The following is a 230,686-nucleotide window of genomic DNA, read 5'->3' as shown; positions in this document are numbered from 1 at the left end:
GACGCCGCCCAGTGTCTCCGGCAGCGGGGCGACCGGCCGCCCGGTGACTTCGGCCAGCCGCAGCACGTCGCCCGCCGTTGCGGCCAGGAACGCCGGTCCGCGGAACTTCGACCGCGGGCCCTTGCGGATCAGCACACACGGCGCGCCGGGGTCGGTGCCGCGCAGGTGCAGCTCGTGCCGGGTGCCGAGCGTCGGGGTGAACCCGAAGGCCCGGGCGAACACCTCCGCCCGCTCCAGGTCCGGCTTCTCGAACTCCAGCCACGCCAGGTCGTGCACCTTGATCACCGGGTTCGCCGCCCGGCCCGGATGCTCGTCCGCGAGCGCGCCGCGCTCACTGTGCAGACCGCTGTGCGGATCGCCCACGGCTGCTCCCTCCGTCCATTGGTGACGATATCGTCAGTTACGAGCACATCGTCAGTCAAGGGTTTCTGACGATTTCCTCAGCAGTGACGCGGTGCGCTACGATGCGGCGACGACCAGCCAGAACGGGAGCACCGATGCCGGAGCACGCGCCGAGCCGACTCGAACGGCGCAAGGCGCACACCCGCGCAGCCCTGATCCGGGCGGCCCAGGCACTCGTCGCGGAGGGGAAGACCGCGGTGCCCATCCTGGAGATCACCCAGGCCGCGGACGTCGGGATGGGGTCGTTCTACAACCACTTCGAGACGAAGGAGCAGCTCTTCCAGGCGGCGGTCGAGGACGCCCTCGACACCCACGGCGCCCTGCTGGACGAGCTGACGACCGGCCTCGACGACCCGGCCCAGGTCTTCGCGCAGAGCTTCCGGCTGACCGGGCGCCTGCACCGGAGGCATCCCGAACTCAGCAAGGTCCTCCTGCGCCACGGGCTCGAACTCGCCGACTCGGAGGTCGGGCTGGCCCCTCGGGCCCGCCGCGACATCGACGCCGCCGTGCGCGCCGGCCGCTTCACCGTCACCGACACCGAACTCGCCATGGTCACGGTCGCCGGCGCCGCCCTCGGCCTCGGCCACCTGCTGCACAGCCGGCCCGAACGCGACGACGCCGCGACGACCGACCAGGTGACCGAGGATCTGCTGCGCATGCTCGGCCTCACCGCGGCCGAAGCCCACGACATCGGCAGCCGGCCCCTGCCGTCCCTCGACAGCACCGCGGACTGAACGCTCGAAGAGGTCTACCTCGCGAGCAGCCGGGACGACTGCCCTCCAGCGCCACCGCGAGCCAGTCCGGCCCGCCGGGCGGCCGGCACCGGCCTCACCTCGCCGCTGCCCCCGCGCGCAGGCCGTTGACGATCAGGTCCAGGCCGAAGGCGAACTCCTCCTCCAGCGGCACCGGCAGTGAGTCCGCAACCGCGAGGGTGGCCGGGAACTGCGCCGGCGACACGTCGTGGAAGTGCGCCGACGCCCGCGTCCGCTCGGCGTTGTCACCCGATCCGGCGAGCTGGATCGCGAAGCCGAGGACGTAGCGCGCGAGCGTGGCGTAGGCGCGCGCGGCGCGGTCCGGCGGGAACCCGCCGTCGAGCAGGGCGGCCAGACAGCGTTCTCGCAGGAGCATCGCGTTCGGCCCGGTCGGCGTCTGCTCGATCAGCAGGGGCGCGATCCCCCGGTGCCGGCCCAGGGCCTCGAACATCGCCTGCGCGACCGTCCGGCAGGCCTGGTCCCAGCTCAGTCCGGCCAGCGACTCCGCGTCGAAGCCGGCCTCGCCGAAGACCCGGTCGATGACCTGGGTGACCAAGCTCGCCCGGTTGCCGAAGTGGCGGTACAGCGTGGCCGTGCCGGATTCGAGCCGCTGGGCGAGGGTCCGCATCGACAGGGCTTCCGCGCCTTCCTCGTCGACGAGCTGCAGAGCCGTGGCGAGGATCCGGTCCAGCGGGACGGCGGGACGGCCCCGCGATCGTCGGGCGGACGCGGCGGGCGGAGAGGAACTGGTCACGCCCGACAGTATGCCGCCCGGTTGACACCCCCAATAATAACGGCAACACTGTTGCCATTATGACGAACACCCAGTCAATCCCGGTCGACGGCCAGCAGATCCACTACGTCCGCGCAGGTCAGGGCCCCGCCGTGGTGCTGCTGCACGGCAGCGGGTCGTCGCTGGAGGGCTTCGAGCGGGTCGCGGAGCTGCTGTCGGCGTCCCATGACGTCATCCGCCCGGACCTGCCCGGCTTCGGACGGACCGGACCGCGGCCCGACCGTGACTACCGCGTCCGCACCTACGCGCGCACGATCGCCCGCTTCACGACCGCGCTGGGCCTGCCGCACTTCGCGGTGGCCGGAAACTCCCTCGGCGGCAACGTCGCGTGGAACCTCGCCCTCGACGCCCCCGGGCGGGTGGCCGCGCTGGTGCTGATCAACGCCACCGGCTACCCGGGGAAGACGCTGCCCGCCGGGCTGCGGCTCGCCCGGAACCCCGTGCTGCGCCCGGTGCTGCGGCGCTGGCTGCCGCGCAGCGCCACCGAACGCGGGCTGCGGGAAGCCGTCGGGACGAACTCCGCGATCGTGGACGACGCCATGGTCGACCGGGTGCACGCGCTCACCGGCCTGCCGGGGAACCGGTCGGCCTTCGTCGACTTCGCCAACACCGACCAGCCGGACCGCAGCGCCGAAATCCCGGAGATCGCGGTGCCCACCCTGGTCCTGCGCAGCGCCGCCGTCGACGGGCAGCACTTCGCCCGCGACATCCCCGGCGCTCTGGAGCGCGTCCATCCCGGCGGCGGGCACCTGCTGCCGGAAGAGGATCCCGACTGGGTGGCCGCGGCGATCGAGGAGTTCCTGCGATGAAGTACTTCGTCGCGTCCGACGAGGACCGCAGGCTCGACCCGGAAACGCGGCGAGCACTGCGCGGCAGCTTCGTCACCCTGTCCGACGGGGTGACGCACTACGAGCTGACCGGTCCCGAGACCGGGGAACTCGCCGTGCTGGTCGGCGGTCTCACCATCCCACTGTCCTACTGGGACGGACTCGCCACCCGGCTGCACGCCCGCGGTCTGCGCACCCTGGCCTACAGCGCCTACGGCCGCGGCTACTCCGACCGGATCCGGGGCCGCTACGACGAAGCGCTGTTCGTCCGCCAGCTCGCCGAGCTGACCACGGCGCTCGACCTCACGTCACCGCGGCACGTGGTCGGAACGTCGATGGGTGCCCTGGTCGCGATGGCCTACGCGAACCTGTCCCCCGAAACCGTGACCACGCTCGCCGTCGCCGGACCGGCCGGCCTGACCCGGCGTCCGCTGCCGCAACTGTTGCTGCGCAACGACGTCGTGGGCGGCTTCATCGCCCGGCGCTTCGGCCGCGGGCTGCTGGAAGACCACCTCGGGCACAACGTCCGCGACCCCGGTCGCGCGGCGGAGCTGGTCGCGATGGTGCAGGACGCCTACCGGTACGAAGGCTCGCTCCACGCGTTCTTCCGGACACTGCAGGACTTTCCGCTGTACGAGCGGCAGGACCTGTTCCGCAGCACGGCCCGGCTGGGCATCCCGGTCCTGCTGGTGTGGGGCGACGACGACCAGGTCACCCCGATCCCCCACCTCGACACCGTCTGCGAACTGCTGCGCCCGCGGCAGACCCACGTCATCACCGAATGCGGCCACATGGCCCCCTTCGAACGGCCGGACGACGTCGGCGACCTGGTCGCGTCGTTCACCGTTCCCCACCCGGATCGGCTCGAACCATGAACGCACCCCTCGACGTCCTGATCGCCGGGGCCGGCCCGGCCGGCACCACCCTGGCGATCGACCTGGCCCGCCGCGGCCTCGCCGTCCGCGTCGTCGACAAGGCCCCGCACTCCTTCGAAGGCTCGCGCGCCAAGGGCATCCAGCCCCGGACGCTGGAAGTGTTCGACGACCTCGGCGCGCTCGACGGCGTCCTCGCCGGCAGCAGCGACTACCCCCGCCTGGGCATCCACCTGGGACCGGTGGCCGTGCCGTGGCGGATGTTCCGCAACCGCGACCGCAGCACCGGCGTCCCGTACCCGAACACCCGGCTGATCCCGCAGTACCGCACCGACGCCGTGCTGCACGACCGGCTCGGGCAGCTCGGCGGGAAGGTCGAATACGGCCGGGAACTCACCGGGTTCGAGCAGGACGGCACCTCGGTCACCGCCACCGTCACCGGAGACGACGGCACCGAGCGGATCACCGCCCGCTACCTCGTCGGCGCCGACGGCGGTGCGAGCACCGTCCGCAAGCTCCTCGGCCTGGGTTTCCTCGGCGAGACCCACGAGCAGGACCGGATGCTCATCGCCGACGCCGTCACTTCCGGCCTGTCCCGCGATCGCTGGCACGTCTGGCCGGGGGTCAAGGGCCGGTTCGCGGGCGCTTGCCCGCTGCCGCAGACCGAGCTGTTCCAGTGGATGATCCGCCTGGCACCGGACGAAGAACCGCCGGAGGGCGAGGAGGCGATCACCCGGCGGATCCGGGCCCACACCCGCAACCGGGCCATCGCCGTGCGCGACATCCGGTGGCGGTCGGTGTTCCGGCCCAACATCCGCCTGGCCGAGGCCTACCGCCGCGGCCGCGTCCTCCTCGCCGGGGACGCGGCACACGTGCACACCCCCGCCGGCGCGCAGGGCCTCAACACCGGCGTCCAGGACGCCTACAACCTCGGCTGGAAACTCGCCCAGGTCATCGCCGGAGCCGACCCGTGGCTGCTGGACACCTACGAAGCCGAACGCCTCCCGATCGCCGCGGGCGTGCTCGGCCTGTCCACGAAGAAGTACGCGGGCATCGCGAAACTCGACCCGTCGAGCCTGCGCCGCGGCAAGGACGAACAGCAGCTGTCCCTGACCTACCACGGCGGCCCGCTCGCACCGTCCGGAAGCGACCGCACGACGACGTTGCAGGCCGGCGACCGCGCGCCGGACGCCGATCTGCCCGGCTCACGGCTGTTCGACGCCTACCGGGGACCACACTTCACGGTGGTCGCGTACGGCCCGGAGGCCGCGGCGGCGAGCGACGAGCTCGGCTGGCCCGCCGCCGGAGCGCCGCTCCGGCGGATCACCGTCGATGCCCGGCCCGGCTTCCTCAGCGGCTACGGAGTCGAGGGAGACACGCTCCTGCTCGTCCGGCCCGACGGCTATCTCGGCCACATCGCGACCCGGGACTTCCTGGCCTCGACCCGGACCGCCGCCCGCACGATGACCCCGGAGGTGACCGGATGAGCCGCATCCTGCTGCGCGGCGCGCACGTGATCACCATGGCCCCGCGCCGGCCCGACGCCGAACGCGCCGACGTCCTCGTCGACGGCGACCGCGTCGCCGGGGTCGGCGAAGGCCTCGACGCGACCGGCGCGGAAGTCGTCGACGTGACCGGCCGGATCGTCCTGCCCGGCCTGGTCAACGCCCACCTGCACACGTGGCAGACCGCGCTGCGAGGCGTGGGTGCGGACTGGACGCTGGCCGACTACCTCGGCCGCATGCACGGCGCGGCGGCCGGGCACTACCGCCCCGAGGACATGCGGATCGGCACCCTGGCCGGTGCGCTGAGCCAGCTCGAACGCGGCACGACGACCCTGGGCGACTGGTGCCACAACACCCCCACCCCGGACCACACCGACGCGGCGGTCGACGGCCTCCGCGCGTCCGGCATCCGCGGGGTGTTCCTCCACGGCACCCCGTACTCCGCGCCCGACGCGGCCCACCCCGTCGGCGAGATCGACCGGCTGCCCGGCGGCCCGCTGCTCACCTTCGGCATGGCCGTCCGCGGCCCGCAACTGTCCACTCCGGACACCGCGGTCGCCGACTTCCGTGCCGCGGCCGAGCGCGGGCTCGTGGTGTCCCTGCACCAGAGCGGCGGCGAGCCCGGGCCCGGGTGGGAGGCGGTGCGGGACGCCGGGCTGCTGAGTCCTCGGACGAACGTCGTCCACGGCGCCGGGCTCACCGGCGACTGGCTCAAGACGCTCGTCGACGCCGGCGCCGGCTTCACGAGCACCCCCGAGAACGAACTCGGCCAGGGCCACGGCTTTCCGCTCACCGGGCAGCTGCTCCGGCTGGGCGCCGCACCGTCGCTCGGCACGGACACCGACGCCGTCACCCCCGGCGACGTGCTTTCCGCCGCCCGGATCGCCCTGGCACACCAGCGCGGTCACGACCACGACGACCACCGTCAGGCCACCGGGTCGTTCTCGGTCACCGCGACGATCACCGCCAAGCAGGCGCTGGCCTGGGCCACGGTCGAAGGCGCACGCGCACTCGGGCTCGCCGACCGCGTCGGCCGGATCGAGCCGGGCATGCAGGCCGACCTCGTCGTCATCGAGGGGGCCACGGCGAATCCGATCGCGTCGGCACTGTACGCGTCCGCCGGTGACGTCGAGGCGGTCATGATCGCCGGCCGCTGGCGCAAGCGCGGCCACGCTCTCCTCGGCGTCGACCTCGGCACCGTGCAGGACCAGCTCCACGAATCCGCCCGGCATCTCCTCCCCCGCCTGACGGGCTGATGGGGGGCCGGGACGAACTCGCGAGCCGCACCCGGGCCGACCTGCTGGCCGCGGCGAAACGGCTGTTCGGCGAACGCGGTTACCTCGACACCAAGATCACCGACATCGCCGCCGCGGCCGGCCGCGCCGTCGGCTCCTTCTACACCCACTTCACCGGCAAGGAGCAGCTGCTCGCCGTGCTGCGCGGCGAACTCACCGAGACACCGGCCCCGGAGCCGCTGGGCGACGACCCGATCCGCGAGCACGTCACGGCCTGCTGGACGGCGCTGCGCACCCACCGTCCCACCGCCATCGCCCTGCTGCAGCAGGCGACCGCCGCCGCACCGGCCTCCGGACGGTTGTGGGACGAGCTGACCGCCTGGACGGCTCCGCTGCGCCGGCACCTGGAGAACCGGCGTGACCGCGGGCAGCCGCTCCCGGGCGACCACGAGCTGCTGGCGGCGGCCGTGGGCGCCATGCTCGCCGGTCTCAACCACGCCCTGCCCGCCGACGACCCCGGCGACAGCCGCGTTGCCGACGCCGTCACGAACCTCGTCCTCCACGGCCTGACCGGCCCTGAACAGTGAGCCGCTGCCGTGCGTCTGCGTCGACTCGAGTACTTCGTCGCCATCGCCCACCTCCCCTGATCCGCTACGAGCAGCAGCCCGGTCAGACGGCCGCCAGGGGGTGTGCGTGGCGAAGCCGGACGCTCTTGGCGGACAGGTAGCGGCGGCGGTCGGTGACCAGGATCGGCACGAGCGTGCCGGCCACCAGCCACGCAGCCGGCTGCGCCACCCCGGTCGTGAGGCCGGTGCCATCGGTGGCCTTTCGGCTCACCGCGGTTGCGCAACGTCATCCGGGTGCCGCGGTGCCGTGGTCGGCGGAAGGACCGTGATGGACTCGAGCAGCCACGCCGCAACCGTGGCTGGCAGCGCCGCCGAGCCCGATGCCGGAGGTGGCGCCCGCGATGAAGATGATGTCGCCGCAGATTCCTCTGCCGGTGCCGTTCAGTGTCCGGTGGAGTAGAGGTTGATGAGGTTGCCGTCGGGATCGCGCAAGAGCATCGACCGGTTTCCCCATGGCTGGTTGGTGGGTTCCTGGACCCAGTCGGCGACCTGGTCGTCCAGGCGGGCGCGTTCGGCGTCGACGTCGTCGACCTCGAATTCGATGATGGCGGATCGGTTGGCGGCGGCCTCGGCGGCGTTGTTGTTGAAACGCTTGACCGCCGCGCTGTCGGCCAGCGCGATGATGCCGCCTTCGGTGTGCAGTTCGGCGTAGTCGCCGGACCCGTAGGGGGTCACCGGCTCGGTCTCGGTGAGCGTGGAGTAGAAAGCGGTCAGGGCGGGCAGGTCATCGGTGACGAGGCGTACTGAGGCGAGCTTCAAGGCGTTCTCCTGGCTGCTCCCGGCGAGCCGGACCGTCCGGCTCCACGAAACAGTACGGTACAGTACCGTACTGTTTCGCTGCGGACAAGGAACGGAGATCACCACGTGGCCCGATCCGGGGACTTCGTCGACGCTCGAGTCCAGCGGTCCAAGACCGCGGTGCTCGCCCAGACGTACGAGTTGCTCTCGGCGGGCGGCATCGGCGGTGTCAGCATCGACGAGGTGTCACGACGCTCCGGCGTCTCCAAGACCACGATCTACCGCCACTGGCCGTCGCGGGCCGCGCTGCTGGTCGAGGCGTGCTCGACGATCGGGTCGGCGCCTCCGGTTCCCGACACGGGCAGCTTCGGCGGGGATCTCGCCGCCTTGACCGAGGCGCTGGCCGAGCAGCTGCGGAGCGCCCGCTGGGCGGCGGTCCTGCCCTCCATCGTGGACGCCGCCGAGCGCGAGCCCGAGCTGGCCGGGCTTCATGCGGATCTGCACGCCCGGTTGATGGCTCCGTTCGGCGTGGTGGCCGAACGCGCGCGAACTCGCGGCGAGCTCGCCGCGGATCGCGGGCCGGCCGACGTCACCGCCGCCGTCGCCGGCCCGCTGTTCTACCGTCGCTGGTTCTCCCGCGAGCCGCTGGACGCCGCGTTCGTCGCGCGCGTGGTCGAGGACGCCCTCGGCCATCTCGGCGTCTGAACCCGTTCGGCCTCATGGGCGGGCACCGTCGCGGATGTGTGCTCACCGCGCGAGGAGAGATGACCAGCCGATCGGCGATTTCCTGGCGTCCCGGTCGACGGCGGCTTCACGGCGTGAGCCACCTACCGCGGGCGCCCGTGATGCTCCGGCAGCGAGGTGCCCGTCGGCTCGGGTCGGTTGTTCCGGTCCGGCGGGCAACGATGCCGCAGCGTCACCGTGGGCGGGGCGTCGTCGAGAGTCCAGCCGAGTGCGGCCGCGGTTCGCAGAGCACAGGCGCGGCACGGGTCTTCGCCGTTCACCTCACACCCCGACCTCGACCGCCGGCCGGCGGGTGATGAGGTAGTCGCACAGGAACGCGGCGGCCAGACCGCCGGCGAGCGGGCCGGCGAGGTAGGCGAAAAGCTGCGACCACGCCGCATCCTGGCCGGCGAGGGCCAGCACCGTGTCCGGGCCGAAGGTGCGGGCCAGGTTCACCGAGGCGCCCGTGAGCGGACCGAACACCATGATCTGGGTGGCCAGGGCGAGCCCGATCCCGATCCCGGCCACGCCCTTGGGCGCGGTCGGCGCGACAGCCAGCGCGAACACCGCCGTGACCAGGATGAAAGCGCCGATCGCCTCGGCCGCCAGCGCCTGGACGTAGCCGACCCCGCTGCCGAAGGTCGTGGCGCCCAGCCCGGCGGCGGTGGCTGTGTCGCCGTAGGTGGCGTAGACCAGTGCGGCACCGAGCACGCCGCCGGCGAGCTGCGCGACCACGTAGGCGGGGACCTCCCGCCAGGGAAACCGCCTCCGCGCGGCCAGCGCGACGGTGACCGTCGGGTTGAAGTGCCCGCCCGACACCGAACCGAAGGCGTAGATGGCGATGGCCAGTGCGAGCCCGTGCGCCAACGCGATGATCAGCAGACCGGGCCCGCCCGCACGAGCCGCCGCGACGGACACCGCGGCGCCGATGCCGAACAGGCACAGGATGGCCGTGCCGGCGAACTCCGCCAGCAGGCGACGGACCGGGAACATTGTCATCTACTCGTCCTTTCCTTGCGCCGCAAGGGATAATGGGACGGCGGCAGGGACAGACGTTAGTGACTCCACACCTCGGCAGACACCGCCGACAGACCTCCGTAACTGATTGGTAAGAACCATTGGGAACCGGCTCGGACCATGCGTCGAAGAGGCCCGTTTTGCGGCTCACAGCAAGCATTTCGGCCACGGCGAGGTCAATCCCTCGTCCCAGCTCGCCGGACGAGGTAGTCGAACCCCGCCACCAGCTGGCTTTCCGGCCAGCACTCGGCCGCCTTCGCCCTGGCCTCCGCCGGGCCGGACCAGGAGCGCACCGGCCCGGCGGCCATCGCGGTGAGCTGAGCCGTGCAGGCGCGGTCCAGCAGGACCGCGTGCATGACCGCCGCGGCCACGGTCCGGCCGGCGGCCACCAGCCCGTGGTGCGGCATCAGCGCGGCGGGTGCGTCGCCGAGAGCGGCGGCCAGGTCCCGGCCGAGGGCCGGGGTGCTGATCAGCCCGCCGGTCCCGGCGAACCTCGGGACGTCCTCCCCCGCGAACAGGGCGCCGTCGTGGGACAGCGGCAGCAGCGGCACGGCCAGAGCCGCGAAGGACACCGAGCCACGCGCGTGTGTGTGCACCACGCTGGTCAGCTCCGGCTGCCGCCGGAGGATTTCCAGGTGGATGTGGCATTCCTTGTGCGGGCCACCATCACCGGCGAGGACCTCGGCGTCGAACGACACCAGCTGGACCCGGTCGTCGCGGACCTCTTCCAGGCCCCAGCCGGGTGCCTTGATCCAGACGCCGCGCCCGTCGGGATCGCGCACGGAAACGTGACCCCACACCATGTCCCCGTGCCCGGCGGCGGCCAAGGCCCGGGAGGCCACCGCGGCCAGGCGCCGCGCGTCCGTCATCCGCCGAGACTGTCGTAGTAGGCCGCCGCGCCCGGGTGCAACGGGATCGGCGCGCGCCCCATCGTGACCGGGTCCAACGGGTAGGTCACCGGCGATCGCTCCGGGAGCAGGTGCCGGTACTGCTGCTCCAGCATTTCCCGCGTCTCGCCGAGGATCCACGCCAACGCGTGCGCGACGTCCTCGGGCATTTCTTCCCGCACCATGACGAGGAAGTCGCTGAAGTCGAGGGTGCGGAACCCCGGCGTGCCGGGGAAGTAATCGTCCGGGACGTCGGCGGCCGGCCAGCCGAAATCCTCCTCGAGACCGGCCAGCACCTCCGGCTCGACCGGCAGGAAGGCGAGGTCTTCGCCGATCTCCTGCCAGCCGGGCAGCATGACCGCCTCGTGCACGATGGCGTCGGCCCGCCCGTCGAGAACGTCGGCGAGGCAGTCCGTCGGCAGCTCGTGCCCCAGGAGCTTCCCGCCCCAGCCCTCGATGTCGACCCCGCTGCGGGTGAGCAGCTCGTGCATGGCCATGCCGACGTGACTGACCCCGTCGTGCCCGGACGTCGTCACGGTCAGCTGCGGTTTGGCGGCTCGCAGCTCCTCGAACGTGGTGACGCCGAAGGAGTTGCGGACGGCGAAGACGAGGCGATCCCGTTGCGGGACCACGCCGACCGCGCGCAGGCCGGGGAACGCCTCCCCCTCGTACGGCCCACGCCCGTCGAGCGCCATCCGGATGAACGGCGCCGGCGTGGCGATCGCGAGGTCGACCTCGCCGCGGCCGAGGGCCCGCACGTTGTCGACGAACCCGCGGCCGTTCCAGATCGCGACGCGTGTGCCGGGCGCGGTGCGCGCGGTCAGCTCCATGCCGAGCCAGCCGCACACCCGGGTCAGGTTCGCCCCGCCCCAGTCGGCTTGCATGTGCAGGACGAGGGGCCGGTCGATGTACGGTTCGGTCACAGGATCCTCCGGGGTAGCAGGGTTCACGGCCGGACCACGCTCATCCACATGGGCTCGGGCCGGCTTCGCATCGATTCGATTCCCTCGAGCGCTTCGGCGAGCGGGAACCGGTGGGTGATCAGGTCGTCCAGGTGCAGGGCCCCGGACGCGAGGAGGGCGAGCACCTGGTCGGTGTCGGTCCGGCCGCAGGCCCGGGTGCCGACGAGCCGCCACAGGTTGACCATCAGCGCGGCGGGCGGCAGCTCCAGCGGGGTGAAGTTGCCCCCGAGGTGGACCAGGGTGCCGCCGGTGGCGAGCGCGGTGAGCGCCTGCGCGGTCGCCGGTCCCTGCGGGATCAGGTCGACGACGGCGTCCGCTCCCCCGGGTACCAGGTCCCGGATCCGGCGCGTCAGCCCTCCGGTCGTGGCCCAGTCGGCGCCGAGTTCCTCCAGTGCGACGGTGTCCACCGGCACGCCGGCGATGGCGCGCAGGGCGTCCAGGCGTTTCGCCGACCGGCCGACGAGGACGAGGCGGCCCGCGCCGAAGAACGGGGCGAGCTTGATCGTCGCGGCGCCCATCGCGCCGGTCGCCGCGGTGACGACCAGGGTCCCGCCCAGGGGCAGGTTCGCCTGCTTGAGGACGCTCACGGCGGTGCCGAGGTCGTGGACCTTCGCCGCCACGTCGAAGGAGACGGCGTCCGGCAGCACGTCGACCTGCCAGTGCGGCACGCGGACGTATCCGGCGAGGCCGCCGTGGTGGTAGCGGCCGTAGAGCTCCAGCGGACCGGTGCCGAACGCGGCGCCGCCGAGCATCGCGGCGTCGGTGCACATCTGCTCGTGGCCGGCGCGGCAGAACGCGCACGAGCGGCAGGACAGCATGGCGTGGACGCGGACCCGTTGTCCGGCGAGCGCCGGATCGACGGCGTCGCCGACCGCTTCGACGGTGCCGGCGGCCTCGTGGCCGACGGTCGTGGGCAGGTGCTTGAACATGCCCATGGCGAGCATCGCCATCATGCCGGGGGCGAGTCCCGCCGAGGACACCTTTACCAGGACGTCCTCGGGCCCCGGTTCGGGGACGGGAATCTCCGCCAGCCGCAGTGGCTCGACGGCGGAGGTGGCGCGCAGGGCGAGCATGGTGGTCATCGGGGGTGCCTTCCTCAGCGCTGGCGGAGCCGGCGCAGGTCGCCGGCCGTGACGGGTTCGGCCTTCTTCGCGGTCGGCGCGACCTGCGGCACGGGTTGTGTGGAGACGAGCGTCAGGTGCGTGCTGGGCTCGTCGTGCAGGCTGGTGAACGCGACCCCGACGGGGATCCGCACGAAGTCCCCCGGCTCCAGCCGCAGGGCCCCGCGCTGGGTGACCAGGGTCCGCGTGCCGTCGATCTGGTACTGGATCTCGTCGACGTCGAGGTGGCGGACGTATTCGCTCCCGGCGGAGCGCTCGGCCCGGGTCCGGCCGATCATGACCTCGGCGGACCGGTACAGCCAGGTGGTTCCGGACGCGGTGTCGTCGGCGCGCAGCACGGTGATCCGGTCCGGTTCGGCGCCGGCCTGGGCCAGCAGCAACCGCTCGTCCACCGCGGAGTAGGCGACGTCGTGTTCCGGGCCCCCGAGGCATTCGGTGAGCACTTCGTTCTTCGGCTCGGCCTGCCAGCCGGGGAACGGGGGGAGCAGGAAGTCCGCCGACCGCACCGGGGCGGCGAGTTCTTCGACCGGCGCGGGGAGGTAGAACAGCAGATGGCTCTCCTCGCGCCCGTAGTTGTCGTGGGCGACCCCGCGGGGAATCCGCGAGAAGTCCCCGGCGCGCAGCTCGACGGTGCCGTGCTCGGTCATCAGCGTCCGCTCGCCGGCGATCTGGTACGACAGTTCGTCGACGTCGGCGTTGCGGTGGTAGAAGGGCTGCCGGAAGTTCATGATCTGCCACTCCAAGCGCAGGCGAGCACCTTCGTACACGCCGCGCGGTGGCTCGAGCTTCTCCGGCGCGAAGGCGGTGTCGTACCGCACCGCTTCCAGCGGCGTCAGGCCCGCGCCGATGCGGAACGGTCCGCCGTCCGGGCGCTGCAGGAGCAGGTCTTCCCGGCGATGCAGCACGCGCGCCGGGGCGGTGAACGGGAAGACGTCCAGGCGTTCCCGCACCACCGTCGCGCCCGCCCGGTCCGCGGGCAGGTGGTCCTCCAGGAACGAGTAGGTGCGGGCCCAGGCCGTCTCCGCGGCGTCGGCGGAGTACATGTGCGGTCGTGCGTCACAGGCGAAGGCGTGCCCAGCGCCGTCGTAGACGTGCTGCGCGAAGTCGACGCCGGATTCGGCCAGCGCGCTGTCGATCGCGGCGACGTGCGCCTCGGGGATCGTGGGGTCGTCGGCGCCGACGTGCAGGAGCAGCGGCGCGGTGATGGCCTCCGCCCGGTCCAGCACGGCGTGCGGGCCGGCCGCGATGCCGGGCCCGTAGAACACGACGGCGGCACCCAGGCCGGGCGTCGCGGTCGCCGCGGTGAACGCGGCGCGGCCGCCGAAGCAGAACCCGACGACGGCGGTCCGGTCCACCGCCAGCCCTTCGCCGTCCTCGAGGTGCCGCAGCACGGCGCCGACGTCCGTCGTGATCTCACGGACACCGAGTTCGCCGATCAGGGCGACGGCCTGGTCGTGGTCGTCGTAGGGAATCACCGCGGAGCCGGTGCGGTGGAACAGTTCCGGGGCCAGGGCGAGGTAGCCGCGCTCGGCGAACCGGTGGGCGAGGTCGCGGACGTGGTCGTTGACGCCGAACGCCTCCTGCAGGACGACCACCGCCCGCCCCGGCGGCGCCTCCGGCCGGGCGCAGTGCACTCGCATGGGGCCGTCGGCGGTGCCGAGGGTGATCCACTCCGTTGTCACGTCGAGCATCTCGCGTGACTCCTTCCGATCGGCTTGTCCTGCTATAAGCGACACCACTTCTACCATGCGGGACAGAGCGAGCGTATGTACTCCTTTTGGCCTAACTTACCCTCTCGGACTCGGGTGTCCTGTATTTCGTAACTGCTGTCCTTGATTACAGGACACTGGCGTGGTTAGCATCGGCCGACGACAGCGCATCGAGGAGGCTCCGTGGACGATCCAGTCAGCTTCGGCACCGCCGGAGAGGCGGACGTCGCGGTCGTCGGCGCGGGCCCGGTCGGGATGACCGCCGCCGCCCTGCTGGCCGCCTACGGCGTTCGGGTCGTCGTCCTGGAGCGCAACGCGTCGACCAGCGACGAGGCGAAAGCGATCAGCATCGACGACGAGGCGTTGCGCGTCTACCAGTGGGCCGGCTTGGCCGCCCGGGTGCTGCGGATCATCGTCCCCGGCACCGGCACCCGGTACTACGGCGCAACCGGGGAGCTCGCCTTCCACGCCCGAGCCGAACAGCCGCTGCGGCTCGGGTATCCGTTCAAGAACCCGTTCGCGCAGCCGGACCTCGAGCGGGAACTGGCCGATCACCTGGCCGCGCACCCGGGCGTAGACCTCCGGATGGAGACGACGGTGACCGGTCTGACCCAGTACACCGGCGGCGTCCGCGTGCACACCGACCGGGGCGAGCTGAGCGCGACCTACGTCCTCGGGTGCGACGGCGGCCGCTCGGCCGTCCGCGAGCTGGCGGGCATCGGCATGTCCGGGCGCAGCTACCCGGACGTGTGGCTGGTCGTCGACACCGTCGGAGACGACCACGACGAGCGGTACGGCATGCACCACGGCGATCCGCGCCGGCCCCACGTGATCATCCCGGGTGACGGCGGCCGGTGCCGCTACGAGTTCCGCCTGCTGCCCGGCGAAGGCGAAGCCGGGCAGCCACCCTCCTTCGACCTGATCCGCCGGCTGCTGGCTCCATATCGGACCATCACGCCGGCCCAGGTCCAGCGGGCGGTCGCCTACCGCTTCAACGCCGTCGTCGCCGATCGGTGGCGGGCGGGAAACCTCTTCCTGCTCGGCGACGCGGCCCACATGATGCCCCCGTTCGCGGGACAGGGCCTGAACTCCGGCGTCCGCGACGCCGCCAACCTCGCCTGGAAGATCGCGGACGTCCTGGCCGGACGCCTCGACGACAGCGCGCTCGACACCTACGAGACCGAACGCCGTCCGCACGCCGAAGCCACGGTCCGGCTGTCCGAACGGCTCCGGCGAGTCGTGATGACGACCGACCCCCGCCTGGCCCACCACCGGGACCGCCTGATCGGCCGGGCCCTGCGCACCGAGGCCGGGCGAGCGTTCTTCGAGAACATGCGCTACCGCCCACCGCACACCTATCGGTCCGGCCTGCGCACCGCCGGCGGCGACGGTGTCGGCGTCGCGGTCGGCCAGCCGTTCGTCTTCGACACCGCCGCCCGCCGGATCGCCCTCCTCGACCGGGCGCTCGGCCGCGGCTGGGCGTTGCTCGGGGTCGCCACGGATTCGAGGCCCCTGCTCCGCGCGGCCGAGGCCGTCGAGCCGCTTTCCCCGGCCCTCGCGCACATCCCCGTCGACGAGAAGCTGCCACCGACAGGCGGCATCCCGGCCCTGCTCGACCTCGACGGGCGGCTGAACGCGGAGTTCGCCGCCTACCGCGGCCGGCTGGTCCTTCTCCGGCCGGACCGCTTCGTCGCCGCCGCCTGGCATCCCGGCGAGCCGCCCGCCTTGGCCGAAGCACTGCATGTGGTGCGGCGGCCCGCGTCCATCACCGCTTGAGCCGTTCCGGAAGGGTTTCCCATGCCACAGACCAAGAAGAGGATCACCTTGCCCGAGCCCGAGACGGCGGGGTCGTTGCGGCGTACGGCCACCTCGCACATCGGGCTGCGGGTCCCCGATGTCGACGCCGCCGCCGAGTTCTACGGACGCGTACTCGGGCTCGTTCGGCACGGTCGTCTCGAGGACGGCGGGGTGCGGCTGGGCTGGGGTACCGGGCACCACGTGCTCGACCTCCTGCCCGGCGAGCGCGGCCTGGACCACATCGCGTTCGAAGTACGCGACCCCGGCGGGCCGGACGCCCTCCGGAAGCGGCTCCGCGACGCGGGCCATGACGTGCACGGACTCGACGAGTCCTCCGTGGACGAATCGGTCGCGGCCCCCGCCGGGTTCGCGTGCACCGATCCGGACGGGAACACCGTGCAGTTCCACGGGCCGGTCCGGCGCTCCGGCGAACACTCGGCCGACAGCGCCCGGCGTCCGATCAAGTACCAGCACGTCACGCTGGCCACCGCCGACCTGCCCGCGATGGTCGCCTTCTACACCGGTGTCGCCGGCTTCCGCGTCTCGGACCAGCTCGCCGACGGGAGCTTCGCCTGGCTGCGCAGCAACCGCGACCACCACACACTCGCCGTCGTCGGCACCGGCACGCCGGGGCTGGACCACTACTCCTACGACCTGGCGGCTTGGGCGGACTTCAAGGACTGGTGCGACCGCCTCACCGACGAGGAGGTCGACGTCGTCTGGGGCCCCGGCCGGCACGGGCCGGGCAACAACCTGTTCGTGTTCTTCGACGACCCGGCCGGCAACCACGTCGAGCTGTCGGCGGAGATGGAGAAGTTCCACGACGACCGCGTGACGTACGTACCCCGCCGCTGGGAGCCGGTGCCCCGCAGCGTCAACCTCTGGGGCGGTCAGCTCGCCACCTGGCGCCGGACTTCGGAAGGGAACTGAGATGGCTTACGCGTCCTACGAACACGACGGTGTCCGGCACGTCGGCCGCATCGACGGCGACACCCTGATCCCCCTCGACGGGCTCGCCGAACTGGGCCGCGACACCCCGTCCGAAGTTCTCGCCGGCGCGCGGGAACGGCCCGCGGACGCCGTGCCGCTGGGCGACGTCCGGCTGCGCCCGGTCGTCCCCGACCCGGCGAAGATCTTCTGCGTCGGGCTGAACTACCACGCCCACGTCGGCGAGTCCCGGCGCGAGCTGCCTGCCTACCCGGTGCTGTTCTGCAAGTTCGCCTCCAGCCTGATCGGCGCCCGCGACGACATCGTGCTGCCACCCGAATCGTCGCAAGTGGACTACGAGGCGGAGCTGGCCGTCGTCATCGGCAGGGCCGGCCGGCGGATCCCGGCGGAACGAGCCCTCGACCACGTTCTCGGCTACACCGTGGCCAACGACGTCACGATGCGCGACTACCAGTACAAGACCCACCAATGGCTGCAGGGAAAAGCCTGGGACGACGCCACTCCGGTCGGGCCCTACCTGGCGCTGCCGGACGAAGTCGACCTCGGCGGCGCCGGGATCCGCACCCGCTGCCGGGGCGAGCTCCTCCAGTCGTCGGACCTGTCGAACCTCATCTTCGACGTGCCCACGCTGATCGCCACGGTGTCCGAGTTCACCGCGCTCCAGCCCGGCGACCTGATCCTCACCGGCACCCCGGGCGGTGTCGGCTACCGGCGGGACCCCCAGCTGTTCCTGCGCGATGGCGACGAGATCACCGTCGAGATCGACGGGATCGGCGCCCTGACCAACCGCGTCCGGGCCGAAGACTGACCGAGGAGGGCAGCCCATGTGGTATCTCACCGTGCACCGCTGGACCGGCGAGCAGCAGGCCTCGATCGCCGCCGCGCTGGCGGACGACACCCTCGCGACCCACCTGAGCTGGATGCGAGAGCAGCAGCGAGCGGGCAAGGTGCTCATCGCCGGCCCGGCCAAGGGGTTCGAGCTGGGCCTCATCGTCTTCGGCCACCTGCCCGAGGACGCCGTACACGAACTCTGCCGCGGCGAACCGCTCGTCGCGGCCGGCCATCGAGACTACGAGGTCATTGCTTGGGACGTGCACCACCTGCTCGGCATCGGGGAATTCGAGCTCAAGCCCGGTTCATAATCGAGTACACTGTCCCGCATGTCAGGACCGAAGCCGGCCACCACGTATCGCGAACGCAACTCCACGGCCGACCGCGCGCTCGAAATCCTCGGGATGTTCTCCGACGAGAACCCGACGGTGTCGGGAACGGAGGTCGCCGAGCGGCTGGGCGTGTCGCGCTCCACGGCGTACCGGTACCTGCAGTCGCTGGTGTCCACGCGTTTCCTGGAAGAAGCGCCGGGCAAGGGGTTCCGGCTCGGTTTGCGCGTGCTGGAACTCTCCCGGCTGGCCCGGCGGACGTACGGCCTGTCGGACATCGCGAGTCCGATCATCGAGGAACTCGCGGCCGACGTGGGCCAGACGGTCCTGCTCACCCGGCGGACCGGCGACCTCGTGGTCTGCCTGGACCGGGCCGAATCCCACGCCCAGCGGATCCGGATTTCGTACGAGCGAGGCACCGTGCTGCCACTCAACGCCGGCGCATCGGCCACGGTGCTGCTGGCGTGGGACGACCCGAAGACGGTGCGCGAGCTGCTGGAGAAGGCCGAGCTGAAGCGGTTCACCAAGGAGACGATCACCGACGTCGACACCCTGCTGGCCCGGATGGACCGGATCCGGTCCGACGGGTACGCGGTGTCCCGCTCGGAACTCGACCCGGACGTCATGGGGATCGCGGCGCCGATCTGGGGAGTCCGCGAAGGCGAGGTGGCCGGGGCGGTCAGTGTCGTCGGCCTCGTCTCCCACATCCCCACACAGGCCGAACGCAGGATCGTCGCCAAGGTCCGCCTCGCCGCGGCGAGGATCAGCGAACTCAACACGACGGCGCAGGGCTAGAGCCTGTTTCGATGTGCTGACCAGTGGAGCAACGCCCACTGCCGGCCAGGGCGGCCGTCGGCGATCGAGACATCCCTCAGCTATCCAAAAAGGGCAGTGTGCAATGACTCCCGCAACCACCCCTCCGCCCTGTCCAGCGACCAGCCATTGTGGTCGGTGAGCGTGAAATAGGCGTCGTTGTTCAGGTAGAAGAACAGAACATCGATGGCCTCTTGCACGCCGAGACCGGCACGCAGGGACCCCAGCTCGGACAGCCGGCCGGCGGCCACAGCGAGACCGTCGCGCAGGCTGGCTTCCGCGGTCTTGAGCGCGTCTGCGGCGCCGGGGTCGTGCGGCGCGGTGTCGGCGATGACGCGCATCAGGTCGCGGGACCGCTCGAAGCGGACTCGGGTGGCGTTGACGATGTCGCGCAGCAGGTCCCCCGCGTCCGTCGCGGCAGCGAGGTGGGCATGGATGTCCGCCACGTCCGGGGCCGTGGTCCTGGCCTCGATGATCAACTTGAGCAGTCCCTGCTTGCCGCCGCCTACCGTATACACCGTGGCGGGCGCGACCCGGGCGGCGGCGGCGATCTCCTCGACGGTCACCGTGAAGAAACCCTTGCGGCTGAACAATTCCCGCGCGGCGTCGTAGATCGCCTGCCGGGTCGCCGCGGCGTACTCGGCCCGTCTGCTCCTGGCGTTTCCCGAAGGCGCGGTCGACATGGTGGTAGTGTAGCCCTCTGTTGATCAGAGTGTGACTCTGATCAACAGAGCACAACTCTGCTGTTCGGGTGCACACTAGGAGATTCGCTGGTGAACTACGTTTTCGTTCCGGGTGCCTGGCACGGTGGCTGGGCGTGGCACCCGGTGGCCCAGCGGGTGGCCGACGCCGGCAGGCGGGGCATCGCACTGACCATGCCGGGGCTCGCCGCCGGGGACGACGCCCGGGAGCTGAAGCTGATCGACGCGGTGACGTACCTCGTCACCGAGATCGAGCGGCGGGACCTGACCGACGTCGTGCTGGTCGGTCACAGCTGGGGCGGCATCCCGATCGCCGGCGCCGTGCCGCGGCTGGCAGGACGCCTGCGTGGAATAGCCTTCGTCAGTGCGTTCGTCCCGCGAGCCGGAGAATCGATGGCCGACGCGATGAGCCCCGAGGTCGGCGCTTTCCTGCGCTCGGCGATCGAGGGATCTCCCGAGCACTCGATCGCCGTGGACTTCGAGTCGTTCCGCCTGTCCCTCATGCAGGACGAGCCGGAGCACCTGCAGCGGCTCGTATTCGACTTGCTGGTGCCGCAGCCCGGCGGCTACATGCTCGACGCCCTCGAGGAGGTGGACCTGGAAGACGTGCCGGTCACCTACCTGCTCGCCGAGAAGGACCAGGCACTGGCCGCACCGGGCGTCGAACTTGCCGCACGCGCCGGAGTGGAGCCGGTTCTCTTGCCAGGCACCCACGAAACGATCCTCACCCACCCCGACGAGGTGGCCAAAGCCCTGCTCGAACACACCGGCAGCTGAGCTCCGCCCAGGCCGACCCCAGCCGATGCCTGTCTCGTGCGTGTTGCGCCCTACAGCGTCCGCCAACACCGAAAGATGAGGACCATGCGGATCGGAATCGTCGGTCTCGGCCTCGGCGGAGCCACCGCCGCAGCCGCCTTGTCCCAGGACGGTCATGATGTGACTGTGTTCGAGCAGGCACCTGCCATCGAGGAGGTCGGAGCCGGCCTCGCTTTGGGACCGAACGTTTCCCGCGGCGCAGCCGCACCATGCGGTTCCACAATTGCCGACCGTGCACGAGTACGGCATCGGCAGCCCGCCGCGAGTCCGGAGTCGGGAAGCGTCTGGCCGGGCTCGACCATCACCGAGCCGACCTCGTTCGCCCCGTCCTCGAAGATCATCTCCTGCGGCGCGTCGCCTGTTGTGCGACGGCGCGCCCACACCGAGACGGTCTCCTTCGCCGTCACCGAGATGGGAGCTGAGCGTGGGCCTCGGGATCGGTGAACGGCAGTTCAGAGCGCACTGGACGGGAAAGTCTCCGCCAGCCACGGGGCCAGCGCAGTCCGCGTCGCCCTGTCGACGATCGCTCGGTACTCCGCCGGATCGTCGACATCAGCCCGATCCTGGATGAGCGCACACAGGACACCTTGGACCGCACCGGCGAACGCTCCGGTCAAAGCGGCGGCAGTCAAGGTGTCGAACCGGTCCGGGAAGGCGTTCGCCAACGCACGGGAGATCTCCAGCTGGGCATCGCTGTAGAGCTGCAACGCTTTGCCTCGCACTGCAGGGTGCTCGCGCATCAGGCGCAGCCGCAGAGCCGTCATCCCGCTGACGATGTCGTCATCGCTCTCTGCTTGCGCCAAGGCTCGCAGCAGCACTTCGGCCGGACGCTCGGACGGCGCGCTCGCCTCGATCGTGCGCACCGCCGCCTGGACCCGGTCGTCGTGGTCGGGAAAGAGCAGGTCTTCCTTGCTCGCGAAGTAGCGGAAGAGCGTCCGCGTGCCGACCTCCGCCGCGGCGGCGACGTCCGCAATCGTCGTGGCATCGAATCCCTTGCGCCGGAACAGATCTGCGGCCGCTTCCGCCAACGCTTGCCGGGTGCGTAGCTGCTTGACCTCACGCAAGGACATCACCGCAGCATACCGGCCGCTGCGCTCGCCGCCGCACGCTGTGATGACACTCACTGCCACACGACACTCATGGCCAAATGGCACTGACTGCCATTATGTTGGGTGCATGACCCCACGCACCGTGCTCGTTCTCGGCGCCGGCGTCGCCGGCCCCACACTCGCCTACTGGCTGGCCCGGCAAGGCATGCACCCCGTCGTCGTCGAAAAGGCGGAAACCCTTCGTTCCAGCGGCAATCCGGTCGACGTCAAGGGCCCCGCCATCCGTGTCGCCGAAGAAATGGACGTGCTTCCGCGGCTCCGCGCGGCCGCCACCGCCGTCACCGGCGCGACCCTGCTCGACCTCGGCGGCCGGCCGATGGCCCGGCTGCCCACGGCGCCGGAAGGCAGCGACGACGTCGAGATCACCCGGGCCGACCTGGCCACCATCATGTTCGACGCAGCGGCCGACAGCGCGGAATACGTGTTCGGCGACACCGTCGTCAGCCTCACGCAGGACCCGGCCGGGGTCGACGTCACGTTCGCCAAGGCCGCACCCCGCCGTTTCGACCTGGTCATCGGCACCGATGGCATCCACTCCACCGTGCGACGCATGGTCTTCGGCCCGGAAGAACGGTTCGCGCGGGACCTCGGTTTCAACCTCGCCACCGTGCCGCTGCCGCTCGACATGATCCGCGAGCGGCACGACATGCAGGTGTACAACGCCCCTGGGCGCCTCGCCGTCCTCCACCCGGGAAAGGCCGAGGGACTGGCCATGTTCGTCTTCCGGACGCCGCTGCCTCCAGGGCACGACCGCCGCGACAAGGCCGCCCACCTCCGGCTGGCGACCCAGGCCTTCCAGAATCTCGGGTGGCGCATTCCGGAACTCATCGACGCACTCCACCGCCACCACGACCCCTATTTCGACCGCCTGAGCCAAATCAGGATCGATTCCTGGTCCCGCGGCCGCGTCGCTCTCCTCGGCGACGCCGCATCCAGCGTCGCGGTCTTCGGTGACGGCTCCACGCTCGCCGTCGCCGGCGCGCACGCTCTCGCCGGCGCACTGGCCGCCAACCCCCGCGACCACACCCGCGCCTTCCGCGAATACGAGAAGGCGCACCGACGTCTCGTCAACGCCAAGGGCCGGCAAATCAAGCCCCTCGCCGCCGTACTCGTACCACGCACCACCAGCGGACTCGCCACCCGCAACCTCACCACCCGCGCACTCGCCCGCGTGTTCAGCAGCAAACTCGCCCCCGCCCTGTCCACGGCGACTCAGTGACAGCCCCCGGCATCCGATCCTCCTTCGCCCATCGAGAACAACGAGGGCGGAGCCGAGCCGCATTCCGTACGAGCACGACGCGGTCAGGCGGGGATGCGTCCACGCGACGTCGCCCGGTCAGGTTCGATACCGGGCGCACATGGTGCTGACCGCTTCACCCACAGCTCGTTCGATCGCGGCCCGCTCCGGGGCCCAGTCGGTGAGCAGGAGCGTGGGCCAGAAGACGAAGTTGGAGATCATCCCCAGAAACTGGGTCGCGGCGAGATCCGGGTCGCCGACCTTCGCCGAGCCGGCACGGTCGGCTTCGGCAAGGTAGCGGCTGACCGACTCGAAATAGGGCATCTTCCCCTGGCTGAACTGCGCCTCTCCCAGCTCGGGAAAGCGCGGCAGCTCCGCGATGACGATGCGGAACAGCGCGGTCATCCCCGGGCGGGTGAGCAGTGCGACGTACCGGCGGCCGATCACGGTCAGGCCGGCCTCCAGGTCCTCGGCAGGCGGCTCCGGCCCGCCGGGGTCCTCGACCTGCCAGGAGTCGGTCACGATCGCGTCGAAGAGCGCCGCTTTCGTCGGAAACTGCTTGAAGAGCGTGGCCTTCGAGACCCCGGCCGCCTCGGCGATCTTGGCGAGCGAGGTTCCGTCGTAGCCGGACGCCAGGAACAGACCGGTGGCGGCCTCGAGGATGGCCGCGCGCTTCTCTTCGGCCACACGCCGGTGATACGCCGAAGGTTCGGTGCCCATGGTCCCCAGTATGCCCGATGGCGAGGTGAGTCACTTGACTCACCTCCGATCCCGCAGTACGTTCGATGACGAGGTGAGCCGGTCAGCTCACCATAACCATTCTTCAGAGGACTCGTCATGCCACGTTTCACCCACCAGACCGCCCTGATCACCGGCGGCACCGGAGGACTCGGCGAGAGCCACGTCCGGGCTTACCACGCCGAAGGCGCGAACGTCGTCATCGGCAGCACGGCGAAGGGCCTGGGCAAGGCCACGGAACTCGCCACGGAGCTGGGCGAGCGCGCCCTCGCGGTCCGGTTGGACGTCGCCCGTGAAGACGACTGGGCCGCCGCCGTCACCACGGCCGAGCAGACCTTCGGCACGCTGACGATCCTGGTGAACAACGCGGGCGTCCAAAACCCCGCCACCACCATCGAGCAGACCGACCTGGCGCTCTGGGAGCGCACCTTCGCGATCAACGTGACCGGCCAGTTCCTCGGCACCAAAGCCGTCACCCCGGCGATGCGGCGAGCCGGCGGCGGCGTGATCGTGAACATCGGCTCCGCGATGGCGCACGGCGGCACCGCCCTCTACGCCCCCTACGTCGCGAGCAAGTGGGCGACCCGCGGCTTGACGTTGAGCGCCGCGCTCGAGCTCGGCCGGGACAACATCCGGGTGAACGCCATCCACCCCGGCGTCATCTCGACCAAGCTGATCCACGAGCCTGCCGCGCCCGGCGAACGGCCGATCTCGGACTTCTACGACCCGAAGCCGTTCGCGATCCCCCGCCTCGGCGAGCCCGCCGACGTCAGCGCGGCACTCCTCTACCTCACCTCGCCGGAAGCATCGTTCGCGACCGGCACCGAACTGGTGCTCGACGGCGGCCTGCTGCTGGGCCCGGCCCTCCCGGCCGGCGTCGCCTGATCCATGGACGCCGTCCTGCGGGCACTGCAGCTGACCCCGGCGTCACCGACCCGGGCCCGGATCGTCGACATCACCACGATCGGCCGCCGCACCGGCCGCCCTCGCCGGATCGAGATCTTCTTCTACCGCGTGCACGGCCGGTTCTACCTCAACAGCGGCCTGCTGCGGCCGCCGAGCTGGTACGCGAACCTGCTGAGCCACCCCGACTTCACGTTCCACCTCAAGAACGGCGTGCGGGCCGACCTGCGCGCCCACGCCCGGCCGGTCACCGACCCGGAGGAGCGCCGGAAGGTCTTCACCGAGGTGGTCGCCGACCTCAACCAGCCGAGCAACCCGGGCACCATCGCCCAGCCCACGCACCTGGCGGACTGGCTGCAGGTGAGCCGTCTCGTCGAGGTCACCTTCCCCGACCTCCCGGCCGAGCCGGCACCATGAACGGAGCAACCATGCAACGCTTCGAGGAAAAGACCGTCCTGATCACCGGCGGCGCGGGCGGTATGGGCGTGTCCCACCTCCGCGGCTTCCTGTCCGAAGGCGCGAACGTCGTGATCGGCGACGTCCGAGACGAGCGCGGCCGGGCGATCGCCGCCGACCTCGGAACGCACGCCCACTACGTGCACCTGGACGTCACGTCCGAAGCCGACTGGCAGAAGGCGATCACCGAGACCGAGCGCCTCTTCGGCCCGATCTCGGTGCTGGTCAACAACGCCGGCATCCTCAGCCGCTCGGCGACGATCGAGAAAAGCGACCCGGGCGATTTCCGGCACGTGCTCGACGTCAACCTCACCGGGTCGTACCTCGGCATCCGGGCGACCGTGCCGTCGCTGCGCTGTTCCTCAGCTCCGACGAGGCGTCCTTCATCACCGGCTCGGAGTTCGTCTCCGACGGCGGCATGCTGCTCGGTCCGGCCCTGGCCGCCGGCCAGACCCAGAACCAGAGCTGAGCGCGGAAAGGACAAGCCTTGCCGTTCCCCCTGCACCCCCGCATCCACGCGCTCGTCGACGCCGGCGCCGGACCGTCCGGCGCACCCGGCTTCAGCGCCTTCACCCGCGGTGACGCCGCCGCGCTCCGGAAGATCCTCGACCACGGCCTGGCCCAGATGAGCGCGCTGCCCACTCCCCCGGCCGTCACCGCACGGACCTACTGGACCCCCTCCACCGACGGCACGCCCCTGCGGCTGCGCTGGTACACCCGCGACGGGTCCGCCCCCGGTTCCGCCGTCGTCCACCTGCACGGCGGTGGCATGGTCGCCGGCAGCACCGACCTGTACGACCCGCTCGTCCGCACCTACGTCGAGTGGGCCGGGGTGCCGTTCCTCTCCGTCGACTACCGCCTGGCGCACGAGGCCACGAGCGGCGTCCCGGCGCTCGACGCGTTCGCCGGGCTGCGCTGGCTCCACGAACGAGCTCCGGAGCTGGGGATCGATCCGGCCAGGATCGCCGTGATGGGCGACAGCGCCGGCGGCGGTATCGCCGCGGCCACCGCGATCCTCGCCCGGGACACCGGGGTGCCGATCACCCGGCAGCTGCTCATCTACCCGATGCTCGACGATCGCACCCTCGTTCCCGACCCGCACCTGGCCACCCAGCCGACGATCTTCTCCTACGACTTCAACTTCACGGCCTGGCGCGCGGTGCTGAAAGACGAGCTCGGCACCGGCTCCGTACTCGCGATCGCCGCACCGGCCCGCAACGAGAATTTCGCCGGCCTGGCCCCCGCCTACATCGAAGTCGGCGAGCTGGACATCTTCCGGGACGAGGACGTGGACTACGCCCGCCGCCTCTGGGCGGCCGGCGTCTCGACCGAGCTGCACGTCCACCCCGGGCTCCCCCACGCCTTCGACGTCCTGCTCATCGGCGACGAAGCCGGTGAGCGCCACAAGGCGGAACGCATCCGGGTGCTGCGCGCCCTGTGAATTCAGCTCCTTCGTTGTCGAACCGGGAGAACGACCCGAACTTCGGCCAGCCGGGGGAAGTCCATGAGCACCGGGCAGTTACTTCAGCACGCTGACCGCGCGGGCGATGACCAGCAACGAAGTCAGCAGCGCCGCAACGCTCTGCACCGCCATCAGCACCTTCGCCCGTGACGACAGCGGCATGGTGTCGGTGGGGCTGAACGCCGTCGAGTTGGTCACCGACACGTACAGGTAGTCCACCAGAGTCGGCACCCAGTCGGACTTGACGCTGGAGCCCGCGGCGACCTCCTCGACGGCGTCGTCGTTCTCGTCCTGGGAGAACCGGAAGTCGGCCAGCGGCAGGTCGGCGCGGCCGGCTTGGGTACGTTTGACCGGGCCGCCGCGGTCCAGCTCCCAGTAAGCCAGGCCGAACGCGATCACGTTGGTCAGCCACACCTGCAACGCACCCAGCAGCAGGGCCTGGCCGCTGTCGGCCGCACCGGCGACCAGGTCGTGGATGAGCAGCGCCAAGGCCCCCAGGTTGGTGATGCCGATGACCACGACCAGCGACAGCGAGAGGATCCGCGAGAGCCGCGTCTGCCGGGTGACGCGCCGCGGGTTGATCGCGATCAGCGGCACCAAAAGGAGGAACTCCAGGGCGGGCACCACGAACCGGGGAGCGACCAGCAGCTGTTCCGGCAGCGCCAGGTACAGCGCGATGGCCACGAGCGTCGCGACGGCGGCCGGCAGGCGGGCTTCGCCGCGGCGCTGGTGGCGGGGATGACGGCTCCGGGCCTCGGCCCGATCGGCTGGCATGACAGCTCCTCGCGGACGGCCGCTGACCGGCCTCTGTTCGTCGGGACGCCAGCCTAACGTCCGGCGCGACTGACTGCTGCACGTCGCGCACCAGCCGTCCACTCCGGACAAACCCGGCTGCAAGCAGCCGGAATGCTGCCACCCTGCAGCGAGCGCCGCCAATCCGGAGGGAAAGGAATCAGCCGCCGGGAGCGACGCCGAGACGGCTGACGGAACTCCCCCGGCTCGTCACGTCGCTCCTGGCGCCGGTCGAGAAACCTTCGTGACGCGTCCGAGTGCGATCCCGCCAGCCGAGCCATCGCCCTTGGCGGTCTCGCCCACACCCCACTCCTCACGCTACGAGCGGCGTCGAGCAGCAGCACGCGAAAGAAGGCGCCTGCAGGGCAGATTCCGCCGCCCGGCAAGGGCAGCCCGAACGACTACGACGAGGATCGCCGCCGGCCAGCGGTTGCGCCGGCCGGCGGGTCACCCGGGTGGCTCTCCGATCAGGTCACCGTGGCCTTCAGTTCCACCGCGTAGAACTCGACTTCGAAGGTCGTCGTGGACACGGTGAAGCCCGATCGCCCCGTTTCGGCGTCGGTCCAGTGGCCGATGCCGAAGAGGAGGGCGTGCCCGTAGCCCGGGTCGACGCCGGTGGGCAGGTAGGGCTCGATGCGGAGCACCTCGACCTCGCCGAACTCCAGCGAGATGACCCGCCGGCCGCCCGGTCGCTCGGATTCGAAGTCGAACGCGATCGTCATGTGCCGCTCGCCGGGGACGAACCGGATGGAGCCGACGTGCGCTTCGTTGCGCAGGTCGATGTCACCGATCCCGGCCACGGTGAAGTCGATCTGCCCGGAGACTTGTCCGAAAGGCTCGATCCCGGCGAACCTCACCGTCATCCGTGCTGTCCTTCCGACGTCGTGGCGGTCGTCAACGCAGGTGCCGGTAGACCCGGGCGAGGTCGCGCCACCCCATGCCCGAAACCGGCCCGTTGTTCCCCCGCCCGCCCCGCGCGCGGTGATTGCGCCCCTGCGTGAACTTGTGCGGCGTGGGAATCCACTTCTTCACCGTTTTCTCGTAGTGTGCCTTACCCGCCAGGTCGTACTTCGTCCACCCGCGGGAGTGCGCGATCTCCACCCGGTGCTTGGTGCCGTTCATGGTCTTGGCCATCCACTTCCCGACCCGCGCCTTCGCCGCATAGTTGATCTTGGGCGCGACCTTGGCGACGAATTTCGCCGCCTTGTACGCGCCCACGGCCAGTGCCCCGACGCCGACCGTGATCGCGCCCAGGCCGTACATCACGGCCGCGCCCCAGTTGCCCTGGATGGCGTTGCCGACCGCGGCGACGCCGCTGGCGACGGCGCCGATCGGCCCCGGGAGGTTGGAGACGACCTCGGCCACCTTCGTGACCACCGAGACGATCGAGCTGAACCACGAGGTGCCGTCGAGGTCGGTGGCGTTGATCGGGTCGCCGGCCACGTAGTCGTAGTCGTTCGCCGAGCCGCCTTCGACCGGGTCGACCGAGAGGAACCGGCCGAGCAGCGGGCTGTACGGCCGGGCCCCCATCTGAACCAGGGAGAGTCCCCCGGTGTGCTCGTAGGCCCGCTGGTGCTCGCCGAGCCAGCCGTAGTCCATCGAGCCGGGCGAGTTGTCCGGCACGTTCTGCGGGTCGACCGCACCCGACGCGGCCAGCGGCTGACCGTACGGGTCGAAGGTGCGCAGCTCGCCGGCATGATGCCCGGCCGCGTCGGTGGACAGCACCAGGTCGCCGCGCACCGACGGGTGGTCGAACGACGGGGTGAACGCCCCGTCGGAACCCACCTTCGACGTGTACAGCACCCCGCCCGGGAGCGTCAGCGTGAGCGTGGTGAGCCGGCCGTCCGCGTTCAGCGTGAGGTCGGCGCTGTCCCCGTCACCGGTGTAGCCGTAGCGCACGACGGTGTTGTTGTCGCAGTTGCGCGGGTCGCGCCGGACGATGCGGTTGGTCGCGTCCCGTGTGTAGGCGATGTCCGCCGGGCCGGCCCCGGTGGTCCTGGCGCCGATGTTGCGGTCTGACCCGTCCCACGCCAGCGTCGTCGTGCTGCCGTCGGCCGCGGTCCAGCCCGTGGTGTTGCCGTCGGCGTCGTAGGTGAACCCGGACAGGGCCGTGGCGCCCTCGGTGGACAGCAACCGGTCCGCCGCGTCGTAGCAGTAGCGGGTTTCGGCGGTTCCGGCGGCGGTTTCGTCGAGCAGCCGCATCCGGTTGGTGTTCAGCCCGGCGTTCGCCTGGGTGCCCGCCGGGCAGGTCGCCGACGCCGTCGAGGTGAAGTCGTAGGTGTAGTGGTGCCCGGCCACGTACGCCTCGGTCAGCCTGCCGGCCCCGTCGTAGACGTAGTTCGGCGCGTTCGGGCGGGCGTCCGTGCCGGCGAGGGACTCGTCGACGATCGTGCCCGCGGCCGTGCGGCCGACCTTCGAAACGATGTCCTTGCCGTCGCTGGTCTTCCACCCCAGCGACAGGAGCCGGGCCCCGTTGTCCTTGGTGATCGACCCGAGCGACGTTCCGTTGCCGTAGGTGACCGAGGCGAGTTCGCCCGCGTTGTCGTAGCCGACGGACGCGAGGACCTGACCGTTCAGCTTCTGCGTGAGCACCCGCCCGGCGTCGTCGTAGCCGAACGACACCGTGCGCGGCGGGTCCGCCGGATCGGGCGGCGTCACCGTCGAGGACGCCACCCGGCCGACCTGGTCGTAGCTCGTGCTGGTGCGCACGCCGTTGACGTCGGTGTAGGCCACGACCCGGCCGAGCAGGTCACTGACCGTGGTGACGGTGCCCTTGTCGTCGCTGACCGACGCCGTGAGCGGGTCGCCGCCGACGGCGTAGTCGTGCGTCACCGTCCGCGCCGGCGCGTCCTTGCTCGCCGGCACCTTCTCCTGCACCGGCCGGTCACGGCTGTCGTAGGTGGTGCACGTCCAGTCGCCGCCGGTCGCCTCGGCGACCACCCGCCCGGACGGGTCGTAGACCTGCTCGTCGACTCGCGCCGGGCCCGCCGCGGGCGCCGTCGAAGTGGTCAGCTTGGGCATGCCGCCCTGGTTGACCGCGGCACTGCCGGGATCGCACGGGTTGCTGCGGCTTTCGGAATCGCCGTAGTAGGCGTAGGTGGTGCGCGCGCCGGTCGCCATGGTCTTGCCGGTCCGGCGCAGGTAGCCCGTCCCGGGCGGCTCGTACGAGACCGAACCGGCGACCTTGAGCCCGTTCGGGTTCGCCAGGCCGGAGGTCGCCAGGCCGTAGGCGGGGTCGAGGCCGTTCTCCCCGAACTTGGTCGTGCCGGTCTTGTCCGCGACACCGTCGGATTCCGACGCCGTCGTCGACGTCTTCAGCCCGTAGCGCGGCCGCAGCTGCGTACCGGGCACCGGCTGCTGGGTGCCCGTCGGCGTGGTCCAGTGCAGTTCCAGCTGGGCGGTCAGGTCGAACTCGTAGTAGTCGACGCGGATCCGCTTGGCCTGCCCGGCCGCGTCGGCGTGCACGACACCTTGGCGCCACTTCGCCGTGGTGTTGACCCAGTCGTCGATCACCAGCTGGTCGTCGACCCAGACCCGCACGCCGTCGTCGGCCAGCAGCCGGAGGGTGTAGTCGCCGGCGGCCGGGAAGGCGATGTCTCCGGTGGCTCGCAGCGAGAAGTGATCTGCGGGCAGGTCGGCGGCGGGTGTTTCGCTGTTCCAGTTCTTCACGAACGAGCCGTCGGCCGTGCCGAGCCCGGTGGTGTAGGCCTTCGGCGCGCCGGACAGCTTGTCGTTGTCGTACCACGACACGGCGAGGCCGTTGATGCCCTCGTCGTAGGCGTTGTGGCCGTGGGCCATGCCGCCGGAGCACGTCCCGCTCGGCAGCTGGCCGGTGAAGCAGGACGCGGGTGCCGGGCCGTAGGAGTCGATCGGGCGGTCGGCGTAGTCGTACACCGTGGTGGCCTTGCGGCCCGCCGGGTCCGTGGTGGACAACGGCAGGTCCTTGGGTCCCCACTCCTGCGTCGAGACCCGGCCCGCGCTGTCCGTGGTGGTCAGCGCGCGGTCGGCGTCGTCGTAGGTGACCTTCCCGGAGAACCCGGCGGCCGGCGACAGCCCCGCGGTGTCGACGTAGGTCGTGCGGTTGGCCGGGTCGTAGCGGTAGCCGGTGGCTTCGCGGGGCTTGCCGATAGCGGGGACGGCCAAGCTGACGCCGGCCACCTTCGGCTTGGTGCCGGTGTCGTAGGTGACGACCGTGGTGAGGTCGCCCTCGTTGGCCTTCCGGTTCGCCGGGTCCGCGGCGATCCAGTCGTTGGCCAGGCTGGAGCGCACGCCGCCGAGCAGGCCGTTCGAGCCGTAGCCGTAGTCGGTGATCTCCGAGCCCGGGTCTTCGATCCGGCCCAGCTGGCCGCCGACGTACCAGAGGCGGGTTTCGGTGGCGTCCCAGTAGCTGATGCGGCACAGCATCTGCGACGGCGGCAGGGCCTGCGCACCGGGCGGCGGGGTCACGCCGCCGTAGCAGTCGTCGCCGGCCCGGTTGTAGTGCAGCACGTGCGACCGGCCGGAGACCGGGTCCTTGATCTCGCGCAGCCGCGACGGCGTGCCGTCGTAGCTGTACTGCAGCGCGGCGGGTTTCCGCGAGTCGGTGCTGGCGGACTGGCTTTCGAGCTTGCCGTCGGCGCGGAAGACGAACACCTCCCCGCCGTCGGTCAGCGTGACCTTGCCGGCGGTGTCGAGCGCTAGGACGCCGTCTTCGTCGGCCGGTGGGGTGTAGCCACCGGCGCTCTTCTTGGTCCAGGTGTGCTTGGCGCCGGTCGCATCGGTCAGCACGATGTTCTGGTCGGTGACCTTGGCCTCGGTGTAGCTCGAGCCGTCACCGTCCAGATCCGCCGAGAGGGTCCAGCCCTGCGGCAGCACCGGCAGGTCGCTGGTGTAGAGCCAGTCGGCAGGGACGATCTGCGGGGCGACAGTCGTGTTGTCGGTGGTGCGGACGAACAGCCGCATCTTCGCCGCACCGGTCGCTTCGGCGTTCTCCACCTTGATCGGGACGCGCTGCCCCGCGGTCAGCGAGACGCCGGTCGCCTGGGTCCAGTTCAGGTCGCTGGCGGTGTTGACCTCGTAGACCTTGGCGCCGTTGATCCATACGGTGCCGCCGTCGTCGTGGACGCCGGCGAACTGGTAAGTGCCGGTCACCGGGGCCTGGAAGAAGCCTTCCCAGCGAGCGACGAACCAGTCGGCGGGCAGAGCGGGCGCGAACGGTGAGTCGGTGCCCCAGTCGACGTTGACCTGCGGCTCGGTCCGCACCAGCACCGGCTGCTGTGCGTCGTTGATGATCCCGTTGTGCGACAGGTCGGCGAAGTAGGACGCCTTCAAGCCCTTGTTCTCGACCTGCTGCGAGTTGTAGCTGAAATTCAGGCCCGCGCTGCCGCCGACGGTGGTGAACGTCGGGGCCTGCTCACCGGTGGAGACGTTGCCGTTGGCCAGGTTCACCGTCACCGGGCCGACGTCATCGGTCGGGGACGGACCGTGGTCGCCGATCCGCTGGTCGACCTTGAAGTGCCCGACCCAGGTCGGGGTGATCGTGGTCGCGCCGCTGTAGGTCATCGCCTGCCAGGTGTAGGCGACGCCGTCCTGCATGATTCCGGCCGGAACAGTCCACGTCGGCGTCGTCAGGCAGCCGGACTCGACGACGACCCCGGACTTGGCGTCGGCGCCGGTGGCGATGCGGAAGCAGTACTTGACGGCCTCGCCGTCGGGGTCGGTGACCGGGTTGACCGACAGCGTCGGCGTCAGCGACGTCGACACCGTGCCGTCGGCCGGGGCGACCAGCGTGGCCGCGGGCGCCGGAGAGCCGGTGTCGACGGTCAGGGTGGCGTTGAGGTTCTTGTAGGTCCAGGTGCCGGGGTTCTCGGCGCCGATCATCATGAAGAAGACCGTGCCGTCGCGGGCGTTGACGCGGTCGCGGATGAACCCGGTCATGCCTTCGCCGACGAAGCTGCCGACGTCGCCGACCAGCGCGCTGGTCATGTAGCCGCCGACACCGTTGAAGTTGAACGCCGACGCGTGGTACAGGTTCGCGTTCCACGTCTTCAGCGACCCGACGACGCTGGTGTTGCGGGTCAGGTCCATCCGTGCGCCGACCACGGTCTTGCCGAACAGCGGCGAGTAGTCCATGTGGAAGACGCTGCGGTTGTAGGTGTCGCCGTTGGCCTGGCTGTTGCCGATCCGCAGGCCACAGGCGTCGCAGTTGGTGCCGTCGGAGCGGTAGGAGTGCGACTCGGTGACGCCGTAGGTGAAGGTCGGGTCGACCGACACCGGGTAGACGCGCTTGGGGTCGCGCAGCCAGTTCGGGTCGACGGCGACGGTCAGCCACCAGTCCGCGCCGGCCTTCTCGAGCGCGTACTTGCCGCCGGTCATCGCCGGAGCGGTCTCGCCGTTGCCCGCGGAGTCCCAGGTCTCGATCGGCGGCAGCACGATCTTCGCCGCACCGCCCTGGTCGGCCAGGGTGACGGCGCCGTTCTTCTCCAGCTTCGGAGTCAGATCGCCGGTGGTGAGCTTGAACTTCCACGATGAGCGGCCGTCGGCCGGCGGGCGCTTGAGCTTGATCGTCTCCTTCACCGCGCCCGGCGTGACCTCGTAATCCAGGTCCGTACCCGCGGTGACCTCCGGGTAGGTGACCGAATCACCCTTCACCGCGGCTGTAACCGGGGCGGCCTGGTCGAGCGCCAGGCCCGCGGTGTGGCCGCCGGACTCGACCTGCAACACCGCGGCGTCGTTCGCCTTGGTGGCCAGCGACGGGCTCAGTGGGTGGTTGTCGGCGTCGGCACGCTTGGTCGCCGGGTCGGTGGCCAGCGTGGTCTGCACCGGCTGCCACTGGCCCTTCTCGTCTTGCACGTTCAGTGGCTGGTTCGACTGCTGCACCGAATGCGTGCCGTCGGCGTTGACGTACTCGGTGACGAACATCGACCGCGACACCGGCGTCGACCGCTGCGGATCGAAGTGCGTTCCGGCGCCATCGTCCAACCGGCTCTGAGCCCCGAAATCCGCCTTCGACGGCGCCTGCGGCACGACGGGCACCGGCGCAGCCGACGACAGCAACCCGACCTCACGCGGGTCGATCGGCTTCGACGCGGACGGCGGCGCCGCGACCGCTTCGGCGCTGCCGACAAGCAGGGTCATCGTCAGAGCGAGCACGACCGCTCGGACCCAGCGGACCAGCTGGACAGGACGCGACAAGCGCAGCACGGCCAGTTCCTCCCCCGGCGGCCCGGCATCGCCACGACCGCCCCCAATGGCCCGCGGAGCACGACTGCCGCCACGGGATGGTGCGAGCACTCCGTGCACGTTGTGCCGGTTTTGCCCAGGGTCGGGAAGTCCCATCCCTCGCCCGCACCCTGCATCGGCGGAACCTCACACGGCCGTTACACCGTCAGGTGAGAGGAAGCACACAGTTGCCAGACGATCACCGATCAAGTAAAAGCGCTGGTCACCACCCGTCTGCCGAGGTTGGCCCACCGGCTACGATCGCTTCCGGTCCGCGGTAGCCGGACCCACACCGCCCTCGGCAGGAGACCCATGCCCCAGCCCGCGCTCGACGCCCCGGACGTCACCGCACCGATCCCGCGCACGACTGCGCAGATCCGCCGCGACGGCGCGCCCCGGCTCGGCCTCGCGGCACTGCGGGCCTTCGCCGCCATTCCGGTCGCGTTGGCCCTCCTGACCGCGGTGCGGGCGCCGGAGATGCACGTGCTCCTCGACTACTGGCACGTCTTCGCGAAGATCACCGACGACAACGGCGGCCTCCTGCTCGGCCAGGTCTTCACCTACCACCTCGACCAGCCGTTCGTCGTGCCTTCCCTGCTGTTCTACGCCGACGCCGCGTGGTTCGGCGGCGACAACCGCGTCCTGACCGTCCTGACGATCGTCCTGCTCGCGGTCGCGGTGTTCGCCCTGCAGGCGATGCTGCCGCGGCACCTGCACCCGACGACACGGACGGCGCTGACCGCGGCGATGTCGTGGCTGCTGTTCAGCTCCCACGCCACCGAACTGTGGCTGCAGAGCACGAACGGCATCAGCTGGGTCCCCGCGGTCACGTTCTGCACGATCGCGATCGCCTGCGCCCACCACGGCCGCCCGGCCGTCGCGTACACGGCCGCCGTGCTGGGCTGCCTGAGCTTCGGCGCCGCATTGCCGATCTGGTTCGTCCTCGCCTTCATCGCCTGGCTGCGCAAGGAATCCCGCTTCCGGGTCGTGCTCCCCGCCGCAGCCGGACTGGTCATCCTCGCCGCATGGTGGCTCACCAAACCAGCCGGCACGCAGTCCGGCGCCACCGACGCCTTCGACCCGGACGGACGGCTGTCCGTCGTCGCCGCCGCGGTCGGCGGATTGTGGTCGGTGGACATCGCCGTCCTCGCTGTCGTCGCCGGAGGCTTCACCATCGGGATCCTCGCGCTGCTGCTGCGCCGGACGATCACTGACCGGCCGGCGACCGACGCCGGCTGGGCGGGCTTGGCTTGCTATGCCTTAGCTCTGGCCCTGATGCTCGCCCTCGGCCGGACCACGGCCAACGTCCCCGGCGGCAACGTCGGACTGATCAGCCGGTACGTCCTGGTCGCCGCCCTGACCACCGTCGCAGTGCTCGTCCTGACCACTATGCACCGTCCACATTGGCCGATGCGGTACCTCGTCACCGCGGTCGTCGCGTTGTCTCTCATCACCCACTCCATCGGCGGAGGCAAGGCTGACGAAGTGCGCCGCAGTTACGCCCCGCTCAGCCTGTCCTCGATCGCCCTGCGTGTCGACGCGCCCGCAGCGCTCGAGGGCCTGCACATCCAGGGTGCCGCCGCGCCCGCGGCACGCGCGTTGGGCTCCTACCCGTTCAACGATGACTTCACGCTTGGCTGCCACGGCCCCGAACTCGGCAGCCACCTCGACCTCACCACCGCGCAACCGATGTCAGCCAACGCAGCCGGAGCACTCGACGCTCCCGCCACCGATGCCAGCGGCATCATCACCGGCTGGGTCGTTGTCAACGGCACCCGCCCGGACTGCATCCTCATCACCGATCAGACCGGCATGGTCACCGGCGGCGGCATCACCGGGTTGCCGCTCTCTGCCGGACATACCACGCCGGCCCCAGCCGGAGCGACAGCGTGGCAGGCAACTGCCGGCCCGACGAACGGCCCGCTCACGATCCTCGCTGTCCAGGGTAACCACCTCTACCGCATCAGCTGAATCCTCGTCTGCCGAGCCAGCTGCACATTGTTGTTGCACAGTGCCTCTATCACGCGGAGAGCCCTGATCGGGCGAAGCCTTCCAAGCCCGCCATCATGCGACCGCGGCTGCTACCTCGATCCAGCGTGATCCCACCTCGAAGACCCCCGAGGCCAACACCGTCATCGACGAAAACCGTGGGCTTACTCGCGCAGTGGATGACAGTCGGCCTCCGCCCTTGCCGGCTGGTGATGGACAGACCGGCACTGCGGGTGAGGCCGGTGTTCCAGTCACCCCGGATGACGGCGGTAAGGCATCAGCCGTTCGGCCAGCGACTTGCGGGTCAGGGCGGCAGCGGGGTCAGGACGCTCCTGCCCGGTGTGGTGACCAGCGGCGGCGTCGGCGACGAAGCGCGCGACCGCGCCCGGCGGCGGCACGAGATCACCGCCGCCGTAGCGCGCGATGAGAACCGGGGCGTCGGCGGGATCGGTTTCCACCGCGAGGGCCCACCCACGCCGCTCGCTCCACACCAGCATGACGTCGTGGTCGGGCCGGTCCAGCCACCGCCGGGGCAGCCCGAGGTAGGCGGTGGCCGTGTCACTGATCTCCACCGTCATGCTCTCGGCCGGGACACCCAGCGCCGCCGCCACCGCCCCCACGTACTCGCCCAGGCCGCGCTCGAGGGTTCGGGTGTCGGGTTCGGAGTGCTCCATGCCCGCCACGCTAGAGGCCATCCGTCCGGCGCGCCGGACGGCCGCCGGCAGGTCGCCGGAAGAGCGATGGGGAGGACAGCGAGCCTCGGCCGGGCGCGCCCGCAGGAACCCCAGCCGACGGCCGGAACCCCGCAGACCGAGCACCGTGCTCGCCGTGTGCTTAGACTGTGGTCTAGCAAAAGGGGCCCCCGTGCACCAGCTCACCCTCGGCGTCATCGCGCATTCGCGGAAAGCAGACGAACGCCGGTTGCCGATCCACCCCCGCCACGTCGAACGCATCGACGCCGGCCTCCGTGATCGCATCCACCTCGAACACGGCTACGGCGAAGCCTTCGGCGTCCCCGACGCACAGCTGGCAGGCGCCGTCGCCGGGATGCGCACCCGTGAACAGCTCATCGCCCAGTGCGACATCATCCTGCTGGCCAAGCCGCTGCCGCAGGACGTCGCCGAACTGCGGCCGGGCCAGGTGCTGTGGGGCTGGCCGCACTGCGTCCAGGACCGCGAACTCACCCAGGCGGCCATCGACAACCGGTTGACGCTGATCGCCTTCGAAGCGATGAACCACTGGAACCACGACGGCTCGTTCGGCCTGCACGTCTTCCACAAGAACAACGAACTGGCCGGCTACTCCTCGGTGCTGCACGCCCTCCAGGTGATCGGCTCGACCGGCGACTACGGCCGCCGGCTGCGGGCGGCGGTGATCGGCTTCGGGGCAACCGCCCGGGGTGCGGTGACCGCGCTCAACGCGCACGGCGTGCACGACGTGCACGTGCTCACCGGCCGCGACACCGCAGCGGTCGCCTCGCCGATCCACTCCGCGACGATGGTGCAGTTCGAGCACGACGTGAACAACCCCGGCGACCCCCGCCGCAGCCACGCCCTGACCGACCGCGGCCGGGTACCGCTGGCGGGGTTCCTCGCCGAGCACGACATCGTCGTCAACTGCGTCCTGCAGGACACCGCCGCGCCGTTGACCTTCCTCCTCGAAGCCGACCTCGCCGCGTTCGCGCCCGGCAGCCTCATCGTCGACGTCTCCTGCGACGAAGGCATGGGCTTCAGCTGGGCGCGGACCACCACGTTCGCCGACCCGGCGTTCGTGGTCGGCGACGGCATCACCTACTACGCCGTCGACCACAGCCCGTCCTACCTGTGGAACTCGGCCACGTGGGAGAACAGCGAGGCGCTGCTCCCGTTCCTGGAGACGGTCCTCGGCGGACCGTCCGCCTGGGACGGTGACGAAACCGTCCGCCGCGCCATCGAAATCCGCGACGGCATCGTCCGGAATCCCGCCGTCCTGGCCTTCCAGCACCGCGCGGCGGCCTACCCGCACCCCGTGGAGTAGGGACCCGGTCGAATCGACCCCCGACCGTGTCGCACCCTTCACACACCCAGCGCAGTCGTCGTGTACGCTGGGTGTCGACCGAGAGCATTTCGTGCACAGGTGATCGAGCTTGCGCCGTCCTCGGCCCCAGTCCGGCCGGCAATCAGCGGCCGGAGACGGGAGCACCGACATGCCGTCGGGCCCGAACACCACTCTCTCCACCCCAGCGGCCACCGAACCACGTCTGCGGCTGAAGCCGGCGGCACCCGCCACCGGATACGTCGACGGAGCGTGGTGGCCCTCGACCCGCGATCTGGCCGCCGAACTGCCCGCACTGCTCGCGGCGCTGGCCGCTCGGCTGGGACGCATCGACCGGGTCACCTACCACCTCGGCGACTGGCCGAACGCACCTCGGCGCGTCACCTTCGACGACAACGCCGTCCGGCTCGAAGGATTCCGGTCGCAGCCCTCCGGCAGCTTGACGGCGATCGGCTGGAACCGGCAGCGAACGACCCTGCTGGTCGTCCCCCCGGAAACCGGCCCCGACGCCGCACAGCACGCTCTCACGACCGCCGCGGACCCGGACAACACCGACGACAGCACGAAATTGCTCGCCGCCGCCGGGCAGCCGCAGTCCTGAACCACGCCGCCCACCGGCGGCACACGAAAGGATCCCCGATCAGTACTTCCACAGTGGACAGTTCGCTGTTCAGCCACCCCACCGCCGAGCAGCCCCGGCCCGGAGCACTCACCGCCTCCCGGGAACACCGGTACGGGGCCCTGTTCCTCCAGCCGGTGTACACCCCGGCACCGTCCACCGGTGGGCCGGCACCCGGCCCGCAACGGCGCCCCGCCTCGGGGAGCACGTGGGCACAGGACCCGTCCGGACGCCGGGCCCACCGGTGACGCCAGGCGATGTAGCTGTTTGCGCGGCCTGCCGGCACGCCCAGCACACGCACGATCCGATCGCACGCCGGTTCTGCACGGCCACCGTGGCGGGTGGGTTCAACCGCGGATGCGTCTGCATCGGCGGGCACGACGAACCTGAGAAGGAAACACCATGACCACGGAAGCCACCTTCGCGTCCCGGTACGACCAGCGCGTCAGGCTGGTGCGAGATGTCCTGAAAGAGAACACGGAACTGTCGGACACCGCCGCTCAGGCCCTCGCTGTGCAGCTACTGCACACCATGGACACGATTCCCGAACGAATGCGGTGAACCACCGATGCGCCCGGCCCGGTCGGTGCCGGGCGCTCCCATGAGCTGCCGTCCCTGGTTCAGTTACGGCACAAGGGAATTCCGGCTTTCGTTGTAGCGAATACGTCGAACGCCGACGGGCGCACCGAGTGCGCCGAGTGATCGCGCCGCGCGATGGTTGTTTGCCCTGTCGTCCTGTGTGGGTACCTCCGCCGCAACGACAGGAGCACCGATGCCCGCCTGCACCACCATCAGCGGCCTGCCCACGACGGACGTGCGGATCCCTGCCCCCCGGGTTGTCCCGAGCCGGCAACCCCGCAAGAACGACGGCTACTCCCACTGCCGCCCCCTGCTCGACCGGCTGGCCGCGCTCGCTCCCGATCACCCCGATCGGGCGCGGCTGCGCGAAGCACTGATCGTGGAGTTCCTGCCCGTGGCCGAACACATCGCCGCGCGCTTCACCGGGCGGGGCCAGCCGCGCGACGACCTGGTCCAGGTCGCGCGGATCGGGTTGCTGAAGGCGGTCGACCGGTTCGAGCCCCGCCACGGGGCGGAGTTCCTGTCCTTCGCCGTCCCGACGATCATGGGCGAAGTCCGCCGACTCTTCCGCGACACCGGCTGGGCGCTGCACGTCCCGCGCGGGCTGCAGGAGCTGCGCGGCCGGCTCAACCAGGGCACCACCCGGCTTTCCCAGCGCCTCGGCCGGGCTCCCACGCCCAGCGAGCTCGCCGGGCACCTCGGCATCGACGTCGAGACCGTCCGCGAAGGACTGCTCGCCGCGAACTGCTACGAGACGTCGTCGCTGGATCGGTCGGCCGATACCGACGGCTCCTTCACGCCGGCTGACTCGATGGGAGAACTCGACGCACGCTTCGAGCACGTCGAAGACCACCAGACGGTCGTTCCGCTGCTGCGGCGCCTGCCGGAGCGGGACCGGGCGATCATCACCATGCGGTTCTTCGACGGCTTGAGCCAGTCACAGATCGCCACCCGGATCGGGGTGTCCCAGATGCAGGTTTCCCGGTTGCTCACCAGGATCCTGCGCGACCTGCGCGCGGAGGCCCGGGCCGCATGAAGGTCATGGCCCGGCCAGATCGGCCCACACCGTCTTGAGGGTGCCGGTGCGGGTGACACCCCATCGCGGGCTGATGGCGTCGACCAGCAGCAACCCCCGCCCCCGCATCCCCTTGGGCGCCTCCCCGTCGAAGTGGAGTTCCAGCTCGGGGCGGGCATCGTCGATCTCCAGCCGGCCCGCTGAGCCGGGACCCCGGCAGCAGACGCGCAGGGTCCGGGCGCCGTGCGCGTGGTCGAAGGCGTTGGTGACCAGCTCGGTGGCCATCAGCAAGGCGTCTTCGACGTCATCGGAGGTCTCGCCGTCGAGCACCGCGCGCAGCCACGTGCGCATGGCCGCCAGATCGGGTTCCCCGCCCGGAGCAAAGGAATATTCGTGCCTGGTGCGTCGTGAGTGGCTCATGGGGGCCTTTCGGACGGTGCGGAGCCGACCGTCGCCGAACCCTTGAACTTTTCGGATACCCCGGCAGCCGGAAAGTACGCACCGAGCCGCGGCCGGGTCTCGGCACACCCTGCTACCTCGCACCGCCCGGCGGCGAGGTGCACCCTCTCGATCGGCTCATGCGAAAACGAAGTACCGCAGCCACAAATACGGCGCGGCGACGAGCACCGTGATCCCGGTGACGATGGCGCCCTTCTTGGTGAATTCCCAGAAGGTGATGGGCGCCCCGGAGCGGGCGGCGATGCCGAGCATGACGACGTTGGCGCTGGCGCCGACCGCGGTCATGTTGCCGCCGAAGTCGGCGCCGATCGCCAGTGACCACCACAGCGCTTCGGAGTGCGATGGGTCCGGGATGTCGTTGGTGAGTGCCAGCACCAGCGGGCTCATCGTGGCCACGTACGGGATGTTGTCGATGACGCCGGACAACAGCGCCGAGACACCGAGGATCAGCATGACCGCGAGCAGGGCGTTGCCGCCGGTGGCGTCGGCGGCCAGCCGGGCGAGCGTGCCGATCACGCCGGTCTTCACCAGGGCGCCGATCATGATGAACAGCCCGGCGAAGAACAGCAGGGTTTCCCACTCGACACCGGCGAGGTACTGCTTCGGCTCTGTTCCGGACAGCAGCACCAGCACGCCGGCGCCCAGCAGCGCGACGACCGACGGCTCGATGTGGATCACCGAGTGCAGCACGAACCCGGCGAACACCGCCGCCAGCACGACTCCGCACTTGATCAGCAGCTGGGGCTTCCGGATCGCTTCCCGCTCGTTGAGCGCCATCACGTCGGCGACCCGCGCGGGGTCGACGATGAAGGAACCGCGGAACAACCGGGGCAGCACGAGCGTGAACACGACCAGCTCGATCGCCACGATCGGCGTCAGGTTGATCAGGAAGTCGTTGAACGTCAGCCCGGCGCGGCTGCCGATGATGATGTTCGGCGGGTCGCCGATCAAGGTCGCCGTGCCGCCGATGTTGGAGGCGAACACCTCGGCGATCAGGAACGGCGCCGGCTTGATGTCGAGGCGGTCGCAGACCAGCAGCGTCACCGGCGCGATCAGCAGCACGGTCGTGACGTTGTCCAGGAACGCCGACGCCACGGCCGTGATCAGCGACAGCAGGATCATCACCCGCAGCGGAGATCCCTTGGCGCGCTTGGCCGCCCAGATCGCCACGTACTCGAAAACACCGGTCCGCCGCAGGATCCCGACGATGATCATCATGCCCAGCAGCAGGAAGACGACGTTCCAGTCGATCCCCGTGTCTTCGGAGAAGAACGCGTCGTCCGCGCCACTGATCCCGAGCGCGAGGACCACCCCGGCGCCGGCCAGCGCGGCGACCATCTTCGGGATCTTCTCGGTCGCGATGAAGAGATAGGCGATCACGAACACCGTGACCGCGATCGCGGTGCTCATGCCACGGCCCCCGCGAGGGTCAGTGCGGCGTCAGCGCCAGCTCCAGCAGCCGCGACGCGGAAATCACGCCCATCAGGGTCCTGTCCTCCATGACCGCGACCAGCGGGCACCGGAGCCGGGCCATCATCGCGGCGACCTCGATGATCGTGTCGTCGCCGTTCACCCGCGGCAGCTCCGTGGCCTCCTCCGGCAGCAACGACCGCACGGTCTTGCCACCCAGCTTGTCCGCGACCCGGTCCGCCATGGACTCGTCGAGCACCCCGGCCAGCGACGGATCGTCGCGCACGTAGCCGGGCACCAGGAACCGCACCACCTGCGACGCCGGCAGCACCGACTGCGGGCAGCCGGTCTCGTCGGTGACCACCAGGCCGGGCAGCCGCCGCTCGGCGAGCAGCCGCGCGGCGGCCAACGCGTCGGAGTCCAGCTCCACGACCGGGTACTCCTCGGCCATCTGGGCGGCGTGCATCGTCCCAGCGTACGACGTCCCAGGCGGGGGCGCCGGGGTTCATGGGCTCTCCTGACGGGTTCCTGACGGGACGTGGGCGGCCGGGGTACCGCACGACGCACGCGTCGGCGCCGGGGTGCGGCAACCGGTCCGGGGCGACAGGGCACCGGTCGCCGAGATGAGCGCCATCGGACTCCTCCGGTTCGGTCCTCCCGCCCGCCGCCCGGGGCGGGCGCGGGCCGGCCGACCAGACTTCCCGGCACTCCTCGCGTAAAGATGCCGCAAATACGGCCCCGCGGCAAACCGGACCAGGCCAAGCTGGCGGTGGCCGAGTGCAGGGAGGCGCGATCGTGGGCCGCAGCCCGGGCCGTCGAGGCCGAACGCCTGACCAAGCGGAACTTCCCCTGGTCCGCCCCCGCCCTCTACACCAGCCTCGTCGGTGTCACCGGCATCGCCACCACCGCGGCCTGGTGGCGCCACGCCGACCATTGAGGATTCCGCACATCCCCGGCCTGCCCGATGCGCGAACTCGCCCCCACTGTGCGTGCCGGTGCTGCCGTGCGCAGTGGGGTGTAGGTCGTCTCCATCGGGAACGGGCCTTCGGCGGCATCGACGGCCACGCTTGAGTCGCCGACGGCCCGGCTTATCATCGAGGCAACGTGCTCACCCGGCGTCCAGCAGCGCGGCGCGGCCAGGGGCCGTCCCCAAGCCGACGGTTTCACGGCGGCAGGGCTCGACGGGAGGGAACCCATGACCGAGGAACTGCTCAGCGAGCAGGAGGTCGTCCGGCGGGTGGACGACGTCACCGGCGCGCTGGAGCGGCTGTCCGCCGACCTGGAGCAGGGCGAGGAGCTCCCGGTGGTCCTGCAGCGGCTGTGCCGCCAGGTCGTCCGAGCGGTCCCGGACACCGACATGGCCAGCATCACGCTCCTGGATGACGGTAGCCCGTACACGGCCACGTCGACCGGAGAAGCTGCTCTCCGCATCGATCAGGCCCAATACGAGGCCGATGAGGGACCGTGCCTGGAGGCGGCGCGGACCGGCCGGATCCAGCGCGTGAAGGTCGGCGAAGCCGCTCGGCGCTGGCCGGCTTTCACCGCCGCGGCCGGTGACGACGCGGTGACCAGCTACCTGTCGGCACCCCTGTTCATCGAACGGCAGTACCACGGATCGCTCAACCTCTACGGCACCGACGGCGACGGCTTCGACTCGCTCGACGCGGCCTTGCTGGAGCTCTACACCACCGCGGCCGAAGCCGCGCTCCGCAGCGCCCGCAGCTCCCAGCACGCCTTGGCCACCGTGGAGGAGCTGCGCACGGCCTTGACGTCGCGAGCCGTCATCGACCAGGCCAAGGGCATCCTGATGGTCCTGTACCGCATCAGTGCCGACGAAGCTTTCGCGCGGCTGGTCAAGCAGTCGCAGGACACCAACGTGAAGCTGCGCGACGTCGCCGAGCGGTTCGTCGCCGACGCGGTGAGCTCTCCTCGCTGATCTCCCGGAACTTCGCACCGTACGGGTTCGAAGGTTGCCACCCGGCCTGCCGCGGGCTGACCGCCGACGAGGCGTTCACCTGGCTCAGGTGAGGTCTCGCAGCGCACCAACCGCAAGATCCGCGATCGTGCTCGCCGGCCCCGCGATCGTCGAATCCGGCTGGCGCGGACCCGGCAACGGGCTCGCTTTTCCCGCTGGATGCGAGGACCGTCGACACCATGACCTTCCCCGGACCCGGCTCCGAGCAGGAGCGGGAAGCCGCCGCCCGCCGCCTGCTGGCGCGGGTACGGCTGCTGGCCGAAGCCAGCGAAGCCGTGGGCATCCTGCAGGTCTGGCACGCATGCCGGCGCGACCAGGCGCGTGACGACCTCGACGTGACCGGCACCGCCGCGGGCCAGGAGGCCGAGGCCCGCCGGATCATCGCGGTGGTGGACGACGCCGCGGCGAACCGGGCCGACCCCGACGCCCGGTGGGACTGACCCCTCAGGCGTCGCCGAACGTCGTGTGCGGATCGAGTGTCCGGTCGGTCACCGCCTGGGCGACCTCCCGCAGGCTCAGACCGGAACGAGAGCTGTAAGCGGCCAGCCGCTCCCGCGCCGCGTCCGGTTCGATCCCGAGCGTGGCCGCCACCACGCCGACGGCCTGGCCGACGTGCACCCGGTCGTTCAGCGTGGCCAGCGTGCTCTCGGCCAGCCGGACCACCCGGCGCTGGTCACGTTCCTGGGTCAGGCCGAGCGTGGCCAGGTCGGCCAGCGCCTGCGCCTGCCGCGCCTGCCGGGTGGAGAGCTCCACGGGGTGGTCGTAAAACAGGTTCACACCCCCGACCGCGCGGTCGATGAGCGTCAGCGGAAAGGCGTACACCGCCTGATAACCGGCGGCCCGCGCCCGGCCGGTGAACTCCGGCCACCGCTGCTCGGCCGCCAGGTCGGCGCTGCCGACAACGCTGTTGCCGTCGATGCAGTCCAAGCACGGCCCCGGCCCGCCCTGGGCCTGCAGCAGTTCGAGGAACCGGGCCCGCTCGTCGGACGCCGAAAGCACGCTGACCCCGCCCCTCGGGTCCACCGTGAGCACCCCGGTCGCGGCGGAATCCAGCACCGCACCGCAGGCCCGCGTCACCGCGGCCAGAACGGTCAGCCCGTCGTGGCGGGCGGCCAGCAGCGCGGTGATCCCGGCGACGGCGTCGCTGAACGGATCCGTCGGAGTGCTCACGCCGCTCAGCATACGACCACTTCACCGGATAGACCCGGCGGTCACTCCGGTGGGGCGTCGAACCGGAGCTGGCGCAGCACGACCGCCCGCGCCACCTCGGTCAGCGGCAGCTGGTGGCTGAAGGCGTGCGCACGCAGGCGCAGCAGCGCGTCCTCCAGGCTCACCTGCAGCTCGGTCGCCAGCATGCCGGTGGCGATGTTGACGTCGTCGTAGAACCCGGCGGCCTCCGGGCCGCCGGCCGGCGCTCCGGCGCTGTCGGCCAGGAGGGCTGTCGTGGCCATTTCGGCCAGCAGGGCGGCGTCGGCCAGCTCGTCGGCCGCCAGGTCACCCGGTCGTCGCCGGTAGAGGTCGAGAGTGCCGATCCGGATGGCGCCGGCCTGCAGCGGGAAGGCGAAGATCGCCGCCGCTCCGGCCGCCAGCGCGCTGTCCAGCAGCCCGGGCCAGCGGTCCCCGTCCGCGTCCAGGTCGCCGACCAGAACCGGCGTGCCGTTCGTGAAGGCCTCCACCCCGGGACCTTCGCCGACGGTGTACTGCAGCTCTTCCAGCACCGCCACCCAGCCGCCGGTCGCCGCGGCCAGGTCCTGCACCCGGGAATCCGTGCGCACCGTGATCGCGGCGCCGTCGACGCCGGCCTCGGCCACCGCGACGGCGCACACCACCCCGGCCCACCCGGACCCGGCAGGCGCGCGCTCGCTGACCAGCCGCCAGAGCCGCTCACGGCGCCGATCGTCCACCGCCCGCTACCTCCGCACGTCCGGCGACCACAGGGCGGGAAGGCAGCCCGCCACGCCCCATCATCGCGCACGCACCGGTTCGCTGCCTCACCGTCGCCGGTCGACGTGCGAAGCGGGCACGACCGGCGGCCCCGCGGCGGCCCGGGCGAGCGCCCGCCGTGAGCCACGACGGGCTCCGCCTCGCTGAAGTCCACCGGGTGCGTCGGGTACCCCGCGTTGCCCGACGCACCCCGCGGTAACCCCCGATCAGGTGAGGTCGAGGATCGTTTTCCCGCGGCCGTGCCCGGAATCGAGCCGCTCGTGCGCTTCGCGCACCTGGTCCAGCGGCAGGACCTCGTCGACGACCGGCCGGGCCTGGCGGCGTTCGAACACCGGGGTCAGCTCTTCCAGCCGCCGGCGTTCCCGGGTGAGCATGATCCCGTGTAGCTGCTGGTTCCGCTGGTACAGCGGGCTCAGTTCCCCCTTGGGCGGCAGCACCGTGGCGATCCGGCCGAACGCGCGGGTCGCCGCGCAGCTCTTGACGAGGTTCTCCCCGCCGACGAGGTCCAGCACGGCGTCGACGCCTGTGCCGCCGGTGTGTGCCAACGCCACCTCGACCGGGTCGGCTTCGTGGTAGTCGATCGGCTCGGCGCCGAGGTCGCGCAGCAGGTCCTGGTTGCCCGGCCCCGCCGTGGCCAGCACCCGGGCGCCCGCGGCGATCGCGAACTGCACGGCGAAGGTGCCCACCCCGCCCGCGCCGGCGTGCACCAGCACCGTCTCCCCGGGACGGACCGCCAGCCGCCGGACGATCGCCTCCCACGCCGTGCCGCCGGCCAGCGGGATCGCCGCCGCTTCGATGTGGCTGAGCCCGCGTGGCTTGGGCGCGGCGATGGCCGCGGCCACGACGTTCAGCTCGGTGTAGCTGCCGAGCCTGCCCGCCATTTCCGGGGTGTAGAACACCTCGTCGCCCTTGGCGAACTCGGTCACGCCGGGGCCCACCGCCTCGACGACGCCGGAGACGTCGCCGCCCAGGACCGCGGGCAGTTCGAGGTCCGGGATCGCCACCCCCTGCCGGATCTTCGCCTCCACCGGGTTGGTCCCGGACGCGAACACCCGGACCAGGATCTCCCCCGGTCCCGGTTCCGGCCGGTCGACCTCTCGCAGCGTCAGGACGTCAGGGCCACCGAATTCCGTCATCACCACAGCTTGGACAGACATCTGGTCCGCGTACCCGGCAGCGGAGCGGGGAAACGACTTCCGTTTGCCACTCGCTCGTCCGGGTAGCCGCCCGGCGTGGCGTAGTGCGCGCCGCGTCCGATCGGAAGGAGCCGCCGTGCCCGCACGCACCGCCGATGGCCCGGAACTGCTGCCCGAGACCGAGGAACTGGCCACGGGCAAGAACTTCGCCGCGGTCACCACCGTCCTGCCCAGCGGGCGGCTGCAGACGCAGATGATCTGGGTCGACGTCGAGGACGGCGAAATCGTGCTCAACACCGAAACCCATCGCGTGAAGGCCCACAACGTCGCCCGCGACCCGCGGATCACCGTGCTCATCCGCGACGAAGCCAACCCCTACCGCTACGCCGAAGTCCGCGGCAAGGTGACCGGCGTCGAGAACGGCGAACGGGCCCGCCGCCAGGTCGACCGGCTCTCCCGCAAGTACACCGGCGAGGACTACCCGCCGGACAACATCAAGTCCGAGCGCGTCATCCTGCGCGTGACCCCGGAGCGGCAGACCTACATCGACCAGGCCAAGGGCATCGCCGACTGAAGGGGAACAGCACGTGGGACTGCTCGACGAACGCGAACACTGGTCCGGCCGGGTGTTCACCGGCGAATGGACGCGCACCGGCGGAACCACGACCTCGACCGAACCCGCCACCGGCGACGAACTCGGCCAGGTCGGCACGGCCACCGCCGAGGACCTCGCCCGCTCCGCGGCCGCCGCGGCCGAAAGCGCGCAGAACTGGGCACACGCCGGCTACCGGGAACGCGCCGCCGTCCTGCGCCGCGCCGCGGCCCTGTTCGAACAGCACCGCGACGAGATCGCCGGCTGGCTCACCCGCGAAGCCGGGAAAACGGCCACCGCCGTCGAACTCGAACTGAACCTCACCCTCGACGAGCTGCACGAGGCCGCGTCGCTGACGAGTGCGCCGTGGGGCACGCTGCTGCCCACCACCCAGGAGGGCCGCACCAGCATCGCCCGGCGCGTCCCCTTCGGCGTGGTCGCGGTGATCGCGCCGTGGAACTTCCCGCTCATCCTGGCCATGCGGTCGGTCGCCCCGGCCCTGGCGACCGGCAATGCCGTCGTGCTCAAGCCCGCCAGCGACACCGCGATCTGCTGCGGCGTCGTCATCGCCCGGCTCTTCGAAGAGGCCGGCCTGCCCCCGGGCGTGCTGCACATGCTGCCGGGCAAGGGCAGCGAGCTCGGCAACGCCGTCGCCGAAGACCCGCACATCGACATGATCTCCTTCACCGGCTCGACCCCGGTCGGGCGCGAACTGGCCAAGGCGGCGGCCGGCGGGTTCAAGAAGTTCGTGTCCGAACTGGGCGGCAACAACGCGTTCGTGGTGCTCGACGACGCCGACGTCCCGGCCGCCGCGGCCGCCGGCGCGTTCGGCAGCTTCGTCCACCAGGGTCAGGTCTGCATGGCCGTCGGCCGCCACCTCGTCGCCGAAAAGATCGCCGGCGCCTACGTCGACGAACTCGCCCGCATCGCCGACGGGCTGCGCGTCGGCGACCCCCGCGAAGACGTCGACCTGGGCCCGGTCATCAACTCCAGCCAGGCCGACCACATCGAATCCGTCGTCCAGCGGTCGGTCGACGCGGGCGCGAAGGTCGCCGCCGGCGGCCGTCACGACGGGCTGTTCGTCCGCCCGACCGTGCTCGCCGGCGTCACCCCCGACATGCCGGCGTTCACCGAAGAGATCTTCGGCCCGGTCGCCGTCGTCACCACGTTCAGCGACGACGACGAAGCCGTCCGCCTGGCCAACGCCACGCCCTACGGGCTCGTCGCCGGAGTCCACAGTGGAGCCGCCGCTCGCGCCCGCGCGGTCGGCGACCGGCTGCACGCCGGGATGGTGCACGTCAACGACCAGACGGTCAACGACGAAACCGTCGCACCCTTCGGCGGGATCGGCGAATCCGGCGGCAGCAGCCGGTTCGGTTCCTTCGTCAACCTCGACGAGTTCACCCGCTGGCAGTGGGTGACGGTCCGGGAAGAACAAAGCCGGCCACAGCTGTGAACAGGGGCTCTCAGGCCGACACGTCGAGGACGGTCTTGAGCCAGCCCTCTTCGCGCCGGTCGAACGTCTCGTACGCCTCGATCGCGTTCGCCGGCTCCTCGTGCTGGGTGATGAACGCCAGCGGGTCGACCGCCCCGGAGGCGACCATGCCGAGCAGCCGCGGCACGTACCGGCGGTGGTTGCAGTTGCCCAGCTTGATCGTGAGGTTGCGGTTCATCGCGTCCCCGAGCGGGAAGCGGTCGAAGCCGGGCGGGTAGACGCCGATCACGCCGATGGTGCCCGCCTTCGCGACGGCCTCCACCGCCCACCGCACCGCCAGGCTCGGCGCGTTCCCGGGCACCCACTGCTCCCCTGACGGCGACGCCTCCGGCGCGGCCTGCGCCTGCTCCTGCCCGAACTGCTCCGCCTGCTGCGCGAGCTGCTCGGCCGCGGGCCCGCCCGACGGCCGCTGGGCGTCCACGCCGACCGCGTCGATCACCCGATCCACCCCGATCCCGCCGGTCAGTTCCCGCACCACCGCGACCGGATCCTCACGGTTGAAGTCGACGGTTTCGGCGTTCTGCGCACGCGCTTTGTCCAGCCGTGACGGCAGCCCGTCGACGACGAACACCCGGCCCGCGCCCTGCCGCTTGGCCGAGGCGATCGCGAACTGCCCGACCACGCCGGCGCCCAGCACCAGCACGCTGTCGCCCTGGCCGACTTCGGCCAGCCGGGCACCGAACCACGCGGTCGGGAAGATGTCCGACACCAGGATCGCCTGGTCGTCGCTCACCACGTCCGGAACCCGAACCAGCGTCGTCATCGCGAACGGGATCCGCGCGTACTCCGCCTGCAGACCGTCCACCGGGCCGGTCGTCTCCGGGCCGCCGAAGAACGACGTCCCGGCCGACGGCCCGTTCGGGTTCGCGGTGTCGCACTGGGCGAAGTACCCGGCGCGGCAGTACGAGCACGTGCCGCACCCGATGGTCGAGGTCACCACCACCCGGTCACCCGGGGAGAAGCCGCGGACGGCCGGGCCGACCTCCTCCACCACCCCGACGGCCTCGTGACCCAGGATCGTCCCCGGCTGCATGCCCGGCATCGTGCCCCGGACCAGGTGCAGATCGGTGCCGCAGATCGCGCTGCGGGTGATGCGGACGATCGCGTCACTGGGCTCGAGGATCTTCGGATCGGGCACCTCGTCGATGCGGATGTCCCCGACGCCGTGCCAGACGACTGCCTTCACTGCTTCCTCCTCCGGTCGGAAGCCATCCGCGTACCCGGCCTCACCGCAGGTACACGCGTGGAGCGCGGTCAGGGCAGCGCGGGCAGCAGCGCGTCGAGGGTGATCGGCAGCTTCCGCACCCGGACGCCGGTCGCGTGGTACACCGCGTTCGCGACCGCCGCGGCGGTGCCGACGATGCCGATCTCGCCGATTCCCTTGGTACCCATCGGGTTCACGTGCGGGTCGTGCTCGTCGAGCCAGTCCGCGCGCAGGTCACCGACGTCGGCGTTGGTGGCGACGTGGTACTCGGCCAGGTCGTGGTTGACGACGTGCCCGGTGCGCGGGTCCAGGACGCTGTCCTCGAACAACGCCATCGACAACCCCATGGTCATCCCGCCGAGGAGCTGCGAGCGGGCGGTCACCGGGTTGACGATCCGGCCGGCCGCGAACGTGCCCCACAGCCGCGGGACGCGGATCTCACCGGTGTCGGCGTCCACCCGGACTTCGGCGAACTGCGCGCCGAACGCGTACATCGAGTACTGCTCCTCGGCGGGGTTCTCCGGGGTGTCCGCGGTGGCTTCGGCGCCCTCGCCCGGGTCGGCGCCGAACTTGTCTCGGAACGCCTTCGCCGCGGCGACGATCGCCGTGCCCCAGGAGGCGGTGCCCGACGAGCCACCGGCCACGGTCGCCTTCGGATAGCCGGTGTCGCCGATGCGCGCCTCGACGTCCGACGCAGGCACGCCGAGGGCGTCGGCGGCGATCTGCGGCAGGATCGTCCAGGCGCCCGTCCCGAGGTCGGCGGCACCGATCTCCACGACGTACCGGCCGCCTTCGAACCGGATCAGCGCGGTGGAGCCGGGCGAGCGTTTCGCCGGGTACACCGACGCCGCGACGCCGGTCCCGGTCAGCCACCGGCCGTCCCGGCGGACCCCCGGCCGCGGATCCCGGCCGGCCCAGCCGAAGCGCTCGGCGCCGGTGCGCAGGCAGGCGACGAGGTTGCGGCTGGAGAACGGCCGCCCGTTTTCCGGGTCGACGTCGGGTTCGTTGCGCACCCGCAGCTCGATCGGGTCCATGCCCAGCGCCACGGCGAGTTCGTCCATCGCGACCTCGGGCCCGAACATCCCCGGGCACTCCCCCGGCGCCCGCATCCACGACGGCACCGGCACGTCCAGCGCGGCCAGCCGGTGACTGGTGGCCCGGTTCGGCACCGCGTACATCATCCGCGCCGGCACCGCGGTCTGTTCGGCGAACTCCTTGATCCGGGACGTCTGCTCGACGACGTCGACCCGCAGCGCGCGCAGGCGCCCGTCGCCGTCGGCGCCGAGCCGGACCCGCTGGATGGTCGGCGTGCGGTACCCGGCGAGGGCGAACATCTGCTGCCGGGTCAGCGCGAGTTTGACCGGGCGGCCGGGCACCGCGCGCGCGGCCATCGCGGCGAGCACGACGTTCGCGTGCGGCGTGCCCTTCGAGCCGAACCCGCCGCCGACGTACGGGCAGCGGACCCGGACATTCTCCGTGGGCAGCCCGAACACCTCGGCGATCGTCGAACGCACCGGGTGGACACCCTGGGTGGAGTCCCACAGGCTGAGGGTTCCGTTGTCCCACAACGCGGTCGTCGCGTGCGGCTCCAGCGGGTTGTTGTGCTGCATCGCCGTCGTGTACGTCTCTTCGACGGTCACCTCCGCCCGGCCGAGCTCGGCGTCGGCGTCACCCTGCGCGGTGTCGGTCGGGAAGTCCGGGTTCACCGAGTCCGGCGCGTACAGGTCGGACCGGCCGGCGTCCAGCTCGACGTCGTGGGGCTCGGTTTCGTACTCGACCTCCACCAGCTCCGCGGCGTGGCGGGCGGTCTCCGGGGTCTCGGCGAGCACCAGCGCGACGACGTGGCCGCGGAAGGGCACCTCGGGGTCCTGCAGCACGGCGAGTTCGGCGTCGTCCGTGCTCGCCAGCCGCTCGGCAGTGAACGGCGTGAGGACGCGCGCGACACCTTCGACGGACTCCGCCGCCACGGTGGCGATCCGGGCGCAGCGGCCCCGGGCGATCGTGGCCTGCACCGGGTGGCAGTACAGCGGCCGGTCGGCCGGGGCTTCGAAGGCGTACGGCGCGGTGCCGGTGACCTTGGCCGGGCCGTCGCGGCGGGTGGCCGGGGTGCCGATGGCGTGCGGTTCGAGCAGCTCGGTCATCGCTTCGGCTCCTCGGTCGTCAGCTCGCGCAGCACCGCGGCGAGGGTGCGGCGCGCGAGCGGGATCTTGAACGCGTTGCCGCCGTCGACGCCCTCGAGCGCGCGGGCGCCGGCCAGCTCGGCGTCCGCGGCGGCACGGAACACCTCTTCCCCCGGCCGGGCGCCGCGCAGCACGGCTTCCGCTTCGGTGGCCCGCCAGGGTTTGTGCGCGACCCCGCCGAACGCGACGCGGACGTCGTCGATCATCCCGTCCACCAGGGACACTCCGGCCGCAACCGAAACCAGCGCGAACGCGTACGACGCCCGGTCGCGGACCTTGCGGTAGGCCGAGCGCCGCGACCACGGCACGGCGGGCAGGGTGAAGCCGGTGATCAGCTCGCCGTGCTCGAGCACGGTGTCGCGTTCCGGGTGGTCGCCGGGCAGCCGGTGCAGCTCGGTGAACGCGATCTCGCGCTCCCCGCCGGGTCCGGCGACGTGCACCCGGGCGTCGAGGACCGCCAGCGCGACCGCCAGGTCGGACGGGTGCGTGGCCACGCACCCCTCGGACGCGCCGAGGATCGCGTGCTGACGGGTAGCCCCGCCGATCGCCGAGCACCCGGACCCGGGTTCGCGCTTGTTGCACGGCGTCGTGACGTCCTGGAAGTACAGGCACCGCGTGCGCTGCACCGGGTTCCCGCCGGTCGTGGCCATGTTGCGCAGCTGCGCCGACGCACCGGACAACAGCGCTTCAGCCAATACGGGGTAGCGTTCGCGGACCGCGAGGTGGGCGGCCAGGTCGCTGTTGCGGACCCCGGCGCCGATGTACAGGCCACCGCCGTCCTCGCGGATCTCCTGGGCCAGCACGCCGGTGACGTCGACGACCCGGCCCGGCCGCGCCACCCCCAGCTTGAGGTGATCGACCAGGTTCGTGCCGCCACCCAGGAACACCGCGTCCGGCGTCCCCGCCACCGCCCGCACGGCCTCGGCCACCGTGGCCGGCTTGGCGAAGGTGAAGGTCTTCATCGCGACGCCCGGACGGCGGCGACGATCCCGGCGTAGGCCCCGCAGCGGCAGAGGTTGCCGCTCATCCGTTCGGCGATCTCCGCATCGGACCACTGCGGCGCGGCGCTGACCGGCGACGTGACGTGGCTGGGCGCGCCGTCGGCGAACTCGGCCAGCAGCCCGGCGGCCGAGCAGACCTGCCCCGGCGTGCAGTACCCGCACTGGAACGCGTCGTTGTCGAGGAACGCCTGCTGGATCGGGTGCAGGTCGCCGTCGCGGGCCAGGCCGGCCGCCGTCGTGACGTCCGCGCCGTCGCAGGTCACGGCGAGGATCAGGCAGGACAGCACCCGGCGGCCGCCGACGAGGACGGTGCAGGCGCCGCACTGGCCGTGGTCGCAGCCCTTCTTCGCGACCGGCTCACCCAGCTGGTCGCGGATCAGGTCCAGCAGCGTGCGTCGCGGATCCACCGCCAGCCGGTGCTCGGTGCCGTCGACCCGCAGCTCGATCTCGGGTCCGGGGCTTTCGGTCGCCATGGGGTCGCCTCTCCGTCGGAGGCATTCCGCATACCCGTCGAGGCCCGGACGAAACGGCGGGGGCGGACCCATTCCTCGTTGGCTTCCTGCGGGCAGGCGATCGCACGGGCCTGGAGAGGCCGCTGGTCCGAGTCGGGCAGGCGTGGCTCGATCGAGCTGACGGGTGACCGACAGCGCCCGGCCGCCCAGCGTCCTCTGTGGACGGCCCATGGGGACGGTGGCGCACGGAGGTACTCGCGCAAGCGCACGCCGGCCGTGACAAGCCGTACAGTTGCCGTTCAGCGTTCGATGGTGACCCGGCCGGCCGTGGCGAGCACCTCGGCGCCGCCTTCGGCCAGGCGGCCGAGGATGACCACGCCGTCCGCGCGGGGAGCGTTGCGGTAGTAGATGGCCAGATTGCCCCAGGGGGCGTAGAAAGCGAGATCGCCGGCTTTCGGTTCGGCGCTTCGCGGAGCACCGGCGGTGGAGAGGGGCCGGGGCAGGTCGGAGATCCGCTCCGTCTCGTGGAAGTCGCTCAGGTTCAGGGTGAGCGGGAGCAGGGCGGCGAAGTCGCGAGCGGCCGCGCTGTCGTTCAGCGTCGCGTCGACGGCGCGTCCGTCGGCGGTGAGGCGGATGTTCACGGTGGTACTGCTTCCGGTCGTGGGGGCGGGGGTCGTCGAGGGCGCCTGAGGTGCCGGCGACGGCGGTGTTCCGGCGCTGCAGGCCACCGCGGCCAGCAGAACGGTCGCCGGGACCGCGCGGCTGAGGATCACCAGACCTCCCGGTCGGTTCACGTTGAAGGCCGGCCTCACGAATCAGCCGGGCTTGTCGCTTCCCAGGGAACCAGAGGCTCGCGGGTGTCGGGAGGTTCTCCCGAAAGGTGTACTGGCAGAGCACCCTTCCCCCAGCTGGGCAGACCTATGGTGATGAGGTGGACAATCGTCAGGAAGTCCGCGAGTTCCTCGTCTCGCGGCGCGCCAAGATCACCCCGGAGCAGGCCGGGCTGCCCACCGGGAGCAACCGCCGGGTGCCGGGTCTGCGCCGCAGTGAGGTCGCCATGCTGGCCGATGTCAGCGTCGAGTACTACGCGAAGCTCGAACGGGGGAACCTCGCGGGTGTCTCGCCGTCCGTGCTGGACGCGGTGGCCCGGGCTCTGCAGCTCGACGACGCCGAGCGGGCCCATTTGCTCGCCCTCGCCCGCGCCGCCGACGGCACCAGCGCGATCCTGCGCCGGCGGGCGAAGAGCAAGCACTGGACCCCGCGCCGCAGCCTGCAATGGGTCCTCGACGCGGTCACCGACGGACCGGCGTTCGTCCGGAACGGACGGATGGACCTGCTGGCGGCGAACCGGCTGGCGCGGGCGTTCTACTCCGAGGTGTACGCGAGCCCGCAGCAGCCGCCGAACATCGCCCGGTTCCAGTTCCTGGACCCGGCGTCGCACCGGTTCTACCCGGACTGGAGCTCCTTCGCCGACGTCTGCGTCGAGATCCTGCACATCGAAGCCGGCCGCAATCCGCACGACAAAGGCCTGCACGACCTGGTCGGGGAACTGTCGACCCGCAGCGAGGAGTTCCGCACACGGTGGGGCGCGCACAACGTCCGCCACCACGGCAGCGGGTCGAAGACCTTCCACCACCCCGTGGTCGGGACGCTCACCCTCGCCTACGAAGGCCTTGAACTGGCCGCCGAACCCGGACTCACCCTCACGGTCTACACCGCGGAGCCCGGCTCACCGTCGGACGAGGCACTGCGGTTGCTCTCGTCCTGGGCGGCGACACAGGAGTCCGAGCACTCCGCTGTGGACAGTGGCCGGTCCGCGCACCCCGGTTCGCCGGCGTAACCCACACGGTGGGGTGCACTACCGGTACACCCTCCGTCAGTGACTCGCCCGCGGCGCGAAAGAGCGGTTGCCTGGACGCAGGGGCCGTCCGGTCCCGCCACCGTCCACTGTGCGAGGAGTCCACCATGCGCGGAGCTGTCATCCACGCCCCCGGCGACGTGCGTTTCGAACAGCTCGACGACCCGAAGATCGAGCAGCCGACCGACGCGATCATCCGCACCGTCCTCACCTGCGTGTGCGGCTCGGACCTGTGGCCCTACCGCGGCCTCGAACCGATCGGCGACCCGCACCCGATGGGACACGAGTACGTCGGCATCGTCGAAGACGTCGGCAGCGAGGTGACCGCGGTCAAGCCCGGCCAGTTCGTGGTCGGCTCCTTCGCCACCTCCGACAACACCTGCGCGAACTGCCGCAACGGCTGGCAGTCCTCGTGCCTGCACCGCGAGTTCATGAGCACGTGCCAGGCCGGCTACGTCCGCATCCCCCACGCCCAGGGCACCCTGGTCGCCACCGCCGAGCACCCGGACGAGGAGTTCCTGCCCAGCCTGCTCGCCGTGTCCGACGTCATGGGCACCGGCTGGTACGCCGCCCTCGCCGCCGAGGTGAAGCCCGGCGACACCGCCGTCGTCGTCGGTGACGGCGCGGTCGGGCTGTGCGGCGTCATCGCGGCCAAAGAACTCGGCGCCGAGCGCGTCATCGCCATGAGCCGCCACGAATCCCGGCAGAAACTGGCCACCGGGTTCGGCGCCACCGACATCGTCACCGAACGCGGCGACGACGGCGTGGCCCGCATCAAGGACCTCACCGGCGGCATCGGCGCCGACGCGGTGCTGGAATGCGTCGGCACGGCCGAGTCCATGCAGCAGGCCCTGCACGCCACCCGGCCCGGCGGCAACGTCGGCTTCGTCGGCGTCCCGCACGACGTGCAGATCGCCGGGGAAGAGCTGTTCTTCTCCCACGTCGGCCTGCGCGGCGGCCCGGCGCCCGTGCGCCGCTTCCTGCCCGACCTGATCGACCGGGTCCTCGGCGGCCGCATCGACCCCGGCAAGGTCTTCGACCTCACCCTGCCCCTGGAGCAGGTCGCCGAGGGCTACCGGGCCATGGACGAGCGCCGCGCCATCAAGGCCCTGCTCACCCCCTGAACCGAACCACACCCGGCCCGGGCCGCAGCGACGACGGTGCGGCCCGCGGCCGGCAACCCGAGGAGAACCACCATGCACACCGGGACCACTCCCGGCCGGTTGCCCGCCGTCGTCCGGGTGCTCGCCGCCGGCACGTTCCTGATGGGAACCACCGAGTTCGTGATCGCCGGCCTGCTGCCGGAACTGGCCGGCGACCTCGGCGTCAGCGTCTCGCAGGCCGGCCTGCTGATCACCGCCTTCGCCATCGGCATGATCATCGGCTCACCCACCATGGCCCTGGCCACCCTGCGGCTGCCCCAGCGCCGGACGCTCGTCCTGGCACTGGCCGTGTTCAGCCTCGGGCACGTCGTCGCGGCCCTCAGCGGGTCCTTCGCCATCATCCTCGCCGCCCGCGTCGTCACCGCGCTGGCCACCGGGGCGTTCTGGTCGGTCGGCTTCGTCGTCGCCACCGCCGCGGCCGGCCCGCGGAACTCGACGCGCGCCATCGGCGTCATGATGGGCGGCTTGACCCTGGCGAACGTCGTCGGCGTGCCGATCGGCGCCTTCGCGGGCCAGGTCACCGGGTGGCGCGGCCCGTTCTGGGCGCTGGCGGCGCTCTCGGCGCTGGCCGCCGCGGTCGTCGGCCGGTTCATCCCCACCGGCGAGCAGCGCGCCGAGGTCTCCGTCCGAGCCGAACTCCGGGCGCTGCGCCAGGGCCGGCTGTGGCTGGCCCTCGCCGCCGCGATGCTGATCATGGGCGGCGTCCTGGCCGCCTACAGCTACCCCACCCCGCTGCTGACCGGCCGCGCCGGCATCCCGGCCGGCGCCGTCCCGCTCGCCCTCATCGCCTTCGGCGCCGGCGCCCTCGGCGGCACCACCGCCGGCGGCCGCCTCGGCGACCGGCACCCGATGGCGACCACGATCACCGCGGCCGCGGTCACCGCCGTGGTCCTGTTCCTGCTGATCCCCCTGTCCACCAGTCCCGGCGTGGCCGTCGTCCTCGTGTTCCTGATGGCCTTGACCGGGTTCACGGTCAACCCGGTCGTCACGGCGCTTGCCGTCCGCTACGCCGGTGACGCGCCCACCCTGACCTCCGCGCTGAGCACGTCGGCCTTCAACACCGGCATCGCCGCCGGAACCGCCGTCGCGGGGACGGCCTTGGACTCGCTCGGGGTGACCGGACCACCCCTGGTCGGGGCGATCACCGCCGCCCTCACCCTGCTGCCCCTCACCGCACTGGCCGTCCGCTCCCGCCGCACGAAGCCGACGGGCCTCGACCACGAAAAGGAGGAGGTCGCCGTACCGTGCTGACCGGGCCGACCGACCAAGATACCGATCATCCACCTGCGTTACGAGGTACTGCCGGTACACCCCCTGCCAGTGACTCCCGTCCCGCGCGGGCACCTGGTGTGCTCGCCCCCATGGTCTCCGAAAATCCCCAGCCACCGGACAGCGCCGAAGAGCCGCCTGCGGCCCTCTCCCGGCGGACGTTCATCGCCGCCTCGGCCGTGAGCGGCGCCGCCGCCGTGGCCGGACCGGCGCTGCTGGGCGCCGAAACCGCCGCCGCTGCCGACGCGTCGAGCAGCCGGGTTTCCCTGACCGTCAACGGAACCCGGCGCACGGTGACCGTGGACAACCGGACCTCGCTGCTGGACCTGCTGCGGGAGCACTTCGGGCTGACCGGGACGAAGAAGGGGTGCGACGCCGGTGCTTGCGGCGCGTGCACGGTTCTCGTCGACGGCCGGCGGGTCAACGGCTGCCTGACCCTGGCGGTGCGGCTGGACGGCGCGCAGGTCACCACCGTCGAAGGCCTGTCCCCCGGCGACGACGGGCCGCTGCACCCGCTGCAGCAGGCGTTCGTCGACCAGGACGCGTTCCAGTGCGGGTACTGCACCCCCGGGCAGATCATGTCCGGCCTCGGCTGCATGCAGGAGGGTCACACCGGGTCTCCGGAGGAGATCCGGGAGTGGATGAGCGGCAACATCTGCCGCTGCGGCTGCTACGTCAAGATCGTCAAAGCCATCCAGCAGGCGGGGAGCTGACCCGATGGAGTCCTTCTCCTACACCAAGGTCTCCGACATCCGGGCCGCCGTCGCGGCCGGGCAGCGCGGCGGCCGGTTCATCGCCGGCGGTACGACGCTGGTCGACCTGATGCGCGAGACCGTGGAACGCCCGGGCTCGCTGGTCGACATCGCCCCGCTGCCGCTCACCGGCATCTCGCTCACCCCGGGCGGCGGCCTGCGGATCGGCGCGCTCGTGCGGATGGCCGATGCCGCCGCCGACCCGCGGGTCCGCAGCGCCTTCCCGGTCGTCTCGGAAGCCCTGGAGCTGAGTGCGTCCGCGCAGCTGCGCAACATGGCCACCATCGGCGGCAACATCATGCAGCGCACCCGCTGCCCCTACTTCCGGGACGTGACCGCGCTTTGCAACAAGCGTGAACCGGGCTCGGGCTGCGCCGCCCTCGACGGCTACAACCGAAGCCACGCCATCCTCGGCGGCTCCGAAACATGTGTCGCCACGCACCCGTCGGACGTCGCTGTCGCCTTCGCCGCGCTGGAGGCGGCCGTGCACCTGCAGGGTCCCGGCGGGGAACGCGCGGTTCCCTTCGCCGGCTTCCTTCTGCAGCCGGGCAGTACCCCGGACCGGGAACAGGCCCTGCGGCCGGGCGAGCTGATCACCGCCGTGGAACTCCCGGCACTTCCGCGCCCGTCGCGGTCGGGCTATTTGAAGGTGCGGGACCGGCAGAGCTACGAATTCGCGCTGACCTCCGCGGCCGTGGCGCTGTCGATCCAGGCCGGGGTGATCCGCGCGGCGAAAGTCGCGGCCGGCGGGGTCGGCACCGTCCCGTGGAAACTGCCCGCTGTCGAGCGGTACCTGCTGGGCAAGCGGCCGTCGGACTCGCTGTGGGCCGAGGCCGCGCAGCGAGCGGCGGACGGCGCCCATCCGCTGCGGCACAACGGGTTCAAGGTCGAGTTGCTCAAGCGCACGGTCGAACGCCAGCTGCGCGTCGTGGGAGGCACCCGATGACCCAGCCCCGAACCGCCGTCGGCACCCCGCAGTCCCGGGTGGACGGACGGCTCAAGGTGACCGGGCGCGCGCTCTACGCCGCCGACCACCCGACGAACGGCGTCCTGTACGCCGCCGTGATCGACAGCAGCGTCGGACGCGGGCGCGTCACGGGCATCGACGACCGCGCCGCCCGCGCCCACCCCGGCGTCCAACGGGTGATCAGCCACCTCAACGCGCCGCGCCTGCCCTATCTGGACAATCCGGGGTCGAACAACCCGGCGCCCAACTCGCGGCTCCGGGTCTTCCAGGACGACCGGGTCCGGTTCTTCGGCCAGCCGGTCGCCGTCGTGGTCGCCACCACCCACGAAGCCGCCCAGCAAGGCGCACGTCTGGTGCAGGTGTCCTACACGGCCGAGCAGCCGGTAACCGACTTGTCCACCGCCCCGGCCGACCCGCCGGCGACCTACGCCCGTGGGGACGCCGAGAAAGCGCTGGGCACGGCGCAGGTCCGGCTGGAAATGGTCTACCGGACCGCCCGCAACCACCACAACCCCATGGAACCGCACGCCACCATCGCCCGCTGGGACGGCGGCCGGCTCACCGTGTGGGACAAGACCCAGTGGGTGGTGGGCGGCACGCAGCAGGAACTCGCCGCCGTGTTCGGCATCCCGCAGACCTCGGTCCGGGTCATCTCACCGTTCGTCGGCGGCGCGTTCGGCAGCGGGCTGCGGGCCTGGCCGCACAGCACCATCGCCGCGCTCGCCGCCCGCGAAACCGGCCGCCCGGTCAAGCTGGTCATGACGCGCAGGCAACTGTACTTCGGCACCGGCTTCCGCCCCGCGTACTCCTACCGGCTGCGGCTCGGCAGCGACCGCACCGGGCGGCTCACCGCGATGACGCACGACATCCGCGGCGAAACGTCCAGCTACGAGACGTTCACCGAAGCGATGCTGGCGCCGGGTCAGATGCTCTACTCCATGCCGAACGTCCGCCAGGCGTACTCGACCGTGCCCCTGGACGTGAACACCCCCATCTGGATGCGCGGCCCCGGCTACGCCTCCGCCGCCCTCGTCATCGAATCCGCGATGGACGAACTCGCGCACCAGCTCGGCCTCGACCCCGTCGAACTGCGCAAGCGCAACGAACCGGCGGCCGACGAATCCACCGGGCAGCCGTTCTCGACCCGCCGGCTTCGCGAGTGCTACGACGTCGGCGCCCGGGAGTTCGGCTGGCACCGCCGGAGCCCCAGGCCGGGCGCCACTCGCGACGGCGACTGGCTGATCGGCACCGGCATGGCCGCCGCGGTCTACGACACTGCCCGCGCTCCCGCCCAGGCCCACGTCCGGCTGAACGCCGACGGCACCGCGCTGGTCCAGTCCGCGACCAGCGACATGGGTCCCGGCACCTACACCTCCATGCCCCAGGTCGCCGCCGACGCACTCGGCCTGACCATGGACACCGTCCGGTTCCGGCTCGGCGACTCGCTCATGCCGCCGACCCCGCCCCACGGCGGCTCGATGACCATGGCCAGCGTCGGCTCCGCCGTCCAGGACGGCTGCGACAAGGTCCGCCGCCAAGCGATCACGCTCGCGGTCAACGACCCGCGATCCCCCTTGCACGGCGTCGATCCCGACGACGTCATCGTCCGCAAAGGACGGCTGCACCCGAAGAGCGACCCGACCCGCGGCGAGACGTACCACCAACTGCTGGCCCGCGCCGGCCGCGATCACCTCGAAGTGATCGGATCCTGGGCACCGTCGGAGGAGAACCGGTTCTCCATGTACGGCTACGGCGCCGTGTTCGCCGAAGTCGCCGTCGACGCCCGCCTCGGCCTGGTCCGCATCCGGCGCCTGCTCGGCGTCTACGACGCAGGCCGCATCGTCAACCCCAAGCTCGCCGACAGCCAGGCCCTCGGCGGCATGGTCGGCGGCATCGGCGCCGCTCTGCTGGAGCACACCGTCACCGACCCGCGCGACGGCCGCATCGTCAACGCCAACCTCGCCGACTACCTCGTCCCCGTCAACGCCGACATCCGGGATCTCCGCGCGATCTACCTCGACGGCGAAGACCGCGAAGCCGACCCCCTCGGGGTGAAGGGACTGGCCGAGCTCGTCCTGGTCGGCGTGGCCCCGGCGATCGCCAACGCGGTGTTCAACGCCACCGGACGACGCATTCGCGATTTCCCGATCACCGCCGACGCCCCGCTGTAGCCGCTGATCCTGGCCCGGCGGGTGACCAGGAAGGCGCGGACCTCGGTGCGCTGGCCTACGTACTCGCACCACCAGGACAAGATCGACGAAAGGAACACCGTGGACTTCATCCCCGTCAACGACACCGTCAAGACCCCGGCCGAGCGCTTCACCGGCGACGTCTACCTCACCATGATCAAAGCGCCCGAGCCCCCGTCCCGCCTGGTCGCCTCCCTGGTCCGGTTCACCCCCGGCGCCCGCACCAACTGGCACTCCCACGCCGTCGGGCAGACCCTGCACGTCACCGACGGCGTCGGCCTCGTCGTCAACCGCGACGGCCAGGTCATCCGCATGCGCGCCGGCGACACCGTCTGGACCCCGCCCGGCGAGGAGCACTGGCACGGCGGCACCAGCACCACCTGCATGAGCCACCTCGCCATGCTGGAGGGCCCCGAAGACGGCGGCGACGGCACCACCTGGCTCGAACCCGTCACCGACCAGCAGTACCAGGACGCCCACCGGCCGTAACCGTGGAGGCCCGCACGACCAGCTCCGGAGAACTCGACCTGCGGCCGGGGCACGTCCACGCCGCCGCGACGCCGCCCGAGCCGAGCGCGTCGATTTCCGCGAAGAGCAGGTCGGCCGCCGCGGCACCCAGCTCGGCGTCCGGACGCCGGTGAGCGCGACAGCCCGGTCGGCTTCGTCGGCTGCCCACCGAGCCGCAGCCACGGCCTCGGCCGACCCGCCCACCCCGACCACGATCGGCCGCGGTGTGCCGGTGCCGTGCGACATGCGGTGATCCCGGGGTGCAGCTGGACGGCCGTCGTCCGGCGACCGCTCCCCCACCCGAGCCCGCGGACGACATCGCAGCTACGGCCGGACGTCACCGTCGCTCAGGACCTCGGGCAGCCCGACGGCACGAGCCGGACACCTACCGCGCCGGATGGTCGCCGGGTTCCGGGGCGGGCAGTTCGACGATCACGGCGCGATCCCGGTCGTCGTCGTTGTCTGCCGCGGGAGCGGGTTCGCCCGGCGGCCGGGCGTCGATGATGTCCGCCGCCCGCACCAGTCTCAGCGGTGTGTCCGGGGCAGCGCAGAAGGGCCGGACCGGCACCCAGGTGGTGCCGGTGTGCTCGTCGCGCAGGCTGGGGCCGGCGATCGTGCCGATCCGCTCCTGACCCGCCCGCGGCCCGGCTGCGCCGGGCCCCGTCCGGTTCCGGCGACCGCGGTACCGGACCTGCCACCCGGGTGGGTAGCCACCGCCGTGCCTGGCCGGCCAGCTCCGGTCCGCGCCGGCTTCGGTGCCCTCGCCCGTGCCCATGGCGCCACCCCGCTCACTCGAATGTCCCATCGGACGCCGGGGTCCAGGGCGCGGCTTCCAGCCTAGACCGCGCCGGGGTGCGAAGTCCTCAGCCAGCCGGGTGATCTCCGCATGATCGTCCTATGAGGACGGACGGCGGCCGATGGCGGGGGCGCCACCGGCAGCACCAGCCGGGTGGTTCGGCCCGGCGAGACGTTGGCGCTGCCGATCAGGGCGGCTGAAGTCGAGGCGATGCCCCGGACCTCGACCACGCTGACCACGAGCCCGCCGCGGTGCAGCCGGCCAGGGTGCCACCGGATCCCCGCCTTGGTAGCAACGGCCGAGGCGTAGCCGTCAGTCGCCGCCTTCGCCGTGGGACTCCGGTGGTGTCGCGTCGGCGAGGCGGGCGTGCAGCCGCTCTCGGATCTCGTCCGGGGTGTAGGCCCGCCTCCGGCGCTCCTCGCGCGCGATCACCACCCCGGTCGCGGCCACCCCGACGAGCCCGGCCAGTCCCACTGTCTTCCACCAGCGCATCGACCTAGGCTACTGCCGTGCCGGACACCGAGCTCGACCTCGACGAAGCCGTGGCTGCGACGCGCACGGGCGACCTGTGGTTGTTCCGGGGCCGGTCCGCGGCCGACCGCACGATCCGCGTCGTGACGAACAGCCCGGTCAACCACGTCGGCATGGCCGTGGTGATCGAAGATCTCCCGCCCCTGATGTGGCACGCGGAGCTGGGGCGAGCCCTGCCGGACGTCTGGTCCGGGACCCACCAGCGGGGCGCCCAGCTGCACGACCTGCGCCGGGCCGTGCTCGTCTGGACCGGGAAATACCACCAGCAGGCCTGGCTGCGCCAGCTCGACCACCCCGTCACCGGGCAGATGGAGGACGCCGTCCTGCGCACGATCGCGCGGCTGGACGGCACGCCGTTCCCCTCGACCGCGCGCCTGGCGTCGCACTGGCTCGGCGGCCGGCTGCCCCGCCGCCAGCGTGACACCCGGGAAACCGGCCTCGAGACCGGCTACTGCGCGGAGATCGTCGCGCTGACCTACGAAGCCATGGGCCTGCTGCCCCGCAACCGCCGGCCGAACTGGTACGACGCGGGCCGTTTCTGGAGCGGTGACCACCTCGAGCTGGCCGGTGGCGCCGCGCTGGGCGACGAAATCGCCGTGCGCGTCCCGAGCTGACTCATCGATCCACTGTGGACGTCAGCGGCGGGCTTCGTCCGGCCGGCGGGGGTCACGGTGCAGCAGTTCGAGTGCCTCGGTGCCGGCGACCGCGGCGAACTTCCGGTAGCTGTTGCGCACCTCGTGCAGCCAGGGCACCGGGCGCAGGCAGACGAACTGGTCCACCTCGCGGGCGAGCCGGTCGGCGACGTCGGCCTGGGCGACCGGGACCGCCAGCACGACCCGGCGGACCTGGCGGGCCCGCAGGACGCGGATCGCCGTGTGCGCGGTCGTGCCCGTGGCGGCGCCGTCGTCGGCGAGGACCACCGTGCGGCCGGCGATCGGCACCGGCGCCACCGTGCCCCGGTAGACGGTGACCTGCCGGGCCAGTGCGGCTCGTGCCCCGTCGGCGAGCCGGGTGAGTTCGCCCGGCGAGATGTCGAACCGGCGGATGGCGTCGTGGTCCCAGACGAGCAGGCCGCCCTCGCCGACGGCGCCGAGCGTCGTCGGCGGCGGCCCGGCGGCCTCGATCCGGCTGGTGAGCAGGATGTCCAGCGGGGCGCCGAGGACGTCGGCGATCTCGCCGGCCACCACCAGGCCGCCCTCGGACAAGCCGAGGACCACCGCCCGGTCACCGCGCAGCGAGCGCAACCGCAGGGCCAGCCGCTCGCCGGCTTCCCGGCGATCACGGAACCGCATGGGAACTCCCTGCTGCCGTAAGCCGGTCGGTGCGTTTCGAACACACGGCACCGCGTCCGGGGGCCGCAGGCCGCCGGTCACCGCGGCGCGGACCGATTCGCCAGGTCCACCTGAGGACGGATCAGGGCGAGTGGCTCGTCGCCGCCGGAGCCAGCACGACCGCGGGGGCGAGTTCGCGATCGGCCAAGGCGCGGGCCACGTCGCTGAGGCGGAGGTTGTTGCGGCGGGCGTAGCCGCGCAACGTGGTGAAGGCCGCTTCCATGCTCAGCCGTCCGGTGATGGCGAGGACGCCTTTCGCCTGCTCGATGATCACCCTGCTGGTCAGCGCGGTTTGCAGCTGCTCCGAGAGGACTTCGCCCTGGCGGACGGCCCGTTCGTGGAGGATGCCGATCGTCGCGGTGTCCGCCAGGCCCTGCGCGAGCGCGACGTCCTCGGCATTGAGCTTGCCCGGTGCGTTGCCGAAGAGGTTCAGCGCCCCGATGGTCTGCTTGCGCAGCCGGAGGGGCAGGGCGTGCACCGACGCGAACCCGTCCCTGGCCGCCTCGGCGGCGAACCGCGGCCACCGCGCGGCCTGCGCGGCGATGTCGGCCACCAGCACCGGGGTGCTGGTGAGGAAACACTCGATACACGGGCCTTCGTCGATGTCGAGCTGGAACAGCTCCAGCAGCCGCGCCTGCTCGGTGGAGGAGGCCAGCAGCTGCAGGCCGCCCCGCTCGTCGACCAGCGTGAGCCCGGCCGCGGCGACGTCGAGCAGCGCGACACACTGCTGCACCAGCGTGTGCAGCAGGTCGGCGACGTCGTAGTCGTCGACCAGGGTGTCGGCCAGTGCGACGAACGCGCGGGTCACCTGTCGTTCACGGTCGGCCATGCCCACCATCTCCCGCTCCATCAGCTGCCTTCATGGTGTATCCCCACCGAACTCCTCGTCCAACCGCAGCCGCCCGGCCACAACGTCACCCGCGACCTCGAGCAAGGGACGGCCGTGCCCGAACGCATACGCCCGCAGCCGCGCCAACGCGGCCGACGCGGGCAGATCGAGGTGGGCGATCAGCATCCCGGTGGCCTGGTGCACCTCCCGGAACCGCATCCCGGCGCTCTCCAGCCACCGCCCGTCACCGTCGAGCCACCGGCCACCCCCGGCCCGCAAGCCCGACAGGGCGAGCGCGGCGACGTCGGCCACCCGCAACGCCGTCGACAGTTCACCCGGGCTCAGCGAACCCGGCGTCGAACGGTAGGTGTCGAGGGTCGCCACCCGGACCGCGCCGATCTGCACCGGGAACGTGAACAACGCGGCCACGGGCTGCGTCGCGGCCTCGGCCGCGAACACCGGCCACGCCGCCGGCGGTTCGGCGACCAGATCCGGCACCAGGACCGGCCCGCCGTTGACGTACGCCTCGAAGCACGGCCCTTCCCCCAAGGAGAACTGCAGCTCCGCCAGCGCCGTGCTCACCGGGTCACTCGCGTAGACGATCTCGCGGTGCCCGGCTTCGACCATCACCGACACCGCCGCACCGTCCACCGGCAGCAGGTGCACGCACGCCCGGCACACCCGGCCGACGACGTCGACCCCGTTGCCGCCACCACCCTCGTCCAGTGCGGCCCGCACGCTCGCGCGCAGAACCTCGATCTCAGCCACCGCGAGCCCACGAACCGCGAGCTTGGCATTCCCACATCCGGTCCCCTTCGAGTCGGTGTTCGTGATCGCCACACCAACTCGGACAGACCGGGTCCGGATCAGCGCCGCCACCGCGGCTGCGTCCACCCATCGTACCCACGCACTCATCAGGGCACCGGGGATGCGGCGATGTGCCGCCGAAACGTGGTCGGCGCGCGGTGGCGGCCGCCGTCGACTGCTGCCACGAGGCGGTCCTCTCGGTCAGTTCCGGGTGGTCAGGTACGGACTCGGATCGCCGCCGGCCGTCGGGTCGCTGTCGAGCCAGCGGAGGAACCCGCGGCGGTCCCGTCGTTCGATTTCGTCGAGGAAGTCCTGGCGGCGCTGGACGACGAGCCGGCGCGCCCGCTCGTCGGTGGCGAGGAGCAGCAGGAAGTAGCTGCGCCGCCAAGCCACGCACAACTCCTCGGTCGCCAAGTCGGCCACCCGGCGAGGGGACGCGGACCGCGGAACCGAAGCGCGGTGCGGCTCGGACGAGGCTCTGTGCGGCGCGGGCCGGTGATGGTAACCGGCCCAGACCCCGCCGACCACGAGCAGCACGAGGACGGTCGCGGTGAGGCCACCGCCCACCGTGGTCAGCAGGCCGGCGACGACCAGGCAAGCCGTCACGAACGCCGCCGCGGCGGCCGCGCCCGAGGGCAGATCCGGTCCGCTCGCCACAGCCCGCCCGCGCGGGAACCGCGGAGCGCCGAAAGCGACGAGAACACCCGCCCCGGCTCCGAGCAGGACCCAGCCGAGCAGGACGTCCCCCGGCAGCCTCAGGGCACCGATCGTGGCCAGGACGCAGACCGGAACGGCCAGACCGAACACCGCCACGCGTCCCACTGTCGTGCGCCTCACCGTCCGGGCCCGGCGCCGACCGGGTGGCCGGCGCCGGGGACAACCAGGAACGCCGGGGTCCGGGGCGTCTTCACAGTGTAGACCTCGGGGTTCGAGGACGCGGGTCGCACTGTCCAGCCGCGCCCGCAGCCGTCCTCGGTCCGCGGTGGGCGGGTTGGTAGCCGGGGTTGAGCCTGCGGTCGAGGCGGCCGGGTTTGGGCCAGTGGACGTCGGTGGCCCAGCCGAGCTTCTCGAACAGCCGGATCAGCCGGGCGGACATGTCGAGCTGGCCGCGGCGGACGCCGTGGCGGGCGCCGGTGGGATCGGCGTGGTGGGAGTTGTGCCAGGACTCGCCCATCGAGGCGATGGCCAACGGCCAGAAGTTCGCGGACTTGTCCCGAGCGGCATAAGGCCGGTCACCGATCAGGTGACACAGCGAGTTCACCGACCAGGTGACGTGGTGCAACACCGCCACCCGCACCAGGCTCGCCCAGAAGAACGCGGTCAGCGCACCCCACCAGGACATCGTCACCAGCCCGCCGATCAGCGCCGGAGCGAGCAGGGTCACCACCGTGAGCGCGGGGAACCAGCGGTCGATCCGGACGATGTCCCGGTCGCCGAGCAGATCGGGCGCGAACCGCTGCGCGTTGGTCTTCTCCCGCTCGAACAACCAGCCCATGTGCGCGTGCCAGAAACCCTTCGCGAGCGCGGCCGCAGTGGTGCCGTAGCGCCAGGGCGAGTGCGGGTCGCCGTCGCGGTCGGCGTAGGCGTGGTGCCGGCGGTGGTCGGCGACCCAGCCGATGACCGGGCCCTGCATGGCCATGCTTCCGGTGACGGCGAGCGCGAGCCGCAGGCCGCGGTTCGCCTTGAACGCGCCGTGGGTGAAATACCGGTGGAACCCGATCGTCACCCCGAGCCCGGTCAGGAAGTAGAACCCGACCGTCAGGGCGACGTCGGTCCAGCCGAGGCCCCACCCCCACGCGAACGGCACCGCCGCGGCCAAAGCCAGCAACGGCACCACCGCGAACAACTTGACCAGAAAGGTCTCGGTGCGGGACTTCTCCCCCGCCAGCATCGGCTCCGCCGCTTTCGGCGGCCGTTCCAGCGTACGTGTCATTTCGATCGCTCTTTCCGCTGACGTACCTGCCGCCAGGGTCCGGGGCGATCAAGTGGGGAGTAGCCCGCCGACGGCGGCCTAAACCCCGGGACACGAGTGCCAGAACTGTCCTCCACCCGCATAGCGACAACGAACGTACTGCCGCGATGGTTCCAGCGTCATCGCGCACCAACGCGGCGGCGACCTCGTGCCCGCCCCGCGCGCGGTCGCGCAGTTCGTCACCGACACCGCCGCCGGGCGCCCCCCGGCCAGGAGCGTCTTCGCCCGGCGGCCACCACGACCCGCCGGGTGCCGGCCGAGCGGCTGAGTCCTTACGTCCATCACCCACGCTGACGGCCACCGCCGGGTACGTCGGCCCGGACCGAACCGGCGCCGGAGCCCGCACCGGGGTACGGTCGAAGGCACAGCGACGACTGCCCGGACCCTGCTCTCGCGACGACCCGGCAGCGTGGCCGGATCGGCCACCCATCGCCAGGAGCAGCCTCGTCATGACCCCCGCGAAATCCCTGATCGACACCCACCCGTTCACCGACCGTGGCCGCTCCGCGGCACGCGAGCGCTGACCCGGTGCGGGTATCCGAGTCTTCTCCGGTGCCGTACGGGCTCCGCGTTGCGGCGGCCGTTTCCTGGCGCCTGCTGGTCGTGGCGGCAGCGCTGGCGGTGCTGGGCTTCCTGGCCACCAAGCTCGCGTCGGTGCTCGTCCCGGTCGCGGTGGCGCTGTTGCTCGCCGGTCTGTTCTCCCCGGCTGTTTCCTGGCTGGCGGGCAAGAAGGTCCCTCGCGGACTGGCGACCGCGATCGTGCTGGTCATCGGGATCGCACTGGCCGGCGCCGTGGTGACGTTCGTGGTCATCACCGTCACCGTGGGCATGCCCGGGCTGATCGACCAGGTCACCGCGAGCCTGACCGACCTGCACACCTGGCTGCGCACCGGCCCCCTGCACCTGAGCCAGGGCCAGCTCGACGAGATGGTCGGCAACCTGACCGCCATGCTCGGCCGGAACAAGTCGGCGATCGCCTCGGGTGCCCTCACCACCGCCGTCACCGTTGGCGAACTGCTCGCCGAAGCCCTGCTCGTGGTGTTCTGCCTGATCTTCTTCCTCGCCCAGGGAAACCCGATCTGGGCGTTCGTCCTGCGAGCCGTGCCGGCCCGCCTGCGCGAACGCGTCGACGTCGCCGGGCGCAGCGGGTTCACCACCTTGGCGCACTACATCCGCGGCACGGCGGCCGTCGCATTCGTCGACGCCGCCGGCATCGGCCTCGGCCTGGTGATCATCGGGGTCCCGCTGGCGGCGCCGCTGAGCACGCTCGTCTTCCTCGGCGCGTTCGTGCCCGTCATCGGGTCGGTGATCGCCGGCGCGATCGCCGTCCTCGTGGCCTTGGTGGCCAACGGCGTGTGGGCGGCCGTCATCGTGCTCGCCGTCGTGGTCGGCGTGATGCAGGTCGAAAGCCATGTCCTGCAACCACTTCTGCTCGGGCGGGCGGTCCGGCTGCACCCCCTGGCCGTCGTCCTCGCCCTCGCCATCGGGCTCGTCGCCGCCGGCATCGTGGGTGCCTTGCTCGCGGTTCCGCTGCTCGCCGTCTTCAGCTCGGGCGTGCGGAGCCTGGGAGCACAGCGGGGGAACCCCTCGCCCGGGCGCTCAGCACCTCGGGCTTCCCCTCTCGAGCTGGAAGACCGCGCCCCGGACCCCGGCGAACCGTGACGGTGCACCGCGAGCGAAGCCGCGGCGCAGTGCACCGGAACCGGCTCGGGGTATAGTCGCCGTTGATCGCCGCGTTCGCCCCAGTCCCCGGTGACGTCGCCATCAGCTTCACGCTGATCGTCGTTTCCGGCCGGCCCGGCCGGCCACCCGAGAGGACCACGCGGTGCGAATCGGAATCCTCGACATCCTCGGACCGCCGGCCCGGCGCCCGGTGGACCTCGGCTACCAGCTGTTGATCACCAAGCAGTACGCAAGCATCACCCCGCAGGCCATTTCGGTGTGGTGCCGCCGGAACGGGCACGAGACCTTCTACGCCACCTACTACGGCCTCGGCCGGCCGCACCGCTTGCTGCCCGCCGACCTGGACGTGGTGTTCATCTCCTGCTACACGCAGGTCAGCCACCTCGCCTACGCACTGGCCAAGCTCTACCGCCGGGCCGGAGTCCGCACGGTGATCGGCGGCCCGCACGCCAAGGCGTTCCCGGTGGACTGCCTGCGTTTCTTCGACCTGGTCGTCCGCGAATGCGATCCGGAGCTGGTCGCCGACATCCTGTCGGGGCAGTTCGACCCGGGAGTCGTGATCTCGGCCGCCCGGCCGTTCGACGACGTGCCGACGGTCGAGGAGCGGATGCCCGAAATCCGCGCGTCGGCCTTCTTCTGGGGACGCAAGCCGCTGCTGCTGTCGGCGGTGCCCATGCTCGCGAGCATGGGCTGCCCGTACCGGTGCGACTTCTGCATCGACTGGAGCAGCACCTACCGCCCGCTCCCGGCCGACCGGCTCCAAGCCGACCTGCGCTACCTCGCCCGGCACCTGCCCGGCAGGCTCATCGTGTTCCACGACCCCAACTTCGCGGTGAAGTTCGACGACGTCTTCGAGACGCTGGAGGCCCAGCCACCCGGGCAACGACCGCCGTACATCATCGAAAGCTCGCTCACCGTGCTGCGCGGTGACCGGCCGCGGCGGCTGAAGGAAACGAACTGCGCCATGGTCGCGCCGGGCGTCGAGTCGTGGACCGGCTACTCGAACAAAGCCGGTGTCGGCCGGACCGGCGGCACCGCGAAGGTCGAGCGCGTCGCCGCGCACTTCGCCCAGCTGGCCGAAAACGTGCCCTACCTGCAGGCGAACTTCATGTTCGGACTCGACTCCGACGAGGGCGACGAACCGGTCGAGCTGACCAAGCGGTTCATGGACCTGGCCCCGTTCGCCTTTCCGACGATCAACATCCCGGTGCCCTTCGGCGGCACCCCGCTGCACGAAGAACTCACCGCGGCCGGACGGATCCTCGCCGCCATGCCGTTCAGCTTCTACTACGCGCCCTACCTGGTGACGACCATCAAGAACTACGATCCGATCACCTATTACGAAAAGCTCGTCGAGCTCTACTCGCACGCCGCAGCACCGGCAATGCTGGACCGGCGGTTGCGGACCACCTCGCACCGCGTCATCAAATACGTCCACCGGGCCCGCACCGCAAGTTTCCGCTCCGACATCACGAGCTTCCGCCGCATCCTGGAAATGCTGCGCTCGGACCCGGCGTTCCTGGCTTTCCACGAAGGCCGGACCACCACACTGCCGGCGTTCTACCGCCGGACCAGCGAACGCATGCTGGGCCGCTACGCCGAACTGCTCTCCCCGGCCGACCGGACGCCGGACCTGTCGCCGGCCGATCCCCCGCGTCACCACCTCACCATCGAGAAGCGGTAGCCACGGGAACGGCGTGCCGATCCCGCGATGACGGCGCAGTCCTTTGTGGATCGTCAAGGCGGCCCCGGTTCGCGGCGGAACGACCTGACGCGTTCGAGCAGCTGCCGGGCGTCCGGTTCCGGTAGCCGGTCGCGAACGACGGTTTCGAGGGAAGCCAGCCGGTCCTTCGGCCGGGCGGAGCGAAGGGACCGAGCCGTGCGGATGGCCTCGGCGACGACCCTGTCGGCCTCGTCCAGGTCGTTCTGCATTGCGTGCCCGAGCGCCAGCAGGATCTGCGTCAAAGCCCGGCTCCTGGCCATCTCGGGTCCGTAGCCGGCAACGGCCCCGGCCAGGAAGGAAATCGCCGCACGGGCGTGGGATGCGTCCACCGAACGAGCCAGTTCGACGTGCACGGTGCCGCACATGGCGGCCAGATCGTTCGCGTCGAAGAACGCCGCCCACGGGGGCGATGGGCCGGTCACTGCGGCGAAGTCGTCCTCCGCCCGGCCGAGCTCTGTCAAGGCCGGGGCTGCCTGGCCCCGCATCGCGTGCGCCCACGCCTGGTTGGCGTGGAGAATGGCTTGCGCGTGCCGCGAGCCGGCCCGCCGGGCGACGGCCTGGCCACGGCCGAACTCGGCGAACGCACGGGCGGTGTCCAGGTGGTGCAGGTTCAGCCGGCCGGTCCGGTAGCAGATGTTGGCCACGAGATCGCCGTCGTCCGCTGCCGCCGCCAGCTCACCGGCGACCGCGAAGTGCCGGCGGGCCTGCGCGACCCGTCCGGTGTCGAACTCCGTCCAGGCCAGCAGGTTGTACAAGTCCCCCAGGTCCCGGCCCAGTCGCCGGACCAGCCGAGCCGGCACCGTTCCGTTGCGCAGCAGGACGGTCCACGAACCGATGGCCCGCAACGCCCGCCGGCACGATTCACCGCCGAGACGGTAGTCGAGCGAGCGAAACGCGCTCACCGCCGCCTCCAACCCCTCGACGTCGGCGAGTTCCACCCGCACCGGAAGCCGTTCACCGTCCGCGATGGTCACCATCGGAGCACTCCCGGTTGGCGGCGAGTTGTCCTGAACCACCGGGGGCCGGAGTGGCGGGGAAACCGGTTCCACCGGCATTCCCGGAATCCGACGTTAGGCTTTTCGCGCATCCGGGCACACCGCCGAGTGGGGCATCCCGTTGGCGGCAGCCGGATCGCACGTGAACCGGCAAGTGCAGCAGAGCTTGCGTATCCGCTGTCCTGGCGGGGAATTCCGACGCGGTCGCGAATGTCCAGAGTAGATCGACGGTCGAGGCCGCACCGGATTTCACCCCGGGGGCGGCGGCGTGCCGGGGAGCCCGTCGGCGGGTTCGAGTCCGAGCACTGCAAGCAGCAGCGCACAGTCCTCGGCGTCGTTCGCCGCCGAGGCCACCAGCCGGGCACCGCGGAAGCGCTGATCACGGGTGAGCGCGACCGGGTCCGAGCTGGGCTCTTCGGACTGCCGTACGCGCCTCACCGCCGCACCGGCTCGGACCGGGCGACGGAACTTCGGCACCTCTGAGCGGTCATCGGCTCTCCACCGGCGTCCGCCGCATCCGGTGTCGGCGCCTGCCGGATCCACCAGCATAGCGCGGCAACCTCGCCTGCGGGCGGCGAACGCCGTGCCGGACGTCACCCGGGACCACCCGTACTTCGCGGACCGGCAGACCTGGGCTGAGCCCTCCACCGGCCCCGGAGCGGCCGACGCCGACTACATCCACAAAGTCGTTGCGGTGCAACGCTTACCCGAAGCCATTGGCCGCATACCGTTGTTCGCCGGGTGGTTCCCGCCCGCATGGCTGGGCGGGGTGGCGGCGCCGGCGTTGTCGAAGATCCTCGACAACATGGAGATCGGCCAGGTCGTCCGGAAGGCCTCCCGCCTGGCTCTGCCACCGGTGGCGCTGAGCCGCCTTGCCGCCGGCGGCGCCCGTCGTCCACGAGGCCGCGGCACACCACCGACAACCGGGTCACCCGGCTGGCAGTGACGGCGCCGCCCGGTCCTGCGTAGGCTGGGTGGCCGCCCCGGACCCCGGCGAGACTCGTCCCGAACGCCGAACGAACCGGGAGTGCGCAGTGGGATCACCGATGGACGACCTCGACGACGAGTACCCGGTGGGCTGGGTGCTCACCTACCGGCGACGCCGCACGCCCGGCCCGCCGGTCGGCAGTTGCGCGACCGGCGTGGTGCTCGGTTCGCCGGTGCGCGATCCGCGCACCGGGACCGGCCGGATCCCGCTCGCACCGCCCGGCAGCACCGGTGCCCCGGCGGTCTGGGTGGCGGAAGAGGACATCATCGGCATCACCCCGAGGTGAGCCACTCCGCTCGCGGGGCGGGACTTCGTGCACCCCGGCCCGGACGACCAGCCGGAGGCCGAGGCCCGGTTCGGTGCGGCTGAGCCGCTCGTGCAGCACTCCCCACCCATCCGGCGATCGACGTCGGACCGGGGATCTGGTGCGTCAGCTCCGGTCCGGGGAGACGGCGAGCGTCGCCCAGACGACCTTGCCGCCCGACCACCGGCGGCTGCTCCCCCAGGTCGCCGCGGTGCCCGCGACGATGCTCAGTCCGATTCCGGGGGCACGCAGATGCGGTCGTTCGAGGAGGACGGCAGGGCGAGCATTCTCGTCGGCCACGGCGATGGTGAACAGGTCCTGGCGGAGGTCGAGGTGCAGCTCGGGAGACGAGGTGGTGTGCTGGAGCGCGTTGCCGAGGAGTTCGTTCACGATCAGGACGGCGTCGGCGAACAGCTCGGGCACTCCCCAGTCCGTCGTCCGGTCGCGAAGGAACGCGCCGGCCAGCTTGGTCGCGTCCTCGGTTCGCGGGAATTTCCGGTGCGCCCTTCGGCGGGCGAGGACTTCTTGCCGGCGTTCCGCGGCCTCGACGTCGTCGTGGACCGCGACTGACCGATCGAAGCCTCGGCGGCGGAAAGCCTGCAAGTGGATTTCCTGCCGGGTGATCAGGGTCAGCGGAATGCCCGGCCAGTGGGCGATCCGGCGGGCAACCCGGGGAAACACGGCGACGGGGGACAGCTCCCCGATGATCAGCCCGTCGATGTCCGCGATCAGCGCGGGCGGTCCGTCGGCGGCCACTTTCAGCAGGCCGTCACGCAGGAAGGCGTATCCGGACAGGTCGAGCTCGCCGGTAACGGTCACCAAGGCACTGGCGGACCGGGGCGCGAAAACCAGGGTGACACCGCGGGCTAGCACGGCGGGGATTCGGCCTTCGGCGGCGCCGCGACGTCACTCGCCGGCATTGCGGTACCGGGATCGGCGCGGCAGCAGCACGGCCCAGACCACCTTGCCCCCGGCCCACGACCGCCGGCACCCCCAGGCACGCGTGCTCTGGGCCACCAGCCGGAGCCCGAGACCGTGCTCAGTGGGGGGCTCGAGCAGCACGGCCTCGTGCGAGTCATCGTCGGCCACCGCGATGATGAAGGTGCCCGGGCGCAGCTCCAGCCGCAGCCGAGGGCGCGATGTGGTGTGCCGGATGGTGTTCTCCACCAGCTCGGTCACCACCAAACAGGCGTCTTCGGCAAGGTCCTGCACGTTCCACTGCTCGCAGACCCGGCCGACGAACGCCCGGGCGACCGACGATGCGTCGGGCGACGCGGCCAGTAGTTGCAGAGCCCGTCGGCGGGGTGGGCGGTCGCGTGTCCGTTCGGCCGCGGGAACGTCGGTGTGGCTCGGCACGAACCGGTCCGTGGCCTGCCTCGCCAGCCAGGCCACGTGGTCCGGGTGGTCGGTCACCACCGCGAACGGTATTCGCGGCCAGTCGTCGATCCTCGCCGCGATCGCGGTGAAGACGGCCATCAGGGTCGTGTCGTCGATCCGCAGGTCGCGGATGTCGGCGATGACGCTCACCGGAGCGTCGGTGGCCACCTTGAGCACCCCGTCGCGCAACTCCGCGCAGTTGTCCGAGGTCAAAGTGCCGGTCAAGGTCGCCACCGTCGATTCCGCCCGGTGGTCGGGCACCAGGTGCAGGCCGTTTTCGCTGTTCATCTGCCTGCCTCGCGCTGAAGGGATGGCAAGGTACCGGACCCCGGGTTCGCCGCTCGCGGCAGCACGGGCGGCTTCGAATCCTGACGCGGCGACGACAAAGCGCGCCGGCACACCATTGTTCGCGGAACGTGCCACCGCACGGGCTCCGAGCCGCCGATCTCCGCGGGCGCTACCGCCGCGCGCCTCATCTGCCGGGTGGCGGACGTTCGGCCGCCGGCCCCGGAAGTGTCGAGGTGCTCATGAGTCCTCCGCCGATGCCTGACCATTGTTGGCCGTACCGCCGGGGTCCGGAGCGGGACGCGTGTGCCGACGGCCGACCAGGGGTCAGCGCCGCCGATTCAACCCAGTGTAGCCCTGGAGCCGGCACCCCGGCCACCAGCCAGCCGATCACCACCAGCGCCGGAACCAGCCACCGGCGGGCCCGGGTGCCGCTGCCCGGATCGACCCCGGATCGGACCGCCATCGACACAACCACCTCCGGTGTTTCCCCTGCGGAACACCTAGGTGGTGGCCGGTGGCGCCGGACAAGGGCGGACACCGGGAAAGCGCCGGAATTGAGTGTCCACAACAGACTTTCTGTCACCGGGGAACAGCCGCCCGGCGGTTGCCCCGGAGGTCCCTTGCCCGGCCGGGACACCGGTGCAACGCTCACCTCCGCCCGGCGGCCCGACTCTGCCGGGCCTTCCCCTCGCCATCGAGGTTCTCCTTTCCGAGCAAAGGTGCTGATTGCCCATGAGCTCTGTCTTCGGCAGCGCAGCCCGGCTGCTCACCGTCTGCACCACGGTCGTTCTCGCCGGAATCGGCATCGTCATCGCCGCACCGGCCGCCTCCGCCGCCCATCCGGTCGGACGGCCGGAGCGTCACGGGCACGTACGAGAGCCGCACCAAGGACTACTGCGCCGACGGCGACACGATCTGCCAGTTCCTCGGCACGAATCCCCCGGCCCACTTCAGCTACGGCAGCAACGCCGCCGACGCGGCCGAATTCGTGGCCGGCAAGGTCTGACCGCCGGTCCCTCGTGGACTCACGCCCACGTCCGCCGCCCCGGGCCCGACCGGTGGGCGCGCGGGCGCGGGCGGACTCCCGCCGGTCAGCGGTGAACAGCCGCGCGCGTGGTCGGTTCGCTCGATCTACCTCAGCGTCCGCGAAAATACGAGCCGATGCAGTCGTGCGGAGGCCTGGCAGTCAACGCTTCTTCCGTGCTGAGTGTCAGCGCTAATGAAATTTACCTGGCGTCGAACCATCGTCGAACAGATCGAAAGGGACGACGTAACCGCAGATAGAGGCAGTGCTGAAGCCCTAAACGAGGGCTCGGTCCCGAACGATGGTTCACCCGGATTGCCGCATACTCCCTTGCGGAGACGCTCTTGTGAGCGTGAACATCGAGTGCCACACTGTCTCCGCCGAAGCCTGGGCCGCTGACGGAAGCCGCCGCGTCACAGCCCGCCGGGGATTTGTCGAACCCGGAATTCCGGAGCGTCGGGCAGCGCTGTGCCCGGCCGTGCGGCAGCACGGATGGCAGCCGGAAAGCCGTACGCACAAAGGAGTGAGATCAGGGTGACAGCAACACGACTTCCCCGTCCTCGCAGGGCGGCAACGCTGTTGGCGGCAGGCGTGCTGCTGTCCGCGATGGCGACGGTACTGCACACGTCGTCCGCGCAGGCGTTGGACAACGGCGTGGCACGCACGCCGCCGATGGGCTGGAACTCGTGGAACACGTTCGGCTGCAACATCAGCGAAGCGTTGATCAGGCAGATGACCGATGCGATGGTCAACTCCGGCATGCGTGACGCGGGCTACCAGTACGTCGTGGTGGACGACTGCTGGATGAACCCGAACCGGGACTCGGCGGGCAACCTCCAAGGCGACCCGAGCCGGTTCCCCAGCGGCATGAAGGCGCTCGGCGACTACATCCACGGCAAGGGCCTCAAGTTCGGGATCTACCAGGCACCGTTGGCCGAGACGTGCGCCCAGTACTTCAACTCCTACCCCGGTTCGACCGGGGCGCTGGGCCACGAGGAGCAGGACGCCCGCCAGTTCGCGGCCTGGGGCGTGGACTACCTCAAGTACGACTGGTGCTCGCCCAGCGGCACGATCGACGACCAGGTGCGCACGTTCGCCAAGATGCGCGACGCGCTGCGCGCCGCCGGCCGCCCGATCGTCTACAGCATCAACTCCAACAGCGTCCACGACAAGACCGGGCCCCGGCGCAACTGGGGAGACGTGGCGAACATGTGGCGCACCACCGAGGACATCACCAACAAGTGGGACACCGGGCAGGCCAACGGCTACCCGATGGGCATCCAGAACATCGTCAACGTCACCGTGCCCCTGGCGTCCTACGCCAAGCCCGGCGGGTTCAACGACCCGGACATGATGGAAGTCGGGCGCGGCGGCATGAACGACACCGAGATGCGCAGCCACTTCGCCCTGTGGGCCGTCATGGCCTCGCCCCTCATCGCGGGCAACGACCCGCGCAACATGGACGCCGCCACGTCGACCATCCTGAAGAACGCGAACCTCATCGCCATCAACCAGGACAGCCTCGGCCTGCAGGCCAGGCAGGTCTCCAACGACGGCACCCGGCGCGTCCTGGCCAAGCCGCTGGCCGACGGCAACGTCGCGGTCGCCCTGTTCAACCAGGGCGGCGGCACGACCACCGTCTCGACCACGGCGAGCGCGATCGGCCTGTCGGGCAGCTCGTTCACGCTGCGCGACGCCTGGACCAACGGCACGACCACCACGTCCGGCGCCATCTCGGCCAGCGTCCCGGCGCACGGCACCGCGGTGTACGTCGTCAGCGGTGGCGGGGGCCCCGCGCCCACGTCGTTCTCCTTGGTGAGCCAGAGTTCCGGCCGCTGCCTGGACATCCCCGGCAGCACGCCGACCAACGGCGCGCTGGCCCAGATCTGGGACTGCACCAGCCAGGCCAACCAGCGCTTCACCACGACCGCGGCCGGTGAGCTGCGCCCCTACGACGGCGCGAAGTGCCTGGACGTCTCCAACCAGGGCACGGCCAACGGCACCGCCGTGACGTTGTGGGACTGCAACAGCCAGGGCAACCAGCAGTTCCGCCTCAACTCCGACGGCAGCGTGACGGCGGTGGCGTCGGGCAAGTGCCTGGACGTCAACGGCGGCGCCACCGCCAACGGGACGAAGGTCATCATCTGGGACTGCCACGGCGGCACCAACCAGAGGTGGACCCGCACCTGATCCCCGGGCGGCGACCGCGAACTCAGCGGTCGCCGCCGACCGGACCGCCGTTTCCTACGTCGCCGCCAACGCCAACCGCACACTGCCGGCCGGAATCGGAGTGATTCGACTGCGGTTTCGTCGCGCCGCAGCAGGACGATGGCGTCGAGCCGGGTCACCGCGGCGATGTGCGAGCTGTGTGTGGTCACCACCAGCCCGGTCTCACTCCGGAGCAAGTAGCCGAACAGCCGGCGTTGCAGGACTGGGTGCACGTGGGCTTCCGGCTCCTCGACGGCCAGCACCGTGGCGACGACCGCGTCGGTGGCACGCCGGGACTGCAGCCGTTCCAGCAGCAGGCCGAGGTAGGTCACGTTGGCGTTGCCGGTGGAGGTGTCGGCGACGCTGCGTGAGCGGTTGGGATCGACGTAGAGCCGGATCGACCGCAGCAGGCGGGCTGGCGCGCTGGAAGCCAAGCCGAGGGTCGGGATCACGTCGAGCTGCGGTCGTCGCCGCCGATCCTGCCCGAAACGGTGATCTACGACGTGGAGCTCTCCCGCGGGCTGCCCGTGCCGATCGCGGTCACCAGCGCGGTCAACGCGCTCGCCCACGCGGTGGAGGCGCTGTATTCGGCCCAGGCCAACCCGATCGTCGACGGCTGGGCCTTCGCCGCGATCTCCGGCATCGGGACCGGACTGCGCCGCCTCCCCGATGAGCCGACCGACCTCGAGGTGCGGTCGGATCTGCTCCGGGGAGCGTGGCTGGCCGGGATGTGCCTGGCCTCGGTGGGCATGGGCCTGCACCACAAGCTCTGCCACGTGCTGGGCGGCAGCTTCGGGCTGCCGCACGCGAGCACGCACCCCGTGGTTCTCCCGCACGTGATGAGCTACAACGCACCGGCCGTGCCGGAAGCGATGGAGCGGATCGGCCGGGCCCTGGACGCGCCCCACGCGCCTTCCGGCGTGTTCGACCTGATCGAGCGCGTGGACGGTCCGACGAGCCTGCGCGCGCTCGGCCTCGGCCTCGGCGATCTCGGTGAGGTGGCGGACCAGGTGACCGCCGCGCCGTACCCGAACCCGCAGCCGCTGACCCGGGAGGGAATCCTGGAACTGCTCACCGGAGCCTGGCACGGCGTTCGGCCGTGACGTGGAGGTGCCCGTGCCCACACTGGCCGAAATCCGGTCGATCACCCCGGGAGGAGTGCTCGCGGTCGCGCTCACGACGGTCGTGATGTACGGGGTTTTCCTCGTGCTGGCGCGGGTCATGGGCCGGCGCAGCCTGACGGCGATGTCGGTCTACGACGCCGCCGCCGTCATGGCGTTCGGCGCGGTGCTCGGCCGGACGGCCCTCCTGAGCGTCCCGACGCCGGCCGGCGGTGTGGTCGCGATGGTGACTTTGTTCGTGCTGCAGCGGTTGTTCGCACTCGCGCGGAAGAGCCGCTGGTTCGGCCGGGCGCTGCGGCTGGAGCCGATTCTGCTCATGGAGGGTCCGCAGGTCCGCCACGCCGGCCTGTTGCACGCCCGGATCACCCCGGACGAACTGCGCCAGCACCTCCGGCTGGCCGGCATCACCCGCCTCGACGACGTCGCCTGGGTCGTCCTCGAGGCCGACGGCCGGGTGAGCGTGGCCCGGCGGGATGCCGCACCGGACCCCTTCCTGGTCGAAGACCTCGCCGGCTACGGCGGGCGAAAGCCTTTCGGACAGCCCGGATCCCCGGGCTGTCCGGAAGCCGGGGACGTCAGCCGGCGACGTGGTACCGGCTGGTGATGGCCACGCGGTTGAACGCGTTGATCACCGTGGTGAGCCACGCGACCGCCGAAATCTGGTCCGCGGTCAGCACGGACGCGGCGTCGGCGTAGTCCTCGTCGCCGACGTGCCCGTCCGACACGTTGGTGATGGCCTCGGTCAAACGCAAGGCGGCCCGTTCGGTGTCGGAGAAGTAGCCCGTCTCCTCCCACGCGGGCAGCACGGCGATCCGGTCGGGGTTTTCTCCCTTCTTGAGGGCGTCACCGGTGTGCATGCGCAGGCAGAACGCGCAGCCGTTGATCTGGGAGGCGCGGATCCGCACCAGCTCGGTCAGGAGGGGGTCGAGACCCGCCGTGGTGGCGGCCTTCTCCGCTTCGGAGGAAAGGCCGATGAGTGCCTTGTAAGCAGCCGGGTGCTGTTTGTTCATGCTGACTCGTCGGGTGTTCGTCATCACATTCTCCGCTTTCTTGGATATCGCTGGTGGGCGTCGTCGACTTTGAGCTCGGCTCCGTTGTCGGCGACGAAGACGACCAGCAGCCTGGCCTGTTCCGTTGCGCTCGGGTTTTCCGTGAGGACGTGGTGGGCACCCGGCTGCTCGGTCCAGTTCTCCCCGGGGCGGAAAGTGCCGGCGGGTTTGTCGTCGACTTGGCTGCGCACAGTTCCTTCGAGGACGTAGGCGTAGACGAAAGCGCCGCCGTGCCGGTGCGGTGCCGCGTGCGCGCCGGGAGGGAAGGTGACGATCGCCGAGGTGAAGGTTTTTCCCTGCACGCCGGGAAGAGCCTGCTGGAGCAAGGGTTTCAGGGTCTCCGCGGGCGGCTGCGCCACCGGCGCGGTTGTCGGGGTCGTTGCCGAAGCGGGGTGGTCCGCGGCCGCGCAGGCCGTGACCGCGGTCACCGCGGCGACGGCCAGGACACCGCCGGCGATCCGCAATCCGGCCCTGGTGTATTTCATGACTTTCCTCACCGGGAGGGGAAATGCGCGAACGGGCCTGCTCGCGAGCGTTCCCTCGGCTCCCTTTTTCGTTCTCGTCAGGGAGACGAGGTAGCTCCTCCGGGTGTGACAGTCAGAGGTGAGAAAGTTTGTCCGGGTTGATGACCCGGCGGTACGCGGTGATCCGGCCGTCGGTGATCTGCACCGTGTCGACGGAGTAGATGCGACCGTGCCGGTAGCACACGAGGGAAAGCTCGCCACCCACTTCGAGGAGGTCGATGCGGTCCACCTGCCACTGGCGGCCCACTCGCACCATCACCTCGGCGATGCGCTCGCCGCCGTGGATGAGCTTGCGGGCCGCCGAGACCTTGCCGCCGCCGTCGGTGACGTAGACCGCGTCCGGGTCCAGGAGCCTGACCAGGCCGGCCAGGTCACCGGATTGGTAGGCGGCGCGGAAGGTCGCCAGCACCCGTTCGCGCTCCGCCTTCGGTGCCCGCGGAGCGGACTGCTTCGCCTTGGCCACCCGCCGCCGCGCCCGCGAGGCCAGCTGCCGGGCAGCGGGCACGGAGACGTCCAGCACTTCCGCGATCCGGCCGAAGTCCAACTCGAAGACGTCGTGCAGGACGAAGGCCACCCGCTCTGGCGGGGTCAGCTCCTCCATGACCAGCAGCATCGCGGCGCTGACGGACTCGTCGACGAGCACCGGCTCCGACGCGTCCGGTCCGGTCAGCAGCGGTTCCGGCAGCCAAGGCCCGACATAGGCCTCCCGGCGCACGCGAGCGCTCTTGAGGATGTCGTAGGACCGGCGCGCGGCCACCGTGACCAGCCAGGCCCGCAGGTCGTCCACTTCGCGGAGATCGGAACCGGCCGCCCGCAGCCACACGTCCTGGGCCACGTCCTCGGCGTCGGCCACGCTTCCCAGCAGCCGGTACGCCACACCGAAGACCGCGGGCCGATGCGTCTCCCACTCGGCACCGAGCCGGTCCCCCTGCCCGGCCTCCCGCGGCGCACGCTCGTCGTCCACGTGACCGCGACCTCCTCCGGCTTGCCGGCTCGTCGTACCTTTCCCCGATCGGATGCTTACCGGAAGATCCTTGGCGAAGCGAATCGGGGATACTCGAATCCCTTCCGGAGGGTCAGCTCGGCCACGGCGAGCCGGTGATGCGCTCGACCGTCGTCGTGCGCCGGAAGCCGGGAACGAAGTGTTCGAGGTAGTCGGAGTTCACGGTGCCGTTCGTGGTGTCGGGGCGGTTCTTCAGCCCTTCGACGGTGGTCCGCAGGAACTCGTTCTTGAAGTCCCCTCGCGGGTGGGCGGCGAGGATTCCGGCCAGCCGGCCGGGGTCCAGTTCGTCCAGGCCGAAGCCGAGCACGTCGGTCAGGACGCCGTAGTAGGTGACCGCGATCTCCGGGGCCATCCGGCCGGGGACGCCCGGGGTGGTGTGCAGGGCGATCGCCGTCCAGACCGTGTCGGCGGCGGTGGCCGGGAAACCGCGGTCCAGCATGAACTTCCGCGCGTGGTCGGCGCCGTCGACTTCGAAGCGCTGCTCGGCCTCGGAGAACGGGACCCCGAGGCCGACGTCGTGGAACATGGCCGCAAGGTAGAGCAGCTCCGGATCCGGCTGCACACCGAGCCGGTCCGCGTGCAGCAGGCCGAAGAAGAACACTCGCCGCGAGTGGTGGTAGATGAGTGGGCTGGTCGTTTCCAGGATGTGCGAAGTCACCTCGGCGACCGCCTGCGTATCCGGGATTTCCAGCTCTGCGATGACCTCTGACATGCTTCCATGCTGCTCGCCGGTCGTCGTGCGGCGCCGCCCTCGTCCGGCCAGGAACCCCTCGAATCCGGACCTGCTACGAATGACCTGTGCCCGTTCACCGTGTCGCGTTCCTCGTCTATGACGGGGTCACCCTGGTGGAACTCGCGGGTCCCGCGGAGTGTTCAAGGAGGTGAACCGCTTCGGCGCCGAGTACCGGGGCGTGCTGCTGTCGCCCACCGGCGCGGACGTGACGTTGAGCCTCGGGGCCCGGCGCGCGGTCGACGCCGCCGTCACGGCCGAATCGGCTCCGGGCACGTTCCTGGTGGCCGGCTCCCCGCCGCGGGCCTGCTCGACGGCAAACGCGCGACCACGCATTGGCAGGTCGCGCACGAACTCGCCACCAGGTGCCCGACCTGCCGCGTGGAGCCGGACGCGATCTACGTCCGCGACGGCGCCACCTACACGTCGGCGGGTGTGACGGCCGGCATCGACCTGGCGCTCGCCTTGGTCGAGGAGGACCACGGGCCCAGCCTGGCACGTGACGTCGCCCGCGCCCTGGTCGTGTACATGCAGCGAGCGGGTGGCCAGTCCCAGTTCTCGGCACCTCTGCGGGGGGACACCAACCCGCTCGCCGGCGCTGCGCACGATCACCGACCTGGTGACGGCGGACCCCGGCGGGGACCAGTCGCTCGGCGGGCTCGCCAAGCACCTCAACGTCAGGACCCGGCACCTCACCCGGCTCTTCCACGACGAGCTGGCCACGACTCCGGCCCGCTACGTCGAGAACATCCGGTTCGACCTGGCGAGGGCCCTGCTCGACCAGGGGCACACCGCGACGCAGGCCGCGACGCTCGCCGGCTTCCCCGGTTACGAAAGCCTGCGGCGGGTCTTCGCCAAGAAGCTGTCGATCAGCCCGGCCGCCTATCAGCGCCGGTTCGGCACAGCCCGTCGCTGACCGGCCAGCACCACGTCGATCAGTGACCGCGCGGTGGCCCGGAGCCGTTCCGGATCCTGGTAGACGCGTTCCATCACGACGATGCCGCGGGTCATCGTGACCAGCACCCGCGCCGCGTCGGCCGCGGGGAGCGCGAGCCGGGCGTCTTCGGCTGACAGCCGATCGCGGACGAGCTGTTCCAGACCGTCGAGCAGACGGCGCAACGCGGCGTTGATCCGTTCGCCGTCGGCTTTCGAGTCGATCGCCGTCTTGGTCGTCAGGCACCCGCGAGCGGGCTCGCCGGTGGTCATGGACGCGATCGTGAAGTCGAAGAACGCCCGGAGGGCACGGTCGATGTCCGGATCGGCGAGCACGCGGGCCGCCTCGGCGAGGAAGTCGCGGGCGTAGTCCTCGAACACCTGCAGGAACAGGGTTTCCTTGTCCTGGTAGGCGTTGTAGAGCGAGCCGCGCAGGACGCCCGAGGCGTTCGCGATGTCCTGGATGGACGTAGCGCCGTATCCCTTCGCCCAGAAGATGTCCCTCGCCAGCTCAAGGGTGCGCCGCTCGTCGAACTGCCGCTTGCCCGCCACGGCGTCAGCCTACCCCATCTTTGACAGGTCGATCAAAGATGAGCTACGTTCCAAACATGACAGCTGTGTCAAAGATGAGTCCTCCCCCGCTCGACCTGCGGGAACGCCGCATCCTGATCACCGGAGCCGGCAGCGGGATCGGCCGTGCCCTGGCCCTGGAACTGGCGTCCCGGCGGGGCGCGCTGGCGCTCGCCGGACGCCGGGCCGAGCCATTGGCCGAAACGGCGGCGCTGGCCGCCGAACGCGGCGGCACCGCGCACCCGATCACCGCTGACCTCACCGCCGACGGAGAGCCGGACCGCGTGGTCGCGGAAGCGGCCGAGGCGCTCGGCGGCCTCGACGTCCTGATCAACAACGCGGGGAACGTCCGGGCGGCACCCCTCGAGGACATCGACGTGGCGGACATCCGGGCCATGGTCGCCCTCAACCTGCTGGCCCCCGTCCTCACGACCCGGGCAGCGCTACCACACCTCCGCGCCGCGGGTGCGGCGCACGGGAACGCGGCCCTGGTCGGGATTTCCTCGGCCGCGGGCCTGGTCGGCACGCCGTTCTACGCGACGTACGCCGCCACGAAGGCCGGAGTCATGCGCTTCGGCGAAGCCCTGCGGCGCGAGTTGTACGGCACCGGCATCCACGTCGCCTCGGTCTACCCCGGCCCGGTCGACACGCCCATGATGGCCACGACCCGAGCCGGCGCGGACCTGGGCTACGGCCTGCGCCCCGTCGACGAGGTGGTCGCGGAGATCGTGGCCGGACTGGAGGAGCGCCGGATCGACATCAACACCCAGCTGCCCGAACGCCGGGCGATGCAGGAGCTCAACGCCCGGGATCCGCTCGCCGTCGACGCCGCCCTCGCGCCCAAGCTCGCCGAACTGCGGGCGGCCGTCAGCACCCACCGCAGCATCTGAACCACAGATTCCTTTGCCCGTTTCGCATTTCCGCGCGGTCATGGAAGACAACCCGGTCCACTTGTCGTCGCCGTTACCGGAGGCCTCCGCGAGGACCCCGCCCGCTACTTCCGGCTACGCATCAGGCGATGGTCAACGCGACGCGCCCCTCGGCGACGATCGGCGACCAATTCCGCGACAGGTCGTATGGGTGAGGAATCCGTTACTCCCGTTGGTTGCGGCGGATCTACTTGCAGGCTGCACTCTGGCCAGCCCCATAGGCGGCCTGAGCCTTCGTGAAGCCGTCACCCGCCGACGATGACAACTGCTGCTTCAACCCCGAGCAAGAGAACGACGTGAAGCTCAAGTAGTTCTCCGCCGACTTGACCGCCTGCGCGTTCCAGTCCACCGACAGGCTGTCGACAGCCTGGGTCGCCACATCTTTCGGGAACCCGTCGCCGGCCGACGAGGACAGCTGCCGGATCAGGCCGTTGCGCGAGAACGCGGTGAAGCTCAGGTAGTTCTGGGCGGAGGTGCGGGCCTGCTCGACCTGCGGCGGAAACTTGGGTGCTTCGCTCGTGGCGGGTGCCGGCGGCTCGACCGGAGCAGTGGCCGCGGCCGAAGCGGCGGCGTCGTTCAGGTTGGGGCTGGTGGTCTGAATGTGGTCGGGCGCGGCGACCGAGCTGGTCAGGGCAGCGGCGGGCATCCCGTTGGCGGCGTCGTTGACCGCCTTGCCGAAGGCCGCGGTCCAGAGCACGCAGATGACCAGCCCGATCGCCGACAGCACGACGGCGGTGATGGCCAGCCCCTTGTTGCTCGCCTGGCCCCGGTTGGCGCGCAGCGTCCCGACGATGCCGAAGATCAGCCCGAGGATCGTCAGCGGCCACGCGACGATCCCGATGATCGGGATGAACGCGAAGATCAACCCGATCAGGCCGAGCACGAATCCGGCCGTGCCGAGGCCGTTCTTGGGCTGGTTCGCCACCGGCATCGGCACCGACGGCGGCATGGGGGCGTAAGACACGGGGCTGCCTCTTTCAGTCCAGCGGCGACGCAACGGAACGCGTCACGCTCTGTGGCGTTCGTCGACATTCACATCCCGCGCGTAACAGCGCGCGAAAGCCACTTCCGGTCACGAAAAGGACTCAGCCGACGATGTTCACGATCATTTCCGCTGGTGACGGCGGCGAGCGACTGACTCACCAACGTTACCTAGGGTAATAAATTGAAACTTCAAGTTCACCCGTTAGGAGCAAGAGAAAACGTCGGACGTCGCCCCGAGCTGGGTTTCAACATGAGCGCTCACTGTCACTGGCTGGCGGCGAGCCTGCGAGACGACGACCCACCCTCACCTCCGGAGCTGCGGAAAACGCGTGCGTCGGGAGCGCCGCGGGCTAGATGACGCGCTGACCCGCTGATCGGATGAACCACTCAGAGCGCGCCGTCATGACCCAACGGCCGCGACATCCGTCCAGTCGTGATCCCACCGCACCCGCCCCCGCGTTACGTGACCGCACCACCCGCCGGCACGGCCGACCTGCTGGCGCAGTGGGTGAAAAGCAAGAAGCCGGCAACCACTACTGCCCGCCCCGACCACGGCAACGGCTTGCGGTTCGCCTTCTACGGCCGGACCTCGACCACCCGCAATCAAGACCGCGTCTCATCACAGGGCTGGCAACGCGACATGGCCGATGAGCTGGTCGGAGGCCACGGCCATGTCGTCGCCGCCTACTTCGACGCCGGAACCTCGCGCCGCGTCCCGTGGCACCAGCGACCGCAGGCTGCCCAGCTCATGACCGAGACCTCCAGCCCGGAGTCCGATCGATGCGATCGTGGTCGGTGAATACGAACGCGCCTTATCGCGGCCCGCCACGCCGATGCACGAACAACGATGGCCGCGCCCGCAAGAATCGACCGACACCCCAATGACATCCTGGCCGCATACATGGCATCTGCTACCTGACACACAACGCTCCGTCGTGCCGATGAGCGCGCAGATTGGCAGCGGAGAAGCACGACCTGCTCGGGATCGCACCGGGTCCCGGCATCGGGATTCAGGGCGATGAGCCGCTCATCCACGGCATCGTCGAGCATCATCGAGAACACCGTCCTCGATGCCGGCCACAGTCGACGCCGTATAACAGCGCCGCAGCTGCTCCGCGGTCATACATCCTCTTCTGCCGACGAGCGGACATTGCAGATGCAATCGTCTCGGGGTGACGAGGGCCGGTCGTGCTGCGGGACGTGGCTCACGTCCCGCGTGGGTGAAGTGAGTCGTGGTGGGTGCCAGTTGGATGTCGCTGCAGCCGGTCATTTCCCTGTCGCGGAGTGGTCCGGGATGGCAAAGTCGCCTCCTGGCGACGCGATCGATCGAGGCTGATCAGACTATGGTCGCAAGATCGCTTGTCACGGCGATGTCGGTACCCGGTGTCGGAGTGTATTCGAACCATTCGGCCATGAGGTGGCCAGCCTCGCCTGTCTGCCGGACGGAGGTCGGCGAGGTCGATCCATTGTGGGCATGGTCGAGGCGCTCGAGTGTGATCGTTCTGGTCCCGACGGCGGTGATTGTCTGGGACTCCTGATCGGTTCTGAATGTGCCGCCGACAGTCGTTCCGTCGTCGTATCTGCCGATGACCGCTCGGTAGCCGACCCGGAAGCCATCGATGGACTTGACGGTGATCGTCACGGGGTTGGCACTAGGGGCCAAGTTGTCGGTGGTGATGGTCGATACACTGGCGCCGTCGTCGGGGGTGGGGCCGCCGCCGGGGTTCGCCGGCGGTATGCCGGGGTAGTTGGTTTGGTCATAGGCTTGGACTTCCCGCGCGATGGAGAGATAGGGATGGCCTGGTATCAGCGTCTCGCCGAAGCCGCCGGTTTCCACGAATGTCACCCAAGCCTCTTCCCACCCTCGGCGAACGGTGAGTACGACCCTGGCGCTGCCAGCCCGCAGGAAAGCTTCCCGTGTCGCGTCCGGGTGCCGCAAGCCCCGAATGAACGACCAACTGAATGGGATATCCCAGAAGTATGGGTAGACGAAATACAGGACGTTTTCCCACTCAATAGCCTCGTTGATAAATTTGATCATCTCTTGGTACTTGAGCATCACCCCCCAATTTTCCGGTAGCACCAAGAAGCCAGTACTCTGCGCCGTGCTGCCGTGCTCGATGTCGACTCCACCTTGGGGGCTTTTCTGATCGACGAAGGCCTGCAGGACTTCATCGGGCATGAAGGCAAATGCGGGACCCAAGATCCATTTCAGGGCCGCCTTCATGATCTCCTCGTTCTCCTCCCTGCGGAGCGTCAAGGTGTTGACGTTGCTGATCTGGGCCGTAAGTGCCTCAAGATCGGCCTGGTCCTTTTGTTGAGCGGCGAAGTATCTTGCCTGCGCAGCGCCGAAGAGCACTGCCCACGCCTGCTGCTGCCATGAGGAGACCGCTGCCGGAGTGGCTGACAACTGCAGGTCGAGTTCCAGTGCGCCGCTTGGCGACCCCTTCGTGGCGTACATCAGGAACTGCTCGCCCTGGCATCCGGCGAGGAATCCGATGCGCAGCGCCTCGCCCCGATAAGATTCAGGGGTGACCTTGACGCGGCTGACGAGAATTCCGGCGATGTGTTCGTCGCTCTGCAGGTTGAAGAAGAGGTCAGCCTGCTTTACCTTGTATCCCTCCGGAATGTGGATCTCCATGACACGAACTCGGCCGAAGAATTCGGTGTCGCCGGACTCGGTGTAGGTCGAGATGACTGAGACTTCCTTCGGATCCTCCGGTGGGTCGGCGAGGACGACCGAGTACAGCGCGGCAAAGTCGCGGTACGATTCGGGAGTGATGTCGACCGGGGCCAGTCCGAACTCGAACCTGCCCTGCGACGATCGCAGTTCCTCCGCCTGGGCGTACAGCGCTCGCATCGTCGCGGCGGGCTCGGGTACAGCGATGTCGTAGGTCAACCTGAGGCCGTAGCGGAACAGCGCGACGTGCCACTTCCGAAGGAGCGAGAAATAGTCGATCCGGATCGGGTTGTTGCCGGCGTTCTCCAGAACGCGCGTTGAGGCGTCCAGCGAACCTGTGACGGCGCTGGTCGACACGGTGACTTTGTGTTCCTGCTTAACACGCGAAGAGGCCGTACGTGTTGTAGTGACCGCGTGCCGGCGGCTCTCCGTGGCCGACTGGGATCCGGAGTCCTGGGAGCCGAAGCCTGTCGAGACGGTCGCGGTCACCGGCCCGTAGGAACCTGATAGGGACGCATTGATGTTGAACTGGTTGCTGTGCGTCGTCTGCGAAGTGGTGGCTTGAGCGAGCTCTGAGTTTTCGGTGACCCCGGTCTCGCTGTAGTTTTCAAGCGAGTCGGTGACGATCGACGTGAACTCCCGGGACGTCACCGACCATTCTTTATGAGAGACCGTCGTCCGTTCCTTCGGCGCCAGCGGAATGGTCGCGACCAACTCACCGCGTTGGATTCCGGCTGGACTCATCTCCAGGCGTTCGAGGTTCAACAGGCCGATGGGACTGACCTTGAAGGCATTCCGGAATGATTCCAGCGCCGCGGCGGCGTGGTGGTAGCGGATTTTCGGGTTCGTCGCCGGATCGGTTACGGGGGCATCCGATGAGTCTGGGTCCGCACGCCACTGATCCGCTGTGACAGGATCGAGTTCAGTGAGGTGTTGTTTCCGCTGCTCGACTACCGCTGCGCCGAGGCTCAGGAGTATCGACGTGTCCAGGCTCGCAACTTCGCGTGCCGCCGGCAGCGCTGATGGCACGGCCGGGCCCTCGAATGCTCGGATGGTCGAAAGTGCCTCGCGATCCGCGCCCACTGCCGCGGCGACGTCGTCCACCTCGCCCGGCGAAAGATTCAGCCGCTGGAGAAAGTTGTACTTTTCGATGGCGGCTCCCTGCTCCCGAAAGAGCTGTTCGGGCGAGAACTGTACGGAAACCAGCGTCGCCTTCGGTATCCGGCGACTCGCAGCCTTGGCCTTGACCAGGTCAGGGGTCTGAGGCGAGTCTGAGGCAGCGACGACGGAAGCCGTTTCCGGGGCCGAACCCTCGACTGCCTGACCGGCCGCGGCGTCAGCACCGGCCTCAACCGAGAAGGGCAGGGTGGTCCACGAATCGGTGTTTGGATCTTGTTCCACGATGCTGACCGCGGTCATCGGGTCGGGCGTCGCGGGTGCGATGAAGGAGATGGTCACCTCCGATTGCGGCGCCGTGGGTGCAGCGGTCGAGACATACAGTCGATTCTCAGCCTGGGACCGGACCACGTGGGTACCCTTGATGGCCGGTTCGTCGGGGTAGCGAGCCGGATCTTGGATATCGATTGAGTCGGGGAGCGCGAGGGCGAGTCGACCGGACGGGGCGTCGACAGCATCCCAGGAGAGCCGGTACGCCCAGACGCAGTAGTCCACTCCGTCGATCGAGCGGAAGGCGGTCTTCGGTGCCATCTTGAGTTTGAGTGATACAGACATGGCTGCTCTTCTCTTGTCGGCGACCTTGACGAACTCAATCCGGTAGCGTCCTCGCTGTTCCGGCGATGATCCATTCGATGCCGTCCATGGTCACACTCTGGCCGACTCGGGCGGTGGCGGCCTGCGCGGGTGTCAGGACCACGAACCGCGGTAGCGAGACATCCAGCGCCACCGGGGTTGCCGGATCCGCCATGCTGGCCCGCGGAGTGGCGAACACGAGAAAGCCGGCACCTCCAGAAACCGCGCCGCGAATGCTGTTACTCAGCCCATTGGTCAGTGTTCCCATGAACCCGCCGGAGACCAGGTTCGTCGCCCCGGCGACCGCCCTGGATTCGACTACAAACACGACGGCGTCACCGATTACGGCGGCCGCTCCCTCGATGCTGAGGTAGATCGCTGCGGCAATTCCCACTACCACACCGACAAACCCGTGAGCCGCCGCGGCTCCGGTCAAGATGGCGAGCGTTTCGCGGTACAGCCGTACGGTGGGGTCGCTCCGCTTGACCTGCATCGAACCAATTTTCGAGGCAACGACACGGGGCCCCGCTATCGCGTCGTACACCCCTGCCTCGAGCAGTACCGCGACCGCTCCATTCTCGAAGATCGTCGCGGCACATGTTGTCCGTATCGACTTCAACAATGGCTTCAAGTACTTGTCAAGCTCCGGTATGCATCCGCCGGGCAGCAGGACTGGAGGTTTGAACCTGCCAGGCGGCAAGTTTTCGGGCGCCTTCGAACCGGGAAGAGGTTGCAGTGTCTGACCAACCGAGAAATAGTCTTTGACGACGGCTTGCCGCAACGCCCATCTGAACGAACCTTCCAATACCGGCTGCCGCTTGCCGTTGATCCGCCAGTAGTAGAGCACAGCCCCTTCCCGGCCCTGCTTTGCGATAAGCTCTGCCTTGTTGCCGTTTCCCTCAGCCCGATAGACAACCCCTGGCACATTGTACCGATTAGATGTCGTGAACGAGGTGCCGGGGCACCATTGCGGTCCGCAGGACTGCTTAGCGAGATTCGAATACCAAGCAGCCTCCGAGACAGCCATATCCTCAAGCCTCTCGGGTTTGATCTCCCATATCTCGCCCGTAGCGACAGAAACTATGTCAGCGTAGCCAGTCTTCCCGTTACGTTTCTTGCTGGCGCCCGGAATGCTGAATTCGGCGCGCCCGTCACGTTGAGCCTGGGCCAAGAAGTCAAACTGCACCACGAGATGCTCGACCTCACCATGACGTTCAAGAAGACCGTCCAGGTCCGGCGCGCGCCACCAACTGACCTCTCCGCAGCTCATCGCGACAGGCTTCGGCGCACATGTTCGACCGATCGTATCCGATCTCGATGCTGTGCATTCATGATCCTCAACCGCTCCAGCCGTGCTGTCGTGGCTCGACCGCACGACGTCGAAGCAAGAGAGGCGCCACATGCAGCCCTTGAACGAAAATCGAATCATATCATGACAACGATCCGGGAAATAGAGTCAAGGGGAACGGTCCCGGGTTTGATCGACTCGGGGTTGGCGGTGGTAGGTGCGTTCGGTCCGGGCAATGACGACGCCGTCGAGCGTCGTCTTCAGCGGCGTGCAATCTCAAGCCGGCCACCAGAGATCGGATCGAAACAACGACCTTGAGCACGGCTTCGCTCCAACGTCCTCACATGCCGCGATGAGGACGCTGGTCAAGGTAGAGTCGAGGGCCTGGCATCACGACCGATCTGCCGCTCGGGCGACCGGTCGGTGACGACCGCAGACCGCCCTGGCCCACCGGCGTCAAGGCACCGGGACCGTCCACACCAGACTGGTGCCACCTCCGGCCGGGCGGGCGAGCCGCAATGATCCGCCCGCCTCCGCGGCGCGTTGCTCGAGGTTGCGGAGGCCGCTGCGCGCCACGGCTTCCGGGATCCCGATCCCCGTGTCCGACACCTCGACGACCAGGTCGCCGTCCAGGGACACGGTCACCGCCAGTTCGGCAGCTCTCGCGTGCCGCAGGACGTTGGTGACCGCTTCGCGGACGACCGCCTCGGCGTGCTCGGCCAGTCCGGCGGGCACCCGGTCGAACGCACCCGACAGCCGCACCGTCGTGCGGATCGCGGAGTCGGCCGTCGTGTCGGCGATCGCGTTCTGCAGGCGTGCCCGCAGGCCCCGCCCCGCTCCCCGCTGCGCGTGCAGGGCGAAGATCGCGCTGCGGATCTCCTCGATGACGTCCTGGAGCTGGTCGATGTGCTGGGTGAGCCGGCTGGTGACCGCGGGTGAATCGGACCGGCGGCGGGTGCCCTCGATCCCCAGGCCCACCGCGAACAGCCGCTGGATGACCTGGTCGTGCAGGTCGCGGGCGATCCGGTCGCGGTCCACCACGACGTCCAGCTCCCGGCGGGCGGCCTGGCTTTCGGCGTCCCGCAGCGCCAGCGCGGCCTGGTCGGCGAAGGCGGACACGAGCTGCAGCTCGTGCTCGTCGAACCGCGCCGCCCCGCGGCTGCGGATCGCCAGGAGCACCGCCGCACCGGAGGGCGAGCCGGACCGCAACCGCACCACCAGTGCCGGCCCGAGGTCCACGCCGAGGCCGCCGGCCAGGTCGAACGCCAGGCTCGGCACGCTGCGCGGCACGTGGTCGCGCAGGACCGCGCCGGAGGTCGAGCCGTCGAGCGGGATCCGGCGGCCGGTCAGCACCTCGGCGTCGGGGCCGGCGCACACCGTGACGACCAGTGGCCCACCGGGCGACTCGGGCAGCGCGATGAGCGCGTCGTCGGCGCCGGTGAGCTCGGCGGCCCGGGTCGCGATCAGGTGCAGCACCTCACGGACGTCCGTGCCGCCCAACAGCTCGGCGGAGATCTCCCCGGTGGCTTCCAGCCACCGCTGCCTGCTCCGGCTCTCCTCGTAGAGCCGCGCGTTGTCGACCGCGATCCCGGCCGCCGCCGCCAGCGCCACCGTCGCCCGTTCGTCGTCGGCGGTGAACGGCTGCTCGGCGCTGAGGTACAGCCGGCCGAGGATCTCGCCTCGCACCAGCAATGGGACGCCGAGGAACGCCCCCATCGGGGGATGCTCCGGCGGGAACTCACCGGTCTCCAGGTGGGCCAGGCGCACCGGAGCCCGGCCGGTCACCAGCGCGCCGAGCAGCCCGTGGCCGTCCGGTGGCGGGCCCAGCCGCGCCCGGGTGGCGTCGTCGACGCCGGTCACGGCGAACGCGGTCGTCCGGCCGTCCTCGTCGAGCAGGGCCAGCGCGCCGTACCGGGCGCCGACCAGGCCGGCCGCGGCGGTGACGATCCGGTGCAGCGTCGTCTCGAGCTCCAGACCGGCGGAAAAGGCGAGGACTGCCGCCGGCAGCGCGTCCATCCGGTCCCGGCCCGACGTCGTTTCCTCGGGCATGTCCCCACTGTGACACACAGCGGTCCCGGACCGGGATCGCAACCGACGACCTTCGCCCGGAGGCGGAGGCCATTCGGCACTGGGCGGAGCCCACGGCCCGGGCGGACGGTGAAAGCGCATCCAGTAATCCAGGAGTTCGGAGCCGTTCATGAAGACCGGTGTCATGCCCGTCGGCCACCTCAGCGCAAGCCAGGTGCACGCCGTCCTCCTCGCGGCCACAGCTCCCCCGCCACTACGATCCGCCCGGCCCTGGCGGTTCCAGTGCACCCCGGATTCCGTCGAGCTGTACGCGGATCCGCTCACCACGGGCACCGACAGCGAGCAACGGGAACGAATGCTGGACTGCGGCGCGGCCCTGCTCAACCTCCGGCTGGCGATCAAGGCGCAGGGCAGCCACGCCGACGTCCGGCTGTTCCCCACGGTGGGGCGGCCCGAGCTGCTCGCCATCGTGCAGCCGCACGGTTACGAGACGATCGCCCCGCACGACGGGGACCTCGTGGCGGCCATCGCCGGCCGGCAGAGCAACCGGCGTCCGTTCACCGCGGCCGTCGTCCCCGACGCGGTGCAGCGGCAGCTCCGGCGCGCGGCCGAAGTGGAACGCGCCTGGCTGGCCACCATCACCGCCGACCAGGTGCCGCAGCTGCGGGAGATCATGCGCCGCACGGAAGTCCCGCCGGCGGCACCGGGACCCGGTGGCGGGAGTGACCTCGACGTCGAACCCGGCCGGCTGGTCGTGGTCATCGGCTCGCTGCACGACACCGCCCTCGGCCGCCTCCAGGCCGGCCAGGCCATGCAGCGGGTCCTGCTGACGGCCGCCGCCGCCGGGCTCTCGGCGGCACTCTCCTCGCAGGCGATGGCGCTGCCGGCGACCCGGCGCGAACTGCGGCAGCTGCTCGGCGGCGGGCTCTGGCCCCAGATCATGCTGCGCCTCGGCCACGGCACCGCGGTGCCGTCGTCAACGCGGACCCCGCTCGAGGACGTCGTGATCAGCGACGAGCACCCGTTCACCGCTAGCCGCCCGGACGGCGCTCCGCGTCGTGGATCCCGGTGACCAGCACCGCCGCCTGGGACCGTCGTTCCAGGCCGAGCTTCGCCAGCAGGCGGGACACGTAGTTCTTGACGGTCTTCTCCGCGAGGAACATCCGCTCGGCGATCTGCCGGTTCGTCAGGCTTTCCCCGAGCAGGTCCAGCAGGACGAGCTCCTGCTCGCTCAGACCGGCCAGCGGGCCGGGTTTCCCGGTCTTCGCCCGCAGTTCGGTCACGAGCGCGGCGACCGCCCGGGCGTCCAGCAGCGTTTCGCCGGACCCCACCCGGCGGATGGCGTCGACCAGCTGCAACCCCTTCACGTCCTTGATGACATACCCCTCGGCACCGGCCAGGACCGCTTCGACCATCGAATCCTCGTCGGTGAAGGAGGTCAGCATCAAGCACCGCAGGCCGGGCAGCACTCCGCGCAGGTCGCGGCACAGCTCCACGCCGTTCCCGTCGGGCAGCCGCACGTCGAGCACCGCCACGTCCGGGCGCAGCGCGGGGATCCTGGCCATGGCCTCGGCGACCGAGGAAGCCTGTCCGACGACGGCCAGGTCGGGTTCGTCGTCGACGAGTTCGGCGACCCCGCGCCGCACGAGTTCGTGGTCGTCGACCAGGAAGACCGTGATGACGGGCAGGTCCTGCTTCGTGCGGTCATCCACGCCGCCAGCCTACGCCCGCCCGCGCCGAACGACCCCGGAAGAAAGGTCCGGCGGCACTAGGCCGCGCGGCGCGGCCGGACCACGCTCGAAGGATGACAGAGATCCAGCACAGGCCCGATCATCACCTCAAGACCGCTGTCACCGATGAACTCGCCTGGACCCCCAGCGTCAACGCCGAAGGGATCGGCGTGACCGTCTCAGGCGGGGTCGCGACGCTGTCCGGACACGTCGGCACCTACCCCGAGAAGGAAGAGGCGCTGCGCGCCGCGACGCGGGTCCAGGGCGTGACGGCGACCGCGGACAAGATCATCGTCCGGCACGGCGACGACGTTCCGGCGGACGCGGATCTCGCCCGGGACGCCATGGCGGTGTTCGACCACCACACGGTCCTCGTACCGAAGGACGCGGTGCAGGTCGACGTGCGCGACCGGGTGATCACCCTGCGCGGCTCGGTCGACTGGCACCACCAGCGCGAAGCCGCCCGCCGCGCGGTGGCCGTGCTCCCCGGCATCAGCGGCGTGCGGAACCTGATCACGCTGCGGCGTTCGCCGGGAGTCACCCCGGCCGAGACCAAGGCGCAGATCGTCGCGGCGCTCGCCCGGCACGCGCCGGGGTTCGCCCAGCACGTCGAGGTCGGCATCGACGACGGCCAGGTCACCCTGACCGGCCAGGTCCTCACCCCGGCCGAACGCCGTTCGGCCGAGCAGACCGCGTGGTTCGCCCCCGGCGTGACCGCGGTCGACAACCAGGTGAAGCTCTCGGGCTGAACCTTCTCCCGCGTGGAGTCTGGAGCACCATGAACGTTTTCGTGATCATCGTCATCGCCGCCGCGCTGCTGCTCCTGCTGGCCTCCGCGGTGCGGATCGTCAAGCAGTACGAACAGGGCGTCCTGTTCCGGCTCGGCCGGGTGATCGGCGTGCGCGAGCCGGGGTTGCGGCTGATCATCCCGGTCGTCGACATCCTGCGCCGGGTGCCGTTGCGGATCATCACGATGCCGATCCAGTCCCAGGGGATCATCACCCGCGACAACGTGAGCGTGGACGTGTCCGCGGTCGCCTACTTCCGGGTGCGGGACGCGGTGAAGTCGGTCGTCGCGATCGAAAACGTCTACGCCGCGATCGACCAGATCGCCCAGACGACGCTGCGGAAGGTCGTCGGGCAGCACACGCTGGACGAGACGCTGTCCGAGACCGACAGCATCAACGTCGACATCCGCCGGATCCTGGACGTCACCACGCTCGACTGGGGCGTGGAAGTGACTTTGGTGGAGCTGAAGGACATCCAGCTTCCCGACACGATGAAGCGGGCGATGGCCCGGCAGGCCGAAGCGGAACGCGAAAAGCGCGCCAAGATCATCAGCGCCGAAGGCGAATCCCTTGCCGCCGCCGCACTCGGCGACGCGTCGGACACGATGATGGCGCACCCGCTCGCGCTGCAGCTGCGCAACCTGCAGAGCCTGGTGGAGATCGGCGTGGACAAGAACACCACCGTCGTGTTCCCCGCCCCGCTGATGAGCACCATCGGCGAGCTGGGCTCCTTCCTGGCCCGCGAGAGCGCCGCCGCGACCCGGCCGGAACCGGCCGCCACGGCCCCGATCGTGCCGGCGAAAGCGGCCGTGAACGGAACCCGGGCCGAAGAGCGCTGACCCGCGCCCACGGACTCCGCAGTGTTCTGTGCGAAAAGGACAGAGCACTGTGGACCCGTGGTCGTCGACACCGTGAGGAGCACCATGTCCACCACCACCCCACCGGCACGAGCCCTGCTCCCGGACGGCGAAGTCGCCTGGGTGCGCGAGCTGGAAGCTCGCGACGCCGCCGCGGTCCTCGCGCTGCGGGCCCGCCTCTCCGGGCGGCACGACCGGCACCTGATGTTCTTCGGTCTCGGCGTGGCCGGGCTGGCCGAGCTTTCGGCGCAGCTGTCCCACAGCTCCGGCGTCGGGCACACGGCGATGGGGTGCTTCCTGCACTCCCGGCTGGCAGGCGTCGCCCGCTACGACATCCTCGCCGACTCGGCCGAAGCGGCGGTCGCACTGGTGGTCGACGGCCACGGCCCGACGCTCGGCGTGGCGGCCCTGCTGCTCGAACAGCTCGTCGTCTCGGCGGAACACCAAGGGGTGCGGATGTTCGTCGCCGACGTGGACGAGGGAAACGCGAAGATGCTCGGCGTTTTCGCGGCACTGGGCATCCCGTTCCGGCCCGGCCTGCCAGGCGGGAACCGCTCCCCGGAGTGACGTCCCTCAGCCGCCGGCTTCGCCGGAGGACGCCGGTGACGAGGCGTCCAGGCGGGCGTGCAGCCGGGTGCCCGGCATCGACCAGGTCCGGAACAGCACCGCTGTCGCGGCTGCGGTCACCCATCGTACTCGTAACCGTGGGCCGCGCCGGGCGGTCACGGCACCGGCGCGGCGGCGATGTGCCGGCGCAGCGCGATCAGCGCCCGGTGCTGGCTCACCCGCACCGCGCCCGGGCTGGCGACCCCGAGCACCGCGGCCGTGTCGTGGGCGGACAGGCCGAACATGACCCGCAGGACCACGACGTCGCGCTGCTGCGGCGCCAGCAGGCCGAGCAAGTGGTGCAGCCGCTGTCGCCGCTCGAGGTCTTCGACGTGGCGAAGCGGTCCCCACTGCCCGGAGGGCTCCGGAGCGAACTCCGGAACCGGGACGCTGACGTCGGCGCCGCGGCGCCGGTGCGCGTCGACGACCTTGTGCGCGGCGACGCCGTAGACGAACCGCACGAACTTGCCGGCACCGTGCCGGTAGCCCGGCAGCGCGCCCAGCACGCCCATCAGGACCTCCTGCGCGCAGTCGTCCGCGTCGCTGTCGCGGTGCCACCGGTCCCCCAGCCGGACACGGCAGTACTGCAGCACGCCCGGGTGCAGCAGACCCAGCAACGCGCCCGTCGCGGTGCGGTCGCCCGACGCCGCCGATGCCAGGAGTGCACCGTCGACCCACATGATGTCCTTCCCCCTCGGTCAGCTTCGCGTGGTCAGGTACGGGCTGGGATCGCTGCCGGCCTTGGCGCCGCTGTCGAGCCAGCGGAGGAACCCGCGGCGGTCCCGTCGTTCGATCTCGTCGAGGAAGTCCTGCCGGCGCTGGACGACGCGCCGGCGCGCCTCCTCGTCGGTGGCGAGGATCAGGAGGAAGTAGCTGCGCCGCCACCCCACGCACAGGTCCTCGGTGGTCATGTCGGTCACCGGGACACGCGGGACCGGGCCGCCGTGGGGCTCGGGTGCGGTGGGCGGGGCGACGCGGTGGCGGTAGCCGGCCCCCAGCCCGCCGGCGACGAGCAGGACCAGGACGGTCGCGGTCAGGGCACCGCCCACTGTCGCGAGCAACCCGGCGAGGACCAGGCACGCCGTGACGAACGCCGCCGCCGTGGCCGCGCCCAGCGGCAGGTCCGGTCCACTCGCCATACCCCGGGGCCGAAGCCGCGAAGCGCCGAAAGCGACGAGGATCCCCGCGCCGGCTCCCAGCAGGATCCAGCCGAACAGGACGTCACCCGGCAAGGTCAGTGCACCGATCGCGGCCAGGGCACTGACGGGACCGATCAGAACGGCCACCACCGAACGTCCCACCATCGTGCGCCTCACCGTCCGGGTCGGGCGCCGGCCGCGAAGGCCGTGCCGGGGAAACCAGGATCGCCGAGGTCCGGGGCGTTGTGCCCAGTCTAGCCCCCGGCGCCCGTTCGCTACCTGTTCGCCGGCGCCGGCGGCCCGCTCGGCGCGGCGGTCTTCAGAGTGGTGGCCGCCCAGCGCTCGTCTGCTGCGCAGCAGTCATGACCGGCTCCCGTCGCCGGGCCGGCGTGCCGGCGTCTCGGTGAACAGCCCGTGCTCCGGCCCGCCCGGCACACGCATGACCTTGTCGCACGCCGGTTCTGCAGGGCGACTGTGGCGGGTGGCTTCAACCGCGGATGCGTCTGCGTCGGCCGCACCACGTCACCTGGTCGGTGAACCCGCTGTGTCATCTGATCGGTGACCGGCCTTATGCGGCCCGTGACGAGGAACCCCGCCAGCGGTACCCGGCCGCGGTCGGTCAGGGCCTGGCTGCGGCGGGGGTCGCCGGGTTCGGTGGCGTTCGGCCGTCCGACGGCGTGGCGGCATCGGGGGCACGCTGGGCCCGATCACGTCCCTGCCGGGACGGGGACCGAGCCACGGGAAAGGCGGACGCTCATGACAGCCGATCGGCCGGTGAGCCCGAAGCGCGAATCCTCCGAAGAGGTGCTGTCCGCGGTTCCCTACGGGCTTCGGGTCGCGGCCGCCTGGCGCGCGCTGCTCGTGGCGGGTGCTCTGACAGTCGTGGGCTTCGTGGCCGTCAAGCTGGCCTCGGTGCTGGTCCCGGTCGCCGTCGCGCTGCTGACCTGCCCACCTGGCTGCGCACCGGGCCGCTGCACCTGAGCCACGGCCAGCTCGACGAATGCTCGGCAACCTGACCGCCATGCTCGGCCGGAACAAATCGGCGATCGCCTCGGGCGCGCTCACCACGGCGGTGACCGTGGGGGAACTGCTCGCCGAAGCCCTGCTCGCCGTGTTCTGCCTGATCTTCTTCCTCGCCCAGGGCCGCGTGATCTGGGCGTTCGTCCTGCGGGCCGTGCCGGCCCGCGTGCGCGACTGCGTCGACGTGGCCGGGCCCAGCGGGTTCACCACCCTTTGGCGGCTCCGCTGAGCGCGCTGGTTTCCTCGGCGCGTTCGTCCCGGTCATCGGGTCGGTGATCGCCGGCGCGATCGCCGTCCTCGTGGCCTTGGTGGCCAACGGCGTGTGGGCGGCCGTCATCGTGCTCGCCGTCGTCGTCGGCGTCATGCAGCTCGAAAGCCACGTCCTGCAGCCACTGCTGCTCGGGCGCGCCGTCCGGCTGCACCCCCTGGCCGTGGTCCTCGCTCTCACCATCGGGCTCGTCACCGCCGGCATCGTGGGCGCCTTGCTGGCCGTGCCCCTGCTCGCTGTCTTCAGCCCGGGTGTGCGCAGCCGGGCCACCCGGCGGAGAACCACTCGCCCGGCGCACCCCGTATCCGGCGGCACGGACCGCGAGGAGCGCGTACCGGGCCGAGCCCACACGCCACGCCGGTGGCTGCCCACCCGGTTGGGCCGCGCTTTCACGCAGGTGTGGCCAGGCAGGCGGCAACGGGGTCCTGCGGTCAGCCGGTGTCCGCCGCCGCCCAGCGTGGCGCCGCGATGGCCGCTGCCCGCGAGGTGTGCACGACCAGGCGTTCGTCCGCGCGAGTGAGCCGCAGCGGCAGCAGGGTCGCGCGCGTCGTGGCCACCAGCCGCACGTCGGTGCCCGGGGTGGCCCGGCGGTGGGCGTCGAGCAGCACCTGCACCCCGGCGGTGTTCAGGAACCGGACGAGTGACAAGTCCACGACGACCCGCTGCGGCGTCAGGGTCAAGCTCGCTTCCAGGACGTCGTGGAGCATCGGTGCCGTGCAGAGGTCGACCTCACCGTCCACGACCACGACCAACGTCCCGCTGAACCTCTCCACGGTGATCGTGAGATCCTGGTACCGGTGGGACGGCAACGAGCGCGGGCGCGGGAAGTCGATGACGACGGACGGCACGATCGGCTCGCCGGCGGCACTCTGTCCATCGTGGACGGTCATGATGCCGTGCCTCCGCCATGGCGCCGGATGGAGTCCCCGCCCTTGTGGTGGTCCCTCCGCCCGTACACGCCTTCGAGCACGCTCTCCAGTTTGTGCACGGCACCCTGACACGCCTCGGCGACCGAACCCGCGTGGTGGCTGACGGCCACCTTCCGCCGTCCGGTCGGCCGGGCCTCGAGCACGCAGCGGCGGTCCATTCCGTCGGCGGCGGCGGACTCTTCGCTGAAGTGGACTTCCAGCCGCGTGATGTGGTCGCTGAACCGCGACAGCTGGGCGGCCAGCTGCCCTTCGAAGTGCCGGATCAGCTCTTCGCCGCCGGGCACCGTTCGATCCGTGCTGATCTGGATCTGCATGCGTTGTCCTCTCGCCGGCCGGCCCGGGTCTGCGACGCGGGTGTCCGGCCTCCGGCCATCGTGTCCACTCCGGTGGCGGCCTGCCCAGGGCCACCCGCCCCCGGTCCGAGGGCCGAAGGAACCTTTCTCAAGTCCACCGCGGTGACAGCCTCCGGGCTCGGCCGGCCGGGACGTCCCGGATCCCGCCCGGAACTCGACGATCCGAGTCAGCAACTCCCGGTCGGCCCGGTTGCCCGCTCCGGCCCGGAGCGCGGCCTCCAGCGGCCGCAGGCGCCCCGTACCGACCTCGCCAGCGCGTCGTCGACCGAGCCGCGGTGCAGGTGCAGACGACCGCGCCGGTAGCTGACGCTGGCGAGCAGATCGTCGTCCTCGGCCTCCGCCGCGAGTTCCGCCGCCACGTCGACGGGGATCCCTCGCGCAGCGGAACGCGCGGGTCGTCACCTCGAGCGCTTCGAGATCGCTCATCTCGACCCGGAACGGCAGCGGAAAACTCCGTCGGTCTCACGGAAGGGCCGAAAGTTCCCCCAAGGGTGACCTGAGGCCCTACGCAGGGCCGGGCGAACCGGCGAGACTGGCGATCCGAACGAGGGACGGAGCCCGGCCGTGCACGTGCGACTTTCCCTACCGGAAAGGAACGATCTCACCATCGGCGTAGAGGAGGAGTTCGTCCTCGCGGACCCGGCGACCGGCGCAGTGGCGCTCGCCGCACCCCGGGTGCTGGAGCTGCTCGACGGCGAACCCGCCGTGATGCCGGAGTTCCTGCGGTTCCAGATCGAAACCGCCACCGGGATCCACACCGGGCTCGACGGACTCCGGGCGGAGCTGCTCGGGTTGCGCCGGCTCGTGGCGGACGCGGCCGGCCGCGCCGGCTGCCTGGTGCTGGCGTCCGGGACACCGCCGTGCGGCGATCTGCCGGGTCTGCCCGGCGTCACCGCCGAACCCCGGTACCGGGCGCTGGCCGCCCGATACCCGGCGCTCCTCCCGGAAGCCGGCACGTGCGCCTGCCACGTGCACGTCGGCATCCCGTCCCCGGCACTCGGCGTCCGGGTCCTGACCGGCCTGCGCCCCTGGCTCGCCCCGCTCCTGGCCATCAGCGCCAATTCGCCGCTCGCCCACGACAGGGATTCCGGGTGGGCCAGCGGCCGGTACCCGCTGTGGTCGCGTTGGCCGACCGCGCACCCGCCGCTGGACTGGCCGGACGCGACCGCCTACGCCGCGAGCGTCGACGGCGCGGTGCGCCGTGGTGAGGCCTTGGACGCCACCGGGGTCTACTTCTACGCCCGGCTCTCGCCGAAGTACCCGACGGCCGAGATCCGCATCGCGGACGTCGGTTTGACGGCCGAAGACGCGGTGCTGCTCGCCGGACTGACCCGCGCCCTCGTGGTCACGATCCTCGCGGAGGCCCGGGCCGGCGTCGCGCCCCGGCCGGTCCGGACCGCGCCGGTCGTCGCCTCGCTCACCGCCGCGGCGCGCGGCGGCTACCCCGGCCACGGCATCGACCCCGGCACCGGGCAGGTCGTCCCGCAGCACGTACTCGTCGGCCGGCTCCTGGAGTACGTCCGGCCGGCCTTGGAGGCCAACGGGGACTTCGCGACGATCGAGCGGCAGCTCGCCGTGGTGCAGGCCGGGGAGACCGGCGCAGCACGCCAACGCGCCTTGTTCGCCGAAGCCGGCTCACCGGCCGCGCTCGTGGCGAAGCTGGCCTCGACGACTCTGGCCGAGAGAGGTGGCTCCGGCCCGCTGCCGCAGCGACGACCGGTGGCCGTCCACGACGGCTGAGCCGGCTCCGGGGCCTGCGGCGCCGCAAGGCGGACCGATCTGGCGCGCCGACCGGAGGCGGAATCGTCGCCTCCATTCGAGGTCCCTCATCCGGGGGATTCGGTTCTGGTGGATGGCGTAGAGCGCCTAGGCTGTCCGGACCGCCCCAGACCTCGGCGTGCCCGCCGTTCCCCGCACTGCGCGGAACGCACCCACGGCCGAGGAGGCGACGGATGACTGACCGGAACCCGGACGGTGTCGCGCCGGTGGACGATGTCACTCCCCGCCCACCTCGGCGCCAGATCGCGTTCAGCGTCGGGAACTGGCGCGTCACCTACGCCGGCCCGGACCCACGCTCGCCGCGGACCGGCGCCCTCGCCGGCCGGCCCGAGTTCGGGCCCGGAGGCGCCCGCGTCCCCGTCATCGCCGACGACGGCCCCACGGCCTCGGTGCGCTGGATCGACGACCGGGACATCATCTCCGTGACCGCGCAGCCGGCCGGCGAACGACCGGTCCCCGGACGCCCTTGAACAGCCCGGCATCGTTGCGCAAACCCCTGATCGCGTGGTGGCGGGTGTAGAATCCGGGGTACCGAGAGCATTTCGCGCGCCGGCGGCAGAGCCGGTACCGTCCTCGGGTTTCCCTCCACACCGGTCACTGCGATCGGGACGGGACAGCGGCATGACGCCGAAATCGCCCACCAGAACGTCCTCCGCGCGGCCGCGTCAGGGCCCTCTTCCGCCACCCAGACTGGTGTGGAAACCACAGAGCGGACCGGCAGGTCACGTCGACGGCGGCTGGTGGCCGTGGTCGCGCGATCTCACGGCGGAACTGCCGGGCCTGGCCGCGGCGCTCACCGCCCGGATGGGCCACCTCACCAGGGTGGCGTACACCGTGTCCGAATGGGACGGTGCACCGCGGCGGCTCGAGATCGGCGGACACGTCATCCGGCTCGACGGTCTCCTCGACCGGGACGGCCACGTCCTGTCCGTCACCGGCCCGGAACCGAACCACCTCACGCTCCTCGTCATCCCACCGGAGGCGGTGGACACAGCGGGACACCGCGCGCTGATGACCGCAGCTCGCCGGGGCAACACCGACCGGCCGGCCGACATCCTCGCCGCGAGCGGGGCACTCGTCGTCCCGGCAGCACCCCGGCCCCGGCACGACACCACCGAAGACGACTGGGAAGCCGAAGGCGGGCACGTCTCCTGAACTCTGCCGCCGAACCGGGGAGCTGCGACAGCGGCTGTCCGCGAGATGGGGATGATCAAGGGCTCCTGCACGCGATGACCCGGGGCCATCGGGCCCCCCGTTCGCCGACGCCCCGAACGGACCGACCGGGTTGTCCTCGATGACGTCCGCCCCGGACCTCGGCGGCGCCACCCCGAAGTGGCCGGACCGGGCGGAGGACTGTGATGATCACTGCGACAGCGGTCGCGCCGGGTCCCCGGCGAACCGCACTTCTCGTCTCCCCACGCCGATGAGGCAGCCAAAGGCGGCACCGCGACCGGTGCCGGACCCGTTCGCCCTCAGCCGCGAGCAACGCCGGCGTGGTGTCCGCGTGGTGGCGTCGGCTGCGGACGACGCCGGCGACTGCGCCACGCTGCTCGCCATCCTCGGGCTGAACCCCGCCGACGGCCTGGCCGCGCCGGACGGCGGCCCTCAGTCCCGAGCTGACCCGGCTTCCGCTCAACCGGCCGACGTCCAGCCGCGGATTTCCGGCCTGTCCTCGAAGTGTTCACGGTTGCAGCCGTGGTGGCGGGCCGGCATCGCGTGACAGTGCTCGGCCGGGGTCGGGGCGGCCGTGCAGCAGCCTGGCGGCGGCCAGGACCTCCGGGGTCGGCACGTCACCCGGCGGCGAGCACGACGTCGGGTTCGCCGTCGGCTGTCCCGGTGCCGGCCCGGTCCCATGTGGACGCTCCCGCGGCGACGGCCTCGAGGTCGAGGTACTGCAGGTACTCCTGCTTGTCGGCGACGATCAGGTTGACATGGTCGCGGCTGCGCAGGCGGCCCTTGACTGCACCCGGCGGTTTCACCCGCACCGGCGGAACCTCGGCGCACCCGGCCCGGCTCTCGCTGGAGGGGCGGAGTGTCGGTCATCGGATTCGCTCGCCGGTGGAAGTCGGCCTACGATTCGTCGAGAGCAGCACCTCGCGGCAACCCCGGACCCCGGTGGCCGAACACGCCTCACCCGTCCACCGGGAGCAGCTGATGACCAGCGTCCAGGACACCACGAAACCCCTCATCACCCACGAGTTCATCCGGCGAGCGGCCGACGCCTGGGTCCGCGCCGCGGACGCCGGGATCATCGACGCCGCGGAACTCGTCTGGCTGCTGGAACACCTGCCGGCGCAGTCAGCGCGCCCGAAGGTGACCGGATGACGGCCGGCCCGGTGCCGGCATGGGAATCCGTGGAGGTCGACCTGCCCGGCCGGATGCTGACGCTGGTCTACCGGGTCGCGTGCCAGACCGGCCAGTCCCGGCGGACGAGTGTCAGGTTGTGCCGCCGGATCCTTGGTGCACAGCCGGATGCCACCGAACCAAGGGCGGTCGTGGACGCCGGACGGCACGTGCGCGCCCGCGTCCTGACCGAGCTGCGCGCCGACCTGGGCCGCCGGATCGACCGGCCACGCCTGGACGCCGCCCTGCGGGACGCGGTCCTGCTCGACGAAGTGACGCTACTGCCGCCTCGCCAGCGCTTCGCCTTGTGGTCGACAGCGGTCGAGCACCTCACGACGGCCGAACTCGCCACCCGCACCGGCTGGACGTCCCCCCAGATCGCCCGGCTGCTGCGGGGCGCGCTGCGAACCGTGACCTCGAAAGCCACGCTGCCCGCATGAGAACGCTCCGCACGTGCCGAGCGACGGCCCTCGACGCCGAACGGCCGCGCCCTCCCCCGCGGCGCGGCCGTTCTGGTCGATCCCGTTCGCCCCGGCACGGGCGACAAGATCAAAGTTGTCTACGACGCCGTCGGGAGGAGGCAGGCGTAGCTCAGCGGGAGCAGGCTCACGAACGTCCCGCCGGCCCCGGTGCAGATCCCGCTCGCCTCCGCGACGCGGCGATTGGCGGGGCTGAGCGGGTTGAACACGCAGACGTACCCGACCGGGTTCACGGTCAGGGACAACACGCCGCCGGTCGCGGTGCACAGCTGGGTCGCGTTCGCCGTACCCGAGCCCGGGCCCGTCATCGGCGGCATGCTCGTGTTCTCGCAACTGGCGTGGATGTCGGGATCGGGCGCGGGCCCCTGGCAGGTGTCGGTACCGAGACCGCCATCGAGACTGTCCTGGCTACCGTCATTGGACGCGCCGACGAGGGTATCGTTACCCGCGCCGCCGGAAATCGTGTCGATACCCAGGCCACCGGTGAGAGTGTCGTTACCGGTGCCGCCGGTGAGGGTGTCGTTCCCGTCCCCGCCGTTGATCGTGTCGTCGAAGTCCGAGCCGGTGATCGTGTCGTTCCCACCGTTGCCGTTGATGGTCTTGCCGGGGTTCGTGCCGCCGCAGTCGATCGTGTCGTTGCCGGGGCTTCCGGTCACCGTCGTGTCGGTCTGGGTCACACCCGGGCCCACGACGCAGTTGACGGCGGCATCGGCGGCCGGCGGCGCGATCATCCAAAAGGCCGGGACCGCAACAACCGCGGCGACGAACCCTCGACGGAATCGAGCATGTCGAATTCGCATGACTTCATTCCCTGGAACGCAATTCAGCGATTTCTCACCTTGACGCGCCGCGCCAACGTGACTGAGTTGTGCGAACCACAAGCCATCCACATCCGCCGCGGTTTCGACGTCTGCTTCCCGGGCACAAAAAACCTCGGCTCGTGATCTGACTCCGCGAGCACCGCGGACACATCACGTCACCGAGGTCCGGGGCAACGAACCACGAATCTACTCCTTCGACCACCCGGGTCAATACCACTGTCCCCCGAACGGACGCACATCTCTCCGAAATGACACGGTGATTGCGAGCCCGCGGCGACACCGAGGACAATTCGAGTCCCATGCGGAACCAGGACCCGCGGCGAGATCATCGGAAAAGCGCATCCGGATGGTGAGCTCCCGGGCTTCGCCTGCGATTTCGCGCATTCTGCTCCGACAGGTAGCCCACCTCCGCCAGTGGCCGGCTCCGGGAGGCCGGGTGGGAATCACCCCGGGATCCTCCGGGCCAAGTTTCGCCGCAACACCGATTGCCTCACCGGCCCGGAGGACGAATCCGTTGAGCCACCCGGGAATCGGTCGGTGGCCGCCGCGGTGAGAGTTGGAGCGCGAAGGCGAGCTGCTGCGTCTGGAACGCAGCGCCGACGCGGTGGTAGTCGATCGCGTGCCCAGCCGAAGGGAACAACGCCGCGTCGACGAACGGGGACGAGGTCAGGGCGGCAGCGAACTCCGCGATCTGCTCGTCGTCGACGATCCACAGCTGGTCGAACTCGCCCACGCGCAGGTGGACCGGTACCGGAATCTTCGGCGCGAGGTCCTGGAAGAGGCTGTGCCAGCCGGCGGAGCTCTCCACCAGTTCGGCCTTGAGCACGGGCTCGTTGGCGAAGTAGGCCGCTTCCGGCATGTCGTCACGCCGGGTCCAGTCCGGGCCGAACATCCGGGCCGCCTTCTCCTTGTCCGGCGACCGCAGCGTCCGGTCCGGGATCGACGCCCAGATGGCGGCGAAGTGTTCCGGTTCGCGCAGCAGACACCCCGACGCGGCGACACCGAGCAGTGGCCATTCCGGCGTGCTCGCGGCGATCGCCAGTGAGATCGGCACCCCGATGGAGTGCCCGATGAGCACCACGCCCGCGGCGCCGGCGCCGTGCGCCTGCCACAACTCGCCGATCAGGTGCGCCAGCGCCGCCGCGTTGGCCAGGAAGACGGACCCGTCGGCCGGCACCGGGCTGCTGCCGCCGTACCCCGGCCGGTCGATCGCGATGATCGGCACCCCCAGCGCCGCCGCCCGGTCCAGCAGGGAGTAGCCGGGAACGTCGAAGTACGCCGACGAGTAGCCACCCCCGTGCACGGCGATGACCAACGGGGTGTCCTCGTCACTCTCGGCGGTTCGCCGTCGGCCGGTGAACGTCATGCCCCGTGCGGGCCCGGCCGAGGTCACCTCGTGGGTGAAACGGATTGAGGACATCTAGATCGTCTCCTTGTCGATTTCGGGGTGCAGGTCGGCGCCCGCGCCGACGCGCTGATCGCGCGCCTCCCGGCGTTCCGGCGCGACAGCCCACAGGAACGCCAGCGCGACGACGGCCGCGCCGGCGGCGACGAGGGGCACGAAGCCGACTCCGGCCAAGGTGATGACCCCACCACCGAGCGCTGCCCCGCCCCCGCTGCCGACGTAGATCATCGAGCCGTTCAGCCCGAGCGCCACGGTCGCCGCCGCGCCGCTGGCCGCGAACACCCGGGTCTGCTGCGGCGTCACCTGGAAGGAGCCGACCAGGCCGAGCACGGCGAGCGCGGCCATCGCCGGGACGAGACTCGACCGCACGATCCACAGCGCGATCAGCGCCAGTGCGCTGACCGTCAGGCCGACCGTGATCACCCGGAGCCCGCCCCAGCGATCGGTGAGGGGCCCCACCAGGCGGTTCCCGGCGAAGAAAGCGACGCCGAACACAAGCAACGCGACGACCGCCGAGGTGGCCGTCTGGCCTTGCGCGCCGATGACGGGCGCGACGTAACTGAGGACGGCGTACAGCGGCACGAGCTGGAGGGCGGTGCCGCAGAGCAGCAGGAGCACACCGGGGGTGCCGAGGATGCGGACCCTCTCGCGCAGTGACGCGACGGGCAGCCGGACGCCGGGCAGCGCCAGGCAGAGTGCCGCGGCCACCACGGCCCCGCCGGTGATCAGCCACAGCGCCGCGCGCCAGCCGAGGTGCTGCCCCACCAGCGCGCCGACCGGCACCCCGATGACCATGGCCAGGCTGGATCCGGCGCCGACCATCGCCAGCGATCGCGCTCGCCGCTCCGGCGCCGAAAGGAACGCGACGACCGCGTACGCGTTGGCCTGGAACCCGGCTGCTCCCGATGCCGCCAGGATCCTCCCGGCCATCACCACCCCGTAGGTCGGGCCGAGCGCCTGGCCGACCATGCCGAGCAGGAAAACCACCATGCCGCCGACGAGCACGAAGCGCCGATCGAGCCGGCCGGTGACGGTCGCGATCAGCGGCGAGCCGATCGCGTAGGTGAGCGCGAACGCCGTGGTCAGCTGCCCGGCTTGGGCGAGGCTGACGTGCAGGTCCTGCACGACCGCGGGGAGCAGCCCCGCCAGCACGAAGCTGTCGACCCCGAGCACGAACGTGCCGGCGGCGAGCACCGCAAGCCGTGCCGAGGAGAGAGACTTCGACGGTGATCGAATCATGGCGGCAACGGTAGACTAGACTTCGATGTGCGTCAAAGTCTGCTGCCCGTCCCGCGCGAAGGAGTCCCGATGTCGCGAAAGCTGCCGGAGCCGTCTGTCGACGAACTGGACCTGACGGCGATCCTCGGCGCGCTGGTCGACCCGGCGCGCCGGACGATCATGACCGTGATGTACCGGGGGGCGGAACCGTTCGACTGCAGCGCGAGCACGTGGTGCGCGAACCTGGGGTTGACCCCGCCGACCGTCTCGCACCACTTCCGCACGCTGCGCGAAGCCGGTCTGACCCGGACCGTCGTCGACGGCCGCACGCGCAACGTGCGGGTGCGCAAGGAAGATGTGGAGAAGCGCTTCCCCGGTCTCCTCGATGCCTTGCTGACCCACGAACACGACATGGACGCGATCGACCGGATGGCCCGGCCCTGAGTCCATCGTCGGTCACCGAACGAACGGAACGAGCCGCGCCGCCGCGCCCGGCCGGTTGTCCGCGATCAGAACGCCGCCGGCTTCGCGCCGGTAGCCATTCTGTCCACTGTGGTCAGTCCGTACTCCGGCTCCGGCGACTTGCCGGACAGCTCCCGGCCCGGCAGCTCGACGAGCTGGACCAGCGCACCGGCGTCGGCGGTGCTGTGCTGAGCCAGCTCGGTGAAGAAGTGCGCCACGTGGCCGGTGGCCAGGTGCGCCCGGAACGCCTCGGTGTCGGCGTAGATTTCGTACAGGTGGAAAACGCCCGGCTGCGCGGCGTCCCGGAAGGACCGGAACTCGACGCAGCCCGGCTCCCGCCGGACCGCCGCGGTGAGCGTCGCGATCGCCGCCGCGAGCTCGTCCTCGTGTCCGGGGATCGCCCGGACGACGGCCACCATCGGCCGCTCGCCGGGCGGGAGGTCGTCGGCGACCTCGGGCATGTATCGGCGCTCGCTCACGGGACCACCACGGGGGTTCCGGGCAGGACCATGCGGACTTCGGTCTCCGGGGAGAGCCGAGCCACGGCGTCGGCGTAGTGCCGTGGGTCCTGGTCGCCCTTGGTGATCATCTTGTCGCCCATGCGTCCACTGTGGAACGCATAGTGGTGCGGGATGGCCATCGCCGGCTTCAGCGCGGCCGTCAGCCCGGCGGCTTCTTCGGCGTCCATGACGACCTGGGCGAGGTTCATCGGCCGGATGCACAGGCCGTTGGTCGGCAGGATGGCCAGGTCGACGGGGCCGAACCGGTCCGGGATGGTGTCCAGCTCCGGGACGCGCAACGAATCGCCGCCGAAGAAGACCGTGCGCCCGCCCGCCTGGAGGACGAAGGTGACTTCGTGGACGCCGTGCTTGCCGGGCGCGGCGGTCACCGTCAGGTCGCCCACCGTCGCGGCTTCCCATGCCTCGACGACGCGGACGTCGCCAAACCCCTTGCCCCGCGCGATGGTCGCCACCGTGCCCGGGCCGATCAGCGGCGTGCCGAGGTCGAACCCGCCGTCGACGAGCGCGTCGAGGTCGCAGTGGTCGTAGTGCTCGTGGGTGACGACGACCGCGTCGATCCGCCCGAGCGACCCGACGGTCGCGGCGACCGGTTCGCCTTGGTAGTAGGTCGGGGTCTGGGTGAACCACGGGTCGGTGAGGACGCGGCTGCCGCCGATTTCGATCAACTGGCAGGCGTGCCCGATCCGGGTCACGGTCAACGAAGTGGTCATGCCTGCTCCCCGAGGTCGAGCAGCGCGCCCAGCAGTTCTTCGGGCGTTTCGACCTGCGGCAGGTGGCCGGTGCGCGGGAGCACGGTGAAGGCCGACATCGGGATCGCCGCGGCGTAGGCCTTGCCGTAGTCGGGGTCGACGATGCGGTCGCTCTCGCCCCACACCACGTGCACGGGGAGGTCGAGGCCGCCGAGCCGGCTCGCGAGCGTCGGGTCGGACATGCTCGGGCCGGTGTAGCCGATGAGTGCCTGGATGTCCGGGCTGGGCCCGGTGCCACCGCCCGGCGGGACGGGCGCCTTCGCCGGGTCGTGCCAGGAGAGCGCGCGGAATTCGTCGACGCTCAGGCCGCTGACGTCGGCCGGCGGGTGGCCGTCGACCTCGATGCCGATGCCGTCGATGATCACCGCGCCGCTGACGCGCGGGCTCTCCTGCAGCGCGATCTCGGCGGCGAGCCAGCCGCCGAAGGAGTTGCCGATCACCGTCACGTCGGTGAGGTCCAGCTCTTCCAGCAGTGCGACGTACAGGCGTGCCAGCTCGGCCACGCCGGTGAGGCTTTCGGACTTGGGGGTGCCGCCGAAGCCCGGATGGGTGGGCAGCAGTACCCGGGCGTGGGTGCGTTCGGCGAGGAGGTCGGCGAAGCCGGACATCGTCGCGGCCCCGCCTCCGCCGTGCAGCAGCAGGTACGGGCGCGTGCGGTCGCGGTCTTCGACGGTCACTTCGACCGGGCCGAGGGTGTGGGTTCCGGTACGGGTGGGCCGCAGCGAGCCGGCGGCGGGGAACGTGGTCATGCCAGGAACCTTATATAAGCTTCCTGATATAAGCAACCTGTCTTTGGTGAGTTACAGTGAGGCCCATGAAGTACCACCCGGGCGAAGTCTCGCTGGCCGTCAAGCGTCTGCAGCACCGGCACCACCGCGCGCTGAGCCGCGCGCTGGCGCCGTTGAGCCTTTCCCTCGTGCAGTGGGACACCCTGCGCCACCTGCACCGCAACCCGGACGCGTCGCTGCACGACCTGGCCGTGCTGACGTTCCAAACCGACCAGTCCTTCGGCTCGCTGGCGACGCGGATGGCCGAGCGGGGCCTGATCGAACGTGTCCCGGGACCGGGCCGGGCGGTGCGGCACCGGCTCACCGAAAAGGGCGCGCGACTGCGGGCCGAAGGGCAGGAGCTCGTCGACCAGGTCGTCGAGTCCTCGTTCCGGGACCTGTCACCGGCCCAGATCGACGCGCTGGGCGACCTGCTGGCCATCGCGCTGGGGCCCGATCCGACCGCTTAGCCGGCGGCCCGCCACACCCTGGAGCAGTCTCTTCGCGCGCCCGTGAACATCCGCCACCGGCCCAGCCGGAACTTACGACGTGCGGTGCGCCGGCGTGCCCCGGGATCGCCAGCGGCAGCTGCCGCCCGCATCTCGAGTACCCGCGCCATCCGTCACAGAAATCTGTGTGTCGTCACCATGACGCAGCGCCGCGCGTACGCACGAGCCGGTCAGGAAAGCGGAGCGTCGCCCGAACTGCGCCGGAGGATGGTGTCTTGGACGGTACGCGCGACAAAGGCCTGGTACTCCTCGCGCGGTTTGCCGTCCATCCACACATAACGCACGTAGGCCTCGACGCTGGTGATGACGCAGAGCGCCTCGACGAGGTCGTCGAAGGGCACGTCGGTCCGCAGCCAGTCACGTTCGCCGACCATCCGGAGAACCTTCTCGACCTGCTCTCGCATGGACGCGAGCCGCTCGGTCAAGGTGTCCCGGACCTCGCCGTCGCCGTGGGCCGCGGCGGTCACCGCGGTCCAGACCCCGGCGACGGGCTCGTTGATCGCCAGCATCGTCTCCCCGAGGTAAGCGGCGAACGCGTACGGCTCACGGAGTTCGAGCATGTTCTTGCCGCGCTCGGTGTCCAAGAACTCGATGTCGCCTTCGACCCCGAAGGAGGCCACCGCGACCGCGGCCCACAGCAGTGCCGTCTTCGGCCCGTTGGCACGCACCGTCTCGACCGAGACCCCGGCCCGCTTCGCGATCCGTGCGAAGGTCGCCCCGTGGTACCCGCGCTCGCCGAACTCCCCGATGGCGGCCTCGACCACCCGGCGCCTGGTCTCCGCGGCCTGGCGCTGCCGAAGCTCCGACCGGTAAGCGCGGGCGCCGCGATCAGCGTCCGGCATATTGACTACCAAGCCATACAGATGAATACTGCTTCATAGTACCCAACTCTATCTCCCCAGCGGCCAAGGGAGGGCGTCATGCCCTCGATCATGATCGCGACCATGCCCGTCCACGGGCACGTCACCCCGCTGCTCGCCGTCGCGCGGCACTTCGCCGCGCGAGGAGACCGGGTGCGCTTCCTCACCGGTTCCCGCTTCGCCGACGTCGTCACGGCAACCGGCGCCGAGCACCTGCCCTTGCCGGCCGAAGCCGACTTCGACGACCGGCAGGACTGGAACCGGACCTTCCCCGAGCGCGCCGCGCTCAGCGGCACCCGGGCGATCGCCCACGACCTCGAGCACATCTTCGTCCGGCCCGGCCGCGCGCAACACGACGCCGTCATGGCCGCGCACGCCGCCGAACCGGCTGACGCACTCCTGGCCGACCCGGCCTTCCTCGGCGGCGCGTTCCTCCTCGGCCACCCGCTCGGCGTCCGGCCGCCGATCGTGATGTGCGGCATCTGCCCGCTGATGATCGCCAGCCGGGACACGGCCCCGTTCGGCACGGGACTCACGCCGCTGCGGGGGCCGCTCGGCCGGCTCCGCAACACCGCGCTCGCCTTGCTCACCGCCAAGGTCCTCTTCCCGTCCATGGAGCGGATCGCCGACCGGACGTTCCACCGGCTGCACGGCCGCTCGATCCCGTTCGCGGTCCTCGACTGGCCCCGGCACGCCGACGCGATCGTGCAGTTCACCGTGCCCGAGTTCGAGTACCCGCGCTCCGACGCCCCCGCCGCCCTGCACTTCGCCGGACCGATCTCGGCATCCGGTTCGCAGGCCCCGCTTCCGCCGTGGTGGCCGGAACTCGACGGCTCCAGGCCCGTCGTCCACCTCACCCAGGGCACGATCGGCAACAGCGACTACGGCCAGCTCATCGCCCCCGCCCTCGACGGCCTCGCCGACGAGGACGTGCTGATCGCCGTGGCCACCGGCGGGCGCCCGCTCGATTCCCTGCCGCCGCTGCCCGCGAACGCCAGGGCCGCCGAGTTCCTGCCGTACGACGAGCTGCTGCCGAAGACCGGCGTCTACGTCACCAACGGCGGGTACGGCGGCGTGCAGTACGCGCTGCGCTACGGCGTGCCGATCGTGGCCGCCGGCCGCCAGGAGGACAAGCCCGAAGTCATCGCCCGGGTCGCCTGGGCCGGCGTCGGACGCCGCATCAGGACCCGGATCCCGGCGCCGTCGGCCATCCGCCGGGCCGTCCGCGCCGTCCTCGACGACCACCACTACCGCGACGCCGCGCGCCGCATCGCCGGGCACATGGCCGGTACCCGCGGAGTCCACCGGCTCGCCGAAATCGTCGACGGGCTGGTGGCCGAACGAACCGCGAGTGGATGACACGTCGCCTGCCCCTGTCCTTCGCCTGACCACCGCCCGAACGCGACCGGCGTGGCAGGGGTCCGGTCTTCCGGGGTCCTCACAGGACCTCCTGAGCCCGCGGGTATCCGACCTACCGTCGAGCCATGGACATCACTTCCCGCACCGTTTTCCTCGCCGGCGCGACCTCGGGCATCGGCCTCGAGCTGGCGCGCCGGTTCCGCGCCGCCGGCAGCACCGTCGTCGTCGGCGGCCGGCGCACCGACCTCCTCGCCCGCCTCGCCGGTGAAGGGTTCGCCACCGTCGAGATCGACGTCACCGACGCCGAGTCCGTAACCCGGGCGCGTGACGAGGTGCTGCGAACCCACCCGGGCGTCGATACGGTCGTCACCATGGCCGGTACCGGGGCGCCCGAGGACCTCCACGACCCGTCCCACTTCGACACGGCCCGGACGACCATCGAGGTCAACGTCCTGGGCACCATCCGCGTCATCGACGCGTTCACCCCGCACCTGCTCGCGCGCGGCAGCGGCACCATCGTCACGGTCAGCTCCGGGATCGGCTTCCTCCCCTTCCCGCTCATGCCCACCTACGGCGCCTCCAAGGCCGCCGTGCACGCCTACACCGAGGCGCTGCGGGAACAGCTGGCCGGCACCGGGGTCGAGGTCGCCGAACTCGTCCCGCCGGCCGTCGCGACCACGATCGGCGGCAGCAACCCGCACGCTCTCGCCCTCGACGCCTACGGCGCCGAGGTCATGGACCTGCTCGCCCAGGACCCGACCCCACGCGAGGTTCTCGTGCAGCGGGTGCTGATGCACCGGTGGGCAGAACGCGACGGGACCTACGCCGAACTCGTGGCGCAACGATCGCAGGCGCTTTCGACGCTGCCCGGCCGCTCGTCCCGGGCCACCGCCCCCGCATGACCGCGAACGACGACGGGAACCGGCTCGGCGCCTACCTGCGCGCCCGCCGCGGTCTCGTCACGCCCGAGCAGGCCGGTATCCCGGCGGGCGGCACCCGCCGGGTACCCGGCCTGCGCCGCGAGGAGCTCGCGATGCTCGCCGGCATCAGTGCCGACTACTACCTGCGCCTCGAACGCGGTCGTGACAACCACCCCTCGCCCCAGGTGCTCGACGCGCTCGCTCGCGTGCTCCACCTCGACGAGGTCGAGCGCGACTACCTGCACAGCCTCGCCACGCCGCGGCCGCGACGCCGCCGGTCTCGGACGGCCGAACAGGTGCCGGCCCGGCTGCACCACCTGCTCGCGGCCGTGGGAGTACCGGCGTTCGTGGAGGGCCGGGCCTTCGACGTCCTCGCGGCCAACGAACTGGCGACCGCGTTCTCGCCCCGCCTCCGACCGGGCGAGAACCGCCTGCGCTCGCTGCTGCTGGACCCGGAGGAGCAGGCGTTCCACCAGGACTGGGCGGCCGCCGTGGCCGGGTTCGTCGCCGCCTTGCGGGACTCGATCGGCACCGAAGTCGACGACCCGAGGTTCGTGGAACTGGTCGGCGAACTGTCCCTCACCAGCGGGCGGTTCCGCGAACTGTGGGCCCGCCACGACGTCCGCGCGCTCGAAGGCGGCACCACGACCGTGAACCACCCCGTCCTCGGCCGGTTGCACCTCCACCGGGACAAGCTGCCCGTGGACGGGCTGCTCCTCGTGCTCTACTACGCCGACGCGGGCAGCGAAAGCGCCGAGAAGCTCTCCCTCCTGGCTTCCCTGGTCGAACCGGGCCCAGCGGGCGGCTGACACCTGGCGACGCGCGGCCGATCTCGACGCGCCGCGGACTTCTTGCGGAAGCGGTGTCGATGGCGCCTTCGGCGTGGGTGAGCCCACCACCGAGGTGCGGCTTGATCACGCTCCTGCGGTAGCCGGCCTCGGCGATCCGGATGCCGCCGATGTACTGCTGCATCCAGTCGGCGACCGCGCCGTAGGCGTAGTGGTTGAAGGAGTTCATGTCCACCGGCCCGAAGGTGCCGTCGGGCTGGATGGAATTCCAGCGTTTCCAGACGGTCGTCGCGCCCTTGCCGATCTCGTAGCCCCACGACGGGTAGTCCTTTTGGGACAGCAAGGTGTAGGCGAGGTCGTCGCGGCCGATGTTCGTCAGTGCCGGCATCAGCCAGGAAGAAGGTCAGCCGCCCGGTCTCCAGGTTGTCCGGTCCTGCACTCGCGCGCATAGGCGAAGCCGCTGTTGTCGATCGCCCCGTTGGTGGACGACGTTGCTCCGCAGCTGGTTCAGCATGCCGTCGGACGTCCCCAGCGTGCCGATGCGGCGCAGGTCCGAACCCCACACGACGCCCTGCTGGTCGGCGGCAGGCTCGGCAGCGACCTGACCTCCGAGCTCTGCTGGCAACCGGACGGCACGACGACGCTCGGGCCGACCGCATCGCGGGCTCTGCGATCCTGGCGGGTCATCCGAGGGCGGGCCGCAGTTCGGCTGACCACGTCTCCCAGTCCGTCCGCCGGAGGAGCGGGGCGATGACCGCCACGCCCGGGAGGTTGCCGGCAACCAGGCTGGTGAGGATTCCCTTCGGGCCACATTCCACGAACGTGCCGGCGCCGTCCGCGTGCACCCGCCGCACGGCGTCGAGAAACCGCACTGGGGTGGTCAGGTGTCGCGTGAGGACCCGGTCAACGTCAGCGCTGTCGGCGACATACCGATCGATCAGCGACGAGTACACCGGCACCCGCGGCGGACGCCGCGGGACCGTGGTCACCGCTGCCGAAAAGTCCTTCTCCGTCCTCGCCAGGATCGGGTTGTGGAACGGGTACGGCACCCGCAGCCGGGTAGCCGGCACGCCGAACGACGAAGCCACCGCCTCCAAGCGCTCCAGTGCGGCGTCCGGGCCCGAGACCACCACCTGGCCCGGGCTGTTGTCGGCGGCGACGCTCAAGTGACGCTCTCCCACCGCGCCCAGCAGGTGACGAGCCCGGCGGACCCCGCACGCCAGGGCGGCCATGCCGCCCAGGGGCGTCGACGGCCGGCGCAGGGCTTCATCACCCCGGAGCACCAGGCGAACGCCGTCGCCGAGGGACCACGCTCCGGAAACCGTCAAGGCGGTCAGATCGCCGAAGCTGTGCCCCAGCAGGAGGTCCGGTCGCACACCGCAGTCCGCCAGCAGCCGGAAAGTCACCACGGACGCCGTGAAGATGGCCAGGTGGAGGGTCGTCGGGTCGGACTCGGCCAGCTGCTGCAACGAGGGCGCCGTGGTTTGCAGGAGTTTCGGCGAGACCGGCGGGTAACCCAGCCCGGCGACCGCCCTGTCGATCGCCGACAAGGTCTCGTCCACCACCGGGCACCGTCCGGCGAGCCGGCCGAACACCCCCGGGACGTAGCTGCCCTGGCCGGGAAAGAGGAAAGCCAGCCGCGTGGTCACCGGCTCGGCCCGTCCGTGCCGGGGAACGGCGCGGGTTCGCCGCCCGACGCGGCCGAGGAGGGCGGCACCCGGCCGGCGCCGCCGCCGCTGTGGTGGCGCTGGACGGGGACCGGCCCGGTGCCACCGTCGCTCGCTCGCCCGCATTCGCCGGCGTCCACCAGCCCTTCGGACAACGCGGTGAACGCCGCCTTCGTCCTGCTGGTCACGCCGAGTTTCAGGAACAGCGCGCGGACGTGGTTCTTGGCCGTCTTGTCCGAGATCCCCATCGTCCGCGCGATCTCGCGGTTCGACAGGCCCGCCGACACGAGCGTGAGCACACGTTGCTCACGGTCGGTGAGCGACCGCCCGGCGGCTCTCGCCCCGGCCCGGCGAGGCAGCACGCCCGGGTCTGCACGGTCGTCGCCGGTCTCGGCGGAGAGCGCTTTCGTCACTCCGATCAGGACGTCCTGCACCTGCTCGAGCCGGTCCACGGCCCACTCGATCAGTTCGGGCAGTTCCCCGGGGACCTGAGCCGGCGGCTGCGAGCGGGGGTACGTCGGTGCGGTGGTCACGGTGGTCCCTCCCTGGCGCGAAGATCGGCGGTCTTCCCAGTCAACTTCCGGTCCGGAGAAGCCGCCATAGGACAGAAGGGAGCGGCCGTTCGTGGCCGGGCCCGGGCCGCTTCCGAATTGCCGGGCAACTCCTGCCGTGCCGGATGCGGTGGTGCGCACGCACTAGACCGGAAGGACGCAGCCGCCGGCACGCATTCGGCGCGCGGGGAGGAGGTTCGCCGGTGGACGCCGGGAAATTCCGGGGAAACCGTCGTACTATCACTCTTTCGGGGCAGAATCGAGAGGCACCTTATGCGCCGGACGGCGAGTACGCAGACTGACCGGGTAGCCTCAGCCGGTAGGCCGATCGGCCCAGTCGAGTCGTCCCGAGGAGGATTCCGGTATGCCGACCCGATCGCCGGACTGAGGCGGATCCGGCAGTCCACCACCGGGCCGACGGGGCGCCCGGTCGCCAGGTCACCGGTGGATTCCGGAGGAGGCTCAGGGTCGAGGAGGGGCCGTCAGTGCAGCACGAAGTGTTCGATCAGAATGACGTTTCACCGGGCGAATTGTTTCGCCTCATCCGCGCTCATCAGGAGATCGCGCAGGCCCTGCTGGCCCGTCTGGAACAGATTTGCCAATCGCGTCCGGATACCGGGAACGATGACCGTTCCTCCGGGGGCCGGTGGCATCTCACCGATCGCGAACGGAACGTCGCCGACCTCCTCGCCGAGGGGTTGTCCAACCGCCGGATCGCCCGGTCACTCGGAATATCGGAACGCACCGTGAAGAATCACCTCCACGCCATTTTCCACAAGCTCGGCGTGGGTGACCGGACGCACGCCGTGATCAGGCTGCTGCGCGATACCTGACCGGGGCGATCGCGATCCGCAGCCCGGGGGCGGCCCGTCACACCGGCACCGCGACGCGGGAAGCCGGAACGAGACCCATCGCGGCGCACTGGGCGTTCTCGATGCGGGCGAGCGGCGTCCCGTCGAAGGCGATCGCGGAGTACACGCCGGTCGCGGCTTCCCACCACAGCCGGACACCCTCCGGGTACCGCGCGGCCAATTCGGCGTCGCCGACCTCCGGGAACCATTCGACCAGGCCGAGGTACCGCGGTGCTTCGACCTGCTGGACCGTCCCATCGCCGTCGACCGGGCGCAGCGCCGGGGTCCGCAGGAGCGCGTCCAGCAGCAGGCTCGGCACGGCCGGTGTCCCCCAGGCTTCGGGCAACCGGCCGGGCCGCCACACCGCCCCGGCGCCCGCGGGACCGGCGAGCCACTCGTGCGTCGTGCGGAAGACGCCGGACAGCGACACCCGCGAATCGGGGTGGTAGTAGGGCGAGGTGACCGGGCTTCCGTCCTGCTTCGCCTGCGGTGGGTGGTCCGGGGTTCGCGGCGGTCCGGTCAGCACGGTCGCGCGGAAGTGCTCACGGTCGCGGGACAGCACCCGGCCACCCGGCGTGACGACGTCGGAGGTGATGCGCACGAGAACGGCCGGCGCCGCGGCGGGCTCCACCGCGGCGGAGACGCGATACCGGGCGGACCGGCCGGGGATCGCCCGGACCCACTGCGAGAAGACCACGTCGCGCAGCGCGTGGACCGCCACGCCGGGCAGCAGCACCCGGGCGGCTTCCACCGCGATGCCGGCGAGCACCGTGCCCGGCACCGTCGCCTTGCCGTCCACGAGGTGTTCGGCCGGCCAGCGCTCTCGCCCGCTGTCGAAGACCACGGTCCACGACGCCGACGACGCCTCGCGAGTCTCCGGTTCCCCGAGGAAGCCGTTTCCGGCCGGGAGGTCGCCGGCGTAGCCGGGGAACTTCCGGGCCAGCAGGTCCCGTTCCGCGCGGCCGATGAACGACACCACGGGATCGCGCGGCCCGGGCTGCGCCAGTTCGGTGAGGAAGTGCGCTACGCCTTCGGCCCGGCTCATCGAGCTGAGGCGCCGGCTGCGCGCCAGCACGGCGCGGGTGGCCGGATCGCCGCTGATCCCGGCACCCTCCCACACCGTCCAGGCGATGGTGAACTCCCCCGGGTGCCCGGCGTGCTCCGCAGCGCGGAGCAGGAAGTCGTTGGCGGCGGAGTAGTCGGCTTCTCCCGGCAAGCCCATGAGACCGGCCAGTGAGCCGAAGTTGCACCACAACCGCGGCGGCGAATCCGCGAAGGCGCGCTTGAGGTTGTGGTAGCCGCGCACCTTGACCTCCTCGACGCGGCGGAAGTCCGCGAGCCGCTTGCGGGCGAGGTCGCCCGGGTGGTGCGCACCGGCGCCGTTGACCAGCAGATCCACCCGGCCTTCCCGCTCCAGGACGGTGCGCACGGCTTCCCGCACCGCGGCGGGATCGGTGACGTCGCAGGTGAGGTGGTGCACGGCGGCGGCGGTGCGGCGCATGCGCTCGACGGTCGACCGGCTTTCCCTGGCGCGCAGCAGGCGGTCGAACCGGCGGGTGAGTTCGCGGACGGAGGTGCCGTCGCGCCGGCCCGCGGCGATGAACGCGGCACGGCGGCGGGGCAGTTCGCCGTCCGGCGCGGCAAGCAGGTCGGCCGGGACGTCCTGCGGTGCCGACGACCCGAGCAGCCACACCCGCAGCGGCAGCCGGTCGAGCAGGCCTTCCACCACCGCGGCGGTGATGCCCCGCGCGCCGCCCGTCGCCACCACCACGTCCCCCGGCGCCAGCGGCAGCTCGCCGCCGCGCGAGGGGGCGGGCCGCAGCCGCGGCCGGAACCGGGCACCGTCACGGTGGACGACCACCGGCAGCCCGCCGGGCCGGGCCAGTTCCGCCTCCAGGTGGCGCCACGAGGTCCCGGCGGCCTCGTCGGAGAGCAGGACCCGGCAGGCACACCCGGGCAGCTCCCAGGACACGCTGTTCACGAGGCCGGTGAGCAGGCCGGCGCGCGGATCGGGGGCTTCCTCCGCCACCAGCAGGCCGACGGAGCCGCCGTCCCCGAGAGCGTCGGACGAGTGGCGCACGGCCACGAACACCGCCTCCTGCAGGATCGGCACGTGGTCCGGCCGGGACGTGTAGCCGCGCAGATGCCGGTACTCCCGGCCGGCCCCCAGGACGGGCGCCAGCACGGCCTCCGGGTCGTCGCCCGGCCGGACGATCACGGTGGTGGCGGCGGCCGCGGGCTCCGCGATCTCCGCCGCGGTGACCTCGTCGGTCAGCACCAAGCAGCGGTCGGGGAGGGCGGCGGGGGTCTCCTCCGGTGGCGGCAGCGGCTCGAGCCGGGTCACGTGCCGGGTCGTGGTGGGATCACGAGGCGGCTCCGGGACGATGGGGCTCGCGTCGGTCAGGTCCGCGGGTTCGCGGCCGGAGTAAGCGGTCACGGCGGGCCCCGCCACCGCCCCGGGCACATCCGTAGGCTCCCGCACAGAGCGGACAGTCCCGGCAGGCCCCGCCGCCACCCCGGCCACATCCGCAGGCTCCCGCACCGGGCGGACAGTCACCGCGGGCCCAGCCACCGCCCCGGTCACGGTGACCGGGTCCGTGGAATGCGTGGCCAGTGCGGTCAGCAGGTCGACCGCGCCGTCCGCGCCGAGGTAGGTGCGGCCGGGCCGGGCCTTCCCGGCCGCCGATGCGGGCCGTGCTTCGGTCGTCAGCGTGCCCAGCACCGGCCAGCCGTGCGCTGACGCGTCCCGCCGGCGGGCCAGCGCGAACAGGAACGCGCCTTCGGCCAGGCTCCCCGCCGGTTCGCCCAGCAGCGCGGCCCACTCCGGGGTGCTGTTGCCGTTCAGGGCCAGCACCAGCGCCAGGTCGAGCTCACCGGTGGCCAGGTACCGCGACGCGGTGTGCACCGCCGTCATCGTGGACGAGGTGCCCGTGTCGACGGTCAACGTGGGGCCGTGCAGGTCGAAGTGGTGGGCCAGCCGCGCCGGGATGATGTTGGGTCCCAAGCCGGGCAGGGTGTCCTCGTTGGTGGCCGGGCGGTCGCCGCGCACCTCGGCCAGGCAGCTGCGCAGGGCCTCTTGCAGCGCCGCGGCCGGCACTCCGTCGCCGGGTTCCGGGTTCAGGGACGCGAGGTCGTGCGCGTAGCAGCGGAACGCGGTCAGCCCGGCGGCGGCGGTCGGGCCGGTGTGGGCGGCGACCACCCCGGTGCGGTCCCGGACGGCCTCCCACAGCGGCCCGTGCTCCTCGGCGAACCGCGCGGCCACGGCCAGGGCCATCAGCTGGGTGCGGTCCAGCGTCCGGGCCGTGCGCGGCGTCATCTTCAGCGTGCGGGGATCGGGTACCGGGTACGGCGTGGGGAACGCCGCCTCCGCGGCCGGCGCCCGGCCCGCGGCGAGCCGGGCGCGGATCTCGCCGGGCGCCGGGTCGCCGGGCAGGTGCGCCGTCCAGGCGACCAGCACGACCTCGTCGGGCTCGGCCACGGGCACCGGACGGGGTCCCGGCCGCCCGGGTGGCGGAGCGTCCTGGACCAGCACGTGTGCGTCGGTGCCGCCGAAGCCGAACGCCGAGACCCCGACCACCCGGGGGCGGTCCTCCCGCGCGGGCAGCGGCAGATCGGCCGCCGGGACGCGCACGCGCTCCCCCGGCGCGTCCGGCGACAGCTCGGCCAGGGGACGCTGGGCCGGGATGGCGCCGTGGCGCAGGCCGAGCACGGCGTGGATCAGCGACACCGCGCCCGCCGGCCAGCCGGTGTGCCCGACGAGCGATTTGTTGGACGTGCACGCGTAGCCGCTTTGGGGCGCCAGGTCCGCCAGCGTGCCCAGCTCCACCCGGTCGCCGACCGGGGTGCCGGTGCCGTGGGCGATGACCCAGTCCACCGCCTCGGCAGCGGTCCCGTTGACGTCCCTGGCCCGGCGCACCGCCCGCTCCTGCCCGGCGGGGTTCGGGGCGTACACGGCCTTGCCCCGGCCGTCGGACGCCAGCCCCGAGCCCCCCAGCACGGCCAGGACCTCGTCGCCGTCGGCCCGGGCCCGCCGCAGGGGCTTGAGCACCACCGCCGCCGCCCCGTCGGAGAACAGCGTGCCGTCCGCGTCCCGGTCGAACGCGTGCACGCCGCCGCTGCGGCTCAGCCCCCTCAGTGCGCTGAACATGACCGAGAACCGCGGGGTGTTCGTGAACACCCCGCCGCACACCGCGAGGTCGCAGCTGCCCGCCGCCAGCGCCTTCGCCCCGAGGTCGATCGCGTACAGGCTGGACGAGCACGCGGTGTCCACCGTCGTGACGGGCGAATCCGGAGGCAGCAGCCCGGCGACGGCCGCCCGGGCCACGCGGTCGGGCAGGTGGTCCCGCCCGTCGCCGGTGACGAGGGGGTAGTGCCGGCGCAGCAGCGCGCGCAGCCGTCCGGACAGCTCGGCGCGGTCGAGCCCGGCGTCCGGCCAGTGCGCGACGAGCCGCCGGACGGCGACCTCCGCGAAGAGGGACTCGTCGAGGTGCTGGTTGCCCTCGACGGTGTTGGCGACGAAGCACTCGACCCGGTCCCCCGGCCCCCGGGTGACCGGATCGCAGGCCTGCGCGACGCTGTGCCGGAGCCACTGCGCCGCGCTGTCGTGGGCGCAGGACGGCGCCTTGGCTTCCTCGTGCAGCCGGGGACCGTGGATGAACCCGCCCCGGAAGGTGTAGCCCCGGTCTTCCGTTTCCGTCCCGGTTTCCAGGAACGCCTCTTGGCGGAACCGCTCACCTGGTTCACCGAACACCGGTTTCCCGCGGCGCAGCAGCTCCCAGAACTCTTCGGGGCTGCCGGCGCCCGGCAGCACCAGGCCCATGCCCACCACGGCCACGGCGTCCGCTTCGGCGTCGGCGGGCTCCTGGGCCGCCCGCGCGGAGGCACGAGCCGGGCGCCGGACCGGAGCAGCCGGCTCCGCCGCGGGCGGCAGCTCGGCGCGGAGCATCGCGTGTCCCAGCGAGAGACCGCCGTCGGCCAGCACGCTCTGGCCCGTCACCCACGACATCCGCGGGGACGCCAGCGCGGTCACCAGCCGGGCCAGTTCGGCCTCGGTACCCAGCCGCCCCAGGGGCGCGTTCGCGCCGCACGTTTCGCGCAGCGCGGCGGCGCCGGGGAACCGGTCCGCCGTCGGGTTGTCCAGCAGACCGGCGGAGGCCACGTTCACGCGCACCCCGTGCCGGGCGAACTCGACCGCCAGGTAGCGGCTCAGCGCCTCCAGCGCCGCCTTGCTGACCCCGACCGTCGCGTAGTTGTCCACCACCATCCCCGCACCGATGGAGGACACGTTCACCACCACGCCGCCGCTCTCGGCGAGCAGGGGCAGCGCCGCCCACGCGCAACGGCGAGCGCCGTGCACGTTGACGTCGAAGACCTTCTGCCACTCCAGGTCCGTCAGCGTGCCCGCCGGCGCCAGCACGCCCCGGGCGGCGTTGTTGACCAGCACGTCCAGCCGCCCGGCGCGCTGCCGCACGGTGTCGATCATCGCCGCGACGTCGTCGGGCTTGGTCACGCTGGCCCGGACCAGCTCCCCCGACCCGCCCGCCGCGACCACCCCGGCCAAGGTGTCCCGCGCCGCTTCGGCCGAGTGGAAGTAGTTGATCACGACGTGCGCCCCAGCGGCGGCGAACTCGTGCACGATCGCCCGGCCCACGCCCTTGCCGCCGCCGGTGACCAGGACGACCCGGCCCGCGAACTCACCCGCCGTCTCGTGTTCGCCGCTCACGCCTCGCTCCCCACCGGACGGCGGCCGTTGCGCAGCCGCAGGACGAGGTCGACGATCGCGGCCATGGTCGGGTAGTTCGTCAGCCGTTCGGCGGACTCCGCCGGCGGGATGCCGAAGTGCTCGAGCGTCCGCGTGAACGCCTCGGTCTGCTTGATCGAGTCGATGCCCAGGTCGGCTTCCAGATCGGCGTCGGGTTCCAGGGCGTCGGGCGGGTAGCCCAGCAGGTCGGCGTACACGGTCCGCACCGTGTCGAACACCGCTTCGCGGTCGTCGGCGGGCGCGGTGTCGTCCACAGAGGACTGTTCCGCGCGCGGTGGCGGCACCGGCGCCGCCTGCGGCCGGGCGCCATCGTCCGCGGCGGAGCGGCGCTTGACGGTGGCCCGTCCGTCCCGTTCCAGCGAGGGCACCGCGTCCAGCAGGGACTCCAGACCGCTCCGGTCGGTCCGCTTCCGCAGCGGCGCAACGGTCACCGCGTCGGGCACGATCGCCGCCACGAGGTCCACCAGGACCCCCTTCGGGCCGGACTCGACGAACCGCCGCGCGCCGTCGGCGTGGACGGCGCGCGCGGCTTCGAGGAAGCGGACCGGCATGACCAGGTGCCCGGAGACCACCTGCTCGACCTCGGCGACGTCGCGGATGTAGCGGCCGAGCAGCGCCGAGTACACCGGCAGCCGGGGGACGCGCTTGGGCACGCCGGCCACTCGTTCGCCGAAGTCGTCCGCGGTGTCCGCGAGCAGCGGGTTGTGGAACGGGTAGGGGATGCGCAAGCGCGTCGCCGTCAGCCCGAGCGCGGTGGCGGCCTCCTGCAACCGCGCCAGCTCGCCGTCCGGGCCGGACACCACCACCTGGCCCGGGCTGTTGTCCGCGGCGACCGCCAGGTGCCATTCGTCCAGGGCGCCGATGACGTCCTCGGCTCGCCGGGCGCTGCAGTTCAGGGCGACCAGCCCGCCCGAGGGCACCTCGACGTGGCGCAGCGACTCGTCGCGCTGGGCCACGACGTCGGCGCCGTCCTCCAGCGTCAGCGCCCCGGCCGCGGTCAGCGCGGTCAGCTCGCCGAAGCTGTGGCCCAGCAACAGGTCCGGCCGGATCCGGTGCTCCTCCGTCAGCAGCCGGAACGTCGTCACCGAGGAGGCGAAGATGGCCAGGTGCAGGGCGGGCGGGTCGTGCTCGACCAGGTCCTGCAGCGTGCGGGAACCCGGGTCCAGCAGCATCGGCGAGACCGGCGCCCGGCCCAGCCGTCCGGCCACTTCGTCCACTGTGGACAGCGTGTCGCCGATCACCGGGTGGTGGTCGGCCAGCGCGCCGAACAGTCCCGGCAGGTAGCTCCCCTGACCGGGGAAGAGGAATGCGGTGCGTGCAGGCATCGGTGAACTCCGTGTCAGTTCGAGCGGGCCGCTCGCCCCGGCGTGGCGGAAGCGGCTTCGGGCTGGTGTTGCGGGGTCTCGCCGTCAGGCGGTGCGGCGGGCTCCTGGAGAAAGGACTCGACGATGGCCGTGAACCGCCCGGCATCCTCCAGGTGGGGGTAGTGCCCGGCCGGCAGCATCCGGTAGCTGCCCCCGGGAACGAGCCGCGCCGACCTGGCTTGCCAAGCCGGGGTGATCGGGTCGCCGATCCCCCAGACGGCCAGGGTGGGCAGCCGCAGGTGGGAAAGTTCCGGCCGGAAGTCGTACCGCTGGCCCAGCAGCGTGGTGATGTTGCCGATGACCGCCAGGGACGTGGCCGCGAACTGCGGGATCCGGCTGCGCTCGAGGTGTTCCCGGTACCACAGCGCGGGAATCCGCCACGGCTGCCGCGCCGCGTAGAGCGCTCCGACGACGGTGCTGACGAGGGCCCCGCCGGGCAGGAGCCCGGCGGCCAGGGCGACGCGCCTGACGCCGGGCCGGCCGAGCAGGATCTGGATGGGGTTCGTGGCGCGGCCGAGCCCGCCGGAACACACCAGGACCATGCTGCGCAGCCGGTCGGGGGCCGCTCGCGCCATCAGGACGGCCATCATGCCCCCGAGCGAGTGCCCCACGACGTCGAACCGGTCGAGCTCCACAGCCGCGGCGAAGGCGAGGGCGAACCGGGCGAACCCCTGGGGCGAAACGTCTTCCAGCGGCGGTGTCCGGCCGTACCCGGGCAGGTCCAGGGCGAGTACGCGGCGGTTCGCCGCCAGCGACCCCAGCACCGCGATCCAGTCGAAGGCGTCCCCGGTGTTGCCGTGCAACAGCAGCAGGGGCGGCCCTTCCGCGCCCCCTTCGAGGTAATGGGTGGCCACGCCGTCGACGTCGACGCACCGTTCGTGGATTCCGGGGGGCAGGGGGATCTCGGTCGGCATGGCTTCCCTCTCAGAGGTGAACGTAGGTTCCGGGCGCCGGGGCGCCGGCCGGATAGCGGTCGTTGCCCAGGGACGGCGGCTCGACGTGGTCGCCCGCGCGTTCGGACAGCCAGGCCACCCAGGGCAGCCACCACGACTCCTTCCGCAGCTGCGCGCCCTCCAGCCACTGCACGGGGTCTTCCGGCAGCGTGGCGGCGGACCAATGGGATGCCTTGGGCTGCGGCGGGTTCACGACGCCGGCGACGTGCCCGCCCGAGGACAGGGAGAAACGCACGTCGCCCGCGAGGAGCCGCGCACCGTGGTAGGCGGACGTCCAGGGCACGATGTGGTCGTTGCGGGCGGCGACGACGAAGGCGTCCTGGCGGGCGCGGTCCAGCCGCAGCGTGCGCCCCGCGATCTCCCAGACGCCGGCGGCGAGCTTGTTGCCCAGCGCCAGCTCGTGCACGTAGTCGCGGTGGGCCGCGGCGGTGACGTTGGTCGTGTCGTTGTTCCAGGCCAGCAGGTCGAACGGCGGTGGGTCCTCCCCCTGCAGCCAGTTGCGGCCGAAGTAGTGCCAGTACAGGTCCCGGCCGCGCAGGAGGTCGAACAGCAGCGCGAGGGTGTGCCCTTCGAGGTAGCCGCGTTCGGTCATCAGACGCTCGCCCGCGGCGAGCGTGTGGTCGTCGGCCAGGCTGTCCCACACCCCGATGTCGGAGAAGTCCACGTAGGTGTTGAGCAGGGTGGTGCTGCGCACGCGCCGGTCGCGGCCCGCGGCCAGCCACGCCTGCAGCATCACCACGAGAGTGCCGCCGTTGCAGGCGCCCAGGAGGTTCAGCTGCGGAGCGCCGGTGATGTCGAGGGCGGCCTCGCAGGCGGCCAGCAGTCCGTCGAGCATGTAGTCGGCCAGGGTGACGTCCCGCAGCTCGCGGTCCGGGTTGCGGTAGCTGATCGCGAAGACGGTGTGCCCGTGCCGGATCGCCCACTCCACCAGGCTGCGGCCCGGAGCAAGGTCCAGGCCGTAGTACTTGTTGACCCACGGCGGGCTGATCAGCAACGGAATGCGGTGCACGGCCGGGGTCTGCGGCGCGTACTGGATGAGCTCCAGCAGCGGGGTGCGCAGGACGACCCGGCCCGGGGTGGCGGCCAGGTCGCGGCCCAGTGCGAACGCGGAGGCGGGCACCTGGCGCGGACGCCCGTGGTTGTGGCACAGGTCCCCGGCGGCGTTGCGCGCCCCCTTCAGCAGGCTCCGGCCCCGGCTCCGCACGGCCGTGCGGAGCACTTCCGGGTTGCCCGGCACCGTGTTGGTGGGCGCGAGCGCTTCGCTGAGCAGCTGCACGGCCAGGTGCGCTCGCCGGCGAGGTCCGTCGGGGAGCCCGGCGAGCTCGACGGCTTCGTGTGCCAGCCCGTCGGAGCGCAGGTAAACCTGCTGCAGCACGTGGAAGTACCGGCGCGTGGCCCACGCCTCGTCGCGGAACCGGCGGTCGCCGTCGGCCGGGGTGACGGGGGTGGCGTGGGGGTGGCCCGGGCCCAAAACGCCGGTGGCCACGGTCGCGGTGGCGATGTCGCGCGTCGCCCGGACCACCGCCTCGGCGGTCCGCGGCCACTCGCCCGCCACGCCGCGCGCCACGGGCGACAGCGAAGTGGCGAGCCAGCGGAGCGCGATCCACGCCTGCCGGGCGGTGGCGGCGCCGGACGGGGTGCGGGAACGGGACGTCGGCCTCACGCCGGAACTCCTCGGATCGGGGGCGGAACCTGGTGGTACGCCGGAATTCACATGCGCAGGCCGCCGTTGACCGACCAGACCTGGCCGGTGATGTAGCGCGACTCGTCCTGGCACAGGAAGGCCACGACCCGGGCGACCTCGTCCGGGGTGCCGACCCGCCCCAGCGGGATGCCCGCGAGCACCCGCTCCCGATTGCGCCCGGTCAGGCTCGCCGTCATCGACGTGTCGATCAGCCCGGGCGCCAGTGCGTTGACCGTCACCCCCGGCGCGGACTCCGTGACGGTGCCCGCCTTGCCGGCCAGCAGCGCGGCTTCCTGGGCCAGGCACATCGTCAGCCCGATCAGCCCCGCTTTGGCCGCCGCATACGGCGCTTGGCCCACCGCACCGGCCTGGCCGACCACCGACGACAGGTTGACGACCCGCCCGGCGCCGCGCTCGATCATCCGCGGGAGCACCCGTTTGGCGAGGTAGAACGGGCCCGACAGGTTGATCGCGAGCACCTGGTCCCAGTCCTTCTCCGGCACGTCGGTGACCATGGCCGGTCGGGTGGCGCCGGCGTTGTTGACGAGGATGTCGACTCCGCCGTGCCGGTCCGTCACTTCGGCGACCAGGCGTTCGCAGTCCTCGACCGAGGAGACGTCGGCGCGGTGGAGCGAAAAGCCGGCCCGGTGCCCGGCGAGCCGCTCGGCCGCGGCGTCGGCGTGCTCGACCGAGGTGTGGTAGCCGATCGCCACGGTGGCACCCGCCTCGGCGAGCGCCCGGGAGATCGCCGAGCCGATGCCCCGGACACCGCCGGTGACCAGGGCGACTTTGCCCGCCAGGCCGGTGTCCGGGCGGAAGGGAGAAGGGGTCACGTGAACTCCTGGGTGCTCTTCGCTGGGGAAATCCGCCGACCCCCGAAAATCACACGAACCGTTTCCGGCTGCCGTCGGCGGCAACACGAACCCTTTCATCGTTTTCCGGTTCCGGCGTCCGGGCAATGGTCCGGGCGATACAGGTCTTTCGCCGCGGGCCGTTCCGGACGCGCAGGACCGGCGGTGCCGGTCGGGGCGCCGATCGGCACCGCTGAACGGAACGGGGATTGGGAAACGCGGGCAACGGGCTTGCCACTGCGTTCCGCCGCGGGAATCGTCGAATCCGACGTTTCCACAAGGAAAACGGAGGAGGAGAAGCCCATGAGCGAGCGGGTGATTCTCTCCGGCGGGCCGGGCTACGTGGCCGCCGGCGAGCGCAGCCGGGTCGTCGAGGATCTGGCAGACGAAGTCAAACTGTCCTGTTACGGCGGACACGAGCACTTCTCGTTCACCGGCGAATACGAAATCGTCGACGGCGACCGTGCCGCGGTGATGCGGTGGTGCGGCCGTACCGCCGTGGCCGAATGACGGGAGCGCCGCGGGCGCTGTCACCTCGCCGGTTTCCGCGGCGCGTCACGGCCGTCCTGGCCCGGCTCCCCGCGCTGCTCTCCGGTGAGTGGCAGAGGGGCGCCCTGCCCCACACCACGGCACGCGCCGGCAGCACGCCTGCCAGGCCAATGCGCATTCCGGCCAGAACAAGGACGACGAGCGGCCAGGCGAACCAGCGTTACCCTCGCGCACGGCGGTCTTCCGGATCAGGTGGGGAAGTGCCGGGCGCGGTTGGCACGAGCAGGATGACACCGAGGATGATCACGGCAGCTCTTTCTGTCCAGCGCGGCCGGAGCGAGCCGGCCGTCACGGTGGGGACCGTCCGGCCTGGCTGATGCCCCTTCCGCGACTGTCCAAACACGATCCACCGACCTGGCGCAACGGTTCCAGGCGTTCGGCCAGCTGTCCGGAGCGGTCCGGGCTTGATCCACACCACGGTTCACGGCACCGTGCTGGACGTCGCGTCCCACACCGCCTCCAGTGGCCCCGGCAGCCGCAGCTTCCAGCCGTGAGGCGCCGCGTGAGGACCGGGGGCGGGCCGCATGCCGGGGAGGCGCTCGAACAGCACCTCCAGCGCGGTGCGCGCCAGCGCGGTGACCAGCAGGTACGCCGGGCAGTGGTGCGGTCCGGCACCGAACCCGAGGTGCGCGTGGACCTTGCGTCGCAGGTCGAACCGGTCCGGCTCGGTGAACACCGTCTCGTCGCGGTTGGCCGAGGCGATGGCCGCCGCGATCATGCTGTCCGCCGGGATTTCGCGTCCCGCCAGTGTCGTGGCGCGTTTCGTGCGCCGGCCCAGCACGCCGACCGGGCCACTCCACCGCAGCGCCTCGGCCACCGCCGCGCCAGCCAACGCGGGGTCGGCGCGGACCGCGGCGAGCTGGGCCGGCGACGACCACAGCGCCGCCAGCGTCCAGCCCGCGAGCCAGCCGGGTTCGACCGCGCTCAGCGCGAGGTGCTTGACCACCGGCACCACGTCGGCGTCCGGCCTCGGGTCGCCCCGCGGCCGGTGGGCGTGCAGCAGGTCGGAGAGCACCGATCCGTCCGGCTCCGCGCGAAGCCGCCGGACGACCGCGGTCAGGGCGCCGTCGGCCGCCAGGTCCGCGGCGGCGGCCGCGGCCGCCGCCGGGTCGCGGCCGAAGTCGTTCGCCACTCCGGTCAGCAGATTCCCCCACCGCCGCATGGTCTCCGGGCCGGTACCCCAGCCGAGCCCGAGCAGGAGAGACACAGCGATCGCCGCGACCGGTTCGAAGTAGTCCGCGGCGAGGTCGGCCCGGCCGGCGGGGAACACTTCGCCGGCGACCCGGCACGCGACGGGCCGGGCGACCGCGTCGACGAACACGCCGACCCGTTCGGCGTCGAAGCCGGGCTCCAACGCCTCTCGCACGTCCCGGTGGGACTCGCCTTCCCGCATCAGCAGCGGCGTTCCCCCGCACAGGCCGAGCATCGGCGACCCCGGCTGGTCGGTGGTGAACCGCTCCTCGTCGGTCAGCACGAGACGGACGTCGTCCCAGCCCGTCACCAGCCACTGGCGGACCTCCGGTACCCAGCTCACCGGCTCGGTCCGGCGCAGCCGTGCGTAAATCGGGTACGGGTCGGCTTCGAGTTCGGCGACGGTGACCACCGGGTCAATCCTGGAACGTCAGTGCGGTGGCCACCGCGGGCAGCGGGAACGGGTGGCCCGCCAGCCGTTCGGTGTGCTTGAGGAGGCTCTCCAGGAACCTTTCCGCGAGGTCGAGGGTGAACCCCTGCCGGCACACCACCCGGATCACGTCCACGTGCTCGAGATCCGGCGGCAGGCTGTAGGCGGGCACGTGCCAGCCGTCGCCCTTGAGCGCTTCGGACAGGTGGTACACGGTGAAGCCCACGTCTTCCGGGTCGCGCAGGCGGAACGCCACCACCGGCAGGTCCTCGCCGTCGGCGATGACCTCGTACGGCGCGATGCGCCCGATGCCGGCCGCGACCTGCCGGGCGACCTCCTGGCACCGCTGCGCGATCAACTGGTAGCCGGCGAGCCCGTTGCGCAGGAACTGGTAGTACTGGGCGATCACGCCGGAAGCCGGGCGGGAGAAGTTCAGCGTGAACGTGGGGTGGTGGCCGCCGAGCACGTTGCAGTCGAAGATCAGCGACTTCGGCAGGTATTCCGGATCGCGCCACATGCACCAGCCCGAGCCCGGGTAGACGAGGCCGAACTTGTGGCCGGACGCGTTGATCGACACCACCCGTGGCAGTGCGAAGTCCCAGGCGAAGTCGACGTCGAGGAACGGCGCGACGAAGCCACCACTCGCGGCGTCGACGTGCAGCGGGACGTCGACGCCCCGGTCTGCGGCCACGTCGTCGAGGGCGGTCGCGATGTCGGCGACCGGGTCGTAGCGGCCGTCCTGCGTGCTGCCCAGGACCGCGACGACGCCGATCGTGTTCTCGTCGACTGCGTCCGCGGTCAGCGCCGGGTCCAGGGTCGTGCGGCCCGGCCCGAGCGGCACCATCCGCGCTTCCACGTCCCAGAAGTTGCAGAACTTCGGCCAGCAGACGTGGACGTGGGTGCCGAACACCATGTTGGGCCGCCCGGTGCCACCGCGTTCCCGCCAGCGGCGCAGCATCGCGAGGCCGGCGAGCATGGCCGCCTCGGAACTCCCGCTGGTGGAGCAGCCGACGAATGAGCCGTCGTCCTCGTGCCACAGGTCAGCGAGCGCGTTGATGCACTCCTGCTCGATCTGCGAGCTCGCCGGGTACTCCTCGCGGTTCATGAGGTTGATCGACGCGGTCTCGGCGTAGATCTGCTCCAGTTCCGGCTCGGCGGCGGTAGTACAAAACGTGGCCAGGTTGAGCGCCGCCCGCCCGTCGAGCAGGAGCCGGGAGCGGACGATGCCGGCCGCGACGCCCGCAGGCATCGGGTTCTCCGCGAGCCGTCCTTTGGGGACGGCGACCTCGTCGATCCGCTGGGCGAACAGAGGAGCTATCTGCAGATCCCGGTCATCGGTGATCACGCGCTGCAAACTCATGGCAACCTCCGGAGCGACGGCGTATTCGGATCGTGGCAGCCGGCGGGATGCAGGGGAACAGCATCGGCGACGCACAACCCGGACGGGTCGGCGCCAGACCTCGTTGGCTGACCGCGACTCCCACACAACGTTCCCGGCGCGCCCCCGTCCGCCGCTCCAAAGGTCACGAACGGCCCAACTCGATCACCTGGACGGGCGACGACTCCGCGGCCGGACAGCCCCACGAGTCCAAAGTGGACGGATTCGCCGGAGCAACGGCTGCCATCGGCCGTCAGCCCGGCGTGAACCGCTCGTGCCGGAGTCAGCCGGCCACCACCGCCACCAGCGACACCAGCCGCCGGGCCGGCAGGAACCGGTCATGCTCGCCCACTCCTACGGCACATGGCCGTTCGGCGCACCGCGCCAGCGCTTCGGGCGGTAGCGGCGGAGGTGCCAGAGTGATGCGGCAACACCGGGCCGGCAAGCGTTCAGCCGGATGGTCGCCGACCCGGAGTACCCGCAGGTCACCCACCTGCGCACCGAAGCGCTGACCGAAGCAGTCCTCCAGGCGGCGACTCCTTGGCCGGGATGAAACTCCTCGCCGGCTGCCTCGGCGCCGCACTCATTGCCCGCCGGATTCGTCCCCCAGGCGCCCTTCTGCGTCACTTACCGAGAACCGACATGCGCCCGGTAGGGGCTGACAACCCCTTGGCCACGGACGACAACTTGTCCGGGCTGGCGACGATACGCAGGCCGACGATCCGGCCGCCGTCGATCTCCGGCGCCACCACGGCCAGCAGCGTCCCTCCGGTCAGCGCAAGGATCGCTGTGCTCGCGTTGACTTCGGCGAGCCCGAACCTGACGGGCACCGCGATCTTCCGGAACGCTGCGACGAGGTAGCGCACAACACGGTGCCGGCCCACGACGGGGTGACGTACGGTGGCGACACGGCGGACACCATCGGCCCACACCGTGACGTCCTCGGCCAAAATTGCTTCCAGACCGATCACGTCACCGGCCTTGATCGCCACGAGGAACTGCTCGGCGAGACGCACCCGCTCTGCGCGGACCGGCTGGCAAGACATTCTCCGGTTTGCGAGGTGCAGTGTCGTGCGGTGGTAGAGCTGCCGGCAGTTGCCCGGCGACAGCTCCAAGATCTCCGCGATAGCGCGGTACCTGCACTCGACAGCGTTGCGCAGCACAAACACTGCCCGCTCGTGCGGCGTTCGATGTTCCAGCAGGACCAGCAGGGCAAGAGAAAGCGAGTCGCGCTGTTCGGCCGTGGCCAGTGGGCCGAGCGTGGCGGTCAGGACCGGCGCCGGCAGCCACGAGCCGAGGTTGTGCGCGCGGGTCGCGCGTACCGCACCAAGCCGACCGACGCACAGCCGGGTGACGGCTTTGATCAGCCAGGCGTCGGGGTGCGTGGCCGCCTCGTGGTTCGCTCCTTCCCAGCTCAGGTAGGCGTCCTCGACGACGTCTTCGGCCTCGTCGGCGACGCCCAGCAGCCGGTAGGCCAGTCCGAACAGCCGCTGTCGTTCTGTATCGAACTCCGCCGTCGGGATCACACGGAGAGTATGCCGCAGCGGCACCCCGAACCGCGGCCCGATCTGGCGCGGCATCGGATTCCTCCGCCTCTAGGCCGCGACCGGCAACACCGGTCGACCAGCGGCAACGCCCACTGCCGGCCCGGACAACTGTCCGCGATCTCGTCCCCGCCCCGCCTCATCACCAGCCGTACGAGCTTGCGGAAGGGGTGCGATGGCCGTCATGCGCCTAACGCGCGTGCACCGCACGGATCAGGTCAGCCACTTCGTCGTGGGAACCCATGGCCGCGACGCGGCCTTCGGCGAGCACGATGACGCGGTCGGCAGCTTCGATGGTCGCAGCTCGGTGCGCGATCACCAGCAGCGTGCACTCGGTGGTGATGTGCCGGAGCGTGCTGAGGAGCACTGCCTCGTTGGTGGGGTCGAGGTGCGCGCTGGGTTCGTCCATGAGCAGCAGCTGTGGCCGGGGAAGCAGAGCACGGGCGATGGCGACACGTTGCCGCTCACCACCGGAGAGCAGGTCGCCGTGCTCCCCGACGGGGGTGTCCAAGCCGGCGGGCAACCGGTCGAGCAGATCGGCCAGGCCTGCCAGCTCCACGGCCCGCCGGATCTCCGTGCCGGTGGCCTCGGGCTTGCCATAGGTGATGTTCTCGCGCAGGGTGCCGTGCATGATCGGTGCGCTCTGCTCGACCAGGCCGATCGCCGCCCGGCACTCGTCCACGCCCATCTGCCGCACCACGTCTTGCCCGTCGAGCAGGATCCGCCCGTCAGTGGGCTCGTAGAAGCGGGCGATGAGCGCGAAGATGGTCGATTTTCCTGCTCCGGAGGCACCGACCAGCGCGACCTGGCTGTGGCGCGGCACGGTGAAGGACACGTCGCGCAGCACCGGCCGGTCCGGTTCGTAGGCGAAATCGACGTGGTGGAACGCGATCGCAGGCGTCCGCGCGTCGACCGGTGGCCGGTTGACCGGGCGCGCGACGGGATCGGCCAGCACGTCGGCCTCGGTCGGCAGCTGGGCGACATCCTCGATCCGCTGCAACGCCGCCAGCCCTCGTTGCAGCATCGCGAACACCTCGAACAGCCCGGCCATCGGCTCCGCGATGTAGGTGACGTAGAGCAGGAACCCGACCAGCTCCGCCAGCGACGCCTCGCCGCCGGCCACGCGCAGGCCGCCCACCACGAGCACGGCGATCATCGAGCCGTGTACCGCCAGGGTCATCGCGGGTTCGACGATGGCGTTGCGCCGCGCCGCCGCGACGCTGTCGCGGTAGGCCTTGTCGGCCAAGCGCACGATGCGGTCGCGCTCGCGGTCCTCGGCCCGCAGGACGCGGATGGTCCGGATCGCCGACAGCGCACGTTCCAGCTCGGCGCTCATCCCGCCGAGGCTGTCCTGGGCGTCTTCGACCGATCTGCGGATGCCTCTGAGCAACAGGAGCGTCAGCCCACCGGTGACCCCGACGATCCCCGCCACCACGAGGAAGAGGACGGGGTCGAGCCAGATCATCAGGGCGATGCCGCCCACGGTGACGAACGAGCTGACCGTCACCTCGACGAGATCGTAGGCGAGTGCGTCCCGCAGCACAGTGGTGTCACCGGCCACTCGCGTGATCAGGTCGCCGAGCCGGTGCCGCCGGTAGCGGCTCATCGGCAACCGCAGCATCCGGTCCACGATCCGCCGGCGCAGTCCCAGCACGATGCCGTCGCTGGTGCGTTCGAGCAGGTAGTGAGCCACCGCGGAGACCGCGGCCTCCGCGATGAACACAGCCGCGAGCAGGGTCAGCCACCCGCCGTACGCACCGCCGCGCGAGAACGCGTCGATCGTCCCGTTGGCCAGCAGCGGCTGCGCCAGCCCCAGCGCGCCGCCGGCCAGCGACAGCACCATCGCCCTGACCAGGACCGCGCGATGCCCGTGCGTCGACCGCACGAGATCGCGCCACCCGGCACGCGGCGCGCCGCCGGGTTCGCCGGTCGCCGGGTGGCCGTCGCTTTCTCCGGGACTCTCGCCTTCGGCTCCCCGGCGGCTACTCAGCACAACCAGGTTCTAACAGGCACAGAACCTCACCGCACCCCGGCTCCTCCGCGATCACCCCTCCGGTCGCGGATCGCCCTGTCGCCCGCGGAACCGGGCGTGCCCTCGGCCGACGACCTCGGTCGCATATCGGTCCACACCTCGTCGACATGGGCGCTGCACTCCTCCTCGGTGCCGGTGGTCCCGTCGGGCCGCCACCCGGCCGGCACGGCGTGGTCGGCGGGCCAAAGGGAGTACTGGCCCTCATCGTTGACGAGTACCTGGTAGGCGACGTCGTCTTTCACCGAACGGCTTCCTTCCCCTGGGTGACGGCGAACCCCGGTCGACCGGTAGCGACCTCGCGCGCCAGGTCGGCGATCGTCGGCCTGCTGAACACGTCCCTGATGTCCAGGGGGAGACCGGCGCGTCGAGCGTGCGCGACGACCTGGACGCTGAGGAGGGAGTCGCCCCCGAGGGCGAAGAAGTCGTCCGTGATCCCCACCCGCTCCACGCCGAGGACTTCCGCCCAGATCCGGGTGAGGGTTTCCTCGATGGCCGTGCGCGGTGCCAGGTAATTCGTCGTGGGGTATTCCGCCGGGGGCAGCGCGTGCCGGTCGAGCTTCCCGTTCGTGGTCATCGGCAGCGCGGAGAGGGTGACGAACGCCGATGGGACGAGGTAGTCCGGCAGGTTCGCGGCCAGCGAGGTGCGCAGATCCGGCTCCGGCTCACCGACCAGGTACGCCACCAGCCGCCGCTGACCCGGCTGGTCCTCGCGAACGACCACCGCGGCCTCGCGGATGCCCGGCCGGCGGAGGAGGGCCGCCTCCACCTCGCCGGGTTCGATCCGGTAACCACGAACCTTGACCTGGTCGTCGGCTCGGCCGACGAACTCGAGCTCACCGTCGGAGTTCCAGCGGACCAGGTCCCCGGTGCGGTACATGCGCTCACCCGGCTCCCCGAACGGGCACGCCACGAAGCGGCACGCCGTGAGCCCCGGGCGGTGGAGGTAGCCGCGGGCGAGCTGGCGGCCCGCGAGGTAGAGCTCCCCGGGCAGTCCGGCCGGGACCGGTTGCCGGTTGGCGTCGAGCACGTACGCCCGCGTGTTCCACAACGGCCGTCCGATCACCGGGTGGTCCCCGGAGATCCGGCTGTACACCGCGTCGACGGTGTATTCGGTCGGCCCGTAGAAGTTGTAGGCGGTCGTGTGGGGCAATCGGGAGAGTTGCCGCCACAGCGCCGGGTTGATCGCCTCCCCTGCGACCATCAGGTTCGCCGGGTGGTGGCGGTCCGCGCCGAACAGGCCGGCGTCGATCAGCTGCGGCAGGTACGAAGGCGGCACGTCCATGAAGTCCACGCGCCGCGTGTCGACGTAGCCGACGAGGGCATCGGGATCCAGCCGGGTCGCGTCGTCGATCACGTGGAGCTCATGACCGCCGCCCAGGAACACCAGCCCTTCCAGGGAAGCGTCGAAGGAGAACACGGCGGTCAGGGCGGCCCGGATCCGCGGCTCGGCGGGGAAGAGCCCGGCGTGGTCGAGCGTGAGGTTCACCAGGTTCCGGTGTTCGACCACCACCCCCTTGGGCCGCCCGGTCGAGCCGGAGGTGTAGATGACATAGGCGGCGTGTTCCGGGCGAAGGGGCGAAAGCCGGTCGGATGGGGCCAGGTCATCTCCCGGGAAGCCGCTCGTGTCCGGGAGGGAGTCGATCACGAGGCACGGATCGGCGTCGCCCAGCATGAAGGCCACACGCTCGGCGGGCAGGTCCCGGTCCACCGGAAGGTAGGCGCCTCCCGCCTTGAGCACGCCGAGGATCGCCACGACCACGTCGGCGGACCGGGGCAGCATCACCGCCACCAGCCGCTCCGGCCCCACCCGCCGCTCCACCAGGTAACGGGCCAACCGGTTGGCCCGTTGATTCAGCTCGGCGAAGCTCAACGCCTGATCGCCGAAGACCACGGCGGTCGCCTCGGGCGTCCGCGCCACCTGCGCCTCGAACACCGCCGGGAACACCACATCCGGCACGTCGTGCGCCGTGGCGTTCCACTCCACCAACATCCGGCGCAGCGTCGCCGCCGGGATCCAGGAGAGCTGGTCGACCCGCCGGTCGGGGTGGGCGGCCATCTCTTCCAGCAGCCGGGAGAGCCGCTCCGCCATCCGCCGCACCGTCGGCTCGTCGAACAGCATCGGGTCGTAGGCGAGTTTGATGCCGATCCGTCCGTCGACGTGCGCGGTCAGGGTGAGCGGCAGGTTCGTGGTGTCCACCGCCTGCACTTCGGAGACGGAGATGGCGGCGGAGTTCGTCTCGTCGACCGGGTAGTTCTCGAATACCACGATGCTCTCGAAGAGTGGCAGACCGGCAGGCAGGTCGCTCCAGGACCGGATCGTGGACAACGCGACGAAGTCGTGGCTCCGCGAGCGGCTCTGCGCCGTCTGGAGGTCACGCAACCATCCGGCGATGCGCTGACCACCGTCGACCCGGACACGGGTGGGCACGGTGTTGATGAGCATCCCGACCATCGACTCCACCCCGGCCAGGTCGGCCGGCCGGCCGGAGACGGTGGTGCCGAAGACGACGTCGGTTTCCCCGCTGCAGCGCGACAGCAGCAACGCCCAGGCTCCCTGGATCAGGGTGTTGACCGTCAGCCCGTTCCGCCGCGCCATTTCCCGCGCCTCCCAGGCGTCGAGACCGATCTCGACGGCCGCGGTCGACTCGGTGCGATGCGCCTCCCGCGGCCGCCGGTCGAACGGCAAGGGGGTCGGCGCGTCGAACCCCGCGAGCACCGACTGCCAGTGGTGCCGCGCCGCCGCGGCGTCCTGTTCGGACAGCCAGCGCAGGTAGTCGCGGAACGGCCGCCGGGCCGTGAGGGCGGGTGCCTCCCCACCGGCGATCGCGGCGTACTGCTCGAAGACATCGCCGAGCACCAATCCGGTGCTCCAGCCGTCCAGCAGCACGTGGTGCGAGGTCCACGTCAGCTCGACCCGGTGGGCGTCCAACGCGGTGATGGCCAGGTGCAGCAACGGAAAGGTGTTCAGGTCGACGACCGAGGGGGCGGGCCGTGGCCGGTCGTAGTCGACCGGCACGGCCACCCGGCGGTGGACCACCTGGACCGGCTCGGGGAGGTCCTGCCAGACGATCCGGCTGCGGAGCACGGGCGTGCGGTCGACGACCTTCTGCCACGCCTGCCCGAGGGCACGCGGGTCGGTGACGCCGTCCAGCACCAGCGTGAATTGGTTGACGTAGGCGAGCGGGTCGACCAGGCCGTGGAAGACCATGCCGGCTTGCAGGGGCGTGAGCGGGTAGATGTCCTCGACGTCGGAGCCGTCTCCGGCGAGGGCGTCGACTTCGTCCTGGGTGAGCCGGACGAGCGGGAAGTCCGACGGGGTCCGCCCGCCGGAGCCCGGTTCCAGGCAGTGGCGGATGATTTCGCGCAGGGTGGCGACGAGGTCGTCGGCGAGCCGCTGGATGGTCGCCTCGTCGTGCACGGTGGCGAAGTACTGCCACGTCAGTTCGAGTTCGTCGTCGTCGACCGAGCCGATGATGTCCACGAGGCTGTCGCCGGTCTGGCCGGACTCCTGCTCCGGGCTGACCGGGTCGAGCCACCGCTGGACGAGGCCGGTGCCCCGGCCTCCGTCGTTCCACTGCCCGAGGTAGTTGACCGACACCGGGGGCAACGGGTCCGTCAAGCCTGCCCCGGGCCTGAGGTACCGCAGCGCCTCGTAGCTGAGCCCCTTGCGCGGCACGGCGTGGAGCTGCTCCTTGACGCTCTTCAGGATTCGGCTCCAGCCTCCGCCGGGGAGGTCGAGCACCACGGGGAACTGGCTGGTGAACCAGCCGACGGTGGCGCTGAGGTCCGCACCGGGCAGGACCTCCTCGCGGCCGTGGCCTTCCAAGGTGATCCACACCCGGTTGCGGCCCGTCCAGCGGGCCAGCACGACCCCGACCGCGCTCAGCAGGATGTCGTTGACCTGCGTGTGGTAGACATCCGGCACCGCGCGCAACAGCGCACCGGTCTCCGCTTGCCCCAGCCGCGAGGTGACGGACCGAACCGACTCCGCGGTGTTCTCCCCGCCACGGTCCACCGGCAGGGGCGGTGCGGCCGGGATGCCCCGCCAGTGCGGGAGGTCGTCGTCGAACCCGCCGGCGCGGACCCACTCGCCGAGCCGGCGCGCCCAGTGCGTGAACGGGGTGCCGGTGGGCTCCAGGACGTCGCCCCGGTAGGCGGCCTCCAGCCCATCCAGGAGGATCCGCCACGAGACACCGTCGACAGCGAGGTGGTGGATGGTGAGGAACAACCGTGGGCGGGGCCCGCGAAACAGCACTGCGCGCAGCAGCGGCCCGCGCCCGACGTCCAGGCTCCGTTGCGCGGCCAGTGCCTCCTCCGGTTCGGTCCCGGCATCCGGCACGACCCGGAAGACCTCCGCACTCCCCCGCTCGAGCACCACCTGGGACCAGCGGTCCTCGCCGCGGGTGAAGCACGTCCGGAGGGCTGTGTGGTGGTCGACGACGGTGTGCAGCGCCTCGCGCAACCTGTCCTCGTCCACATCAGCGGTCAGCTCCACGAACATCGACATCGTGGTGTACCGCTGGGGGTCGTGGGTGGCGAAGAACCACTCCTGGATGGGGGTCAGCGGTGCCGGCCCCGTCGCCGGTGGGTCCGCCGGCTCCGCGACGGCCACCGCGGTCGCGGTCAACGCGAGGTCGGCGACGGTCTGGTGCTGGAACACGTCGAGGGAGGTCAGGTGGAGACCCGCGCGCCGGGCGTGGGCGACGATCTGGATGCTGAGAATGGAGTCGCCGCCGAGGGCGAAGAAGTTGTCGGTGACACCCACCCGTTCCACCCCGAGCACCTCGGCCCAGATCCGGGCCAACGCGTCCTCGGTGGGCGTGCTCGGTGCGATGTACTCCTTCGCGGCGTAGTCCGGCGGGGGCAGTGCGCGCCGGTCGAGCTTCCCGCTCGGTGTCATCGGCAACGACGGGAGGGTGACGAACGCCGACGGCACGAGGTAGTCCGGCACGCTCGTGGCCAGGGACGTGCGCAGGTCCGGCGGCGGGTCACCGACCAGGTACGCCACCAGCCGCTTGCGGCCCGGCCGGCCCTCCCGGACGACGGCCGCGGCCTCGCGGATGCCCGGCTGGCGCAGCAGGATCGCCTCCACCTCGCCGAGCTCGATCCGGTAGCCGCGGATCTTGACCTGGGCATCGGCCCGGCCGACGAACACCAGGCGCCCGTCCGCGCCCCAGCGCACCACATCCCCCGTGCGGTACATGCGCTCGCCCGGTTCCCCGAACGGACAGGCCACGAACCGGGAGGCGGTGAGACCCGGCCGGCCGAGATAGCCGCGGGCGAGCTGACCACCTGCGAGGTAGAGCTCTCCGGGCACGCCGACCGGGACGGGCCGCAGGCCGGTGTCGAGCACGTAGGCCCGGGTGTTCCACAGCGGTCGCCCGATCACCGGCTCGTCGCCGGTGATCCGGCACGACACCGCGTCGATCGTGCACTCGGTCGGGCCGTAGAAGTTGTAGCCGGTCGTGGCCGGCAGCCGGGTGAGCTGCCGCCACAGCGCCGGGGGGACGGCCTCGTTGCCGACGATGACGTGACCGGGGTGGTGACGACCATCGTCGAACAGCCCCGCCTCGACCAACCGGGGCAGGTACGACGGGGACACGTCCACCAGGTCGATCCGCTGTTCGTCCACGTAGCCGGCCAGGGCCGTGGCGTCCATGCGGGTGACGTCGTCGACGACGTGCAGCTCGTGGCCGCAGGCCAGGAGCACCAGACCTTCCAGGGAGGCGTCGAAGGAGAACACGGCCGTCAAGGCGAACCTGAGCGGTTTCCCGGACCGGAACAGGCCGGCGTGATCGCAGGTGAGGTTCACCAGGTTCCGGTGTTCGACCACGACCCCCTTGGGTTGCCCGGTCGAGCCGGAGGTGTAGATCACGTAGGCGGCGTGCTCCGGCCGGAGGCGGCGACGCCGGTCGACGTCGGCCGGATCACGGTCGGGACAACCGGTCGTGTCGGGCAGGGAATCGAGCACGAGGCACGGATCGGCGTCGCCCAGCATGAAGGCCACCCGCTCGGCCGGCAGGTCCCGGTCCACCGGAAGGTAGGCACCTCCCGCCTTGAGCACGCCGAGGATCGCCACGACCACGTCGGCGGACCGGGGCAGCATCACCGCCACCAGCCGCTCCGGGCCCACCCCGCGATCGATCAGGTAGTGCGCCAGCCGGTTCGCCTCACGATTCACCTCGGCGAAGCTCAGCCGCCGGTCGCCGGAAACCAGGGCAGTCGCCTCCGGCGTGCGCGCCACCTGCGCCTCGAACACCGTTGGAAACGCCACGCCCGGCACGTCGTGGGCCGTGGCGTTCCACTCCACCAGAACCTGGCGCAGTTCGGAACCGTCGCACAACGGCAGCTCGCCCACCGGCCGCCCGGGATCCAGCGAGATCGCTTCCAGCAGGACGCCCAGGTGCCCGGCGAGCCGCTCGATCGTGGCCGCCTCGAACAAGCCGGTGCTGTACTCGACCACGCCGTTCAGGCGCCGGTCGGACTCCTGGAACTCGAAGACGAGATCATGGGTCGTGGACACCACCGGCAGCTGAACCTCCTCCACCCGCAGGCCGGGCAGGTCCACGCCCCCTTCGGGCGCGTTCTGCAACGACACCAGCACGTCGAACAAGGGTGTTCGGCCGGCGTCCCGCACGGGTTGCACCGCCTCGACCACGCGCTCGAACGGCGCCGCCTGGTGCGTGAAAGCGTCCAGCACGGTGGCACGGACCTCGCGGAGCAGTTCGTCGAACCGTTGTGCCGGAGTGATCCGCTGACGCAGCACCAGGGTGTTGACAAAGAACCCGACCAGGCCGGCCAGCTCGGCTCGCTCCCTGCCGGAGGTGACCGTGCCGACCGCGACGTCTTCCTGGCCGCAGGACCGCCCCAGCAGGACCTGGCACGCCGCGAGCAACGTCATGAACAACGTACAGCCGTGCCGCCGACTGATCGCCTTCAGTGCCTCCGCGACCTGACCAGGCACCTCGAACTCGTACACAGCGCCATCCGAGGTGCGCACCGCCGGACGCGGATGGTCGACCGGCAGCTTCAGCGACGTCACCCCGGAGAGCTGTCCCACCCAATAGTCGAGGTGCTCTTCCAGAAGTTGTTCCCGTTGCCGCATCGAGAAGTCGACGTAGCGCATCGGCAACGGCTCGAGTGGCGTGCCCGCGGCGTACAGCGCCCCGAGGTCCCCGATCAGCACACCGGTCGACCAGCCATCGGTGATGATGTGGTGCAGCGTCAGGACGAGCACGTGGTCATCGCGGCCGAGGCGCACCAGGCGCGCCCGCAGCAACGGTCCCCGGCGCAGGTCGAACGGTGTCCGAGCTTCCTCGGCCAGGATTTCGTCCAAGTCACCGTCGGACACGGGGACGCGCACTTCGTACGGCTCCCCCACCACCTGCATGCCCCGACCGTCCAGCTCGCAAAACGTCGTTCGCAGCGACTCGTGTCGCGCCACAAGCCCCGTCAACGCCCGGTCGAGCGCGGCCAGGTCCAGCACGCCGCGCAACCGCAGTGCGGTCGGGGCAATGTATTCGACATTTCCCGGCGCGAATTGGTCGAGGAACCACAGCCGTTGCTGAGCAAATGACTGGGGCGCCATGTCCGGACCCGATGCACGTCCTGTCGAATCCACCCGGAATTCGTCGATAGAAGACACGGCGCAATCCAATCTCGGAACTCGCGGTGGACCACGCTCCCACTCGGATATATCGGCAGCGTAACCAGCGAAAATCATGACCGCAATATGGATGGCCAGCTTCCCCACCCATCCGATAAAAGAGCACACTCTCGCGTGTAGCCGATGATCACGCTGCGTCGGGAGTCCGGGACGAGTAGCGCTGACGTGTACTGCATGCGCCTCGATCAGGACCCGCACGGACGTCGTCAACCTCGTCCTGGCCGGGGTACCTTCCGTTGTGACACACACTCCGGCGACGTGGGCGCAAGACCGAGCACACCTCAGGGATGGAGTTGATGCGTGATGGAACGACGCGTGTCGGTGGCGACGCACTGGGGTAGTTTCGTCGCTGTCGTCGACTCCGGCCGGTTGGTGCGCATCGAGCCGAGGCACGACGACCCCGCGCCATCGCCCATCGGACCCGGAATGGTGACCGCCGCCGACGACAACGCTCGCGTGCTGCGCCCCGCGGTGCGCCGGGGCTGGTTGAACGGCGAGCCTCGCGCCGATGGCGCGGCCAGGGGCTCGGACGCCTTCGTGGAGGTGAGCTGGGACGAGGCGATCACGCTGGTGAGCGAGGAACTCCGCCGAGTTCGTGACCGCTACGGGAACAGTGCGGTGTTCGGCGGATCGTACGGCTGGGCGAGTGCGGGCAGGTTCCACAACGCGCAGGGGCAGCTCCACCGGTTCCTGGCGTTGGGCGGGGGCTACACCGACTCCCGCAACACCTACAGCACCGCGGCGCTGGAGGTCATCCTCCCCCACGTGATCGGCGGTCATCCGTGGAGCTACCAGAGCCGGATGCCGATGTGGGACGCCATAGCCGAGAACTGTGAACTGGTGGTGGCGTTCGGCGGCCTGGCCCTCAAGAACAGCCAGATCAACCCCGGCGGGCTGGTCAAGCACCGCACGCAGGAGCTGTTGCGCCGGTGCCGCGCGGCCGGGGTGCGGTTCGTGAACATCAGTCCGCTCCGCAGCGATGTCGCCGGCTTCGCCGACGCGGAGTGGCTGCCCGTCGTCCCCGGCACCGACACCGCCGCGATGCTCGGCATCGCCCACACGATGCTGGTCAACGGGTGGCACGACAAGGATTTCCTGCACCGCTGCTGCACCGGGTTCGACCGCTTCGCCGCCTACCTGACCGGCCGGCTCGACGGCGTCCGGAAGGACGCCGCCTGGGCGGCGGAGATCACGGGCATCGGCCGCGACGCTCTCGTCGACCTCGCCCGGCGCCTCACCAGCCGACGTTCCCTCGTCATGGTCAACTACGCGGTCCAGCGGGGACACCACGGCGAACAACCGGTCTGGATGTCGGTCGTGCTGGCCGCCATGGCCGGTTCGCTGGGGCGGCCCGGAGGCGGCTGGGGCACGGGCTACGCGACGATGGACGCGACCGGCGTGGCCCCCGATCGCGCTTTCGTGGCGTCGGTACCGGAGGTGACCAACCCGGTCCCGGACTTCATCCCCGTCGCGAGGATCGCCGACACCCTGCTGCATCCGGGCAAGGTCATCGACTACGACGGCCGGCGCCTCACCTTGCCCGAGCTCCGCCTGATCTACTGGTGCGGCGGGAACCCGTTCCACCACCACCAGGACCTCCACCGGCTGGCCCGCGCCTGGCAAGTCCCGGACACGGTGGTGGTGCACGAAACCTGGTGGAACACGACGGCCAAGTTCGCCGACATCGTCCTGCCCGTCGCCACCAGCCTGGAGCGGGACGACTTCGCCGCCGGGTTCTCCGACCCCCACCTGATCGCGATGCCGAAAGCCCGCGAGCCGGCGGGCGAGTCGCGTACCGACCACGCGATTTTCGCGGCCTTGGCCGCCCGGCTCGGATTCGAGCGGGAATTCACGGAGTCGCGGTCGGAAATGGAATGGGTCCGGCACCTTTACGAACAGACGCGGGACAAGCTCGGCGACGATGCCGCCTTACCGGGCTTCGACGACTTCTGGCGTAGCTCCACCGCTGAGCTGCCGGCGTCGACCGGGCCGTATCCCGGCAGTTTCGAAGCCCTCCGCGCGGATCCGCGGCGGTTTCCCCTCACGACGCCGTCAGGCCGGATCGAGATCTTCTCCGAGGAAATCGACTCGTTCGGGTACGACGACTGCGCCGGGCACCCGAAGTGGTTCGAGCCGGCGGAGTGGCTGCATGCCGATCTGTCGGACCGGTTCCCGCTGCACCTGATCTCGAACCAGCCCGCGTCGCGCCTGCACAGCCAGTACGACAACGGGGGCCACAGCCTCGGTTCGAAGATCCACGGCCGTGAGCCGGCGACGATCAACCCCTCGGACGCCGCGGCGCGCGGCATCGAAAGCGGCACGATCGTGCGCGTGTACAACGACCGAGGGAGCTGTCTCGCGGGCGTGGTCCTGTCGGACGACGTCATGCCGGGCGTCGTGCAACTGTCCACGGGCGCGTGGTGGGATCCGGTCCAGCCGGGCCAGAGCGGAACGCTGGACCGCCACGGCAACCCGAACGTTCTCACCGCGGACCGGCCGTGCTCGCGCCTGTCCCAAGGACCGAGTGCCCTCAGTGCGCTGGTCGACGTCGAGCCCTACGACGGCCCCCTTCCCGACGTGCTCGCCTTCGCACCACCCAGCCTGGTGCTGCCCGATAGCCACCCGAAGGAATGATCCAGTTCCCTCCTTGGGGAACTTCGCTGGACATCACGTGAGGTCGTGCATACGTTGCGGGCCCATGACTGACATCCGGGATCTCAAGTACCGCCAGTGGTTCAAGGGCGCAGACGTCGACGGCGACGGGGTGATCACGCGTCAGGACGTCCGGTTGATGGGCGAACGCTACATCGCCGCCCGCGGCGCCGCGTCCGAAGCCGCGACGGCCCGGCGGCTGACCGAGGGCCTGGACACGTTCTGGGCCAACGTGATCGCGCCAATGGACCAGGACGGCGACGGGCAGGTCGACCTGCGGGAGATGACCGAGGGGTTCCGGCAGGCGCTGGCCGACCCCGCCCGGTATTCGCAGCAGGTCGGCCCGGTGGCCGACTGCTACTTCGACCTGATCGACCTCGACGGCGACGACCGGGTCGACCGGGCCGAGTTCGCGGAGATCTTCGGCCAGGCAGGCAACGTGTCCCCGGAGGACTGTGCCGCGGTCTTCACGGCTTTGGACCTGGACGGCTCGGGCGGCCTGGACCGAGCCGAATTCCACGACGCACTGAGGGAATTCTTCTACGGCGAGGACCCGGACGCCCCCGCAGCGCACCTGTTCGGCAAGATCCCCAGCTGACCCGTCGGCCCACGTCGCCTCTCGGACTGAAGCCAAAGCCCGGCTCGGCATCAGCCTGACCGCCTCGATCGGCGCGGCCGTGTTCCCCGACCTGCTGTCGGCCGTCGACAACGCCGTCTACCGCGCCGAGGGCGGGGACCGCGACCGGAACGCCGGACATCGGCCGGGTTGTTCTTGTCCACCTTCACCGGCAAATCCGGCTCGGCCTCATCTCCTGCTGGACAACGCTCTGCGTGGTCCTCGCTACCAGGACCGTCTATCGGCGTCACCGTCGCTGATAGACGCTCCCGCCTTTCCTTCGTCGAGTTCGCCTTGGCGGCGATCGCGGTTCCCGGCATGATGGGACATGGCCTGCCCCAACGACATCGCTCCTGGCGCTTTTGATCGCGAAATGCGGGCGAGGACGTGGGCCGGCGCGGTGCCCCGTCCGAGACGGTGGTCTTTCGTGCTCACACCGGAAGAACTGCGGATCCCGGACCACGGCGACGGCGACCAGCGCGCGGACATCGAATTGCTGCACCGCTTCGCGGCGTCGGTCGAGGAGCAGTCCCGGCGCATGGCGGGGTTTCCGGTCAACCTGGAATTCGACTATCGCCCGCTGGCGCCGTTCCTGTCGGTGCACCTGAACAACGCGGGCAGCCCGGGGCAGGCGAGTGAGTACGGCCTCGACACCAAACCCTTCGAGCAGGCGGTCACCGCCTTCTTCGCCGAGCTCGCCGGTGGCGAGCCAGGCGAGGTGTTCGGGCACGTGGCGCACGGGGGTACCGAGGCGAACCTCTTCGCGGCGTTCGTAGCGCGTGAACGGTACCCGGACGGCGTGCTGTACGCGTCGCGCGAGGCGCACTACTCGATCCCGAAGATCGCAAGGCTGCTGCGCGTCCCCTGCGTGGCGGTGGACGTGGACGAGGCCGGGACGATGGATCTCGCGGCGCTCGGACGCGAGGTCGGGAGCAGGAACGTGCCAGCGATCGTGGTCGCCACCGTCGGCTCCACCGGTCGAGGCGCGGTCGACGACATCCCGGGCATCCGGCGGACCTGCTCCAACGCGGGGGTGGACGAGGTGTTCATCCACTCCGACGCGGCGTTCGGCGGGCCGCTGGCCGAGTTCGGGCAGCCGCGCCGCCCCTGGTCGTTCCCCGACGGCGCGGACAGCGTGTCGGTCAGCGGGCACAAGATCATCGGCTCTCCCCTGCCCAGCAGTGTCGTCCTCGTGCGGGAGGTGGACGCGGACACGATCCGCAGGCCCGGGGTGGCGGTGGGCAGCGACGACGACACGATCGGCGGGTCCCGGGACGCGCTGTCCCCGCTGCTGCTGTGGTACGCGCTGCGCGGACTGGGTCGCACCGGATTCGCCGCCCGGGTCCGGCAGTGCCTGGAAGTCACCGAACACGCGGTCCGGCGCCTGGCGGAGGCGGGGCGCAACCCGGCCCGCTTCCCCGGTGGCAACGTCGTGCTGTTCGACCGTCCGGACGAGCAGGTCATGCGGGCGTGGCACCTGCTCGAGGTGGACGGGCGCGCCCACCTGTCCGTCATGCCGCACGTCACCACCGAGCTCGTCGACCGGCTCTGCGCCGACCTCACCTGAGGCGACCGGTTCACCGGGTGCGGTCGGCATACCCGTCGGGCAGTTCGCCGGGCGCGCGGTCGATGACGCCGTCGTCGTCGGTGTCGCACTGGTCGACGAACGTGATCCGCGCAATCTCGTCGACCACCTCGACCGGGTAGGCCGGTCCGCTGTCGCGCAGGGCGGTCATCCGGTCGAGGTGGTCGTTCTGGAAGCACACGGTCTTGGCGGGGTCCTCCCACACCCAGCGCGGGAAGAAAATCACGCCGTGCACCTGGCGGTGCGCCAGATCGACCACCAGGGCGACCGACGTGCCGGTGGGTTCGGTCCAGGACACGGTGTGGGCACCGGAGTCGAGACGGGCGGCGTGCACGGCCTGATCCTTGACCCACCGCCCGCCGACGGGCCCGCTGTGGATGCGGTAGTCGATCGTGGTGGCGTTCTTGACGTACAGCTCGTACTGCCACCCGCTGTCGTAGGTGTAGATCAGGTGCTTGCCGAGCAGGGTGTCGTTCACAGCACTCGCCTCCTGAGCGTGTCACCGGTCCGGCGGTGACGCTGAAGCCGCTGGTCACCCCGTACAGGGCTGCCCATCCTCGACCGACTGCCGGCGCAACGCGGCACTGCGGTCCACCCGTTCTGCCGCCCCGTCGGAGATCCGCACCTCACCGCGGAACTCACGGGCAGTCACCCGCGTCGCCGCGAGCTCGATCCCCGGGCCCGTGCGGGTGACCGGACTGGGATGCCCCGGTCTGCCGAGCGGCATAGCAGAAATCGACTCACGCGCAGGACGGGCCCCCTGGTATTCGTCGGGGACCAACGCACCAACCGTCAGTGCGAGCGCTGACATCGCTGGTGGCAGCAGACCGGCCTGGTCGGAGGTGATCAAGTGGCGGGCGTACTGCGAACTCGGGTGTTCGCTAAGGGATGTCTCGTAACCCCGGCATCGGGGTGGGTGGGTCGTTGTGGTAGTTGATCATGTCGTGGTGCAGGTGATCACAGCGTCGCGACCGGAGTGGATTGCCCCGTTCACCGGATTGGAACCGGGCCAGTTCCGCAAGCTGGTGCGGCTGGTCGCCAAGCGCGGCGGAGACGAGATCGCAGACGGGCGCCCTGGCCGGCAGTGGGCGTTGCCGCTGGCAGACCGGGTGCTGCTGGTCGCGACCTACTGGCGGACGAACCTGACGATGCGCCAGATCGGTCCGTTGTTCGGGGTGTCGCATTCGGCGGCGCATCGAGTGATTGACTCGATCGGGCCGCTGCTGGCGCTGGCCCCGGTCCGCAAAGGCCGGGTCGACTCCGTGGCGATCGTGGACGGCCCTCTGGTCCCGACCCGGGATCACCGGCTGGCGACCCCGTCGAAGAATTACCGGTATTCGACCAACGTGCAGGTCGCGATCGATGCCGAGACCAGGCTGGTGATCGCCACCGGTGACCCGCGCCCGGGCAGCCGCAACGACTGCACCGTCTACCGCGACTCCGGCATCGCCGACCAGCTCGCCGATCGGCCGGTGATGGCCGACGGTGGTTACCAAGGCAATTCCGGGGTCGTCATGCCGTACCGCAAACCCCGCGACGGCAGCGAGCTGCCGGACTGGAAAGAAGACCTCAACGCCACGCACCGCACGATCCGCGCTCGGGTCGAGCACGTCCTGTCCCGGATGAAGAACTTCAAGATCCTCCACGACTACCGCCGGGCCGCCAGCACACTGGCCGATACGGTGTCCGGCATCGCGCATCTGCACAACATCCCCCTCACCGCCTGACCACAACACCAGCCCCACCAACCACAACACGCGATACGAGACATCCCTTAGCAGTGATCGCCTGAGTATGCGGCGCACACGCCGACCACATCCCCGAGGTGCTGGCCGCAGTGGCCATCCTGACCGGGCTGATCTTCAACGTCTTCGTGCTGCTCTTCGATCTGACGATGCGAGCGGCGGACAAGACCGACCCGGCGCATCAGATGACGCTCAACCAGCTGACCGACGAGCTCCGTGCCAACATCTCCTATGCCGTGCTGCTTGGCCTGGTCCTGACCGCCAGCTTCGGCGGCTTGACCATGTTTACCGACACAAGTCAACCGTTGCCGACCAGCGTCACGGCGGTGATCGTCTTCCTCGGCGCCCAGATGCTGCTGACCGTCTCAATGATCTTGAAGCGCATCCGTGCCCTCTATCGGGCGTTCCGGGTGGTCGGCCCGGAACGGATCCCGTAGGCACGGCAGCCTCGGGGCTCACTTCATGACAGCCGAGCAGCGACGCCGCCGACGTAGCCGCGCATTTGACCGCTGATGCTGGGTAGTCTCTTGATGTCATTCCGAGCTCGACGAACCTCTCCTCGCCTTGAAGATCGCAGTGTTAGCGGACGCCTGGACCTCAGGACGCGGTCCCTCAAGCTAAGAGATCAGTTCAGAATGAGTTTGCGGAGGCAGATGATCGAGCAGGCCAGGCTGAGAATGGCTTGGTGGACGTCGGCTCGTCGTTCGGTGCGAATGCGTAGGCGGCGGAAGTTTTTGAGCCAGGCGAAGGTGCGTTCGACCGGCCACCGGACTTTGCCGAGGCCGGAGCCATGCTCGGTCCCGCGGCGGGCGATGAGCGGGGTGATGCCGCGGGCGCGGACCAAGCGGCGGTACTTGTCGTGGTCGTAGCCGCGATCGGCGTAGAGCCGCCGAGGCCGGCGACGTGGCTTACCAACCACACCTCGGATCGGCGGGATGGCGTCAAGCAGCGGGATCAGCTGGGTGACGTCATTGCGATGGCCACCGGTCAGCGTGACCGCGAGCGGGATGCCGGTGGCGTCGGTGATCAGGTGATGCTTGGAGCCGGGTTTGCGGCGGTCGACCGGGCTGGGCCCGGTGTGGTCCCCCCTTTGAGGGCACGCAGATGGGTGGAGTCGACCAAGGCGGCGGACAGGTCGAGCAGGCCGGCGGCACGTAGCTCGGCGAGCAGGCGTTCATGCAGCTGCTGCCAGACGCCGGCCTCGTGCCATTCGGTCAGCCGCCGCCAGCACGTGGCCCCGGCCGCGCCGAACAACGCGGTCGGCAGGCGGTTCCAGCCGATACCGGTGCGAATCACGTACAGGATGCCTTCGAGTGCTGCGCGGTCGTCGGCACGCTTGCGGCCTGGGTAGCGGAACCGCCGAGGGTGCACCGGAAGGAGCGGCTCGAGCCGCTCCCACAGCTGGTCGGTCAGAACCTCCTCACGCATACCAAGATTCTGGAAACCTCGGCAGCCCGCACAAGAGGACACGCCGACTCATTCTGAACTGACCCCTAAGCCGCAGCGAGGCACAGCGCAACAGGTCGCGGTTCAGCACTGCGTGCGGGTCAGGCTCAGTGCCCTTCAGGCTTTCGCCATCGAGCATGTCGACGCTCTGGTCAAGCACGGCCAGGCAGGCGGCCGCCGTCCCTGCCAGTACCGGGTCGGAACTTTCGTGACGCAGTGCATCGAGTTCACCGGCTGCTGCCGCCCGTTCCTCGAGGACGTGGGCCCGCAGTTCGGCCACCTGTGTCGGCACCGGGTGGGTCCCGCGGCTCGCACTGGCTTCCGCTCGCACGGCGTCCACCCACACCCGCACCAAGTCGAGCGACTCCGCGACCTGCTCGATGATCCGGCGGCGGGAAGCGCCTTCGAGCGGCCGCGCACTGGCGCTGCGCAGGCTGTCGTCGACGCTCTTGAGCTCGGCGATGAGATCCTGTCGCCGGCTGAGCTTGCGCAGTGTTCGGGCCGCGGTTTCAACGTCTTCCCGCCGGTCGGCCGCCGCGATCGCCACCGCACGCCCGATCAGCCCGTTCGGTGCCCACCACGTTTCGGCGATCTGGTTGGCCCGCGGGAACCGCAAGTTCCTGCTCCGGTCGCGGTCGGCGGCGGCTGCCTCGGCCGCAGCGGCGATGTCGTTGTCGGCGGTCGCGATCGGCGCCAGCTCTGCCAGCATGGCCTGGCTGTAGAGCAGTCCGCGCGCGGACGCCTTGCCGATCGCCGAGGTCAGCACGGCCAGGTGGGGCAGTCGCTCGAAGTGTCCGCTCAGCTCATCGGCCAGTTCACCGGCGTGCGGATCGGCCATCACCAGCGCTGCGCGTACGGCCGCCATCAGCAATGCCAGCTGGGCCGGCTGATGGCCGTCGAAGCCGTGTAGGTCGAGGTTCTCGAGCGAACCTCGAAGCTCCTTGGCCGTGGCACCTGATTCGGTTCGGACCGCGGTCGCCAGAGTCAGCAGCCGGGCGGATTCGGCGAGCTGGTCGTCCCCGGCGATGGCCGCGGCGTGGTGGGCCAGCGCGAGTTTGCCGGTCCCCAGCAGGGTCGCGATCAGCTTCCGGCTCTCACCGTCGTCCGGCTGTTCAAGGTCGTCCGGCTGAGCGGTGGGAGCCGAGACGTCGGGCGTGGCCGCTTCCTCGACAGGAGGCGCCGCCGCGAGCGGTGTGGGCTGCGGTTCAGGTTCCGGCGACGGCTCTGCCACGGGCGCGTCGCGCGGTTCCGGCTCGTCGTCCGGGAGGTAACCGAGCCGGCCCAGCAGAGCGATCACGAGCAGTTGCTGGAGGTTGCCGGGCAGTGCCGCCTGCGCGGTCTGGTGGAGTTCGACCACCACGCCGTGCTCCCCCGCAGCCGTGGCGTCGACCAGGCGGGCCAACGCGGTCAAGCCTTCGGCCCGGCGTCGCCGAGCGTCGTCCCAGCCGTCTCTGCCGAGCAGCTCGTCTGCTGCGCGGCGGACGCTCGCGATCATCTCCCCGTATTCCGGCGGGCCCACGAGACTGGCCAGGCGTTCGAGTTCGGGGTGCTCCTCCGGTCGGCTTGCCCGTTCCGCAGCCTCCTCCAGCTGCGCGGCCAGCGCCAGGCAATCTGCGGACTCGGGCTCCGCACTCGCACCTTCCAGAAGGAGCTGGGCCGACTCGGCCAGCGGTCTGAGCGCCGCGATTGTCGCGAGGTCTTCCGGCGCCGCGGTTCGGGAATCCGCCAGTGCTGCGGAAACCGTGGCTGCTGCACTCTGGGCGTCCGCGAGGGCTTCCCGGAGCTGCTTCGCCGTCTTGACGAACTCATCCACCGGAGGCGCGGTGACTGGGAGGACCGTGGCTGCGACGCCTGCGCTCAAGCCTTCGAGCTTCCGGCAAGCGGCAACGACGGTGTCGACGAGCTCTCCCGGCCAGCTGGGCAGGGCAAGCTTGCTGCGCATGGCGATCCGCAGCGCGGCGACCGAAGCAGCTCCTCGCTGCCAGTCGGCGAAGACCGTCAGTCGGACAGCGCTCGCCTGCGCCGGATCGTCGGTCAAAGCCTGCCGCAAGCCATCGTCGTCATGGCTCTCGCGCCATTCGGTCAATGCAGGGGCCAGCGCTCGACGCACCGGAGACACGAGAAACTGCAGGGCACGCGTGCGCTTGTCTGGCGGCCAAGCCCGTAGGCGGGTGAGCCCGTCGCGCGCCGCCATCGGCGTCGGCCGTTTCGCCGGCGGGACACGCAGATCCCGCAGGAAGTCCGTACGGCTGGGATTCGGCAATCGCCAGACCAGCCGGGAGAACTCCTCCGGCGTCACGAGGTCGAGCGCGGCCTCGGCGACGTCACCGAGCTGGTCGAGCGCCCCGGCCAGCTCCGCCTGAGCACGCCGACGCGCGACCTCGTCCGGGTCGGTCGCCACAGCGGCCGATTCCAGGAGCTCGGTAATCCCGAGCGGTCCGCCGAAGTCCGGGTCGAGACGGTGCCGCCGGTGCGGGGTGGCCATTGCCGATCCCCTTCCTTTTCGAAGTTGCGGGCGGGTTAGTTCAGTTCGAAGTCGCGTCGAGCCAGACGGGCCCCGGCTCGTCGCCGCGTCGGTGTCCTCGGACAAAGGTGAAACCAGGTGGCAGTTCCACGGATGCCTGCGGTCCGCGGAGACCTCGGACGTACTTCGCGTAGTTGGCTTTTGCCTGGTCGCTGGCACGGAATCCGTCCGGTAGCTGTCGCATACCAGGCGGCACCCAGTGCTCCTTGACCTGGCCGGCCAGGCCTCCCGGTCGGCGTGCCTGATCGGGGATACGAGGTGCTCCGGCACCGTCGGGCCACCAGACGAAGACGTCCGGTGCCGTCCGGTCCGCGACCGGTTCGCAGGTCAGCTTGCCCGCCTCCACCAGATCTTCGCAGGTGTGGATCACCTGCCAGAGCAGCACCGGGTTGACCGGTTCCGGCCCGAACAGCGCCGTCATCAGCTGAGGACCGGTGAGCTGCCGGGCACCGAACGGCCCCGCCTCGCCGTGTCTGCGCAGTGCGTTGACGATGAACCGGCCCAGCGCGTCCACCCCGCGCCCCGGCTTGACACTCCGGGCGGCCGCCGGCGCAGGAGTGACTGCCTCGGCCAGGCCGAGCGCGGCGGCGAGGAGCTTCTCGTCGGTCGCCCACCGGTAGTCGTCGCCGTAAGACAGGGGCGCGTCGAGGAGTGTCGTCGAAAGCGCCACCCGGCGGGCGCCACGCGCGGCGGCGACGGTGACCTTGATCCCGGGGTAGAAGCCGAACGGCCAGGCGATGCCGGTCAGCCGGTTGTCTGTCAGAACCACCTCCTGGACGCGCATCGCGTCGTCGAGCGGCTCGCCCTCGTGGAACAGGTCGATGATCATGTTCTGGTGAGGGAAGAGCTCCATGGCGGACGAGGGCAGCGGGAGCACGCCGTTGTCGATGTGCGTCGCGCGCAACGCGACCGTGAAAACGGCGAGGGTGTTGTCGAGGTGTTCCAGGAGGACGTCGTCCTCGATGGGCTCCTCGCCCCGGGCGGGGTACGGCGCGCTGCGCCACACACCGCCCGCCTGCCACGGATCGTCGATCCGCACGTCGAGCCCGTCGAGCCGAGCGGCTTCGCCATCGATCGCGAGATTGGCGTGCACCACGGCTTCGACCGCGCCGGAGTAGGAGAGCGCGTCCGGCGTCTCACCGAGGTGGGCCCTCGCCTCGAGCAACGGCCAGACGCCGGTGTAACGGGGTTCGCCTGCCGGCCGGGTGACGATCCTGACGATTTCCCCCAGGTCGTCTCCGCCGAGGGCGTCGGGCGAGGCGAGGCGTTCGGCGAACCGGTCAGCGGGGGTGGCGTACGGGCCCCAGCGGCGCAGGATCGCCGACCGCGTCAGGAGGCTGTCAATCGCGGTCAGAGCCGCTTCCAACGCGGCGGCGAGCGCGCCGTCGTCGTGGGGATCGGTCAGCAGGCCGCCCAACGGTCCGCTGAGCAGTAGCGGTTTCGCGCTCGTCAGCAGCCAGTCGGCGTACCGGCCGGTGCCCGGGGGCCGCGCCGCCACCGGGACGGTACCGAGCACGTGGCCTCGCGCGTCGAGGACCGTGCCGCGGCGGCGCTGTCGTTCGAGCTCCGCCCGGTCGCGGTGGTTCAAGCCGATGCCGAACGCCTCGAAGTCGAGGATGGCGCGGGCTTCCCCGGCCTGCGCCGGATCGTTCCACCCGGATGCGCCCGGGAGCTCGGGTGACACCCAGCCGTCGACGTCAACGCCGTGATGGGCTCCGAACTGCCCGACCACTTCGGCCCATAGGGTATGCCCGCCTCGTTCGACGCGGACGAACATGCCCACCTCGGGAACCGTCGCCGTCTCGACGTCGAGGCGGAAGAACAGCTCCGGATCGAGGAGCTCTCCGCGGTAGCCCGAGCCGTCCGGGCCGAAACCGAAATGCACGGCGTTGAACGCCGTCGCAACGTGCAGCGGAACCCGTCGCGCCAGGGCCACCCGTTCCAGATAGGCGAGCACCCGTTCGTGCGGTGCGTCCGGCTCGACCAAAAGCTCCGCGGTGAACAGCGGATCGTCGTGGAACGGCCGCCAGATCTCGGTCGCGCTCGCTGTCATGTCGCCACCTCCGCGGTTTGCCCGGCCGTGGTCCGCTCACGGCGTTCGTCTGCTTCTGCGTACCTGCGCAGCCGCCAAAGTCCGTCACCGGTCTGGATGACCTGCTCCGCGGCGTCCAGCCGGTCGAGCGCGGCGCGCACGTCATCGATCCGGGCGCCCGGATCACATCCGCGAAGGCGGTGGTACAGCAGCCTCGGCCACAGCGGACGTTGCCTTCCCGTGGCCGTATCCGGGTAGGTCTCGTCGCCGCGGAGCACCCGGTTGATCATCACGTCGGTGAGCCCGCGGTAGTTGTCCCACAGAAGGCTGCGGACATTGCGATCCGTCACCGTCCGGTACGGCAAGCCGTCTCGCCGGACCGAGGGCCGGGGGCGAGCCGTGTTGAACGCGCGAAGCAGGTCCGGCTGCGGGGCCCGGTCCGCGTTGCGTTGCCAGCAGGTTGAACACCGGCAAGCCGGCGTCGTGCACGTATCCTCGGGCAGGGCGTGCTCCGGCATGCCGAAGTACCCGGCCATGCCGGCGTTGGCGCAGGTGCGGTCTTCGTTATACCAGGCAAGAAGTTCGGCCAGTTCACGGTCACGCCGGGCTCGATGTCCGACGGTGTGACCCACCACCTCTCCCGGCGCCGTCCGGGACGACCGGACCGAGATCAGCGTCCGGTAGTTGCCGGCTTGGGAGACGTCGAGGCAACCCCGGTCGTGGAGCGTCGAAAGGACGGCCCAAGTACCGGCGACGTCACCGGATGTCCGGTCGTATCGAGGCACCTCCCGCGCGAGTCTCTCGTGAAGTTCGGTCATCTCGTACCGGCCCGACCTCGCCGAAACGATCTGCTGCAGTCGCTGGGCAACCGCCGCCAGCTCGTCGTCGCCCAGGTCGAGGGGTTCGTCGACCGGAGCCAGCAGGACCGTCGCCGGAAAGTCGCCCTGGTCGTCGAGCACGCCGTTGTTCGCCAGGACGGCGACCGACCGGATGACGGCGGTCCGGAAGACGTCCACTGTGGACGCATGCCGCGCTTCGGCGGGCCGCAGTCGTCCCGCCGCGACCTCGGCCCGAAGGCAGCTGTCCGCGAGCTCGTCGGGATCCAGCACGCCGCTCCTGGATGCGGTTTCGAGCAGGAGCTTCCCGATCTGGTTCTCGGTGGCGGGCGACAGGCCTTGCGAGAGCATCCACCGCAGGGTGCGGAAGCCGCGGCCGGTCCCGAGAGCCAGGCCGTAGGACGGCGAACTGATCTCGGCGGCGGTCTTTCCGGCCTGATCACGTCCGGCTCGGCCGAGCTGCTGGTAGAGCGCGGCGAGGTCCGGCGGCGGCGACACTACGAACACACACCGGATGTCGACCCGGTTGACGCCGAGCCCGAACGCGCTGGTCGCCACGATGATCAGCGGAACGAAACCGGGATCGCCCTTGACCGGTGCTTCGCGGAATTCGGTCAGCACCGCCGCCTTCTCCGCTTCGGACAGCCGACCGTGGAAGCGCCGGACCTGCCGGACACCGGCGTCGCCGAGGAACTGGCGGAGATGGGCGTGCAGAGCCTCGACCTCTTTCACGGTCAGGCAGTAGAAGATCGCGTGGTCGTCGCACGCGGTCGCAATCTCCTCGGCGAGCCCAGCGACCGTGGCAGGTCCAGCGTTGCGGATCACCCGCCGGTACAACGCCAGCTCGGGACGTAGCGGACTGGCGGTCACCATGACGAGTGACTCACCCTCGACAGGCTCCTCGGCCACACCGAAGAGTCCCGCTCGCAGGCCGGCGCGGACCGACCGGTTCGCGGTGGCCGTCACCGCGGTCACCCGCACCCGGTCGTCGTTCCTGAGCTCGGTGATGAGCCGCTCGGCACGGCGGAAGCTCGGCCGGAAGTCGTCGCCCCACTGCACGAACGTGTGCGCCTCGTCCACCGCGATCCGGCGGAGGATACCCTTCTCTGCCGCTTCGCGCAGCAGCTCCTGGAACCGGCGGTTCGCCAGCCGTTCCGGCGAGACGTAAACGAGCCGGATACCGTGGTCCGCGACCCCGGTCAGCTGTTCGGCGACCTCGGTCTTCCCGCGTCGGCTGTTCGACTCGGGCATCGGCCCGACCAGCGCGCGCACGGCCCCGCCGACGGTGGCGTTCAGCTCGAGGGCCTGGTCCGCCATCAAGGCGACCAGTGGCGAGACGACGACGGTCACTCCGGAAAGCGCCAGTGCGGGCAGCTGGAAAGCGTACGACTTGCCAAAACCGGTCGGTAGCAGAGCCAACACGTCGGCGTCCTCGGCGACCGCACGGATCACCGATTCCTGTTGTGCGCGAAGCCGAAACGGTTCTTCCGAGAAGCGGAGCAGGCCCGCGATCCGGCCGCACCGCTCCACCAGCAGGTCGCCCAGCTTCCCGGCGGCCCGCGCGGCCGCTTCTTCGACTGGGTTGATTACCGCGTCGAGGATCTCGCGAGTGGCCGGCAGCAGGGTATGGGACCGCAGGGCGTCCGGCTCGCACAGCTCGGCAGCTCGCTGGCGCTCGATGAGTCCGTTCTCGCCGAGGAACTGCCAGATCGTCCGCCAGCCTGCGGCCATGGTCATCACGTTGCCGCCCGCGGGTTCACCAGTCATTTCGTCCGGGACCAGCAGTCCTGGATCGAGCGACTCGAGGAAAACTTTGCGATAACTCCGGCGTTGCGCGGTCCGGCCAGCCAGCCGACGGTCGCTGATCACCACGATGCCCCGGTGTTCGGTCGAGCGAACCAGCCTGCCGACGGCCTGCCGGAGATCCATCGCGGCCAGCGGCAAGTAGTAGTTCTCGTTCGCGGAACGCTCCGGATCGGCATCGCCGGCGTCGGCGGCTCGGCGCGCCGCTGCCGCGCGACGGGCGGCGACGAGCGGGTCGGCGAAGGGAGCGAACGGCAGCTTGTTGATCCACACGAGGGAGACCCGGTCGGCTACGAAATCGACGCCCTGCCACATCCCCCGCGTCGCGACACAGAAGCCGCCTGTCTCGGCGAACGCGCGAGCGGCGCGTGTGTTGCCCAGCAGCGGCGCCACCGTGACCGGCGTTCCCTGCGCCCGGCCGGAGAGTTCACCGATCAGCCGTTCGGCGATGGCGGACGCAGCCTTCTTCGCGGTCGTCAAGATCAGTCCGCCGCCGCGGAACGCGTCGCCCTCGCGGCGAATGACCTCCTTCGCATAGCCGGCGAGCTGGTGTGCTGTCGTGCGTACCGCGCCGTCGGCTTGCTCACCCCAGCTCGGGAAGTCCGCCAGGCAGACCAGCCGGGCCTGACCGGCCAGATCGAACGGGCTGGTCAGGGCGAATGCGTCGACTTCCACCCCGAGACCGAGCCTCGAGCGGATATACGTCCAGCTGCCAGCCACCCGGAGCGTGGCGGAGACGTAGAAAACCCGGCCGAACCGTTCACGCACGTCGGCCCAGGTCGTCTCGCGGCTGAGCTCGATCGGGGCGGACACGACCGCGAACGCGTATCGGCGAGCCGAAACGCTGATCCCCTCGCTCTCCAGCTCGGTGGCGTAGACGACGCGGTTGCCCTCTTCGGGCGGCGGATCGTCCGGCGTACCGTCCAAGATCTGCCGCGCGTTTTCAGTGACCCGGCTTGCCGCGTCCGCGAGCACCTCAGCACGCGCGGCGAGTGAAGCTGTGCGCTCGTACTCCCACCAAGCATGGGTCCGAGCGCGAGCACCCAGGTACGCGGCCAAAGCCCCGGAAACGGCGTTCGCCGAACGGGCCAGCCGGTCGAGCCGGCTGAGCAGCTGCCGGGATGGCGCCTCGCCGCCGACTCCGCCGAACGGGCTGGCCAAGGTGACGACGCGGCTGCCCACCGTGCCACCGGACCGGTCGAAGACGGCCTGGGCCGCCCGCGGCAGCGCCTCGGTGTCCAGCAGGGACTCCAGGTCGGCGACGGCTTCCGCCAGCCGGTCGGGGACGTCACGCCCGCGCGTGCACCAGCGGCGCAGCTCACCGGTGAGGTTCTCCACAGCACGGTAGTCGACCTCGGCGCTCGCCGCGGCTGTGGCGGCCTGCTCGAGCGAGTGGGCCTCGTCGATGACGAGCAACGTCGAGTCCGAACCCACGTCGGGCTGGCTCAGGAGCAGCGCGTGATTGGCGACGATGAGCTGACTCGCGGCGAACGCCTCACTCGCCGTCTCCGAGAGCCGGCCGAGAAGCGACGACGAGCTGCGCCGGTAGTCGCCGTTCTCCTGGCTGAGGCCGATGAGCCAAAGCGTCAGCGAGACCCGGGCACCCGATTCGAAGTACTCGGAAATAAAGGTCGGGAGATCGGCCTGGTCCCCGCTCCTGGACGACCAGCGGTCGTCGAGTGTCTTCGCCTCGGCCAAGCGCCGGACCAGGTAGATCAGCAGCTCACGGTAACTCGGGTCGGTGACGAACCGGGTGCACTGCTCGGGCCGGGAGCTCGCGGTCACGCCGGTGGCGTCGGCCAGCGCGGTGACCAGCGCCCGCAGGGACAGCCGGTTCCGCTTGCCCTTGACCAGCGCGGCGACGTCTTCAAGACCGGGCACCACCGCGGCCAGCTTGGCGATGTCCCCGGCGAGCTGGGACTGCAGCTGCTTGGTGTGGGTCGAGAGGACGACCTGTCGGCCCGGCGCACCGGCGAGCCAGTCGAGACCGGTGGCGAGGACGGCGAGGCTCTTGCCGGTCCCGGTGGGAGCTTCGCACAGAGCGTCCCGGCCGGCGGTCACCTGAGCGGCCAGCTGGGCGGACATCTCCTGCTGCGCCGGTCGACGCTCCACTCGCCCCGAGGCTGCCGCCTGGGCAAGGCGGTGCGGATCGACCCGCCCCGAGTCATCGCGCAGCTCGTCCGGCACGACCAGCGGGGTGTTCCGGCGGCTCGGTGACGGCGCCGGGATGAGGTCGGACAGTACCCGCTCAACCTCCGCATCGTCGTGCTCGTGGGTGGCCAAATCGGACGGAAGCAAGGAAGCCAGCAGGTCCCAGGCCGCGCTTCCGGTGCCCGCGCTCAACGCCAGGACACGCTCTGCTTCGGGCCACGCAGCCACGGTCGACGCCGCGAGCTGGATCACGCGGGCCGTCAGTGTTGCGTCTGCCTCGGCGTCATGCCAGCGCAGCCCCGTGCGGTCGACCCCGACCTCAGTGGCCAGCTCGGCCAGTCGGTGGGAGGAAGCTGTCGGCCAGATAGCGTGAGCGAGGTAGAGCGCATCGACCCGGCGGTGGCCGCCGAAACCCTGAATGCCCGCGTTGCCGCTTGCTTCGTCGAGCAGAGGGAAGTCGGCCTGTATGCCGTTGTAGGCAACCAGGGTGTCGGCGTCGGCGCAGAATTGCCGCAGCGCGTCGAACGCTTCCACCGGACTGACTGCATGGCTTTCGTATGACGCGCGAACGCGCTCCGATCTGATCTCCGCTTCCCAGCCTTCGTCCGACAGCCTTACCCAGGCCGTGAACCGCTCACACTTGCCAACCCAATCCGAGTCACCGGACAGGCGAGCGGCACCAATCTGATACACCTGGCGATCGCCGTCCGGTTTCTCCGAGCTGGGACGAACCACGGATTCGAAATCCACGATGACAGCCCGCAAGAGATCGCGCCGTCCGTCGTCAGGTTGCGCCGCTTCTGTAACAGCAGAGAGTATTTCACCGTCAGCCAGCACCAAGCCGGCCTGGATCGCCGACATGACGATCGTACGCAGACGTCGCAATGTCAGTGACGGCCAACGACGCTGAGCTTCGCTCAACAGCGCTCTTCCGTCGACCGGACCGATACGAGCAAGAATCTCAGCGACTTCCTCGGCCTGGCTCACTCCTGCGGCTATGGGAACCTCCGACGAAGTCGTCTCAACCACAGGATCGTGGCTACTTTTCACGTTTGCCGAACGAGAGGTGCAACGTCAACACCAAGTCACTGGGACGGCCTAGTAAATCCCGCTCCGCCCAGCAAGATCGACGATCTCCTCTACGTACGGTTGATGGGTCGGCGGTTGGCCATCCGCTGTTACAACCCCTCGAAGGAAATCGGTAACGTTTCGCAGTCGAGCGCCATGCGGACCCAGCAGACAGCGGAATTACTATAGGCCGTCGCCGCATAGGGCGTTATACAGTCCCCAATGACGCATCGCGACTGCGCTGATCGGATGAACCGCTCGGAGCGCGCCGTCATGACCCAACGGCCGCGACATCCGTCCAGTGTGATCCCACCGCACCCGCCCTCACCTCAGGTGGCCGCACCACCTGCCGGCGCGGCCGACCTGCTGGCGCAGTGGATGAACGGCAAGAAACTGGTAACCACCACTGCCCGCCCCGACCATGGCAGTGGCTTACGGTTCGCGTTCTACGGCCGAACCTCGACCACCCGCCACCAAGACCGCGTATCGTCACACGGCTGGCAACGCGACATGGCCGACGAGCTGGTCGCGGGCCACGGCCAGGTCGTCACCGCCTACTTCGACGCCGGCACTTCACGCCGCATCCCGTGGCGACAGCGAACGCAGGCTGCCCAGCTCATGACCGCGGCCTCGAGTCCAGAATTCGTGATCGATGCGATCGTGGTCGGCGAGTACGAGCGCGCCTTCACCGGCACGCAGTTCGCCACCCCCTACGCCTGGTGCACCCGGCACGGCATCCAGCTGTGGCTGCCCGAGACAGGAGGCCCAGTCGATCTCGCTAACCACGATCATCGGGCGCTGACGGCGCTTCTCGCGACCCAGTCGCAGCGCGAGGTGCTGCGCGCCCGCCACCGGGTGCTGGCGGCGATGCACAACCAAGCCACCCAGCAAGGCTGCTACCTCGGCGGCCGACCACCCTACGGCTACCAGCTCGTCGATGCCGGACCGCACCCCAACCCCGCCGACGCCCGCTGGGGCCGACGCCTCCGGCGCCTCGCTCCCGATTCCCGAACCGCACCCCATGTCGCCTGGATGTTCCGACAGCGTCTCGCCGGGCACAGCGTCGCCAGCATCGCCCGACACCTCAACGAGCGCGGTATCCCCTGTCCGTCCAGTGCCGATCCAGACCGCAACCGGCATCGGACCCGTCGTGCCTGGACCCTACGCACCGTCGCCGTCATCTTGGCAAATTCGCGTTACACCGGCCGCCAGACCTGGAACCGCCGGGCCACCGGCATCGAAGGCCCAGCCTCAACGCCCGCGCTGTCAGCGAAGGCTGCCCATGCCGCGCTGATCACAGAGCAGGACTTCGTCGCTGCGCAGCAAGTCCGGGCGGCGCGCCCCGCCGGCGACGGCCAGACTCGCCGATTCGCCCTCGCCGGGCTCATCCACTGCGGCGTTTGCAACCGGCGGCTGGACTCGCACTGGAACCACGGGCGACCGACGTACCGCTGCCGTCACGGCCACACCAGCACTCAACGCGCGGGCCAGCCTCGGCTAAAGTCTCTCTACATCCGCGAGGACCACCTCGTCGACGAGATCCGTGTCCGGCTCGGCGTTCAAGACGGTGACGGCCACGCCAGGTTGAAGTCTGCCCGGGCACTGAGCAGTCGCGTCGCGATAGCACTGCGCGATTCGGGACAGTACGTCGTCTGCGACATCGACGGATGGCGACTGAAAGAGATCGACTCAAGCTGAACTACGATGACCCGGCTTCAAGATCGCGTTACGCGATCCGTGGGGCAATACTGTGTCCGAGGACGATCTTGCTCGCTAACCACAACGATCTCGCTGAACTGACAGTTCGGCCTGAGCTTTCGTCAAGCGTTGCGGTTTCGCCTTGGCTTCTGTGCACCGCTGGCCCGCTGCCGACACGGCTCAGTCCGCCGGCGGATCGATCAGGTCGTCGAGAGCAGGCTGGTTCGCTTCAGCCACAGCGGCCTCAGCCGCTGCCCGGACGGCGTCCGCCAGATCCTCACTACCTGCGCACTGCAGCAGCTGCGCAGTGTCGGCGGCGGCGACGCCCTCCGGATCGGTTAGGCCCAATTGATCCAGCCGCAGGTAGACCTCGCGCTCGACACGACGGTCCAAGTGCCGAGCGACAGGAACCAGGCCCTTGACTATCCCCAGCGAGAGTTGCCAAGGAAGAACTTCAGCGAGCTCGGCGAGCTCTGCCTCAGGGTGCAAGTGGCGGGCGATGTCGACGACCGCACGGATCACGTCGGCAGTCCGTTGTGCCGCATGGGCGATCGGGCCGGGGTCGCGAATACCGGCCTGCGGGCGCAGGTGAAGCGTCAGTGCCGTCTCGATCTTCGAGATCGGCCGGCCATTCGACCACATAAGGCACGCGAGCGCGCGCCGAACCCGGCCGATCTCGGCGCCGCCCTTGCTGCGGGGGCCGAGCAAGGCGGCCGCCACGGCGGGCGCACATCGCTGCCGCGGCAGCTGCCGCGCGAACTCGTCGTATTCGCGCTGCCAGTTGACGGATGGCTTGGTAAAACGCACGTCATCGACTTCGGTGATCAGCTGCGCTACACCGAGCAAGGTCATCCTGGTCAGCTCCGTATCCGCCACCGTTCCCAGGGCGCCGGCCAGGACGCGAGCCGACTCGATGTCCAGGCCGCTGCGAACCACCGTCTCACCGAGGGGAGTCAGCCGGTAGCCATTGCCGGCGGCGATCAGGAACCCGTCCTCCATCAGCGAGGCGATCACCGACTGAACCTCCGCGAACGAAAGCGGTCCGCTGGTGCGATCGTGCTGGCTCTGAAAGGCGCCGTAAGTCCAGGCCAGAAAATCCGCTACCCCGGCCGCGTCCGCACCGTCGGGCTCCTCGGCGAGGCCCTTGAGCACGGTGAGTACCAAACTGGGCAAAGCGAGGTCGGCGCCGAACAGCGCCGAGCGTGCAGGGTCTGGCCGGGCGTTGACGTAGCGCCGCCAGATCCGCTGGGTGTCGACGCCACCGGCCGACAAGACGATCGCCCTCGCGGGCACATCCTTGGCGGCGTCGCGGCCCGCCCGACCCGCCATGTTCTTGTACTCCGACGTGGTGTATGGCCGACCGGGGTGCTCCAGCTCGCACACCACGACCGAGTCAGCCGACAGGTTCACACCTTGGGCCAGCGTCGTGGTCGCGACCACGACGCGGATCGGCCCCTCCTTCCCGCAGAACCCCTCCACCACCGCTTGCTGCTCTGCCTCACCAAGATCGGTGCTGTGAAAAGCCACACCTCCGCCAAGGCAGTCGCGCAGCATCTCCCCCACTCGGGACACGTCACCCTGCGGAAGCGCGCTCAGCACGGATTCGGCGGCAGGCAAATCCAGGCGGCCAGAGAGTCGGCGCGCGAAAGCGCGGGCGCGGAGGGGGCTGGAGCGGAAAACCAGGACGCGATCGCCCTGTGCCACCAGCTTTCCGACCAGCCGTTCCGCGAGGTCGTCACCAGTCACCACCCCGGAAGTCTCGAGCAGCTGTTCTTCACCCTCCGCCACCTGCGCCTGCTTGCCGCCGTGGAGCCGGTGGAGGTAAGTGCCGTCCGGGCCGAGAACGCCTTCACGCAGCGCAATGACCCGGTCGGTGATTCGCACGAGGCTCGCGTCGAGCCAGGCCGCCAGCCGGTCCACCTCTCTCAGCACGGCTGAAAGCCCCACCAGCTGCGGGGTGGGCAGATTACGGTGCGCGGCCCGGCGCAGGCGGGTGAGCAACAGTTCCAGTCGCGGACCGCGGTCGCTCAGCAGCAGGGACTGGAGCTCGTCGACGACTAGGACTCCGACCCCCGCCAACAAGCGCGGATGGCTCGCGAGAAGGCCAATGTAGGTCTCGTACGTCACCACTGCCAGGTGGTATGAGCCGGTCATCAGGTCGCTCACCTGGTCACGCAGGGCGCCAGTCGCTCGGACGACCCGGAGCCCGAGCGGAGTATACGTCTTCCGGAATCGCTGATACTGCTCGTTCACCAGAGCGCGGCTCGGGAGGAGGAACACCGCCTTGAGGTTCTGCGTCGTCGCGTGCAGCGCGGCGAGCTCGCCAACCATGGTCTTACCGCTTGCGGTGGGGGCGCTGACCAGGACGTTGCAGCCACGCAGGAGCCCGCGGTGGATGGCGGATAACTGCACGTCGTTGAGTTTGTCTACTTGAGCACGCCACTGCTCGGCCACCTGCTCCGGGATGCCGTGGGGCAGGAGCGACATCAGGTCTTTGGTTACCGGAGGCGGCTGGGTGTGGCCGCCGATCTGGCAGTAGCGGGGCCCCGGTGCCAACGGCGGGAACCGAGTCCGGCGCATGGTTCCCTCGAACGTGGGGTGCTGCCTGCGACGCCCGATCCCGGTCTCCTCTGCGGTGACCCGGTCCAGTACCTGCTTCACCAGCGATGACAGGCACACCGCGCCACGGTCGAGGACACCGCCGTCGCCCATCAACGCCTGAACGAGGTGATGGGTCAAGATCCCGTGCCGGTAGCGAGCAGACTCGAACGCCTCTTCGTCCGCCGACGCCGCTCCAAGGAAGATTCGGCCGTCACCGCTGATCGACTGCAGGATCTCCCATGCACCCGCTCCGTCGGACCGCGCGTTGTCACCGTCGGGCTCGGCGAAGGCCCGCGCCAGCATTCCACCGGAGAAACAGCAATCGAGCACGACCACCAGCAGCCGCGCGCGGATCGCCCGGACGAGGTCGACGAACCGGGTCAGCGGGAGGGCCGTCTCGGCGAAGTTTCCCGGGACCGCGTCATGGGTCGCCAGCTCCCGTGACCGGGTGCCGTGGCCGGAGAAGGTGATCACAACCACGTCATCGCCGCCGGCGACCTCGGCGAGGCGGCTGAGTTCGGCGGTCAACCGGTCACGGGTGGCATCCTCGTTCTCGAGGAGGACGCAGTCCCCGCTCACGTTGTCGGAAAACAGCGCATGGAGGACGCCAGCATCCCGCGCCGCGAAGTTCAGGCGGCGGAAGCCGGGGTCGCGATAGCGGTCGATCCCGGTGAAAAGCCCATGGAAGGTGCCGGTCACGGCCGGTCCCAACCCTGCCACGGCGGCGTCACGCGAATCGTCTTCAGCAAGTACTCGATCTCGGTCTTGGTCAGCGCCTCGACGACGTAATGGTCCATGGTCTCCGGGTGCAGGAACATCGGGATGTCTTCGACCGAGCAGCCGGGCAGGACGACGGGCAGGAGGTAGCTCGCCCACCGAGGGTGTTTCTGGAGCAGGTTCCTGATCACGCCGAGTTCGCTGCGGATGCCTGCGCGATCGTCGCCCCGATAGGTCCCGTCACCAACCGCTCGGCAGGTCGGTGACGCGATGACTGCGATGAAGTCCGCTTCCCTGATCTCGCGCAATGCCCAGTGGTCCCACTCGGTGCGAGGTCCCTCCTGGCCTTCGTCGATCCGCGGGTCCAAGCCGTTTTCGCGAAGAAGATCGGCGAAATCACGCACCTTTTTCTTGTGCGTTTCGTCCTCGTGCACATAGCAGATGAAGACGCGAGGTGAACTGCCGGGAAGTCCGACACCGGGCTCATCGCATTCTTCGGCCTCGACTGCGGCAGAGCGACCGGACCCGATCAGTGAAATACCGAACTCAGTCGACTTGGGCACCGGCCGAAAGTCTTCTCCGTCGACGAATTCCGTTTCGAACCGCGCGGCCAGCCGGAATTTCTGCTCGGTCCGCCCAGCCGGCGTCAGCAGCACGATCCACGCCGAATAGGAACCCGGCAGCACGCCCGCCCTCCCCGGAGCGACGTGCAGCCACCGAATCGCATCACCGGACGCGCCGTAGACGTGCACCGGCCCCTCGACCGGCGGGACGTGGACTTCGGCGGCGCCGTTCTCGACGGGAACGAACTCCAGGTTGCGGCTGAGCCGGTACGATGTCGCCGGGCGGGGCCCGGCGGCCCCGTGCGGCAGGGCGGCGACGACGGTGGCATCGGAGTCCGCCAGCACGAAGCCGATCTCGAACCAGCGCACGGCGGGCACACCGGGATCGACACGCAAGTCGTAGTTGATCTTCACCAGGTGCGCCGAGGTACCGGGAAACGCTCGGTTCGCCCCCGCCACCGGGTGCACGTGCCAGCGGCCGAGACGCACCGACCCGAAGACCACTTCCGCCGGTCCCTTGTCGATCCGCCGGCCGCCGACGTCCACGAGGACCAGCTCGACGTCGGTTCCCTCTTCGGGCTGCATGCCCGCTCCTTCCGATCGGCGCGACACGAGCGACAGGCTAAACAGCCGGATCACCACGTCCGCGAGCGGACCCGAGGTGTCCTGGAAATGTCATGTATTTGACTGGTCGGTGCAGGTCAGCAGATTTGACCACGGCGTCGTCCTGTGCTTTGCTGCCGATCACCGCGCCGGTGCCGCATCGTCCGAGTTTCCTTTTCGGTCGTGCGACGGGCTCCTCGCCGAAATCACATCGCTCATCGACGATCCCGAGGAAGGTCGTGTTCGTGAAGGATGTCCTGGCCGCAACCGATCCGCTGACCACCACCCCTGCGGATCCTCGCCGCGACCGGGCGATCACGGCCTGTTGCCTCGCGGCGGCAGTACTCGGCGACCCCGATCTCCCGGGGGACCGCAAGGCGCGCGCATTGATGACCTGCCTCGGCGTGCTCACCGCGACGCACCCCCTTGGCCAAGCTCCTTCCATGACCCGATTCCGCACCGGGCTGAGCGAACCGGTGGGGGCCCTGCTCCCCCGCGACGTGGACACCAGCGGCATCGCGGAAGTCGTGCTGCTCGACGCGGACGGCCGGTTCACCGACGAGGCCGAGGACTTGTGCGCCGAGTTCCTGGTGCCGTCGGCAGCACTCGATCAGCTCTGGCCGTGGGACCGGATGGCCTCCGAACAGGAGGAACGGCGAATTTACGAAGTATTGCGCAGGTTCACCGAGGCGGACTACGTGCGGCGGCGTGCCCAGCTCGTCGAGCAGCCGGTCGGCGACCTCCGGACACTGCGCCGCGATTGGGACAGCCTGCTGCCCCAGTTCTACGAACCCGTCGCGGACTGCCCGTGGCGGCAGGTACGCGGCTGGTTCTTCGCATGCCCGGATTGCCGGTGGCCAATGCGGGTGCTCGGAAAGGGCCCGATCGTGGACGTCCGCTGCGAGGCGCACGCTCGCCACGGAGTGACGTACACCTGCCGGGTCGAAAACCGCGCGGACAAGGCACCCGAGCTGCAACCCGCGGGCGAACGCGCCCGGCCGGTGCCCGCGCAGCCCGCCACGAAGGAGTCGCTGGCAGTGACTCGCGTCGTCTGGCGATACGTGACCTTGCCCGGCTTACTGGAATGCGGGATCCGGGATAACGCACTCGGCCTGGGAGCGGACGTGGAGATGTGGCCGCACCGCGATCGCTACGATCTCGCGATCGAGCTCGGCGGCCAGTCGTGGCGCGTGGACGCGAAGGCGTGGGCATCTCCCGTCGCTCTGGGCGAGGCGTTGCGTGGCACCCGTCCCGCGGCACCGGACCTGGTCATCGTCGTTCCCGACCACCAGCGCTCGAGCCTGGACCTGCTACAGCACATGATCGGTGGCTCCGGGTACCGGGCCGCCACGGTCAAGGGCTTCCTGGCCGAGCTCGACGACGCTGCGACGGTGTCGGCATGACCACCACACCGAGCGGCATCGCCACCCAGATCGCCTGTGCGCTCGCCGAGGAGTTCTTCGGGTTTCCAGGCCCCGACGACCGGATGACCGTGCCCCTGGACGCGGCCGCGCTCATCGCCGGGGGACGGCTCGACCTGTGGCGTGCCTGGGCCGGGCAGCCGGAGGCCACCAAGCGCCTGGTGGGACGGTTCTTACGGATCAGGCCCAACGAAATCGGGGCACCTCGCCGGTTCTTCGAGGCCGCGCGTGCCCTGTGCACCGACCCCGACAGCCCGTACGCCGGCCCGGACGACGTTCCCGACGACGAGATCGTGACAGTGGTGGCGCGGCATGGACAGCGCCCGCTAGATCTTGCCGCACATCTGGTGCGGGAAGCCGAGGACAAGTACGCGCAGAACAGGAGCCCGCTGCCCGTGGCGGGACCGGGCAGGTGGACGTTCGGCTGGCGCGGAGAGTCCATTGTGGAGCTGACAGTTGCGGTGGCGAACGCCGCTGTCGACCCGATCACCCTCGACACCACGCCTCCCTTGACCGACTGGGCGGTCAAGCCCGAGCAACTGCTGCAACTGGCCGCGGAGATCGCACAAGGCCGTGGCAAGGAAAACTGGCAGGAAAAGGTCCTCCGGGAGCTGTTCGCCGGACTGCGTGACGACGAGGACGTCCTAGTGACCGAGCTTCTGCTGCGGTCCGGCACAACCCGGCTCCTGAACGCACCGACCGGAGTCGGCAAATCCGTCTTGATCAGGCTTCTCGCCGAGCACTTGGCCCGTTCCGGCATTCCCGTCGCGATCGTGGTCGGCACTGTCCACGAAGCCATGGAAACCGCCGGCAAGATCACCGAGGACCTTCAGGTCCTGCAGTCACCTCGGAGCTGTAGAGCACTGGTGTCGCCCCGGCGCCTCGCGGAGAAGGCCGAGCACGCGGCCAAGCGCGGACAGTGGGACCGGTTCGACGCCTTGGGCTACGGCTGCGCACTCACGGCCCTGGTGGTCGACGGGCCGCAGCCCCTTGCCCCCGACGAGCCGTGCACCGGGTTGCGTCCCACGGTCGAGCAGCCTGATCCCAAGCGCAAACGACAACCCTCGCCCCGGCACGCTTGCCCGTACCTCGGTGTGTGCGGCCGGCACCAGGGTCTCCGGGAGGCGGCGTCCGCCGACATCATCGTCACCAACCACCACAACTTCGTCGACGGCAGCGTGCCCGTTCCGGTGCGGGTCGACGGGGTCGATCTCAACCGCTTGCCGGTGCGAGAGTTCCTGCTGCGCCGTTGCGCGGTGCTCTTGGTCGACGAGGTGGACCTGCTGCAGAGCAACATGTTCGACGCGGGTGCCCGGCAACTCAAGCTCGCGGCCAGCGGGACGACGACCGAGCTCCCGCTCGTCCGGCTGGACACCGAACGGAGCATGCTGTTGCCGGCCGAAGACCGCGCGGTCGTGCCACCGCTCACACGCACCCGGTTCCTGGCCGACCAGTTCCTCAACTACGTCCTGGAAGGCGAGCTATGGCTGGGCGACGAGCGCCCAGCCGCTCCTCGTTCGCGCAGGTCCGCGCCCGACAGCGTCGACTCGGGGTGGCACCTCCCCGGTTCACGCGACCGGATGCTTCTCACACACCTGTTCGGAATAGCCGAAAGCAGCGAAGACGACGTACCGGCCGAGGTCTACCAGCAGTTCAACACGTTGTTCCCGGACACCGGTGGAAGCGGTGGCACCAAGTTGCCGGCGTGGCTGGGCAAAGTCGCCGATCTTCTGGCCTCGGCCGTCAGCAATGACAGCGGCCAAGATCGCATCCAGGAGGTTCGGCACCGGCTCCACGAGGTGCTCACCAAGCACGTCGCGTCGCCGGATGACCGCCGCGACGTGATCAATGCGCTGCTGGTGCGCACCTGGCTGGGCGCGCTGCACCAGGCGTTGACCCGGCTCACCTTCGCCGTCGCCGCCCCGGGAACCGAGATGCCTGCCGCACGGGCACTCGCCGAGCAGCTGGGGACCGTGGCCCAGCACCAGGCGATCCCGTACGGGCCGTTGGGCTACCTACTGTTCGGGTTCCGGATCGAGCGGGTCGAGGACCCCCGGCCCGGCGGGATCCTGTCCGTGCAGGCGGTGGGAGGCGACCCGCACACCACAGTCGTCCAGCTGGGCGGTACGGTCGCTCTTGCCGCGGCGGCTGTGGAACGGCCGGTGCTCGGCTTGTCCGCCACGGCGTACTTCCCCGGCGCCGCTCGCGAGCACATCCGGACGCATGTCACCTACGCGATGACCGACGCCAAGCCGGGCGCCTTCACGACCAGGGCCGGCCAAGCCCTCGACGCTCGCACCGAGACCATCCGGATCGGCGGCCGCGGGGAGTCGGGGAAACCGGCGGCGATCCGCGAGCTCGGTGAGTTCCTCTGGGACCAGCACCTCGACCAGCACCTGCAACTGCTGGCCGCCACCGATCCGGACCGCGAGCTGTGCATGCTGGTCGGCAACTCCTACCGCCACGCCGCGCTGCTCGCCGCCGGGATCGCGAGCCGGATACCCGATCATGGCTGGCTGGCGGTCATCGTTCCCCGGAGTGGCTCCCCGTCATCGGTGGTACTCCCCACCGAAGTCGTGACGCTGACCATCGACGAACTGGAGTCCCTGCCGGAACTGCACCCGGAGGTCAAGGTGTGCATCGCACCGCTGAGCCTCGTGGCTCGGGGTCTCAACATCCTGGTGCCCGACGACCAGCGCTCCGCCCTGGCCTCGGTGTGGGTTTGCGTGCGCCCACCGACCCAGCTGACCGATTCCGCGGAGATGTTCGCCAGCGTCAACGCACACGCTCTGGGCGAGAGCCGCCCTGGAGTCGATCCGGTGGCGACGTGGGCCGAGCAGCGCAGACGCGCGTTCTCACGACTGTTCCGCATACTCACCAGTGATCCACGGTTCAGCAGGCTGAACCGGACGCTCAAGGCAGAGGTGGTCGCCGGGATGCTCGTCGACATGATCCAGCTGGCGGGCCGGGCACGGCGTGGCGGTACTCCCGTGGAGCTGTACCTCACGGACGGAGCGTTCCACGACCCCAAGTACGGCACGGACATCCCGGGCCTCCTTCGCTACTACCACGAAGACCTCAAGCCGGTCGAACAGCGGGAGCTCCGCCGCATTTACGGCTCGACACTTGTTTCCTGGCTGGATTTCGCCGGGATCGGCGTCGAGGAGGTCCGGCCATGACCGGCGACAAGAGGCTTTCCCTGCTGGCTTATCCGCTCACCGAGGTGCTGCACGGGACAGCGCACGTCTACCGGCTGCCGGGCAGCGTCGACGATGCGTGGAGCCGGCTTCAGGCCCGCTACCGGATAAGGGTGCGCGCGAACGTCAATCTTCCCTACTCGGGTCTGGCCACGGCACTGCGCGGCTACAGCGGCGCCTGCGTGAACCTGTTTCCCGCCAGCAAACACGAGGCACCACAGCGGCTCGTTTCGAGCGCGCCTCTGGACCGGCGTGACATCCACGACGCCTTCGTGCTGTGGGAGCAGGCGGTGCTCGGTGTACCTGATGACGAGATCGTCTTCGACTACCCGAGCGAGCTGGCGGACCTCGTCGCCGACAGCCCGGTTGAGCAGGTGTCGCTCGCCGAGCAGGTGCACCACGTCGGTGACCAGCCCGACGCGCCGAACTGGGTTTACGACGCTGCCACGTGGGAGTGTGCTCGCAGGTTGGCTGGCGTGCCGTGGCGGGTAGACGGCCGCGAGATACCGTTGCGAATGGATACCGACGGAAATCTGGTGGTTTGGACGCACCAGGCATTGTGGTCCAGCGCCTGGAAGGAGGGTGGAGAGCTCTGCTACGCGGCACTACGAGTCCGGCTGGTCATGAAGACGTTGCCAGGTGTCCGGACCCCGGTCGTGGTGGTCGACCCGTCGGTGTCGCGCTTGAGCCGGTGGCTCAGAGGCGCCCGCAGTGCCTGGTTGGCACCGCGCCGCGGCGACGACCCACTGCTTTGCCTCACCATGGAGGGCCGCGGCGCCAGGATCGAGGTGACGAGCGGCATCGCTTTGTCGGTGTCGCATCGTCTCCGCGGCGAGAACCTGCTCGAGCCCGGTGACCTCGACCTCGCCGGCGTCCCGGGACGGCTGCGGGCCCTGGTGCCGAAATCGGTCCGGTTCCCGATCGGCCGCGGCGTGGGCATGTACACCGTGCGCGAACTGAGCCGCCACGCCGCGGAAGCGTTCGAGGTGCCGAACGTGACCGCCTGCGAAGTGCGGGGCCACCGGTTCTCCGGGCAAGCCAAGCGGGTCGTCACCGCAGGCCGGGACGCGGCTCTGCTCGACGAGAGCGGACTGCCCGCGATCATCAAGGCCTCCGGCGGCGAGCGGCTGCGCGTCCTGGCGCTCTACCGCACCCAGCGCACGCGCGCTCGGCTGCAGCGGCTGCTGGCCCATCACTTCGCCCGGCCAGACCTCTCGGAGGGTGTCCCGGAGGACACGGTGGTCGAAGCCGGCGCACACGTCGAAGTCGCGTTTCACCATGCGGCCTCGCTGCTGGCCCACGGCAGCGGGCACCGCGAGCGAGCCGCGGCACTCCATCAGGTCCCGCACCTCGTCGCTCTGGATGGGACGCGGGTTCTCGCGCTGTGTGAGACCGAGTACGACGGCCGGCCGATCGACGAGGACGCGAAGCCGGTGGTCAGCCGGATGCTCGCCGAGCGCGGTGTCTTGGCCCAGTTCCTCGCGACGGCCGAGGGCGCGGAGGATCCGGCGAAAGACCATGCGGGCAACAACGCGGTGGCCGACCTGCTGCGGGCCGCTGGTCTGGTTCACCCGAGGTTGACCGCTGCGCTGGCCTCGGGCAGCCTCGGGACGACTGATCCAGTCACTTACGTCGGCCTGCACGTGCGAGCACAGCGGGGGGCGGCCTGGACCAAGGGCGCACCGAAGCTCAGCTGGTCGCTCGTCGCCATGATTCCCGACGGGGAGCACTGGCGGACTCTCGCTTATCAATTCTCGCCGCACCCGAAGACCGGCAGGGGAACCGGGTGGCAGGACTACTTCATCGCGAACACGGCGTTCCGCGCCCAGCCGCTGCCTGGCGGCAAGCGGCAGGACGAAGGCCTCGTCGCGGCGATCGACACCGCACTTGGTCAGCTGCGCCCGCACGTGACCACCGGTGCGGGCTACGTGGTGATGATCTCCGGCGACAGCTCGCGCTCGTTGTGGCCGCTGCTGGCGAACAAGAACCTCGACGTCGAACCAGACGCCGCGGGCCGGGTCGGCGGGCGACCGGCGTTGCCCGGCTGGGATCCTGCGCTCGGGCATCGGCCGCGAGCCGTCGTCCGCGTCACGTCGGGAACGCGCGACCTGCCACGTCCGGTCGAGGTGCGCAAACCCGCTGCCGAGGCGGGAAAAGACCCGCGCACCGTGAAGACGACACGGTCGCTGTACCGGCTCGACGGTTCGGTCTCCGCCAACACGTGGATCTTGGCCAACATCCCTCGTCAGTTCGCCGGCGGCGGACGGCACAGCCGAGCGGGCCTCGACAGCGGGCGCTGGTCCACGGACGCGGAAACGGGCAAGCACCCGTGGTATGCCCACACCAGCACCGAGATCATGGTCGTCGGATCGGACTCGGACCCGCAACGCTACGCCGTCGCAGCGGCGCGGCTGTGCGACCACGCGGTGTCCTGGGACGGGCGAACGAGCTATCCGGCGCCGGTTCACCTGGCGGCGTTGATGGATCGCAACCACCCCGAGTACCGGCGGACCGTCGACTGGGACGACGGAACCCAGGACGGAGAAGCCCCTGATGCGACGCCTAGCGTTTAAGCAATCTTCGGCAAACAACTACCGAGCAAGCTGCGCGACTTGCGCTCTCCTCCGATGAGAATCGATTCACCGCACACAAGGGACCAACGCGGGGCTAGGCCGACCGCGATGTGTCACCGGGGACTTGAACGCACAGGGTGTCCGAGGACGATCTTGCTCGATGGAAACAACCCTTAGCCTCTAAGAAACTCCTCGAATAAGCGACCAAGAGTCGACGAAGCCCCCTGTCACGGGTCGAGGGCCAATCATGGAGGGTCCCCCGTGCTATACACGCTCAGCGATGCCCAGCCGAGCGGCACGCGCGGCGGCCTTCAGACAACCGTCGGCCGCCTAGCTCAGAACCTCGACACCCACGCAGCCCTTCTATAACTGATCAGCGCGACTTACCCATCCGGCCCCACGGGGCAACTCCAAAAGCGAGCCCAACTGCCTGCGGACGCTCAGAGCGAGTACCACTCTGACAGGCAACGGTGTGCTACCGCCTCACTGGCGCGAAGTTTTAGGCCCCGTCGGCTGTACACTGCTCCATGTCGCAACGACCAGCTTCAGAAAGGCTGCCCCTCTCGTTCGGGAGACGGTGGCAACAGCGTGCGCGAGCTGAATGCCCGCGAAAGCCGAGGGCGAGCCTATAACTTCCAGCTCACGCAACACTTCAAGATGGTCACATGGCAGCCGAGGCGACTGAGCCATCAGACTCCGTTCAACCAGTGAGTCCAGCTCCGAGCGCGCATCCCGGCCACTGGGCACCTGCCAGTTGCGCCACCGGCCATCGACCTGTCGCTTGTGGTAGTCGATTTGGCTCTCCGAAAGCCGCAGGCCGAGATCGGTCGCAACCCTAACGACGGCCGATCGGACGCTTTCGGCGACGCGCTCCTGCCACGCACGGCGGTCGCGATCGCGTTGTTGCACGGTCATCGCCGCGTCGGCTAACTCGGACACCGCATCGGTCAGCTCAACGATCAACTCTTTCGCGCACGTCGTCCACTCATCGGGCCCACTCGGTGACTGGGTGCCGCAAGCCGAGCTATACCAACTGGCGAGAGCTAAGACATCCTGCTTGGCGGGAGAATGCTGATGGGCGGTCCGGATTCGCGTAAGCGTCTGTCCGAAGCTTTGCGCCCGCGGCGTTGCCTGGCGTGCTATTCCCATCAGGAAGCCCACGTCTCGCCCCCATTCTTCTTTCCAAAGCACATATAGCTGCGACACGAGCGCCTTGAAGGCAGCAAGGCTATGGACAGCCTCGGACAGCACCTCACGCGGCAGGGCAGACAGCGGCTCGCCGGTACAGAGCAACTTGTGCAGCGAAAGTCGCTCTTGTTCCGCCTCAAATCGCGTGATTTCATCCCGCATGGTGCTGCCCACCATCCGGCCGGCGAAGCCCACGCACCGGATCCGCTAGGGCACCGCGCATGTTGAAGGCGATATGGAAGTCAGGGAGAGTTTCGCCACGTCGCGGGGGCTCAAAGACTGTGAAGCGCTTCGGCAGAAATGCCACCTCGATAGCATGCTTGTCCAGCCAAACTTTGCCGCGACGGCCGTCTGGTGAGGTCCAAGTGACACGTCCGCTGTATAGCTGCGGTTTCCCGTCTTCCGTGGAGGCGAGATAGGTAGCTACAACCCTCGACGATAGTTCCACCGTGCGACGGTCAAGTTCTCGGAAAACCGCGTCCGACTTACGGTATTGACCAAGATGAAAGAGCGCAAGACCGTGCAGGAATTCCAATCGGTACTGGTCAAAAGACGTGGCCGCCGATGCAGACTGCACAACTTCAACGCATTCACGCCAGTCGCGCTGAGAAAATGCCAAGGCTTCCCGCTCTCCACGAAGGAACTTCTTGCCAGTTTTCAGCTCCCAGAAGAGGTCGAGCAGCAAGCGAGAACACCGCCAGTCCTCACGAATCTCCAGCGGCGCTTCGAGGAGTTTACGCACAGCTGCCCGCTTGCCCTCCTGTCCCTTTTCCGCGTCAAACCGGGCGAGAAAGTAGAAGGCAGCAGGGTCATCGTTCGACTTCAACGAATCCAGATGCCTTTGCTCCACGACCGGATCCTTCAGCAGCCGTGCCATGTCGCGCCGTCGGAGATCGTAGTGGGCGCGCTCACTTGGGCTTAGCACTTCGGGATCCACTGAGTCCAACGACGCTAACGCGTTAGCCAACAAGTCAACCTTAACTGAGTCCTCAAGTTGCGCGTTCTCTAAGGCTTTCGATGTCGTCCACGCCACTACGTCAACCGGATGATAATTCTCAGGATCGACCTGGCGTGCAGCCAACAGCGTTCTTGTGACGTCTTTCATCAACGCCGACAGGTGCTCACTGTCCGCCGTAGGCGCCTGTTCGTACACCTGCGTACCGACAGTTGCACCGAGCTCTACTAAGAGGTTGCGCTTAGCTATGCCAGTGAGCTCAACATCTTCGATCGTTTCCTCAAGAAGGTGCTGCTTGTCGACCAACAAAGCCAGACGTGCCGCCTGGTCGTTCTGAGGGTCGCCTTTTTGCCGCTTTGCAAACTCGCGGGTCAAGTTGGCCTCGAGAAGCACTAGACGGTGGTGCGCACCGCCGAGCTTTTCACGGAGATTCTTGAACGCCACAGCCACATCCAGCCAGTGCGAGGAGTACCGGGGGACGTCTGGTGACTTGTGGCCAATCTTGTCGACAAGAGTAACTATGAAGTCAACTTCAACCCCACCCCACTTGGAGTATTCCGGACGCACATTCTCGATCATCTCACAGATGACGCTGATCTCCGCGTCTGTGCTGAGATCCTCCCTGGCGAGCAGCTCGGCCTCAAGCTGAGTGCGAACTCCGAGTACCTGCTCGCCGTTGTCATCCTCTTCCCAACGGAACAGGTCAAAACGCGAGACAATTTCAGCTAGATTGTTCCAGCCGTCTCGCCCGATCACCCGAAGAGCTAGCTCGAGTGGGACAGTGAGGCCCCACTTGCCAGCAACTAGGACGATGGCGGTCAGTTGCTCGGCAGTACTCCGGTCCGAGAACGATAGATCGACCAACTCCTCGTGAGGGCGCTCGGATGGCCGAAGAGAGTTGATGTCGTATCCGGCATCCGCCAGCGCCTGGGCTAGGCTGGTCAACCCGTGTCGATCGGGAGAGCTCTCTTTCGCCAATCGTTCAAACGCGGCCTCGTAGTGCCGGGCTTCCCTCGTCAACCCCCTCTGAATGCGGAACTGTGAATCAGGTACCAGGCGATAAAGAATTGCAAGGAAGGACGAGTCAACCTTGCCCCCGTCCTTGCTTGTAATTTCTAGGCCGAACCTGCCGAGCCAGTTTCGAGCCCTTCTAATCTCTTTCCTCGAAAGATTAACGCTGACGATCAGATTTTGAGTCGACTTTCCAAGAACGCGATAGCTGCTGCCAACGATCAAGACTCGGCGCCCGCGTGCACGTAGTTTCTTATGAAGCGAGTAGTAATCGTCATCATCGACCATGCCGTCCCAGATGAAGACGGTCGGCAGGCCCGCCACCTCCTCCGCCCACAGCGCGAACCGCTCAACGTCGGCCGCCGCGGGGCGGTCACCGCGCCTAGCCTGGTGCAGCACAGCGGCCTGCCCGCTCCGCGATACGTCTAACGCCAACCCGCATAATGCCAGACTTTTCCCGGTGGCCGTCTGTCCAGACACAATTATCGGATCAAGCGTTGAAAGATCGTTGAGATTTTGCGTAACGCGCTGCAGTAGCACATCCTCGAAGTCGCGACGAAGCTTGTATCCACTTGCTACCGCCTTGAACGGTGGCGCCCCGTCGCTGTAGCCAATCAGGTTCCGAAAACGCTCATAGTCGATCTGCGGCGACGCAGACGGGAACGGTTCCAGCAAGCTAGTGTCGATTGGTCTTGCAGTGCTAATCACCTGATTCCACATACCGATGTCAAGCTCAACGAAACCCTTGCCGGCCGGGATCAACCTCCGGCCGCCGGTTCCACGCCCGGCCGATGACAGGTCTAGCTCGCCTGCAGCCTCGGCTTCTCGGAGAACCAGTCCGACTGGGTCGAGGTGACTGCGCAAAAGGCCACGCTCGATGGCAGCGTGAACGAACTTGTCCTCCAGTAACTCTGGCGTCGCGGAGAACAGGTGAGCTTGATCAGCCCCGAGCTTAGCCAAGAAAATATAAAGATCTTTGGTGGTCAGCCAGTCATCGACCTGATAGCCGTCGATTACCACCACCCCACGAGGGGTCACCAGGCGCTCGGCTAGAACACCTAAGATCTCGCCTGCCCTGGCGGTCGCCTCAACTTCAGCCACAAGATCGGATGGTGGACGCTCGTCCTCCGGCAAGAACATTCCCCCGAAAAGATGACGAATCTGCAAATCGGTCACACTTCGCGGGTTCCGTCCGAGCTGCGGCACACCGATAGACCTGACCCGACGCCAGCTGGCAGTAAACGCCCGCTCAAGTGCGGAATCGATCCGTGAGGTGAAGACGCCGTTCCACGGAAAACCTGCCACGTCCGCGAGTTGCTCGGCTGTCTCAGCAGCCGCGAAGACCTCTGCAGCGTGCCGGTACACGTCGGCGGTACTGCCCAGCGGCGGTGTCGTCATGGACAACTCAGCACGGCTCGTCCAAGCTGCGGACGCTTGCCCGAGCAGCAGGAACGCAGGTCCCACGACGAGGCGAGACAGGAGAGATTGTAGAGCGTCGTCGTCCATACCCGTCCTCACGCTTCGCTCATCAGACGGGTTAGCTTCCCGGCATCGGCTGGCCGACTACCCACATCCCGCTTGTACGTGTTCACGACAGGTATATCGTAATTTCTTGAGAAGATGATACTCGCACAGGCTAGGCAGTGTCAGCTGGCCTCAGCGGCGGCAGCAAGGTCTCAGGGACGTATCGGGCACCAGGTTCAGCTCGCATGGTGATTTCTCACCACATCGCACGGTAGGGGGTCGACTGCAAACGGGCTTGCAAGCGCAACTTCCGACGCAACCGACGCATGGAAACCGATTCTCAAGAGGATCGAGGCTATCCTTTGAACCATCGTAAGATCAACGCGCCTCAGACAAGGCGGCATATCAGGCCCGTGCGCATATCTCCAACTTGATCGATATTCCGCCAAGAGATGACCGACGGTCACATGCAGTAAATCACAGCCATGTGATTTACGGCCATCTGGGCGAAGATTACCTCCCTTCCTTTCGCGGATCTTGACGTTGCCAACTGCACAAGTGAACGTCAATCATGATAGATCGACCCCGACCCAGGAGGGCGCCGTGACAGATTCACGACGATCACACGGGACCTCCAGGCCTGGGAAGCCGACAATCAATGAGGCCGTTTCACAATTCGGCATCGAACTCGGGCCACGCATGAGAGGAGACGGTCGTAAAGAAGACCGATTGCGCTCACCCGTTAGCAACCTTGTTTCACAAATCGGCGCCAGCATGGGCTTTAGTCTCGTCGTGCACGACGAGGTCACTATATCGGAGATACGTTCAAGGCCAGATATTGCGATCGACTCCCCCGGTGGCCGAATAGGCTACATTGAACTCAAGTCGCCAGGCAAGCGAACTCCCGAAAACTGGCGACCAGACAAACACGATCGAGAACAGTGGGAGAAGCTACAGGCTTTGCCCAACATTATCTACACAGATGGAAACGAATGGGCCCTATACAAAAGGGGAGTATTAGCCGCACCCGTGGGTCGCCTTCGTGGAGATCTGGCGAGCGCTGGTCAGCGCCTCACGCCTGAGGACGAATCGTTTGAAAGATTGGTCAAGAAGTTCTTGCGTTGGCGACCCGATCGCCCAAGCAGCCTCCGGTCTGTAATTGCAGAAGTTGCCCCTCTCTGCCACCTTCTGCGAGAGCAGGTGCTCGAGACTATAGAGTACGAAAAGAGTCACCCAGGAAGAAAACCCTTCACTCGGCTTGCAATGGAGTGGCGGAACATACTATTTCCGATTCAGGACCTTGAAACGCAAGATGCAACCTTCGCCGATTCTTATGCCCAAGCCGTGACATTTGCACTACTCTTAGCACGTGTAGATGGTATATCATTCGACGGGCGTTCGCCGTCTGGAATTGCCGAACAATTGGCAAAACAGCATTCATTGCTCGGTGAAGCTCTTGGGATACTAGCAAATTCAAAGTGGGTCGATCATCTGAATGTGGTCGACACATTGGTCCAGGTAATAGGCGCAATCGACTGGTCTACGCTCGGTCTGCGAGATGACGATAGCTACGCACATCTCTACGAAACGTTTCTGGCAGATTATGACCCGAGCCTTCGGCGCCACAGCGGAACGTACTACACGCCGGCATTAGTAGCACGAGCAATGGCAGTCTTTGTCGACGAGATACTTAAGAAAAAGTTACACAAGGCCCGCGGATTCGCCTCAAATGACGTCGTCGTCCTCGATCCCGCAATGGGCGCCGGCACTTTTCTTGCTGAGGTCCTCGAAGTTGCAGCGAATACTCTTAAAGAGGAACGCAGATCCAAGCGAGTTCCAGCGGCCCACATCCGCGAAATGTTCGCAAAGCGTCTCGCTGGTTTTGAGATTCAAGCTGCTCCGTTCGCCGTCGCCGAACTCCGCCTTCACAGTGCCTTGAGAAACCGATATCAGGTCGAACTACCCAAGGACGAGCCCCGCTTTCTTACTAACGCCCTGGATAATCCAGATGAACTGCCACTGGACTTCGGACAGCTATACGAGGTACTAAAACTATCGAGAGAAAATGCAAACCGGATAAAAAGAGACGTGCCAGTGATGGTTATCATAGGGAATCCTCCATGGCGCGAGAGGGCAAGAGGCGCAGCACCTTGGCTAGAGGAGAAACGGACTCCCGGCAAGGATGCCGGAAGATCAAGGCCGTCGCTCGATGAATTCCGAATCTCAGGCCAAGGACGAAGAGCCTTCAACTTGAACAATATGTGGACCTTCTTTTGGCGCTGGGCCGCATGGAAGGCTTTCGAGGCAAACGATCCGACCGGGATAGTTGCACTGATTACACCAAGCGCATACCTAACCTCTCAGTCCTACACTGGAATGCGAAGATACTTACGGCAGGTCGCGGATGAAGGTTGGATAATAGATCTGTCTCCCGAAGACCATCGAGCCGATGTGAACACTCGTATTTTTCCCGCAACTCAACAGCCTATCTGCATTGGCATCTTCATGCGTTCAGGGAAGCCAAATCCAAAGAAGTCAGCTCGCGTACACCATATGTCCATAGCCGGCACTAAAGAACAAAAGCTACAGATGTTGTCCCAAGTGACTCTGAAGAGTAGGCAGTGGGTGATTTGCAGCGAAGATTGGGATGCTGCTTTTCGCCCTGGCGACGATAATTGGGAGCAATATCCTGCACTGAGCGATATCTTCCCATGGCAGCAGCCCGGCGTCACTTCCAATCGAAACTGGGTCTGGGCTCCTGATAGGGAGACGCTTTCAAACCGGTGGCAGCAGCTCACGCACGCGGAAGAGTCCAGGGCACGGGAATTATTCAAAGAGACACGCGATCGCACATTATCTGGATGTTACCCAAGTCAACCCGGCGTACCCTCAGGAAGCCTGCCTGTAGCAAAAGATAGGATCATTCCGACTTCCGTGAGAGTGGCTTTTCGCAGCTTCGATCGGCAGCACCTGCTTCTTGACCGAAGGCTAATTGACTTTCCGCGTCCGGAGCTGTGGCAAAGCCTAGGTCCTCGACAGATATATACGTGCGAGCAACATACGCAGCATGTCAAAGCTGGTCCCGGACTTGTTTTTTCATCTCTTGTACCGAACGTAGATTGCTTCATGGGACACCATGGCGGTCGGGTCCTACCACTTTTTCGCGATAACGAAGGAACGATACCGAACTGCTCAGTCAACCTACTGAGCTTGCTTTCCAGGTTTATCGGCGAAACCATTACTGCCGAGGATCTACTGGCCTACATAGCAGCTACGGTTGCTCATCCTGGGTATACCAGGAAATTCAACGAGCAACTTAAGACGCCGGGCATCAGAGTGCCCCTCACCCTGGATCGCAAACTATGGCGGGAAGGGGTGCAAATCGGACGAGAGCTGATCTGGATTCACACATTTGGCGAGCGCTTCGTCGACGCCTCAATGGAACGCCCCCCAGGACCACCAAGAATGGCGAGATGCCACCGCCCACGCCTGCTTTCTCCGATTCCTGAAACCGATCAGCTCGCGCCGAGCGAAGTTACGTATGACGAGGCCACCGAAACCTTAATTGTAGGAAGCAACCTCCCCTCAGAGATTTGTGGCCGAATCGCCCCTGTTCCACGCGACGTGTGGAATTACACCGTTGGCGGCATGCATGTACTTGGAAAATGGTTTGATTACCGACGTGCAGCACCCCGCTACAAGCGCAGGACCTCAGACCTCGACAACATCAACCCGATACATTGGACGGCACAGTTCGAAGACGAACTTTTCGAAATGCTTGAGGTGCTTGGCCGATGTGTCGCACTAGAGCCAAGACAGAATGAACTATTAGAAAAAGTCCTATTGGAACCTCTGATTACTGTCGACGATCTGGTGCGCGAGGGGGCCCTGCCGGCACCAGCAGAGATGCGTAAACCGCCTCGTCAAAGAGGCTCGGAATCTACGGAGGACCAGAGCCCTCAGACACTACTAGACGTCTGAACCTGGCCGCTCACGTTGGTACTTTCTTGGAGATGCCGCATCTCGATTGCAGTTGTACGCTACGAAACCTAAGGCGGCCGGTAGATTTGGTGTAGGACAGGCTTTCAACTCGGCGACCGTGCGAACGGTCAGACTGCTGTCGTACTGGGCAGCGACCGTCGAGGCTGGCATCTTGATTACGCGACCAGACGTCGGACATCGTGTAGCAGACCGGCTGGCGCGTCTTGACGCGTGCACCACAGTCCGCCAGGCACGGCGAGCCATGTTGCCGCCGTCCGCACCTCCCAGCGCTGGCGCCGGTCGCGGGGCGAGGTAACCAAGCGGGAGCGCGCCACCAGCCAACTCGGCGAGCGCGGCGCGGGCATCCTCGCCGAACGTAACAGCGGGAATGCGTTGCCCAAGCCCGTCCGGCCTGGTCGAGCCAGGCCAACAGTTCGTAACTGCGGGATCGGCGGCGAGCCGAGCGTGACGGCGCGCTGTCGGTACGCCGAGCCGTGATACGCCGCCAGGCATCCCGTCTGCTGCGTCAGGTCAGCCGCTTGCCGCAGCCAGCGCAGACCAGTTCGGTCATGTTGATCCCGCTGCCCCGTTCGTGACCAAATTCGTGACGATGGCGCGGTGAGCTTGCCGTACCGTCACGAAACGCATCACGTATCTGGCCGTCACAGCCGTCCCCGCGGACCGTCTTGGCGTCCCCTTCACTGTGACGCCAAGGAGGCAGGTTGACCTGCGAAGATGTCGCTCGTGACGGCTGTGCCGGGTTGATATGAACCCAGCACAGCCGTCACTTTATGGGCTCTGTGGCGCCTGATTTGACCCCGAGACAGGCCACATGTCACAGCCGGCGATCGAAGGGACGAGTCGCCAGCGCCGAACGTCTCGCTGCAGTTTGCGGTCAAGGGCTCAAGGACGACCTATCCGATCTCGCTGGGGTGGGATTCCCTGCTCTCGTCGATAAATGACGTCGCAACGTTCGCACTGTCGAGGAATCCGACGCTGTCGACGCTCACCGGATGGCTGGAATACCGCGGCGCCGGAGACTCCGCAGAGCATCGTGATGACTTGCCCGGGTGCCGGGATCTCCGTTAGGCGGGTTCGATGCCACTCGCCATCGATCACCGGGTGGATAGCGAGCGGGTCGATGTAGATCGCCGCAGTCATGGCGCTTCTCGAAGCAGCGTCGGTGGAGGGAAGATGCCAGCAGTCCAAGATTCATTGGAAGGGCGCCGTAGAAGGGTCTTTGACGTGTCGTGATAGCGGCTCAGGACCTTGCGGTCGGTCAGGTAGGTGTTGCAGTGGTGGTGCCTGAGCACCACAGCGATCGGATCGGTTCGATCCTCGAAGAGCGTGAAGGCGCCGAACGACTTCAACGCGGTCTGCGTTGACGGCAGAAGCCGGACAGTCACATGTTTTAGCTGCGCCACCGCGCGGAGGTGCTCGATTTGCTCGCTGTTTAGGTCGTCCATGCCGTGTAGTGCCTGGTCAGCGATCACGAACACGTAGCGACGGTTTCCGTCGTTCAGTGCTTGCTGGCGGACTTGGCGGCTCAGCAGATCCATGTCCCTGCGGTCGTCCTGCATCACGGCTTTGTCGACAGCTCGTTCGGCATACGCCCGTGTCTGGAGAAGCTCGGGGATGCACGAGGGTGCCCACTCCACGACGCGGCTGGAGAGCTGTTCGTACGTCCACAGCAGGTGCCCCAGTTGCGGGTCAGACTGGTCGACCAGGTTCGCGTCGCCGGCGTGCCGGGCGAGCGCCATCACCCGGTCGTACTCGGCCGGCTCGACCCGGAGGTACCCGAGGATCCATGCCACGGCAGTCTCCGGCGCGACTCTGTTGCCGAGCTCCCACGCCGAGAGCACGGCGGGGTGAACACCGATCTTCTCTGCCAGCCTGCGCAGGCCAATTCCGCGGCGCTTGCGGGCGTCGCGCAGGCTGCTGCTGACAGCAACAGTCGCGGGCGGACGGATGATCGGCTTGGGCATCTTCGGGTCCTTGCTGAGGGCTGTTGGCGGCAGGTGCGCGCATGGGAGCTGCGGATTGAGGACGGGCGTTGGGTGGCCTGCTGTCAGGGCGGGCTCTCGGGAGAAAGCACAGCTCGGACCTCCGCTACCAGAGCGCCAGCCGTTGCCGCGACCGTCTTTAGCGCATCGATGTGCTCCAGCAGCCGGTTCAGACCCAGCGGGGTCAGGCGGAGTTCGCGGGGTTCGGCACGGCACTGGAGGTAGCCAGCAGCGCGCAGGAACTGGATGTGCAGTTCCAGGTCGGGCGTGGGAAGCCCCAAAGCCTGCTGAACGGCGAGTTGCGAACGCCAGCTGGTATCGGCCAGCAGGCAGGCGATGAACAAGCGGACCGGCTGGAGCAACAGCGCGTCGAGGTCAGTGCGCGATGTGGGCGAGATCGGCGTCATCGTCGGCTCACCGCGACGCGGGCGGATGCGTTCACGAGTTCACGACACGTCGGACATGAACGGTCGGCCGGTGCCAGGCAGGAGTGAATCAGCACTTCGTGGCCGCAGAGGGAGTGGTACCGACCTTGCTGAAGGCGGATGCCGCGCAGGAACTCGTCGTCCGTGACCGCGTGCGTCAGGCCGTCGAGCACGCACCGGTACCAGCTGATGTAGAGCGCCGAGTGCACCGACCTGCAGCTAGTGCCTGTCACGTCCCCTCCCTTCGACCTCGCGACTGATGAAATCAGTCAAACGGGAGTCAGATTCGACGACCAGAGCAGCAGTGCGGCAGTTGTGTGGCGCGTACGTCGCACTAGCCGGTCTGAGCTGCAGTTACTGGTGCTACATTGATCTGGTCACGCAGGGTTGGAGGTTGGTCATGCCCATAGGGCGACGTCGGAATGGGCTGATCTCAGCTCGTAAGGTCGCCGGCTTCACCCAAGAGGGCCTGGCGGAGGTGCTGCATGTCGATCGGTCGACCGTTGCTCGCTGGGAGGCCGGCAACTACGTGCCACTCCCCTACCTCTGGCCGAAGCTCGCGAGCGTGCTCGGTCGTTCACGAGACGAGTTGCAGGCCCTGATCGGTCCGAGCGCCGTCACGCGGGAGTTCAACCCCAACGACTCGTTCGAGCCGGTGTTCACTTGGCTCGATCGGCGTGCCGGGTGGCCGCTGGGCAGAGCCCGTGAGCAGGTCTACGCGAGCGCAGCCGCCTCATCTCGGAACCGGCCGAATCCGCCGCGAAGCGTCATCGCGGATGCCCTGGCTGATTACTACGCGCCGCCGACCAGCGACCACCGGCCCTACGTCGCGCGCTGCGGTCAGGTGGAGGTGACCACCAGCGTCCTTACGCGGCCAGCGTGGCTGGATCTCGCTTGCTCGCTGACGCCCACGAGCGAGCACACCACCTTCGAGGGTGGCAGAGCGAGGCCATCGGCGGTGGTCGATAAGCGAGCTGCGGTGCAGCGTCTCGCGGACGCAGCAGCGGGCGGCATCCGGATCACCGACGTTCCCCTCTACCGGCTGCTCGAGGTCGACCCGCAGCCCGGAGCACTGAGGGCGAAGGTCGGGATCGCGTCGTTTGTCGAATACGCGCTCGGCGTCGACCTGCTGGAACGCGAGTTGATCGAGCACCTGGCGAGCGGTCGCAGCGCCCGTCCAGGGCGCATGCCACTCCGTGACCGCCAGCTGCCCGACGTGTCCGCGGTGCTCGACCTGCCCGGCCGTCTCTGCGCGGGTGGCGTGCTGGCGTTGACAGCGATCGCGCGGCCGGCGGACCCGTTCCGTGGTGGCGCCGACTTCGTGCTGCTGGTGCAGAAGAGGTCAGCGCAGGTCGTGAACACGGCCAATCGTCTGTCGGTGATCCCGAAAAGCTTCCATGGGCCGCTCGCGGACCGGCGGGCAGACACCCGGATCGGAGTTACCCTGCGCCGCGAGCTTGAGGAGGAGCTGTTCGGCAGGACGGACGTCGACCGGTCCGCCGGAGATCTCCGGGTCGCCGATCCCATGCATCGGACCAGGCTTTCCGCGCCGATGCGGTGGTTGACCGAGCAGCCGGGACGGCTGCGGACGGAGTGCACCGGGTTCGGCCTGAACCTGGTCAGCGGGAACTACGAGTTCGCCAGCCTGGTCGTGATCGAGGATGAGGACTTCTGGCCGCGGTTCGGTGGCGACGTGGAGGCGAACTGGGAGGCAGCCGGGCTACAGCAGTATTCGACGCTCGACGGCGACTTGGTCACGGAACTAATCGGTGACGAAAACTGGAGCAACGAAGGACTGTTCGCGTTTCTCCAGGGTTTACGTCGACTCGCCGAGGTCGGCGGTGATCGGGTGAAGATTCCCGCCGTCGAATTAGGTTGCTGAAGGCCAGCGAACCGTCAGGACGACCGAATCCGCCAACGCTTCCCAAGAATGGTCGACCCCGGGCCCCCACATCACGTAGTCACCCTGACGCGTCATAATCTTGCCGCCAGCTGTGACCTCTACACGGAACTCGCCGGAGATCAGCATCACCAGCGTTGTTCGCTGATCGTCGGAGGTCCACTCGGGGCGCTTGTCCCCCGCAGGATGGTTGGCCCACTTGACTTCGACGTCCTTGGAGGCTCGGACGCCCTGCGACGGGTCGATGAAGTGGCCGACCAACCAGCCGCGCGTGTCGGCCGCGTCCTCGTTGGCGTTGCCGGCGGTCCAACCGTCGCTCACTGGCCTATCTCCCATTCGATCGCGGGCAGTTCACGCGCTTTCCGCCCATTTCCGCAAGGCGTCGGAGTCCTTGCGTCATGGCGAACAGTCCTTCGTTGCTCCACGCTACATCACCCAACAACTCGGTGACGAGTTCCGCATCAGTAGTCGAATACTGACGAAGAGTCGCGGATTCCCAGTTTGCTTCGACCACTCCGCCGTAGCGTGTCCAGAATTCTTCGTCGTCGATGACGATCAGGCTGGCGAACTCATAGTTCCCGCTCACGAGGTTCAGGCCGAACCCGGTGCACTCCATGCGCAACCGGCCGGGTTCGGCGAGGAGCCAGCGCATCGGCTGCGTGAGCCTGGTCGGGTGCATCGGGTCCGCGGTCAACGTGTCGGCGACGGTGTTGTCAGCGTCCGGCCTGCCGAATAGCTCCTCTTCCATCTCTCGGCGCAGGGTGGCGCCGATCTGTGTTTCACGCCGTATGTCCGTGAGCGGCTGGTGGAAGCCCTTCGGGATGACGGCGAGTCGGCGCGTGGCGTTGAGTACGTGGCCGGAGCGTTCCTGGACCAAGAGCACGTAGTCCGCTTCGCCGCGGTAGGGGTCGGCCGGCCGAGCGATGGCCGTCAAGGCGAGGGCTCCGCCGGCGCAGAGTCGGCCGCCGACGTCCAGGACGGCGCCGACGTCTGGGAGGTAGCGATCACGCAGGGGCAGCGACGTTGTGTCGCCGGCCGCGAGCGCGTCGAGCAACTCGCCTTCGAGCAGGTCCATCGTCAGGGCGTAGTGGACGAAGTGGTCCACTCCGAACGTGCCGCCGAGGTGGCGTTCATGGATGTCCGTGCTCAGCAGTCGGTAGAGCGGCGCGTTCATGAGACGCGTGTTCATGGCTACCGTCTCAGCCAGCCGGTTGACCGCTGCATTCGTCGCGTGCTCGTCCAGCACTTCCCGCGGGTCTGGCCGGGCGCTTGCGATCCTGAGCCCGTCGTGCGGCGGGCGTAGCTCGCACGCCAGGTCGAGCCAATCAGCGCAGGTCAGGATGCTGGTGTTCACGGCCTGGTCACCGCAGCTTCCGGCGTACAAGCCGTGGTCACCGTGGTGCCGGCCGTAGTACTCGGCGAGTGCGTCGGTCACGGCGCGCTGGTCGACCCACGCGCGGCGCGTGGCCCGGGCGTACGCCTCCTGCGCGTCGACGTGCGCCGCCTGCTCGGCGACGGCACGGCGCGCGGCGCCAGGGCTCCGATAGGCGTGCTGGTCGAGCCATTCAAGAGCCGCGCCGATGTGGGGGTCCGCGGCAAGTCGTCGGTCGGCTTCCTTCGTGTCCGGCCTCGTGTGGGCGGCCGGCCCGTCGCCGGTCAGCTCGGCGAAGCGGGACCGCTCGGCGTCCGAGGCCCGTTCATACGCGGTGTCGAGGACTTGTTGCATCTCCGACTGCGGGCGGAGGTCCGGCTTCTGGTGCCAGGACGCGACCGTCCGCGCGCCGATTCCGAGTTTCTCGGCGAATTTCTCATTGCTCAACCGCAATGCGGATTGCAGCGCCGACGCTGACCGTCCGGTCCAGCCGCCTACCCCGCTCATTGCAGCCCCAAAGCGCTCTTGTGCAGCGGATATGCAGTGGTTGCGCACTGCTTCTGCACTGGTTGTGCATGGGAACGGACGTCGTTTCGGCCTTGAATTCTAGGTATGAAAATCACCTGGTTCACCAGCCCAAATCGCCCTCCGCTAACGCTTCGGCTTCACGTGCTCGACCACGGTCGCGAGGCTCGTTTGGACGTCCTCCAGCCGGTCGGTGATCTCGGCCAGGCGCTGTTCCAGCGCGTCCAGGCGGGACCACAGTTCGTGGCCGTCGTCAGCCGGCTCGTCTGGGTGCGGCGGGGTGCGGTTTTGCAGCACGGCCAGCAGATGTTGCGGGTGCCAGCCCAGCGTGGTGGACAGGGCTTCGAGCGTCCGCGCGCTTCGGCGGCGCTCGACCGTGTGGTGCTGGAGCTCGCGCACGATCGCCTGCGACACGTGCGATCGCTCGGCCAGCTCACGTTGCCGCCAGCCGAGTTCGTTCACGCGCATGTTGATGGCCTTGGCGACTGCCGCCCAGTCCTCCGTCACGTATTCCTCCGCGCTCCGCCTCAGCGCCGAGATTAGCGGTTCTTCGCGCTTTCACCACGTCGCCTAGCACTTCGTCGGCGGCGCGTCGGACAAACGCGCCCGCCGAAGAGCTGAAATCAACAATATAGTCTTGAAATCATCAGATTGGTTTTTCTCATGAACTCGCACATCACCTTTCACACCATTCGAGAAGCGGCCTGGCTGCTCGGCGTGTCCCGCGCCGCGGTGAGCCGGGCGATCCGGACCCGCGAGCTGCGCGCCACTCGCTGCCGTTCTGGTCTCCGTGTGTCGTCGACCGAGCTGGCCCGTCTGCTCGGGTCGCGTCAGGCCGGGGGTGCCGCATGAGCGCCGACGACCTGCAGTTGATTGGGATCGCCTGGCGGCTGGACCGGCTGCGCTGGGTTCCGACCGAGGTCCTGACCGACGTCGTGACCAGCGAAGGAGTCTGCATGTGGCCTCCACCGGACGACGGACCACCCGACGCGAGCTGTGACGGCGAGCTGGCCGAGCGACTTTGCGGCGGGTGCCCTGTCCGAGACGAGTGCCTGGAGCTGGAGTTGCGGACGGCCGGCGCCGACACGGTCGGCGTCTGGGGCGGGACGACCGACGACGATCGGCGCGCCCTGCACCCCGTCTGGCTGCGGCGTGGCGAACGGACCGATCGGGGTGCGCGATGAACGGGCTCACCGTGACGCCCACGCAGATTCTCGCCGGTGTCGGCGTCCTGCTCGTGCTGTTCTGGGTCTGGCGGGCCGGTTCCCGCCGGGCGAAGGCCGCCGTCGAAGCCGCTCGGAGCGGCGCCCGGCTCGTGTCGCTGGCCGGGCGCGTGCTGTTCAACGCCGGGTTGATCGTCGCCGTCCAGTGGGTGGTGATCGCTCACCCGGGTAGTCCGTGGCTGCTGCTCGCCGTCCTCGGGTTGCCGGCGCTGTTCGCGTCCTATGCACTCACGCGGGCCATGACGGTTACCACCGTCGACACCTCGAAGCGGGGTGGTCGGCGATGAACCGGGCGCAACGGCTCGCGCAGGACGCGGCCGAAGCCGCGGAGGTGCGCGCCTACCAGACCGATCCGGACGTCGTGGCGCTTCGGATCGAGCGAGTGCGGCGGCAGGTCGACTGGATGTGCTGGTCCGGGATCGTGCTCGGGCTCGCCTTCACGATGACCAACGTCCAGGGCTTCGCGTCGTCCGGCACACGGCCAGGGTCGCTGCCGTGGCTGGCCGCTTGGGTGCTGGACCCGACCGTCTCGCTCGTTCTGCTGGCGATTCTGCGGGCCGAGCAGGTCACCGCGCGGTACCAGGTACGGACCGGTGTCTGGGTGCGGCGGGCGAAGTGGTTCACGCTCGCAGCTACCTACGTCATGAACACCTGGACGTCGTTTGCCGCCGGGGAGGCTGCGGCGATCGTGCTGCACTCGGTGCCGCCGCTCGTGGTGTTCGTCGCCGTCGAGGCGATCACCGACCTGCGGGACAAGCTCACCGATGCTGTGCTGGTTGCGGCTGAACGGCGTCCTGTCCAGCAGGAGACCGGGCGACGGGTGCTGTTCGCCGATTACCTCGCTATCGCTCGGGAGACCTGGACGCCGGACGTCGAGATCACGCCGGCGTGGGTGCGGCGGGCTACCGGCTGCTCGCGGGGCCTGTCGCCCCGGCTGGCGCGGGCGTTGCGGTCGGAGGTCGGCAATGGCTGACTCATTGCCGGTCAAGGCCGATCCCGTGTTCGACGGTGAGTTGGTCGACGACACGTTGCCTCAGCCGCGTCGGCGGGAGTCGAAGACGAACCGCTTCGTCCGATGGTGGCGGCATTCGCCGCGGGTGCCGTTGTGGCTGAAGAGCAAGCCTCAAGCCGTCCAAGCGGGCAAAGACGCCGTCGTTGGACTGGTGAAGTCGCCGTGGCGGTACGTCGGCGCCGTTGTTCGCGGGCTGGTCGTCGGGGTGCGGTGGTGGCGCAGGTGGGTCACCGTCCGGGACTACCGAACGGCCGCCGAGGAGTCCGAGAAGCTTGCCGACAAGTTCACCGAGATTCGGGCGCTCACGCTGTTCCGCTGGAAGGTGACCGGTGCTGTCCTGGTCGTTGTGGCCGTCGGGGTGGCCATCGTTGACCTGGTGTACGGCACCGATCCTCTGTGGATTGGTGGGGTCGCTGCCTCCGCGGCGCTCGCGATTCTCGGGCGTAAGAAGGACGGCAGTCCCGGCCGAAAGCCGGCGCTCGCCGGGCCGCGGACGCTGACCTGGACGATGGACCCGCAGGTACTGGTGGACGCGTTCCGGGACGCGAAGCTGATCGGCAAGGACGAAGTGCTGCGGCTCGTCGAGCGCGCGACGCGTGTCGGCGACGGCTGGGCGATCACCGTCGACCTTCCGGCTACGCGCAAGGCGGCCGACGTGGTGAAGAACCGAGACGCGCTAGCGTCGGCGCTGGCCGTCGATGAAGTCCAGCTGATCGTCGAACGGGTCCGCGGGAACGGTGGGCACGCCGGGCGGGTGTCGATGTGGGTGGCCGATGAGGACCCGTACGCCTCGCCGCCGTTGCGGACACCGCTGCTCGGCGTCGCGCAGTGGGATGCGTGGCGGCCGATCCCGTTCGGACGGGATGCGCGGGACCGGCGGATTGACCTGCCGTTGGTGTGGACGTCCCTGCTGGTCGGTGCCATCCCCCGGCAGGGCAAGACCTTCGCCGCCCGGCTCGCGGCGGCCGGGCTCATCCTGGACGCCTGGGTGCGGCTGTACGTGGCGGACTTCAAGGCCGGGAAGGACTGGGACGCGGCCGGATTGGTGGCACATCGGTTCATGTCCGGTGACGAGTCCGAACACGTTCTGGCGCTTGTGGACTGGCTGATTGAGCTGGTCGGCGAGGTTCAGACGCGGTTTCGGCGGATGCGCGACCTGGACGACCTCACGTGTCCGGAATCGAAGGTTACGCCGGAGATGTCCCGCGACAAGGCGCTGAACATGCCGATCACCGCGATCTTCGTCGATGAGGTCCAGGTTCCGTTGGAAGACCGCACGCCCTTTGACGTGCAAGGGAAGAAGCTCACCGCAGGTGAGTACGTCGGCGAGTTGCTGACGTGGCTGGCGAAGAAGGGGCCGGCTGCCGGGATCGTGCTCGTGCTGGCGACGCAGCGGCCGGACTCGAAGACGATCCCGTCCGGGCTGCGAGCTGTGCTCGGATCGCGGTTCGCGCTGCGGGTGATGGACTGGCGCGACTCGAACATCGTGCTCGGCGAGCAAATGAACACGCGTGGGTTCGACTCCAGCCGGCTGCTGCCCTCGCACAAGGGCGTTGGCATCCTGCGACCGGACGGCGACACGTCAGCCGGCGCCGATGTGCTGGCCATGACGGTTCGGACGTACTACATGCCGAACGAGGACTGGCGGACCATCTGCGAGCAGGGCCGGGCGCTGCGCGAGGCAGCCGGGACACTCACCGGGCACGCCGCCGGGCAGGACACCATGCCGGTGCTCGACCACGCGGCCGCAGTCAAGGCACTCGGTGCAGGTCACGCGGCTGGCGAGGCTCAGCCGCCCGGTGAGCTGCCCGAGGTGCTCGCGTCGCTCGTCGAGTATTTGGGAGACGATCTCGGGCCGGACGGCCGAGACTTTGTGCCGACAGCTGAGTTGCTGGACGTACTGGAGGTCGACTCGCGGACGTTCGCACAGCAGATGGCCGAGGTGGGATGCCGGCCGACGCGAGACCGCGTAACCGGCGAAGACGGCGAGACGAGGCAGGTTCGCGGATACCGGACGGCTGAAATCAGGAGCGCAATCGACCGCGCAGGGGAATGCGGCGAGCCGACCGGGCAGGAAGGTCGGTCATGAGCGCCACTCACTCCGAGGATCGACCGATCCAGGTTATCCTACCTGCAGGATTACCGGATCTGACGCCAGCCGTGGCACGCGGGCTGCTGGCCGTTCTGATCGAGCTTACAGAGGTGCCGGTGCTGGACGGACCGGCAGAGGAGGAACCGTGACGGCTGAAATCAGCAACGATCCGTGGTCGACGCTGGACGAGATCTTGGGCCTTGAGGTGGCCGAGCCTGTCGACGACGGAATCGGTGAGCTTGCGGTCTACGGCCGGTGCTCGACGGAGGACAACCAGGACCCCGAGACGTCCCGTGGCTGGCAGTTCGGGAACGCTCGGAAGTTCGTCGAGCCGCTGGGCGGCCGGATCGTGGCGGAGTACTTCGATATCGGGCAGTCACGGTCGGTGCCCTGGGAGCGTCGGAACGAGGCCGCGCGGCTGCTCGCCGAGCTGAAGAATCCGCGGCGAACGTGGAACGCCGTCGTGGTCGGCGAGGGCACCCGGTGTTGGTTTGGCAATCAGTTCTCATTGATCGCGCCCCGGTTCGCCGCGTACGGCGTCGACCTGTGGGTGCCGGAGCTGGGCGGGAAATACGACGCGCGGAACCCGTCGCACAAGATGCTCATGAGCGTGCTCGGTGGGATGAGCGAATCGGAACGCCAGCACGTCCAGGCGCGTGTCCGCGCGGCGATGGACGCGCAGGTTGTCAACGAAGGGCGGCATCAGGGCGGCCGGGCGCCTTACGGCTACGTCGTCGTTGATGGCGGTCCGCACCCGAATCCGCGGAAGGCGGCCGAGGGGTTCCGGCTGCGCGTGCTGGCCATCGATCCCGACGCAGCCGAGGTGGTCCAACGGATCTTCTCCGAGTACATGGAAGGCGTCGGTGACCGCGCGATCGCGAAGGGGCTCAATGAGGACGGAGTGCCCTGCCCTTCGGAACGCCGGCCCGACCAGAACCGGCACCGGCTCGCCGATGGCTGGCAAGGGAGCACCGTCCGGTCCATTCTGGAGAATCCGCGGTACACCGGGTACGCGATCTTCGGGCGCTGGACCAAGCACGAGACGCTGCTGAATCCGGATGACGTCGGTGCGGGGCATGTTGTGCGGTTCAAGCGGGCAGCGCCGGATCGCGTCGTTCGGTCGCGGCGACCCGCGCACCCGGAGATTGTTTCTGTTGAGGCGTTCACGCAGGCGCAGTTGATGCGCCGGTCCCGCGCGGCCGGCGGACTGCCCGGGATTGCGAAGCTCGAACGGAATCGGGCAGCGACGAAGCACACGTACCTGTTGAAGGGGCTGGTGCGGTGCGAGATCTGTACCCGGAAGATGCAGGGTGCGGCGATCCGGAAGGGCGTCTACTACCGGTGCATTGCTCGAACGATGGCGCCGGGTTCGGCGGCGCTGGCCGATCACCCGAAGACGGTGAACCTTCGAGAGGACGTCGTAGTCCCACCGATCAACGAGTGGCTGTGCCAGGTCTTCGACCCGGACAACCGCGACGACACGGTACGACTGCTGACCGGGTCGCAGGATGGCCGGGTGGACGGCCGTCGAGCCAACGCGGAGAAGCGGCTGAAGGGGGCCGAGGAGAAGCTACGGCGGCACCTTGCGGCTATCGAGGCGGGCGTAGACCCCGTCAACTTCGTCGAGCCGATGAAGCGCGCACAGGCCGAGCGACAGGCAGCCATGGAGGAACTGAAGCACCTGCCGGACGCACAGGCGGTCGACGTAGCCGAGGTCTACGCGATGCTCGACCAGCTCGGCGACGTCGCCAGGCACCTCAACTCGCGGAGCCCGGAGAGGATCACGCAGGTCTACCGCGACCTGGGCCTACAGGTGGTCTACGACAGCAAAAAAGAGGCAGTCGCAGTGACTGCCTCTCCCCGTGTGGGTAACGTGTGTGTCCGAGGGGGGACTTGAACCCCCACACGTGGGATATCTCCCGTGATTGGGGAGATCATGCCGTCACAGTAGCGCACAGTGACGGCTTTTGCACGTCCCCGCGGCAGGTGAGGAACATCGACAGCAGCCTGGGAGCGATGCCGTCGCTCGCGTACAGCGGCCTTCGGCCCACTCGACGGCACGGGATAGACTCGGCAGCGACACACCTCGCACCGGTCGAGGCAGCCGCATCACGGCGACCACGATCCCGCCGCCAGCGAAGGCGAGAACAGGGGCCTGTGGACACGGCCGGGGACGCGCCCACAGGCCCAGCGCCATCCTGTCCCCCTACCGGCACAGCACGACATCCCGGTCGGCACTGCCATACCCGCCGAGGACTAGAACTCTGCGTTTCAGCACCTGGCCCCGCAACGAGAGGGACGTCCCAGTGGTTCATTACGTACTGGGCTGACCTGCACCAACCAGCTCATCCTGGGGCAAATATGGGGCGGTCATACCCAATGGGCCAGTTCGTGGCGAGCGTGGGGCCAGTGGCGTTGGGTTCCCCCGTTCGCCCGGCTAGCTCGAAGCATGCGAGTACCGTGTTCCACCCCGTGACCAGCGATAAGAGAATTCCTAAAAGTTGTCCGCCGAGTTTTCATCGTGGCGGACCCCTCCGGTGGAGAAGAGGTCAACGAGCTGGAGGGAGGTCCCCACCATGGCGGACCCCGTAGGCATGAGGGACCCGGACGCCGACGTCATCAGGGTATTGCGACCGAAGAGCGTCTTCGGAATGCTGCTCGGCCTGCTGCACCTGCGGAGCGATCGTCTGGCGGCCTGCGACCGCGGTGCGACGATCACCGACGTCGTGCAGGTCCTCAGCGATTCGGGCCGCGGCGGTCGGGTGGTCAGCCAGGGCTCCGATGGCGATCGCTGGTCGGTCACCGTGCCGGCTTCGGGCGTCGCGCGACCGGGCGGAACCCACGCGGAGGCCCGGTGACCGACGATGCCCTGGATGCCGTGCCTTTCGGGGAGTGCAGCGTGCAGGCGCTGGTCACCCGCTATGGCGAGACTGCGTTGGCGGTCGTGGTGAAGTGCGGGCTTCCGCGGGAGGATGCCGAGGCGATCGTCAGCGAGGAGTACAAGGCGTTGATCAAGAAGTGGGCGCAGGTCGGACGCCTAGTGGAGCCGGAGCGGTTGCTGTTCCGGACGGTCCGGCAGCGGATGGCTAACGAGAGCACGACAACGCCGAAAGTCGCAACGGCCGAGCCCAGCAGCGGCGCGCTGCGGCCCCCGGCGGCGTACCAGGATCGAGGCAGCCGCGACTATCCCGTCGGCCATCGTGGCGAACGCGACGCTCAGCAGCGCGGTTCACAGCCTTCCGGCCACGAACTTGTCCACCCGTGTTCGGACGGCGGCTGCGTTGGCCGCCAGCCAGTCGGCGAGTCGGCGGTCCGTTTCATCCCCGCAGGTTTTGGTGATGTGCAATCGGATCAGGCGCCTGACTGCTTCACGTTCGAAGTAGGAAGCGTGCACGAGCGGGTTGCCGTCATACGTTTCCTGATAGGCCTTCTTCGCCTCCTCCAGGCCGTCGAGCGCGGCGAGCATGAAGTACTGCCTGGCGAGTTCGCCCAGGCGGCCGGCATCCTTGGCCGAGTCGTCCTGGATCTCCGCGACCACGTCTGGCGGCAGCCCGGGGCAGTCGAGTTCGAGCGGCAACGGCCATCGAGACACGTAGACCAGCGGTGCCCGGTGCGGCAGATTGGCGCCGTGCGCGTTCGACACCAGCATTTTCACGATCTTCCGGCCGATCATCGGTCCGGCCAACTTGTTGACCGCGAGGATGACGTACTTCGCTATCCGAGCAGGAGCAAGCAGTTGGACGTGGGGAATGAGGTAGGCGTCCGTGAGCGGCATCGGCAGCGGCTGGAATCTCCGGGCGACCTTGTATTCCGGCTCCCGGGGTCTTTTGCGGTCGTCACGTTTGCTGGGCGTGGTCCACAACCACTCGTACCCGTAGCCGCCGACGTCCGGAGCGAGCCCCTGAAGACCGGCGATGGCTTCGTCCTCCGGCGCCCACAGGCCCAGCCAGCGGTCGTGGAAGCGTTTCATCGCGTAGGGCGCCGATCGAGCGCGAGCGAAGAGAGCCCCAGCGTACACCCGGTTTCCGAGGGTGACGAACGCAGCGACCCAGACAACCGCCGCCACGATGGCCAGCCAGTCGGCAGGCAGGACATCTCCATGCCGACCGAAGAACAGGAGGTAGGCGAGGAAGAAGAAGGGAGCTGCGACCAGCAACTGCAAAATTCCGTGTCCCAAGGCAGATCGGGCCACTTCGTTGGCCGACGGGTTGAGCGTGAACCGGGGATGCGGCCAGCCTTTGACGAGGAACCGTCGCCGGGGCAGGTAGTGGAGGAACGGGGTGCCGACGGTCGTCCAGGTGCGCAGCCCCGGAAGCTCGATGTGCGGCTCCACGGCGCGGAACTCCGAGTTCCGGGGTATGTACCTGGACTTGTGCTTGACCCACCACGGCGCGAACTCGTCGTCCCGGAGCCGGATGAGTGGCGTCTTCGTGAGCCTCATCGTGTTTAGGGAACGTCGCAGATCGGGGTCGGCTGTCTTGAACCGGCGGGTGACCTCGGCGCTGATCAACGCCTCCCAGATGATCGAGCCGCCGTGGCTGTGGCCGACCAGGTGGTAGCCGCGTCCCTGCCGTTCCAGTTCGATCAGCAACGCCAGCAGGCGGTTGCCGGCCTCCAGGCGGGCGACCTGGGTGTTGCTGCCGTTCCAGTGGAACAACGTGGGCTGAGGTTTCTCGTCTTCGCCGTCGAACTTGGCTGATTCGTACCACTTGAACCACTTCAGGTGCATTGTCGACTCGTCCGGCAGGCGCACACCGTCCGGCAGGTGGTCTGCGAACCACGTCCAGGTGTCGCTGCCGCGCTGCCACCAGCGCGGTCCCTCGTCGTCCTCGCTGTCAGCGAAAGTGCCGTGCACGAAAATGAGGAGGTCGCCGTCGTCACGGGGCATCGGTAGCAGGTCTCCTTCGTCGGCTCGCGTGTCCGATGACTCGTACGTTCGAGCAGACGTTCGCGTTACACGCCGGCGAGACGGAGGGGCGCTATCTCTGGTTCCACACCACTTCGAGCGGTCCCGGCAGCCGCAGCTTCTAGCCATGGGGGGCCGGCTGGTGGCCGGGTGCCGGGCAGGCGCTCAAACAGCACCTCCAGTGCCGTGCGCGCCAACGCCGTGACCAGCAGGTGCGCGGGGCAGTAATGGGGACCCGTGCCGAAGCCGAGGTGGGTGTGGAGGTCGCGGTGCAGGTCGAACCGGTCCGGGTCGGTGAACACCTCCTCGTCGCGGTTGGTCGTCGCGATCATGCTGTTCGGCAGATGTTCGCGTCCTCCCACCGTCGTGGCACACGTCGTGCGCCTGCCCAGGGCGGGTGTCAGGGTATCGGGGTGATCGAGCTCCAGTACCCGCAGCTGTTCGACCAGCAGCTTCTTGAGTCCGGCTGTTCGAACCCGTCGCCGCCGCCGTCGAACAGCACGCGGTCGGGCTCGAGGTCGTCCGGGCCAGGATCGTCGCAGTCCCGGTCGCAGGTGCGGCCGGATACTTCAGCGGCGAAGAAGCCCTCGCCGAGCTGCTGATCACCGAAGTCGAAGCCCACGCCGGCGTCGAGTACCAGATCGGGATCGCCGACGGCCTGTTCGCCGCGACCGTCGCCGCCGGCCGCGCCACCTTCGTCCCACCTGGAGGGCACCCGGCTTCGAGGCAGTTTCGCCTTACGAACAGCGCGAAGCCGGCCGCGTGGCTTCGATGGTGGTGTCCAGCGACGCGCTCCAGGGCACGTTCTGGTTTGATAGGATTCATTTCCGCGTCAATATATCCGCAGAAATAACGTGAATCATCTCATCGCACACAGGCGTTTTCGGAAGCTGTCGACTTAGGCTAGACATCGGCGAACGACTCCAAATGTCTAATTTATCAATACATGTTTCCCGACGTAAAATATCACCGTTCCAGATATTTTGAACCGCACCCTGGTCATTGACAATGATAGTCACCTGGTCGCCAGCCTGAATCACGCGCGAGCGAATAGGTCGTCTGACTCCATTGTCATCTTTGACCACGACGACCTCAGCTGGCAGCGCATCCATGACGATAGAAGTAATACTATCCACCACCCCCTGACCAGATACCAGGTTCGCACTAAATGCCTGGTTGACGAGAGTTAGAATAGGTATTATCGGAGACAGGGCAACATTGCCAGCTTTGAGACCGCGGCGCGCAGGCACATAGTCCGGGTGCCACTCAGGGGGCCCATCCGATTTCTTGCGTCGCAACATTTCTCGATAAACCACTACTCCCACCACGACTATTAAGATCGTTAAGACTGCGATTACAATAACGATTATCGATCTTAGTGGCGTAGCAACTAGAGCCACGACAGCGCCAACGCTGCCAGTAATAAAGAGAGCGCGCAACCGACTGAACGATGTCAATCTGGCCAGCATGACATAGACAGTAGTACCAACAACAAGCGGAAGGAACTGGTAAGTCATGTTAACCACCAGACTAGCAAAACTTCCGCTAGCAACCAGCGCGCGAATAAGAGCAGGGTCACCTGATAGCGAAATAGCAACGATAAGGAGCAGAGTCGGTACAATCGTAACGATAATCGAACTCAACTCGGGAATGAATCCATATAGACGCCCTGTCGCCCCAGAGTGCGCGTGCCGGTCAGGGTCTTCAGAAGCCGGCGCCGTCACTGTAGACAATCACATCACTCCTTGAATTACTGAGCCGCCGTGAGTGCCGGTGATCGTCGCGCACCCGGTGGACGAGCCTGTCGGGCGCGGCCGACTCTGCCTCGCAATCGAGCGCTGTGCCAGTGCGGCCCTTGCCTCAACATCGTCCCGCTCGGCGTCCTGGGCATCGGCGTAAGACTCGCGGATCCGCCGGAAGGCGTTGCGGGTCCTAAACACCAGCGGTGTGAAGGCTACCAGTGACGGGGATCCCGGGAGCGCCGACCACCCGCGAGCTGCAGTTGCCGACAGTGGTGTCGAACAACGTGCACTTCGCGGGCACGGACGAGAGGTGGCACGCCGACGCCGTCGCCGCGATCCGCGCGCACAGGTCGGTCGAGGACCTGGAAGGCTGGCTGCCAGCGGCCAGGACGGCGTACCTGCGCTCGGGGCCGAGCAGCTGCGGGCGTTCGAGCACCGGTACCCGGGCGCGGTCGCCCGCGCCGCGGTGCTCGGCGTCGAATGCTCATTCAACCTCGCACTTCGTCGACTTCACCCCGCACGCCAACCCGGTCGCCGGCGTGCTCCGCTAATACCTCAACAAGCGGCAGCCTGGCTTCGAGTGGCTCGCCGACGCCGCGGGCAAGGCCAACGAGAAGATCAACGACCCGAACGCCGCGATCGGCCCGAGCCACTTCTTCCGCTCGACCGCCATCGACGACAACTGGCTCGAGCTGGTCTGGGAGCACGCGGTGCTGCCCACTCTGCGCGACCACCCTCACGGACGCGAAGCCGTACTCGCCGAACTGTCCTTGGCTCAGTTGCGGGCGGAGGTGACCGGCAGCCCCGATGAAGACACTCAGCTTCCGTGAATACGAGCAGGTCAAGAACCATCCATCACCTGGGCCGAAGTCAACGCTCTCAGGGAGAGGTTCCGATGCACCGTCACCCGCTCGGACACCGGTGACGGCATCCGCAGGACCCGCGCGGCAGGTCCGCGACGGGTGGGTTCCGGCCGGTGACCGGCCCGACTCGGTCGACGACGAGCTGCTCATCAAGGCACTGCAACGCGCGGTCTGCTGGGACGAGACCACCGCCCGGGTACTGCAGCCGGGTCCGCGCCACGCGACGACGAGGCCGCCGGCGACCTGATGCACGACAATTCTCCGACCTGCACCTGGTGCCCGGCCGGGCCTAGCCATCTCCCCGCGGCGAAGGCGTCCACCTCCGCGCCGGCGGCCACGAGCCGCTCCAGGTCGGCGACCAGGTTCTGGTAGGCGGACCACCCATCGCCTCCTGCAGTTCAACATGGACGACGGCGGCATCTATCGCCAACGTCCGCGCTTCGCAAGAGGTCAGTGATGACGCGTTAATGAGCCACCCACCCCAGCCTGGCGCGAACCCCGAACAGGGCTTACACGACCACTTGGCAGGTGTCTGCCGTCGTCTACTCGATTCTCAGATACCAGCCCGTGGGCCTGCCGTTCTACTCCGGCCGGCAGTGGCGCCCGATTGCAGCCGATCGCCGTAGTAGGCGCGGCCGGCGGCGGTCACACGCAGGTGCAGCACGGGACGCCGGAGCCCGGACCAGGAGATACGGTGATGCGGGTCGACATCTATGGTGGCCGTGGCACATTCCACGAGTCCGCGCGTTGCCAGGGCTCGCACGGCGCGACGATAGGTCGCCGCGTGCGCCCGCTTGAGGTCCCGCGCCGTCTCGGTGAGCGTCTTTCCCTTCGCTGGCCTGCGAGGACGCTGCTCAGGGGGGAGGCCCAGCTCGGCCAGGCTGGCCCAGGAGGAATCAAGCACACTTACCGGCCGATTCCCCTTGCCGCGACCGGCGGGCAGCTGCGGGTTATGCGACGCCAGCCGCTGCAAGATCAGTCGCTGGGCGTTTCCGAGGCCTCGGCTCACGTGAGGAGTTTAAGGGCATCCACGATGTCGGGGGCGTCTGCTCCAATGGCATTGCCCTTCACAGGGGCGGCCCTACCCGGTGCGAACGGGTAGGGCCGCAGAGGTCCCAGTACTGCCGACGGAGACACCTGATGAGCGTAGCCATCCCGCCCGCCCGGGAGAACCCGGCTGAACCGCCCGCGCGGCCGCCGGCGCCACGCGGCCTGACGACCGCGATCGTGATGGTTGCCCTGCTGGTGACCACGGTGATCGACCGTTCGTTGAGCAGCCGTGCCAGGTTCCGCCGGTTAGTCGGGCTGATCCTCGTCGTCGGAGCAGCGATCTTCCTGGTGCGGAATGGGCCCGAGATGCTTCACGCGGTCGCGGGCGCCGACCCTGGCGGAAATCGGTGACGTCGGCGGCGCTGGCAGCGCATCATCAAGCTTCTCCTGCGACGCTAGAAGACGGCCTCTTCGACACGGCGGCGGACGGGCGCTGACCACCGAGACCCGCGCTGGACCGGCCGCCAGGAACCTCTGCTCGAGTGGGTCGTCGCCGGTCATGCGTCGGCCGCGCGCATCGCGGCGGTGACCAGCACCAGCTCCACCTACCGTCCCGGCCACGACCGGATTCGCCTGTCCCGTCGTCTCAGGTGTCCCACGGTGCTCGCCGCTGCTCAGCGCGGTGAGCAATTCACCGGATCCGGCGTGCTCTGCTGGAAAGTTCCTGATGGTCGCTCCGCACGGTGCGGAGCCGGAGCCGGAAGGAACCCTGGATATGAGGCCCAAGATCCGTTGCAGTGATCGGATGCTGCGCGACGCGCTGGTTCGGGCGGGCAGCGTGGTGGCCGGCACGGCGATCGCGTTCGGCACGCTGGCCCCGGCGGCCTCGGCGGCGCCGATCGCCACGCCGGCGCCGTCCGCGTCGGCGGTGTCCGCGCCGGGCGGCGTAGTGGAGGTCGACGGCCACTTCACGCCCCAGCAGCAGGCCGCGCTGAAGGCAGTGCTGTCCTCCCCGTCCGGGCGCGCGCAGATCGAGAAGGCGCTCGGGACCGTCTCGACGAGCAAGCCGGGCACGGCCAGCACGCAGGTGCAGGGCGGCAAGGACGGCGACCACTGGTGGATCAAGATCTCGATGGGCGAGATCATGGGCGTCGGGGTCTCCACGGCCTGCAAGCTGGCCTTCCCCGAGATCGGCTGGTTCGTCTGCCCGCCGCTGGGCGCCGCGGTGAACCAGGCGGTGTCGCAGGTGCCCAACGCCGGCGGCGTCTGGGCCGAGCTCTACACCGACGGGCGCGTCCGCGCCGGTACCTGGTGACCCGCGCCGGATAGCCGACGAGCAGGCACGCGGTGCCCGGGAACGCCGCAGCAACCCGGGCACCACGTCCTCGGAGATCAGTCCGGAGCGGTGCCGCGCGGCGGCAGGACCAGCCAGTCGACCATCCGGACACCGGTCACCCGCTCCGGCGGCAGCGCCGGGTAGCCGCGGTACAGGCCGATCAGCACCGGCTCAGACGTCACGACCTCGATGTTGCGCCGGATCGCGTCCGGGTCGGTCCCGGCGATCGCCACGCCGATCTCGTCGACCGGGCCGAGGGTCTTCACCAGCCGCCATCGCCCATCGACGTCGACGCTGACCTCGACCGCCGGCAACGGCGCCGCGCCGAGCATCGTGCGCAGCAGCAGGTACATCTCACCGGCGTAGAGCGGTGGCTTCCCCGGCGCGGCCCACTGCCGCAGCTGCGGGACCATCCGCTGGTTCTCGCCCAGGAACTGCCAGCGCGCCACGAGGTTGCCGGCCAGCTCGTAGTGCTCGTCCAGGCGCGCGATGCCGTCCTGTTCGGCCAGCGACTCCCCGCGTTCCCAGCGGGAGTAGGCCGGGCGGCTCACGCCGGCGACGTCGGCCGCTTCCTGCTGGGTCAGCCTCGGGTCGTGGTCCTCGCGCAGCTGCCGAAGCTCGCCACCGAACTTCTGCAGCATCCGTCTGCGGTGCTCGTCCTCATCCATCCAGCCCTCCCACCGGCGTTGTGCTGCCATTGAACCGTTCCGCCGAGTCGAAGGAGACAACCAGATGACTCTGCAGGTCCTTGAGCGCGTCGCCGCGCCGAACACCACGCCGATCCCGCCCGCGCGCAGGCGCGGCGACCGCAAGCCCGTCCGGCGTGTCCGGCTCGCCGCCGCGACCAGCATCGTCCTGGCGGTGGCCGCCGCCCCGCTGTCGGCCGACGCCGCCACCACGGTCGCCAAGCCGGACCGGATGTCCTGCTCGAACCCCGACACCCGCTGGGCGACCCGGTACCCGTGGGACTGGGTCGGTGAAGTGTTCGTCCGCTTCAGCGTGCCCGGCGCCGCCATGGCCAAGCCCGCCCCGGTGAAGGTCACCATCGCGTGGGGCGCCTACCGCTCCTATGTCAAGGAGATCGCCTTCCCCGGCGAGGCCGGCGGCACCAAGCTGGTCTTCGCCAAGCTCGACGGCACCGAGGCGCCGCTCTACGACACGGTGTTCAAGGCCGACAGGCCGGTGTGCGTGCAGTTCGGCATCGGCCCGGAGATGCTCTACACCGTCTCCGCCCGCACGGTGGCGCTGCGCGACTGGGTGCCTGGCCACGACATTGTCTGAGGCTCGCTGTCACCGTCGATGACGGCGTCGGCGGTTTGCCTCTCCTCGGCGATTCGACCACGAGCTGATGCCCGCCGGGCGTGCCGGCGGGCATCAGCTGTGCCTGGTCAGCGGTGTAGGTCGCGTCGAGAGTGTGGAGATCGGAAGGGCAGGTGTTCTCCGGTACGCACGCGGCGCCGTAGGTGCCAGAGCGTCTCCGCCGCCAGCAACGGAAGCAACGCGGTCGGCACCGTGGACGGGTGCCACCCCCCGAAGACGACGAGAGCCACCACCAGCACTGACCCCACCACGCCCACCATCCAGACGGCCGCGACCAGCACGAGTGACGGCCCCTTCACGCCTGTGATCTCCGGGGCCGCGTTGCTGGTCGGCGGCACCACGACGGGCGTCGGCGTCCCGGTCTTCCCGGGCGTGTCGGTCGGCGGCGTGCTTTCGCCCCCCAAGCTCGTGCTGGCCGGGCTGGTGTCCGACGAGGTGTCGGCCTGGTTGCCGGCGGGGTCCTCTGCTTCCTTCTCGACGGTGACTCGTTCTAGCACCGCGTTCACGGCTCGGCCATGGCCACCTCGTCGACGTACTGGATGTGGCGCTCACGCACCTCGGCGGGCATGGATTCGACCTTGGCCGCCATCTGTTCTGCGTCGAGGCGGAGGTGTGCGGGACGTCGCGGAACGGCTCGCCCGCGCAGCGCGGTCAGGCGGTCGAAGACCTCTTCGTTGTTCATGCGTGCGCCTCCGGGGTGCCGGTCTGCGTGGTCCTCCGGGTATCGGATTCGGGGATCTGGTTTCCGCCGTAGCCGGCGAGCCGGCCGTCGGCGACGATCTTGCTGGCGGCCGAGGCGACCCGCCTACGTACTTGGCCGCGGTCAACACCCATCATCGCGGCGGCCTCCTCCTGGGTGAAGCCGAAGCAGCAGATCAGCACCAGGGCCTTGCGCTCGTCGACGTCCAAGGGCGCCAGCGCGCGTTCGACGTCCACGCGCCGTTCGATGTCCTCCGCCGAGTCGACCCGCAGCGACGAGCCGGTCAGCTTCGGCGAGGCGGCCAGCTCCGCCGACAGCAGCTGCAGGTCCGAGGGCTCGGTGAGCACGCCCGGTTTCCGCTTCCCGTACTCGCGCCAGTAGTCGACGACCTTGTTCTTCGCCACGCGCATGACCGTCGGTATGGAGGGGTGTTCGAGGCGGGCGAGCACCCAGGCCGACAGGGCGAAGTCGATCTCTTGGAAGACTGCGGTAAAAGCCGACGGCCTCTGCACCGGCAACAACCTGTTCATGCAGGACGCCGTCATCGCCGGCACCGGGAAATTCGACGAAGTTCGATTACCCGATAGCCAGATCGGCGGCCAATTCGGCCTTGAGCGAGCCACCATCACCAACCCCACCGGCCCCGCACTGGACGCCGACGGCCTCCGCGCCGACAACGGCCTATTCATGGAAGACGCCACCATCACCGGCGCTGGCGAACTCGGCGCGATCCGGCTGATCGGTGCTCACATCGGTGGTCAAGCCGTTTTACCAGTTTCCAAACTGGGCAACAGTTCAGGTCCGCTCCTGGTGCCAAATGACGCGCAGATCGCCGGAGCGTTCGTGTTCCCGCCAGCAGTGGTGTGCTCGGCCAGCCGGGAGGGGATGAGCCGCCTTGGCTGCCCTGACAGCAACCGCACCATCAAAGCCCACGGATTAACCTACCCCAGTCTGAGCGCGATCTCCTGGCGGCAAAGGCTGCACCTGCTGGCCCACCACACCCCCACCTACTGGCCCCAACCCTTCCAACAGCTCGCCGCGACCGAGCACGCCGCCGGCCACGACAACAACGCCCGCGAAATACTGATCACCCAACAACACGACCTCCGCCGCCGCACCCCCCACGCCCTGGGTAACCGGCTCGCACAGTGGCGGCACGCGCCCTGGGGTTCGCTCGGCCGCTACGGCTACCGCGCCCACCGCCTCGTCACCGCCCTCGCCGTCGTCCGCGCCCTCGGCTCCGGCCTCAGCCTGCTCGCCGGACACGTCACCACCCACCCCGACCACCACGCCGCCGAACGCGTTCAACCCACCACCGCCAAACTCGACACCCCCGGCACACCCTGCTCCCCCGTCGAACTCATCGGCCTCGGCATTGACCGCGGCCTCCCCCTCGGCACCACCGGCATCCGCACCCACTGCGACTTCGACATCACCACCGGCTGGGGCCAGACCTTCACAGCCGCCCGCTGGGGGCTCCAAGCGCTCCTCTGGAGCCTGGCCACCCTCGCCATCGCCGCCTACACATGCCTCGTCCGCAAACCCAGCTGACAACGCCACCACATCCGCAACGGCGCCATGCGCGAGACGCGACTTCGAGTGGCGACTGTGGTAGGTAGGATGTCGTTCCCTGCGATAGTGCGGACCGGGTCCCCTGCCCTGTCCGAGACGTCGGGTTCGCCTCGGCTCAGCCCAGCCCGGCACAGCCACCGCCCAACCCGCAGCACACTCACAGCGTTACCGTGTCGGGACCATGGGGCGCCTCCTCCGATGAGGTCCACTCGTCGAAAGCGAAGACCCGGTCCGAGAACTTGCTGGTGACGTGCTCGATCCGGGCGAGCTTCGCGTCCCGGTCGGGGTCGTTGGACTCCTTCCACCTCTTGGTGCGCTGGAGGGTGATCTCGTGTTTGTGCAGGAACTGTCGCAACCGTTCCCGCCCAACGCGGACCACTCGCTGCGGGTTCTTGGCCAGGTAGGCGGTGAGTTTGCGCAGGCTCCAGCGGGTGAAGGGCTGCTCGAGTGCCTCAGGTCGCGTGGTGGCCGTCGCGACGATGAAGGCTTCGTTTTCAGGGCTGATCAGGCGGGGACGGCCACCCGCCCACTGAGGGTCCAGGCTGGCCATGCCCGTCTCGTTGAACCGGTGGATCACACCCCGGATCGCGTCCTCGTCGCCCTGACCAGCCGCGCGATCGCCGGGACGGTATTCCCACTTGCCGACGCCAGCACCACCATCGCCCGGCGCAGCCGCACCGCGGAGCCGGTCCCTCTTCGCACGATCTGCTGCAACCGCTGCCCCTCATGATCGGTCAGCCGACGCACCCGGACTGGACCTGCCATCCACCCACCCTGGCCTCAACCCCGTCACCAGCTGCGAACGCTGACCGGCGTGTCACCAAACCGGCCAACGTTCATGGACACAGCACTAGCCGCAGCCGTCGCCGTCGTGGCCAGCACGCACGTCCAGCAACGCCGGCTTGCCATCCTCGTCGAGGCAGTTGAGCAGGTCACGGTGCGGGACGTCGTCGACCGCGTATTGGTACCGGCGGGTCAAGAGATCGCGCAGTTCACCTCCGCCGAGTGCCTCAGGCCGTACGCGCAAGCGCCAGCTGCGGGCAACTGCGACCATCTGGAGCGTCATATGCACGTCGACGTCGTTCCCGGCGAAGACCTGCAGGGGCACCTCCCGTGACTCCGCAGTCTCGGGTTGCAAGGCGAGCTGCTGAATCCGGCCCGGGTCGTCGACGCCGAACTGGATACCGGCCTGCTCTATCCGCCAGTTGAGCACAGCGTTTTGCAAGGCCGCCAAGACCTGCCAATCGAGCCAGCCGGACTCGCGCAAGCGCACGATCGTCGCCCGGCCACCCTCGTCGGCCAGGAGGCGCGGGAGCGTGTACCTCAACACGCTGTTAGCGCTCTGGTACTGCTTCCGGATGGCGAGGAGTGCTTCATCCCTGTCGTAGCCGACCCCGGTGGCGGTCGACGGTCCGAGTGCCTCCCGGCCGACCGGCCGGAACGTGCTGGACGACGGCGGCCTGATCGCGGCAGCGCACCGACGGTAGTGATCCTCGTTTAGCAGCCCTGCCGCCTCCGCGTACGGCCGGCCTATTGACGTCTTATGGGGGAGACCGCCTCTCATCAGCGATTCCGTGACAGGCTGGAGGTCGTCCATCGGGCGGACATGGACCGCGTGCAGCAATTGGAGACACGTCACGATGACCGACCGGTGATGCGCCTGCAGGTCACCCGGCGCCGTGGACACCACCGCACGAGCCATGATCTCAGGTCCAGAGTCGTCAATGTCGATCCTGTCGGGCTGCTCGCTTTCTCCCTGCTCCGTGTCAACCGTAACGCGAACAGTGGCGTCTGTGAGGACGGGATTCATGCGCGCGACGTCAGCGAGGACGACCTGCAAAGCGGCGACCAGGCCCTCCGCCGCCAGAACGGTTGCCCGGTCGTTCCCGAATTCGAAGACCCACCGGATCCCGAGAGCCCGAAAATCAATGCGTCTGGTCGGCCCGACGTCGCCCAGGATCGGGCCGTCGAGCTGCATGGCGGCCTCGGTCTGGAATTCCTTCTCGGTCAAGTCCAATCCCCCGCCAGCCTCTTCGATCACCTCGACGAGGCCGTCATACCAGTCCGTGATGGAGTGCGCGGCCTCGATGAGCGGCTCGATCTCGGGCCAGAACTGGCGAATGGCTGCGAGCTCCCGCGTCGCGTTCGTATTGTGGACATCGAGCTCTGGGTGCCTCTCGCAGTCAAACGGGTCAGTCAGCATCAACGCGCGGGCAAGAAGCGCGAGTTCGGTCAACGCAGCCGCATCAACCCATGTTCCCGTCTGCTGCGCGTAGTCCGCTGCCTCCAGGAGCGCGTGTGGTATGTGCTCCTTCACGGAGCGGTCATCGGCTTGATCGCTCAAAACCACAGCCGCGCAGGCGTACATCTTCGCGGCATAGGTCAGCCCGAGTCTGGCGTACAACAACCCCAGGTACCGAGTAGTGAGGATTGCGCCGTACAGGGCGTCACCGTGGAACCACTTCGCCTTCGCGTTGTGCAGTTCGGCGAGAGCTTGCAACGGCTTGCCCGCTCTGACCAGCGCCATGCCGCGGTCGCGGCAACGTACCGCGGTCGCGGAGTCACCCCGCACCTGAGCCAGCGCGGCATCCAGCCCGTCGCGCACCTGCTCGTAGCCTGGGTACTCGCACGCGATGGGCGCGAATAGGGCGAACACGCGGGCGAGCTGATTGAACGGGTAGACCCGAGCCCGCGGCAGAAGGTCGGCCAGCGCGAGCAAGTACCTCAGCGCGGCCCCGAAGTCGATCAAGTCGAGTTCCTCGAGACCGGACACGTCGATGGCGGACTCGTCCAACCGCTCACCCGCGAGGGGATCGACCTCCACCTGCTCCGGCCGACCAAGGATGGTCTCTGCCTTCTCCCAGTCCGGGGTCAGGTGCACCGTGGCTAGTGCCCCGGTCAGCGTCGCGGCACGCAGGGGGTAGGTGGTCGGGTCGGTGGCATTTAGCAACTCGACGAGCCTCGCCCGCAGTTGTGCCATGGCCGCGACGATCTCCGACGAATTTGCCCTGGCGACGCCGGTTTTCCACGCCGAGCCCCAGTACGACGCCAGGACCACGGCGTCGTCGAGCACGTTCGGTTGGCTGCTCGTACACGCGAAGTCGATGGCGCGGCGGATGAGGTCCTCGATGCCGGCCGCCACCCCCATGCCACGGAGCCGGGCAACGCCCATCTCGTAACAGGCTCGGAACACCAATTCAGTGTCCGCGCCGTCCTCGGAGTCGGCCAGGAACGCGCCCATGAAGTCCAACCACTCGGGCAGGTCGGCGTTCGCATCCTCGTCCCACGTGGCGTGTCGAAGCCCGCGGGTGATCTCCCCCTGCACCGCTGGGGTCAACGCAACCGGTCCGTTGTTGCGGCGCAGGCCGTCGAGGAGATCCGCGTACCACTGCGGCGCTGGCTCAGCTTCCGGCCGCGGAACGAGCTGTTCGGGCAACTCGAGGTAGTGCCGCGCCACCCACACCAGGTCCGGCTCGGCGAGGAACATCGCGATGCTGTCGCCGCAGAAGATGTCGAGCGTCACCCCGTAGGTGTTCCGCGCGGTCCGCTTGAGCTCGTGCGTGACCCCTGCGGAGATCGGGTGCACGCTGAAGAATGCGACGTGGTCGACCGGGTCTGCGCCGTCGGCGCAGATGCCGATCAGGTCGTCAAGGACCTTGCGCTTGAGGCTACTGCTCTGAACCGTGCACGCGACCACGACGGGCGCCGTCGCTGCTGCGGCCGCGAACCCCGCCGAGTGCGGCAGTTCGTCCGGCAGCCGCGTGGTGAATGACTCGGCGTCGCGCCCTTGGTCTCCGCCGGCGCTCACCGGCCCGGTTGCGATGAGGATGTTCGAGCTGACGCGCTTCTGCGCGATCCGGGTCGCGATCTCCTCGAATCGATGATGTTCGTTCCTCGACGACAACTCGCCCAGACGAAACCTGATGAAAGCCTCGGCCTCCGGCACAGACTCTGTCACAGGCCTCATCCTCCACTCATGTTTCTGAACCCATTGTCCACGTGAGACGCCAGTTCGCCCCATGGCCTGGCTGGTACACCCTCGCGCGGAATCCGACGCATGATCCAGCAGCCCTTGAGCGCTTGCAGGCTCCCGCGCCGTCAGTGTTCGAACTCAGAGCTTGCCCGCCTCCTCACGCAGCCGCGCGAGCCGGGCGGCCTCCCGCTCCCACCGCTCCCGTTCAGGGCTGGACACGTCGGGCGGCCCGAACAGCTCGTCGAAGACGGACTCCGTCATATGGATCGGACGACGGCCCAGTTCCGGGTTCCAGAGCGGGTAGGGACGACCGCGCCCGAGCGCATCCACGGCCTCCGCCGGCCACGTCGCGTACTTGAACTCGAGCCGCCGACCAGCGAACGGGTGCGGCCGCCCCTCGGTGACGACCGGGTCGAAAAAGAAGGTCGCCGACTTCAAGTTCGAGTCTGTCGCGTCGTCCTCGCTGATCACCCGCCACCGGTCATCGACGTCTCCGACGGTACGGAATCCGAGCGCAACCTGGAGCTCCGGCGTGTACCGCGGCTCCGCCGCGACGACCGGGCCGCCCGCGCGATACTGCCTGTACAGCACGTTGTGCGGCATGCCGACGGCCGGGCCAAGGCTGCGCCAGGCCGCGCCAGCCTCCTGGCACTCCGTCATCGCTGACCGCAGGCCCCAAGCCAGGAAGTGCTGCGCTCGGGTGATGATCTCGGCCCGCTTCTCCGGATCGGTCTTGTCCCGAGCAAGCTTCAGCAGCTCGATGACGTTGTCCATGCACGAGTCAGTCGTGAACCTCGTGGACTGGGCGGCCATGTCCACCCCTTTCGCTGCGGAGCACGACCACACCGATCTTGCTCCTTTCAAGTAACAGTCTTACCATAGCTCGTGATACTTCAAAGGAGCAAGATCGGTGGAAAATCGCAGGCGCCTAACGGCCCCACGCGGTTCAATACACCGGTGACCGATGACGTTTTGGCTGCTAGCGAGCGTGCCGACGGCGGCGAACAGCCGTCGACAATGGATTTGCTCACTACGGCGTACCAGCACCTGCGCGACGCCTGGGCCGGACTTCTGCTGGACGAGAACTGCGACGCGACGGCGCCGTGGCAAACCTCGGGTCTCGCGGACACCGACCCCGACGAGGTCGGCATCCTCCTGCACATCGCCGCGATTGCGGCGGGCAACGCGGCCAAGTCCGTCTTGCACCACCTGCGCCTGCTGGCGCTGACATACCCGCCGGAAGCCATGACCGACGCCGGCCTTCACCCAGACGGGTGGCCCGGGCTGGCTCCCTTCCCCTCTGCCCGGTCGCTGCTGGAAGCGGCCGCGTTGACGAGCTGGTCGCTGGCACCGGACAAGACCGAACGGCTTCGCCGTTGCGCTCAATTCCAGATCTGGTCGGCGAACGAAGGCAGCAAGAGTGACCTCGGTCCCGCCCCAGGCGGCCCTGGCTCGGTGGACGAGGTCCGCAAGACCATCGAGGCAGCAGGCTTCGAGGTGCGGGAGCGCGGCCGCAACAACGACCTCGGCGTTGTCCTGGACGGCGTGGTGAAGACTTTCCGCACGTCCAGCGCGATCTCCAGCAGCCTCGGCGATCCCGGCCGGCGGCTCTACCGCTGGTGGAGCGGGATCGCCCACCACGCGTCGTGGGCCGTCTCGCCCTGGACCGCGTTGCGCCTGCGCGACGACACCACCGGGATGTATCTCTCGACTCCGAACTTCGAGGACAAGCACCTCGAACTCGCTGCCGACGTAGCCGCCGTCGTCCTCGCCGCCGGCAAGTCGGTGGGTGCCTTCTACGGCCGGGACCTACGAAACTTCGAAACCACCTGTCACCAGGTGGAAGGCGTACTGCGCCAGATCATCCCGGCCGTCCGGCAGGCACTTGGCCGGCCGGGCGCCAACCCCACACAGCGCTGAGTGACCGGTCACCCTGCTTGTCCTCCTGCGGGCTACCGAGCCAGGTCGACGCGCTGCCGCGCCGCGGGTGGTCCGGCGGAAGTCCTCGGGCACTCCTATCCGCGCCGGCGCTCGCGTTCGAGTTGCTCCAGCCGCTCGAGGTCCGACTTCATCGAGGACGTGCGGTTCTCAGCGGCCCACGTGATCCGCGCGGCGACCGTCTCCACGATGCCGTTCGGCTCGATAGCCCCGCTCGTCAGGTCGTGGGTGAGGTTGGCGATGCTGGCCGCCTGCAACACCGGTGCCCAGCGGGCGAGTAGGTCCATCACGGTCGGCAGATCGTCCACCTTCAAGTACGGCGCGATCGCTGACGGGCCGCCCACCTCGATCAGGAACTCCGGGTGCTCCCTCGTCTCACCGCGCCCACTATGGCGGATGAGCACGCGCAGCTCGAACCCTATGGTCTCGCCATGCCCGAGACTCAGAAACGTTTCCCAGCCCTGGGAGCGCAGAATTTTCTCGATGTCGTGCTCGTCATCCGGCGCTCCGGCGAAGGCGTTGTAGGGTTCCCAGCTGTTGCCGGCCCAGTGTAGATCGGCTCCGTTGGTGGTCATGACTACTTTCTCCCGTTTGCGATCGTGGGCGGCCGCCTGGATCCAGGTCAGCCGAAAGGGCTGCGGGCATCTAGCCCAGGTATGCGTCCACCTCGGCCATTCGCAGGGCGACCTCGATGACAAATCCCTGGCAATAACTGAAATGTTCCTCAGTCGGCGCGTAGCCGTCGGGGTAAGACCGGGCCAGCGGGTCGCCGAAGGTTCCCACGATCAACGGCGTCAGATTGTCGAAGCGCAGGTAACGGGGGAAGTCGATGCCCAGCGTCATGACGCGCAGCGCTGTCTGTGCTGTAGCCGCGAATTCGATGGTCGCGTCAAGCTGAGTCGCCAGTCCGCGCGGGTCTTCGTAGCCACCACCTTTCGAGTCGCCTCTCAGCCAGTACAGGACTGCAGCGGTGTCCCCGCCACCGCGACGACGAGCGACCGACGTCAAGCTCTCCCCGAACCTCAGCGGTGACGGTTCGACATAGGCGTGGTGGTGCGGGTTGAACAACTCGTCGAATGCCTCGGCGAGCAAACCCATCGCCTCGATGCGGTCGCCGCTCGCATCGGCCGCCGCTGCGGCGTGCAGCTTGTCGCGAACTGGCTGCTGTGGCACCACATCCGCCATCGTGACGGTGTCGTAGTCGACTCCAAAGACGGCCTGGGTGTTCGCGGCCAGGAATGCGTCCACATCGGTGCGGGCGTCGGCGATCTGCTGGGGTCCCGGGATCGAGCCGTGGTGCTTGTGACCGACGCGAATCCTGTTCAGCCGCTCCATTCCTCGACGCCCGGACAGATTAGGAACCTTCTTCGCCAGCTCAGGCCACAGGCTGTCGAACGACGTCTTTGGTTGGACCTGAACACCCTGGTAGTCGAGCGCGAGAACGTAGAAAAGTTCCACGGCGTCGTGGAACGACAAGATCGCCGCCGAGGACATCGGGTGGGGCCGACGAGACTGACCGATGCCTTCTTGGTGGAGGAAACGGATATAGCCAAGCCGTTCAACGACGTGCGGTGGCAGCGGCTGAGTCACGACGGAAGACCCTACCCCGACCCCATCCGAGATGCTCTCCAACATGGACCTCGCCGGCTAGCACGCAGCTGTGCAGACTTAGTCCGCACAACCCAGGGAGGTCCGCACGTCAGCTGCCGCGCTGGTCACCTGCGGTGTCCCGGTAGCCGCCGGCCGGCACGGCCGTCGGCACCTGACCGGCTTGTGTGCCCACCCCGCCGGTCCCAGGTCAGGCCGTTATCGGCCCTACGCGACGGGGCCGAAGAGGTCAAGCTGTCTCGTGGTCGGTTCCACAAGAACCGAGACAGGCCCTGGATCGCGGCGGGCAGGTAAGTACCCGGTGGCTGGCCGTCAGACGTGCCGGTCGCGAGGTACCGACCCGCTTTCCAGCTGAGATCCCCGACGATCAGGCCCACGAGCCCGAGTTCGGCAAGTGGGATGCTCGGTGCCTCTCCGAAGGGATCCCTCGGCCTAGGCACCCGCCATTCGCGTTCCTCGAGCCAGTCGGAGCCGGGGTCGAGTCGGACCGCCCACGAGCGAAGCTTCGGATCCATCTGCCCAAGCGTGGCGTACTCCTCCGGCCGGGCATACCAGACCGGCCCGCCACCCGCGTCGTAGACGTTCTGCCGCTGGAAGATCAGTGCCCAGGGCTCGTAGTAGCGATCGCGGATCAGGAAGTCCAGCCCGGCCTTCCTCGTCTCGGTCATGCAGACGGCCGGGTCACCCTGTGAGTAGGTAACGAACGCCTTGATCGTCCCCGACCACAGAATCTCTTCAAGGCGACGCTGCGCGCTCATCGCAGCGATCTCGGGTGGCACCGACGAGTTCAGCGGGCGACCCCGGCTACAGAAGTGAGTCAGGGCCGGAGACAGATCCGGATGCTCGACCGGACGCAACTTGGCCGGAATCAGCGTGGGCGCCGCTGCCGGCTGCGGCGGCAGCGGAACCGGCGGTAGCGGCAGCGGAGGTATCTGGGTCATGAGGCCGCTCCTCCTTGACGTCAGGACTGCTTCGTGAAAGCTGCGTTGCCGATATGCCGCGCCCCGCGCCATGATCGTTAATCGACGTCCGGCTTGGGCTGCAGCGTCGACCGGCTCGGCATCCACGCTGCTCGCGGCGACCAGCTCGGTCAAGGCCGTGGCCTCGACCGGGGTCGGCAGACGGCTGCCCGTCGGCGTCTCCGATCGTTCTTCGCCCCATGGCGGCCCCTCCCCCAAATGAATGTCGACAATTGGTCGGTCTCGTGCTGGCCCTCCGCGCCCTCAAGGGTTAGCAAGCGCCGGCGGTCGGTGTCCGGCATCTCGGCAGGTCCACGGGGGATGCCTTGCCGAGCTCCGGGCACCGGCGCGTCACTCGACTCGGCGATCTCCGGTCCGGGACGTCATGCCGGCCGTGGCCGGCCCTCTTATCCGGTGCTGAGGTGATCGGTCCGGCACGCCCTTGACCGTCCCGATCGCCGACAGTTTGGCTCGGCGGCACAGCGCCCCCGTGTGCCGCCGAGCCCTAACCTCCACACCGTGGTTGGAGTGCTTGCGAACCCGACGTCACCGTTCAGGTAGCGGCGTCTCGCTGTCGCCGAGCGGGCCGAGGAGGTCGCCGTGCTGCTGGACGCGGTCGAGGACGTCGTCGGCGGTGAAGGTGAGGTGGGTGACGTGGGAGCAGTTCTCGACTTCGGCCCAGGTGATCGGTGTCGAGACGGTCGGGTGGTCGCGGCCGCGCAGGCTGTACGGGGCGATGGTGGTCTTGGCCGGGTTGTTCTGGGACCAGTCGATGAACACCCGGCCGTTGCGCTGGTTTTTGGCCATGACCGCGGTGACCGTGTCCGGAGTTTCGCGGGCCAGTTGCTGGGCGAGCTTCTTGGCGTAGGCCGACGGTGCGGTCGGGTCGGTGGTGCTGATCGCGGCGTAGAGCTGCATTCCTTTCGACCCGGACGTCTTCGCGAACGCGGTGAGCCCATCGGCGTCGAGCAGCACGCGAAGCCCCTCGGCGACCCGGCAGCAGTCCACGATCGAGGTCCCGGGCCCGGGGTCGAGGTCGAACACCAGCCGGTCCGGCGGTCGCCGCCCGCCGACGGGGTCGATCTGCCATTGCGGAACGTGCAGCTCGAGCGCGGCCATGTTCGCCGCCCACACCAACGCCGGCAGCTCCTCCAGCAGCGCGTAGGTGATGCTGTCCTCGCTGCGGCCGGAGCGGGAACCGGTGCTGGGTAGCGCGACGGTGGGCAGCCAGTCCGGCGCGCCGTTAGGCACGTTCTTCTCGAAGAACTGCTGCTTGCCCTCGCCGACGCCGTCGGGGAACCGGATGAACGTGACCGGTCGGCTGGCGAGATGCGGCAGCAGGACCTCAGCTACGTGGGAGTAGTAGTTGATCACTTCGCCCTTGGTGAAGCCTGACGGATACAGCTGCTTGTCGAGGTTGGACAGGGTGAGGCGCCGGTTCCCGGCCTGCACGGTGACCTTCGACCCCAGCGGTGCCGGCGTCGCCGCAGCCGGGCCTGGCTCGTCCGCGCGCGGTGTCGGCCGCTGACCGGGCGATGGGATGGTTTCGGCGTCGACGCGTTCACGGGCACGTGGGGCCAGGACGTCGGCGGGTTTGCGGTCTTCGCGCAGGCCGCGCCAGGCAGTGTGGCGCAGCCGACCGGCGCCGCGGGTGAACTGCCAGAACACCACCTCGCCGACGAGCTCAGGCTGCACCCAGTGGACCCGGACGGTGTCTTCACGCGGCGGCCTCACCGCGAACGGGTGCCGGCGCTGCTCGAGGGCTACCAGTCGGGCGCGCAGCTGCGTTCGGGCGGTCTCAGTGAAGCCGGTGCCTTTACCGAACTAAAGTATCCGCGCCCGAGCGCCGCCGCTTGCAGTCGAGCCTAGGTCAAATGGAGGCACTCCACCCGGCCGTCGAGGATTGCACTGCCTTTGTGCAGCTCAAGGTGGCCAACTAGGGTGATTTACCGGATGGTGAGAAGTCTCGGCGTGCTCATTGGGGCTGTTCGCTCGAATTTTTGGTTGCCGCGGAGTTCAATTGTTCTGCGAGGTACTCGAATAGGCTCGCCACTTTGGGTTCGCGCCGGGCTATGCGACGTAAGCGGGCGGCACCCGCGGCACACTGGGTGGCCGTGCCGGTCTGGGCAGCCAACGCTATCGCTGTTCGCGCCCCCGCAGGAGGTTTCTCGTCGGCCGACGATTCGGTCGCGGAGATAGTGGCGCGCGCAGCGAGCAGGTACGGGCCGATGAATGGTATTTGGAGCAGGCCAGGGGCAGCGCGGAGGAGGTCGTCCAGTAGTCCCGCATCGAGGCATTCTAGATGGTGCATGGCTTGGTCGGTGGCGAGCAATGGGTCGACGACCGCGTCGTAGACGTCGTCGATCGACCTGATCGTTGACTGTTGGATGAGCCGCAGGATGCCGAGATGCTGGCTCGCCACCGGGTGCTCGCTGGCGGATTCCAGCACGGTGAGTGTGCGTGAGTCTGCAATCAGATCCAGGTGTTCCTTCAGGAATGCACGTGATGTTTCCCAGGTTGGTGCGGTCAGCCAGGCTTGCAGGTCGGTCGCGTGAGCGTGCGCGGCGCGGTAGTCGCCCAGAGTGTCGTCTAATCCCCGGGTGCGCACCTGCTCCAGGAGGACGTGCAGGTCGGCGAGGGCATCGGCTTCCGGGTATAGGAATCGGGCTAACGCGATATTGGCCTGCCCATCGTCGGTGAGCAAAGTCGTGCAGTTGTCGCGGACGAATGACTCGCGCGCGTCCCAACCGCGGCTATTGAGCCACTGGTTCAGAAGAACTATGAGTGATTCGGGTATGTCTGTGATCGCCCAGCTCGGCAGCAGCGATCGGAGGTCCTCGGAGTCGGGTAGCAGTTCCGACACTTCGCTGATCGTATCGCGGATTTTGCGGCGGGCGGCGCCACTGCGGTCAGGGAAGTCAGGCTCGATGGCAGTCGATGCGGCCAACCTCAGATCATCAAGAGCACCATCGATCTCCGCCGATGCGGCGGCAGAGCGGACATCGATTCCTCTTAGGCGCCACCGGGAGCGCATCGCGATCAACTCGGCTCGCGGTCCCGGGGTAAGCTCGCGCCACGCGTCCAGAAAGGCCGTCAGGGCGCCGGCGTGGTCACCAACCGCATTCCGCTGGTTGGCTTGGTTATTCAGCGACTTGGCAAGGTTGGGCAGGAACGCGGCCGGGTTGTCCTTGGCCAGCCGGCACCATACGGCGACGGCCTCGTCGATGGCGGCCTGGGCCCCTGGATGGTCACCAACCGCATTCCGCTGGTTGGCTTGGTTATTCAGCGACTTGGCAAGGTTGGGCAGGAACGCGGCCGGGTTGTCCTCGGCCAGCCGGTGGCGCAGGGTGACGGCCTCGTCGATGGCGGCCAGGGCGCCTGGATGGTCACCTACCGCATTCCGCATGGCAGCTTGGTTGTTCAGTGACTTTGCGAGGTTGGGCAGGAACGCGGCCGGGTTGTTCTCGGCGAGCTGGCGGTATTGGGTGACGGCCTCGTCGATGGCGGCCAGGGCGCCTGGATGGTCACCTACTGCATTCCGTATGGCAGCTTGGTTGTTCAGCGACCCAGCGAGGTCGGGCAGGAACGCGGCCGGGTTGTCCTCGGCCAGCCGGCGGCGCAGGGTGACGGCCTCGTCGATGGCGGCCAGGGCGCCCGCGTGGTCACCAACCGGACTCCGCCGGTTGGCTTGGTTGTTCAGCGACATGGCGAGATCGGGCAGGAACGCAGCCGGGTTGTTCTCGGCGAGCTGCCGGTATTGGGTGACGGCCTCGTCGATGGCGGCCAGGGCGCCTGGATGGTCACCTACCGCATTCCGTATGGCAGCTTGGCTGTTCAGCGACATGGCGAGATCGGGCAGGAACGCGGCTGAGTTGTTCTCGGCGAGCTGGCGGCGGAGGGCGACGGCCTCGTCGATCGCGGCCAGGGCGCCCGGACGGTCACCAACATCACTCCGCATCGCAGCTAAATTGTTCAGCGACCCAGCAAGGTCGGGCAGGAACGCAGCCGGGTTGTTCTCGGCGAGCTGGCGGTATTGGGTGACGGCCTCGTCGATGGCGGCCAGGGCGCCCGGACGGTCACCTACCGCATTCCGCATGGCAGCTTGGTTGTTCAGCGACATGGCGAGGTTGGGCAGGAACGCAGCCGGGTTGTCCTCGGCCAGCCGGCGCCACACGGCGACGGCCTCGTCGATCGCGGCCAAGGCGCCGGGACGGTCACCAACATCACGCCGCGTAGCAGCTTGGTTGTTCAGCGACCCAGCAAGGTTGGACAGGAACGCGGCCGGGTTGTCCTCGGCCAGCCGGCGCCACACGGCGACGGCCTCGTCGATCGCGGCCAGGTCGCCCGGACGGTCACCAACATCACTCCGTATGGCAGCTTGGTTGTTCAGCGACTTGGCGAGGTTAGGCAGGAACGCAGCTGAGTTGTTCTCGGCGAGCTGGCGGTATTGGGTGACGGCCTCGTCGATGGCGGCCAGGGCGCCCGGACGGTCACCAACATCACGCCGCGCAGCAGCTTGGTTGTTCAGCGACCCAGCAAGGTCGGGCAGGAACGCAGCTGAGTTGTTCTCGGCCAGCCGGCGCCACACGGCGACGGCCTCGTCGATGGCGGCCAGGGCGCCCGGACGGTCACCAACATCACGCCGCGCAGCAGCTTGGTTGTTCAGCGACCCAGCAAGGTCGGACAGGAACGCAGCCGGGTTGTCCTCGGCCAGCCGGCGGCGCAGGGTGACGGCCTCGTCGATCGCGGCCAGGGCGCCCGGACGGTCACCAACATCACGCCGCGCAGCAGCTTGGTTGTTCAGCGACCCAGCAAGGTCGGACAGGAACGCAGCTGAGTTGTTCTCGGCCAGCCGGCGCCACACGGCGACGGCCTCGTCGATCGCGGCCAGGGCGCCCGGACGGTCACCAACATCACGCCGCGTAGCAGCTTGGTTGTTCAGCGACCCAGCAAGGTCGGACAGGAACGCAGCCGGGTTGTCCTCGGCCAGCCGGCGGCGCAGGGTGACGGCCTCGTCGATCGCGGCCAGGGCGCCCGGACGGTCACCAACATCACTCCGCATCGCAGCTAAATTGTTCAGCGACCCAGCAAGGTCGGACAGAAACACGGCCGGGTTGTTCTCGGCGAGCTGGCGGTATTGGGTGACGGCCTCGTCGATGGCGGCCAGGGCGCCCGGACGGTCACCTACCGCATTCCGCATGGCAGCTTGGTTGTTCAGCGACCCAGCAAGGTCGGGCAGGAACGCAGCCGGGTTGTCCTCGGCCAGCCGGCGCCACACAGCGACGGCCTCGTCGATCGCGGCCAAGGCGCCCGCGTGGTCACCAGCGTCACCGAGTCGGACAGCGAGGTTGTTCGACCACGTGGCGAGAGCCTCGCGGTTGTTGTCGTCGGTGTTTGCGGGATCCGGTTCTGGTTGGCTGCGTTGCGTGGCTGTGAGCGCGAGCGTTCGGAGCGCCGCGTGTCCTAGGGGTATCGCGGTGGCGAGCTGGGCAAGTGGCAACGGTGTGTCTTTTCGCTCGGCGAGTTCTGTCAGCGTGGTGGCGAATGGTCCGCCTTGGTTCAGGGCAACCGCAAGGCCCGTCGACCACAGGTAGATATGGTGCTCGAGCAGTCTTCGAGTCAGATCTTTGGCAGCCGAGGTATCCTGTTCTGCCGCGCGGGTAAGTACCGAACATGCCCGGAAGCCTTCCGCAGTCGCGGCCTGCACATCAGCATCGACGTGCGGTGCGCTCGGATGCTCATTCAGTTGTCGGTCTCTCGCCGGGGCAACCGGTATACAACGATCCAGCAGGTAAGGGGTGGCGGTGAGTTCTCGTAAGACTAGCCGTTCACCGACGGGGTCAGGCCGGATTGCGAAGCCTTCGTCGACGGTGTCCGAAGCGAGCAGTCCGATGAGCACGTCGACGAAGGTAGCTCGATCGGGCGTGGGATGTTCAAATTCATCCACGGCCGTGACAGCTCTGGTAGCTCGATCTGCAGTGACTGGTCCGAGAAGTGTCATGATCGCACCCACCCGCGCGAGCAGCCATGAGGGATATTCAGGCAGTTTGCGTTTCTTGCACGTCCGCTGCCAGTATTCGAATTCTCGCTTTAGGACAAGGTCATACAGCGTGTCCCGCTGGGTCGGCAGCACGTCGTCGATAGCGCTGTCGGTGGCCAGCCACGCCTGTAGTACCAGGTCCAGAGTGGTCCAGCGCGGGTTCGCCGGTGGCTGTTCGACGGCTGCGGTCGACCTGCCGGGGAGTTCAGCGAAGCGTTGCGCGGCGCGGCGGAACACGCCAGTTGAAGCCGGGTGCCTCCTGGGCAGCGGAACCAGCAACGGCGTAGCGGAACTCAGGCCGTCGCGCTCGGCGCCGCTGGTGATGGTCGTCAGCCAGTCACCGGTCGCCCGGGCGGTCAGCAGCACCCTGGTCGGCTCTTCCCGACCGCCGAGTGCCTTGAGCATCGCGATGACGCCCTCAGTGACGGTGTCCTCGACGTAGTCCACGATGACCAGAACGGCTGACTCCACCCCAACCAGCCAGCCTAAATCTTCGCCGCTGGGTGCCGGGTGCTTGGCGAGGAACCCGGCGTACCAGCCTGCTGCGTCCAGCCTGCGGCACAGTTCGGCGGCTAGGTGGGTTTTGCCGGCGCCGCCCACACCGAGCAGCACCGCGAGTTCGACACCGTCGTGGGCGCTGCTGTGGGCCTCGGCCCATTCCAGCAGCAGGTCCAGTTCGTCGCGGGCGTAGAACGGGACTACGCCTTGGCGCGCTTTGATCTGGGTCAGCGGGCCAGCCTGCGGGTTGGGCTCCAGGTAAGGGGCGGTCAACGGCTGAAAACCCGGGGTCCGCCAGTCCTCCAGCTCCAGGGCAGGGACGGTCCGGCGGGACAGCCCGACGTCGACGCTCAGCCCCCATCGCCACCGCCCACCGGCGGTACCCGTGGACGTGATCATTTCCGCGCCGTCGGCCACGGCCGTGGCCCAGTCTTTGACCGCCGCCGTCGCGTTCGCCGGTCGGGTCGCGCCGGTGACGTCGATCGCGAGGAAGGACCCGGCTGCCTCAGCCGCAGGCCGAATCTCTCGCGCCAGCGGGAACCCGTCCTCGGTTACCGGCGCGGTGGCATGCACCACGTTGCGCAGCGGGTAGTCGGCCTGCGACGTCGGCCATGAGCCGTCCAGCCAGATCACCGCGATCGCGTGCCCGGCCCCGCCGTGTCGCGGGTCCAGCACCACGATCATGGGATGCAGCCCGGCATCCAGGCATGCCCCGGCGTAGGCCACGCACACGTCCAGGCAGGTTCCGTGCCGTGGCCGGGCTAGCACCTGGTCGACCGGCCGGACGGTCTGCAACCCCGCGCCGCTGGTGGTCGGCTCGCCGACGTAGCGCACCCCAGCTTCGGCGAACACCTCGTAGATCCGCTGCGCTCGCTCGGCCGGCGCGTGGCTGTGCGGTCCGGGCAGCCTCCGAGCCAGGCGTGCAGGCAGGAGCTTCCGGGCCAGGTCTTGCTGGACGTAGCGAGCCAGCTCCCCCGGATCGTCCGCGCGATTCCAGCGCCACCCGGTCACGGCTGAATCACCCCGATGACGTCCTCGCCCACCACCCGGTCCACGTCGGGCACGTGGTCGAACTCGACCCGCAGCCGGTGCGCACCCGGCGGCAGTCCAGGGATCTCGACCTGCCAGCTTCCCTCCAGCCAGTCCACTGGGAGATGCTCCGGTAGCTCGACCTGCGCACCGGGTTCGGCGATGAGCCTGGCCCGGGCTGTCACCCGCTGGGGATCTGCTCCGCACAGCCGTACCCGTGCCGTGGACGGCTCGCCGGCGGCGGTGACCTCGTCCACGTCGAACCCCACCCACGGGCGGTCGGGCCCGGATTCACCACGCACCGCGTCCAGCGGGGCGGATTCGAATCGGGCGACGAACTCCACCACACCCTGTGCCGAGGCAATCGGCAGATGTGGTTCCGGCCACCAGGTCCGGTGATAGATCGCCTCGTCAGCCTCAGCCGCATATTCGACCGGAGTGGCGGAGATAGCGGGAACCGTGCCGTCTCCGCCTTCCCAACCTTGGCTGGGCAACCACTCGGCGTCCGCACGACTGACCAGCACGCGCTGGCCCTCGACCACAGCGCGACCGGCGGTGGCGTGTCCGGTGGCGTAGAAGGCCATGAACCGCGCGCGTGCCTGCGGTGCGGATTCGAACACCGCCGCGCAGGACGCCTCCAACTCCAGGTGGGTTCCGTATGCGGTCTTTGCCCGCGTACGGAACGACTCGGGGGCTACAGAAACCTCGTGCGGATACGCCGGGCCGGCAACATCCAACACCGCCGGATAGCGTGGCAGCAACTCCCACGTCGACTCCCACCCAGACACCACCTCGGCGGCGGACCGCAGCAACCGACTCGACACCGCCGCCATCGGCCCCGGACCCAACCGCACACCGTTGAGCAACCAGTCGATCGCCTTCGGCGCCCCGCGGTGCGGCGTGCCCACCGTGATCAGAGACCGGCAGATCCGGTGCCCGCCCAACACCGCCCACCACCAGCGGGCCACCACACCACCCATCGAGTGGGCAATCACGATCACCTGCCGATTTCCCACCCGCCGCTGGATCTCATGCCCCAATCGCTCGGCGTTGCAGGCCATTCCTTGACGGAAATCGTAGGGAAACAACAACACGCTCGCTCCAGCCCGCGGCGGCTTGTGCGGATGTGCAGTGTCGATATCGTCGGGTCCGAGGGAGAGCCGGTTCATCAGCCGCTGGACCAGCCTGTCGTACCCGGCCACCTTCATCCACGGCAGCACCCCCATGCTCGGCAGCAGCCCGACCGGCACCACCGGCTCTAACATCGCCATCTGGGCGGGAGCAAATGCTGCCCGGATCGTTCCGGACAGGTTCTGGCCCCACACGGGCCGGCCGTCGTGCTGCTCGAGGACGCTGCCCCCAATACCGGGAACGATCACAAGCAGATGCGTCAGGCTCAACCGGCCCTCCCTGCGGTCCATCCGACAATTCACTTGCCTTGAACGTCGCGTAGCCACTTGCGAGTTCCCGACCTGCATATCACGGTTCCAACCGGCGTAGCCAGAAACCAAACCGGGCGATTGTCGGGAAATGATTCACCGGTTTTCCGCTCTGCGACTGTAGCCGGCGGAGGGGGTCCTCAGCCGAGTCATTGAGTTGATCGACTGCACGGACTGCCTACTGTTGTCCTGTTCAGGGCGCATTTAGCTGTCCTTGATGGTGGGAATGCCGAGGTTGACCGGTCCAGGGGGTTGCCGGTCTCGGGTGCGGTCGAGGCTGACCAACTTCTGTACTGCCTTGTCCAGGCTGCTGCGGAGGCCGGGGGCCTCTCCGAGCCATCCGTTCAGCTGGGCTTCGCGGATGCGGTCTTTGAGGTTGTCGATGATCGCGACCAGGCGTGGTCGCGCGGCGAGGTCGAGCCGGAGGCTGGGGCAGCGGATGCAGGCGAATTCGTGCTGGCAGGGTGTGCCGTAGGGGCGGGCGCATTCGCCGAGCTGGAGCTTGCGGGCTTGGAAGTGCTGCTGGAACTCGCGCCACTCGGCCTCGGTCGGTTCCCGGTATTCGGCTTCCGGGCGGATCGCTCGCCGCCGGTCGAGAAAGACTCGGTAGTTGCGGACGAGATCTTCGTCGAAGGCGGCCATGTACGCCTGGGTGGTGTTGATGTTCGCGTGCTCCAGCAGCCGCGCGACGATGTGCACGGGCAGTCCGCCGGTCGCGGCCTCGGTGGCGAACATCCGCCGGAAGTCATGCGGGGTGTAGACCAGCGGCGCGCCGGCCGCGTCGCACAACCCGGATTCGGTGAGCGTCGCCTCGAGCAGCCGGTTCAGCCCTGCTCGACGGCGTCGCGGGAGTCCTGGCCTGCCGGGGCGGCGAAGTAGTCGCGAGCGGCGATCTTGTCCATCACGAACGCCTCAGCCCTCGGAGACCTCGCTCCAGGCCGGCCGGTCGCGCAGCGTGTGCGCCGTGATCAACGACTGACGCAGTTCGCCATCGACTGGCGGAGAGGCAGTATTCGATGCTGCGGTATTCGTTTGCCCAGGTCCGAGCCCTTGCCAGCGTGGCGGTGGTGGTCAGGTCGGTTTGCGGACGAGGCCGGTGTAGGCGGCGATGGCGAGAGTGGCCAGGCCCCATAGGAGGGCTTGAAGCACCCAGAGGGCAGCGGTGAAGGTTTGGCCCCAGCCGGTGGTGGTGTCGAGGTCGCAGTGGGTGCGGATGCCGGTGGTGCCGAGGGGGAGGCCGCGATCGATGCCGAGGCCGATGAGTTCGACGGGTGAGCAGGGTGTGCCGGGGTCGGCGGGTTTGGCGGTGGCGGGTGGGACGCGTTCGGCGGCGTGGTGGCCGGGGTGGGTGGTGACGTGTCCGGCGATGAGGCTGAGTGTGGCGGCGAGGGTGAGGACGACGGCGAGGGCGGTGACGAGGCGGTGGGCGCGGTAGCCGTAGCGGCCGAGCCAGCCCCAGAGCGCGTGTCGCCACTGTGCGAGCCGGTTGCCCAGAGCCTCTGGGGTGCGGCGGCGGAGGGTGTGTTGCTGGGTGATGAGGACTTCGCGGGCGTTGTTGTCGTGGCCGGCGGCGCGCTCGGTCGTCGCGAGTTGCTGGAATGGTTGGGGCCAGTAGGTCTCGGTGTGGTGGACCAGCAGGTGCAGCCACTGCCGCCACGAGATCTCGTGCAGGTTGGGGTAGGTCAGGCCGTGGGCGGTGATGGTGCGGTCGCTGTTCGGACACCCATCGCGGCTCGTCCCGTGCGGGCCGGAGGGACACACCACCTCCAGCGGGAATAGCAACACCTTGGTGATCTGCGCCTCATCCAGTATCAGGAGCGGACCCGAGCTGTTGTCCAGCTTGGACACCAGCAGGTCAGCTTGGCCGTCGATGTGGGCGCCGCGCAGTCGGATCGCGCCGTGTTCTCCGGTGCCGGTGATGGTGGCGTGCCGCATGTGCAGGTCGCTGTCGGTGCGAAGGTTGTCGGCGTGCAGTGCGGGACCGGTGACGCAGGTGATGGTGGTTCCGTTGAGCATGAGTTGGCCGTCGATGTGGGCGCCGCGCAGTCGGATCGCGCCGTGTTCTCCGGTGCCGGTGATGGTGGCGTGCCGCATGTGCAGGTCGCTGTCGGTGCG

At 69.5% G+C, this 230,686-nt stretch carries 198 protein-coding genes and 8 pseudogenes (1 of these 206 only partly in view); 96 read left to right on the top strand and 110 right to left on the bottom strand.

What is annotated here, in order from left to right:
• Positions 1-363, bottom strand: the start of a protein-coding gene (locus AB0J55_RS01485) for a VOC family protein (protein WP_364241154.1). It extends 762 nt beyond the left edge of the window; only the first 363 of its 1,125 coding nucleotides appear in the window; its start codon is at positions 361-363; the stop codon falls past the left edge of the window.
• A gap of 134 nt (positions 364-497) precedes the next feature.
• Here AB0J55_RS01485 and AB0J55_RS01480 point away from each other — a divergent pair, with 134 nt between their 5' ends.
• Complete coding sequence (locus tag AB0J55_RS01480) at positions 498-1,136, top strand: TetR/AcrR family transcriptional regulator (protein WP_364241151.1); 639 nt, start codon at positions 498-500, stop codon at positions 1,134-1,136.
• A 94-nt stretch (positions 1,137-1,230) separates the two neighbouring features.
• On the opposite strand, the gene AB0J55_RS01475 is transcribed toward AB0J55_RS01480, so the two are convergent.
• Entirely contained in the window at positions 1,231-1,908 is a 678-nt protein-coding gene (locus AB0J55_RS01475) for a TetR/AcrR family transcriptional regulator (protein WP_364241148.1), read from the bottom strand.
• A 59-nt stretch (positions 1,909-1,967) separates the two neighbouring features.
• On the opposite strand from AB0J55_RS01475, the gene AB0J55_RS01470 reads away from it, so the two are divergent.
• Genes AB0J55_RS01470 through AB0J55_RS01450 form a run of 5 tightly spaced genes read left to right on the top strand, consistent with a single transcriptional unit; the run spans position 1,968 to position 6,973 of the window.
• Positions 1,968-2,756: an alpha/beta hydrolase gene (locus AB0J55_RS01470; RefSeq protein WP_364241146.1), complete on the top strand. Its 789-nt coding sequence runs from the start codon at positions 1,968-1,970 to the stop codon at positions 2,754-2,756.
• A complete protein-coding gene (locus AB0J55_RS01465; RefSeq protein ID WP_364241143.1) occupies positions 2,753-3,649 on the top strand; it encodes an alpha/beta fold hydrolase in 897 nt (298 codons plus the stop codon). Before AB0J55_RS01470 ends, AB0J55_RS01465 begins: the two co-directional genes overlap by 4 nt.
• Entirely contained in the window at positions 3,646-5,133 is a 1,488-nt protein-coding gene (locus AB0J55_RS01460) for an FAD-dependent monooxygenase (RefSeq protein WP_364241141.1), read from the top strand. Before AB0J55_RS01465 ends, AB0J55_RS01460 begins: the two co-directional genes overlap by 4 nt.
• Positions 5,130-6,407, top strand: coding sequence for an amidohydrolase family protein (locus AB0J55_RS01455; RefSeq protein ID WP_364241139.1), 1,278 nt, complete (start codon positions 5,130-5,132; stop codon positions 6,405-6,407). The genes AB0J55_RS01460 and AB0J55_RS01455 overlap by 4 nt, the downstream gene beginning before the upstream one ends.
• The gene (locus AB0J55_RS01450; protein WP_364241136.1) at positions 6,407-6,973 is read left to right on the top strand and encodes a TetR/AcrR family transcriptional regulator; all 567 of its coding nucleotides are present in this window, start codon (positions 6,407-6,409) and stop codon (positions 6,971-6,973) included. The genes AB0J55_RS01455 and AB0J55_RS01450 overlap by 1 nt, the downstream gene beginning before the upstream one ends.
• 82 nt (positions 6,974-7,055) lie before the next feature.
• On the opposite strand, the gene AB0J55_RS01445 is transcribed toward AB0J55_RS01450, so the two are convergent.
• Positions 7,056-7,223 (bottom strand): hypothetical protein, encoded by a 168-nt coding sequence (locus AB0J55_RS01445; RefSeq protein WP_364241134.1) that lies wholly within the window; start codon positions 7,221-7,223, stop codon positions 7,056-7,058.
• 170 nt (positions 7,224-7,393) lie between these two features.
• Positions 7,394-7,876, bottom strand: coding sequence for a VOC family protein (locus tag AB0J55_RS01440; RefSeq protein ID WP_364241131.1), 483 nt, complete (start codon positions 7,874-7,876; stop codon positions 7,394-7,396).
• Here AB0J55_RS01440 and AB0J55_RS01435 point away from each other — a divergent pair, their 5' ends adjacent.
• Positions 7,877-8,455: a TetR/AcrR family transcriptional regulator gene (locus tag AB0J55_RS01435; protein WP_364241128.1), complete on the top strand. Its 579-nt coding sequence runs from the start codon at positions 7,877-7,879 to the stop codon at positions 8,453-8,455.
• Between the two features lie 300 nt (positions 8,456-8,755).
• On the opposite strand, the gene AB0J55_RS01430 is transcribed toward AB0J55_RS01435, so the two are convergent.
• From AB0J55_RS01430 to AB0J55_RS01410, 5 genes are all read right to left on the bottom strand, one after another.
• Positions 8,756-9,472 carry an aquaporin gene (locus AB0J55_RS01430; protein WP_364241126.1) on the bottom strand — a complete coding sequence of 239 codons (717 nt, stop codon included), beginning with the start codon at positions 9,470-9,472 and terminating at the stop codon, positions 8,756-8,758.
• A gap of 194 nt (positions 9,473-9,666) precedes the next feature.
• The gene (locus tag AB0J55_RS01425) at positions 9,667-10,359 is read right to left on the bottom strand and encodes a class II aldolase/adducin family protein (protein WP_364241123.1); all 693 of its coding nucleotides are present in this window, start codon (positions 10,357-10,359) and stop codon (positions 9,667-9,669) included.
• A complete protein-coding gene (locus AB0J55_RS01420; protein WP_364241121.1) occupies positions 10,356-11,300 on the bottom strand; it encodes a TAXI family TRAP transporter solute-binding subunit in 945 nt (314 codons plus the stop codon). The genes AB0J55_RS01425 and AB0J55_RS01420 overlap by 4 nt, the downstream gene beginning before the upstream one ends.
• Positions 11,301-11,323: 23 nt before the next feature.
• Complete coding sequence (locus AB0J55_RS01415) at positions 11,324-12,421, bottom strand: alcohol dehydrogenase catalytic domain-containing protein (protein WP_364241118.1); 1,098 nt, start codon at positions 12,419-12,421, stop codon at positions 11,324-11,326.
• Between the two features lie 14 nt (positions 12,422-12,435).
• A complete protein-coding gene (locus tag AB0J55_RS01410; protein WP_364241115.1) occupies positions 12,436-14,151 on the bottom strand; it encodes a dienelactone hydrolase family protein in 1,716 nt (571 codons plus the stop codon).
• 201 nt (positions 14,152-14,352) lie between these two features.
• Between AB0J55_RS01410 and AB0J55_RS01405 the strand changes: the two genes are divergently transcribed.
• The 5 genes from AB0J55_RS01405 to AB0J55_RS01385 are packed head-to-tail and all read left to right on the top strand — an operon-like array spanning position 14,353 to position 18,869.
• Positions 14,353-15,945 (top strand): bifunctional 3-(3-hydroxy-phenyl)propionate/3-hydroxycinnamic acid hydroxylase, encoded by a 1,593-nt coding sequence (locus AB0J55_RS01405; protein WP_364241112.1) that lies wholly within the window; start codon positions 14,353-14,355, stop codon positions 15,943-15,945.
• Between the two features lie 21 nt (positions 15,946-15,966).
• Positions 15,967-16,896, top strand: coding sequence for a VOC family protein (locus tag AB0J55_RS01400; RefSeq protein WP_364241110.1), 930 nt, complete (start codon positions 15,967-15,969; stop codon positions 16,894-16,896).
• A gap of 1 nt (position 16,897) precedes the next feature.
• A complete protein-coding gene (locus AB0J55_RS01395; protein WP_364241107.1) occupies positions 16,898-17,722 on the top strand; it encodes a fumarylacetoacetate hydrolase family protein in 825 nt (274 codons plus the stop codon).
• Between the two features lie 16 nt (positions 17,723-17,738).
• Positions 17,739-18,056, top strand: coding sequence for a YciI family protein (locus AB0J55_RS01390; RefSeq protein ID WP_364241104.1), 318 nt, complete (start codon positions 17,739-17,741; stop codon positions 18,054-18,056).
• 18 nt (positions 18,057-18,074) lie between these two features.
• Complete coding sequence (locus AB0J55_RS01385; RefSeq protein WP_364241102.1) at positions 18,075-18,869, top strand: IclR family transcriptional regulator; 795 nt, start codon at positions 18,075-18,077, stop codon at positions 18,867-18,869.
• An 80-nt stretch (positions 18,870-18,949) separates the two neighbouring features.
• On the opposite strand, the gene AB0J55_RS01380 is transcribed toward AB0J55_RS01385, so the two are convergent.
• Positions 18,950-19,570, bottom strand: coding sequence for a TetR family transcriptional regulator (locus AB0J55_RS01380; RefSeq protein WP_364241099.1), 621 nt, complete (start codon positions 19,568-19,570; stop codon positions 18,950-18,952).
• Between the two features lie 90 nt (positions 19,571-19,660).
• Here AB0J55_RS01380 and AB0J55_RS01375 point away from each other — a divergent pair, with 90 nt between their 5' ends.
• The gene (locus AB0J55_RS01375; protein ID WP_364241097.1) at positions 19,661-20,365 is read left to right on the top strand and encodes an alpha/beta hydrolase; all 705 of its coding nucleotides are present in this window, start codon (positions 19,661-19,663) and stop codon (positions 20,363-20,365) included.
• An 84-nt stretch (positions 20,366-20,449) separates the two neighbouring features.
• Complete coding sequence (locus AB0J55_RS01370) at positions 20,450-20,848, top strand: NAD(P)-binding protein (protein ID WP_364241095.1); 399 nt, start codon at positions 20,450-20,452, stop codon at positions 20,846-20,848.
• An 8-nt stretch (positions 20,849-20,856) separates the two neighbouring features.
• On the opposite strand, the gene AB0J55_RS01365 is transcribed toward AB0J55_RS01370, so the two are convergent.
• A complete protein-coding gene (locus AB0J55_RS01365; protein ID WP_364241092.1) occupies positions 20,857-21,474 on the bottom strand; it encodes a TetR family transcriptional regulator in 618 nt (205 codons plus the stop codon).
• Positions 21,475-21,580: 106 nt separating this feature from the next.
• Between AB0J55_RS01365 and AB0J55_RS01360 the strand changes: the two genes are divergently transcribed.
• Positions 21,581-22,732: an FAD-dependent monooxygenase gene (locus AB0J55_RS01360; RefSeq protein ID WP_364241089.1), complete on the top strand. Its 1,152-nt coding sequence runs from the start codon at positions 21,581-21,583 to the stop codon at positions 22,730-22,732.
• A gap of 117 nt (positions 22,733-22,849) precedes the next feature.
• On the opposite strand, the gene AB0J55_RS01355 is transcribed toward AB0J55_RS01360, so the two are convergent.
• A complete protein-coding gene (locus AB0J55_RS01355) occupies positions 22,850-23,470 on the bottom strand; it encodes a TetR/AcrR family transcriptional regulator (RefSeq protein WP_364241086.1) in 621 nt (206 codons plus the stop codon).
• 117 nt (positions 23,471-23,587) lie between these two features.
• Between AB0J55_RS01355 and AB0J55_RS01350 the strand changes: the two genes are divergently transcribed.
• Genes AB0J55_RS01350 through AB0J55_RS01335 form a run of 4 tightly spaced genes read left to right on the top strand, consistent with a single transcriptional unit; the run spans position 23,588 to position 26,288 of the window.
• A complete protein-coding gene (locus AB0J55_RS01350) occupies positions 23,588-24,373 on the top strand; it encodes a glucose 1-dehydrogenase (RefSeq protein ID WP_364241083.1) in 786 nt (261 codons plus the stop codon).
• A 3-nt stretch (positions 24,374-24,376) separates the two neighbouring features.
• Positions 24,377-24,808 carry a nitroreductase/quinone reductase family protein gene (locus AB0J55_RS01345; protein ID WP_364241080.1) on the top strand — a complete coding sequence of 144 codons (432 nt, stop codon included), beginning with the start codon at positions 24,377-24,379 and terminating at the stop codon, positions 24,806-24,808.
• A gap of 11 nt (positions 24,809-24,819) precedes the next feature.
• Complete coding sequence (locus tag AB0J55_RS01340; protein ID WP_364241077.1) at positions 24,820-25,476, top strand: SDR family NAD(P)-dependent oxidoreductase; 657 nt, start codon at positions 24,820-24,822, stop codon at positions 25,474-25,476.
• Positions 25,473-26,288, top strand: coding sequence for an alpha/beta hydrolase (locus tag AB0J55_RS01335; RefSeq protein ID WP_364243366.1), 816 nt, complete (start codon positions 25,473-25,475; stop codon positions 26,286-26,288). Before AB0J55_RS01340 ends, AB0J55_RS01335 begins: the two co-directional genes overlap by 4 nt.
• Positions 26,289-26,366: 78 nt before the next feature.
• Here AB0J55_RS01335 and AB0J55_RS01330 read toward each other — a convergent pair whose 3' ends face one another.
• The 3 genes from AB0J55_RS01330 to AB0J55_RS01320 all read right to left on the bottom strand — a co-directional run bounded on the left by AB0J55_RS01330 (position 26,367) and on the right by AB0J55_RS01320 (position 34,217).
• Positions 26,367-27,083 carry a hypothetical protein gene (locus tag AB0J55_RS01330; RefSeq protein WP_364241075.1) on the bottom strand — a complete coding sequence of 239 codons (717 nt, stop codon included), beginning with the start codon at positions 27,081-27,083 and terminating at the stop codon, positions 26,367-26,369.
• A 485-nt stretch (positions 27,084-27,568) separates the two neighbouring features.
• Positions 27,569-27,964 (bottom strand): hypothetical protein, encoded by a 396-nt coding sequence (locus AB0J55_RS01325; RefSeq protein WP_364241072.1) that lies wholly within the window; start codon positions 27,962-27,964, stop codon positions 27,569-27,571.
• Positions 27,965-27,995: 31 nt separating this feature from the next.
• Entirely contained in the window at positions 27,996-34,217 is a 6,222-nt protein-coding gene (locus AB0J55_RS01320; protein ID WP_364241070.1) for a PA14 domain-containing protein, read from the bottom strand.
• 396 nt (positions 34,218-34,613) lie between these two features.
• Between AB0J55_RS01320 and AB0J55_RS01315 the strand changes: the two genes are divergently transcribed.
• A complete protein-coding gene (locus AB0J55_RS01315) occupies positions 34,614-36,272 on the top strand; it encodes a DUF2079 domain-containing protein (protein WP_364241067.1) in 1,659 nt (552 codons plus the stop codon).
• Between the two features lie 269 nt (positions 36,273-36,541).
• Here AB0J55_RS01315 and AB0J55_RS01310 read toward each other — a convergent pair whose 3' ends face one another.
• Positions 36,542-36,964 (bottom strand): DUF6292 family protein, encoded by a 423-nt coding sequence (locus AB0J55_RS01310; RefSeq protein WP_364241065.1) that lies wholly within the window; start codon positions 36,962-36,964, stop codon positions 36,542-36,544.
• A 190-nt stretch (positions 36,965-37,154) separates the two neighbouring features.
• On the opposite strand from AB0J55_RS01310, the gene AB0J55_RS01305 reads away from it, so the two are divergent.
• The 5 genes from AB0J55_RS01305 to AB0J55_RS01285 all read left to right on the top strand — a co-directional run bounded on the left by AB0J55_RS01305 (position 37,155) and on the right by AB0J55_RS01285 (position 40,558).
• Positions 37,155-38,306, top strand: a complete 1,152-nt coding sequence (locus tag AB0J55_RS01305; RefSeq protein WP_364241062.1) for a N(5)-(carboxyethyl)ornithine synthase — start codon at positions 37,155-37,157, stop codon at positions 38,304-38,306.
• Between the two features lie 169 nt (positions 38,307-38,475).
• Complete coding sequence (locus AB0J55_RS01300) at positions 38,476-38,925, top strand: DUF5994 family protein (protein ID WP_364241059.1); 450 nt, start codon at positions 38,476-38,478, stop codon at positions 38,923-38,925.
• 226 nt (positions 38,926-39,151) lie between these two features.
• Positions 39,152-39,349 (top strand): RGCVC family protein, encoded by a 198-nt coding sequence (locus AB0J55_RS01295; RefSeq protein ID WP_364241056.1) that lies wholly within the window; start codon positions 39,152-39,154, stop codon positions 39,347-39,349.
• Positions 39,346-39,504: a DUF6307 family protein gene (locus AB0J55_RS01290; RefSeq protein ID WP_364241053.1), complete on the top strand. Its 159-nt coding sequence runs from the start codon at positions 39,346-39,348 to the stop codon at positions 39,502-39,504. The genes AB0J55_RS01295 and AB0J55_RS01290 overlap by 4 nt, the downstream gene beginning before the upstream one ends.
• 211 nt (positions 39,505-39,715) lie before the next feature.
• On the top strand, positions 39,716-40,558 hold the full coding sequence (locus tag AB0J55_RS01285; protein WP_364241050.1) for a SigB/SigF/SigG family RNA polymerase sigma factor: 843 nt from the start codon (positions 39,716-39,718) through the stop codon (positions 40,556-40,558).
• Positions 40,559-40,561: 3 nt separating this feature from the next.
• On the opposite strand, the gene AB0J55_RS01280 is transcribed toward AB0J55_RS01285, so the two are convergent.
• From AB0J55_RS01280 to AB0J55_RS01270, 3 genes are all read right to left on the bottom strand, one after another.
• Positions 40,562-40,957, bottom strand: a complete 396-nt coding sequence (locus AB0J55_RS01280; protein ID WP_364241047.1) for an ATP-binding protein — start codon at positions 40,955-40,957, stop codon at positions 40,562-40,564.
• A 156-nt stretch (positions 40,958-41,113) separates the two neighbouring features.
• Positions 41,114-42,406: an ArsB/NhaD family transporter gene (locus AB0J55_RS01275; RefSeq protein ID WP_364241044.1), complete on the bottom strand. Its 1,293-nt coding sequence runs from the start codon at positions 42,404-42,406 to the stop codon at positions 41,114-41,116.
• Positions 42,407-42,425: 19 nt separating this feature from the next.
• Positions 42,426-42,872, bottom strand: coding sequence for a CBS domain-containing protein (locus AB0J55_RS01270; RefSeq protein ID WP_364241041.1), 447 nt, complete (start codon positions 42,870-42,872; stop codon positions 42,426-42,428).
• A 255-nt stretch (positions 42,873-43,127) separates the two neighbouring features.
• Here AB0J55_RS01270 and AB0J55_RS01265 point away from each other — a divergent pair, with 255 nt between their 5' ends.
• The 3 genes from AB0J55_RS01265 to AB0J55_RS01255 all read left to right on the top strand — a co-directional run bounded on the left by AB0J55_RS01265 (position 43,128) and on the right by AB0J55_RS01255 (position 44,821).
• Entirely contained in the window at positions 43,128-43,343 is a 216-nt protein-coding gene (locus AB0J55_RS01265) for a hypothetical protein (protein ID WP_364241038.1), read from the top strand.
• 258 nt (positions 43,344-43,601) lie between these two features.
• The gene (locus AB0J55_RS01260) at positions 43,602-44,342 is read left to right on the top strand and encodes a GAF and ANTAR domain-containing protein (protein ID WP_364241035.1); all 741 of its coding nucleotides are present in this window, start codon (positions 43,602-43,604) and stop codon (positions 44,340-44,342) included.
• A gap of 218 nt (positions 44,343-44,560) precedes the next feature.
• Entirely contained in the window at positions 44,561-44,821 is a 261-nt protein-coding gene (locus AB0J55_RS01255) for a hypothetical protein (protein WP_364241033.1), read from the top strand.
• A 4-nt stretch (positions 44,822-44,825) separates the two neighbouring features.
• Here AB0J55_RS01255 and AB0J55_RS01250 read toward each other — a convergent pair whose 3' ends face one another.
• The 3 genes from AB0J55_RS01250 to AB0J55_RS01240 form a co-directional block, all read right to left on the bottom strand.
• The gene (locus AB0J55_RS01250; RefSeq protein WP_364241031.1) at positions 44,826-45,551 is read right to left on the bottom strand and encodes a GAF and ANTAR domain-containing protein; all 726 of its coding nucleotides are present in this window, start codon (positions 45,549-45,551) and stop codon (positions 44,826-44,828) included.
• 41 nt (positions 45,552-45,592) lie between these two features.
• Positions 45,593-46,285, bottom strand: a complete 693-nt coding sequence (locus AB0J55_RS01245) for an ANTAR domain-containing protein (protein WP_364241028.1) — start codon at positions 46,283-46,285, stop codon at positions 45,593-45,595.
• 246 nt (positions 46,286-46,531) lie between these two features.
• Entirely contained in the window at positions 46,532-47,461 is a 930-nt protein-coding gene (locus tag AB0J55_RS01240; RefSeq protein WP_364241025.1) for a zinc-binding dehydrogenase, read from the bottom strand.
• A gap of 136 nt (positions 47,462-47,597) precedes the next feature.
• Between AB0J55_RS01240 and AB0J55_RS01235 the strand changes: the two genes are divergently transcribed.
• On the top strand, positions 47,598-48,035 hold the full coding sequence (locus tag AB0J55_RS01235; protein WP_364241022.1) for a PPOX class F420-dependent oxidoreductase: 438 nt from the start codon (positions 47,598-47,600) through the stop codon (positions 48,033-48,035).
• Between the two features lie 13 nt (positions 48,036-48,048).
• Positions 48,049-49,509 (top strand): aldehyde dehydrogenase family protein, encoded by a 1,461-nt coding sequence (locus AB0J55_RS01230; RefSeq protein ID WP_364241019.1) that lies wholly within the window; start codon positions 48,049-48,051, stop codon positions 49,507-49,509.
• A 10-nt stretch (positions 49,510-49,519) separates the two neighbouring features.
• Here the strand turns inward: AB0J55_RS01230 and AB0J55_RS01225 are convergent, their stop codons facing one another.
• From AB0J55_RS01225 to AB0J55_RS01205, 5 genes are all read right to left on the bottom strand, one after another.
• The gene (locus tag AB0J55_RS01225) at positions 49,520-50,734 is read right to left on the bottom strand and encodes a zinc-dependent alcohol dehydrogenase (RefSeq protein WP_364241016.1); all 1,215 of its coding nucleotides are present in this window, start codon (positions 50,732-50,734) and stop codon (positions 49,520-49,522) included.
• Between the two features lie 68 nt (positions 50,735-50,802).
• On the bottom strand, positions 50,803-52,893 hold the full coding sequence (locus tag AB0J55_RS01220; RefSeq protein ID WP_364241013.1) for a xanthine dehydrogenase family protein molybdopterin-binding subunit: 2,091 nt from the start codon (positions 52,891-52,893) through the stop codon (positions 50,803-50,805).
• On the bottom strand, positions 52,890-53,894 hold the full coding sequence (locus AB0J55_RS01215; protein WP_364241010.1) for a xanthine dehydrogenase family protein subunit M: 1,005 nt from the start codon (positions 53,892-53,894) through the stop codon (positions 52,890-52,892). The genes AB0J55_RS01220 and AB0J55_RS01215 overlap by 4 nt, the downstream gene beginning before the upstream one ends.
• Entirely contained in the window at positions 53,891-54,406 is a 516-nt protein-coding gene (locus tag AB0J55_RS01210; protein ID WP_364241007.1) for a (2Fe-2S)-binding protein, read from the bottom strand. The genes AB0J55_RS01215 and AB0J55_RS01210 overlap by 4 nt, the downstream gene beginning before the upstream one ends.
• Before the next feature lie 278 nt (positions 54,407-54,684).
• Positions 54,685-55,026, bottom strand: a complete 342-nt coding sequence (locus AB0J55_RS01205) for a cyclophilin-like fold protein (RefSeq protein ID WP_364241004.1) — start codon at positions 55,024-55,026, stop codon at positions 54,685-54,687.
• A 290-nt stretch (positions 55,027-55,316) separates the two neighbouring features.
• On the opposite strand from AB0J55_RS01205, the gene AB0J55_RS01200 reads away from it, so the two are divergent.
• The 7 genes from AB0J55_RS01200 (at position 55,317) to AB0J55_RS01170 (ending at position 63,072) form a co-directional block, all read left to right on the top strand.
• Positions 55,317-56,225, top strand: coding sequence for a helix-turn-helix transcriptional regulator (locus AB0J55_RS01200; RefSeq protein WP_364241001.1), 909 nt, complete (start codon positions 55,317-55,319; stop codon positions 56,223-56,225).
• A 125-nt stretch (positions 56,226-56,350) separates the two neighbouring features.
• Positions 56,351-57,367 (top strand): zinc-dependent alcohol dehydrogenase family protein, encoded by a 1,017-nt coding sequence (locus AB0J55_RS01195; RefSeq protein WP_364240998.1) that lies wholly within the window; start codon positions 56,351-56,353, stop codon positions 57,365-57,367.
• A 72-nt stretch (positions 57,368-57,439) separates the two neighbouring features.
• Positions 57,440-58,657 (top strand): MFS transporter, encoded by a 1,218-nt coding sequence (locus AB0J55_RS01190; RefSeq protein ID WP_364240995.1) that lies wholly within the window; start codon positions 57,440-57,442, stop codon positions 58,655-58,657.
• 110 nt (positions 58,658-58,767) lie between these two features.
• Positions 58,768-59,388, top strand: coding sequence for a (2Fe-2S)-binding protein (locus AB0J55_RS01185; protein WP_364240992.1), 621 nt, complete (start codon positions 58,768-58,770; stop codon positions 59,386-59,388).
• 4 nt (positions 59,389-59,392) lie between these two features.
• Positions 59,393-60,373 (top strand): xanthine dehydrogenase family protein subunit M, encoded by a 981-nt coding sequence (locus AB0J55_RS01180; RefSeq protein WP_364240989.1) that lies wholly within the window; start codon positions 59,393-59,395, stop codon positions 60,371-60,373.
• The gene (locus AB0J55_RS01175; protein WP_364240986.1) at positions 60,370-62,565 is read left to right on the top strand and encodes a xanthine dehydrogenase family protein molybdopterin-binding subunit; all 2,196 of its coding nucleotides are present in this window, start codon (positions 60,370-60,372) and stop codon (positions 62,563-62,565) included. Before AB0J55_RS01180 ends, AB0J55_RS01175 begins: the two co-directional genes overlap by 4 nt.
• A gap of 99 nt (positions 62,566-62,664) precedes the next feature.
• Positions 62,665-63,072: a cupin domain-containing protein gene (locus AB0J55_RS01170; RefSeq protein WP_364240983.1), complete on the top strand. Its 408-nt coding sequence runs from the start codon at positions 62,665-62,667 to the stop codon at positions 63,070-63,072.
• Positions 63,073-63,475: 403 nt separating this feature from the next.
• Here AB0J55_RS01170 and AB0J55_RS01165 read toward each other — a convergent pair whose 3' ends face one another.
• Both AB0J55_RS01165 and AB0J55_RS01160 read right to left on the bottom strand, forming a co-directional pair.
• A complete protein-coding gene (locus tag AB0J55_RS01165) occupies positions 63,476-63,865 on the bottom strand; it encodes a hypothetical protein (protein WP_364240980.1) in 390 nt (129 codons plus the stop codon).
• Positions 63,866-64,198: 333 nt separating this feature from the next.
• Positions 64,199-64,378, bottom strand: a complete 180-nt coding sequence (locus AB0J55_RS01160; protein ID WP_364240978.1) for a hypothetical protein — start codon at positions 64,376-64,378, stop codon at positions 64,199-64,201.
• A gap of 17 nt (positions 64,379-64,395) precedes the next feature.
• On the opposite strand from AB0J55_RS01160, the gene AB0J55_RS01155 reads away from it, so the two are divergent.
• Complete coding sequence (locus tag AB0J55_RS01155) at positions 64,396-65,031, top strand: hypothetical protein (RefSeq protein ID WP_364240975.1); 636 nt, start codon at positions 64,396-64,398, stop codon at positions 65,029-65,031.
• Between the two features lie 21 nt (positions 65,032-65,052).
• Here the strand turns inward: AB0J55_RS01155 and AB0J55_RS01150 are convergent, their stop codons facing one another.
• The 5 genes from AB0J55_RS01150 to AB0J55_RS01130 all read right to left on the bottom strand — a co-directional run bounded on the left by AB0J55_RS01150 (position 65,053) and on the right by AB0J55_RS01130 (position 69,317).
• Positions 65,053-65,709 (bottom strand): phosphoribosyltransferase family protein, encoded by a 657-nt coding sequence (locus AB0J55_RS01150; RefSeq protein ID WP_364240973.1) that lies wholly within the window; start codon positions 65,707-65,709, stop codon positions 65,053-65,055.
• Positions 65,710-65,830: 121 nt separating this feature from the next.
• Positions 65,831-66,577: a GAF and ANTAR domain-containing protein gene (locus AB0J55_RS01145; protein ID WP_364243363.1), complete on the bottom strand. Its 747-nt coding sequence runs from the start codon at positions 66,575-66,577 to the stop codon at positions 65,831-65,833.
• Positions 66,578-66,607: 30 nt separating this feature from the next.
• Positions 66,608-67,345 (bottom strand): GAF domain-containing protein, encoded by a 738-nt coding sequence (locus tag AB0J55_RS01140; protein WP_364240970.1) that lies wholly within the window; start codon positions 67,343-67,345, stop codon positions 66,608-66,610.
• 240 nt (positions 67,346-67,585) lie between these two features.
• The gene (locus tag AB0J55_RS01135; protein ID WP_364240968.1) at positions 67,586-68,197 is read right to left on the bottom strand and encodes a hypothetical protein; all 612 of its coding nucleotides are present in this window, start codon (positions 68,195-68,197) and stop codon (positions 67,586-67,588) included.
• 94 nt (positions 68,198-68,291) lie between these two features.
• Positions 68,292-69,317 (bottom strand): acyl-CoA desaturase, encoded by a 1,026-nt coding sequence (locus tag AB0J55_RS01130; RefSeq protein ID WP_364240965.1) that lies wholly within the window; start codon positions 69,315-69,317, stop codon positions 68,292-68,294.
• A 591-nt stretch (positions 69,318-69,908) separates the two neighbouring features.
• Between AB0J55_RS01130 and AB0J55_RS01125 the strand changes: the two genes are divergently transcribed.
• Positions 69,909-71,018, top strand: a complete 1,110-nt coding sequence (locus tag AB0J55_RS01125; RefSeq protein ID WP_364240962.1) for an AI-2E family transporter — start codon at positions 69,909-69,911, stop codon at positions 71,016-71,018.
• A 163-nt stretch (positions 71,019-71,181) separates the two neighbouring features.
• Positions 71,182-72,723, top strand: a complete 1,542-nt coding sequence (locus AB0J55_RS01120; protein WP_364240959.1) for a radical SAM protein — start codon at positions 71,182-71,184, stop codon at positions 72,721-72,723.
• A 53-nt stretch (positions 72,724-72,776) separates the two neighbouring features.
• On the opposite strand, the gene AB0J55_RS01115 is transcribed toward AB0J55_RS01120, so the two are convergent.
• Entirely contained in the window at positions 72,777-73,739 is a 963-nt protein-coding gene (locus tag AB0J55_RS01115; protein ID WP_364240956.1) for a hypothetical protein, read from the bottom strand.
• Between the two features lie 267 nt (positions 73,740-74,006).
• On the bottom strand, positions 74,007-74,195 hold the full coding sequence (locus tag AB0J55_RS01110) for a hypothetical protein (RefSeq protein ID WP_364240953.1): 189 nt from the start codon (positions 74,193-74,195) through the stop codon (positions 74,007-74,009).
• Between the two features lie 238 nt (positions 74,196-74,433).
• Here AB0J55_RS01110 and AB0J55_RS01105 point away from each other — a divergent pair.
• Positions 74,434-74,574 (top strand): annotated as a pseudogene (locus AB0J55_RS01105) (acyl-CoA desaturase); the annotation flags it as partial.
• 229 nt (positions 74,575-74,803) lie between these two features.
• The gene (locus tag AB0J55_RS01100) at positions 74,804-75,031 is read left to right on the top strand and encodes a hypothetical protein (protein WP_364240951.1); all 228 of its coding nucleotides are present in this window, start codon (positions 74,804-74,806) and stop codon (positions 75,029-75,031) included.
• A gap of 144 nt (positions 75,032-75,175) precedes the next feature.
• Here AB0J55_RS01100 and AB0J55_RS01095 read toward each other — a convergent pair whose 3' ends face one another.
• Both AB0J55_RS01095 and AB0J55_RS01090 read right to left on the bottom strand, forming a co-directional pair.
• Positions 75,176-75,868 (bottom strand): ATP-binding protein, encoded by a 693-nt coding sequence (locus tag AB0J55_RS01095; protein WP_364240948.1) that lies wholly within the window; start codon positions 75,866-75,868, stop codon positions 75,176-75,178.
• Between the two features lie 87 nt (positions 75,869-75,955).
• Positions 75,956-76,714, bottom strand: coding sequence for an ATP-binding protein (locus AB0J55_RS01090; protein ID WP_364240945.1), 759 nt, complete (start codon positions 76,712-76,714; stop codon positions 75,956-75,958).
• Between the two features lie 739 nt (positions 76,715-77,453).
• On the opposite strand from AB0J55_RS01090, the gene AB0J55_RS01085 reads away from it, so the two are divergent.
• Together AB0J55_RS01085 and AB0J55_RS01080 are read left to right on the top strand one after the other, a co-directional pair.
• Entirely contained in the window at positions 77,454-77,720 is a 267-nt protein-coding gene (locus tag AB0J55_RS01085) for a cutinase family protein (protein WP_364243360.1), read from the top strand.
• 510 nt (positions 77,721-78,230) lie between these two features.
• Positions 78,231-79,928, top strand: coding sequence for a ricin-type beta-trefoil lectin domain protein (locus tag AB0J55_RS01080; RefSeq protein WP_364240942.1), 1,698 nt, complete (start codon positions 78,231-78,233; stop codon positions 79,926-79,928).
• A gap of 173 nt (positions 79,929-80,101) precedes the next feature.
• Here the strand turns inward: AB0J55_RS01080 and AB0J55_RS01075 are convergent.
• A pseudogene (locus AB0J55_RS01075) lies at positions 80,102-80,398 on the bottom strand (AAA family ATPase); the annotation flags it as partial.
• On the opposite strand from AB0J55_RS01075, the gene AB0J55_RS01070 reads away from it, so the two are divergent.
• Both AB0J55_RS01070 and AB0J55_RS01065 read left to right on the top strand, forming a co-directional pair.
• Positions 80,327-81,049 (top strand): iron-containing alcohol dehydrogenase, encoded by a 723-nt coding sequence (locus AB0J55_RS01070; protein WP_364243357.1) that lies wholly within the window; start codon positions 80,327-80,329, stop codon positions 81,047-81,049. The pseudogene AB0J55_RS01075 and the gene AB0J55_RS01070 overlap by 72 nt on opposite strands.
• 13 nt (positions 81,050-81,062) lie before the next feature.
• Positions 81,063-81,671: a YetF domain-containing protein gene (locus tag AB0J55_RS01065; RefSeq protein ID WP_364240939.1), complete on the top strand. Its 609-nt coding sequence runs from the start codon at positions 81,063-81,065 to the stop codon at positions 81,669-81,671.
• Here the strand turns inward: AB0J55_RS01065 and AB0J55_RS01060 are convergent.
• From AB0J55_RS01060 to AB0J55_RS01045, 4 genes are all read right to left on the bottom strand, one after another.
• Positions 81,643-82,077 (bottom strand): carboxymuconolactone decarboxylase family protein, encoded by a 435-nt coding sequence (locus tag AB0J55_RS01060; protein ID WP_364240936.1) that lies wholly within the window; start codon positions 82,075-82,077, stop codon positions 81,643-81,645. The two genes, AB0J55_RS01065 and AB0J55_RS01060, sit on opposite strands and share 29 nt — an antisense overlap.
• Before the next feature lie 23 nt (positions 82,078-82,100).
• Positions 82,101-82,601: a cupin domain-containing protein gene (locus tag AB0J55_RS01055; RefSeq protein WP_364240933.1), complete on the bottom strand. Its 501-nt coding sequence runs from the start codon at positions 82,599-82,601 to the stop codon at positions 82,101-82,103.
• A 112-nt stretch (positions 82,602-82,713) separates the two neighbouring features.
• A complete protein-coding gene (sigJ, locus tag AB0J55_RS01050; protein WP_364240930.1) occupies positions 82,714-83,604 on the bottom strand; it encodes an RNA polymerase sigma factor SigJ in 891 nt (296 codons plus the stop codon).
• Between the two features lie 112 nt (positions 83,605-83,716).
• Positions 83,717-84,355 carry an HD domain-containing protein gene (locus AB0J55_RS01045; protein WP_364240927.1) on the bottom strand — a complete coding sequence of 213 codons (639 nt, stop codon included), beginning with the start codon at positions 84,353-84,355 and terminating at the stop codon, positions 83,717-83,719.
• 6 nt (positions 84,356-84,361) lie between these two features.
• Between AB0J55_RS01045 and AB0J55_RS01040 the strand changes: the two are divergent.
• A pseudogene (locus AB0J55_RS01040) lies at positions 84,362-84,790 on the top strand (hypothetical protein); the annotation flags it as partial.
• A 124-nt stretch (positions 84,791-84,914) separates the two neighbouring features.
• Positions 84,915-85,289, top strand: coding sequence for a helix-turn-helix domain-containing protein (locus tag AB0J55_RS01035; protein ID WP_364240924.1), 375 nt, complete (start codon positions 84,915-84,917; stop codon positions 85,287-85,289).
• Here the strand turns inward: AB0J55_RS01035 and AB0J55_RS01030 are convergent.
• Positions 85,259-85,858 (bottom strand): TetR/AcrR family transcriptional regulator, encoded by a 600-nt coding sequence (locus AB0J55_RS01030; protein WP_364240921.1) that lies wholly within the window; start codon positions 85,856-85,858, stop codon positions 85,259-85,261. The genes AB0J55_RS01035 and AB0J55_RS01030 overlap by 31 nt on opposite strands.
• A 56-nt stretch (positions 85,859-85,914) precedes the next feature.
• On the opposite strand from AB0J55_RS01030, the gene AB0J55_RS01025 reads away from it, so the two are divergent.
• A complete protein-coding gene (locus tag AB0J55_RS01025) occupies positions 85,915-86,766 on the top strand; it encodes an SDR family NAD(P)-dependent oxidoreductase (RefSeq protein WP_364240918.1) in 852 nt (283 codons plus the stop codon).
• 226 nt (positions 86,767-86,992) lie between these two features.
• Here AB0J55_RS01025 and AB0J55_RS01020 read toward each other — a convergent pair whose 3' ends face one another.
• Positions 86,993-87,754 carry an Ltp family lipoprotein gene (locus tag AB0J55_RS01020; RefSeq protein WP_364240915.1) on the bottom strand — a complete coding sequence of 254 codons (762 nt, stop codon included), beginning with the start codon at positions 87,752-87,754 and terminating at the stop codon, positions 86,993-86,995.
• 498 nt (positions 87,755-88,252) lie between these two features.
• Between AB0J55_RS01020 and AB0J55_RS01015 the strand changes: the two genes are divergently transcribed.
• Complete coding sequence (locus AB0J55_RS01015; RefSeq protein ID WP_364240912.1) at positions 88,253-88,588, top strand: hypothetical protein; 336 nt, start codon at positions 88,253-88,255, stop codon at positions 88,586-88,588.
• 537 nt (positions 88,589-89,125) lie between these two features.
• Here AB0J55_RS01015 and AB0J55_RS01010 read toward each other — a convergent pair.
• The 3 genes from AB0J55_RS01010 to AB0J55_RS01000 form a co-directional block, all read right to left on the bottom strand.
• Positions 89,126-92,200, bottom strand: coding sequence for a hypothetical protein (locus AB0J55_RS01010; RefSeq protein WP_364240909.1), 3,075 nt, complete (start codon positions 92,198-92,200; stop codon positions 89,126-89,128).
• Between the two features lie 34 nt (positions 92,201-92,234).
• Positions 92,235-93,488, bottom strand: coding sequence for a hypothetical protein (locus AB0J55_RS01005; RefSeq protein ID WP_364240906.1), 1,254 nt, complete (start codon positions 93,486-93,488; stop codon positions 92,235-92,237).
• 474 nt (positions 93,489-93,962) lie between these two features.
• Positions 93,963-95,555 (bottom strand): GAF domain-containing protein, encoded by a 1,593-nt coding sequence (locus AB0J55_RS01000; protein ID WP_364240903.1) that lies wholly within the window; start codon positions 95,553-95,555, stop codon positions 93,963-93,965.
• 148 nt (positions 95,556-95,703) lie between these two features.
• On the opposite strand from AB0J55_RS01000, the gene AB0J55_RS00995 reads away from it, so the two are divergent.
• Positions 95,704-96,606 (top strand): hypothetical protein, encoded by a 903-nt coding sequence (locus AB0J55_RS00995; RefSeq protein ID WP_364240900.1) that lies wholly within the window; start codon positions 95,704-95,706, stop codon positions 96,604-96,606.
• Here AB0J55_RS00995 and AB0J55_RS00990 read toward each other — a convergent pair.
• Positions 96,566-97,246 carry a response regulator transcription factor gene (locus AB0J55_RS00990; protein ID WP_364240897.1) on the bottom strand — a complete coding sequence of 227 codons (681 nt, stop codon included), beginning with the start codon at positions 97,244-97,246 and terminating at the stop codon, positions 96,566-96,568. The two genes, AB0J55_RS00995 and AB0J55_RS00990, sit on opposite strands and share 41 nt — an antisense overlap.
• Positions 97,247-97,338: 92 nt before the next feature.
• On the opposite strand from AB0J55_RS00990, the gene AB0J55_RS00985 reads away from it, so the two are divergent.
• The 3 genes from AB0J55_RS00985 (at position 97,339) to AB0J55_RS00975 (ending at position 99,476) form a co-directional block, all read left to right on the top strand.
• A complete protein-coding gene (locus tag AB0J55_RS00985; protein ID WP_364240894.1) occupies positions 97,339-98,013 on the top strand; it encodes a BON domain-containing protein in 675 nt (224 codons plus the stop codon).
• 29 nt (positions 98,014-98,042) lie between these two features.
• Positions 98,043-98,891, top strand: coding sequence for a slipin family protein (locus AB0J55_RS00980; protein WP_364240891.1), 849 nt, complete (start codon positions 98,043-98,045; stop codon positions 98,889-98,891).
• A gap of 84 nt (positions 98,892-98,975) precedes the next feature.
• A complete protein-coding gene (locus AB0J55_RS00975) occupies positions 98,976-99,476 on the top strand; it encodes a GNAT family N-acetyltransferase (protein ID WP_364240888.1) in 501 nt (166 codons plus the stop codon).
• A gap of 155 nt (positions 99,477-99,631) precedes the next feature.
• Here AB0J55_RS00975 and AB0J55_RS00970 read toward each other — a convergent pair whose 3' ends face one another.
• Both AB0J55_RS00970 and AB0J55_RS00965 read right to left on the bottom strand, forming a co-directional pair.
• Entirely contained in the window at positions 99,632-100,195 is a 564-nt protein-coding gene (locus AB0J55_RS00970) for a sigma-70 family RNA polymerase sigma factor (RefSeq protein ID WP_364240886.1), read from the bottom strand.
• Positions 100,196-100,213: 18 nt separating this feature from the next.
• Positions 100,214-100,801: a hypothetical protein gene (locus AB0J55_RS00965; protein ID WP_364240883.1), complete on the bottom strand. Its 588-nt coding sequence runs from the start codon at positions 100,799-100,801 to the stop codon at positions 100,214-100,216.
• Between the two features lie 267 nt (positions 100,802-101,068).
• On the opposite strand from AB0J55_RS00965, the gene AB0J55_RS00960 reads away from it, so the two are divergent.
• The 4 genes from AB0J55_RS00960 to AB0J55_RS00945 all read left to right on the top strand — a co-directional run bounded on the left by AB0J55_RS00960 (position 101,069) and on the right by AB0J55_RS00945 (position 102,462).
• Positions 101,069-101,191: an RGCVC family protein gene (locus tag AB0J55_RS00960; RefSeq protein WP_364240880.1), complete on the top strand. Its 123-nt coding sequence runs from the start codon at positions 101,069-101,071 to the stop codon at positions 101,189-101,191.
• A 219-nt stretch (positions 101,192-101,410) separates the two neighbouring features.
• Positions 101,411-101,635, top strand: a complete 225-nt coding sequence (locus tag AB0J55_RS00955; RefSeq protein ID WP_364240877.1) for a hypothetical protein — start codon at positions 101,411-101,413, stop codon at positions 101,633-101,635.
• 19 nt (positions 101,636-101,654) lie between these two features.
• Positions 101,655-101,903 (top strand): hypothetical protein, encoded by a 249-nt coding sequence (locus AB0J55_RS00950; protein ID WP_364240874.1) that lies wholly within the window; start codon positions 101,655-101,657, stop codon positions 101,901-101,903.
• A gap of 43 nt (positions 101,904-101,946) precedes the next feature.
• Complete coding sequence (locus tag AB0J55_RS00945; protein WP_364240871.1) at positions 101,947-102,462, top strand: AI-2E family transporter; 516 nt, start codon at positions 101,947-101,949, stop codon at positions 102,460-102,462.
• Here AB0J55_RS00945 and AB0J55_RS00940 read toward each other — a convergent pair.
• Both AB0J55_RS00940 and AB0J55_RS00935 read right to left on the bottom strand, forming a co-directional pair.
• On the bottom strand, positions 102,374-102,832 hold the full coding sequence (locus tag AB0J55_RS00940; RefSeq protein WP_364240868.1) for an STAS domain-containing protein: 459 nt from the start codon (positions 102,830-102,832) through the stop codon (positions 102,374-102,376). The two genes, AB0J55_RS00945 and AB0J55_RS00940, sit on opposite strands and share 89 nt — an antisense overlap.
• The gene (locus AB0J55_RS00935; RefSeq protein ID WP_364240865.1) at positions 102,829-103,185 is read right to left on the bottom strand and encodes an HPF/RaiA family ribosome-associated protein; all 357 of its coding nucleotides are present in this window, start codon (positions 103,183-103,185) and stop codon (positions 102,829-102,831) included. The genes AB0J55_RS00940 and AB0J55_RS00935 overlap by 4 nt, the downstream gene beginning before the upstream one ends.
• 603 nt (positions 103,186-103,788) lie before the next feature.
• Here AB0J55_RS00935 and AB0J55_RS00930 point away from each other — a divergent pair.
• From AB0J55_RS00930 to AB0J55_RS00915, 4 genes are all read left to right on the top strand, one after another.
• Positions 103,789-104,964 (top strand): YbdK family carboxylate-amine ligase, encoded by a 1,176-nt coding sequence (locus tag AB0J55_RS00930; protein WP_364240862.1) that lies wholly within the window; start codon positions 103,789-103,791, stop codon positions 104,962-104,964.
• A 212-nt stretch (positions 104,965-105,176) separates the two neighbouring features.
• Positions 105,177-105,473: a hypothetical protein gene (locus AB0J55_RS00925; RefSeq protein WP_364240859.1), complete on the top strand. Its 297-nt coding sequence runs from the start codon at positions 105,177-105,179 to the stop codon at positions 105,471-105,473.
• Between the two features lie 223 nt (positions 105,474-105,696).
• Positions 105,697-106,158, top strand: a complete 462-nt coding sequence (locus AB0J55_RS00920) for a DUF5994 family protein (protein ID WP_364240856.1) — start codon at positions 105,697-105,699, stop codon at positions 106,156-106,158.
• Between the two features lie 349 nt (positions 106,159-106,507).
• Positions 106,508-106,723, top strand: a complete 216-nt coding sequence (locus AB0J55_RS00915; protein WP_364243437.1) for a hypothetical protein — start codon at positions 106,508-106,510, stop codon at positions 106,721-106,723.
• A gap of 70 nt (positions 106,724-106,793) precedes the next feature.
• Here the strand turns inward: AB0J55_RS00915 and AB0J55_RS00910 are convergent, their stop codons facing one another.
• Positions 106,794-106,988 (bottom strand): hypothetical protein, encoded by a 195-nt coding sequence (locus AB0J55_RS00910; RefSeq protein ID WP_364240853.1) that lies wholly within the window; start codon positions 106,986-106,988, stop codon positions 106,794-106,796.
• Positions 106,989-107,157: 169 nt separating this feature from the next.
• Between AB0J55_RS00910 and AB0J55_RS00905 the strand changes: the two genes are divergently transcribed.
• On the top strand, positions 107,158-107,328 hold the full coding sequence (locus tag AB0J55_RS00905; protein ID WP_364240850.1) for a hypothetical protein: 171 nt from the start codon (positions 107,158-107,160) through the stop codon (positions 107,326-107,328).
• Positions 107,325-107,786 (top strand): hypothetical protein, encoded by a 462-nt coding sequence (locus AB0J55_RS00900; RefSeq protein WP_364240847.1) that lies wholly within the window; start codon positions 107,325-107,327, stop codon positions 107,784-107,786. The genes AB0J55_RS00905 and AB0J55_RS00900 overlap by 4 nt, the downstream gene beginning before the upstream one ends.
• A gap of 119 nt (positions 107,787-107,905) precedes the next feature.
• Here AB0J55_RS00900 and AB0J55_RS00895 read toward each other — a convergent pair whose 3' ends face one another.
• The 3 genes from AB0J55_RS00895 to AB0J55_RS00885 all read right to left on the bottom strand — a co-directional run bounded on the left by AB0J55_RS00895 (position 107,906) and on the right by AB0J55_RS00885 (position 111,290).
• Positions 107,906-108,706: a calcium-binding protein gene (locus tag AB0J55_RS00895; RefSeq protein WP_364240844.1), complete on the bottom strand. Its 801-nt coding sequence runs from the start codon at positions 108,704-108,706 to the stop codon at positions 107,906-107,908.
• Between the two features lie 430 nt (positions 108,707-109,136).
• Positions 109,137-110,066, bottom strand: coding sequence for an alpha/beta hydrolase (locus tag AB0J55_RS00890; protein ID WP_364240842.1), 930 nt, complete (start codon positions 110,064-110,066; stop codon positions 109,137-109,139).
• Complete coding sequence (locus tag AB0J55_RS00885; protein ID WP_364240839.1) at positions 110,067-111,290, bottom strand: MFS transporter; 1,224 nt, start codon at positions 111,288-111,290, stop codon at positions 110,067-110,069.
• Between the two features lie 69 nt (positions 111,291-111,359).
• On the opposite strand from AB0J55_RS00885, the gene AB0J55_RS00880 reads away from it, so the two are divergent.
• A complete protein-coding gene (locus AB0J55_RS00880) occupies positions 111,360-111,713 on the top strand; it encodes a helix-turn-helix domain-containing protein (protein ID WP_364240836.1) in 354 nt (117 codons plus the stop codon).
• Positions 111,714-111,778: 65 nt separating this feature from the next.
• On the opposite strand, the gene AB0J55_RS00875 is transcribed toward AB0J55_RS00880, so the two are convergent.
• From AB0J55_RS00875 to AB0J55_RS00865, 3 genes are read right to left on the bottom strand one after another with little or no spacing between them, the layout of a single operon-like run.
• On the bottom strand, positions 111,779-112,210 hold the full coding sequence (locus AB0J55_RS00875; RefSeq protein ID WP_364240833.1) for an antibiotic biosynthesis monooxygenase: 432 nt from the start codon (positions 112,208-112,210) through the stop codon (positions 111,779-111,781).
• A complete protein-coding gene (locus tag AB0J55_RS00870; RefSeq protein WP_364240830.1) occupies positions 112,207-112,962 on the bottom strand; it encodes an MBL fold metallo-hydrolase in 756 nt (251 codons plus the stop codon). The genes AB0J55_RS00875 and AB0J55_RS00870 overlap by 4 nt, the downstream gene beginning before the upstream one ends.
• Positions 112,959-113,750: an alpha/beta hydrolase gene (locus AB0J55_RS00865; RefSeq protein ID WP_364240827.1), complete on the bottom strand. Its 792-nt coding sequence runs from the start codon at positions 113,748-113,750 to the stop codon at positions 112,959-112,961. Before AB0J55_RS00865 ends, AB0J55_RS00870 begins: the two co-directional genes overlap by 4 nt.
• Before the next feature lie 65 nt (positions 113,751-113,815).
• Here AB0J55_RS00865 and AB0J55_RS00860 point away from each other — a divergent pair, with 65 nt between their 5' ends.
• Positions 113,816-114,238 (top strand): MarR family winged helix-turn-helix transcriptional regulator, encoded by a 423-nt coding sequence (locus AB0J55_RS00860; protein WP_364240824.1) that lies wholly within the window; start codon positions 113,816-113,818, stop codon positions 114,236-114,238.
• Positions 114,239-114,447: 209 nt separating this feature from the next.
• Here the strand turns inward: AB0J55_RS00860 and AB0J55_RS00855 are convergent, their stop codons facing one another.
• The gene (locus AB0J55_RS00855; RefSeq protein ID WP_364240821.1) at positions 114,448-115,119 is read right to left on the bottom strand and encodes a helix-turn-helix domain-containing protein; all 672 of its coding nucleotides are present in this window, start codon (positions 115,117-115,119) and stop codon (positions 114,448-114,450) included.
• A 78-nt stretch (positions 115,120-115,197) separates the two neighbouring features.
• Between AB0J55_RS00855 and AB0J55_RS00850 the strand changes: the two genes are divergently transcribed.
• The 3 genes from AB0J55_RS00850 (at position 115,198) to AB0J55_RS00840 (ending at position 118,225) form a co-directional block, all read left to right on the top strand.
• Positions 115,198-116,496 carry a glycosyltransferase gene (locus AB0J55_RS00850; RefSeq protein ID WP_364240818.1) on the top strand — a complete coding sequence of 433 codons (1,299 nt, stop codon included), beginning with the start codon at positions 115,198-115,200 and terminating at the stop codon, positions 116,494-116,496.
• Positions 116,497-116,621: 125 nt separating this feature from the next.
• On the top strand, positions 116,622-117,398 hold the full coding sequence (locus AB0J55_RS00845; RefSeq protein ID WP_364240815.1) for an SDR family NAD(P)-dependent oxidoreductase: 777 nt from the start codon (positions 116,622-116,624) through the stop codon (positions 117,396-117,398).
• The gene (locus AB0J55_RS00840; RefSeq protein WP_364240812.1) at positions 117,395-118,225 is read left to right on the top strand and encodes a helix-turn-helix transcriptional regulator; all 831 of its coding nucleotides are present in this window, start codon (positions 117,395-117,397) and stop codon (positions 118,223-118,225) included. The genes AB0J55_RS00845 and AB0J55_RS00840 overlap by 4 nt, the downstream gene beginning before the upstream one ends.
• Positions 118,226-118,385: 160 nt before the next feature.
• Here AB0J55_RS00840 and AB0J55_RS00835 read toward each other — a convergent pair.
• The 3 genes and pseudogenes from AB0J55_RS00835 to AB0J55_RS00825 all read right to left on the bottom strand — a co-directional run.
• A pseudogene (locus AB0J55_RS00835) lies at positions 118,386-118,592 on the bottom strand (hypothetical protein); the annotation flags it as partial.
• A 295-nt stretch (positions 118,593-118,887) separates the two neighbouring features.
• Entirely contained in the window at positions 118,888-119,853 is a 966-nt protein-coding gene (locus AB0J55_RS00830) for an acyltransferase domain-containing protein (RefSeq protein WP_364240810.1), read from the bottom strand.
• Positions 119,850-120,404: a response regulator transcription factor gene (locus AB0J55_RS00825; RefSeq protein WP_364240807.1), complete on the bottom strand. Its 555-nt coding sequence runs from the start codon at positions 120,402-120,404 to the stop codon at positions 119,850-119,852. The genes AB0J55_RS00830 and AB0J55_RS00825 overlap by 4 nt, the downstream gene beginning before the upstream one ends.
• Positions 120,405-120,907: 503 nt before the next feature.
• Here AB0J55_RS00825 and AB0J55_RS00820 point away from each other — a divergent pair.
• The gene (locus AB0J55_RS00820; protein ID WP_364240804.1) at positions 120,908-121,255 is read left to right on the top strand and encodes a response regulator transcription factor; all 348 of its coding nucleotides are present in this window, start codon (positions 120,908-120,910) and stop codon (positions 121,253-121,255) included.
• A 37-nt stretch (positions 121,256-121,292) separates the two neighbouring features.
• Here the strand turns inward: AB0J55_RS00820 and AB0J55_RS00815 are convergent, their stop codons facing one another.
• Genes AB0J55_RS00815 through AB0J55_RS00795 form a run of 5 tightly spaced genes read right to left on the bottom strand, consistent with a single transcriptional unit; the run spans position 121,293 to position 131,868 of the window.
• Entirely contained in the window at positions 121,293-126,995 is a 5,703-nt protein-coding gene (locus tag AB0J55_RS00815; protein ID WP_364240801.1) for an SDR family oxidoreductase, read from the bottom strand.
• Entirely contained in the window at positions 126,992-128,359 is a 1,368-nt protein-coding gene (locus AB0J55_RS00810; protein ID WP_364240798.1) for an acyltransferase domain-containing protein, read from the bottom strand. Before AB0J55_RS00810 ends, AB0J55_RS00815 begins: the two co-directional genes overlap by 4 nt.
• A gap of 14 nt (positions 128,360-128,373) precedes the next feature.
• On the bottom strand, positions 128,374-129,312 hold the full coding sequence (locus AB0J55_RS00805) for an alpha/beta fold hydrolase (RefSeq protein ID WP_364240796.1): 939 nt from the start codon (positions 129,310-129,312) through the stop codon (positions 128,374-128,376).
• Between the two features lie 10 nt (positions 129,313-129,322).
• Positions 129,323-131,014, bottom strand: coding sequence for an alpha/beta fold hydrolase (locus AB0J55_RS00800; RefSeq protein ID WP_364240793.1), 1,692 nt, complete (start codon positions 131,012-131,014; stop codon positions 129,323-129,325).
• A 47-nt stretch (positions 131,015-131,061) separates the two neighbouring features.
• Positions 131,062-131,868 carry a 3-oxoacyl-ACP reductase family protein gene (locus AB0J55_RS00795; RefSeq protein ID WP_364240791.1) on the bottom strand — a complete coding sequence of 269 codons (807 nt, stop codon included), beginning with the start codon at positions 131,866-131,868 and terminating at the stop codon, positions 131,062-131,064.
• Positions 131,869-132,189: 321 nt separating this feature from the next.
• Here AB0J55_RS00795 and AB0J55_RS00790 point away from each other — a divergent pair, with 321 nt between their 5' ends.
• Complete coding sequence (locus AB0J55_RS00790; RefSeq protein ID WP_364240788.1) at positions 132,190-132,396, top strand: DUF5988 family protein; 207 nt, start codon at positions 132,190-132,192, stop codon at positions 132,394-132,396.
• Between the two features lie 460 nt (positions 132,397-132,856).
• Here the strand turns inward: AB0J55_RS00790 and AB0J55_RS00785 are convergent, their stop codons facing one another.
• The 7 genes and pseudogenes from AB0J55_RS00785 to AB0J55_RS00755 all read right to left on the bottom strand — a co-directional run bounded on the left by AB0J55_RS00785 (position 132,857) and on the right by AB0J55_RS00755 (position 146,655).
• The gene (locus AB0J55_RS00785; RefSeq protein WP_364240785.1) at positions 132,857-134,038 is read right to left on the bottom strand and encodes a cytochrome P450; all 1,182 of its coding nucleotides are present in this window, start codon (positions 134,036-134,038) and stop codon (positions 132,857-132,859) included.
• A 4-nt stretch (positions 134,039-134,042) separates the two neighbouring features.
• Positions 134,043-135,416 carry a glutamate decarboxylase gene (locus tag AB0J55_RS00780; RefSeq protein ID WP_364240782.1) on the bottom strand — a complete coding sequence of 458 codons (1,374 nt, stop codon included), beginning with the start codon at positions 135,414-135,416 and terminating at the stop codon, positions 134,043-134,045.
• A gap of 641 nt (positions 135,417-136,057) precedes the next feature.
• A complete protein-coding gene (locus AB0J55_RS00775) occupies positions 136,058-137,014 on the bottom strand; it encodes a sigma factor-like helix-turn-helix DNA-binding protein (RefSeq protein ID WP_364240779.1) in 957 nt (318 codons plus the stop codon).
• A gap of 18 nt (positions 137,015-137,032) precedes the next feature.
• Positions 137,033-137,145 (bottom strand): annotated as a pseudogene (locus AB0J55_RS00770) (IS5/IS1182 family transposase); the annotation flags it as partial.
• A 23-nt stretch (positions 137,146-137,168) separates the two neighbouring features.
• Positions 137,169-138,971: an ABC transporter ATP-binding protein gene (locus tag AB0J55_RS00765; RefSeq protein ID WP_364240777.1), complete on the bottom strand. Its 1,803-nt coding sequence runs from the start codon at positions 138,969-138,971 to the stop codon at positions 137,169-137,171.
• 110 nt (positions 138,972-139,081) lie between these two features.
• Positions 139,082-139,252, bottom strand: a pseudogene (locus AB0J55_RS00760) (MbtH family protein); the annotation flags it as partial.
• The gene (locus AB0J55_RS00755; protein ID WP_364240774.1) at positions 139,249-146,655 is read right to left on the bottom strand and encodes an amino acid adenylation domain-containing protein; all 7,407 of its coding nucleotides are present in this window, start codon (positions 146,653-146,655) and stop codon (positions 139,249-139,251) included. The gene AB0J55_RS00755 and the pseudogene AB0J55_RS00760, both read right to left, overlap by 4 nt.
• A gap of 324 nt (positions 146,656-146,979) precedes the next feature.
• Between AB0J55_RS00755 and AB0J55_RS00750 the strand changes: the two genes are divergently transcribed.
• From AB0J55_RS00750 to AB0J55_RS00740, 3 genes are all read left to right on the top strand, one after another.
• Positions 146,980-149,310 (top strand): molybdopterin-dependent oxidoreductase, encoded by a 2,331-nt coding sequence (locus AB0J55_RS00750; protein WP_364240771.1) that lies wholly within the window; start codon positions 146,980-146,982, stop codon positions 149,308-149,310.
• Between the two features lie 64 nt (positions 149,311-149,374).
• The gene (locus AB0J55_RS00745) at positions 149,375-149,926 is read left to right on the top strand and encodes an EF-hand domain-containing protein (RefSeq protein WP_364240769.1); all 552 of its coding nucleotides are present in this window, start codon (positions 149,375-149,377) and stop codon (positions 149,924-149,926) included.
• 445 nt (positions 149,927-150,371) lie between these two features.
• Complete coding sequence (locus AB0J55_RS00740) at positions 150,372-151,511, top strand: histidine decarboxylase (protein ID WP_364240766.1); 1,140 nt, start codon at positions 150,372-150,374, stop codon at positions 151,509-151,511.
• A gap of 10 nt (positions 151,512-151,521) precedes the next feature.
• Here AB0J55_RS00740 and AB0J55_RS00735 read toward each other — a convergent pair whose 3' ends face one another.
• Positions 151,522-152,007 (bottom strand): phenolic acid decarboxylase, encoded by a 486-nt coding sequence (locus AB0J55_RS00735; RefSeq protein WP_364240763.1) that lies wholly within the window; start codon positions 152,005-152,007, stop codon positions 151,522-151,524.
• Positions 152,008-152,476: 469 nt separating this feature from the next.
• On the opposite strand from AB0J55_RS00735, the gene AB0J55_RS00730 reads away from it, so the two are divergent.
• Positions 152,477-153,256: a transposase family protein gene (locus tag AB0J55_RS00730; RefSeq protein WP_364243354.1), complete on the top strand. Its 780-nt coding sequence runs from the start codon at positions 152,477-152,479 to the stop codon at positions 153,254-153,256.
• A 110-nt stretch (positions 153,257-153,366) separates the two neighbouring features.
• Positions 153,367-153,711 carry a hypothetical protein gene (locus AB0J55_RS00725; RefSeq protein ID WP_364240760.1) on the top strand — a complete coding sequence of 115 codons (345 nt, stop codon included), beginning with the start codon at positions 153,367-153,369 and terminating at the stop codon, positions 153,709-153,711.
• A 188-nt stretch (positions 153,712-153,899) separates the two neighbouring features.
• Here AB0J55_RS00725 and AB0J55_RS00720 read toward each other — a convergent pair.
• From AB0J55_RS00720 to AB0J55_RS00705, 4 genes are all read right to left on the bottom strand, one after another.
• A protein-coding gene (locus AB0J55_RS00720) for an IS5 family transposase (RefSeq protein WP_364240758.1) occupies positions 153,900-154,702 on the bottom strand; the annotation gives its coding sequence in 2 pieces (ribosomal slippage) (positions 153,900-154,366 and positions 154,366-154,702; 804 coding nt in all).
• The gene (locus AB0J55_RS00715) at positions 154,695-157,205 is read right to left on the bottom strand and encodes a hypothetical protein (RefSeq protein WP_364240755.1); all 2,511 of its coding nucleotides are present in this window, start codon (positions 157,203-157,205) and stop codon (positions 154,695-154,697) included. The genes AB0J55_RS00720 and AB0J55_RS00715 overlap by 8 nt, the downstream gene beginning before the upstream one ends.
• A gap of 40 nt (positions 157,206-157,245) precedes the next feature.
• On the bottom strand, positions 157,246-159,297 hold the full coding sequence (locus AB0J55_RS00710) for a hypothetical protein (RefSeq protein WP_364240752.1): 2,052 nt from the start codon (positions 159,295-159,297) through the stop codon (positions 157,246-157,248).
• Positions 159,294-165,053 (bottom strand): DEAD/DEAH box helicase, encoded by a 5,760-nt coding sequence (locus AB0J55_RS00705; RefSeq protein WP_364240749.1) that lies wholly within the window; start codon positions 165,051-165,053, stop codon positions 159,294-159,296. Before AB0J55_RS00705 ends, AB0J55_RS00710 begins: the two co-directional genes overlap by 4 nt.
• 303 nt (positions 165,054-165,356) lie before the next feature.
• Here AB0J55_RS00705 and AB0J55_RS00700 point away from each other — a divergent pair, with 303 nt between their 5' ends.
• Positions 165,357-166,832, top strand: coding sequence for a recombinase family protein (locus tag AB0J55_RS00700; RefSeq protein ID WP_364240747.1), 1,476 nt, complete (start codon positions 165,357-165,359; stop codon positions 166,830-166,832).
• A 180-nt stretch (positions 166,833-167,012) separates the two neighbouring features.
• Here the strand turns inward: AB0J55_RS00700 and AB0J55_RS00695 are convergent, their stop codons facing one another.
• Both AB0J55_RS00695 and AB0J55_RS00690 read right to left on the bottom strand, forming a co-directional pair.
• Positions 167,013-170,132, bottom strand: a complete 3,120-nt coding sequence (locus AB0J55_RS00695; protein ID WP_364240744.1) for a DEAD/DEAH box helicase — start codon at positions 170,130-170,132, stop codon at positions 167,013-167,015.
• On the bottom strand, positions 170,129-171,355 hold the full coding sequence (locus AB0J55_RS00690) for a toll/interleukin-1 receptor domain-containing protein (protein ID WP_364240741.1): 1,227 nt from the start codon (positions 171,353-171,355) through the stop codon (positions 170,129-170,131). The genes AB0J55_RS00695 and AB0J55_RS00690 overlap by 4 nt, the downstream gene beginning before the upstream one ends.
• 206 nt (positions 171,356-171,561) lie before the next feature.
• Between AB0J55_RS00690 and AB0J55_RS00685 the strand changes: the two genes are divergently transcribed.
• Genes AB0J55_RS00685 through AB0J55_RS00675 form a run of 3 tightly spaced genes read left to right on the top strand, consistent with a single transcriptional unit; the run spans position 171,562 to position 178,507 of the window.
• Positions 171,562-172,719, top strand: coding sequence for a hypothetical protein (locus tag AB0J55_RS00685; protein WP_364240738.1), 1,158 nt, complete (start codon positions 171,562-171,564; stop codon positions 172,717-172,719).
• On the top strand, positions 172,716-175,916 hold the full coding sequence (locus AB0J55_RS00680) for a hypothetical protein (RefSeq protein ID WP_364240735.1): 3,201 nt from the start codon (positions 172,716-172,718) through the stop codon (positions 175,914-175,916). Before AB0J55_RS00685 ends, AB0J55_RS00680 begins: the two co-directional genes overlap by 4 nt.
• Complete coding sequence (locus tag AB0J55_RS00675; RefSeq protein ID WP_364240732.1) at positions 175,913-178,507, top strand: RNaseH domain-containing protein; 2,595 nt, start codon at positions 175,913-175,915, stop codon at positions 178,505-178,507. The genes AB0J55_RS00680 and AB0J55_RS00675 overlap by 4 nt, the downstream gene beginning before the upstream one ends.
• Positions 178,508-178,990: 483 nt before the next feature.
• Here the strand turns inward: AB0J55_RS00675 and AB0J55_RS00670 are convergent, their stop codons facing one another.
• Together AB0J55_RS00670 and AB0J55_RS00665 are read right to left on the bottom strand one after the other, a co-directional pair.
• Positions 178,991-179,890 carry a hypothetical protein gene (locus AB0J55_RS00670; RefSeq protein WP_364240729.1) on the bottom strand — a complete coding sequence of 300 codons (900 nt, stop codon included), beginning with the start codon at positions 179,888-179,890 and terminating at the stop codon, positions 178,991-178,993.
• Positions 179,847-183,167 carry a hypothetical protein gene (locus AB0J55_RS00665; RefSeq protein ID WP_364240726.1) on the bottom strand — a complete coding sequence of 1,107 codons (3,321 nt, stop codon included), beginning with the start codon at positions 183,165-183,167 and terminating at the stop codon, positions 179,847-179,849. Before AB0J55_RS00665 ends, AB0J55_RS00670 begins: the two co-directional genes overlap by 44 nt.
• Before the next feature lie 750 nt (positions 183,168-183,917).
• Between AB0J55_RS00665 and AB0J55_RS00660 the strand changes: the two genes are divergently transcribed.
• Entirely contained in the window at positions 183,918-187,106 is a 3,189-nt protein-coding gene (locus tag AB0J55_RS00660) for a type ISP restriction/modification enzyme (protein WP_364240724.1), read from the top strand.
• A gap of 1,157 nt (positions 187,107-188,263) precedes the next feature.
• On the opposite strand, the gene AB0J55_RS00655 is transcribed toward AB0J55_RS00660, so the two are convergent.
• Together AB0J55_RS00655 and AB0J55_RS00650 are read right to left on the bottom strand one after the other, a co-directional pair.
• Positions 188,264-189,091: a Scr1 family TA system antitoxin-like transcriptional regulator gene (locus AB0J55_RS00655; protein ID WP_364240722.1), complete on the bottom strand. Its 828-nt coding sequence runs from the start codon at positions 189,089-189,091 to the stop codon at positions 188,264-188,266.
• 83 nt (positions 189,092-189,174) lie between these two features.
• Positions 189,175-189,516 carry a MarR family transcriptional regulator gene (locus AB0J55_RS00650; RefSeq protein ID WP_364240719.1) on the bottom strand — a complete coding sequence of 114 codons (342 nt, stop codon included), beginning with the start codon at positions 189,514-189,516 and terminating at the stop codon, positions 189,175-189,177.
• Positions 189,517-189,934: 418 nt separating this feature from the next.
• Here AB0J55_RS00650 and AB0J55_RS00645 point away from each other — a divergent pair, with 418 nt between their 5' ends.
• Entirely contained in the window at positions 189,935-191,416 is a 1,482-nt protein-coding gene (locus AB0J55_RS00645; protein ID WP_364240716.1) for a helix-turn-helix transcriptional regulator, read from the top strand.
• Here AB0J55_RS00645 and AB0J55_RS00640 read toward each other — a convergent pair.
• The 3 genes from AB0J55_RS00640 to AB0J55_RS00630 form a co-directional block, all read right to left on the bottom strand.
• Entirely contained in the window at positions 191,405-191,755 is a 351-nt protein-coding gene (locus AB0J55_RS00640) for a signal peptidase I (protein WP_364240713.1), read from the bottom strand. The genes AB0J55_RS00645 and AB0J55_RS00640 overlap by 12 nt on opposite strands.
• A gap of 4 nt (positions 191,756-191,759) precedes the next feature.
• Positions 191,760-193,313, bottom strand: a complete 1,554-nt coding sequence (locus AB0J55_RS00635; RefSeq protein WP_364240710.1) for a transcriptional regulator — start codon at positions 193,311-193,313, stop codon at positions 191,760-191,762.
• 144 nt (positions 193,314-193,457) lie between these two features.
• Positions 193,458-193,838 (bottom strand): helix-turn-helix transcriptional regulator, encoded by a 381-nt coding sequence (locus AB0J55_RS00630; RefSeq protein WP_020640049.1) that lies wholly within the window; start codon positions 193,836-193,838, stop codon positions 193,458-193,460.
• Between the two features lie 156 nt (positions 193,839-193,994).
• On the opposite strand from AB0J55_RS00630, the gene AB0J55_RS00625 reads away from it, so the two are divergent.
• The 7 genes from AB0J55_RS00625 (at position 193,995) to AB0J55_RS00595 (ending at position 200,516) form a co-directional block, all read left to right on the top strand.
• Positions 193,995-194,183 (top strand): helix-turn-helix domain-containing protein, encoded by a 189-nt coding sequence (locus AB0J55_RS00625; protein ID WP_084093921.1) that lies wholly within the window; start codon positions 193,995-193,997, stop codon positions 194,181-194,183.
• The gene (locus AB0J55_RS00620) at positions 194,180-194,515 is read left to right on the top strand and encodes a WhiB family transcriptional regulator (RefSeq protein ID WP_364240706.1); all 336 of its coding nucleotides are present in this window, start codon (positions 194,180-194,182) and stop codon (positions 194,513-194,515) included. The genes AB0J55_RS00625 and AB0J55_RS00620 overlap by 4 nt, the downstream gene beginning before the upstream one ends.
• Positions 194,512-194,841 carry a hypothetical protein gene (locus AB0J55_RS00615; RefSeq protein WP_364240703.1) on the top strand — a complete coding sequence of 110 codons (330 nt, stop codon included), beginning with the start codon at positions 194,512-194,514 and terminating at the stop codon, positions 194,839-194,841. Before AB0J55_RS00620 ends, AB0J55_RS00615 begins: the two co-directional genes overlap by 4 nt.
• Positions 194,838-195,527: a hypothetical protein gene (locus tag AB0J55_RS00610; protein ID WP_364240700.1), complete on the top strand. Its 690-nt coding sequence runs from the start codon at positions 194,838-194,840 to the stop codon at positions 195,525-195,527. Before AB0J55_RS00615 ends, AB0J55_RS00610 begins: the two co-directional genes overlap by 4 nt.
• Complete coding sequence (locus AB0J55_RS00605; protein WP_364240697.1) at positions 195,520-197,655, top strand: cell division protein FtsK; 2,136 nt, start codon at positions 195,520-195,522, stop codon at positions 197,653-197,655. Before AB0J55_RS00610 ends, AB0J55_RS00605 begins: the two co-directional genes overlap by 8 nt.
• A 148-nt stretch (positions 197,656-197,803) precedes the next feature.
• Positions 197,804-199,555, top strand: coding sequence for a recombinase family protein (locus AB0J55_RS00600; protein ID WP_364240694.1), 1,752 nt, complete (start codon positions 197,804-197,806; stop codon positions 199,553-199,555).
• A gap of 697 nt (positions 199,556-200,252) precedes the next feature.
• The gene (locus AB0J55_RS00595; protein ID WP_364240691.1) at positions 200,253-200,516 is read left to right on the top strand and encodes a hypothetical protein; all 264 of its coding nucleotides are present in this window, start codon (positions 200,253-200,255) and stop codon (positions 200,514-200,516) included.
• Positions 200,517-200,887: 371 nt separating this feature from the next.
• On the opposite strand, the gene AB0J55_RS00590 is transcribed toward AB0J55_RS00595, so the two are convergent.
• From AB0J55_RS00590 to AB0J55_RS00575, 4 genes are all read right to left on the bottom strand, one after another.
• On the bottom strand, positions 200,888-202,546 hold the full coding sequence (locus AB0J55_RS00590; RefSeq protein WP_364240688.1) for a hypothetical protein: 1,659 nt from the start codon (positions 202,544-202,546) through the stop codon (positions 200,888-200,890).
• 65 nt (positions 202,547-202,611) lie between these two features.
• Positions 202,612-202,896 carry a hypothetical protein gene (locus AB0J55_RS00585; protein ID WP_364240685.1) on the bottom strand — a complete coding sequence of 95 codons (285 nt, stop codon included), beginning with the start codon at positions 202,894-202,896 and terminating at the stop codon, positions 202,612-202,614.
• 68 nt (positions 202,897-202,964) lie between these two features.
• Positions 202,965-203,279, bottom strand: coding sequence for a hypothetical protein (locus tag AB0J55_RS00580; protein WP_364240683.1), 315 nt, complete (start codon positions 203,277-203,279; stop codon positions 202,965-202,967).
• Positions 203,280-203,385: 106 nt separating this feature from the next.
• A complete protein-coding gene (locus AB0J55_RS00575; RefSeq protein ID WP_364240680.1) occupies positions 203,386-204,297 on the bottom strand; it encodes a hypothetical protein in 912 nt (303 codons plus the stop codon).
• 227 nt (positions 204,298-204,524) lie between these two features.
• Between AB0J55_RS00575 and AB0J55_RS00570 the strand changes: the two genes are divergently transcribed.
• From AB0J55_RS00570 to AB0J55_RS00555, 4 genes are all read left to right on the top strand, one after another.
• Positions 204,525-204,857 carry a hypothetical protein gene (locus AB0J55_RS00570; RefSeq protein WP_364240677.1) on the top strand — a complete coding sequence of 111 codons (333 nt, stop codon included), beginning with the start codon at positions 204,525-204,527 and terminating at the stop codon, positions 204,855-204,857.
• Between the two features lie 370 nt (positions 204,858-205,227).
• Positions 205,228-205,416 carry a hypothetical protein gene (locus tag AB0J55_RS00565; RefSeq protein WP_364240674.1) on the top strand — a complete coding sequence of 63 codons (189 nt, stop codon included), beginning with the start codon at positions 205,228-205,230 and terminating at the stop codon, positions 205,414-205,416.
• 893 nt (positions 205,417-206,309) lie between these two features.
• Positions 206,310-206,570, top strand: coding sequence for a hypothetical protein (locus AB0J55_RS00560; protein WP_364240671.1), 261 nt, complete (start codon positions 206,310-206,312; stop codon positions 206,568-206,570).
• Positions 206,571-206,964: 394 nt separating this feature from the next.
• On the top strand, positions 206,965-207,474 hold the full coding sequence (locus AB0J55_RS00555; RefSeq protein ID WP_364240669.1) for a hypothetical protein: 510 nt from the start codon (positions 206,965-206,967) through the stop codon (positions 207,472-207,474).
• 77 nt (positions 207,475-207,551) lie between these two features.
• Here AB0J55_RS00555 and AB0J55_RS00550 read toward each other — a convergent pair whose 3' ends face one another.
• Complete coding sequence (locus AB0J55_RS00550; RefSeq protein ID WP_364240666.1) at positions 207,552-208,163, bottom strand: helix-turn-helix transcriptional regulator; 612 nt, start codon at positions 208,161-208,163, stop codon at positions 207,552-207,554.
• Between the two features lie 64 nt (positions 208,164-208,227).
• Between AB0J55_RS00550 and AB0J55_RS00545 the strand changes: the two genes are divergently transcribed.
• Positions 208,228-208,776 (top strand): hypothetical protein, encoded by a 549-nt coding sequence (locus AB0J55_RS00545; protein WP_364240663.1) that lies wholly within the window; start codon positions 208,228-208,230, stop codon positions 208,774-208,776.
• A gap of 107 nt (positions 208,777-208,883) precedes the next feature.
• Here the strand turns inward: AB0J55_RS00545 and AB0J55_RS00540 are convergent, their stop codons facing one another.
• The 3 genes from AB0J55_RS00540 to AB0J55_RS00530 are packed head-to-tail and all read right to left on the bottom strand — an operon-like array spanning position 208,884 to position 209,919.
• The gene (locus AB0J55_RS00540; protein WP_364240661.1) at positions 208,884-209,321 is read right to left on the bottom strand and encodes a hypothetical protein; all 438 of its coding nucleotides are present in this window, start codon (positions 209,319-209,321) and stop codon (positions 208,884-208,886) included.
• Positions 209,318-209,497: a hypothetical protein gene (locus tag AB0J55_RS00535; protein WP_364240658.1), complete on the bottom strand. Its 180-nt coding sequence runs from the start codon at positions 209,495-209,497 to the stop codon at positions 209,318-209,320. Before AB0J55_RS00535 ends, AB0J55_RS00540 begins: the two co-directional genes overlap by 4 nt.
• Positions 209,494-209,919, bottom strand: coding sequence for a sigma factor-like helix-turn-helix DNA-binding protein (locus AB0J55_RS00530; protein ID WP_364240655.1), 426 nt, complete (start codon positions 209,917-209,919; stop codon positions 209,494-209,496). Before AB0J55_RS00530 ends, AB0J55_RS00535 begins: the two co-directional genes overlap by 4 nt.
• Between AB0J55_RS00530 and AB0J55_RS00525 the strand changes: the two genes are divergently transcribed.
• Entirely contained in the window at positions 209,906-211,066 is a 1,161-nt protein-coding gene (locus AB0J55_RS00525; RefSeq protein ID WP_364240652.1) for a hypothetical protein, read from the top strand. The two genes, AB0J55_RS00530 and AB0J55_RS00525, sit on opposite strands and share 14 nt — an antisense overlap.
• Before the next feature lie 178 nt (positions 211,067-211,244).
• Here AB0J55_RS00525 and AB0J55_RS00520 read toward each other — a convergent pair whose 3' ends face one another.
• From AB0J55_RS00520 to AB0J55_RS00510, 3 genes are all read right to left on the bottom strand, one after another.
• Entirely contained in the window at positions 211,245-211,637 is a 393-nt protein-coding gene (locus tag AB0J55_RS00520; protein WP_364240650.1) for a helix-turn-helix domain-containing protein, read from the bottom strand.
• Positions 211,638-211,937: 300 nt separating this feature from the next.
• The gene (locus AB0J55_RS00515) at positions 211,938-215,045 is read right to left on the bottom strand and encodes a hypothetical protein (RefSeq protein ID WP_364240647.1); all 3,108 of its coding nucleotides are present in this window, start codon (positions 215,043-215,045) and stop codon (positions 211,938-211,940) included.
• 153 nt (positions 215,046-215,198) lie between these two features.
• Complete coding sequence (locus AB0J55_RS00510) at positions 215,199-215,834, bottom strand: hypothetical protein (RefSeq protein WP_364240645.1); 636 nt, start codon at positions 215,832-215,834, stop codon at positions 215,199-215,201.
• Between the two features lie 183 nt (positions 215,835-216,017).
• On the opposite strand from AB0J55_RS00510, the gene AB0J55_RS00505 reads away from it, so the two are divergent.
• On the top strand, positions 216,018-216,980 hold the full coding sequence (locus AB0J55_RS00505) for a hypothetical protein (protein ID WP_364240643.1): 963 nt from the start codon (positions 216,018-216,020) through the stop codon (positions 216,978-216,980).
• 95 nt (positions 216,981-217,075) lie between these two features.
• On the opposite strand, the gene AB0J55_RS00500 is transcribed toward AB0J55_RS00505, so the two are convergent.
• The 9 genes and pseudogenes from AB0J55_RS00500 to AB0J55_RS00460 all read right to left on the bottom strand — a co-directional run.
• A complete protein-coding gene (locus AB0J55_RS00500) occupies positions 217,076-217,573 on the bottom strand; it encodes a hypothetical protein (RefSeq protein ID WP_364240640.1) in 498 nt (165 codons plus the stop codon).
• A 70-nt stretch (positions 217,574-217,643) separates the two neighbouring features.
• Entirely contained in the window at positions 217,644-218,588 is a 945-nt protein-coding gene (locus AB0J55_RS00495) for a hypothetical protein (RefSeq protein ID WP_364240637.1), read from the bottom strand.
• Positions 218,589-218,713: 125 nt separating this feature from the next.
• Positions 218,714-219,700, bottom strand: coding sequence for a hypothetical protein (locus tag AB0J55_RS00490; RefSeq protein ID WP_364240635.1), 987 nt, complete (start codon positions 219,698-219,700; stop codon positions 218,714-218,716).
• Positions 219,701-220,111: 411 nt separating this feature from the next.
• Positions 220,112-221,017: a non-homologous end-joining DNA ligase gene (ligD, locus tag AB0J55_RS00485; protein WP_364243351.1), complete on the bottom strand. Its 906-nt coding sequence runs from the start codon at positions 221,015-221,017 to the stop codon at positions 220,112-220,114.
• A gap of 156 nt (positions 221,018-221,173) precedes the next feature.
• Positions 221,174-221,368: pseudogene (locus AB0J55_RS00480) on the bottom strand (DNA ligase); the annotation flags it as partial.
• Between the two features lie 172 nt (positions 221,369-221,540).
• A complete protein-coding gene (locus AB0J55_RS00475) occupies positions 221,541-226,955 on the bottom strand; it encodes a tetratricopeptide repeat protein (protein WP_364240632.1) in 5,415 nt (1,804 codons plus the stop codon).
• A gap of 155 nt (positions 226,956-227,110) precedes the next feature.
• On the bottom strand, positions 227,111-228,532 hold the full coding sequence (locus tag AB0J55_RS00470; protein WP_364240630.1) for a hypothetical protein: 1,422 nt from the start codon (positions 228,530-228,532) through the stop codon (positions 227,111-227,113).
• Positions 228,533-228,775: 243 nt separating this feature from the next.
• Positions 228,776-229,360, bottom strand: a complete 585-nt coding sequence (locus AB0J55_RS00465; RefSeq protein WP_364240627.1) for a tyrosine-type recombinase/integrase — start codon at positions 229,358-229,360, stop codon at positions 228,776-228,778.
• Between the two features lie 282 nt (positions 229,361-229,642).
• Positions 229,643-230,686, bottom strand: a pseudogene (locus AB0J55_RS00460) (hypothetical protein); the annotation flags it as partial.

The sequence above is a fragment of the Amycolatopsis sp. NPDC049688 genome (assembly GCF_040674975.1).
Lineage (GTDB): Bacteria > Actinomycetota > Actinomycetes > Mycobacteriales > Pseudonocardiaceae > Amycolatopsis.
The sequence above is the reverse complement of the archived record's forward strand: the minus strand, read 5'-3'. Positions and strand labels throughout refer to the sequence as shown.

Excerpts from the sequence above, each read along its gene's own strand:
- AB0J55_RS01480 (WP_364241151.1), top strand. The coding sequence starts at position 498 with ATGCCGGAGCACGCGCCGAGCCGACTCGAACGGCGCAAGGCGCACACC.
- AB0J55_RS01470 (WP_364241146.1), top strand. The coding sequence starts at position 1,968 with ATGACGAACACCCAGTCAATCCCGGTCGACGGCCAGCAGATCCACTAC.
- AB0J55_RS01465 (WP_364241143.1), top strand. The coding sequence starts at position 2,753 with ATGAAGTACTTCGTCGCGTCCGACGAGGACCGCAGGCTCGACCCGGAA.
- AB0J55_RS01460 (WP_364241141.1), top strand. The coding sequence starts at position 3,646 with ATGAACGCACCCCTCGACGTCCTGATCGCCGGGGCCGGCCCGGCCGGC.
- AB0J55_RS01455 (WP_364241139.1), top strand. The coding sequence starts at position 5,130 with ATGAGCCGCATCCTGCTGCGCGGCGCGCACGTGATCACCATGGCCCCG.
- AB0J55_RS01450 (WP_364241136.1), top strand. The coding sequence starts at position 6,407 with ATGGGGGGCCGGGACGAACTCGCGAGCCGCACCCGGGCCGACCTGCTG.
- AB0J55_RS01430 (WP_364241126.1), bottom strand. The coding sequence starts at position 9,472 with ATGACAATGTTCCCGGTCCGTCGCCTGCTGGCGGAGTTCGCCGGCACG.
- AB0J55_RS01425 (WP_364241123.1), bottom strand. The coding sequence starts at position 10,359 with ATGACGGACGCGCGGCGCCTGGCCGCGGTGGCCTCCCGGGCCTTGGCC.
- AB0J55_RS01415 (WP_364241118.1), bottom strand. The coding sequence starts at position 12,421 with ATGACCACCATGCTCGCCCTGCGCGCCACCTCCGCCGTCGAGCCACTG.
- AB0J55_RS01410 (WP_364241115.1), bottom strand. The coding sequence starts at position 14,151 with ATGCTCGACGTGACAACGGAGTGGATCACCCTCGGCACCGCCGACGGC.
- AB0J55_RS01400 (WP_364241110.1), top strand. The coding sequence starts at position 15,967 with ATGCCACAGACCAAGAAGAGGATCACCTTGCCCGAGCCCGAGACGGCG.
- AB0J55_RS01395 (WP_364241107.1), top strand. The coding sequence starts at position 16,898 with ATGGCTTACGCGTCCTACGAACACGACGGTGTCCGGCACGTCGGCCGC.
- AB0J55_RS01390 (WP_364241104.1), top strand. The coding sequence starts at position 17,739 with ATGTGGTATCTCACCGTGCACCGCTGGACCGGCGAGCAGCAGGCCTCG.
- AB0J55_RS01385 (WP_364241102.1), top strand. The coding sequence starts at position 18,075 with ATGTCAGGACCGAAGCCGGCCACCACGTATCGCGAACGCAACTCCACG.
- AB0J55_RS01380 (WP_364241099.1), bottom strand. The coding sequence starts at position 19,570 with ATGTCGACCGCGCCTTCGGGAAACGCCAGGAGCAGACGGGCCGAGTAC.
- AB0J55_RS01370 (WP_364241095.1), top strand. The coding sequence starts at position 20,450 with ATGCGGATCGGAATCGTCGGTCTCGGCCTCGGCGGAGCCACCGCCGCA.
- AB0J55_RS01365 (WP_364241092.1), bottom strand. The coding sequence starts at position 21,474 with ATGTCCTTGCGTGAGGTCAAGCAGCTACGCACCCGGCAAGCGTTGGCG.
- AB0J55_RS01360 (WP_364241089.1), top strand. The coding sequence starts at position 21,581 with ATGACCCCACGCACCGTGCTCGTTCTCGGCGCCGGCGTCGCCGGCCCC.
- AB0J55_RS01355 (WP_364241086.1), bottom strand. The coding sequence starts at position 23,470 with ATGGGCACCGAACCTTCGGCGTATCACCGGCGTGTGGCCGAAGAGAAG.
- AB0J55_RS01350 (WP_364241083.1), top strand. The coding sequence starts at position 23,588 with ATGCCACGTTTCACCCACCAGACCGCCCTGATCACCGGCGGCACCGGA.
- AB0J55_RS01345 (WP_364241080.1), top strand. The coding sequence starts at position 24,377 with ATGGACGCCGTCCTGCGGGCACTGCAGCTGACCCCGGCGTCACCGACC.
- AB0J55_RS01340 (WP_364241077.1), top strand. The coding sequence starts at position 24,820 with ATGCAACGCTTCGAGGAAAAGACCGTCCTGATCACCGGCGGCGCGGGC.
- AB0J55_RS01335 (WP_364243366.1), top strand. The coding sequence starts at position 25,473 with ATGAGCGCGCTGCCCACTCCCCCGGCCGTCACCGCACGGACCTACTGG.
- AB0J55_RS01330 (WP_364241075.1), bottom strand. The coding sequence starts at position 27,083 with ATGCCAGCCGATCGGGCCGAGGCCCGGAGCCGTCATCCCCGCCACCAG.
- AB0J55_RS01325 (WP_364241072.1), bottom strand. The coding sequence starts at position 27,964 with ATGACGGTGAGGTTCGCCGGGATCGAGCCTTTCGGACAAGTCTCCGGG.
- AB0J55_RS01320 (WP_364241070.1), bottom strand. The coding sequence starts at position 34,217 with ATGACCCTGCTTGTCGGCAGCGCCGAAGCGGTCGCGGCGCCGCCGTCC.
- AB0J55_RS01315 (WP_364241067.1), top strand. The coding sequence starts at position 34,614 with ATGCCCCAGCCCGCGCTCGACGCCCCGGACGTCACCGCACCGATCCCG.
- AB0J55_RS01310 (WP_364241065.1), bottom strand. The coding sequence starts at position 36,964 with ATGGAGCACTCCGAACCCGACACCCGAACCCTCGAGCGCGGCCTGGGC.
- AB0J55_RS01300 (WP_364241059.1), top strand. The coding sequence starts at position 38,476 with ATGCCGTCGGGCCCGAACACCACTCTCTCCACCCCAGCGGCCACCGAA.
- AB0J55_RS01290 (WP_364241053.1), top strand. The coding sequence starts at position 39,346 with ATGACCACGGAAGCCACCTTCGCGTCCCGGTACGACCAGCGCGTCAGG.
- AB0J55_RS01285 (WP_364241050.1), top strand. The coding sequence starts at position 39,716 with ATGCCCGCCTGCACCACCATCAGCGGCCTGCCCACGACGGACGTGCGG.
- AB0J55_RS01280 (WP_364241047.1), bottom strand. The coding sequence starts at position 40,957 with ATGAGCCACTCACGACGCACCAGGCACGAATATTCCTTTGCTCCGGGC.
- AB0J55_RS01275 (WP_364241044.1), bottom strand. The coding sequence starts at position 42,406 with ATGAGCACCGCGATCGCGGTCACGGTGTTCGTGATCGCCTATCTCTTC.
- AB0J55_RS01270 (WP_364241041.1), bottom strand. The coding sequence starts at position 42,872 with ATGCACGCCGCCCAGATGGCCGAGGAGTACCCGGTCGTGGAGCTGGAC.
- AB0J55_RS01265 (WP_364241038.1), top strand. The coding sequence starts at position 43,128 with ATGCCGCAAATACGGCCCCGCGGCAAACCGGACCAGGCCAAGCTGGCG.
- AB0J55_RS01260 (WP_364241035.1), top strand. The coding sequence starts at position 43,602 with ATGACCGAGGAACTGCTCAGCGAGCAGGAGGTCGTCCGGCGGGTGGAC.
- AB0J55_RS01255 (WP_364241033.1), top strand. The coding sequence starts at position 44,561 with ATGACCTTCCCCGGACCCGGCTCCGAGCAGGAGCGGGAAGCCGCCGCC.
- AB0J55_RS01240 (WP_364241025.1), bottom strand. The coding sequence starts at position 47,461 with ATGACGGAATTCGGTGGCCCTGACGTCCTGACGCTGCGAGAGGTCGAC.
- AB0J55_RS01220 (WP_364241013.1), bottom strand. The coding sequence starts at position 52,893 with ATGACCGAGCTGCTCGAACCGCACGCCATCGGCACCCCGGCCACCCGC.
- AB0J55_RS01215 (WP_364241010.1), bottom strand. The coding sequence starts at position 53,894 with ATGAAGACCTTCACCTTCGCCAAGCCGGCCACGGTGGCCGAGGCCGTG.
- AB0J55_RS01210 (WP_364241007.1), bottom strand. The coding sequence starts at position 54,406 with ATGGCGACCGAAAGCCCCGGACCCGAGATCGAGCTGCGGGTCGACGGC.
- AB0J55_RS01195 (WP_364240998.1), top strand. The coding sequence starts at position 56,351 with ATGCGCGGAGCTGTCATCCACGCCCCCGGCGACGTGCGTTTCGAACAG.
- AB0J55_RS01190 (WP_364240995.1), top strand. The coding sequence starts at position 57,440 with ATGCACACCGGGACCACTCCCGGCCGGTTGCCCGCCGTCGTCCGGGTG.
- AB0J55_RS01185 (WP_364240992.1), top strand. The coding sequence starts at position 58,768 with ATGGTCTCCGAAAATCCCCAGCCACCGGACAGCGCCGAAGAGCCGCCT.
- AB0J55_RS01180 (WP_364240989.1), top strand. The coding sequence starts at position 59,393 with ATGGAGTCCTTCTCCTACACCAAGGTCTCCGACATCCGGGCCGCCGTC.
- AB0J55_RS01175 (WP_364240986.1), top strand. The coding sequence starts at position 60,370 with ATGACCCAGCCCCGAACCGCCGTCGGCACCCCGCAGTCCCGGGTGGAC.
- AB0J55_RS01165 (WP_364240980.1), bottom strand. The coding sequence starts at position 63,865 with ATGGGCACGGGCGAGGGCACCGAAGCCGGCGCGGACCGGAGCTGGCCG.
- AB0J55_RS01160 (WP_364240978.1), bottom strand. The coding sequence starts at position 64,378 with ATGCGCTGGTGGAAGACAGTGGGACTGGCCGGGCTCGTCGGGGTGGCC.
- AB0J55_RS01150 (WP_364240973.1), bottom strand. The coding sequence starts at position 65,709 with ATGCGGTTCCGTGATCGCCGGGAAGCCGGCGAGCGGCTGGCCCTGCGG.
- AB0J55_RS01145 (WP_364243363.1), bottom strand. The coding sequence starts at position 66,577 with ATGGCCGACCGTGAACGACAGGTGACCCGCGCGTTCGTCGCACTGGCC.
- AB0J55_RS01130 (WP_364240965.1), bottom strand. The coding sequence starts at position 69,317 with ATGACACGTACGCTGGAACGGCCGCCGAAAGCGGCGGAGCCGATGCTG.
- AB0J55_RS01115 (WP_364240956.1), bottom strand. The coding sequence starts at position 73,739 with ATGGTGACCATCGCGGACGGTGAACGGCTTCCGGTGCGGGTGGAACTC.
- AB0J55_RS01100 (WP_364240951.1), top strand. The coding sequence starts at position 74,804 with ATGGACGACCTCGACGACGAGTACCCGGTGGGCTGGGTGCTCACCTAC.
- AB0J55_RS01090 (WP_364240945.1), bottom strand. The coding sequence starts at position 76,714 with ATGAACAGCGAAAACGGCCTGCACCTGGTGCCCGACCACCGGGCGGAA.
- AB0J55_RS01080 (WP_364240942.1), top strand. The coding sequence starts at position 78,231 with ATGGCAGCCGGAAAGCCGTACGCACAAAGGAGTGAGATCAGGGTGACA.
- AB0J55_RS01060 (WP_364240936.1), bottom strand. The coding sequence starts at position 82,077 with ATGAACAAACAGCACCCGGCTGCTTACAAGGCACTCATCGGCCTTTCC.
- AB0J55_RS01055 (WP_364240933.1), bottom strand. The coding sequence starts at position 82,601 with ATGAAATACACCAGGGCCGGATTGCGGATCGCCGGCGGTGTCCTGGCC.
- AB0J55_RS01045 (WP_364240927.1), bottom strand. The coding sequence starts at position 84,355 with ATGTCAGAGGTCATCGCAGAGCTGGAAATCCCGGATACGCAGGCGGTC.
- AB0J55_RS01025 (WP_364240918.1), top strand. The coding sequence starts at position 85,915 with ATGACAGCTGTGTCAAAGATGAGTCCTCCCCCGCTCGACCTGCGGGAA.
- AB0J55_RS01020 (WP_364240915.1), bottom strand. The coding sequence starts at position 87,754 with ATGCCGCCGTCGGTGCCGATGCCGGTGGCGAACCAGCCCAAGAACGGC.
- AB0J55_RS01010 (WP_364240909.1), bottom strand. The coding sequence starts at position 92,200 with ATGTCTGTATCACTCAAACTCAAGATGGCACCGAAGACCGCCTTCCGC.
- AB0J55_RS01005 (WP_364240906.1), bottom strand. The coding sequence starts at position 93,488 with ATGAGCTGCGGAGAGGTCAGTTGGTGGCGCGCGCCGGACCTGGACGGT.
- AB0J55_RS01000 (WP_364240903.1), bottom strand. The coding sequence starts at position 95,555 with ATGCCCGAGGAAACGACGTCGGGCCGGGACCGGATGGACGCGCTGCCG.
- AB0J55_RS00995 (WP_364240900.1), top strand. The coding sequence starts at position 95,704 with ATGAAGACCGGTGTCATGCCCGTCGGCCACCTCAGCGCAAGCCAGGTG.
- AB0J55_RS00985 (WP_364240894.1), top strand. The coding sequence starts at position 97,339 with ATGACAGAGATCCAGCACAGGCCCGATCATCACCTCAAGACCGCTGTC.
- AB0J55_RS00980 (WP_364240891.1), top strand. The coding sequence starts at position 98,043 with ATGAACGTTTTCGTGATCATCGTCATCGCCGCCGCGCTGCTGCTCCTG.
- AB0J55_RS00975 (WP_364240888.1), top strand. The coding sequence starts at position 98,976 with ATGTCCACCACCACCCCACCGGCACGAGCCCTGCTCCCGGACGGCGAA.
- AB0J55_RS00970 (WP_364240886.1), bottom strand. The coding sequence starts at position 100,195 with ATGTGGGTCGACGGTGCACTCCTGGCATCGGCGGCGTCGGGCGACCGC.
- AB0J55_RS00955 (WP_364240877.1), top strand. The coding sequence starts at position 101,411 with ATGACAGCCGATCGGCCGGTGAGCCCGAAGCGCGAATCCTCCGAAGAG.
- AB0J55_RS00950 (WP_364240874.1), top strand. The coding sequence starts at position 101,655 with ATGCTCGGCAACCTGACCGCCATGCTCGGCCGGAACAAATCGGCGATC.
- AB0J55_RS00940 (WP_364240868.1), bottom strand. The coding sequence starts at position 102,832 with ATGACCGTCCACGATGGACAGAGTGCCGCCGGCGAGCCGATCGTGCCG.
- AB0J55_RS00935 (WP_364240865.1), bottom strand. The coding sequence starts at position 103,185 with ATGCAGATCCAGATCAGCACGGATCGAACGGTGCCCGGCGGCGAAGAG.
- AB0J55_RS00925 (WP_364240859.1), top strand. The coding sequence starts at position 105,177 with ATGACTGACCGGAACCCGGACGGTGTCGCGCCGGTGGACGATGTCACT.
- AB0J55_RS00905 (WP_364240850.1), top strand. The coding sequence starts at position 107,158 with ATGACCAGCGTCCAGGACACCACGAAACCCCTCATCACCCACGAGTTC.
- AB0J55_RS00900 (WP_364240847.1), top strand. The coding sequence starts at position 107,325 with ATGACGGCCGGCCCGGTGCCGGCATGGGAATCCGTGGAGGTCGACCTG.
- AB0J55_RS00890 (WP_364240842.1), bottom strand. The coding sequence starts at position 110,066 with ATGTCCTCAATCCGTTTCACCCACGAGGTGACCTCGGCCGGGCCCGCA.
- AB0J55_RS00885 (WP_364240839.1), bottom strand. The coding sequence starts at position 111,290 with ATGATTCGATCACCGTCGAAGTCTCTCTCCTCGGCACGGCTTGCGGTG.
- AB0J55_RS00880 (WP_364240836.1), top strand. The coding sequence starts at position 111,360 with ATGTCGCGAAAGCTGCCGGAGCCGTCTGTCGACGAACTGGACCTGACG.
- AB0J55_RS00870 (WP_364240830.1), bottom strand. The coding sequence starts at position 112,962 with ATGACCACTTCGTTGACCGTGACCCGGATCGGGCACGCCTGCCAGTTG.
- AB0J55_RS00865 (WP_364240827.1), bottom strand. The coding sequence starts at position 113,750 with ATGACCACGTTCCCCGCCGCCGGCTCGCTGCGGCCCACCCGTACCGGA.
- AB0J55_RS00860 (WP_364240824.1), top strand. The coding sequence starts at position 113,816 with ATGAAGTACCACCCGGGCGAAGTCTCGCTGGCCGTCAAGCGTCTGCAG.
- AB0J55_RS00855 (WP_364240821.1), bottom strand. The coding sequence starts at position 115,119 with ATGCCGGACGCTGATCGCGGCGCCCGCGCTTACCGGTCGGAGCTTCGG.
- AB0J55_RS00850 (WP_364240818.1), top strand. The coding sequence starts at position 115,198 with ATGCCCTCGATCATGATCGCGACCATGCCCGTCCACGGGCACGTCACC.
- AB0J55_RS00845 (WP_364240815.1), top strand. The coding sequence starts at position 116,622 with ATGGACATCACTTCCCGCACCGTTTTCCTCGCCGGCGCGACCTCGGGC.
- AB0J55_RS00840 (WP_364240812.1), top strand. The coding sequence starts at position 117,395 with ATGACCGCGAACGACGACGGGAACCGGCTCGGCGCCTACCTGCGCGCC.
- AB0J55_RS00810 (WP_364240798.1), bottom strand. The coding sequence starts at position 128,359 with ATGCCTGCACGCACCGCATTCCTCTTCCCCGGTCAGGGGAGCTACCTG.
- AB0J55_RS00805 (WP_364240796.1), bottom strand. The coding sequence starts at position 129,312 with ATGCCGACCGAGATCCCCCTGCCCCCCGGAATCCACGAACGGTGCGTC.
- AB0J55_RS00790 (WP_364240788.1), top strand. The coding sequence starts at position 132,190 with ATGAGCGAGCGGGTGATTCTCTCCGGCGGGCCGGGCTACGTGGCCGCC.
- AB0J55_RS00780 (WP_364240782.1), bottom strand. The coding sequence starts at position 135,416 with ATGAGTTTGCAGCGCGTGATCACCGATGACCGGGATCTGCAGATAGCT.
- AB0J55_RS00775 (WP_364240779.1), bottom strand. The coding sequence starts at position 137,014 with ATGCCGCGCCAGATCGGGCCGCGGTTCGGGGTGCCGCTGCGGCATACT.
- AB0J55_RS00750 (WP_364240771.1), top strand. The coding sequence starts at position 146,980 with ATGGAACGACGCGTGTCGGTGGCGACGCACTGGGGTAGTTTCGTCGCT.
- AB0J55_RS00745 (WP_364240769.1), top strand. The coding sequence starts at position 149,375 with ATGACTGACATCCGGGATCTCAAGTACCGCCAGTGGTTCAAGGGCGCA.
- AB0J55_RS00715 (WP_364240755.1), bottom strand. The coding sequence starts at position 157,205 with ATGGCCACCCCGCACCGGCGGCACCGTCTCGACCCGGACTTCGGCGGA.
- AB0J55_RS00710 (WP_364240752.1), bottom strand. The coding sequence starts at position 159,297 with ATGACAGCGAGCGCGACCGAGATCTGGCGGCCGTTCCACGACGATCCG.
- AB0J55_RS00700 (WP_364240747.1), top strand. The coding sequence starts at position 165,357 with ATGACGCATCGCGACTGCGCTGATCGGATGAACCGCTCGGAGCGCGCC.
- AB0J55_RS00680 (WP_364240735.1), top strand. The coding sequence starts at position 172,716 with ATGACCACCACACCGAGCGGCATCGCCACCCAGATCGCCTGTGCGCTC.
- AB0J55_RS00675 (WP_364240732.1), top strand. The coding sequence starts at position 175,913 with ATGACCGGCGACAAGAGGCTTTCCCTGCTGGCTTATCCGCTCACCGAG.
- AB0J55_RS00665 (WP_364240726.1), bottom strand. The coding sequence starts at position 183,167 with ATGGACGACGACGCTCTACAATCTCTCCTGTCTCGCCTCGTCGTGGGA.
- AB0J55_RS00655 (WP_364240722.1), bottom strand. The coding sequence starts at position 189,091 with ATGCCCAAGCCGATCATCCGTCCGCCCGCGACTGTTGCTGTCAGCAGC.
- AB0J55_RS00650 (WP_364240719.1), bottom strand. The coding sequence starts at position 189,516 with ATGACGCCGATCTCGCCCACATCGCGCACTGACCTCGACGCGCTGTTG.
- AB0J55_RS00645 (WP_364240716.1), top strand. The coding sequence starts at position 189,935 with ATGCCCATAGGGCGACGTCGGAATGGGCTGATCTCAGCTCGTAAGGTC.
- AB0J55_RS00635 (WP_364240710.1), bottom strand. The coding sequence starts at position 193,313 with ATGAGCGGGGTAGGCGGCTGGACCGGACGGTCAGCGTCGGCGCTGCAA.
- AB0J55_RS00625 (WP_084093921.1), top strand. The coding sequence starts at position 193,995 with ATGAACTCGCACATCACCTTTCACACCATTCGAGAAGCGGCCTGGCTG.
- AB0J55_RS00620 (WP_364240706.1), top strand. The coding sequence starts at position 194,180 with ATGAGCGCCGACGACCTGCAGTTGATTGGGATCGCCTGGCGGCTGGAC.
- AB0J55_RS00615 (WP_364240703.1), top strand. The coding sequence starts at position 194,512 with ATGAACGGGCTCACCGTGACGCCCACGCAGATTCTCGCCGGTGTCGGC.
- AB0J55_RS00610 (WP_364240700.1), top strand. The coding sequence starts at position 194,838 with ATGAACCGGGCGCAACGGCTCGCGCAGGACGCGGCCGAAGCCGCGGAG.
- AB0J55_RS00605 (WP_364240697.1), top strand. The coding sequence starts at position 195,520 with ATGGCTGACTCATTGCCGGTCAAGGCCGATCCCGTGTTCGACGGTGAG.
- AB0J55_RS00595 (WP_364240691.1), top strand. The coding sequence starts at position 200,253 with ATGAGGGACCCGGACGCCGACGTCATCAGGGTATTGCGACCGAAGAGC.
- AB0J55_RS00590 (WP_364240688.1), bottom strand. The coding sequence starts at position 202,546 with ATGCCCCGTGACGACGGCGACCTCCTCATTTTCGTGCACGGCACTTTC.
- AB0J55_RS00585 (WP_364240685.1), bottom strand. The coding sequence starts at position 202,896 with ATGATCGCGACGACCAACCGCGACGAGGAGGTGTTCACCGACCCGGAC.
- AB0J55_RS00560 (WP_364240671.1), top strand. The coding sequence starts at position 206,310 with ATGAGCGTAGCCATCCCGCCCGCCCGGGAGAACCCGGCTGAACCGCCC.
- AB0J55_RS00555 (WP_364240669.1), top strand. The coding sequence starts at position 206,965 with ATGCTGCGCGACGCGCTGGTTCGGGCGGGCAGCGTGGTGGCCGGCACG.
- AB0J55_RS00550 (WP_364240666.1), bottom strand. The coding sequence starts at position 208,163 with ATGGATGAGGACGAGCACCGCAGACGGATGCTGCAGAAGTTCGGTGGC.
- AB0J55_RS00545 (WP_364240663.1), top strand. The coding sequence starts at position 208,228 with ATGACTCTGCAGGTCCTTGAGCGCGTCGCCGCGCCGAACACCACGCCG.
- AB0J55_RS00535 (WP_364240658.1), bottom strand. The coding sequence starts at position 209,497 with ATGAACAACGAAGAGGTCTTCGACCGCCTGACCGCGCTGCGCGGGCGA.
- AB0J55_RS00520 (WP_364240650.1), bottom strand. The coding sequence starts at position 211,637 with ATGGCCAGCCTGGACCCTCAGTGGGCGGGTGGCCGTCCCCGCCTGATC.
- AB0J55_RS00510 (WP_364240645.1), bottom strand. The coding sequence starts at position 215,834 with ATGGACAACGTCATCGAGCTGCTGAAGCTTGCTCGGGACAAGACCGAT.
- AB0J55_RS00500 (WP_364240640.1), bottom strand. The coding sequence starts at position 217,573 with ATGACCACCAACGGAGCCGATCTACACTGGGCCGGCAACAGCTGGGAA.